The following is a 230,686-nucleotide window of genomic DNA, read 5'->3' as shown; positions in this document are numbered from 1 at the left end:
ACACAATGAAAGGTGGGCTTTCCAATAACGGGGAACTCATTTCCAGTTGGTCAAGTACTTCCCGAAAGGAACGAGTGTTAGAACTCCGTGCCCTGAATCCAAAAGTCAAAATCATCCCTACCATTTTCCGTTGGGAAAATCCAAAAGAAAAAATCCAAGAGAACATTGGTATGGGCGGACGAAATGACATCCGTGACCACCACATCCAAGTAATTGTGAATGAAATTATGACCTATGGCTATGATGGAATCGACATCGATTACGAAGGGATGTCTTGCGATAAAAAAGAAAAGTTCGAAGAATTTTTTGCCCTCCTAGCAAAGGAAGTCCACAAAAAAGGAAAACTCATTTCTGTAGCAGTTCACCCAAAAACCCCTGCAGAAAAATCAAAGAAAAAAGAACTTCAATGCCGTGGACTTTCTAAACCAATCCACTTAGACTTCCGTGAAAATTGGAGAGGGCCAACTACCCATGATTATGAATTCCTTGCGAAACACGCAGACCGTGTGAAAATTATGGCCTATGAACTCCACCCAAGGAAATACCATAACCCAGGTCCAGGTCCCCAAGCACCTAACGTATGGTTAAAAGACATCATCACTTACGCTAAAAAAAGAGTCCCAACTCACAAACTCTATATGGCGATTCCAACATATGGATACGACTGGGCACTCAATTGTAAGTCATCTGCGAAAGCAATTTACCATTCTGATGCACAAAGGATTAAATCCGGAACACATAAAAACCGCCAACCCACGGATATCAACCGCATCTTAAATGAGGAAAATAAAGTAGCAAGTTGGAGAAACCTATCAAAGTTTTCTGACATTCATAAAAACCGAGCCTATGAAGATCCATCCTTATGGTACACTAGCGGTGGTTGTGACAGAGTCGCGTTTTATATGAACAGGCGGGCCTTTGAAGAAAAAATGACCCTGCTCCGTAAGTATGATTTGGGTGGATTTTCGTTCTGGCAACTTGTGACAGATAATGACCCTGAGATCAATGTGTATCTGAGTAAACTCGTCCAAGGGCAACTCCCACCTGTAGAAAAAGCAAAAGACGAAGAGGAACCAAAAGAAGAAACAACGATCGAAAATTTGGATCCCAAAGAAGCTTTAAAAGTTTCCAATTCTCAAACCAAATCTAAAACAAAAACCAAACAGTTTTAATATGAAAACACTTATCTCTTCGGATGTTCGTTTGCTTGCGGACCTCATCCGAAAGGGAGGAGTAGTAGTTTTTCCTACAGAAACAGTATTTGGGATCGGTGCTTCTAGTTTTAACGAAGAGGCCTGCAAACGTATCTACAAAATCAAAGGGAGACCCAGTGACAACCCTCTCATTGCTCATTTTTCTTCCATTGAAGGCATCAAGTCTGTATGTGAAGTGAGTGAAGTTGCCGAACGATTGTTATGCGAATTTGCACCAGGACCCATTACACTTGTCCTTCCTAAAAAAAATCCCAATATTTTTCCAAAAGAGATGCCAACCCTTGCGGTTCGGATTCCAAAGAATCCAGTCATCCGTGAGTGGATTGAGGAATGTGGCTCACCAATATCCGCACCTTCTGCCAATTTATCGGGAAGACCCTCTCTAACTCGTATGACTGATGCTCTACGTTATTTTGATGGGATTGTGGATGGAATTTTAGTGGCTGAGGAACCAAATTTAGGAATCGAATCTACTGTGGTTGGGTTGTATGAAGATCCTCCGGTTTTGTTACGGCCAGGTTCCATAGAGTCAGACCAACTCAAACTTTTTTTGCCAAATTTGGTTTTGCCAAATGTAATTACAAAAAGTGGAGAGTTTATTCCACCTAGTCCAGGGATGAAGTACAAACACTATTCTCCCCAAGCGCATGTAAAACTCCTTCCTTCCGAAACATTCGTTTCGGAGTTTCTCCAATGTGGGAAGGATTCCAAAACAGCTTGGATTGGTTTTTCTTTTGGACCAACGGTGGACGACGACAAGCCAACGCATAAAATCGATCCCATTAGAATGAAACTGGTTTCTTCTAACTGGGAATATAGCTCTGCACTCTATGCTTTTTTTGAATCTTGTGACCAACTGGGTATGGAGACTATCTATTGTGAAGAACCTAGGGAAAAATCAGGCAAAGAAGGCCTTCTCAATCGTTTGCAGAAAGCCTCAGAAGCGAACTAAGATCTGATCCGTATATTTCCTTGCGGATCTCCATCTAAATTTGATTGGAAATCCGATTCTATTTCTGAAGAGTTTTACCTTCTGTTTTTCCAATGGAGTTTGGTATGAGAAAGAAGAGACACCTCACCAAGAGATTCCAAAAGCTTTAATTCAGTGAATAGTCCACCGAGTAATGGAATTTTATTTTTTAGATTGTAGGCTGGCAATTCTTCGGTAACATAAATCGCCTTTCCACCTAACTTCTCTTTGACATGTTTGATTGCATCGAGTAGTCCACCAAGTGAATCGACAATCTTATTTTCCGTTGTCGGTAAATACACCCTTCCCATTCCAATTTTAGGTAGGGTCTCAAGGGAGATATTCCTACCTTCCGAAACTCGGCGGTAAAACAAGGCTTCTATTTTTTTGATTTGGGATTCTAAATACAAAATACTTTGTTTGGAAAGTGGTTGGAATTCGGAATGGATGTCCCGGAAAGGATAAAAACCAACAGCTTCCTTATTCAATTGAAACTTCTTGTATAATTTTTGTAAATTAGCTCGGATGCTTACAGCACCAATGGAACCTGTAATGCATACAGGGGATGCAGTGATATGGTCTGTGGCAGTTGCTATATAATACCCACCACTTGCTACTGTATCTTTAAAGTATGCAGTCACTAATTTTGTTTTTTTTAATTCTAAGATTTCTTGGTGGATTTGTTCGGAATAAAAAGCCGAACCTCCAGGAGAGGAAATTTCTAAGATGACGGCTTTGGTTTTTTTATCTTCAGCTAATGCCTGTAGTGTGGGAATCAGAGAAAAGGCTTCAATTTTACCATTTTCTCTATTTTTATGTAAGTAGTCTCCACCAGTAATGTTTCCATCAATTGGCAGTACAACTACTTCCAATTTTCTCTTTGGAATCAGTGAAAAATCTTTTACGGCTTGGTAAAGAACGGGGAAACTAGGAGAATAAAGTTTTCGATCTTCACTAAAAAATTCAGTTTCAGTTTTTATCCCTTGGATGACACCTGCGGAAATCAAATCATCTGCGGATAACATCGGTTTGTAAAAAAGGGCTTCTAAGGATTTTTTTCCGCCTGTGAGAGCTTCTAAAATCACGGCACGTAGATTTAGAATGAGTGATTCTAAATTCTTTTTTGCCTCTTTTGAAAATTCGCCGCGAGTAAAACTTTCTGCAAAGGACTTATAGGGGCCTGAGGCAAAGGCCTGCACTTCAATTCCCCATGTTTTTAAGAATTTACCAAAAAACATAGGTTCGGCGCTCGGTAGCATCAAAGTAAATTCGGATTCCGGAGCGAGGAAAGTTTCATTTGCGACTGTGAGTAACAGTAATGTTCCAAGGCCACCTTCTTTGGCAAACATCCGAATGGTTTTCCCAGAATCCCGGATGGCCATTAGTTCGTTTCTGATTTCATAAAACTCAGAAAGTGTCCATTCTAATGGAGGCAAATTGATATCAAGTGATTTGATTTTTGGATTTTTTCGGATGGTTGCGAGTAATATGAGAAGTTCCAATCTTGTGATGGTTTCTTCTTTCCCTTGCAGTTTTTTGACAAAATAGGATTTGTATGAGTCCTCAAACCTAGGTGGCATTTCCAATTCATACACTTCACGGCCTCTTTGGAAAAGGAGGCTTAGACGTAGATAGATTAAGTACAAAAGGCGAAAGGGCAAAAAAAGAATCAAAAAAAGAATTCGAAACACAGGCAGTCCTCTTCCTTCCATTCCTTAAAATTCTTTCCAGAATGAAAGAGGAAAACAAGCTATCCGATGTGGATTCCTTTATTCGTATTCGTGGCGCTCGTGAACATAACCTAAAAAACCTAAACCTCGACATTCCGAGAGACAAACTTGTGGTCATCACTGGTCTTTCGGGTTCTGGGAAGTCATCTCTTGCTTTTGATACCATCTATGCAGAAGGGCAACGGAGGTATGTGGAATCCCTTTCCAGTTATGCCAGACAATTCCTCGGTCAAATGGAAAAACCAGAAGTAGACCAAATCGAAGGTTTAAGTCCTGCCATCTCCATCGAACAAAAAACCACTCACCGTAACCCTCGTTCGACGGTGGGAACGGTCACAGAAATTTACGATTATTTACGTTTGTTATACGCTCGAGTTGGAAAACCCCATTGTCCAAAATGTGGAACGGCGATCTCCAGTTTATCAGTGGACCAGATCACAGACAGGATCAATATTTTCCCCGAAGGGACCAAATTACAGATCCTTGCGCCTGTCATCCAAGGGAAAAAAGGAGAACACAAAGAAGTCCTGGAACGTTTCAAGAAGGAAGGTTTCAATAGGGTTCGTGTGAATGGAGAAGTGTATTCTCTCGAAGATGAGATTCCTTTAAAGAAAAACTTTAAAGCTGACATCGATATTGTTGTGGATAGGATTGTAATGAAACCTGGGATCCAATCTCGATTGTCGGACTCTGTGGAAACCGCATTAAAAACTGCTGATGGAATTGTTGTTGTAGAAGACGGTGAAAAAGACCATCTCTTTTCCCAAAAACTTTCCTGTCCTAAATGTGATGATGTCAGTATCCCTGAGCTGACACCTAGACTTTTTTCCTTTAACTCTCCGTTTGGTGCCTGTTCCAATTGTGATGGCCTTGGTGCCTTACTTGAGTTTGATGAAGCACTCCTTGTGACAGATAGAGAAGCTTCTCTTGCAGAAGGTTGTATCGAAGCTTGGGGTGGTTCTAAATCCAATTCTTATTGGTATATGGCCACCATACAGGCGTTATCCAAAAAATTGAAATTTAATTTAAATACTCCATGGAAAGATTTATCAGAAAAAGTAAAAAATACAATCCTTTATGGTGATTCTTCCATCCATATTGATTATGATTTTCGGGGTGCCAATTCTCATTATGAATTTTCTCGTAATTATGAAGGTGTGATTCCAAATCTAAAACGCCGATACAAAGAAACCAAATCAGATTCCATGCGCCAATGGTTTGAATCCTTTATGACAAACCATGATTGTGATGAGTGCCATGGAAAACGACTTCGGAAAGAAGCACTTGCTGTTAAGGTGCAAGGGATTGGGATTGATGCCTATACGGGTTTTTCCATTGAAAAGGCACTTGAATTTACAAAACAATCAGAATACAAAGGTGCAGAAGACACTATCTCCAAACCCATTCTAAAAGAGATCTTACAAAGGTTACATTTCTTAAATGATGTGGGAGTCGGATATCTGAATCTCAGTCGTTCTGCAGGTACTTTGTCTGGGGGAGAGATGCAACGAATCCGCCTCGCCACTCAAATTGGATCTCGGCTTATGGGTGTTCTTTATATCTTAGATGAACCGTCCATTGGCCTCCACCAAAGAGACAATACAAAACTTGTACAAACCTTAAAGGGACTTCGCAATTTAGGAAATACTGTCCTCGTCGTGGAACATGACAAAGAAACCATGGAAGAAGCCGATTTTATCGTGGATATGGGGCCTGGTGCTGGTGTCCACGGTGGGGAAATAGTTGCTTTTGGAACTCCCGAACAAATCAAAAAAGACAAACATTCGGTTACTGGAAAATTTTTATCGGGTGAGAAACGAATCTCCATGCCAGAAACAAGAAGAACTGGGAATGGGAAATTTTTAAAAATCAATGGCGCTTCGCATAACAACCTAAAGAATATTGATGTATCTATTCCGCTTGGAACTTTAACTGTTGTTACAGGAGTTTCTGGTTCTGGAAAATCCACTTTGATCAATGAAATTCTCTATAAGGAACTGGCAAGTTCCGTGATGGGAATGAAACTTGTTCCCGGGAAACATAAAAAAATATTAGGGAAAGAACAAATTGATAAGGTGATTAACATTGACCAGTCGGCCATCGGAAGGACACCACGGTCTAATCCAGCCACTTATACTGGTCTTTTTACCTTTGTGCGTGAACTCTATAGTGGGTTAGAAGAAGCAAAAGTAAGGGGATATGGGCCCGGTCGTTTTAGTTTCAATGTGGCTGGTGGAAGGTGTGAAAAATGTGAAGGAGATGGGATCTTAAAAATTGAAATGCATTTCCTTCCAGATATTTATGTGGAATGTGAAGTATGTAAAGGCAAACGATACAACCGCGAAACATTGGAAGTAAAATACAAAGGGAAAAATATTTCCGATGTTTTGGATATGACCGTGGAAGAGGCAGTTGTGTTTTTTGAAAACATTCCGAATCTCAAACGAAAATTAGACACCCTTATGGATGTAGGTCTTGGGTACATCAAACTTGGACAAGCAGCCACAACCTTTTCGGGAGGGGAAGCACAAAGGATCAAACTTTCCACAGAACTTTCAAAACGCCCAACAGGAAAAACTCTCTATATTTTAGATGAACCAACAACAGGTCTCCATTTTGAGGATATTGAAAGGTTATTGTCCGTATTGCAGGTATTAGTGGATAAAGGAAATTCCATGGTCATTATTGAACACAATTTGGATGTGATCAAAGCTGCTGATTACATCATCGACATTGGTCCAGAAGGGGGAGATGGTGGTGGTGAAGTCATTGCCACAGGAACTCCGGAAGAGGTAGTGACCGTCAAACGTTCGTTTACGGGTCAATACCTGAAAAAAGTTTTAGAAGAAGAAAAGGTTCTTGATGCCAAACAGGCAAAGAAAAAGGGAAAATAAAATTCGTGAGTGAGTCTCCTTACCATTTATTAGCCAAATATGGTGAAAAAGATTCAATTTATCCAAAAGCAGTAGCTGAAAAAAAAGGTTTTTACCGCAGTTGGAAACCATATCTGTTTGCTACTGGTTTTTATGATTTCCTCTTAGGAAAAGAATCGTATCTCGAATTTCAAAATAAGATTTCGATACTTGCAGAAGAACCCAATGGAGTTTCTCTTGCGCTCTCTTGTATGGTTGAGGTGAATGTAGCAGGAGGGATTCTCCTTCATTCCCAATATGCAAGTCCTGGTTCCCATTTTTTATGGGATGCATTTATGGGGGTGACACCTACAATCATTTTATCTGTTGGAGTGAGTGAACCTGGATTTGAGGGAAAAATAAAAAAATTACAATCGACAGTTGTGTCAAATAGACTAACAGGAATTAAGTCATTTGTGACAAATGGGGGCGAAGCAAATTTTGTATTTTGGGTTACAAAATCGGAAACTGTAAATCCAGTTTACATTGTTCCCATTCCGAAAGAAACAAATTATCCTTGTGTGGTCACAAAAGAAAGTTTCCATACAGACTTTACTCCACAAGTCAGCCATTTGAAAATACAAGTAAGGGACTTACCACTTTTGCCTGGAAGTTTACTGATCGAAGATTATGGTGAGTTAGGATTGGAATTAAGACTCAAAGAATTGTGTTCGCTTGTTTCCCTTCTTATCGGAAAAACTAAGGAATTATCTAAAAAAGATTCCGATCTCAATTGGGAACGAATCAAACTCATCCAGTGGAGAGAATCCTTTCTCCTTGGTTTCCAAGGAAATCCCACAAAAGACAAATTACTGGAAGGTTTTCCCTATCCAATTTTACCAGTTTTGTTATCCGTTAAAAACTATTACAAACTGGAAAGGCTTGAGGAATTAAAAACGATTGATCCTGATTGGCAATTATTTGTCTGGGAAGATTCCTTAACCAAATACCTCACCCAATTGAAAAAACGAAACCAAACTTCCTAACTTTCATTAACATGACAAAGTTAGGAGGTTAGGTAATGAGTATCCCAAGAATCAGTGTTTGTGGGTGTGACCTTTTAATTTATTTTCTGTATGGTCAAAAGAATGACCATGTTCATGCCCGTGATGACCAAATTCTCTTTCTGATTCTCGGACTGAAAGAGTTTCCAATTTTGAAAGGACACTGGCGGAAACTATTTCTACGGAAACAAAGGGAACTCCAAACTCTTCCTTTAAGACTTTGTGAATTTCGAAAGTGATTTTATCACGATTTGCATTGTCTTTTACGGAAACTTGGATTTCGACCGAAAACACTCCTGAGGTGAGTTTCCGAATTGTCGTTTTAGGTACGGATTCTATTCCTTGCAAAACCTGTATATGTTCTAATAGATGTTCTTTGTCAAAATCACTTGTGTCAGCTTCGATTAAAATTTGGATCGATTCTTTGACGATACCGTAAGATGTTTTTAAAATAAAAAGACCAAGTAAAATGCTTAGAATACTATCGATCTGTTTTACACCTGTAAAATGAATGAGGAGTGCACCAAAAATCACAGCCAAAGTCCCTAGTAAATCACTTAACACGTGTAAGTATGCTGATTTTAAATTTAAGCTTGTTTTACTCACTCCGACAAGTAATCCCGCTGAAATCATATTAATTCCAAAACCAATGAGGGAATACATTAGCATTGTATCCGCCTCTACATCCGCATTCCCATAATACCGTATGTAACTTTCATATAAAATGAATAGTGCGATCACGATAAGAAGTAGTCCGTTTAAAAAAGCGGCAATGACTTCAAATCGATGGAAACCAAAAGGGTATTTTTTGTTAGGTTTTTTGGCTGCAATGATAAGGGCAAAAAGGGAGATGATATGAGCGAATACATCTGTAAAAATATGGCCTGCATCGGCAAATAGAGCTAAACTCCCACTTTCCTTAGAACCAACCCATTCAATAAAAAAAATCATCACCGACAAAATGCCGGAGAGACTTAAAAAGAAAATGAGCTTACGCCTTTTTGGCCTTTGGTTAGTCATTGTTTCCACCCAAGGAACTGGTTGCTCTTGGAATCACAACTATATCTACCCGGCGATTGAGTGCTTTGTTTTCTTTAGTGCTATTGGGAACAATGGGTTGGTGTTCTCCGTATCCGGCACTTGAAAAGTTTTTTGGGTTAAGGTTTTTATTCTGCAAAATGAATTCTAATACAGATAACGCCCGTTCGCTGGAAAGATGCCAGTTGTTTCTGAATTTTGTTTTGATGGGAACATTGTCAGTATGGCCTTCCACAACAATGTAGTTTTCAGGATAAGCAGCCAAAATTTCTCGTATTTTTTCAATGGCGGGGAGAATTGCGGGTTTTAATTCGGATGATCCACTATCAAAAGAAATTTTGTCATCTATGTTAATGATGAGTTTGTTATGAAATCGTTTGAGACGAATTTGTCCGGATGTGATTTCTTTTGCGAGTTTTTCTTCAAATTCTTTGGTTTGTTCCGAAAGCCTTTCCAATTCTCGTTTTTGTTCTTTGGTAAGTTTCCGTAAATTGGCTAGTTCTTCTTCTAAATTGCGAATCCTTTCTTTCAGTTCATCCATTTTGGATTCGTATGTTTCGCGGAGTTTTTGTTCCTTTTGAAGGCACTCTCTTTCTTTTTCTTCTAATTTACGTTTGAGAGATTCAATTTCTGCTCTATCTTTTTCTTCTCGTTTTCTGTTTTCTTCTGCCAGTGTACGTTCTTTGTCGGTTCCTTTTTTCTCTAAACTTCGAAGGCGCATATCGTAATCGCGGAGTTTATCGGAATATTCATCTTGTTCTTTGGCACGATTCCGTTTTTCCAATTCTAAATCTTCTGTTAGGTTTCGAATTTGGGATTGCAGGTCTTTTTTTTCCTCTTCTAATCGATTGAGTTCATTTTGGTGTTGTTTGCGAATGTCAGCAAGTTCCAATTCCAAAGCATATTTTTCTTTGTAGATTTGGTTGTATTCATAGGGAAAGTACACCCAATCGGCGTACAAATTCTCCGGTGTAACAAACCAAAGCGAAAGAAGAATGACGGTAAATGATGGGAAGAGGTGACGTTTATTTAGAATCATCGAAACTATCCTCTAAATTTACCTTTGGAAGGCTAGGTGCTTCCGTTTTGATTCGTTCCCAATCGGATAACCTTCGTCTAGCATCCGATTTTTTCTCAGCATACTGCGTTTCATAGATTTCTTTTTTTACATATTCAGGATCAGCAGGAGTTTTTCCCTGTGATTCTTGGAACTTAACTGCAATTTCTGATCGTACTAACTCGAGTTCCGCGATCATCTCGCCGAGTGCCGCTTCCTTCATCTCCAGATATGCTTTATCTTCTTTTTCTTTTTGAACCCAAGTTTTGTATCTGGTTTCTTCTTTTGCCCTTTCTAATTCAAACATCTGGCTTTCTTCAAGGTAACGTTTGGAAGCGGCAGAGTCTTCTTTTAAAGTAAAGTAGGATTCCTTGGCACGTTTGAGATCTCTTTCTGCTGCATGTTTGTTTACCTTGGCTTGGGAAATTTTGATTGCCTGAGATGTCAGTGCATTTGCCTTTCTTTGGTTTGTGACTTCATTATTGAGTTTGATGATTTTTTCAGTGAGGATCTTAGTAGCATTCTTTTGCTCTGCATTCATCACTTCTTCCCGTACATATGCATCTGGGACTTTGTTTAGTTTTGGTTCAAATAAGACACATTGTGAAAAAACTAGGATGAAAAAAAGATTCGTTTTCAAAAAAGGAACTCGTGCCGACATAGGATATAGCCTATGCTTCACGTGACATAACCGTCAATTGGAAAATTCAGGAAATCCGCTGATTTATGGAAGAAGAAAGAAAGAAAGAATCCGAATTCCGAATCAAAATCGACAGAGAAAGTGATTCCTATGAAGAGTTTGTCGAACAAATCAAATCTTCCATTGAAGCAAAAGACCAGTCCCATCTTAAGTCACTGCTTGATGGGGCTCACCCCGCAGACGTTGTCACCTTATTCAAAGATTTAGAACGAGAAGAAGAGTTATACCTCTTCCGATTGTTATCAGTCGAAGACCAAGCCTATTCCCTCATCAAAATGGAAGAGGAGACACTCGAGTCTTTTTTAGAAGAACTCTCAGTGGATGAAATCTCAAAAACTCTGAGCCATATTGAAACTGATGAAACTACATATTTATTGTCATATCTTCCAGGTGCCAAACGAGAACTTGTATTAGCCAATTTGAGTAAAACCGATAGTTTCGAAATCAGGTCCCAACTTGGATTTCGGGAATACTCTGCGGGTCGACTCATGTCAAAAGACTTTGCGACAGTGACCATTACAGACAATGTCCGAAAAGGGATCATCAATGTCCGAAAAAAGGCAAAAGAAATCGAAGACATCTATCAGATTTATGTAACTAATGAAGATGGAGTTTTGGAGGGATTTATCCCTTTAAAGGATTTGTTTCTCACACCCATCAATACTAAAATTGCAAAGATCACAAACTTCTCCATCATCGCTTTCCATTATGATGTGGACCAAGAGGAAGTAGCCAATACATTCAAAAAATATGACTTAGTGAGTGCAGCAGTAACTGATGATTTAGGACGGATCATTGGTCGTATTACTGTAGACGATGTGTTAGAAATTGTGGAAGAGGAAGCGTCGGAAGATATCCTCCTCATGGCAGGGGTTTCGGAAGATGAAAGGTTGTCGACGCCCATCTTACAATCGGTTAAACGTAGGATCGTTTGGCTCAATGTGAATTTACTAACTGCTTTTGTGAGCTCGAGTGTGGTTGCCTACTTTGAAGATACCATTTCGAAAATAGTTGTCCTTGCGACACTCATGCCTATTGTTGCTGGTCTTGGTGGAAATGCAGGAACACAATCTGTAACAGTTGTGATTCGAAATATTGCAACAGGTGATTTGTCCTTTTCCAATTGGTGGGATGCGGTTCGGAAAGAATTCACAATTGGTGTTCTGAATGGATTGGCACTCGGCACTGTTACATTTAGTATGATTTACCTTGTGAAAGGGAACTTAACTTTGGCTCTTGTTGTGGGTACAGCGATGCTCGTCAATATGATGGTTGCTTCCCTTGTTGGCTCCCTCGTTCCCATATTACTGAAAGGAATGAAAATTGACCCCGCCATTGCCTCTTCCATTTTTGTGACAGCAACAACGGATGTTTGTGGGTTTTTCTTTTTCTTGGGACTTGCCACGGTGTTTGCAAAATATTTGGTTTAGGGATTCTCCTTTTTCCCTTAAATTTCTTGCCAGGGGAAGAAACCACCAAATACTGATGTGCAAATGAAATTTTCGTTTCACTCCGCACTTTTTTTCCTTCTTTTCGCCCTTGTTTATTGCCAATCCACGAAAGATTCCTCTCAATCAAAGCAGGAAGAACCAAAAACGGAAACAACAATCATAAAAGAAATCCTTCCACCACCAGGTGGCGAAGGAGAAGTGATCCTGAATGAAAGAGGGGAAGAGGTCCAAAACCATACAGGAGAAATTCCCTTTTTCCAGAAAAAAAGCGAACTACCTTTAGAAGTATTCCGTGTTTATATTGCTTCCGATTCTTATATGGTGAGACAGATCCGTTATACGGATAAAATCCGCAGGAAAGCCGATTTAGGTGGGGACGAACTCTCAAAAGAAGAAATGAAAAAATACGATCTATTGAGCTTTGTCGATGATGGAATCATTTCCATTGGGCTCAATACCGTCACAGGCAAATTGGAATCCATAGCCTTTGATAGAAGGGTGCCTCGCATCAATGACATTGCTAAAATCATTCAAAATGATGCCTCTCGCTTTAATTATGAACATGCATCAAAAGATGGAACACCCATCATCACAAGATTTCTTGTTACCTACCAAATCCGTTTGCACCCTGGAAAAACCAGGGATGAAATCAAACAGATGTTACAGAAGAAAAAATAATTTTTTTAAAGAATTTAAATTAAATTATAAAAAGGAAAGGTTTACCATTGGAACTTTCCTTTTTTCTCATAGGAAAAGGGAATGTTTTCTCGGATGTTTGGAACAAGTAGGCCTGAGTCTCCTTTCAGTTGGTACAAAGCTTCTTTCGATTGAATGGTTTTGTACAATGAGGAACCAATGGATGCAATTGGGAACTGATTCGAAACTTTAACTGTCGATTCTTTTCCTGAATTGATGATTTCTTTTGGAGATCCTGTTAGGAAATTTTCGCCCGCCAACTGTAAATTGTATTTTAAATCAGTAAGATTCAGATTCGCTGCTGCTTGGTTTGAAAAAACAAAATCAAATTCCGTTTTTAAACTTAAATTTAGCCCAGCTAATCCTGCTTTGGCGGCAGAGGTAACAGGCGTTTTTGATCCACCGAGTAATCCTTTTAAAAAATTTGTAGTGGTTCCAACCATGGTCTCGGTATTCGATGCACTCAAAATTTCTGATTCCGTTGGCATTAAAATTTTGAAATTTCGAATTTCCACATCGGGTAAAACTGCAGGGATTTCTTTTTTTTGGACAAATGGAAAACTAACCGAATCCTTTCCTAAAAGTTGCCACTGTTTGGGAATGGCCACTTTCATATTCCCTTCCGCACTCACTTCTAACATGGGTTTTGTGGGGAATTTTTTATACAATTGGACTAAGTCCGTATATTTTAATTTTACTTCTAATGGAAGGGTTTTGGTTTTTTTTGCTTCAATGATTCCCAAATCTGTTTTGATTTGAGACAATTTCATTCCTTCAATTTTGATATCCATATCCAAAAAAGAACTGGGAAGGGAAACAGGGTAAGGATTGGTAACTGATGTTTCTACACCAAGGGTGATGTCTGTAAATGTAATTTGTTTGATATGAAGGGATTCAAAGGAAAATTCAGGTGTTGGGATTTTGTCTTGGAGGACACCAAGGACAGAACATTGTATGTGTAAAAAAAGGGGAATGAGAAATAGGATACGTTTCATGAGAGAAGAATTGATCCGAAAATAAACATTCTGTCAAGAGAATTGGACCTCGAGAACCACGGGAGCATGGTCTGACATCACAGGTTCTTTTGCAATTTTAGAGGTTAATAATTGAACAGACTTTGATTTTGTTACAAAAAAATAATCTATCCTCCAACCTTTATTGTTTTTCCTCGCCTGGAACCTGTAGGTCCACCAAGAGTATTCATCTTTTGTCTCTGGGTGGAGTGTTCTAAAACAGTCGAAAAAACCTAAGTTTAAAAAATCGGTCATCCATTTCCGTTCTTCAGGTAAAAAACCTGAATTTTTTTCATTCCCTTTTGGGTTATGGATGTCCATTGCCGTATGGGCAATATTCACATCACCGCAAACAAGGAGTGGTTTTTTCTTTTTTAAAAATGGTTTTGCGAGTGCCATAAATGCATCTAAAAATTGGTATTTGATCTTTTGGCGTTCTTCTCCACTCGTTCCTGAGGGAAAATACAAATTCCAAAGGTAAAACTCATCAAATTCCAAAAAAACAGAGCGACCTTCTGAGCGAAAAATCCCATCTCCATACCCAATGGACACTGATTTTGGTTTTCGTTTGGTCAAAACTGCGCATCCACTGTATCCAGGTTTTTCTGCAAGACAGAAATAAATTTCATAACCCAGCTCCTGGAACTCGTTCCTAACAATTTCTTTTTCGGGAGCCTTCGTTTCTTGGAAACAAATCATGTCAGGATTTTCGTGACGTATAAATTCGAGTAATCCTTTGCTGAGACTGGAACGAATTCCGTTGCAATTTAACGTGATGATTTTCATCTAGAAATGAGATCGATTGAACGCCTATTTAAGTCGATACTAAAAACAGTATGTTAGAAATTTCTGCCGAAATTCCGTTCCTTAGAACGTCCAAACTCACATTTCTTGTCTGGGATGAAACTCCTGGAAGTTTAGAATCATGGAATGGGGACGACGGGATTACTATATTCTTCCAAACACGAAGGACAAGGGAATTGGAGTTCCGTTTTGGGCCACCTCCATGGGGGATTCAATTTCCTAACAATCGATTTGAATACCCTTATGTATCCATTCATCAGATATCATCTAATAAGTATTTGGCGAAAGCACTATCTACTGCAAGTGAAGGAAAAAATCTTTTTGTTATTTATCCTAAGTCTTCGGAAACTGAAGTAAGGTCTGTATTTGCAAGACTTGAGTATTTATATGATGATCGAATTTCACCTGATCGAATTTCTCATAAATTTGGACTGACAGGAAAAACCAGTTCCATACCTGAAATTGTCAGTGGCAAAACAAAAGAAATTGAAACCAAGGTTTTATCTTTCCCACCTTTGGAACTTGTTGGCAGTTCAGGGAAAACGAAAATTCGTCAATTGGAATTAACAGGTGTGAGTGTGGGTGAGAATGGTAGTTTGAATGGACACCAACATACGGAATCACTTTTACCAAATTCAGAAACTATATCAGAAAAAGAATCGGTAGTAACGGAAGTGGAAACCGATCCCAATCACCCATATGATTTGATTGAATCCTCATTTGCAACTGATGGAGAGGATTTCCCATCAAATACAGTGAATCCAAAAGATGGAGAGCACTCGTTAGGCGAAGTGCCATCAAAAGGAATCAAACCAAATCCAGAATCGAAAGATAAAAAATCAGAAGAGATCGAATCTGATATTCCTATTGAATCCAATGTAAATACAAAGTTTTCTCTACAATTAAAGATGATGGGAGTGATTAGCCTACTGTTTGTATTATCAGTGGCCAGTATCATTATTTTTGCTTCCTTTTATTTTAAACGTTCCATCGAACTCCAGTTACGTGATAATAATATTCGAATTGCGGAAATCATTGGGTCCAAAGTAAAATCAGATATTTTAGGTGTTGTGGAAAAAGGTCGCCAAATTGCCATCACTCTCACCACCCAAGGACTCCCTGAAGAAGATCGAAAATTACTCCTCAAAACTTTTTTCCAAAATGATAAGGAATTTATCTATTTAGGTATTTTTGAAAAGAGGGACAACATCCTCGTGATGAAACGAGAGGTGTTTAATGAAGAAGAACTTAAAAAAAGTGCCGTCACGGAAGATGATTTTCATGCAGTTGTCAACAGAAACCGCGATGCATTAGCAGAAGCCTTTAATGGCCAAGCCGTTCTCCTCAATTCAAGTCCCGGATTTGTCGAGCCATCCTTTGCTATTGCCATTCCCACAGCAGAAAATGGTGAGTTAGACAATGCTCTTGTCATCATTGTCAAATTAGATAAAATTATTGGAGCATTTTCCAAAAAGGGAATTGAAACAACATTTTTAGTGAATGGTTCTGGAACGGTTCTTGCTCATCCAAAAGAAGACTTAGTGCTTGCCGCAACCGATTTAACAACAATGCCCATCGTCAAAACGATGCTCACGAGTGCACCAAGCACAGGCCAGATGAGTTATCAAGATGAGGAGTTAGGTGGTTCTTATTTAGGTTCCTTCCAAAAAATTGGATTTGCTGATGCAGGTGTCATCACGATAGTTTCAGAAGAAAAAGCGTTTGCAGATGTTTACAAAAGCCAAAAAACAAACCTTTACATCGCAGGGATTGGGTTGTGTTCCGCTCTTATTTTTGTGTTTTTCTTCTCAAAAACGATTACAAAACCCGTATTGCAATTGTTAACTGCTACGCTTGAGATTGCAAAAGGTAATTTTAAAATTGGAATCAAACCTACAACCCAAGATGAAGTGGGTTTATTAACAAAATACTTTATCGATATGGGTCAAGGTTTAGAAGAAAGAGAAAAGGTTAAAAACATCTTAGGAAGTATGATTGATCCGGTTGTGGTCCAGGAAGCCATGGTTGATCTAGCTGCTTTAAAACGTGGATCAGAAACTCATATCACAGCTTTTTTCTCAGACGTTGCTAGTTTTTCTACAATTTCCGAACAGTTAAAAAGTGCTGATCTTGCTGCACTTCTGAATGAATACCTATCAGCAATGACTCTTCTTTTGAAAAAACACGAGGGTGTTTTGGACAAATACATTGGAGATGCGATTGTGGGGATCTTCAACGCGCCAGTACCAGTCGTTGACCATGAGTTGAAAGCTGCAAGAGCCAGTGTGGATATGGTTTTGAAATTACAAGAGTTACGGGATTATTGGACGGCAAATGATCTTTATTCCAAAGAAACACAAGTGATGGATGCAAGGATTGGACTTAATTCTGGCCCAGCAAAGGTTGGGTTTATGGGAACCGATGCACTTGCCTCTTATACGATGATGGGTGATACCGTCAATTTAGCTGCACGACTCGAAGCAGCTGGTAAAGATTATGGTGTGAACATCCTTATCACAGATCCGATTCGTGAAAAAATCCAAGAAGAAATGATTACGAGGTATGTGGATTTAGTTCGTGTGAAAGGTAAAAACGAACCAGTTCGTATCCATGAATTGGTAGGGTATAAATCCCTTGTAACTCCAAATGTAGTGGAAGCAGTTCAATTGTATGAAGCTGGTTTTAAAGAATACCTAAATCAAAATTGGGCAAAAGCGATCCAGTTGTTTCACGATTCAGAAAGAAGTAAAGGTTCAAAAGATAAATCGAGTCATATGTTAATCGAACGATGTGAAGAATACAGTCTCAGTTCCCCTGGAAAAGATTGGGATGGGGTGTTTACGAGGACACATAAATAAAACCATGCGTTTGTTAAATGATACAAGATTTGTAGTAACAGCATTATTATTATTAATTTTGCTATTTTCTGTATTATTGTATCGTAATTTAAATTTTAGAGCCAATGATTCCAGTGAACCAACAATTGGTATCATCACATTTAAGAATAAAACAGTATTAAGAAAGTACAATGATGCTGTTGTTTGGGATTTAATTGAATCAAAAACGGAAGTAAAAAATAGAGATACGATCCGGACAGAAGGATTGTCCGATGCCGTTTTAACTTTAAATGATGGAACAAAGATCAACATTTCAGAAAATTCCATGATCTTACTCGATCTTTCCGATAAAAATATCAATATTAATTTTGCCTATGGTTCCTTTGAGGCAGCGCGGGTGTCTGGGTCTTCTGGTGATGTCAAAATGAATATCACTGCTGGTGACAAAACTGTTGAAGTTACAAATGGTGATGTAAAACTCGATAAAACAAAATCTGAATTAAATATCAAAGTTGACCAAGGGGAAGCGAAAGTAACCTCCAATGGAAAAGAAGAAACAATTGCCAAGGACCAAGTTGCTAATGTTTCCGAATCAGGTGTTAAAGTTGCTAAACAATTGTTTCGTCTTGTCAGCCCAGAAGACAGAAAAAATATTCTTTCTGAATCTGGAGTGGAACGAATTTACTTTTCAATTTCAGGATGGAATTCGGATTCTATAAAACGTGCTTCTCCTATGATAGAAGTTTCTCTTTTCCCTGATTTTTCCAAATCAATTATAAGAGAAAAGTTATCATCCGCTAATGTTTCAAAAAAATTGGAACCAGGTTCTTATTACTGGAGAGTGTCTTTTAACGATCCAAGTACTCAATCTAGATCCGTAACAGAAGTATTCCAATTTAGGATTTTAAATGATCCGTCATTGAAATTATTATCACCTAGAAATGAAGAAGTGATTCCCTATTCAAATGAAACTCCCGTTGTACGATTTGTTTGGAATGTTTTGGATTTGTATTCTTCCTATTCTGTTCAAATTGCTCGCGATAAAGCTTTTACAGATATTGTTACCTTAAAACAGACACAAAACCAATCTTTGGCGTTTGATAATTTAAAAGAAGGGACTTATTTTGCGAAGATAAAAGCGAAGTCAAGTTTACCTGGAATCGAAGAAAAAACTTCAGCCGTAATTACGTTTCAAATTCAGAAAAAAACTAATAGTTCACCACCCGAATTATTAGAACCGAGTCGGGGTAAGGTAATCGCAGAAGAACAAACCAAATCACAATTATTCTTTTCATGGAAGGATGATAAAGATTTTGATTCTTACCAATGGGAGTTGAGTAGTGATGTTAATTTTTCTTCCATTCTCCAAACAGAAAAAATTAAGAATAATTTTTTTAAATCTACAACAGGTTTAAAACTTGGTACCTATTTTTGGAGAGTAAAAGGGATCACAAATGAAGGCACTCGGATTGATTCCAAATCTTTTTCTTTCACTGTCATTGCAAAAGAGGAATTGGAATTAATCTCACCAAACCAATCTGCAGAAGTTGAGGTTGATGAACGTAATCTTGTTGTTCTCAAATGGAAAAAACTGACTGGAAAATCAAACTATGAGATCCAAGTTTCAAAACAAGCCGACTTTCAAAGTTTGGTAGTGAAAGAATCGGTGGTTGGGAATTATTATGAATTTAAATCAAAGGATTTTGGAAAATTCTATTGGCGAGTGAAACTTGCAGATGATGAATCCACTGTTAGTCCCACAAGATATTTCCAAATGGTATCCAATATTGAACCTCCTAATTTATTGTCACCAGGGCGAAATGAAACAATCGATCTTTTTACAAAAAATTTCATCAGTTTTACTTGGAAACCAGTGGAAAAAGTTTCGGCATATCGATTGAAGCTCATTGATGTTTCAGGCATTCGAGAAAAAGTAATTCTGAATGAACGAATTGCATCGAATAAATTCCAGATGACTGATATCCAAAAATTAAATGTGGGTAGGTTTCGATGGGAAGTTTCCTCCTTTTATAAGTCGAATGATGGTTCGGAAAGAGAATCCGTTGCCAACAAACAAGATTTTTTCATTTCCGTTCCAGAACTAAAAGTTCCGAAAATCCTCACACCAGGTACCATCTATGTGGAATAAAAAAGCGATTGTACTTTTCATTTTCATATTGATTGGTTTTCCTATTTGGGGAGAACCAGACGGAGAAGAGGGCACCCAACACCAGTTACGTTGGATGGAAGTGGAAGGTGCTACTGGTTATGTTTTGGAAATTAAAAATTCCAGCGGTTATTTGGTTTTATCTGAAAAAGTAAAGGGAACAAGTTATGATTTGGTCAATTATACTTCTGGTGTTTATGAACACCGAGTGGCGGTAATCAACAAACTAGGAAAAGTTGGTAGTTATTCTGATTGGGTGAAATTTGAAGTAGTTGTTTCTCGTGTTCCCACTCTTTCTAAGGACTCAGTGTATTCCGTATCAAAGGAAGAAAAAGAAAAAGTTTTTTTACTCGAGGGTAAAGATTTTATCCATCCCATGAAAGTGTATATGGTTACTGGAGGGAAACGAATCCCCGCTAAAAAAGTGGTGATTGAATCCGATTCGATTGCAAAGGCAACATTTGCAGTTGATCCTGATACAGACACAGGGATTTATGATTTGGTCCTAGAAAATCCTCGGAACAAAACACTGACCGTCAAACAACGTGTTGTATTGTCTGATTCCAAGGAAAGAGCAAATAATTTTGCAAAACGGCAAGAAAGAATCATTCGGAAAGAAATTCCTGAGGATTATTATGAAACTCCATATTGGTCTACTTTATGGCGATCTTCTGTTTTGCCTGGATGGGGGCAAAAGTACATTGATGGTAAGGATTGGAAATTGTACTCCTATCCCGCCATAGCCATTTCGGCAGTTGCGGTGTATGCAAATTCGTACAATCGTTTTTTAGCAGCAAGGTCCGATTACCAATCCGCAGTGATCCTTGGAGCCGTACTCGCTGACCGAGCTGACACTCAAGTTTTATGGTTACTCAATCGAAATAATGCGGAGACAAGTTTTAATCGCGCAAAATCAGAGTTAGGTGTGATCCAAGCAGGAGCTGGGTTACTTGGTGCGTTTTTAATTTATAACTTGGTAGATTCGTATTTTTCTGCCAAACGGAATGTGGCGACGTATGAACAGGGATTTCCTCTTGGGAGTGAAAACCAAAGGGTGTATGCATCGATGGTACCTGAGTCTGGTATTTCCCAATCCAAATTGGTTAGGGAAGTAGGATCCCGTTACCAAATCGAAATCTCCTCTCGTTTTTGACAAAAAGCTTGTTTAGGAAGGCACTTCCTTCCAAGCTGAAATTATGCCGATTCCCATTCTTTCCTGTGATCGAAATTCTAAAGAGGTATACTCACGTTTTCTGTCGGGTGCAAGGGAAGACTTAAGTTCCGCAACAAGTCGGATTTTACCCATTTTGGAAGATGTGCGAACCAAAGGGGATTCTGCTCTTTTTTGTTATACAGAAAAGTTTGATGGCATCAAACTTTCGAAACTGACACTCAACCCTAAAGAAATCCAAACGAATGTTGATTCCAAAACCAAAGAAGCATTTTTAAGAGCAAAAAGCAATATTGAAGCCTTTCACATGGCCCAGAAACGAGAGGCATGGTCTAAGGTGATCGATGGAAATCGATTGGGTGTCAAATACACTCCCATTCCTTCCCTTGCTGTGTATGCTCCTGGTGGGAAGGCTTTGTATCCTTCGAGTGTCCTTATGGGAATCATCCCTGCAAAAATTGCTGGAGTTCAATCGATCCAACTCATCACACCCCCACAAAAAGAAGGAATCCCCGAGATTTTAGTTTGGCTTACCCAGATTTTGGAGATTGACCGGATTGTAACAGTTGGTGGAGCTCAAGGAATTGCGGCAGCTGCGTATGGAACCGAGTCAGTTCCCAAATCAGAGTTCATTGTTGGACCTGGGAATTCCTATGTTGCCGCCGCCAAATCGTACTTAAGTGGCCAAGGACTCATTGGGATTGATAGCCCTGCAGGTCCAAGTGAAGTTTGTATCATTGCCGATGCAACATCAAATCCAAAGTGGATCGCCTGTGATATGTTATCCCAAGCGGAACATGGTGAGGATAGTTCAGCGATTTTACTCACTACGGAAGTTTCATTTGCAGAGAAAGTCAGAGACGAATTGGAAATCGCATTTCGTGAACGTCCAAAACGTTTAGAAATGAAACAAAAGGCAATTTATGAAAATTCTAGCATTCTCGTATTCCCTACGATGGAGGATTGTATCTGGTTTTCGAATGAATTAGCGCCAGAACATTTAGAAATCCAAACTAGGGATAATGATTCTGTGTTTGCGAAAATTGAACATGCAGGGAGTGTATTTTTAGGTCCTTATTCTCCAGTGGCGATGGGAGATTATATCTCTGGAACCAATCATATCTTACCAACAGCCAGAGGAAGTAGGATTTACTCTTCTCTGGGTGTGGATACGTTTCTAAAACGGGTAACGTTTCAAGAAGTCACAAAGGAATCACTCGAAACTTTGTACCCATATGTGAAACTTATGTCGGAACTAGAAGGTCTGGATGAAGAACATGGAACGAGTGTAAAAGTGAGAACCAAAGGCCAAACATGAAAGTTGTCTCCGAGATTTCAGAATTAAAAAAAATCATTCAAGAATGGAAACAACAAAAGGAAACTCTTGGTTTTTGTCCTACCATGGGAACGCTTCATGCGGGCCATATGGATTTGGTTCACCACTCCAAAAAACAATGTACAAAAACCATTGTCTCCATTTTCATCAATCCAACCCAATTCAATGATCCAAAGGATTTTGAAGCTTATCCCAATAACACGGAAGCTGATTTAAAGTTATGCGAAGAAAATGGGGTAGATTTAGTATTTTTGCCTAGTGTTGGTGTCATGTACCCAAAAACGGAAACACCCATCCAGATGAGTATTCCGTCGCTACAAAAAACTCTTTGCGGAAGGACAAGACCTGGGCATTTTGAAGGAGTTCTTCAGATTGTTTCAAAACTCTTTCATTTAACAGAGGCAGACTATGGTTTTTTTGGTTTAAAAGATTACCAACAATTCCGAGTAATTTCCTCACTTGTAGACGAACTCAATTTTCCTATGAAAATTGTCGGTGTACCGACAAAACGAGAAGATGATGGACTGGCCATGAGTTCTAGGAACCTACGTTTATCAAAAAAAGATAGAGAAACTGCGACCCTAATTCCAAGAATGTTCCAACTTGCCAAGAAGACACTATTAGGTGGTGAAAAGAACATAACAGTATGGAAGGAAATCCTTTCTGATTTTCTTTTAACAGGAACAAACATCAAAATTGATTATTTAGAAGTTGTGCACCCCATCACATTACAACCAATCACAGAACTAAAAGGAAACGTGTTACTTGCAACTGCTGTTTTTGTAGGTGAGGTCCGTTTGATCGACAACGAAATCTTCGTTTGTCCCGAATGATCCAAAATGACAAAAGAAATTCAAATTAGACCCTACGAACCTAAAGAAGTTTTTGCAGAAGCAAAAGATACTCTTGTGAGTCTCAGTGGTATCCCTGAGTCTGCCCATTCTTTTGTCACAAGCGAACTCTTTCAAAACAAATACGCAAAAAATACTTTTGTCGTCATCCTACCAACAAACCAAGATGCAGAAAGTTTTTCACGAGAACTCTTAAGTTTTGTTTCGAAAGAAAATATCTATTTTTTTCCTGGTCCCGAAAATATTCCTTATGAATATACAAAATGGCAAGCGGAGTGGAAACGAGATCGTATACTAACGATTAACCGAATTTTAACAGGTGGACGATGTTTGGTGGTAACTTCGGTTTCAGCCTTCCTTCGTAAACTTCCAAACAAAGAAAGTTTAAATGGAAAATCAATTGCCTTAAAACTTGGTGTTGATTTTCCTTTGGAATCTTTATTGTCTGAACTCGTACAACTTGGATACCATCGTGAAGAAGTTTGTGAACAATTTGGTCATTTTAGTTTAAAAGGTGGAATTCTCGATATTTACACACCTTATTTGCCAAATCCAGTTCGGATTGATTTTTTTGGTGATACTGTGGATGAAATTAGAACATTTGATCCAAATACACAGAAATCAATTTCCAAAATTAGTGAAATTGTTATTACAGCTGCAAATGAAACCATTGTAACAAAAAGTGAATTAGAAAAATACCATACTCTACTAAAAGAATATTCTGATAAACGAATTCCTCTTGATTCCGAATTGGAAATCATCGAGGAACATTTACCATTGGTAAGAAAACAAGAAGGTTTTTTGGAATTTTTTAAGGAATCACCCATCCTTATTTTCCCAAAGTTTCAGGAAACAAAAGAAAGATCCTATGGAATGGAGAGAGAATACAATACCTTATTTGAGAAAAAAAAAGAAGAATCCGTTTGTTTACCTCCAAATGAATTATTATCGTTTGGTTCCGAATGGGACGCCCTAACATCTGAAGAAACGAAAGGAATTCAATTCACTCTACTACCAAATCTGACACATAATTTTGGTTATGCACCTATCACAGAGGTAAAAGGTTTCCGAGGGAAAATCAGAGAAGCAAAGGAACATTTTTTAGAATTACTTTCCGAAAATCCAAATCAGAGTATCTATATCACTTCTTCATTTCTCGCACAAATGTTGCGACTAAAAGGTTTATTTTCTGAAACAGAAGTAAACACCATTGGAGAAAACTCGGAAGAACCAACTCCATTTCCCTTTGGCAATACGACACCAGGAATCCATTTGATTTTATCTGAGTTGAAACGTGGGTTCCACTTGGTGGAAAAAGGTATCCACGTTTTTACAGATAATGATTTGTTTGGACGTCAATACAAACGTAAAACTCGTTATAAGAAACAATCCTCTCAGATGATCGAATCCTTCATCGATTTAAAAGAAGGAGATTACATTGTCCATGTGAATCATGGTGTGGGTCGTTTCATTAAAATGGAACGAACAAAGGCTGATGGAAAGGAAAGAGATTTCCTTAAATTAGAATATGCGGGAGGTGATAGTCTATTTGTTCCATTGGATCAAATTTCCCTTGTACAAAAATACATTGGAGGGACTGATTCTCCTAAACTCGATACGTTAGGAAAAAATTCTTGGAAAAAGGCTAAAGAACGTGTCCAAGAGTCAGTTGATAAACTTGCCGAGGAACTCGTGTTACTTTATTCGAATCGAATGAAGTTAAATGGTTTTGCATTTCCTCCTGATACAATTTGGCAGGAAGAGTTTGAAGCTGCATTTGAATTTGAGGAGACACCAGATCAAATATCAGCAATTGAAGCCGTCAAACAAGACTTAGAGTCGTCTCGACCGATGGATCGTTTGGTATGTGGTGATGTTGGGTATGGAAAAACGGAAGTTGCAATTCGCGCAGCATTTAAAGTAATCATGGCTGGTAAACAAGTCATGTTACTCACACCAACAACCATTCTTTCACTCCAACATTTTAATACATTCAAACAGAGGTATGAAAACTATCCGATTAAGATAGCATTTGTATCTAGATTTAGATCCCCTGCGGAGATACGCGAAGATTTAAAAAATTTTACAGAAGGTAAAATTGATATGTTAATTGGGACACATGCAATTTTGTCTTCGAAGGTAAAACCCAAAAATTTGGGGTTACTCATCATCGATGAAGAACAAAAATTTGGTGTCACTCATAAGGAATCGATTAAAAAATTCAAAAACCTTGTTGATGTATTAACCTTAACGGCAACTCCAATACCTAGAACCTTGCATATGGCACTCACGGGAATTCGAGAACTTTCTATCATTTCCACTGCACCGAAAAATAGGCAAAGTGTCGAAACATATGTTTTGGAAGAAGATGATACTCTGATCCAAGAAGCAATTCGAAAGGAAATTGAAAGGGGTGGGCAGGTATTCTATTTATACAACCGCGTTGAGTCAATTGAAGAAGAAGCTTCTTATGTAAGGACTTTAGTCCCGGAAGTATCTGTTGGTATTTTGCATGGACAATTGACAGAGGATGAAATTGAAGAAACTCTAGTGGATTTTTATGAACGAAAGTATGATATTTTAGTAACTACCACGATCATTGAATCGGGTATAGACATGCCAAATGTCAACACCTTAATCGTAAAACGAGCAGATATGTTTGGTTTATCCCAATTGTACCAAATCCGAGGTCGTGTCGGAAGGTCTGATCGAAAAGCATATGCATATATGTTTTATCCTTCCAAAAAACTGATGACGGAACTTGCCGAAAAAAGGCTCAATACAATCTTCGAATACCAAGAGTTAGGTTCTGGATTTAAGGTGGCGATGCGAGATTTGGAAATCCGCGGAGCCGGGAATTTGCTTGGAAAAGAGCAGTCTGGCGATATCATGGAAGTTGGATTTGATCTCTATGTAAAAATGTTAGAAGAGTCCATCTCTAGAATCAAAGGGGAAGAGGTTCGAGTGGAAGTCCGAACTGCTGTGAATTTAAAAACTAATTTTTATCTTCCAGACGAATACATCCCTGACACAAAACAAAAAATTGAATTTTATAAACGATTTGAAGGGTCTGCTAATTTAGATGAAATTGAGGAATTGGCACTTGAGATGGAAGATAGATTTGGCGAACTCCCACAGATTGCAAAAACTTTTGTCGAATTGGAAAAAATCAGAACTTTATCATCCAATTTAGGTTTCGAATTTGTGACTGAAAAACCAGAGGAGATTTTGTTCAAATGTGGAACCTACTTCAGGGGGAATCCGGACAGAGTGATCCAGGCCATGGGCCAATTTAAGGGGCTAACGATTGCCCCAACGGAACCATCTGTTCTCCGTTATACGAATATCGAAAAAGATGATTTGAAAAAAATTAAAAAACTTTTGGGGATTTTGGAATTTCTAGCCGCTTAAATTTTAGGCATTGGAATCAAGGTTTGGTTGGCAAAAAAAGATAGACATTGAGGGAATTGGAGAAACCATCATCTCAAATCTATTTTGGCAATAAAATAATATGAAAAAAATCCTTCCATTGTTTGTGTTTTTGGCATCCTGCGCCCTAGTACAGTGTTCTGACTCTTCGCCAGTCATCGAAACCTTAGACAACCACAAGATTACAGTAAAAGACTTCGAAGCAGCATACGATACTGCCCTTGATTCTATCAGCCGATTACAAAATATCGAAAAGAAAACTCTTTTAGAATTCATTGAAAAAGACATCAGCGAAGTGCCTCCGAATTTCCAAGACCTAAACTACCAACTACAAAAGAAAAATTTCTACCAAACATACAGACAGATGATTATGACTCGTTTGGTTGCAGAAAAGAATGGTTTTATTTCAAGACCTGATGTTGCAGAAGTAATCAAACAAGTTGAAATGCAAACAATTGCGCAAATGTATGTTTCTGAACAAGTGGAGAAAAAAATTCAAATCACAGAAGAACAAGCATTAGCGGAATGTGAAAGAATGAGAAAGTTGGATCGCAATTTTAACTTAACGATCGACAAATGTAAAACGTTCGCAAAAGCTCAATTGAAACAAATGCAAACGAGAGAATACCTCCCTTTAGTAGTAGAAAGAATTAAAGAAGAGGTTAGCATCAAACGAAATGAAAAATTTGATTTGGATGCATACCTAGCACCAAAGAAAAAAGTAGAAGAACAACCTTCTCCAACACAAACTCCAAATAACTAAGTTTTAATGGATAATACCTTAAATGCGTTTTTGCGTGGCATCATAGAAGCTGCCACGGAATTTTTGCCAGTGTCTTCCACTGGCCATTTGTTTTTATTTAGTTATTTTTTCCCATTTCAAAATCTTTCTGTTCCTCACGAAGCTTTTGAGGATTTGTATGATATCTTTATTCAAACTGGTGCCATTTTATCCGTAGTTGTTTTGTATCAAAAAACACTTTGGGGCCACCTGAAGATGGCGGTTCAATATGGATTCAAACAAACGAGAGACAAAACTGGTTACCAATTTTATCTCAATTTACTGATTGGTATTTTACCAATTTTAGTATTAGGATTTGTTTTCAAATCCCAACTCGACCAAATTAAAATGAGACCTGACTTACTCTTAATTCTCGGCGTATCATGGTTCGTCGGTGGAATACTCATGATCATTGTTGAAAAGAGACATTTAGACGAAAGTCATGGTAAGGTAATTGGATTCAAAGAAGCAATCGTTGTAGGTTTTTTACAATGTTTTGCATTGATTCCAGGTGTATCTAGGTCTGCAGCAACCATCATATCAGCAAGAACTTTGGGTGTTTCAAAAAAAGATAGTGCAGAGTTTTCCTTTTTTCTTGCCATTCCAGTTTTAAGTTTGGCAGGTTTGTATAAATTATTCAAACACCGTCACATTTTAAATTCAGAAACTATGGGTCTTTTACTATTCGGAAGTATCATCTCATTCGTTATCTGTTATTTTATCATCCGACTTTTTATGGCCTTTATACGCAGAAGGAGTTTTATATCCTTTGGAGTGTATCGAATACTTTTAGGAACTTTGGTTATATTATATTTCCTTCGTGGCTAAGAAATTCTAAATAAAAACTTTTTTTATCAAAGTTTTCTGTATGGTTTAATAATCGGAAGAATAGTTTTGTGTTTTGTTTGTGAGTTTTATTCCTTAAGAATAATCGTTCACACCAGATGATTGCATCATCGATTTTACCCAATTGGAATTCAGATTTAGCGATCATATACAATAGATTTTCTTTCGACTGGTTTTCATTGAATGCAAGTTTAAGATGGTATAAAGCATCTATCCACTTCTTTTGATGGAAGTATATTTTTCCAGCCAAAGAATGAAAGTTCGGATGGGAATATTGAGTGAGAAGGGGAATCAATTCCGAGAGTGCTGTTTCATGATTTCCTCTTTTTGCATCGGATTGAATCGTTAGGAATTTTGTACGAATATCTTCGGAAATCGAATTTTTTGGGATTTCCGATTGGTAAGATATCCTTAAAAAGGATACGTCATCTGTAATTTCTCCGTTATTTTCAATTTCTTTCACTAGTGGTATGAGTTTTCCTTCCGTTCTCTCTACAAATCGTAGGATCAATGTTTCATCTTCATTGATATATCGGTTCTCTGAATCATTCATTAATCCGATATCATCTCTTCCATCGGAACCAACGAGTAGAACATCTCCATCTAATAGTGAAAATGTTTTGATCTGGAAGTGTGTATTGTTTTTGGGAAATCCAAGTTTACGCATTGAAAGTTCTGTTTCGATAAAGGAAGCTACACCATCTCTATACAAAATACTCCATGGGTGCTCAGCATTAATGTAGTAAATGTATCCATTTTTACCAACCATTCCAAGTACGACACTCGATAACATGGAACCATCAAAACTTGCGAATACAGATTGTAGTTCTACATAGAGGTCCTTTAACCAAAGTTCAGGTGGTCTTTTTTTTGTGTAACTGGATTTTGCTCGAGATAAGACAGCTTGGAATACAACACCTAACACAAGAGCTCCTCCAGCACCTTGGATTGATTTTCCCATTGCATCGGCATTGGCAAAAACAGTGTACTCACCCGATTCTAAATGAATCGAACCAACAATACAAATATCTCCACCAATTTCGCCATTTTTCCCCCGAAATTGAAATTTTTTCTTTTGGTTGGTATAAGATTCTATTTTAAGTTCAGAGATTTTATTTTCAATTCGTGCTAATGGTTGGATGAGGAGTGATGTTAAAAAATAATCTCCATCTTGTTTTTCTTTTAAGATCTGTAACTGATTAAGTGATTCGTTTAATGCATCAGTTCGATCCTCAACTTTCTTCTCTAAGTTTTTATTTAGATCTTCAAATTCTTCATTCAATTTGACAAAGGAATTTGCGAGTATCATAGCAAGTGAAATGTTAAAGAACAAAAATGCATATCCCATGATACGAGGGAATACCCAATAATTACGATTTGTCGCCGTATCGATGATGGCTGCAATTAAGACGATGGTGAGTCCTATCGTAATGTAGATTGCTCGTTTTTCTTTTTTTCTCAAATTTCGAATTAAATTGGAAAAAATGAGTATTACATAAAGGATCCATGTCGGTTGCACTAAATTGGAGAGAACAAAATTAAAGTGTTCTATGTTATTCGAAATTAAGAAAAAGGAAAAGATAACCAATTGAAATCCATCTAAAATTTTTGCAAAGATTACATATTTATCTTCAAATAAAGTACGTAAAAAATGGTACATAAGTGGAATGAGTAACAAAATGGTTAGATATTCCAATTTTTTCATTTCTAAGAATGAAAATCCTAATTCGTATTTTAATTGATTTCTTAAAAAATTATAAAGTACGAATGAGAACGAAAAGAGAGAAAAAAATAAATTTTCCCTGTCCTTTCTCCTTCTAATAAACAAAAATAAGAAGTAACTTCCAACGGTGATATATACTGTGAGAAAAATTAATTTAATGAATTCATCTTTATAAAATCGATTTTGGATGTCGGTACTCGGTCCTAATAATGTTTCATCTTGTTCAATCCCACCTGAATTTTGGAAATACAGTTGGATTTTAATTAATAAAAGATTCTTTTTTTTGGGTAAAATCAGATGGGTCGGAATTGGATAGATTCTCAATTTATCATAATTTTGTGGAAACGGGGAATCCCATTCGCCTGTTTTGCCAATTAGTTTTCCATTTAAGTAGGTCCTGTCCCGGTCATTAATGATCCCAAGACGAAAGCTATATTGAATGTTAGGATCAACATTCATTTCGATCCATTTCGCTAATATCACAGTCCTTTTTTGTTTTGAATTCTCTTTGGAAGGGAATAAGTTTCCTGGAATTTTGATCCGTTTCCAATTGTAGTTGGAAAAATTTTCTTCTGTTAGATTTTGAATTTCACTTTCCGTTAGTCCAGTTTCCTTAACGTACCACTGAGAACTTGGATCGTTTTGGTTTGAATCCAAACTTGTGATCGAATTAGGCTGATTCTGGACGGTAAAATCTAAAAGTGGGCTAGATTCTAATTGGGAAAAAGAAAAGACAAGAACAATCAGTAACTTTTTTATCATATTTATAAGGGGGTAATTACTCCCGAAACATTTCGTATAAACAATTGGATGAAGAATGGTCATTCGCTTAAAGAAGAATAAAGAAAAAGCTATATTAAATTTTCATCCTTGGGTATTTTCAGGCGCCATTGATTTTGTCGAGAAACATTGTAACGCAGGTGATATCGTTGAAGTGCAATCTTCGAATGGATCTTTTTTGGGTTGGGGATTTTTTGATCCGAGTAGTCAAATTCGGATTCGACTGTTCTCTTTTGAGAAAGAAAAAGATGGAAAGTCGGACTCTTATTGGATATCCAAATGGCAACAAATCTTAAATCTGAAACAATCGTTATTACCTAAAGATACAAATGGATTTCGTTTGTTTCACTCTGAAGGTGACAGTGTTCCCGGGATCATCGTGGATATTTATAATGATACTGCCGTTCTCCAATTAAAAATTCCAGGTGTCATCCGATTAAAGCCACTATTAGTACAATTCTTAGAATCAGTTGGTTACCAAACGATCATTGAAAAACATGAGAAACAAGATTCGAAAAAAGGGGAAGAAGTTACCCTCGAAAAAGGTGTTTTATCCGAATGTATATTTTTAGAGAATGGAATCCGTTTTATTTCAGATATTGAAAAAGGTCAAAAAACTGGATTTTTTTTAGACCAAAGAGAGAATCGGGCACTCTTAGGGAAATATGCAAAAAATCGAACCATACTCAATACCTTTGCTTATTCAGGTGCTTTTTCCGTATATGCATTGTTAAATGGTGCAAAGTCCGTTCATAGTCTTGATATTTCAAAACAAGCATTAGAAATTTGTGAAAAAAATTTGAAACTGAATGGGATCAGTTCTTCTATTGAAAACGGGACACATAAGAGTATTGAACATGATTGTTTTGATTATCTAAAACAAATGGACCCTGGGTTATATGATTGTATCATTCTTGATCCACCTGCATTCACGAAAAACATTTCTACAGTGATGCAAGCAAGTAGAGGATACAAAGACATAAATATGAGGGCAATGTCCAAAATCCAAGATGGTGGGCTTATTTTTACCTTTTCTTGTTCACAACACATTTCCTTTGACTTATTCAAAAAAATTGTTTTTGGAGCAGCCAAGGATGCAAAAAAGAGAGTTAGAATTTTACACCATTTAACCCAAAGTCCTGACCATGGATATTCTGTTTTCCACCCAGAAGGCGAATACCTAAAAGGACTTGTGATTCAGGTTGATGGAGAAATATAAATGAAAATATTGGTGATATCTTAGAATGAAATTTACATCGCTTAGTTTCCTTTTGTTTTTTATTGTCGTGTATGCTCTACACTGGTCTATTCGAGGTAAGTTTAGACTTGTATTTCTATTCTTAGCTTCTTTTGTTTTTTACGCAGCTTGGTCGATTCCATTTGCATTTCATTTTCTAACTTTAGTTTTGATCAATCATTTGTTGAACAAACAAATTCTTAAAAACAAAAAAAGTTATTGGTATCCCATATCCTTATTCATCAATTTTGGAAACCTATTCCTATTTAAGTATTTCTATTTTTTGTGGTCTCTTCTCTTCCAAATCACAGGCAGTTTATTGTTTTCCAATGATTCTGTCCAGGTTTTCTTAAATTCCCAATTCGGATTTGATTCCATCACTTTGCCGCTTGCTATAAGTTTTTATACCTTTCAAATGGTTGCGTATACAATAGATGTCAAACGAGGGAACGCAAATGAGAATCCAAGTTTTTTACAATTTGGTTTGTTTATCTTCTTTTTCCCTCAATTGGTTGCAGGACCTATCGTAAGGCATGGGGAATTTTTTTACCAATTAGAAGTTTGGAATGCGAAAAAAGAACAATTATTTGAAGGTTATTATTTAGTTTTTCTTGGATTACTTAAAAAGGTAGTGATTGCTGATAATTTATCTCCCATCATCGAACCTATTTTTCAAAACCCAGATGCATATGATGGTGTGTCAAATGCACTAGCAATGTTTGGTTATGCGGCACGTGTTTTTTGTGATTTTAGCGGGTATACGGACCTTGCTCGTGGTTTAGGAAAATTATTAGGAATCAATTTACCTGAAAATTTCCATGCTCCTTATTTGTCAGCATCCGTTCGTGAACTATGGACACGTTGGCATATGACACTTGCTACATGGATTAAGGATTATATTTATTTTCCACTCGGTGGTTCTCGGGTATCAGAATGGAGAGGTTATTTTAACCTTATCCTTACGTTTACATTGGCTGGATTTTGGCATGGTGCCAATTTTACATTTATCATTTGGGGATTTTTACATGGACTCATGCTTAGCATTGAACGGAAGGTAGAAATCGTAACCAACAAACCAAAAAAGGAATCAGTGGTACTTTGGAAAAAAGGTATAGGCATTGCCTATACCTTTCTCTTTTTTGTATTAACAATTCCTTTTTTTAATGCACCCACAGTCAAAAATGCAGTTTCAATGTTGTTTCGATCCTTTGTGTATGCACCAGGGGAAAGGATAGGCCAGTTAGAAAAAATACTTTATTCCTTGTTGTTAACATTTTTACTTAACTACTTACAAACAAAACCTAGTTTTCCAAGAGATTCATGGACAACAAAGGTTAGTCTTTTGTTTTTATTTTTGTTCTCTTTTGTTGTGACAGTTTTATTGGGTTATTTAGCACCTGGAGGTACGGAGTTTATATACTTCCAATTTTAATATGAAAAATAAATTTCCAATTGTTTTGTATCCACTTCTTCTTGCCTTAGCATTATTTTTATTTGATAAACTATTTTTTCTTCCCGTGATTGTTGAAAACACTTATAGTTGGAAAAAAATTGAACGTAAGTTTTATGAATTAAAAGAAGATCTATTTGAAGTGATGCTTGAGGAATCAAGAAAAAGTCCAGGGAAACAAATCGGTCTAATTTTAGGAAGTTCTCGTTCCGGTGAATTTGATTCGGAAATGGTGGAAGAATTTTTTCCTAATACCAATTCTTTTAATTTTGCAGCTCCTTTTGGTCCACCAAGTTTCCAAGCATACTGGTTGGAACGAGTGCTTGCAGCTAACTTACCAATTCGTTATGTTTTGATAGAAGTGGATCCACTTTTATTTTCTAAATCCGCTATCGATTATTCTTTAAATGGGTCATATGATAATCTTTATGTATTGGAACATTTGGATTTTTTTAGAATCAAAACGAGTGATCCATGGTCCACTCACACAAATGGATTTTCACTTGATGAAGCAGAAGTTTATTTTCTAAAAAAATTATTTGCTTTGTATAAATACCCTTTAGATCCCACAGCGATTAAGGCCAATAATAAGGAAATAGAAATTGGTTTTTTCCCTGGTATGTCTTCCGGAATCACAGGAAAAGAACATAAAAGGGGATACATTGATAAAATCAAAATGGTAAACCGTGTCAAATTTGGAGCTTTACCCAATGAGATTAAATTTGCGAATATGGATTTATTTTTGGAACGAGATGCGGAAGCAATGTACAACCAGTACTTACGAGGTTCTTCTTTAGCTCCGACTCAAATTTTCTTTTTTAAGAAGATGTTACATTTATTAGAAGGCAAAGGAATTCCTGTCATTGTTTATTTTCCCGCTGTTTCAGAACCTCTCCGACGAAGGATGAAAACAGATGGGTTACTTGATCGATTTAATGCGGAAGTTAGAAAGGAGGTGGAATTAGTATCACATTCACCAAATTCTAAATTCATTGTCATCGATCCAAATGAAGATCCAAATTGGAAATGTAAAGATTTTGTCGATTCACTCCACTTGAGTGGTGCTTGTTTTCCAAATTTACTACCTATTTTATTTCCGAAATCAATTCGCTAAAGGCGAGACTCTTTCCTTTTTTTTAATTGTTTCGGAAGGTAAAAAAATCGGAAGAGTAGATATCCAATACCACTGAAACCCAAAAATAGGAAGGAAAGGAGATTAAAGAAAAAGTCATTTTCTTTGGACGGTTCCCCGTCATTTTGGTGGAGTAACGATTGGAACAAAACAATTCCTGAATACAATAACAAGTTGATCACAAGGTAGATGGTAGTCTTTTTTAATACCCATAGAGTATCTCCCATCTCTCCTTTGAATTTTGTAAACTCTCCAAGAATTTCTTGGTAGGTTTTTTTATGACCCAATCGGTAAATATCGTATGCCTCTTCCATATCTGGGTCTTTGGCTTTTCCATCGAGTAATACAAATTCAAAGTCTAATTCCGAATCATAAATCTCTCTTTTGTTAGGATCACTTAAAGTCAAATATGCCCTTGTTAGTTCCAAGATTTTTTCCTTGGCTTCTGGACTCCCTGCCTTTTCAAATTGTTCCCAAAAGAGTAATTCCCGTAGGTAAACTGCTTCGATGCCATTCGTAGGAAAATCTCTAGAAATTCCTAAAATTTCATAAAAAGTCTCCCGTTTTGTGTTCGGCATATACCCCTTCCTAACCATTCTTCTTTGCTTTACAAGGAATTTTCTTAGGAAAACATATCATTATGAACCCTACCTTGACAGAAAGCTTAGACAGTATTCAATCCATCCAACTGGGAAAGGTCTATGTGGAAACTTACGGCTGCCAAATGAACGAATACGATTCAGGCATAGTAAAGGAACTATTCCGTAAGGAGAATTACGAAACCACAAATTCAGTGGAAGATAGTGATATCATATTTTTGAATACTTGTGCTGTTCGAGAGAATGCACATGCTAAGATTTATGGACGACTCCAATCCCTAGGGTACCTCAAAAAAAAGAATCCAAATTTGGTCATCGGTGTTTTGGGTTGTATGGCACAAAACTTAGGTGAAGACTTATTCAACCAAGAATTACCCCTTGATTTGATTGTGGGACCAGATAATTACAGGACATTACCAGAACTCATTCAAAACATTCGGAAGGGTGAAAAAGATGTTCAACTCACACGGTTGTCAAGGACAGAAACGTATGATGAATTAGAACCAAAAGTTGTCAATGGAATCCAAGCATTTGTTACCATCATGCGTGGTTGTAATAATTTTTGTACCTTCTGTGTCGTTCCTTATACAAGAGGAAGAGAAAGGAGCCGTGAACCACAATCCATCATCCATGAGATCAAACAGTTGGAAACGATGGGAGTCAAACAAGTCACACTTCTGGGACAAAATGTGAATAGTTATTCCTATGAGAATTTTGATTTTTGTGCACTTGTAGAAGAAATTCTCAAACAAACTAGCATTGAGCGAGTTCGTTTTACAAGCCCTCATCCAAAAGATTTCCCTGATCATCTCATTTCACTTATGGCAAGAGAGGAAAGATTTTCTTCTCAAATCCATATGCCACTCCAAGCAGGGAGTTCTAAAGTACTCCGAGATATGAAACGTAGTTATACGAAGGAAGAATATTTAGATTTGGTTCAAAAAATCCAGGCAGTGATTCCTGATATCGGAATTACGTCTGACATCATCGTTGGATTTCCAGGTGAAACAGACGAAGAATTCCAAGAAACTTTAGAAGTTGTAAAACAAGTAAAATTTGACATGTCTTATATGTTTAAGTATTCTGAACGAGAGGGGACAATCGCAAAACGTAAGTTTATTGACGATGTTCCTGAAGAAGTTAAGAGTAAAAGACTAATCGAACTTGTTGAGCTCCAAACAAAAATTTCATTGGAGAAAAATCTAACAAAAATTGGAAAAGAATTTTCCATTTTGGTGGAGAATACTTCAAAAAAATCAAAACAAGAGTTATGTGGTCGGTCACACTGTGGTCGAATGGTAGTTTTTCCAATTCCAGAAGGAATGTCTCAAGACTTATCAGATTGGATTGGAAAAACAGTAACAGTACTCATTGAGCAAGCAACAAGTGCTACTCTCAAAGGGAAATTGATTGTCTAAACCTGTTGATTTAAGAACCGTTAGGGTTTATTCCAAAGATGATTTACCACCAGATTTTATGGTGGATACAGATAGGTTAGGAAAGTGGAAACGATTCAAACCATCCATTTTAAGGATTTATATTCTCAAAGAGATCTTAAGTCCATTTTTAGTTGCTCTTTCCTTTTTCACAATGATCTATATGGCTGTCGCCATCCAAAAGATGATTGGACTTTTTGTTGGAAAGGGTGTCGATTTTTTCCGTTTATTGGATTATATGGGTTATGTTTTTGGGAACACACTTCCCATGACAATCCCCATGGCTTGTTTGATGTCTGGAATCATGGCCGCAGGTCGATTGTCTGGCGATTCCGAAATCACTGCGATGCGTGCATCAGGGGTTTCGTTTCCCTATATCTACAGTAATTTTTTGGTTTTTGGCTTTCTTATGACACTTCTTGTAGGGTATCTAAATTTTTATTTAGGACCAGAGAACACTCGTAAGATGAAGGATTTTGATAATTGGATTGCATCTTATAATCCTTTACTTGCGATCCAACCCGGTCAATTTTCAGGAGATAAAACACAGGATTTTTTTTCTGAAAAAGGTCGCACCATGTATTCTGGTGGTGTGGATGAAGATGGTAACTTAAGCAATGTCCAAATACGCGAATGGGCAATTTCGGCTAGTGGAACTGATTTTATCATGGTGAACAATTTGGCTGTCCCGATGGGTGGATCAAAAATGTTACAAATCATCAACGCTAAGGAAGGGTTACTTGTTGAAAAGAAGAACTCAGTGGGTGAATACGAGAAGTCGGTTCGACTGCGGAAAGGATATGTGATTGAATGGGATCCCGAAACGAATGCGATTGGTGTCACCAATTTCATGAATGGGGAAATGGATTACAATACACCAGCTAAAAAAGATACAAAAACCTTAAGTATCAATGTAAAACCAGATACCTTCTCCTTACCAATGTTAATCGAGATCAGAAATGCCATTGAATCAGAAGGATTGGAAAATATTCCTGGATTGGAAATTTTAAAAGAATATGGTTTGTCCATCAAAGGTGTTGGTGGACTCAAACAAATGGTGGAACAATTCAAATATGAGCTCATCATTGGTGCCAATTCCGGGAACCAAGAAGATATGGCTCAAAAATTTGCCTTATTTACACAGTTGTCAGAACTTCTGAATGAATCCAAAAAAACTCTCACTGGGTTTAATGTGGAAATCCACAAACGGTTTGCAACACCACTATCCTGTCAGATTTTTTTCTTCTTATCATTTCCCCTAGGTCTTGTTGTCAAACGTTCTGGAAAGGGGATGAGTTTTACTCTTGCGGTTGTCTTTTTACTCATATACTATACGTTTTTTATATTTGGTTCTGGGATTTCCTACAAAGAGAACGTTCCCGATTGGGTGGGGCCTTGGTCTGCGAATATCGTGATTGCCACCCTTTCGATTTATATCATGATCTCGAGGACTGATGCAAAATTACCAGAGTCAATTCGCAACAAGTTAGGTTTTTATTTTCGTTGGAAAGACAAGTGGGACGAAACATGGGAAATGTTAAAAAATCGCTTCGCAAGGAAGAAATGATAGAAAATTTGCTAGAAAATTCCCCTGTCTACGGTCCCATAGAGTGTAGTTGTCATTTAGGAGATCGGGTTTGAAAACTTCTTATATTTGGAATCTTTCCCAGGGCCGTCCGTTTCCCGTAGAGCTTTGGAAACATTCAAAAATCAAGATCCAAGTGAACCAAATTGGTTTGTCTGAATTGGATCAAATCTCAATCACACCAAACGATATTCACATCCTTTTCATCCAAGTGACGCTAAAAGAATGGAATGAGATCCTACCAAAAATCAAATCCACCTTTGAAGTCAGTCCTTTTGTTTCTTTGATCTTAGTTTCTTCCGAAGATGGTGTAAACCAAATCCAAGAGATAGTACAAACCCAACCCAAATACCTGGTATTAGAAAACCCTCTGCATGTTCGGGAACTGCGGATGATTTTGGACAGAACCATCCAATCAGAATCCTACAAAGCAGCTGCTTTAGATATTGGGAATTCCTGTTTAGAGAATGTAGGTTTTTTTGAAGGTGTATTTTCTTTAGCACACCAAGAATACGAAGAATCAAAAAAAGAAAATGAAGCTTTGCGTTCGATCTTGAAGTATGAAGAACTTGTCAAACGTTCACAAGCAGGTATTAATTCTGCTTTAGAACGTGTGAATGATATGAAAAACCAAGAGCTCATTGAGTTACACCAAAGAGTCAAAGCAATCCAACAATTGGATGAACTTCGGGAAAAAGAACTCAAACAAGCCCTTGAACTACAAAAGGCGACAGAAGAAGTATTAAATTATTCACGAATTGAAGAAATGAATTTGGATAAAATTTTACGAGCACAAGATCGTTTATTTGAATATACCGAACAAGAAATCAAAGAATTGGTGGAAGAAAATAGGGCTCTTAAGAAAAAACTTGGGATGGTCTAATTCAGAAATCCTTTCCGACTTTTTCCTCAATCGCCGCGTATTCTTTTGATTCGCGGCCATAGTGCAATTCTGCAAATCGTAATAGATGTTTTTTCTTTAATTCTTTAAATTCATAATAGAGTTCCTGGTTTTTCGAACGAAATGCTGTTTGTTCCATTTTCTCATAGGAAAGAGCAAGCAGCCTATGAGGTTCTGCCTCCATTTCATTTTTGGATGAGATTTCAATATAACGAGTTGTAAAGTCGATTACTTGTAGGTAATTTTTAAAAGACTCTTGGTGTTTGATGTATTCTCTGTAAATACCAGACTTTAAATCTATATACGAATCACTTTCCTTCACCTTTGGATTCTCTATTTTATCCAACAAATTCATAGCTTTAACAAGACGAAGTGTCGTTTGAGTCCTTAGTTCATAGAGTTGTTTTTGGAATTCTTTTTCTTTGTTTTCTTTTCTTGTAACTTTCTGCCATTCGTAACGATCTTCGTAAAATACTTCTTTTTTAAAATCCTCTCTCCGTTTATCGATTCCTTTTTTACCAGATTCAAAACCTTCCAAGGCAAGTGAGTATTCTTTGCTCGCATCCGACCATCTTTTTTGAGAGTTTTTTTCATCGACAAATTCGAGAACTGGTATGGTTCCGATGGATTGGGTCGAATCACCCCAGGGCGAACCTGATTCTGGTCGCGAAGGGAGAATGGATTCAACCCTAGTTTCCCCTTTCTTATTTGGATCAGTAGCCCCCAGTGGAATTTGGAAGGAAAGCAAGAGGAGTACCCAAAAAAATCGGCGATGGTTTACCATTTCAGGGAAACTTTCCTTGAATCCAGGATATTGGCAAGAACTATCACTTTATGGTACTAATTCAGAGAAAAATGGAAACAACGAAAAAGATCGTTCTCATCGCACATGACAATCGAAAAGAAGATTTACTTGATTGGGTGAAATTCAACCGAGGAACATTGAGTAAACACCATCTTTCCGCAACAGGCACAACGGGAAAATTGATCCACGAACAAATTGGTTTGCCTGTTTTTCGTTTCATTTCAGGTCCACTCGGTGGAGACCAACAAATTGGTGCGAAAATCGTAGAAGATTCAATTGATTTTATGGTGTTTTTCTGGGATCCACTTTCTGCGCAACCACATGATCCAGATGTGAAAGCTCTATTGCGTATTGCTGTATTATATAATATTCCAATGGCATGCAATCGGTCTAGCGCGGATTTTTTGATCTCTTCTCCACTGATGGAAAAGGAATACAACCGACAACTAATTGACTACGGTTCGAGAATACCCGCTAAAAATTAGGTTGGGTTTGACTGAAAAATATTCAGCTGTTAGCTTATGGCGTTTTTTAAACATCAAATACAACATCGGGAATAGAATGAATTTGGAAATGGGCCATACGTAAAAATTAATTTCAATCTCATCGGATAATATAGATTCGTTCTCATTCACTTTGATAAACCGATGCGTGTGTAAAAACTTAAGAAATGGTCCTTTTTCTTGGTTGTCCTGGAAAAGGGAATTTTTCTCGTATTTAGTATGTTTTGCGATCCATTCCGTGTATAGAAAAGGAAGGATTGGGACTTTTAGAATGGCTGTTTCTCCGACGTTTAATGAACTAGGTTTTTGGATGACTCTGATCCCTTGATTTGCTTTCATTAATGTTTCAAAACCAATTGGATCTTCATGGAATTGGAATAACCTTTCGATTGGCACTTGGAATTTTGATTGGAAAATAAATGTATCCATACTCATTAGAAGGTAATCAATTCAATTATGACTTTGTTTTTTAAGAAAAAGAAACCATCAATGCCCAAATTACATTCAGAGGTAATCGAAAGGATAAGGGAAGAGTCTGTAAGGCAAAAAAAGGAGCAGGTATTATTTGTTCAATTAGTTCAGAACCAAAGCGGAGTCGGTGTAGTCCAAGTGAGTTTTTCAGATCGTTTACCAGCGGATACGGATTGGATTCGGTTTGCAAATGAAGATTCGAAAAAAAGATTACAACATGGTGAGTTTTCAATGGAAAATGGAAACATATATTACCACCCCAATGTAGAGTTAAATTGGCAAAACACACCAAAGGAAACAATCCATAGGATCGAATCCAATTATCAATTCTCCAATGGGAAAGTCTATTTGGATCAAAGGGATTACGACCAACTAGTGCCTATTTTAAAACGTTGTTTTCTTTCAGAACAGGTGGATTCTGTTTTTATGGAAGGAAACATTTGCCAATTGGAAATCAATTCCTTCGATGAAACCAAAGAAGAACGGATTTCTGATGTATTACTAACCTTCTTTTCTTCTTTTTATCCTAGTCCGTTTTTAGGACCACATCATCCCCAGTAGCTAATTCTTTTTCCCATCCACGTTGTTTTGGTTTGATGTTTGAGATCGATTTACCTAAGGAAATGATTTCTCCTTCAAAAAGAGTTTTTCCTTTTCTTTGGAAAAGTGGTTTTGAATCCATTTTTAATCCATCGTCTTTTCCAAGAGATACGATGACTTCGTCTTTTTTTACCTTTAGAATTTTCCCTTCGATAGGTAGGGTAGATTTAATCCTTTCTGCAATTCGATGAACTATGGTTGGTAAACTATCGCGTCCTCTTTGGTTTGTTCTCCAATTGACGATATCTTTTAGTTGATTCCGATCATAAACTGAAATATCAAATTTTATATCTCCATTTTCAATTTGGTATTTTCCATGAACCACATAACGAATCTTAGTGGCATTTCGCCTTTTGGAATCCAAGTGATGTAAATTATCGATGGAAAAAGGTATTGTTTGAGAAAAAGGATGATAACTGGATTCTTTTAACAAATTTCGAATGGATTTAAATTCACTTCCTTCAATCACTCTTACTGATAACATATTTTTTAACTGGTATCTTAAAACTTCCGCAAAGAGGCGACCAGCTTGGAGGTGGTAAGGAAAGGGACTCACCGATTCTAAATCAAAAACGTACACCTCTGGACTAAACCGAACCGATAAATCGGAGACAGAATTTGGATCAATTTGAAGGTATCCTTCTTTAAATTCGATTGAATCCTTAAGATTTTTGATCACAAATTCCAATTTGTTTTGTAATTTGAAAGAATTGGGATCTTCTTCTCTCAGACGTAATAATAGATTTGTATATTTAACGGAATCACCTGATAAATTATAAAAATCTAATAGTTCTTTTCGGATTACAGGTGTTTGGGCGCTTAAGTCCCTTGCTCTAAATAAATGGAATAAACTACTCTTATGGTATAAGGAATGTTTTTCGGCATAATAACGATCCCGTCGGTAGTCTCCCAACTCTCTTCTTAGTTTGGATTCTTCTTTCTCTGACGAAATTACATATTCTTCTGCTTCAAAACGTAAAATTTCATCTAAATCATCGATTGCTAATGCTCTTCTGTAATGGTATGATGCAAATTTGTTTTCCCCTAATTCCCAGGCAAGATTCGCTTCAATGCTATGATAGAGTTGGTTTTCTGGGAACTCACGTGCAAGTTCATAAATTCGTTTGAATGCTTTTGTTTTTAAATCTTTGTCATTATTTACATTAGCTAAAATCAAATCATGGTAAACAAAATAGAATCTGGCTTCTTCGTTTTTCTCATCCAAATTCAATGCATTTTCCAGTGTTTCTTTCACATTCGGCAAAATGGCAACTAACGCTCTAGGTTGAAAGTAATTCTCATACAAAAGAACTTTTGCTTTAAAGGAAAATCCCGATGGATCATTTGGCTCTTTTTTTGTATAAGAATCAATGGTATCTAATGCATTCTCATATTGTTTTTTAGAAAAATACAACTCAGATAACATTCTTAGTAAATCAGAAGGTTCTCCTAATTTATCAGAAAGTGATTTGATTTTGTAAAGAGCTGAATCAGTTTTGCCTTGTTTTAAAAGAGTTTTTGCTTCCGTGATCCTTAGTCCCGTGTGATTCGGAAATTCAGTGAGTAGAGGTTGGATTAAATCATTTACCAATTTATATTCACCATCTAATAAATAAATTTCAGATAAACCAGTGACTGCTGGTATGTATTTGGAATCTCTTTGTAAAATATCTAAGTAAAACTTTTTACTCTCTTTATAAGATCCCAATAAAAAACTACAATCAGCGATTCCTAACTTTGCATCGATGGAATTTCTGTTTTTTTGTAATGCAGATTGGTAGAGTGGAATGGCTTTTCTGCAATTATTGTTTGATTGGAATATTTTAGCTTCTGCAATGTCTTCCAATGCACTAGGTTCTGCAAAAACAAATTGTGTGAAAAGAAATAGAATCCCAAATACGGTGTGTTTCTTGGTTTGTTTAACGAGGTTCTGGAACAAAATAACCTCCTTCGTCCCTTCCTTTTACGCCTCTATGATCAACACCAATACCAATTTTAATATATCGATTGATGAGTTCAGGATTTGTATCCGTTTTATAGGAAAGAATATACCGGTAGTCTAAATGAGATCTGAATAGTTTGTATAAATCTCGTTCTTCTCCTTCACCATCTAAAAAGATATATTTTCCATTACTTGGCCCAGTTAAATCGGACCAAGACTCTTCATACGATGGATTGGAATTTGTTGTTAATACATAAATAGGAATGGAATGTGCCTTGGCGTAAGATACAATTCTGGATTTTTGGTATTGCAAAAAACTTTCTTCTTTTGCTTCTTTAGAAACTAAGTAGACGAGGATTTTTGGTCCCGTCTCCATTGATAGTTTTTTTAACGCAGCAATACTTGCTTTGCCAAAATTGAATTTTTCTTCTGCTTGGCTGTCCCGAATTTTTGCCAGAATGTCTCTGAGTGAAACTGTATCAGGTAAAATTAACTGGCTATCTTTTCCGGCTCGGTAAAGTGTTATATGGTCAGTATCATGTAAAGATCGAAAGAGTGGGAATAGACCATCTTCTAAATTTGTTTTCGCTTTTTTTAAACTTTCACTATTTTCATAAACAATCGCAATGTTTAATTTTTCATTAATTTTGTTTTTGTTAGCCAATGAGAAAAGTGGAGTCATATTGTCGTTTTCGAATATCCGAAAACTCAATCGATCAATTCCAACCAACTCTTTCCCACCTCTATTTTTAACTCGAGTGTAAATATGAATGTTGGGAAAATCGAAAGTATCGATTGATTCGATTTTTAAGTCAAGATTTGATAGTAAATTATTTTTTTGGGAAAAAATATCAACGCGATGTTTTCCAAAATCAACGAAATACAAACTTCCTGTAGAATCCATGTTCGTTGCAAATGGTCGGTATAAAACCCGATAAACACCATTTTTGTCTCTGAATTTTGGGAGTTGTCTCCAATCTCCATTTAACATCGAATAGGTCCAAATCCCTGTAAGTTCATCAGTTAGGAAAATTTGGTTATCTAAAATTCGAATATTACGAGGTTTTTTCCATTCTGATTTGGAAATGGTTTCAATGGTATTGCCATCACCATCAAACACAAACACCTTTAGCTTATCTTTATCGACCACATAGATTTTCTGATTCTCAATGGTGATCCCAGAAGGATTCACAAGTTTGGAATTGCCAATCCCAAGGATTTCTAATACAAATTGTCCACTCGCATTAAATTTTTGAATACGACCGTTTCCAGAATCTGCAACATATAAATTTCCTAAAGGATCAAAACAAATGGAAGAAGGCCCTCTGAATTGGCCCGGATTTTTTCCAGGTCCACCAATAGTTGCCAAATAACTTCCATTTAAATCAAAAATTAATACTTCATCCCTTGCAAAATCGGCGATATAGATTTTTTGGTTTTGGTAAACTAATGAAACTGGTCTTTCCAGTTTTCTTGTGATTCCACCTCTCCAGTTGGAGATCGGAGTACCTTGCGCATTAAACTTAATTACATTCGATGTATCGAAACCAGCTACATAAAAGTTTCCATCTTCATCAAATGTGATATCAACTGGATTCCGAAATCGATACCCACGAATGGAATCACCTTCAATGGTTTTAAAGAAGATTTTTTCTTTTTCGGTCACACCACCTGCAATTGCTAGTCGGAGTGTTTCAATTTTATTTGTGATGAGTAGGTCATTTTTTGCTTTGGTGGCTAAAATTTCTAATTCATCTAAGGCTTCTTCCCATTCACCTAACAAATAGTAATTATTTGCAAGTTCTAAACGAGCAAGATGGAAATCCTTTTTTAAATTTACCGCTTTTTGGAAACGTTCTTTCGCAGCGGAATATTCCCTTAAATTTTTATAGGTAAGGCCACGTTTGAATTCTTCCTTGGCATTCTCTTCCCCTAAGGAAAAATTGGGAAAGTCAAGAGGAAAGATTTGAGTGCAAACCAAAAGAAAGATGATGGATACAAACTTTCGCAAAAAACTTCCCCTCTGTCCCCATTATAATGGGACATAATATTGTAGTCAACCCCTTCCTCAGAGAAAGGGCAAAGGAACCTTCTTTATTCTCGACAGAATCGCCAATTTAGGCAATATGGAATAGTCATTATGTCCCCTGATACCATTGAAAAAGAAGTCAATCGTCGGAAAACCTTCGCGATCATCGCTCACCCCGACGCTGGAAAAACAACCCTCACCGAAAAATTACTCCTTTACGGAGGTGCGATCCAACTCGCAGGGGCCGTGAAGGCAAAAAAGGAAGGTAAATCTGCTACTTCTGACTGGATGGCAATGGAAAAGGAAAGGGGGATTTCCATCACCTCTGCTGCCTTACAATTTGAATACAAGGGTCACATTCTTAATTTACTAGACACTCCAGGCCACGAAGACTTTTCAGAAGATACCTACAGAACCCTAATGGCTGCAGATACTGCTGTCATGGTGTTAGATGCTGGAAAAGGGGTCGAACCACAAACCATCAAGTTATTCCGAGTTTGCCGAGACCGAGGCATCCCCATCATCACCTTCATCAATAAAATGGATAGACCCACAAAAGATTTATACGCTCTTTTGGATGAAATCGAAAAGGTTCTTGGAATCAAAGCAGTTCCCGATGTTTGGCCACTCGGAACAGGATTTGATTTTAAGGGTGTTTATGATTTGAGGGATGCACAGTTGTATCTTTTTGATCGAACCCCAGGTGGAAAACAAAAGGCTGGTTTTCGAATGGCTGGGCCTAATGATCCGAGTCTCGACGAACAGTTCGATGAGGAAATTGTAAAGGCTTTCCGCGAACAAATTGACCTCGTGGAAAATGGCATTGGCCAAGTAGACAAAAACTCTTTTTTACTTGGAAAAGAAACTCCTGTGTATTTTGGGTCCGCAGTAAACAATTTTGGGATTGAGTTATTTTTAAATAAATTTTTGGAATTAGCCCCAGGGCCTGATCATATTCCTCTACGAGATGGAAATTACTTAGATCCTGTGAATGCTCCATTTAGTGCATTTGTGTTCAAAGTACAAGCAAACATGAATAAGGCGCACCGTGACCGAATCGCTTTTTTACGAATTTGTTCTGGTGTTTTTGAACGAGGACTAAACGTAAATCACAACCGTTTAGACAAACCAGTGAAGTTGTCTTCTAGCTTTGCATTTTTTGGACAAGACAGAAACACTGTCGATTTGGCATACCCAGGTGACATCATCGGTCTTGTGAATCCAGGAACCTATAAAATTGGTGACGTACTTTCAACTGGAAATACACCACCACTTAGACCACTGCCAAGTTTTGCTCCAGAACTATTTGCAACCATATCCTGTAAGGATACCTTACAATTAAAATCTTTCAAAAAAGGTTTGGACCAATTAGCAGAAGAAGGAATTTTACATTTATTCACATCACGAACGATAGGTGGTGGTGTACCAATTATTGGAGCTATGGGAAAATTACAGTTTGAAGTGTTCCAAAGAAGATTAAAGGATGAATACGGTGCCGATACATCTATCAACATCCTTCCTTACGGAATTTCTCGTTGGGTAAAAAAAGAAGACCGGCCAAAAATTCCATCAAATGCAAATTTGGTCGAAGATTTATTCGGGAATATGGCTTTATTGTTTGATACGGAATGGGATATGAATTATTTCCATAAAAATAATGAAAGTATAGAGTTATTAGACAACCCACCACTAGAAAATTAATTAGATGATATCAATTCCAATCCAGGTGATATCATCTAATAGTTCTTTTCCTTCAGAGTAAGATCGAATTTTAAAATCTAATTCTTGTTTGACGAATGACATGTGATTACTTGCCATTTGTCCAAAAAATTTGAGTAATTCCGCTTCCCACAATTTTTCCTGATTTCCATTTTCCACATCTTTTAAACCATCGGTGAATAAATAAAATCGATCATTTGTAATAATAGGAAATTCTAATATGCTTGGGTTGAGTTTCTGTATCATCCCAAACATAGGATTCAGTTTTTCATAACAATGGAATTTGCCATTGGAATAATGGAGCATTCCTGGGTGGCCTGCGTTTCCATAAAAAACTTTATTTAGATTCAAATCAAATAGTAAAAACAGAAAGGGAACAAAAGCATATGGGTCTGGAAAGTGAGTGCTTACACCTTCATTCATTTTTAATAAAATATTTTTGGGATCTGTTTCTGTTTTTGCAATTTGATGGAATAAAACTTTGAGTACAGTCATCATCATGGCTGCTTTCACTCCATGCCCAATTACATCTCCTAAAGCAAAAATATATCGATTTTCTCCTAAATCAATATAATCATAATAATCACCACCAACCTGGATGAGAGGTCTATATAGGATTTCATAATCTAGTTTTGGAAACATTTGAATTCGAGATGGCAGGTATTTTTTTTGCAAATCCTTTGCATATTCCATCTCTCTTTCAAATTCTAATCTTTTTTTCGTTATATTTTGTACCAGTATCAAAGCACCACTTGCGAATTGATTGTTTTGTTCTAAGAACCAAATTTGGTAGGTGATTTCTAGGAGTATGGTAGATCCATCACTGACAAATACTTCTAATTCCTCTTTTCGTAATTCTTGTGTACGGTCATTTTGTTCTTTGATCTCTCTTAAAAATTCAGATACTTCTGTTTTTAACCAATTTACTAAAGGTTCTTGGTAAATATAAACATCTGATACTTGTAGTTTTTCTTCAATGAATGGGTTTTCGAGAATTACATTTCCTAAGGAGTCGTAAAGAATCGCAGCATGAGGGTATTCATTTAAGATTAATTTTAGTTTTTGTTTGGATTCAATTTCTCTCAGTGAAATGAAGATGGAAAAAAGAAATGTGAAGAATAATATACCCACCAAGGTAGAGATATTGGTTTTTAAAGAGGAGAGAATTGGTTGTAATACTAGGTCAATGGGACTGACAACGAATAGGTGGATCGGAAGTCCATAAAGAGGAACACCAACCAGAAAAAAACCTAAATCATCTTTTTCGACTTCTTTTAGCGTTGGTAAATTGGAATTTGATTGTAAGGCAGATTTTGCTTTTTCTTTCCACTCTTCAGACACTAAAAAATTATCTTCAATAAATCCTGAAATTCCAAAGTTTCCATTTTGATTTAATAAAAACAATCCTTCATTTGGATCACTAAAAGAAGAATCAAGTAATGATTCTTCAATGAATACAGTAGGATAGAGATACATTCCTTCTTCCTCTGTGATTAAAAAATAAGAAGAAACTGTATTTGAATGCGTACAAGAAATCAATTGGAAGGAAGATTTTTTTTGGAACAAGTCTAAATCATTCGAACAAAACTGAATTAAATCAGAAAATTGTTTGAATGAGATTAATTCTCTTGTTGGGTTTGAAAATTCATTCTGAATGTGATTTCTGATTTGATTTTCTATATCGATCGCTAAAAGTTGAATGCGAATTAACTGGAACCTTTGGTTCCAATCCAAAGCTTCTTTGTATTCCACATAAATCATTCTTCCAATGAGTAAAGCATAAGGAAGTAAGATGAACAAAACCAATGAAAAAAAGAGCTTAACAAAGGATAAAGACCGTACTGCAAAAACAAAATTCGAAACAATCCTCCGCATTCGATTGAGGAGAGAATTCATTTACTCTGCCTTTTTTTGAGTCTGAATGAAAATTTGTTTTGGGACTTCTTCATTCCCTAAGCGGTCTACAGCACTGATTTCTAAGAGGATGTTTTTTTCACAACCTGAAAGGATGTCCTTCCAAGAAGACTCTAACCATACATTGTAATCGGAAACTTGGTCAGTACCACAGGTGGTTCTGTACCGAATGTTAGATAGACCAGATCCTTCATCGGAGGAACGGAGTAATAATCCATTTTTCGAAGAGATAAATGTAGTTCCATTTTTTTGGAATGGTGGTTCTAAAAAAGAAATCGATGTGACTGGTGGATTTGAATCCACTTTAAATTCCCAAACTTGCATCCCATCAGAAACTCCAATTTCATTTGTCACTTTGTATTCTAAACGGTAATGACCGTCTTTTGAAAAACGTAAAAGAGGAGATGTTGTCGTTTGCCAAGGACCACCATTGATTCTGTATTGGATACGAATCTTTTTATCTACGGAAGTGGGAACGATTGTAATTTGATTGGTTGTGAGAAATAACTCGGGTTTACCTTGACTTGACTCAATGGGAACAAGGACATCCGTTTTCACTGGGATTTTTGCGATCGGTTTGGCAACAGGTTTTGGTTTTTTGCCAAACACTGCCACTTGGTACAACTCTGTCCAAAATCCTCGCACCTTCCGTTTGGCGATTGCTCTGATTCGGAAAAATTCATATCCTTCTGGAATGAATAAACTTACAGGTCCTGGATTTGCCAATACTCGAAAGGGAATTTCTCCTCCCAATTCATCTGTTTTCCAAAGTTCAATTTCATATTGGATGATGTCTTCGCGATCTGGAACCAGTGCGAATTGGATTTGTTTTGCCTGTAAGTGAAAGTGGAGTGTGAAACAGATAAAGATGAGAAGGATACGGAATCGAGAAGATTGGAACCTTAAAAAACAGAAATTCATTTGTTTTCTGGAATGGGAGGATTGGGAACTGGGAAAGGTTTTAAAGGTGGTTTTCCTTTTTCGACAAAGGTTGCATACCCTGAGTTAACAAGAACTGTTACTTTTTCCGCAGTTACCGCAACACTTCCTTCGTAACAACTGAGAGTGGTATTTCCATTTTGGTCCACTTCCGTTAAAAAATCTGTTCCTTTGACAACAGATTCAGCAGATTCAGTTTTGAGTAAAAACATCTTTTGGTTAGGATTTGAGGTTTTGGGAATCAGAGAACGGATTCTACCTTGTCTTAAAAAAATTTCATCAGGTTCTGTTTCTGATTTTCCACGTTCCATAATGACGTGGCTATTTTCTGTGATTTCAAACCGAGAACCAGATAAAAAAATAAACTGTGCTTCCGATTCCTGTAAGGTTCTCACTTCATCCTTTGCATAAAGTCCTTCGCCATTTTTTGCCTTTGCCCAATCATTTTGTTTTTGTGAGAGTTTTAAAACTTCTGTAGTACCAGTAAACCGTTGTAAGTCGGCAAGTGGTTTTTTCCCTAAACTTTTTGGGATCCATAACTTCATTCCAGGAATGATCAAGTTTGGGTTATCAATTTGGTTAGATTTTAGAAGTTCTTTCCATTTCCTAGGATCGTCCAAATAGGTTTTGGAGATGATACTTAAGGTTTGACCTTTTTCAACAATGATGGTGATTCCATCTTCTGGGTTCGGTTGAATGGTTTGTTTTTTGGAATCTGCAAAGGTTTCTGAAATAGGAAAAAATAAGCTAAAAATGAATAGAGAATGGATGATAACAGAAAGTTTAAATAGATTGATGAAAAATACAAAGTCCAAAAAAGAATAACCGGTGTTACACTTTTTTGGACTTATGAAGAACCGAAAAAAGGGGAATAGGATATTTATCATCTAATTCCCCTTTTTTAACTGTTAGTCGATGTTTTCTGCGACTAGTTCCGCAATGTCTTTTACTTTTACGGAATCAATTTTTTCCGCAGCTTTGACACCATCAGTGATCATTGTGATACAGAATGGACAAGCAGTAGCGATTGTAGTAGCACCTGTATCGAGGAGTTGTCCTGTACGTTTGCTATTGACTCGCATACTTTCTGGGTTGGATTCATCCACGTGTTCTTCCATCCAGTACTGAGCACCACCCGCACCACAACAAAGTCCTTTGGAGTGATGGTCGACAGCTTCTTCAATTTTTCCACCGGATACTTTTTTCACAACATCACGAGGGTTGTCGTAATTGTTGTTATAACGTCCGATGTAACATGAATCGTGGTAAGTATACTTACCAGTGTTTGCATCATCAGCCACTTTCACATCGATTTTACCTTCCTTCGAAAGTTGGTTGATGTATTCGGAGTGGTGGATGACTTCGAAGTTACCACCAAATTGTGGGTATTCGTTTTTGATGGTGTTATAACAGTGTGGGCAAGCAGTTACGATTTTTTTAATACCGTATCCGTTGATCGTGTCCACGTTTGTTTGTGCTAGCGTTTGGTAGAGGTATTCATTACCACCCCGGCGAGCCGAGTCTCCCGAACATCCTTCTTCTGTTCCAAGGATACCAAAGTTTACATCCGCTTTTTGCATGATTTTTACGAAGTCACGAGAGATCTTTTTGTTTCTTTCATCAAAAGCACCCGCACAACCGACCCAGTAGAGTACGTCTACGTTTTTGTCTTCTGCTTCTGAAAGAACTTTTACATTTAAACCTTCTGCCCAGTCTGCACGAGTGTGTGCACCAACACCCCATGGATTGGAATTGTTTTCCATGTTTGTGAATGCTTTTTGGAGTTCTGGGCTCATCTTGGATTCTGCAAGAACTAAGTGACGGCGCATTTCAATGATGGCGTTTACTTGGTTGTTTCCAACAGGGCATGCTTCTACGCACGCATAACAAGTTGTACATCCCCAAAGAGCTTCTTCACTGAGGCCCTCGTGAGAATTGATCACTCCCGTATCAAGTGCTGCTACTGCTTCAGCTGCTTCTTCTGGCGTTTTACCAGCACGTGCAGCTGCTACTTCTGGCATTTTTTCCAACATCTGGTGTTTGAGCTCCACGATGATGGCTTTTGGATTTAAAACTTTACCAGTCCTGTTGGCAGGGCATTCCACTTGGCATCGTCCACATTCAATACATGACATACCGTCAAGTAGATTTGGCCAAGGGAAGTCTTCCACTCGGTTGGATCCCCAAACTGCATTTTCATCATCCAAATTGAGTTTGGAGAGTTGGCCTTTCGGAGTGTCAGTTGCTAGGAAGTAGTTAAAGGGAGCAAAAATTAAGTGAGCATGTTTCGAAGTAGGAACATACAACATAAATGAGAATACAGTGATGATATGGCCCCACCACATAATTTGGAAAACGATATCTGCAGAAGAGTTTGCGACTCCCACCGATTCCCAAAGTTTTCCAATCGAACCATCAATGAATCCAGCATGTGTATAGTAAGTTGCTGCAACCGTTTTGGCACCATTTCCAAGTAAGGTGGTCACCATTAGGGTTGCAATCATACTGATGACGATGGCAGAAGCTGGTGAGTGAACATCGAGACCTTTGGCTTTTTTAATCCAACGTCTCCAAGCAAAAAACCCAAGACCAGTTAACACTAAAATGGATACGTAGTTGACTGCTTGTTCATAAATATGGTTCGCTGCTTCACCAAATAAGAAATTAGGAAGTGCAAATTGGTAAGGATCTTCCATTGCATATCCAAATACACCTGCGATCATTTGGCTTGTTGTATGGATCGTATAGACGATAAATCCATAAAAAACAAACGCGTGCATGATCCCACGTATTGGTTCACGGAAGTTCTTTTTTTGTAAGATTACGTTTAGGAAAAAACTTTTTAAACGGAATCCGATGTTTAGGTTCTTTTTTGCATCTTCATTAAAAAATGCAGGACGACCGTTGAAGATCAATCCGAGCCTGTAAAGGATAGCGCGGACAAACACTACGTTTGCCACGACGAAAAAAGCTGTGAATAATAGGTGAAAGAGAATTCTTCCGATATCCATTTATATTTATGCCCTTAAGGTGTTTGGTATTTCCTAGGATTTCTATAGAAAAATCAATGTCCAGGAAAATTCGGTTTTTACAGGGATATGTCAGAAGATTTCCTGTCCAAGTAGGTAGAGATATGAACTTGTCCTCTTTTTCCCTGAACCCAAATGACCCAGCCGATGTTGTCCTGCTCAAAGCAGTGGACGGCAAACGAATCTCTCCTAGTGAAGCTCTCGTTTTATACAAAGATGGAGACTTTCTAAAAATCCAGATGGTAGCCCGCTACCTCCGTGAGAAGGTTAGGCCCCATACGGAAGCCAGTTATACCATGTTTCGGGTGGTGAATTATACCAATTATTGCAATGTTGAGTGCAATTTTTGTTCCTTTATGGATGAAATTGGAAATGGGAAGGGTTACGTTCTCTCCAAAGAGGACATCTTACAAAAGATGGACTACGCGGTAGAAGAAGGTGCTGACCAAATGTTCTTACAAGGAGGGGTTTATCCTGAACTTCCTTTCGAATATTATTTGGATGTGATTCGTACCGTGAAGGCAAAATACCCGAAGATGCACATTCGTGCCTTTTCACCCGTGGAAGTGATCAATTTAGAAACCATTACAGGAAAACCTCTCAGGGAAGTGTTACAAATCCTAAAAGAAGTTGGTCTTGATTCTGTGCCTGGGGCTGGTGCTGAAATCCTAACCGAAAGGATGCGCCAAATCATCTCTCCGAAAAAAGCCTCAGTAGCGGAATGGGTGCGAGCCATGGAAACCTGCCATGAAGTGGGACTGAGAGGCTCTGCCAATATTGTCTTTGGATCGGAAGAAACAGAAGAGGAAGTCATCGAACACTTACAAGTGGTGCGAGATTTACAGGACAGAACGGGTGGATTTTTGTCTTTTATCCCTTGGACTTTCCAACCCCAAACCAAACGGTTTACAGTAAGACCTGTTCCGACACATGAATACCTAAAGGTTCTCGGAATTTGCAGAATTTTCTTAGACAATATCCCACACATCGAAACATCCGTGATGGTACTTGGAAAAGGTGTGGGCCAACTTGCTTTGTATTCAGGTGCGGATGATATCTCCTCTGTTGTGATCGAAGAAAATGTCCTCAGGTCGTTTGGTTTAAAAACAGAAAAGGAAGCGAGAAAGTTTTTGCAAGAAGGGGGATTTCGTCCAGTCCGCAGAAACCTCGATTACGAAGAAGTCAGTTCTCCACTAGAAATTGTATGAATTCATTCGAATTTTAAGTTCCATCCCCAGAATCGATAATTGGGATCTCACTTGTGTTTTTATAAAAAAAAAGATGGGGGATATTTCCCCATCTCGTAAGTTTTACACCTTATCCGTAATGGACATAAACTGAGAATCAGTCTCAGTTGTAAGACTAGATTCGAATCCCATTTCCGTCGATCATTTTTTTACATTTCTAGGAGTGTGATGCGGTTTCGGCCTTCATTTTTGGAGGTGTAAAGCGCAGTGTCTATTTTATGATACAGTTCGTCAAAACTAGGATCGTCTTCTGGGTGGAATAGAGTTCCACCAATCGAAACTGTTAAAGTAAGGGACTCGCTCGGGTTGTTGTAGATCGGAATTTGTAATTCTTCCATTTTTTCCCTGATGGATTCGGTTAAGGTATGTAGTCCCTCTTTATCAATCGGTGAAACTAACAAACAAAACTCATCTCCTCCAATCCTTGCCGCAATGTCTGTGATCCGAGTTCTGGATTTTAACGTTTTGGCAAATGCTTGGATGGCAATGTCACCTTGTTTGTGCCCATAACGATCGTTAATGGTCTTTAGTTTGTCCAAATCTAAAATTACTAAACCAATCACAAATCCTTCTCGGTGTGATCTTTTTTTATACAGATCAAATTGTTCTAATAGATGCCTTCGGTTAAAAAGTTCTGTCATGGAATCTACGCGGGATAAATCTTCAATTTTCTGATTGATACGAAGGAGTTTACCCACTGTTATATGGAGTTTTTCTTTGACTCGATACTCTTCAAATCTCCAGTAATTGATGAGAAAGTTTGCAACAATCCCAAATGCTAGCAAAAATGATACAATGAGAACATCTTGGTAGAAAAAATAACGATCAAATCCTTGGATGCGGGAATAATTCAAATGTAAGGGAATAAAAATGGAAATATAAATCAAAGAGAGGATACAAATTCGAATCGGTTCTAACCAGAGTAAAATGGAAGCTCCGGCTATCACGATAGCAGAACCGAATAAATAATAAGCATGATTGGGATTATCAAAAACCATCATCGGGATATAAAGAGTTACGAGTCCAATAAGAACAAGACTCGTGATTCCTAGGATTTGTTTTTGGTATTGTTTGATTCCTCGTTTTGCTAAGAGGTAAACGGAAAAACAAATCGCAAGAGATGAAATTCGAAAAAATGCAATCCAAAAACTAGCTTCCTTGGTTCTCACAAGTGAGTCTACAAACAACAACGATATGATGGATGTGACGGCGGTCATCACACTGAAGATTTGTAAGGATGAAGCGATATCATCTAAATTTGTGGAGATAAAGTCTGGGTGGTAGGGGCGTAGAAATAATTTACGCAATACAAAACCGTATCGTTTGAATGTGTACCTACGCATGGTGGAAACCAATCTTGAGAATACAGTTTGTCGTTTCGTTGTAAACCATTTAGTGGGTTAGAACAAAATCACTTTTCGTTGTGTTTTGGCCAAAACATCCGGTAAGGACATTCCATCACTTCCCAAAGTTCGGATCCTTTCACCATTCGAGTATAGTACAACTCCTTGGATTCCGAAATTTCCGACATAGGTAAAGGTAATTTGGTCCAATCGGTCTTTTAAGATTTCCATGCTCCCACCAGAATTCAACTCTTCCGAAATGGAAATGTGTAAGATTCCATCTTCTAAACGGTAGTTTGGTTCCATTCGGATTTTTTTGGAGAGAGCAGAAAGCACACCCTTTGATTTTTCAGTAGATGTGGGGCCTTTGGTGAGTTCTTGGAATAAAAATACAATTGGATCCCCACCAGGAAATTCTCTGGTGAGCTTTACGAGTTGGGACTGGCTATTTTTTCCAGAACCATAAAATTTAAGAAAGTAAACAGGAAGGTATCCAGGTTCTGCACTGATTCGTTTTCCCGCACCTGGGAATCTGTCTTCTGGGAGGGTGATTTCAGGAATCGTTTCATCGATGACTTTTGTTTGTTTGGTGGACTTTGGATTTGTTGGGTAAGAATGATTAAATACTTCTTCTTCCCAATTTAAATCATCCTCAAAGGTTTCACTTTGGAAAGGGTCCACTGGTTCGGCAAATTTTGTTTTATCAACTTGTTTTCCGATATTCCGAAAACCTTGTTTCGGAAAAAAATTTCCTGAAACTTTCGGATCAAAGCCCATAGACTTTTCAATTAGGACGAGTACAAAGAAGATCCCGCCAAGGAAATAGCGTAATGATTTCCATTTGTCTTCTTGGATTTGGGGATGTACCGCCACACTATCAATGTCGGAATTGTATTGAATTTCGAATTTAAAAAAATTGTTTCAAATTCGTTAAATCGTCGAATTTCCAATCAAAGTCAGGGATTTCGCCTGGAACTCCATGACCATAGGTGCAAAAGCCAAAAGGGCATCCATTCTGCCTCGCCGCTTCCCAGTCACTGAACCGATCTCCGATCATTGCAATGGAATTTGGCTCTAAACTGTATTTGCGTACATACTCTGCTAAAATTTCACCTTTGGTGTGGATGGTCTCTTGGTTGATCACAACAATGGGTTCAAAGTATTGTAATACACCAGCTGTATCGAGAACGGTTTCGATATAAGGTTTTCGTCCATTGGATGCGCAAGTGATGGTATACCCTTTTTCTTTCAGGTAATGAATGGTTGAACCAACACCAGCGTAAAAATCACCACCACCGCTTCGGATGGAATCACAGAGTAAATCTAAAACTCTGGAGGAAATGGAATCTCGTTCGGACTCTGGTAATGAGGGGAGAAGGTTTGCAAAAATAGTCCGCACTGGTTTTCCAATTTCATTGATGATCTGATCGTGTGTGGGTAGGGATGTAATTTTTCCCGTTTTCTTAGCAAACTCTTCGATTGCCTGCACATACGTCTTAAAGATTATGGATTCTGAGGAAAATAAGGTCCCGTCGACATCGAAGGCGACCATACGGATTTCCCCCAAGCGGTTTTCTTGCATTACCACCAGAAAAGAATTTGGTGGTCTGTTGGCAAGTAAGGAATAAAATCTTATGCTCGTGCAAAACAGTTTATCAGAAATTCTTCGGGCCAGAGAAGAATTGTTTTCCAAGACGATTTGGACTGATCCCACATCACAGTTGCAAAACCGAGTGAAGGGGGAGGATCTTTCTCGTTATTTTTTACTCACTGAATCAGAAAGGATTGGGATCCAACAAACCATCCGGTTACTGGTTTCGACCACTCCTTATTATTTATCTTTATCTGATCCCACCGACCCCAACTGTCCCATTCGAAGGATGATAGTGCCAACAGCGGATGAGGCAGTATTTTCTTTAGAAGAAAGTTCCGATCCATTGGATGAGGAGAGACTAAGTCCTGTTCGTGGGCTCACTCATATGTATCCAAATCGTGTCCTTTTGTTCTCAAACCATTCGTGCAGTGTGTATTGTCGCCATTGTATGAGAGGGAGAAAGGTATCTTCCAATGGGGAAAGGATGGAAAAATCAGATTTAGAAACAGCATTTGCTTACATTCGAAACCATACTGAAGTAGAGGATGTAGTGGTTAGTGGGGGAGATCCTTTGAATCTTGCGGATTCTAGGCTTGAGTGGATTTTACATGAATTGAACCAAATCCCTCATGTTCGAATTTGTAGACTTGGCACAAGAAATCCAGTTACCTTGCCATTTCGCATAACAGATGAATTGTGCAAAATCATTGAAAGGTATAATGATGACAATTTATCGATTTTCTGTCATACCCAATTCAATCATCCAAAGGAATGTACAAAAGAATCTAAGGATGCAATTTTACGCCTGTTAAAAGCTGGAGTGTCGGTAGGGAATCAGGCAGTATTACTCAAAGGCATCAATGATGATGAAGAAATAATGCTCACACTTCATAAGAAGTTATTGGAAATGCGTGTTCGCGCGTATTATCTTTATGACCCTGAGCTCATTCCTGGTTCGAGGGGATTTCGCACTCCACTTGCACGTGGAATTGAAATCGTTGAGTATATGCGAGGAAAAATTGGAGGGATGGGCATTCCTCATTTTGTGAATGATCTTCCTGGTGGTGGTGGTAAAATTACGATAGGTGCCAATTGGTATTTAGGTTATTATCCAAAAACAAGACAACATGCCTTTCGTTCGGCGGTAACCAAAAAAATACATTTTTCATTTGAACCAGTTGGTTCTGACAAAGAATCTTATTATCCAATTGTTTCAGAAGCTGATTGGGAGAAATACCAAGCCGAATGAAAACCGTCATTCTTGCATGTGACATTTATAATCCGGACTATCCAAAACATTCCCAAGAATGGGAATCGGAAGAGACCATATTCCATATGGAAAAAACAATTATCTCCTTAGGGTATGATGTTGTGTCACTTTCGGACGCAAAAGAAATCACATCCGTTCTTTCAAATATTCCAAAGGGTAACAGGGAAAATTGGATAGTATGGAATCTTGTGGAAGGTTATACTTCTGCCTCTAGGGAAGCATACATACCTGCGTTATGTGAATATTTAGGGATTCCTCATACTGGAAGTTCTGCTGCAGTCCAATGTACCACTTTGGATAAATATAAAACCAAACTTTTTTTGCGTTCGATGGGTATCCGAGTAACGGATTCAGAACTTCTAACAGAATTTCAATCACAACCAAATCTCCATTTTCCTGTCTTTGTGAAACCCAACGGAGAAGGATCGAGTTTGGGAATTTCGGAATCGAATACAATCCAAGATCAGAGAGAATGGGAGATTCAAATTCCCATGTTTCTCAGGGAATATTCTCCACTTTTAGTGGAACCATTTTTATCAGGCAGGGAACTTACAGTTGGTGTGATTGGAAATTTGAATCACTACCAAGTTTTACCCATGGCCTTTGTGGATACTCCTAATGGCATCTACCATGAAGGAATCAAATCAAAATCAGAATTTTTAGAATCTTTGGATTTCGAAGTTCCCATTTCCCTCCAAAAGGAATTAGAATCCACTTCGTTTAATATCGCAAATTTACTCGGAAGTTCAGGTTATCTTAGAATCGATTTTAAATTGGAAGAGGAAATTCCTTACTGTTTAGAAGTCAATGCTACACCTGGTTTTTCTAAGATTTATTCCACCTTGCCAATGTTATGGGAAAGAGCTGGAAAATCATATTCGGAATTATTAGAATTATGTATCAATTTGGGTTTTGAGGAATACCAAACTCATCCTCGTTACCAGTATGGAAAGGACCAAATCGTATGAATCTCATTGGAATGTTAAAAAGGGAAGTGGAAACACATTCTGTTTTACAAGCAAAGTGGCTAAAAGAAAGAAACATTAAAATGACTTTCGATGATTTAATACTTTGGCTTAGCCAAGAATACTTTGTATCCATTGGTTTTGTTGATTGGTTTTTGTTAGTAGCTGCCAATACTAGAGACCAAAATGCCAAAATAGTCCTTGTTGAAAATATTTGGGAAGAGTTGGGAGAAGGTAAAATCTCCGAGACACATGTATCGATACTAACAAATTTTTTAGAACAACTTGGGTTCGATTTTTCAGCACATCAAATTTTACCTGAAACAAAAACCTATTTAGAGAAAATGAGATCGGTAATTGATTTAGGATTTTATTATGGATTAGGAGCTCTTGGACCTGCCAACGAATACTTACTCAAATTGGAGTATTCACAGATTGCGAACGCTTACCACCAATTGAAAAAAGAATTAAATTTACCAGAAGGAAAGTTTTTTCAGGTAAATTTGGATGCAGACGAAGGGCATAGCAAACGCTTGTTTGATCTGATTGAAACTGTTTGTTTTACAGAGGAATCTAAAAAACAAGTGATGGAAGGGAACCGATTGGCATTGGATGCAAGGGAAGATTTTTATTTAGGATTGTCTCGTTTGGATGAAGTGAAACTCTAAACAAATGATTTCTTAAATTTTTTTAGAATCATCATCACAAACATTCCTAAAAAAGGAAATAGTGGCAAATATAGAATCCAAACAAAATACCGAAACAATCTTACATTCCATAACAAAACTCGAACTCCAAAAAAACCAGGGAAGCGATTCCCATCTTGGATGATTTGTACTTCTCCTTTGCATTTATCCCTTGTTAATTGAGGATGGATTTTATTTAATTCCTCTTCAGACAATGTATGGTAAGAAACAATCTCGATTGGTTGGATGGATCGATTTTGCAAAGAGTGAGCCAATTGATTACAAAAGGAACATTCTCCATCAAAAATTAGTTTCATTTTATACATCCGAGGATGGATTTGGTAATCCAAAGTCTTCTGGTTGGGATTTAAGAAGAGATATGATTCCAGGGATGAGTGATTGGTCCACACCGAGCCAATAATAATACCAAGAACTGTCCTTTTCTATGCCTTGTGCGATTGACATATACCATTTATTAATTGTATTGTCAGGTTTACTCCGCCAAAAAAGAGGACTACAATGTTCTAAGATTTGGTCCCATATGTCTCGGCCAACACCTGCACCACGTGCCACACCATTGACTGCAAATTTTGATAATAAATAACCGTATTCGGTTTTTTGCATCCAAGCACAGGCCCGATAGGATTCTTCCAAAAATAATACATCAAACTTACTTTGAAAAAAATCTGGTTTTAGTTTTTTCCCAAATGATTCTTCAATCAAACGAAAGAGACGCACCATATCCACACCATCAGTGGATTCGAACTTATGGATTTTGTTTTTCCGTTTTACAAGTGTTCCACTTCCCTTTACTGTAAAAAGTTCCGTTAACAATGTGAATGGTGAAGTGAGAACAATACTGAATTTTGGATCCTCAATTTTGGAAAGCATTGCCTCTGAAAGTTGGATGAATTCTTTTTGGCTTTCGGTAATAGTGACTCCACTAGGAACAGGAAAGGTATTTTCCATTTGTAGGATTGATTTTACTTTTCCAGAATTTGGATCTTTGAATGGACCATCGATGGACACATAGATCACTTTTGATGAATGTAAAATTGCCCTACATCGATCTAAGACGGATTCAAGTTTTTCAATTTCATCGTTCCAAAGTAGGATGGGGATTTTTTTCTTTTGAATGGAAGTTTTAACCGATTCACGAAGTGGTTCTTCTCTTGCGATGATTTCATAAGAAAAACCTAATGTCTTTTCATCGTTTGGATTGGCTCCCATTTGTTCGAGTGGGAAAAAAACTTTTAAGTATTGGAAACTATCCTCTTCCAACACAACAAACGGAAATAAATCCAACTGGTAGAGGAGTTTTAAGTCAGAAAATAAAGCCTCGGAACTTTCAAAGATGGTTTCGGAATCAGCATATAGAATGGCAAAAGATTCGGGAGAAAGGGATTGGAATTCTTTTAAGAAGAGTAGTCCATCTCTTGGATCTCTTGTGATTTCAAAAACACGACTTAAAATGTCCTTTGATTTCATTTCCCCCCTCGTAATTCATAATCTACGATTTTTGCCTTTAAATTTGCATGTTTGAGTGTGATGTGTTTGTTTTCCTTTAAACCGAATTTTCCAAGGAGTGAAAAATCAGCACATAAAACTGTAAATTTCCACCCGCCAAATTCGTTTTTTAAAACTCGGCCAAACTGAAAGTACATCTCACGTAGATCTTCCATTGGTTTTCCGATACGGTCACCATAAGGAGGGTTTGTGACCAAATGGCCTTGGGTTCCAAATGTATTTTTAAGTGTTAAACAATCCGCAACTTCAAATTTGATAAAATCTTCCACTCCCGCTTCATAGGCATTTTCTTTTGCAATGCGTATGGCTTCTGGGTCTATATCAAATCCAAAAAGATGAGGAGAAGTTGGGTTTTCCTTTTTACGTTCTGAGAAAACATAAGTTGGAAATAAAGTTTGGAAAATAGGGGATTCTGCAAAAAGGAATCTATTAATTTCACCAAACAGGCGTTCTCTGAGTGCAGCTTCGATAAGAACTGTCCCCGATCCGCACATTGGGTCGACTAAAGTTTCCCCTTCCTTCCAATCAGACATCTCGAGCATTGCTTGTGCAATGGGTTCTCTCACAGGTGCATTTCCTGCATGGAGTCTGTAACCTCGTCGTCCTACGGGATCGCCGGATAACGAAAGTTCGACGCTGAATCGATCAGTATGTGACCTGACAACAATTGTAATATCAGCTGATCGTTTTTCAATTTCGGGTAGAGGGACTTTTTTCGCACGAAGTCGGTCAAGGATCGCATCCTTCGTCCGATGCATCGTGAATTCTGAATTTTTTAATTTGTCTTTGGTTTCCGCATCAATGCGAAAACTAACATTGGGTCCAATGTATTTTTCCCATGGGATCTCGGATGTTTTGGTATAAAATTCGTCGTAGTTTTGCGCATTGTCATGAAGGAGTTGCAAATTCACACGAGAGGCAAATTTGGTATGGATGGCAAATTGGATCACATCCTCTTTTTTGCCCGAGAAAAAAATTCCACCACGATTGTTATTGCTGATTTTAAGATGAAAGGATTGGATTTCTGTTTCCAAAAGCGGAGAAAGTCCTTCTCCGCAAATGGCATGATAGGTGGGATGTGTAGGTTTTATTCCGAATCTCCTAATTTTTGAGCCAAATAGTTTTGTAAACCAATGGATTCAATGAGCGAAACTTGAGTCTCAATCCAATCAATGTGTTCTTCTTCAGAGACTAGTATTTTTTCCAAAAGTTCTCTTGTTCCATTGTCTTTACTTGCCACACAGATATCAATCCCACGGTTCAATCGTTCTACAGCATTGTATTCCAATTGTAAGTCATGTTGTAACATCTCAGGAACGGTTTGGCCTACATTGATTTTCATGTACTTTTGTAAGTCAGGAATACCATCAAAATAGAGAATCCGTTCCATGATTTCGTCAGCATGTTTCATTTCTTCGATGGATTCTTTTCTAAGATACTCGGCAAGTTCCATGTATCCCCAGTTTTTGCATAATTTTGCGTGAATGAAATACTGATTGATGGCTGTGAGTTCCGCAGATAGAACTTCTGCTAATATGTCGATTACTTCTTTTTTTCCCTTCATATGGGTAACCTCAAATTCTCGGTTCAATTGGAAAGATAATTGGTTTTCATAGAATAGGCAAGCGGAAACTATATTCGAATGAAGAAAGTTTACATTCACAATCCATCAATGAGTGTATTTGGTAAACACAAAGGATCACAACTCGATTTGTCCTCTCTTACCGCAAAACAATCTGTACATGAGTTTCAATCTCACAAAATTCAATTCATCATCTATGCAAGTTTTTCACCTGATTCCTATAATCAGGAATTTCACCTTTCAGCAAAAATTGCCGCTAGGTTAGGACTGAAGGATCTATATTCCATCCGAATGGAAACTGCATCCTCTTCCGGTGCGGCGGCCTTCCAGTTGGGAGTGAATTTGATTCTCAGTGGTCGGTTTGATCATGGTCTTGTGATTGCAACAGAACTCATGTCACAACTGAACCGAGAAGAAAGTAATTTATTGTTAGGTTCTGTCCTTTCTGATTCACAACGCAAACTGGGAATGTCAATGGCACAAGGTGGTGCCATGATCACAAATCAATACCTACATGAGTATGGGTATGAGGCAGAGGATTTGTTTGCCATTGCTAAAAAACTGCATGACAATGGGTTACAGAATCCAAAGGCACATATCAAAAAAAATCTAACTCTGGAAGAATACAAAAACCAACCAAAGATTTCAAGTCCCCTGGGGCTTTATGACATCTCACCCTTATCTGATGGGTCTGCTGCTCTCATTTTATCGAAAGAACCTAGTGCAGTGTGTGTCAAAGGAATGGGATCTGGTTTGTCTCCTTTTCTTACGAGTGCAGAACCCAGTTTTTTAGCCAATCGGATTGCATTTGCCAAGGCCTATGAAGAGGCAGGAGTGGGACCAAATGACATCCATTTTGCGGAGTTACACGATGCATTTACCCCTTTTGAACTTGTGGGTGCCGAAGACGCTGGATTTTTCAAACGCGGAGAGGCCTTATTCCAGGTAAAGGCGGGTCTCACACACCCAAAGGGCAAATTACCGATCAATGCTTCCGGTGGTCTTAAATCCCGGGGTCACCCCGTAGGGGCATCGGGACTTGCTCAAATTGTGGAACTTTGTAGGTTCTTTTCTGAATGGCCTGAAAAGCGGTTGGCAGTAGCACAAAGTATAGGTGGACTAGCTACAAACAACTTTGTGTCGATATTAGAAAGAGTCTGATGCCTGAAAAAATCCTCATCATCCAAACCGCTTTCCTTGGCGATTTAATCCTCTCTACCTCCTTTTTCCACGCTGTGAAAATGGAACACAAGGAAAGCGAAATCCATGTGTTAGTCAATTTAGGTACAGAATCAGTTTTAGAGCATAATCCTGATATAACGCAAGTTTGGTGTCTTGATAAAAAGAAAATCAAAAAAAATCCATTTTTTTTCTTAAAATTCATCCAAAGATTAAGAAAAGAAAAATTCGATAAAGTGTATTCTCCCCATTTTTCTTATCGTTCTAGTTTGATTTCTTTTTTCACAAAGGCAACCATTCGGATTGGCTACAAAGAATCTGGATTTTCCTTTTTGCATACTAAGTTGGTTCCAAGGCCAAAACAAGGCCCACACGAGGTGGAAAAATTATTTTCACTTTTGTTTGAACCCTATGATTTCCCAACAGGAAGGGAACGAAGGCCCTATTTATATCCAAGTGAAGAAGACAATTCTTCCTATCTTTCCAAACGGTCAAAACTTCTCAAAAACGAAACAGGTTACATTTTAATTGCTCCCTCTTCTTTATGGGAAACAAAACGGATGCCAGAAGAAAAATTTGTGAGTGTGATCACACAGATTTTGAGAAAAAGAAATGAATCGGTGATTCTCATTGGAAGTAAGGCAGATCTAGAAATCCACGATCAAATCTTTCGAATGATGAAAACAGAACCTTTGGAAATCAAAGAAAGAGAGAGGTTACTTTCTTTAGTAGGTCAAACAAGTTTAAAAGAACTAATGGTTTGGATCCAAAATGCAACAGCCATCATTTCAAATGATTCGAGTCCCATTCATTTTGCTTCTGCGTTTAATACACCTACAGTTATGATCTACGGCGCAACAATTCCAGAATTTGGTTATGGAAGTTTGTCTGACAAACATCGAATTATGCAAGTGAATGGTCTAAATTGTAGACCCTGTGGAATTCACGGTGGAAGGATTTGTCCAGAAGGTCATTTTCGTTGTATGTTAGACCAAAACCCCGTTCGCATTTTTGAAGCACTTGAGGAAGTGATTAAAACATGAAACAACCGCATTTAAAATCCAAAGAATATGATGCTGATACGTATCAAAAAAGAATCTCTAAAGTTCAGAAAAGATTAAAAAATGGAGAAATTCTGATTCTTTTTGCGGCGAATCATAAAATTCGTAACCGTGATGTAGAGTATAAGTTTAGACAAAACTCTGATTTTTATTATCTAACTGGGATTAAAGAAGAAGATTCAATTTTGATCGTAACATCCGAAGCTGTTGGTATGTTTTGTTTGCCAAAGGACAAAGAGAGAGAGATTTGGACTGGGATTCGATTAGGAAAAGATAAAATCAAATCGATGTTAGGTTTGAATTTTGTTTATGATTTAACTGATTGGGAAAAACAGAAATCAGCAATTTTAATAGGAAATCATACATTATATTATTTTTTTGGTGAAAACCCAGATAGAGACCGTGAACTTTTATTAGAATGTAAAAATCTATCAGAAAGAGCAAGAGAAGGGAAATTTGGACCACATCGAATTGAACATCCCAATTTTTTACATGAAGAACGTCTCACCAAATCAAAAGAAGAAATCCAAATTCTGAAAAATGCAGCAGAAATCACCAAACTTGGACATATGCGGATCATGCGAGAAAGTAAACCTGGTATGTACGAATATGAGCTGGAGGCGTTACTCGAACAAGAATACTTAAAGTATGGCTCAATTGGTGGAGGGTATGGACATATTGTAGCATCTGGCAAAAATGCATGCATTCTGCACTATGTAAACAATGATGACAAACTTTCGGATGGAGATTTGGTTCTAGTTGATTCAGGTGCGGAATGGAATTATTATACGGCTGATGTGACGCGAGTTTTCCCTGTTGGTAAAAAATTTTCCGAATCACAAAAGATGATTTATGAAGTAGTATTGTATGCACAAAAAAATGCAATCCAACATTCGGTCGCAGGAATTCCGTTTAATGAAGTCCATGAAAAAACAGTTCGATTTTTATCAGACTGCCTTCGTGAAATGGGATTTTTAAAAGGGAATCTGGATGAAATATTAGAAAAAGAAACCTATAAGAAGTTTTATATGCATCGCACGGGACATTATTTGGGTATGGATGTTCATGATGTGGGAAGATACTTTTTAGAAGGTAAATCAAGGCCTTTAAAAGACGGGCAAGTGGTTACTGTAGAACCAGGATTGTATTTTGATCCAAATGATGAATCAATTCCAAAAGAGTTTCGTGGGATAGGGATCCGTATTGAAGATGACATTCTCATTAATGGTAAAACGCCTATCAACTTAACAGAGTCCATTCCGAAGGAAATTTCAGAAATCGAATCTCTGAAAGTGTAACGATTTTAGTTCGGATCATGCCAAGAGAACTTCCTAAACGGTTTCGCTCCGTTCGTTATTTTGATCGTATCAGTTCAGAAATTGCTGATATTGTTCGCATCGAATTGGAAAAGTTAGGTTATCCTGGACTAACAACATCTCATTTCGAAATTTTAACGTTTTTGATTCGAACTTCGAAACCTATCAATATGACTCAAATTGCCAAAACAATTGAAAAAACAAAACCAACTTGTACTGTGCTCGTGAATCGATTGGTGAAAGAAGGTCTTGTGGATCGAAATCCTTCTCCTAGTGATGGAAGGGAATGGGCTATTTTACTATCAAAGGAGGGAAAAAAAATTCGGAAAAAAATCGTAACCATTTCCGCTAAATTATTATCCCTCCAAACCTGGGGGATTTCAAAAGAAAACGAGGATATTTTATATCCTATCCTCGATGAAATTTATAAACACATCCGAGACCGAAAGGGAATCGTTTGAATTTTTAAGATGTAAACACAGGCCTTCTGGCTTCAACAGAGGCGGAGATCCCTTCTTTTGCATCAGGTGATTGGATACTTGCAATCGTATTTTTTACATCTTCTTTTACTAAATCAAGTAACGGTTTGTGGACACTCAAAATTCCTTTTTTTGTATCTTTCATTGCAGAGTAAGAATTTTTTTTCAGTTTGGTTTGTAATGACTTCGACTTCTTTTTCAGGTCATCTTCTGTTTCTGAAATCTCTTCAAATAAAGTAGGGTACTCCTTTGCTTTAAAAGCATCACCGAGTAATACATGACGTTTTGCTAAGTCATAACCAACGGCTTCACCCATCAGTGCATAAACAAAAGAAGGCACTTGGATTCCAATTTTCACTTCTGGTAGTCCAAAACGAATGTCAGAAGTGGCAAATCGATAATCACAAACGAGTGCAAGCATCGCACCATACCCTAATGCATGTCCTGAAACTTCCGCAATGGTGGGCATTGGTAATTGGTAAATTTCAGTTAAGTTGTGATAAAATAGTTCTAAAAATGGAGCAAGATCTTTTGACATATCCATTGAACTAACAGTTGTCAAATCTAGGCCTAAAGAAAAAGATCCTGCAGAAGTACTTCTTAAAACGACAACTTTTGCTTTTGAATCTTTTGCTTGTTGGATTGAGTGTTTTAATGCCAAAAAAGACTCATTGGAAAAACTGTTCTTGTCATTAATCGCAAGTTGAATGATTCCGATTCCATCATTCAGTTCAAAACTTATCATATTTCCCTCGAATTGGTTAGATATCTAACCAATAATGAAATAGGTTATAAAAGCAAGGAGAAATTTATGAAAAATCTTGGAGGTAAGTGTGAATGACTTCTTTCATGACGGCAAGTCCAATGGGAAGCGCATCTTCGTCAAAATCAAAAAAGGTACTATGATGAGGGTGGATAAATCCCTTTTTCTCATTTCTAGATCCGATGAAAAAATAACACCCTGGTTTTTGCATCAAAAAAGCAGAAAAATCTTCTCCACCCATAGTGCGAGTATTTTCTTCCGTTAAGCAATTTTCACCGAGAACTGACTTAGCTGCCTTTCTGACAACATCAGCCATCACTGGGTCATTGATGGTTGGTTTGTCAATTCGTTTGTACTCCAAACGAATCTTGGCTCCAAAACCAGAACCCACTTGTTCAACCAATTGTTTCATTCGTTCTGGGATCATGTCGTAAACAGATTTTGAATACGTTCGAACCGTTCCATGTAAAACTGCAGTTTCTGGAATTACATTAAAAGCATTACCAGAATGGAATGATCCAACGGTTACAACGCAAGGTTCTAAGGGATCTACATTTCTCGAAACTAAAGTCTGTAAGGCGGTAACTAAATGACTACCAACAAGAATCGGATCTACAGTATGTTGTGGCATAGCCCCATGTCCTGAGGTACCTTCAACGGTGATTTTAAATTCATCAACGGAAGCCATCATAGTTCCATTGACGACACCCACTTTTCCTAAATCAATATGGTTCCAAACATGGAGGGCAAAAACAGAATCAACATGGTATCGTTCTAGTATGCCAGATTCAATCATCCTATCGGCACCCGATCCACCTTCTTCAGCTGGTTGGAAACAAAGTAAAACTCTACCTTTCGGTACAAAACTTGAAAATTCTTTTTTTAAATCAGAAGCTAACGCAAGTAAAATACTTGTATGCCCATCATGCCCACAGGCATGCATTTTCCCTTCATTTTTACTTTTGTAATGGTGTACATTTTCTTCATGGATGGGAAGTGCATCCATATCAGCGCGCACCAAAATGGTTTTTCCTGGTTTCCCAGAATCAAATAAGGCAACCAGGCCAGTTTCGGCAATTCCGTCTTCAACCGTAAATCCTAAGGATTCTAAGTGTTTTTTTGCAAAACTTGCCGTTTCTTTTTCTTCGTATTTGAGTTCAGGATTTTGATGGAAGGTACGTCGGTATAATACCATTTCATCTTTTCTATGTGTCGGAAACGATTTCATAATTTATCTGTTTCGAATTTAGCTCTTTTTTCTACTTCTTCCAAAATGGAATACAAATCTAAACCATACTTTTCAAAAAGTGAATTTTTTGCCAATTCGTAACGAACTAAATTGATATTAAAATTTATTTTGGCTTGGGTGACAGCAAGTTCCGTATTTGCCAAACTATCAAGTGCATTTTTGACATTAACCGCTGTATATCGTCCTTGTCTAAAACGTTCCATGAGTCCGTTATAAAATGTTTCAGTTTCTTTTTTGGTTTTTTGTAAGTCTTTGAGTAAAACATGACTTGCAATCAACGCTTCATGTCGAATCGCAATTTCTTGTTCAATTTCTTGCTCTAAATTTTGAATTTTTAGTTCATTGATTTTTAAGTTTGTTTCGGCATCTCGGATGGCAGCTTTGATTCCCAAATCCCATAAAGGATATGACATTTTTAATTCTGCTGCTATTTGTGGATACATAAAGGATGTAATACCACGTTGTCTTGCGATGAAGTTTTCTTGTGGAGATAAAAAGTTTTGTCCAATAGAACTATAAGATACGGTTGCCAAAAGAGAAGGATCATCTTCTGCCAATGCAGTATTTAATGCCAGTTTTGCGATTTCTCTTTCTCTTTTTAGGATTAAATAATCAGTTCGATGTGCTAATGCATACTCTACATCAGATTTGATATTAATATTTGTTGGTAATGTTTCACTTAAATCGGTCACACCTTCAATGGAAGAGGATGTATCAACATTCAGAATGCGGATTAGATTTCTTTCTGCTTCAATCCGATCCACTTTTGCTTTTTCAAGTAAAGACTGTGTTTTGAGGTAAGCTTGGTTCCATTGGTTTACTTCGAAACCTTCGGAAAGTCCAAGTCCAGTTTTTCGTAGTGTTAATTTCCGGATTTCCTCAGTATTTTTTGAAACTTTTTCATACGTTGCAATGCGGGAATCGACGATACTCAACGACCAATAATCAACCAGTATTTTTACGACAAGTTGAGTTAAGATATTAATGTAATTTTCTCTGACGAGGAGGGTTTGGTTTTTTAATAATTTCTCTTTTTCTTCTTCGTTTTTACCAAAACTATACTTCAGCAGTTCTTGTGAGAGTGTAGCAGAAATAGCACCCGTATACATAGGAGGAGCAGCAAGTAAACTAGCAAATCCCGCTGTAGAAGAATCTGGGTTTTCAAATGCGTTTACATCGTAACGAATGGTGCTGATTTCCGTTTTAAAATAAGTTCCTGTTTTGAATTGTTTTTCAATCCCAGCAGAAATTTTATCTTGGGAACGGATTGTTCCTGCAAAGATGTTATTTCTGTTACTTGGGAATAATTGTTTTGCAGATTGGATACTAGCCAAAGCCCGCCAAGAATACTTGGATTCATTTTTCCACTCAGGGCTGTCTGCCTTTACAATTTCCAATTTTGCATTTTGTACGATTGTATTGTTTTCTATGACTTGTTCAATTGCTTGGGCAATGGACAAACGAAGTTTTTTTGGACCTGGCCCTTGGAGAGGTTCTGGTACAACATCACCATTTTCCCACTGGGCAAGTTGCATCCGTTTGATGTCGTCATCAAAGTCGGAATCTGCCAAAACAGGGAAAGTTAACATACTCAAAGATATTAACCAGCTGGTCAACTTTTGAGATTTTGTGAGAAAACGTTTGGGGATAAAATTTTGTCTTTTCAATGGAAACTTTTTAAACCCCTTACAGAGACAAGATGAAAAAATCAATGTTGTCAATCAACCGAAAATGTAAAAAGCTTGGCCTGGAAAGCTTCTTTTCTGGGAGAACATTGTGGCAAATTTGTCTAAAAAACCGAATCGTTTGGTTCATGAAAAAAGTCCTTATCTATTACAACATGCACACAACCCAGTGGATTGGTTTCCATGGGGACCGGAAGCCTTCGAAAAAGCAGTCACGGAAGATAAAGTCATCCTTTTATCCATTGGTTATTCCACTTGCCACTGGTGCCATGTGATGGAACGCGAATCCTTTGAAGATGAATCCACAGCAGAAGTTTTAAACCGAGATTTTGTATGCATTAAGTTAGACAGAGAAGAACGTCCTGACATAGATAAAATTTATATGGATGCATTACATGCGATGGGTACCCAAGGTGGATGGCCTCTCAATATGTTTCTGACACCAATGAAGGAACCCATCCTTGGGGGAACCTACTTTCCACCTGAAAACAGGTATGGAAAAAGAAGTTTTAAGGAAGTATTAAAACTTGTGAACCAGGCTTGGATCCACCAGAAAGGTGAGCTTCTACAAGCAGCAAAAGACCTGACTATCTATTTAAAAGAGAATGAAACAAGAACCAATGCCGGACAAGTTCCTGAAAAACAAATTCTCATACAAAATTTCAATCGATACATCCAAGTTTATGATAAAGATTATTTTGGTTTCAAAACAAATTCTGTGAATAAGTTTCCACCAAGTATGGCACTAAGTTTTTTACTCGATTATTATATGATCGAAAAAGACAACCGTGCATTGGAGTTGGCATTTAATACAGCGTATGCCATGAAATCGGGCGGAATTTACGATCAAGTTGGCGGTGGAATTTGTCGTTATGCGACAGATCACGAATGGTTGGTTCCGCATTTTGAAAAAATGTTGTACGACAACTCATTGTTTGTCGAAACTTTGGCAAAACTCTACCGAATCACAAACGAAACTTTCTTTTTAGAAACGATTCAAGAGATTATCTCTTACATCGAAAGGGATATGCGTCTTAATGTGGGCGGAATTGCCAGTGCCGAGGATGCAGACTCAGAAGGGGTAGAAGGAAAATTTTATGTTTGGACAGAAAGTGAAATCAAATCTTTGGTTTCCGATGAGGAAATCCTAAATTTCTGGAATGTTACAGAAGAAGGAAATTTTGAACACAACCAAAACATACTCAACGTCTATTTTAAAGGAAAAAATCCCTTCACTCATGGAATCCAATTCAAAAAAGATTTTAAAGAACGAATTCAAAAAGCAAAAGACATTTTATTAGAAAGAAGGAACACTAGAATTCGTCCGTTACGTGATGATAAGATCTTAACGTCATGGAATTGTTTGTGGATCCGCGCATTACTTTCCAGTTATGAAGTAACTGGTGAAACGAAGTATCTAAACCAAGCAAAAGAGATATACGATTTCATTCTTACGTATTTGGTAAAAGAAAACGGATCCGTTTTGAGAAGGTTTCGAGATGGGGAAACCAAATACTTTGGCACATTGTCTGATTATTCTGAGCTGATTTGGGTATGTCTTCGTTTATTTCAGTTAAATGGTGGCATTCATTATTTCGAAAAAGGAATTCAAATTTGGGAATACTTAGAGAATCATTTTTTATCGGATGTGGGACCTTATTATGAATCTTATGAGGGGAATGAAGACTTAATTGTACGTACGATTGAAGGTTACGACGGAGTGGAACCTTCTGGAAATTCTACAATTTTACATTGTTTCTATTTTTTAAATTCTATGGGTTTTTTAAATGGAAAATTGGAAACAAAAGCGAATTCAATTTTTGCTTATTTTTTACCGGAACTCACGCAAAACTCACTCAGTTATCCTTCAATGTTATCCGCATTTCTAAAATTCCAAACTCCGTCGAAAGAAGTTCTTGTGGTTTATCGAAACCAATCAGAGGACATTGTAAAAAACATTCGGATGAAATTAAGCCAAATCAAAGATCCTACTCTTGTTTGGTGTGTCCTTAGTGAAGAAGAATGTCGTTCTTTGGAAAACAGATTGGGTTTGTTACAAGGACGAGATGCGGGAAATGGAATCCGTTATTTCGTTTGTCAAAATTTCCATTGTGAATTGCCAAAAGACAATTGGGAAGAAACCTTACAACTCATATCGCAATAGGAGATGCATCACCCCAAAGTCTATCCAATGAATAATAATTTCTCATTTCATCCGTCATGATGTGTACACAAATTTCACCATAATCGAGAAGGATCCAGCCTGTGGCGTCCTTCGGTAAATCGGCTAAATTTTGGCGTTTGACTGCCAGTTTTAAGGGTTTCATATACTTATCGATATCTTTCGCACAAGATCTACCTTGTGTTTCTGTTTTCACAGTAGCGATTACAAATAGAGATAAATAGGAATGAACATTTTTAAGATCGAGAAATTGAATATTTTCACATTTTTTATCAACTAATGTTTGTTTTATTTTTTTAAGATGTTCTAACGTTTCTGAACTGATATTTGGCATTTTAATCCTTGGAATTTTGAAAGTCTTCTCCGAGTATAACAGTGGCATCAAGGCCTAAGTCTTTTCGTAAAGAAAAGAAAACCTTTCTGCCTTGAAATGTTTCAGAAATTAAATCTGTATATTGTGTGTTTCCAGATCGATTTAAAATCACTGTGGATTTAAAACTCGAATCCCAAGCATTGTCAACGGTGAGAACTTTCAGACCTTTATCATTGAGTAATACTTTTCCATATCTGGCAAGTCCATTTTTTGCAGTTCCATTGAGAACCTCAATCCTTGCCCTTTCCCCTTCGCCAAAACTAGGAGACCTAAGTTCTCCAGAAAATTTATAAAATGCTACCTTTATAGTTTCCTCGTTAGCCTTTAAGATTTGGTCTTTGTATTTGGGACGTAACACTGGTTCACCTGGAACTTCGGAAACTCCAAATTGGATTTTTTCCTTTTTCAAAAAGTCGACCAAAGTTTCCCATTCTTTCGAAGATAGGTTTGTAGTCATTTGGCTATGCAAATAGGTGAGTTTTTGTTTACTCAATATGTCCCGTTTTTCATGGAAAGTTTCAAAAAGTGTTAACATCACAGTTTCTTGGATTTCCAATCTTCTAAAGTAAGAAATCATCGAATCATCGGAAAGAGAACTCATCCAATCGAAACAATCTTCACCATCTAAAACATAAGATTCTTTGTTTCGATTGTAGTTTTTTGTGATGTGTAACGACTTTGGTTCGAAAAAAAATTGTAATCCACCAAGTAAATTCACCCAATTTTGAAATTGTTCCTTGGTCCATACGATTTTGAATGGAATGTTGGAATCCAAGGTATCCTCTAAAACAGATTCAACATAGGAGGGAGCGGAACTACCTTTTTCTTTTAATGATTTTTCACCATCATCAAAACTAGTTTTAGGATTAACAAAAAATAGTGCTGCCTTTCTTTCATTGGGATAAAATTCAGCATATAAAGAAAATAAGTATTCGTCTTTATCACCCAAAACCGAAAATAAAATCGGCATTCGTTTGCTTTGTGAAAATTTTTGGTCTAAGGAAAACCCGGTTTTTGACCTTAAAATTAAAAACAAAATGGCAAAAATAAAAAAGGCGCCCGCGATGATGAGAAGTGTTTTTGCTGGTATGGTTTGTTTTTCTTTTGTTTCACGTAACATCTATTAGATTTCCTTTAATGATAACAATGATTGGTTATAAGTTAAAAAAGTATGAGGATGGATGATTTCTTTTTTTTCCATTAGAAATGAGATCGTCTGGAATGCTTTCATAAAAATGCCAAAATCTAAGTTTTCTTTTGTTTTTTGAATCCATTCCTCTAACTTCAAATTCCTATAACAATAATCCGATCCTAAAAAATCCGCCGCATAAAGAATTTGATCTAATAAAGTGGGTTTAGGATTTCCCAAGGTATGATTTTGGATGGCCGATTGGATTTCCTGATCGTAAAAATCGTAATTTTTTTTTAGGAAGAGGGGAGCCGAATAAGCATGTAAGGCTTGGAAGGGAATCCCATCTGTTTCTAAATTAAATTCAGCGAACAAACTTTGATGGACATCCATTTTTTTTTGTTTGGTGATGTCATGGCATAATCCTGCTAAGTAAGCTTTATTTGGATCTTCGTATCCATGTACCAACGCCAATTCTTTTGCATAGGAAGCCACTCGTAAAATATGTTGCCATCTAGTATCCGTGACATGATTTGGAATTTCTTTTTGGAAGAATTGTATCCAGTCATTCAATTGTGTGGGAGTGAAATTCATTTTTCATCTCCTCCGAAAGATTCTCCTACTTGTAGATAAGAATCTAATAAGGACTTTGTTTGGGGTAAAATCGAATGATTTTGCCATTCATGGTTTAGTTGGTTCCTGATTTCAGTACTACTCATTTTGACGATTGGGTTGTTTAAAACCAATACTTGTTTTTCATCTATGAAGTTTGGGATCAAAATCGGATTCGGAGATTCCGTAATACGCCTTACAACGATTAATTTATTTATTTTCTGTAAGATAATATCGAAGGATTTCCATTCGTTAAAATTTTGTAAATTGTCTTCACCTATGACAAGGGAAATGTTTCCATTTTTTTCTAAGGATTGTAAACTTGTTATGGTATCGATCGTGTAACTAGTTGTTTCTTTTTTAATTTCTTCATCCCATAAGATTACATTTGGGGATAAAAATTCATGGAATTCAGATTGGCATAAGGACCAAATTTCATCCTTAGAAAATTTTTTTTCATTCAATTTAAAAGGAGATAAAAAATTCGGACAGATATAGATTTTGGATTCGGGAAACTGTTTTTGTAGGGAAGAGATCACATGTCTATGACCAATGTGTGGGGGATTAAAACTTCCACCAAACAAAATCACATCCATTTTACCCTCGGACTTGTCCTTTTCCTGTAACATACGTTGTGGTGGTTGTTAGGTGGATGAGTCCCATTGGTCCCCTGACATGTAATTTCCCTGTTGAAATTCCCACTTCCGCACCAAGTCCATATTCACCACCATCATGAAACCTTGTGGAACAATTCACAAAAATGGCAGCACTATCCAGTCCCTGTTGAAAAGTTTGGATTTCTGTGATGTCTTCCGATAAAATACATTCCGTATGACCTGAGCTGTATTTTTTGATATTTTCCATTGCTTCCTCTATGGAGTTCACAAGTTTGATACTAAGCCTTGTGTCTAAAAACTCTGTAGAATAATCGTCTTCAGTGGCAAGTGGGATTGTTGGTTCGATTGATTGGATAGAAACATCACCAAGGATCCGAACCCCATTTTGTTTTAATTCCTGTAACAAAACTTTAATGTTTGGGTAATTTTTATGGATGAACAAATTCTCCAAAGCATTACAAACTCCAGGTCTTTGGATTTTCGAATTTACAAGAATTGGTAATACAATTTTTTCGTTGGCTTTGTCAGACAAATATAAGTTAGTCACACCTTTATCGTGTTTAATGACAGGGATTTTGCTATTTTCTGAAACAAACCGGATGAGAGCCTCTCCACCCCTAGGTACAATGACATCAATTAAATCATCCAATTGAAAAAAGGGAAGCATCGCTTCTCTGTTTGTATTGTCTACGAAACTGACAACTTCCTTGCTCACACCTGGTAAGCTTGAATCTTCGATGGCTTTGTGGAAGAGGGAGGATAAAATGAAATTTGAATGATACGCTTCACTGCCACCACGTAAAATACAAGCATTCCCTGACTTAAAAGACAAAGAGGCAATGTCTACGATGACATTCGGTCTCGATTCAAAAATCGTCATCACAACACCGATGGGAACTCGTTTTGTCAAAAGTTCAAGCCCATTGGGAAGGATGGTCCCTCTGACTACTTCCCCTACCGGATCTGGGAGGTTCCTAATCTCTTCAATGCTCTTTGCCATCCCATGGATTCGTTTGGAATCAAGGAGCAAACGATCCATCATAGAGGAACTTAATCCCTTATCTTTCCCATTTTTTAAATCAATTTGGTTTTTTGTTATGATTTCAGTTTCATTTTCTAACAGCAGTTTTTCAAACCGAAGTAAAACCGTATTTTTCTGGTTTGTGGTAAGTTGTTTTAAACTCCGACTAGCTTCTTTTGTTTTTGTCGCAATGGTTTTTGCATAAGTGGTATAGTCTTCAGCCATAAATTACTCCGTTGGAAAAGAAAAAAAGTGAGATTGGATTTCGGAAGCAGTAGGGGTTCGGTGAGAGAATCCATCATTGGCAATAAGAGTACCGAACGATTCGTTCGTGAAAAATTGGCCTATTGCATGTTTTTTTTCACCATTGACAATTCCCGTTTTGATTCCAAATGGTAACAAGAGTTTTGCGGCATTAATTTTTGTAAACATCCCGCCTGTTCCTGGTCCGGAAGGTCCTGTTGCGAGGGATTCTGTTTTTTTGGAGATTTCCGTAAATAAATCAATCTTACGATTTCCCTCTAAAAATCCATCAACACCAGTGAGAATTAGGAGTAGGTCTGCACCCACGATGGATGCTACTAAGGCAGATAAAATATCATTATCGCCTAAATTAAGTTCTTCGGTAGAGACGGAATCATTTTCATTGACGATCGGTAAAATTCCCCAATCCAAAAGTTGGCGAAAGGTTTGTTTTAGATTTGTGAAACTGCTATCTTCATTTAAGTCTTTGCGACCAAATAAAATTTGCGCAATCGGAATGTTCACTCGGCTAAAAAAACTTTCATACAAATTGAGAAGTTTGTTTTGACCCATAGCTGCAAATGCTTGTTTTTCTGCGAGAGACGTTTTCCCATTCGGTAAAACACCCGTTCCACTTTTATCCACGAGTAGTTTTTTCCCTTGGGCGATGGCACCAGATGAGACAAGGATGACTTCTTTTCCTTGGTCGCGTAGAGTTCTTATATCACCGACTAAATCATACAAAAAATCATTAATTTTGGATTCTTCGCCTGAAACTCGCGCACTTCCAATTTTAATGACGATGAGTTTTGCGGCTTCGAGAGATTCTAAAAAATCCTTACGTGTTTTCATAAACTAACTTTGCTTTTTCGGGAAAAAATACTTTATCAATTCGTTCCAGTAGGTATTCTAAATTGTTTTCTTTGTCAGCAGAGATACAAACAATCTCACCAAGAGAAGAATAGTTTTTTTGGATTTCTTCGGTAAAACTAGGGTCGTTATCCCAAATATCCATTTTATTGATGACAATCAGGTACTTTTTATGAAGAAGAGACTCGTTATAATTGCCGAGTTCACTTCGTAACATTTCTAACTCTTCTTCTAATTGTAAATTCCCACCATCAAATAAAAACAAGATCCCTTGTACACGTTCAATGTGTTTGAGAAAACTAATCCCAAGGCCCACTCCTTTGGATGCACCTTCTATGATTCCTGGAATGTCAGCCACTGTGTATCGAAATAAATCTTCATGTCTATGCACCACACCGAGATTAGGTGATAGGGTGGTAAACGCATACCCTGCAATTTTGGGATGTGCATGTGTGATTTTCGCAAGAAGAGTCGACTTACCAGCGTTTGGTAAACCAACTATGCCAATGTCGGCGAGGAGTTTTAATTCTAATCGTAAGGAAAAGGAATCACCATCTTCCCCCGGTTGGCTATAACGTGGTGCTTGTTGTACGGAAGTTTTAAAAAAAGTATTGCCTTTGCCACCACGTCCACCTTTCGCAATGGTAAACGTTTCCCCATCATGACTAAAGTCGTAAATAAGTTCCATTGTGACCGCATCAATGATTTGGGTTCCAATGGGAACTTTTAGGAGTAAATCTTCTCCATTTTTCCCATTTCGGTTTTGGCCAAGTCCAGGACCTCCGTCTTCTGCGGCATACAGGCGGTCGGGTAGGAAATTTTCCAAGGTCATCATACGACCTTCGGCAACAAAGATCACATCGCCACCTTTGCCTCCGTCACCCCCATCAGGACCACCAAATTCGACAAACTTCTCTTTGTGGAAGTGGACAGAACCTGCCCCTCCGTGTCCGGCTCGAATTTGAATGGGTACTTCGTCGATAAATCCGCTCATAGTTTCCTTTGGTCAAAAAAAAACCCGTTTAAGGATGACCTAAAACGGGTTTTGTCCTCTCTTATTTTTGAGAGGATTAAGCTTTCGGGTAAACGGAGATTTGTTGTCTTTCTTTTGTTACGTGTTCGAAAGTCACAATCCCGTCAACGAGTGCATATAGAGTATGATCACGACCAATCCCTACGTTTTTACCAGGTTTGTATTCAGTTCCTCTTTGGCGTACGATAATGTTTCCAGCAATTGCTTGTTGGCCACCATATACTTTTACACCAAGTCTTTTCGATACCGAATCACGACCGTTCTTTGTGGAACCACCACCTTTTTTTGTAGCCATTGTTTACCTCTTAATTAGTTCGTTGTGGATGGAAATCGCATTTGAGTGGGAATGTTCTAAACTTCTCAAACCAAACTCAACCATGGCAAGAAGGCTTTGGTAGCCATCTATTTGGTTTTGTTTGACAAGAAACCGAAGAAACCCGTCTCGTTTCTCTTCTTTTTCCAAACTGCCTTGTGATGCCAAATACGAGTGAGCACTCTGCACGAGAGTGGAAACTCCGGCACACAAAAGATTTTCGCCTTTCGAACCTAGGTTCGTTGGAGAATGTCCTTCCAGTTGGATTCCTGCGATTTTCCCTCCTAAATCTTTAAAAATTGTACTATAAATCAATTAACCGCTGATCGAAACTACTTGCAGTTTTTGGAGTTGTTGTCTGTGACCCCAAGACTTCTTATAGTTCTTTCTTTTTTTGTATTTAAAACCGTGGATTTTTTCACCCTTGCAGTCTTCTAATACCTTTAAAGTGACTTTTGCCCCAGACAATGCTGGTGACCCAATGTTCACTTTGTTATTATCGGAAAGGAGTAGGACTTTCGTTTCTACTGTGCTTCCAACCGTGTTTCCTGTTTTTTCTGCGACGAATACCTGGTCAGGAGACACTTTAAATTGTTTGGCTCCAAGTTCAATGATGGCGAACATATAACTATCCTAATCTCTTTCTCGAATGTAGTTCTTACCAGGATTTCTGAAAGGCACCTCTTGTCAAACTGAAATCCCCATTTACAGCCTAAGCGGATTGGAATTTCTGGTAAAAACAATGGAAATTCGCAACATAGCCATCATCGCACACGTCGACCACGGTAAGACGACACTAACAGATTGTATCCTTCGCCATACGGGCGCCGTAACCGCAAAAGAAGACCGAGAAAGAATCATGGATTCCAACACTTTGGAACAGGAAAAAGGGATTACGATCCTTGCCAAGAACACTTCGGTAAAGTACAAAGGAACTCGCATTAATATCGTAGATACTCCAGGTCACGCTGACTTTGGTGGAGAAGTGGAACGAGTTCTGTCCATGACAGACTGTACACTTTTACTAGTGGATGCATTCGACGGACCAATGCCACAAACTCGGTTTGTGCTTGGGAAATCACTCCAACTCGGACACAAACCAATTGTGGTTGTGAACAAAGTGGACCGTGAAGGGGCAAGACCAGGATTTTCTGTAGACAAAGTATTTGATTTGTTTAGTGACCTAGGTGCCACCGAAGAACAGTTAGACTTTCCTATCATTTATGCTTCTGCCAAACAAGGATGGGCAGTAAATCATCTTTCGGAAGTTCCAGGATCGAACATTGAACCACTTCTTGATAAGGTTTTGGCACATGTACCTGCAGTGAAAAACGAAAGTGACAAACCACTCCAATTCCAAGTCACAGCACTGGATTATAATGAATATGTTGGTCGCATTGCCATTGGTAAAATTTACCAAGGTACCATGAAAAAAGGCGCTGATGTGACTCTTGCCAAAACAAACGGAACCACAGCCAATTATAAAATCACAAAACTTTATGGTTACGAAGGACTCACTCGTTACGAAATTGACGAAGCAGGATCTGGAGACATCGTTGCCATGGCAGGAATTCCAGATGTGTTCATCGGGGATACTGTATGTGATATGGGAAATCCACTCCCACTACCTGCGATCCAAGTAGAGGAACCAACAGTATCGATGTTCTTTATGGTGAACAATTCACCGTTTGCTGGGAAAGAAGGAAAGTTTGTTACAACACGTAATTTACGCGAACGCCTTGACCGCGAATTAGAAACCAACGTAGCACTTCGTTTGGAAGAAACTGAAGACAAAGATCGTTTCAAAATTTTAGGACGTGGAGAACTCCACTTATCCATCCTCATTGAAAACATGAGAAGAGAAGGATACGAACTCCAAGTTTCTCGTCCCGAAGTAATCATCAAACACAACGAAGCTGGTGAAAAGATTGAGCCTTACGAAACCCTCGTAATGGACCTTCCAGACCAATACACAGGGGCTGTGATCCAAGAACTAAACCGCCGTAAGGGTGAGTTAACAGGAATGGATGCGCATACTTCTGGTATCACTCGTGTGGAATACACAATTCCAACTCGGGGACTCATTGGTTTCAGAGGTCATTTTATTTCGGAAACTCGTGGAGAAGGGGTAATGTCTAGCCGCTTCTTACGTTTTGATAAATACAAAGGGGAAATCCCTGGCCGTAAAAACGGAGCACTTATCTCTATGGACTCAGGGGAATCCACTGCGTATGCACTCTGGAAAGTGCAAGAACGTGGGGACCTTTTCATTGAACCACAAGTAGCGGTGTATCCTGGTATGATCCTTGGAATGAATAGTCGGGATACAGATTTAGAAGTGAACCCAGTGCGTGAGAAAAAACTCACAAACGTTCGTGCTTCTGGATCGGATGAAGCCATCCGCCTTGTTCCACCGAAAAAGCTCACTTTGGAACAATCCATTGAATTTTTAGATGATGATGAACTTCTGGAAGTAACGCCTGCAAGTTTGCGTCTTCGTAAAAAGGTTTTGGATGCAAGTATGAGAAAAAGATCCAGTGGTGGCAGATAAGTAAAATTGAATCATTTCACTTATCTGGACTAAAAAGAAAAAAGGGACTAAATCATTAGTCCCTTTTTTTTTGCACTGAAAAAAGTTGCGGTAATTGGAATCTAATTAAAATCCCAATCCTTTTAACGCATTCCCTGCACCAGGTATCTTTTTTAATGCGTCGCCTGCTTTTCCTTTGATCACTTCTTTTACAGCCCCGCCGATGAGGTCTGTTAACGTTCCGATTCCAACACCAAGTTCTACATTTGGATTTCGAATATCACCATAGGTCCGAAAAGGAATAAACAAACGATCATCCTTTACTAAATTCCCTACAATCTTATTCCGAAGTTCTTTTGGATCCCCTTGGCCTTTGGTTGCTTGTTTGATTTTTTCATCTACAGAAGCGAGGGATTTTTTAGATTCTGCTTCATCATACAACATACCCATTTTCATTTCATGGTAATTTGTTGTAGTGATGATGTAGGATCCTTTTGTGATTTGTAGGTCATAATTCTTTGTTGGGAAAGTAGGTTCGTCAAGGAAAGTGACCTTACCGTTGCTATACTCGACTTGGAAACTTACATCTTTTTTAAGTTCCGCTTTTTCTTTTAATTTGTCTAGTTTAAGACCTGCTTGGTTAAGAGCCGGAAGTTCTCCAGCTATGGCATCAAAGGCAGCAAAACCAGAAAGGAACGAATCTTCTTTCATGGTCACTTCGTAAATTACCTTCGGGTTCACTAAACCTGTTTTTTCCACGAACGGAGTTACCTTTCCACCGGTTTCCAGTAAAAACTTTGCAGCCTCTTTTTTGTTTTTCCCGATGATCGTTACATCAGTATCAAAATTTACCTTTAGGCTGTTATGCGAAGCTAAATCACTTCCATCAATATCAATGTCCTTTAATTCCAAATCCAATTTTTGGACTAGGATTTGTTGGCCAGTTTTACGCATATTCACTTGGATATTCCCTTCTTGGATTCCAACAAGACTCATTTGAATCGCAATGGGAATGTCTTTGATCGAAAATGGACCAGAAGGTGGTTCACTTGCTTTTTCTTTCGCTTCCTTTTCTGCTTCTGCTTTTTTCTCTGCTATTGCCTCAGGGGAAAGTGTGGGATTTTTTTCACCATTCACAATTTTGGGAGTTTTAAATAGGGAAGTTAAATTATTACCACCATCTTCATACATGGTAAGAGCGATATCAGGTTGTTTTAAGACGAGTTTATTAACTTTGACGGTTTTTGTTAAGAGTGCTAAAAACGAAATTTTAACATCAACTTTACCTAGTTGGATCGTACCTTTTGGTTTTGATTTCCTTTCCTCTAGAGGGATTCCTCTATTCGCAATCTCATCCCTTGGCGCAAGGATGATCCCTTCAATTTCAATGCCTGAAAGAACATTGAAGAGATTGATATTTACTTTTTCAACATGTGCTCTGACATTTAAGGAAGATTCAATTTGTTTGACTAGAAAGCTCGGAGTGATGATACTTCCTGCAAATACAAATGCGATGATAATGATTAAAAGAATTGAAGCAATAAACCCAACAATTCCATAACCTATTTTTTTCATAGTAACTCCTGATTCCATCTAAAACGGTGGACTAGAGACTATATCGATTTAGGAAACTGTAAAGTAAAAAAGGAAAGAAATTAATTCAAAAACCTTACAGAACTTATGATATTGGTTAATTGTTGGAATAATTCATCTCCCACTTCTTCATCAGAATTGTAAGTTAAGAGGATCATTCTTTCTTTATTTGCCACCATATACACCATCCAAACGCGATCTTCTCTCTGGAATTCACAAGCTCGAATGTTTGTTCCTTCGTTATTTTCAAAAACCGCAACTTTCTCTGGGTCATAATCTATTTCATGAATTTTGAGATAATTTTCGAGTTCTTTATCTACATCAAAATGTTCGAGTTTTGATTCAAAGGCATATACTTGTAAGGCACCACCACCATCGGGATGGAAAAATGCGGGAATTTCTTCAACCACCATATGTTCCCAGTTGACTGGAAATAAAAAAGAATACCACCCTTGTGGAGAGCGAAATTGTTTGTACATTGGTTTTGTCATAAGAATTCCCTTTTCTTTCCAGTAAATCTATGGAGGAATGGCAGTAAATGATTTTCAAATCAAAATGGCAATGCTTAGTTCTAGTTTTATGTTTTGGTAGTTTTTCCGTTTTTCCCTTACATGCCCAAATCTCGGGGTATGATGTTGCCTATCCCTCCGCATATTTACTCGGACTTTCTTCACAAGGTGTAGTGAGTTCAAACCCTATGGCTAGTTTGTATGGAAATACTGCATTTTTATCATACCAATCCAAACATATATTGGATACTTCTGCAAATGTCAGTTATGCGAATCCAAACATTTCTCCTTTGTATTTATCAGGCGCGGGGTACTTTTCTTTTTCTGAATCAATAGGATTTGGCATTCGTGGAAAACCTGTTTACTTACGTTCGTTCCCTGCTGATGAACGGTTTTCCAATTATGCATTCCAAGCGTTTGTCAATTGGAAGTTGAATCCTTATGTTTCCTTCGCCATCCAAGTAGGTCCTGGAGTTTCCGGGAGACTTGGAGGTTATAGTTCGTATTCATGGAATGTATCTGTATCTACTGCAATTCAGTATGAAAATTTCAGATTTGGGATTTTATTAGAATCACCGGGCACATATCGGTTTGATGAATACTTAGGTTCTGAACGATTAAAGGAAAAATTACCAGAAAGGTTGATGTTAGGAATTGGGTATAAATGGAACGATTGGTTGGAATTACAATTGGAAGGTTCCCGAAAATTTTATGAAAACACATCCGTTGACCTAAATCATAAATCACAGTATATACCTTATCCTGTTAAGACCATGTATTCAGGTAATATCAGTTTGGCGATTGGAAAAATGGAATCATTCCAAGTTTTAACAGGTGTTGGGCGAGAGATTCGTATGGAACAAAGTTTACGAGGTTTTTATACGGCATCGCTTGGAGTTGCGGGTTCATTTTTCCCAAGTTGGTTTGGAGAAGGATTGTATTATGCAATTTCCCTGCAAAGGTCAGGCATCAGTGTAAAAGAAAGAGATGGAGGAGAATCAAGGATGGCCATCCAAGTGCAGACACAGTTCTAATCAAGAACACCATTTGCTTATAATATAAGCATTTTGGTTGTTTTCCATAAAGACAAATTTTACGTTTTGTGCAGATTCCATCCAGTTTGTAGAGAAATATAGGATATTTTTACTTCTTTAGGCGAGATGCATCGTCGGTACGATACTTGCATCTCAAAGGCAAAGGTATCCAATATGGTTGATTTCAAAGTTTCCAAACGAATGCTCGTCAACTTCCGCGGACAGAACAAAGTTGTGGGAGGATTAACAGATAAAGATAAAATTGCAATCCTCCTTTATATCTCCAAAGAATTTGCCAATTTAGATAGAGAAGACCAACTCTTTTCCAAGGTCATCCTGATATGCCAGGAAATATTTGAGTCGGACAACACCACACTCAGGTTATGGGATGGTGAGTTCTTAGTCCCAGTTAAATTTGTCAAAGAAACAGAACCACCTCGCAGAAATTTAAAAATAGGTGAGGGGTATTCTGGGACTGTATTTGAAACCAAAGAACCAATTCTTGTGAACGATTTGTCCCGTTCTGCTCATTACTTTGATGAAGGGGAAAAAACCAAATCGGTGATGTGTGTTCCTATCATGCAAAAGGAAGAAATCCTTGGAACTCTTGCAGTAGAAAGTGAAAGGGAAAATTTTTATATCATTGATGATTTGGAAATCCTTGAAGCCTTAACTTCCCAACTGGCACTTGCTTTATATGGAGTGCGCCTGATTGAAGGACTTGTCACGGCAAGGGCAAGGGAAGCCGCCATCTTAAACCAATTAGAATGGGATTTGAAAATGGGACGAAATGTCCAAAGCCAAATCCTACCCCAGGACTTAAGTGCATGGAATGGAATTTATTTTGCAAGCCATTACGAACCAATGGCAGAAGTCAGTGGAGATTTAGTCGACATTGTAAGACAAGGTCATTCGTTAACTGCCATTAACATTGATGTATCGGGACATGGAATTCCAGCAGCTCTTGTCACAATGGCGATCCACCATCAGTTCCGACGTTCCGTCATGGCAGGACTTGGTCTTACTGAAATCATGGAGGAGTTAGGTGAAAAATTACGGGAACAACTCCCTGAATCTACCTACTTCACTGCCTTTATGGTTCGTATTTTTAGTGATTATACCTTTGGATATGTGAATGCAGGCCACCAACGGATGTTACATTACAAAGCTTCCGATGATACCTTCATTCAATATGATACCAAAGGAGTTCCTTTAGGAATTTTGCCAGTCCGCAAAATCGATTATGAGGAAAAACAAGGCAAACTCGAACCTGGTGACTTTTTACTTTTGATCTCAGATGGATTCAGTGAACAACGAAACCATTTAAAAGATGAAGTAGGTGTGGAGAGAATCCAAACCTGGTTACATGATGAGAGAGAAAAACTTGTCATTGAAGGAAGAGGAAAAGTGGATCTAAAAAAATTAGCATCCTCTTTTATCAAACGTTTCCGAACTTACCAAGGAGAAGTCCCGAATGGAGACGACTTAAGTTTTCTCTTTCTATATTGTGGTGATTCAATTCCTGAAGCATCTCATTATATCCAACTAGCAAAACAATCCAATTCCAAAATGAAAATGGAAGAAGCCTATGCTCAAGCTCTTAAAGCATTTAGTATCGATTCTTCCTTAAAAGAGATCTTGGTATTTCTTGGGAAAATGTATTACAGAGATGGAAAGTATACAGAAGCCATTCGTTACTTAGAAGAGTATTTAAGAACTTCCGGTGATAACACAGCTGCTTCTCATTTTATGATGGGCAGAGCATATTACAAAGCTGGTATGATTTCGGAAGCAAAACGAGCTTTAAAGATGGCACTTTCCAGTGACCATAGTTTTGCGAAAGCGAGTATATTACTTGCACAGTGTTATTTAAAAGAAAATGCGAAACCAAAAGCGATTAAGGTATTACAACAAGGCGTAAAAAACACACCTCAAAATCTGGAATTAAAAACTTCACTTTTGAGATTAGAATCACATACCCAAAAGGTCAGTTAAGGAACGTTATATGAGACATTTCGGAGTTTATTTTAGTTTGATAGGATTACTGTTGGTAAGTAATGTATTTGCAGATACGGTCATTACCCCTGACAAAGATAGTTTGGAATCACTCGTCAAGGAAATGGCAGAGATCAAAACCTCACTGGCAGAGACAAAACTGGCATTGGAAACCACAAAACAAGAGGCAAATTGGGTTTGGACTTGCATCGCTGCCTTCCTTGTATTTTTTATGCAAGCTGGTTTTGCCTATGTGGAAGCGGGATTCACACGTGCTAAAAATGCAGTGAACATTCTCATGAAAAACTTTTCTGACTTAACAGTGGGAGCGATAGCATATTGGCTCATTGGATTTTCAATTATGTTTGGTCCTCAAATCGTGAGTGGATTTGGAATTGGTCTTCCATCATTTGCCGAATCTCTCATCAATGCAGAGGATGGGAGTATGGATCCATCCAAGTATACCTTTTTTATCTTCCAGATCGTATTTGCTGCCACAGCCGCAACGATTGTTTCCGGAGCAATGGCGGAACGTACAAAATTCTCAGCATATCTGATTTTCTCTGTGGTGATTACTGCTTTCATTTATCCCGTGTTTGGTTCTTTTGCTTGGGGGAGTTTACTTGGGATCTCAACGGGTTTTCTCGAAACTTTAGGACTTGGTGGTGGAGAAGGTGTTGGGTTTCATGATTTTGCTGGGTCAACAGTTGTCCATAGCATCGGTGCATGGGCAGGGCTTGCAGGTGCCATCGTAGTTGGACCTCGTATGGGTAAATTCCAATCCGATGGTCGCGTGTATCCAATTTTAGGCCATAATATGTCAATGGCGGCACTTGGTGTTTTTATTTTATGGTTTGGATGGTTTGGCTTTAACCCTGGTTCGACGACTTCGATCGAAGGAGGGAGTTTTGCTAAAATTGCTGTTGTGACTCATATGGCAGCTTGTGCTGGTGCCATCAGTGCTATGGTTCTCACATGGTATCTATTCAAAAAACCAGAAATTGGCCTCACTCTCAATGGTGGCCTTGCAGGTCTTGTTGCGATCACCGCACCTTGCGACAATGTCAGTATCTTCGGTGCTGTTCTCATTGGCCTTGTGGCAGGAGTCCTAGTCATCATTTCCGTTCTTTTTTTAGACAAACAAAGGATTGATGACCCCGTTGGTGCAGTTTCTGTTCATGGTGTTTGTGGTGCCTGGGGGACTTTGGCTTATGGTCTTTTTAGTCTCGATACAGGACTCTTTTATGGGGCAGGTTTTGCTCAATTTGCTGCACAGGCGATTGGAGTTGTGACTGCGTTTTTTTGGGCATTTCCTGTGAGCTTTCTGGTATTTTATTTGATCAAAAAGACAGTTGGCCTTCGGGTTTCGGAAGAAGAAGAATTGTTAGGATTGGATATTTTGGAACACGGAAACGAAGCTTACCCCGTTTCGAAATAGTCCTTGACCCTAGATTTTCTCTATGGGGAAGTCTAGGGTGTGTTTCGTTTTTTTCTATTTTTACTCCTTTTCTGTTATGGTTGTTTTGAATACGAGGAGACCATTCTCTTTCGTAAAATGAGTTCCGGAACGGTGGAAATATCATATACCGTTCCTCTCAAAAAAGATTCCAACGAATCCCTAGTTAAATTTTTGCCCACTTCGAAAGAAGAAATCCTAACATCTATTAAGAAGAAATCAAATAACAATTTACAAGTAAGAGATTTTACGTTTCGAGAATTAGAAAAATCAGAAACAACTGATATGTATTTCAAACGAAAAGGAAAAGTTTCTTATAAATTGGATTTTGAAGATCCCGTTCATCTAGAGGGAGTTCTCATTGGAACATTTTCGATCAAACAAAAACCAAGATCTTTGACAGTCAAACGAGACTTCCCCAATCTCACGGATAATGCAATTCTTGATTCCAGTGCTGGAGAGAAAAAAATCATATCGGAAACATCACGATTGTTAAGGGAAGGGAAAATCCAATTCAAAGTTTTGTTCCCTAAAGATTCTGAATGTAGTTCCAATCGCGGATTTATAGGACTTGGTAATTTGGTCTACCAAATCCCATTGCAGGAAACTTTAGAAAATGCAGAAGCAAAAACTTGGGAATACAAAATCCGTTTTTTTTAGAATTAGAGTAGACCCAATTCTTTTGCAGTTTGGACGAATAAGGCAAACCCATCTAAATTTTTCTTCTCAGGAATATAATGTAATTCTTGTTTGAGATAACGCTCTGTTATGGCGATAGGAAGGCGTTTTTCTTCACTGATGATGGTTGGAAGTTCTTTGAGTCCATACTCGAGTGCTTTTAAAAAAATTTGATTGTCCCATTCTTTTCCCTTTGGATAAGCCCAGAACGCAAAACAAAAATAGAGTCCAGTGATTCGATTCCACCACTCGGCAAGGTCAATGGCGCGGTATCCATCGATTGGTGTTTGTAAAAGGGCATGGTCACCAAATAATAAATGGGATCCAATCCCTGAATCCATCATTTTGGAAATTTCCTTAGCATCAGTAGGAACCACTTCGATTTTTTTACCATACTCTAACTGGAATAAACATTGTAACAGGCAAACACTGGACCTGGATCCTTTGTCTGTATAAACTACATTGGGAATCCCTGGTTCTGTTTGATTTTGGAAGAATAAAACAGAACGAACAACGTCACGAGCACAAACTCCTACAATTTTAGTGTAATCAAATTGGTTTTTGTTTCGTTCACATTCGATGGATGAAACAAGGGCACAGTCGAGTTCTCCCTGTTTGAGTAGTTCAATGAGAACACTTGGGTTCTCATACACAGGGGTAAATGCAAGGGACTTTTCAAAATAGAGGGTAAGTGGGCGTGCATTTAGGTGTTTTACGATACCAATCTTCAAGAAGCTACCTCCATTGGAAAAAACAACTTGTCAGAATCAAAAAACTCTGTTGAATCTTCGTGAGGGCAAATTGGACTTTCGAACATCTTTAAACACAATCGGTGATGCCGAGTTTGAATTCATCAAAAATTTAGTGTACAAACAAGCAGGAATTTTCCTCGCTCCACACAAAAAAATCATGGTGCAGTCTAGACTCAACGCAAGGTTACGTACACTCGGGATCCAAAGTTTTGAGGACTATGTGGCAAAACTCAAAATGGATCAAAATTTTGCGACCCAAGAGATGCAAGAACTCATCAATCGCATAACAACGAATAAAACTGATTTTTTCCGTGAAAACCACCATTTTGAATTTTTAAAAAACGATTATTTCCCTCAGCTGGAAAAAGAAGCCGCTGAAACGGGGGCATCAAAAACATTGCGTATATGGTGTTCAGCATCTTCCACAGGAGAGGAACCTTATTCGATCGCAATCACAGTGTATGATTATTTCCAAAACAAACCAGGTTGGAATTGTAAAATTTATGCATCAGACATAGACACCCAAGTGCTCACAACTGCTAAAAAAGGTGTGTACCGGGATGATCGATTGGAACCAGTTTCAGAAACATTGAAGAAAAAACACTTCAACCAATTTACCGAAAAAGACCATGTGTTTTATGAAGTAAAACCTCACCTCAAGGCCCTTGTTGACTTTCGTCAAATTAACCTTCTGCACTTTCCTTTTCCGATCACTGACAAACTCGACTTAATCTTTTGTAGGAATGTTGTGATTTATTTTGACAAACCGACACAAAAAACCTTGTTCCAGAATTTTGAAGTGAGTTTGAAACCCAAGGGGTATTTGATTTTAGGACATTCAGAAACAATGTTTGGAATCTCCGACCAATTCAAATTTCTGGGTCATACGATTTACCAAAAAAAAGTGTAAGGAGTTACGTTTCTTCCTTCGACCAAAGAGTTTTTAGGTCTTCCCACATTTGATAGGGTTCATAGATGACAATCCTTGTATTGGAAAGAACATCTAAAAATCCTGCTTCGTTGGGAAACCTAGGTACAATGTGCTCATGAATATGAGGGATGGATCCTCCGCTGTTTTTTCCAAGGTTGTATCCAGTGTTAAAACCTTGTACCTTCCATTGTTTTTCTAAAATTCTCATGGTTTTTTGGGTGAGAATGTGGATGTCCAAAGCCTCATCACTTGTGAGTTCCAAATAACTGATGATGTGGCGTTTGGGGAAAATGATGATATGACCAGGATTGTAAGGAAATAAATTGATCGATACAATGGAGAGTTCCGTTTCCGCAATGGTTAAGTTGGGGACGATTTCGTTTTTGTCTCTGACTCCACAAAGGATACATTCCACATTGGGTCTGTCGCCTTTGGCATAACCTAATTTGCCAACGCTAAAGAGGTTTTTTCGTAAAGAATGTTCTTCATAGGAACTCATGGATACTTTCAATCTCAGAGAAGGATTAAAGGATTGCAAGGATTTTGACAGCTATACAGTAAGAAAGTAGCAGTGTTAGAATCTCCCCACATACCGGTCCTTCCGAACGAAGTCATTTCCTTATTACAACTGGCACAAAGTCCAAATCCAATGTGGTTTTTGGATGGGACAGCTGGAGAGGGTGGTCATTCCAAACTGATCTTAAAAACCTTTCCAGAAGCAAAACTCATCCTCATTGACCGTGATGCTGTTATGTTAGAACGGGCAAAAAAAGAAATCCAAAAGGAAATTGGCTCTCTCGACAGGGTACACGCCTTTCAGATGAACTTTTCAGAGGTGGACAGTACTTTACTGGAACAAGTTGGGTGTTCGGGACTTGACGGAGCCCTCGTGGATTTAGGAGTTTCACTTTTCCATTTTTTACATTCAGGGAGAGGGTTTACCTTTAAAAACGAAGAACCATTGGATATGCGCCTTGAACCGCAAGTAGGCCAAAAAACAGCTGCCGATGTTGTGAATTATAGTTCTGTTTTACATTTAAAAAAGGTATTTTGGGAGTACGGAGAAGAACGTTGGGCTTTAAAAATCGCAAATAACATCGTACAGTCGAGACACAAAAAGAAATTCGAAACCAACACAGATCTTGTGAAACTCGTGGAAGCATCAATCCCTAGAAAATTTTGGCCTAAGGAATCACATCCTGCGACTCGTATTTTCCAAGCCTTACGAATTGAAGTGAACGAAGAATTATTACATGCTGAAAAGGGAATTCGAACACTTGCAAACTGCCTACAAATTGGGGGAGTTCTTACTTGTATTTCCTTCCATTCATTGGAAGACAGAATTGTGAAATGGACATTCCGGGACTTAAAAACTTCTGATGAATTCGAAATCCTTACCAAAAAACCGATCTTGCCAACGGACCAGGAGATCAAAGAAAACAGAGCCTCTCGGTCTGCAAAATTGAGAGGTCTTCGAAAAATTGAACCGATAAAAGAAAGTAGATGGGAAAAATGACCTTATCATTCAAATCATTGCCCAAAATGGTATTTGAATTTTTGGAGCCACTCCAAGGATTCGTTTTATTATTCCCATTTTTAGGATTTTTTTTCTTCCATGTTTGGCAAGGATTGGAAAAAGCCAAATTACAAAGGTATATCCATGAAAGGGCAACCACCAAAGAAGAGTTAAAGCGAAAAAATGATGAATTAAAAATTGGAATTGTATCGTATACCTCAGCAGAACGAATCGAAACTTTATACAGAAGGACCTATCAATTTTTACCCATCAGTCTTGGCAATCGAACCGTTACGATTGAACTTCCACCAATTCCTGAATCACCCTCTAAATCAAATCCATGAAACTCATCGATATCCAAAAAAAAATTCCAGAGATTAAACTCATCAAAGGAAATGGTGACATACAAGTTCACTATGTTTGGGCAGACAGTCGCAAACTGACTCCGAGTGATATTTTTGTCCTCCCTAATGCCAGTGATGATGTATTAGAATCCTATTTAAAAATGGCTCACGAATTGGGATGCCAAGTAGTTTTGGTTTCCAAACGACATTTAAAACTAAAGGCTCTCAGTTTATTTTCCACGCTATTGGAATCGGAAGAACCATTAGGTGATTTACATGGGAAATTAGCATCCTTACTTCTGGGTTATCCTTCCAAAAAATTAAAAATCGTAGGGATCACCGGTACAAATGGAAAAACTTCTTTAACCTTCATTCTGTTCCATATCGCTAAAAAATTAGGCAAAAAAGTTGCTCTCATTGGAACTGTCCAAATTCAAATTTTAGATCGTGTTTTAGAATCTGGTTATACGACACCAGATGCTTCTTCTCTTAACTTATTACTCAAAGAGATGGTAGAAGAAGGTGTGGAATATGTATTCATGGAAATGAGTAGCCATGGATTAAAATTGGGAAGGGTTTCTGGTATTGAAATTACATGTGCAGGATTTACGAATTTAACCCAGGACCATTTAGACTTTCATGAAAGTATGGATGATTATTTTGAAAGTAAATTTAAAATCTTTCAATTACTCGAACAGTCATCGGTAAAAAATAAATTCGGTCTCGTGGCAGGAGATGTATCCTTTGGTGACAAAATGATCCAAAAGATAAGAGAAACAAATTTAAAATCACCCATCTATATTCTAGGTAAATCTGGAGAATTTCATTATAGTAACACAAAACTTTCGTTATTGGGAAGTGAATACAGATTTCATAAAAAGGAAAAAAATCTTCCTTTTATCGAGGTGAGAACTGTTCATACAAACCTACTTGGGAATTTTAATGTTTTTAATACAGCCTTTGCAATGTCCATTGCATACGAACTTGGATTTCCCTGGGATGATGTGGTAAAAGCTGTGGAAACGATTCCTACAGTTCCTGGACGTTTTCATGTAGTTCCGTTTCCAGACAAGTCTCGCATAGCAGTGGTTGATTATGCTCATACACCAGATGCATTGGAGAATATCTTAAAGAGTTGTGTTGAAATTCGACCAAAACAACTCATATGTTTGTTTGGATGTGGTGGTGATCGTGACCGAACAAAACGTCCGCAAATGGCTAAAATTGCCGAAACTCTAGCTGATTATGTGATCTTAACATCAGACAACCCAAGAACCGAAAATCCAGAAATGATTCTCGATGAGATTGAAGCTGGTTTTTCACGTGGTTTCAAACGGTATGAAAAAATTACCGACCGAAGCCTTGCCATTAAACGAGCAGTTTCCTTGTTAGAAAAGGATGGAATTTTGGTTGTCGCAGGTAAAGGTCACGAAACTTATCAAATCCTCGGTAAAGAGAAAATTAAGTTCGTTGATTTTGAAGAAATAGAAAATGCATTTTTAAATTTAAACACCTAACGATAGAGGATAGAGTATGTTCCAATGGATTTACGACACATTTGGCAATGATTATGGTTTTTTAAGAGTTTTTAGTTATGTAACTCTCCGAGCAATGATGGCTGGGCTTACGTCCATGTTTATCACTTTTATCTTTGGAAAATCACTCATTTCTTTTTTATTGTCCTTAAAATTTCGTGAGTCCGTGAGAAATGATGGGCCACAGTCCCATGCAACCAAATCTGGAACACCTACAATGGGTGGATTGATTATGATTTTATCATTAACCATCTCAACATTGTTATGGGGAAATTTATCCAATCTAAATGTTATTTTACTTTTAATCTCTGCCATTTTATTTGCAGGACTTGGATTTACAGATGATTATATGAAGTCTGTTAAAAAAATCAAAGGTGGCATGAGAGCAAGAACCAAATTTGTTGTTACTATTCTTTTTGCAGTGACTATCACTACTTTATACTTTTACATTACAGGTAAATCAAATACAAATCCACAAAAAGGAATCATTTTTACAATTACTGATTTATTTTTACCCTTTGTGAAAGGTCCTGTTTGGAATTTAGGTCTTTTGGCAGTTCCTTTCGCAATATTAGTGTTAATTGGAAGTTCTCATGCAGTAAATTTGACAGATGGTTTAGATGGATTGGCATCTGGAACAGTTGTCATTTCAACTGCCACTTTTGCCTTAATATCGTATGTATCAGGCACTCCCTCAGCTGCCAATTATTTGCACATTCCTTATTTACCAGGTTCTCACGAATACTCTGTTTTCCTTGCTGGACTCTCAGGTGCTTTACTTGGTTTTTTATGGTTTAATTGCCATCCTGCGCAAGTGTTTATGGGAGATACTGGATCTTTGTTTTTAGGTTCAACTCTTGGGCTTGTGGCCATTATGTTAAAAAAGGAAATTTTACTTGTGATCCTTGGTGGAATTTTTGTAGCCGAGGCGGTCAGCGTGATTCTACAAGTAGGATCATTTAAGTTAACTGGAAAACGAATTTTTAAAATGGCTCCTCTCCACCATCATTTTGAACTCATTGGTTGGTCAGAAGAGAAAGTGGTCATCCGATTTTGGATCATCGGGATTATTCTTGCCATCATCACTCTCTCTACTTTAAAAATTCAATAATGGAAATATTTCGTTTCATACGAAATTTGTTACGATTTGGTTCGTCTCGTTTTGATGGACCAATGCTCTTCTTTATGTTTTTACTATTTGGAATGGGAATCATTGTGATGTTCAGTGCTTCCGTGATTCCAGCTGAAAGAGAGTTTTCTGATTCCTATTATTACTTAAGAAAACAATTGTTATGGGGTGCAGTAGGATTATTCTTATTTCTAATTTTCTGCCAAATTCCATACCAGTTTTTGGTAAAGTGGTCATTTGTTTTTTCTTTACTTAGTTTACTATTACTAATAGCAGTTTTCATACCTGGACTTGGTAAGTCTGTTGGAACCAGTTATGGACGTAGTTTTAACCGTTGGATTCAAATTGCTGGCTTCCAAATACAACCTTCGGAATTTTCGAAGATTAGTATTTTACTTTTTGCATCCTACTTCTTTTACAATTTTGATTTTAAAAAAATCAAATGGGATCAAAAGAAAATCATTTCCTTGGTTGTTATCTTTTTAACTTTACTTCTAATCGTCATTGAACCTGCATTTGGTACAACAGTTGAGTTGCTACTTGTTCTTTTTTTCTTTGTATTGTTAGCTGGTTTCCCAATGAAACGATTGTTTATTTTAGGCGCGTCAGTGATTCCGCTATTGGTGGTACTTGTAACACAAGTGGGTTATCGTAAAAAACGACTCGAGATATGGCTCGATCCTTATAAATTTCGGTTTGATGAAGGGCACCAATTGGTTACCAGTTTTCGTGCATTTTTTGATGGTGGTACCAGCGGAAAAGCAATTGGTACAGGGTATGCTCATCGGTATTTAGCTTACAGCCATACAGATTTTGTTTTGTCTTCTTATGTGGAAGATTTTGGTTTTGTTGGATTTTGTTTTTTTCTTTTGGTCGTTTTGTTTTTGATGGTTCGAATTTTTTTACTCTTACAAAGAACCAAAGATAAATTGGGTTATTTTTTAGGTGCTGGGATTCTCATTTTATTTGGATTCCAAACCATTTTAAACTTATTTGTGATCACTGGAATTGTTCCTGTGACGGGAATTTCTCTTCCTTTCTTAAGTTATGGTGGTTCTTCCTTACTTACAATTTTTATCCTCTTCGGAATTCTTGCCAACATTACGTGTAAAGAGAATTTGGTCGTATGAATGGATCGATATTGATTGCAGCAGGTGGAACCGGTGGGCATATCTCACCAGGTGTGGCACTTGCAGAGATACTAAGTGAAAAAATAAATGTGTTTGGTTTTGAATCTGTTTACATCCATTCACTTGTTCGAAACCAAAACAATCCTGACCTTCTAAATCCTCCTTGTGAAGTAATTTGGCACAATATCCCCCAATTGGGCGGAATCAAAACAATTGTTTATCCTATTTTATTCATTTTACCATTTATCAAAACCATTTTTGTATTCCGAAGGTTACACATAAATGCAGTCATCGGTATGGGTGGGTATTCCAGTTTACCAGCAATTCTATATGCCATCCTTTTTAGAAAACCATTGTATCTTTGTGAGCAAAATTGTGTTCCTGGAAAAATCACTCGTGTATTTGCAAAATTTGCTAAAAAAATTGCATTTAGTTTTCCCACCGTAGAAGAATTTAAAATCCCTGGTAAGGTCATTGGAAATCCAATTCGAAAACGAGTTGTTCCAGAACATCTAAACATCCGCCAAAATGAAAACTTACATGAAGGTAAAAAGAACACAATCAATGTTCTCGTGTTAGGTGGATCACAAGGTGCAAGACAACTTAACCAAATGATACTGAAGGCGATGGAAAATACTGAAATTGCAAATAAATATAAATTTCGTTTGTTAACTGGAACAAACCTTTATGACGAAACCAAGAAAAAAGCAAATGATGATACAGAGATTATCTCGTATGCCAATGACATGAAACCAAATTATGAGTGGGCAAATTTGGTTGTAGCCAGATCGGGTGCAGGTGTTGTTGCCGAGTGTTTGGTTTTTGGTTTGCCTATGATTTTAATACCTTATCCTTTCGCGGCTGATAACCACCAAAAGGCAAACGCCAACTATCTGGAGAAAGAAGGTGCGGCAGTCACCATTCATTCAACGAGTGATGATCCGACACAATTGGTTAAATTCCTGTTATCTTGGAAAGATCATTCAGAAGTGTTACGAGAAATGGGTCATGTCAGTTTAGCACTATCCAATGTGAATGCGGCTTACCAAACTGTTTCTTATTTTTTTTCGGAAACAAAATAGGCCTTGGAAATGATAAAGGGACCTATCTTATTTTTAGGAATTGGTGGTAGTGGAATGTCGAGTTTAGCCCATATGGCGCTCGATTTACAAATACAAGTCCTTGGTTACGATCAAAAAAATTCTGATACAACTGATTATCTAAAAGAGCGTGGGGTGATTTTGTACCATTCCATTGGAGAAATTCCTTTAAATGGAATTCAGATGGTTGTATACAGTTCTGCCATCAATGACAAACACAAGGAAGTCTTCCATCGGATTAAGGAACAAAACATTCCTTTGAAACACCGATCTGAGTTTATGCACCTGCTTGTTTCCAATCAAAAATCCATCTCCGTCGCTGGTAGCCACGGTAAAACTTCTACAACAACGATGGTATCTCAAATTTTAACTGAAATGGGACTAAATCCAACAATCATGATTGGTGGTGATACGAGTTTGTTACAAAAAAGAGGTGGAAAAATTGGAACAGGTGAATACGCAGTTTATGAATCAGACGAATCAGATGGTACATTCTTAAAACACAAAGCCAATTTTCGTCTGCTTACCAATATCGATAACGATCACTTGGACTACTATCACACTCGAGAAAAACTGGAACAAGCATTCCTAACATACATGGGATTTGATGTTCCAGGAGAAGTTGTTTTGTTTGCTCGTGACCCAGGTATCACCTCCGTCTTAGAATCAAATTATAAAACGGTTGTTTTTGATAAAGGATTTCGCCTGAGTCTCCTCGTAACCAAAGAACAAACTTATGAAAAATGGTTCCAATATTTTGTATCTAACTACCAATCTCAAATCACTGTGATTGAATATGAAATCTCTTCCGATTGTTTGTATTTTGTATTCAAAAATGAAAAATATTCACTTACCTTACCTTTTCCTGGTATCCATTATTTAACCAATGGACTAGTTGCTCTCACTTGTGCTTTAAAATTAGGAATTACTCCATCAAAGTCGATTGAAATCCTATCTCGATACATTGGAGTGAAACGAAGGCAGGAAATTTTAGGCACCTGGAATGGTGTAACTGTCATCGATGATTATGGACATCATCCAACTGAAATTCGTATGGTGATCAATTCTTTAAAAGAGAAAAATAAGGCAAACGGGAAACTTCATGTTGTATTCCAACCACATCGGTATACTAGAACCAAGCTGTTGTTAAATGATCTTGCTGATTCATTAACAGGAGCAGATTTTTTGTACCTATTGCCCATTTATTCTGCTGGAGAAAGTCAAATTGAAGGGATTTCTTCGATGAGTTTTCTGCCGTTTTTAGACAAAACCAAAACAGTTCTTTTGCCAGGTTTGATGGAGGAAGATTTAATGAAAATCCAATCTAAATTGCAGAAAGGTGATTTACTCCTTTGTTTAGGAGCAGGAAACGTGAGAGATTGGGGAACTCAGTTATTAAATGGACAACACTAGAAAGTTTAGATCATAACTCATGGAATAGGGGGTTTACTTCTTCCAGTGTTCCCTTAAAATTCATATGACCCATTTTCCTGCCCGGTTTTGCTTCTTCTTTTCCATATAAATGTAAACGGTATCGATCGTCTTTTAAGAGTTCCTTTGTGATTTCCAAACTTTCTTCATACTGGTTACCCAAAATGTTTTTCATTAATGTGGGTTTTGGTCTTACATCTGAAGGTGGAGTGTTTCCAGAAATTGCCTGCACATGCAGGTAAAATTGAGAAAAACTTTGGCAATCTTGAGTATAGTGACCAGTGTTATGTGGTCTAGGAGCAAATTCATTTAAATACAATAAATTGTCTTTTACAAAAAATTCAACACCCATCGTTCCTACATACTGTAATGACAGAGCAAGTTTTGAAGCAAGTTCAATCGATTCTAAATTGAGACCAATGGGAATCCTTGCAGGAAAAATTGATAGATCTAAGATGTGATGTTTGTGTTCATTTTCTACAGCACCATAACAAACAATGTCTCCATTTTGAAATCGAGTTAAAATGATGCTGATTTCTTTTTGAAACGGAATTACTTCTTCAATTAGGTATTCAGAACCAACATTTTGGAAGGCATTCTCTAAAAATACTTTGTAATCCGTTCGATTCTGAATTTTCACTTGTCCTTTGCCATCATAACCAAAACGCAAAGTTTTGATGATCCATGGAAAAGGAATTGATATCTCAAATTTAGAACTGTCTTTCGTTAAATGAAAATATTCAGCAGTACGAAATCCAAGTTTTCTGAAATGCGATTTTTCTAAAAAACGATCTTGGGCAATGATCAGTGCTTGTGCAGGCGGATAAACCGGAGTATCCTTTTGTTGTTTTAGAAATTCCAGAGTTTGTTTTGGAATATTTTCAAATTCAAAACTTAATACATCAATTGTATCTAAAAATTTTTTCAAATGCTCAGAGGATTCGTAGGAAGCGACAGTCTCCCTTGCACCAACTTTCTGCGAAGGTGAATTTTGATCTGGTGAATAACAATAAAATTCATGACCAAGCGGAATTGCTTCTAAACACATCATTTGACCTAACTGGCCTGAACCCAAAACGCCAAGTTTCATTTCAATTCCCTAAACCAGTTGGTCATTTTTTGAAAGAGCAGAGATCCGATTTGTATTTGCATATTCTTCTAGTTTTTTAGAAAGTTTCGGATCGAGTAGAGAAATGATACGGACAGCAAGTAAACCTGCATTGGCTGCCCCACTGGTTCCAATGGCAAGTGTTCCCACTGGAACTCCTTTTGGCATCTGTACAATGGAAAGCAAACTATCCATTCCATTTAAAGCTTTCGATAAAATCGGCACACCTAACACGGGTAGGGTGGTAAGTGAAGCTGTCATTCCTGGAAGATGGGCAGCACCACCAGCTCCTGCAATGATGACAGCAAATCCATTTGATTTGGCATTTTTTGCAAATTCAAACATTCGTTCTGGCGAACGGTGAGCAGAAACAATTTCTTTCTCAAATGGAATACCAAATTCAGTGAGGATTTCACAGGTTTCCTTCATGGTATCCCAATCAGAAAAGGATCCCATAATCACTGCAACTTTTGGCACAAGGTTTGTCATACGTTGAATCTAAAAAAACCTATTTCGCAATCAACCTTTAAATGAATCAAGTTCAGTGGTAATTTCTTCCATTTTCATAGACCTAGATCCTTTGATTAAAATCACTGCACCTTTCGGAACCTCATTTTTGATATAAGAAATGATTCCTTGTTTATCTTGAAAATACTTTCCACGTGAAAATTGTTTTACCATTGAAATCGTATCTTCACCAAATGCTAGCAAGGTTCCTTTCCCGATTTTTTCCAATTCTTTACCAATCTTTTCATGGTAATATTTGGAAAACTTTCCTAGTTCTTTCATAGTCCCCAATACCCAAACAATTTCCTTTCCTTGAGCATATTGCACACTTGCATCTATACTTGATAAAACAGACTCTGGATTTGCATTATAACTGTCATCGATGATGGTATAATACCCTTTTTTAATGTTCAGTCGTTTGTTGGGACTTTTATAAGTTTGGATCGCCCGTTTCATTTGAAGATCAGAGATTCCAAAATGAGCACCAACAGCTATCATCCCACGTACATTACTGAGAAGTTTGGAACCTGGAATTCTCCAATGGATGGATTCTTTTTTCCATTGTAGATGGAATCCATTTTTTTCAATGGAATTGATTTTTAGTTCTGGATTTTTTGTGTGTTTCCAAACAACTACTTTAACTTTTTGTTTTTTTGACTTTTGTTTGATTCGATCCAAAAAATCCAAATCATCTGGAACAAAGAGTACACCAGAATTTCGTAACCCTAATATAATATCTGATTTTTCCTCTGCTATATTTTCTCTGGATTTTAGGTTTTCGATATGTGCCGAACCAATATTGGTGATCAAAGCATGACTAGGTTCTGCAATTTTTGATAATCTTTCTATCTCTCCTCGGTGGTTCATTCCCATTTCACAGATAACAACTCTAGTCAGTTCTGTGATTCGAAAGAGAGTAAAGGGAACACCAATTTCATTATTGTAATTCTTTTCTGTTATCACAATCGATTTAGAATCCAAATAAGAAAAAAGTGCACCTAATAGATCTTTTGTGGTAGTTTTACCTGAGGAACCAGTGATGGCAAGGATGGTCGGGTTAAAACGATTTCTATGGTAATTTGATAGTTTTCCTAATGCTATCAAAGTATCTTTGACAAAAATTGCTTTTTTTTGGTCTTCTTTTGATAATGATTTGAGAATGGGATGATTTTTCTCACATAAAAATCCAGAAGCTCCCGCTTTTAAAGCGTCTGCAATAAACTGATGGCCATCACGTTCGGCACGAAGAGGGACAAAAAGAGAGTCCTTTTTGATTTCCCGAGATGAGGTAGAAATCCATCGAAATTTTGGATTCTTTGGATTCTCCCAATCTGGTTTCATCGAAAACAAACTAAGAATAGTTGACAGGGAATATTCAAATGGTGCGATCATAGCTTCTAAGCCAGATTCTCCAAGAAAGAAAGATTTTAAAGAAAAACTTACATGAAACCAACTAAAATCAAAACGATTCTCATTGGTCTTGGTCGAATCGCATCCAAGTTGGAAAAGGACCCATATCGGAAAAAACCATGCACTCATATGGGTGTGCTCATGTCTGATTGGGGGAAAAGCCAATTTGACTTTCTGTTTGGTTTTGATACAAGTCCTGAGGTTTGTTTAGAATTCCAAAACCAATGGAAAACTCAGTCGGAAACAGTTTTTCCAGGCCCCTATGTAAAAAACAATTCTTCGACAATTGATTTAGCCATCATTGCAACCCCGAGCCATACCCATGAATTTTATGCGAAGAAATGTTTACAACTTGGTATAAAAAACCTCCTGATAGAAAAACCAGTCGCTATGTCCAAAAGAGGGGCAAAATCGATTGCAAAATTGGCAAAGGCAAAAAAAGCAAGGGTATGGATCAACCATGAAAGAAGATACCACCCAAGTTACGTATTTGTAAGAGATGAATTAAAAAAAGGAAATTTCGGAATTCTTAAATCCATTCGTGCTTCCGTTTTCACATCGGCAAAAAATCCAGGTATCGCATTTTCTAAGTTTGGTGGTGGTCCATTACTCCACGATGGAACACATGCAATGGATCTTATCCATTGGCTAGTCGGAAAACCAAAACTCATTTTTGCAAAAATGGAAAGACCAAAGAAAGGAATGGTCGAAACAAGGGCTTTTGCATGTTTTGAGTCTAAACCCAATGTTGAAATCGTATTAGATGTATCTGGTGGCAGAGATTATTTCCAATTTGAAATCGATATCCATACAAGTTCACATCGTATCATATGTTCAAATGATGGATTTCAGTTCTTTGAGTCAGCTCCTTCTAAATTGTATAAAGGATTCCAAAGCCTCAAATTATACCAACCCAAACAGTTTCCAAAACCAGAATCTTCGAATGCGTTTTTGGGAATTTATAAAGAAATCCAATCTGTCATTCATGGTAAATCAGATCATATGGAAGGAACATTGTCCGAAAATATCCAAATTTTAGAAAGTATCGAATCTATCTACAGGCACTAAATCATGAAACCAAACAAGAATCGATCAGTATCTATATATTCATTTGTTTTCAAAACATACCTTCAATATCTTTATCTTACGAAATGGTTCAAAAGGATATCCTCAAAAGAGAAGTATGAAACAAAACGGATTCTGTTTCTAAAAAAGAAAGGGATCGAAACTAAGAACTTATTCTTTCAATTAGGTGGAGTTTACATTAAAATTGGGCAATTTGTCAGTAACCTGTTTCATATCCTACCTGAAGAATTCCTTTGGGAATTACAGGACCTACAAGATAAAATTCCTCCAAGAGACTTTATTGAAATCAATGAGCGTTGGGAGTTAGATTTTGGAAAATCAATGTCGGAGCTCTTTGAAACATTAGACAAAGTATCCTATGCAAGTGCATCCACTGCCCAAGTCCATATTGGAACATACCAAAGCAAAAAAGTAGCAATTAAAACTTTATACCCAGGGATTGAAGAGACAGCCAAGTCGGACCTAAAAACGATTTCTAAAGTTGTTTGGATCATTGATCGTTTTGTTTTCAAAATATCAGGGAAAGAGGTGATCGAACAATTACAATCCATGATCCATGCTGAATTGGATCTTAGAACCGAATTAAAGAATTTAAAAATCCTCAAACAAATGTTTGCTTTAGAAAAAGATTTTTACATTCCCAATCCCATTGAGGAACTCTGCGGTCGGCATACATTAGTCACTGAATTTGTAGAAGGAAAGAAGATTACTGAATTAGTAGGAGAACCTCTTTATTCCAAACGGAATCCAAATTTAGAAAAATTAATCAAAGCTTATATCTTAATGGTTTTTGAGTATCGTTTTTTTCATGCAGATCCTCATCCAGGGAACTTGATTTTTATGGAAACGGGAGAATTGTGCTTAATCGATTTTGGTGCAGTTCAGTCAATCTCCGAAGAAGAAACACAAATCCTCGAGCGAATTTTAGTGGGAGCGATGCGGAAAGATTACCATCTGGTTGCGGAATCTATGTATGAATTAGGTGCCGTCACAGAATCTTTATCGAAAGAAGAACTCACCAAGATCGTAAAATACTCATTGGAAAAACTAAATCGCATTTTAGCAGATACAAACCATTTTAGAAACTTAAGTTTAGATACATTACGTCCAGGTGATGATCTCCGATTTTTAAAAGAAATCCAAGTCAGCCTAAAACAATTATTAGCCAGCTTAAAACTACCACCAAATTTCCTAAGTTTACATAGAGTATTAGCATTACTTCTTGGAAATTTCTCCTATTTAGATCCAACACGATCCATGATAGAATATGCGGAAAAACCATTTTCACAGATCGTACTTAAAGGAAGTAGTTTTAAGAAACTTTGGCGGGATGAGGGGGAAGAGTTTCTTACGAGTTTGTTTTCTTTACCAAAAGAACTAAACGATTTTTTGTATAAATGGAATCGAGGTGAATTTCAGCCAAAGGAAGATCATAAATGGGCTGAGTTAAAACTTCGAGAAATTCTCACTTTTGGAATTTTAGGTACACTATTTTTCTATTTTGGAATGCATTATGCGGAAAAATTATGGAAAGAACCAAGCATAATTTTTTATATACTATCAGGACTTAGTTTCTGGTCGCTTGCAAAATCCAGTCTAAGTTTCTGGAAACTAAAATAAACGTAAAAAAGAACGATCCTCAGTATGAAATTACCTAACACACCATTTTTTTCTGTATTTAAACCTGGTTACTTGGCATTTGTGGCCTTTGGACTTTTTTTGGATTTACTCACTAAATATATCATTATTACAAAGATGTACGCGCATGAAAGTATTCCTGTGTTAGGTGATTTTTTTAGATTATCACTTACATTTAATACTGGGTTTGTATTTGGATTATTCCAAGACAATGCTTTACCTTCTTTATTCGCAACAGGATTTGCGATTGTCTTTTTAATCTTTTATCGGTGGCAAAATTCTGATCTAGGAAATGTTTGGGGTTGGAACTTTGTCATGGCAGGTGCCTTTGGCAATTTTTTGGATAAATTTTTTGTCAAAATTCCTGGAACTGGATTTCGATTTGGATTTAGCCCTGAAAAACCTGGAATCGAATTCATTGGAGTTGTCGATTTCTTAGATTTTGAATGGCCAGATTTTTTACTCTTTGACAGATGGCCTGCGTTTAATGTAGCCGATTCTTGTGTTTCTATCGGTATTGTTATTTTATTATTTACGATGGATTGGAAAGAATTGGATAAAAAGTAATCCAATTCCAGGATGGAACGTATATAACGATTTAAGAGGGTTGTAAAATCCTTCTTAAATGGTTAAAAATTATTGATTGGCATCGTTTTTTTTCGAGATAATATAACCGATTGGTAAATTATAATAAATAACTTCTCATCACATTGACAGATAAAGTTTTAAAAACATCTTTATCTTCTTCAATTTTTCCCACTTTCCAATTGATTCCGGAGGGAGATGCATACAAACTTCTAGCCGGTTTTCCATCAGTAGGTCCACAAACACGAATTAAATGGATGTTTTTTTCCTTTGCAAGTTTCTCGTAATCGCTTAAATCATCTTCATAATTTCGATCGGGTTTTGCTGTATCCAAATGGAAAATAATTTCAATATTTTCCTTTTTGAATTCGTCCCATATGGCTTTGTTTTGGATATCTTCACCTAATAATAAACCAAAACGAAGACCACCCATAATGAAGATGGACTCGGTAACACCTTCTTTCACTTCGATGTCTACAGTTTTGTTAGGTGTTTTTTTCTCATAAAAATCAACTAACACTAGTGATTGGACAATTGGTAAAGCAGCCACCAGTTTCCCATTTTCATTGTTTCGATAGTGACTACCACCAAGGATTACACCAGAAAATTTTTCAGAAATTTCTAAGATATGATCTTGGTATTCTTTTTCGTGTTTAGTTCCTTCTTTGGGAGAAACACTTTGGAATAGGTGTGGGTAACCTTCCGGGAGGATTAAAAAATGTGCCTTACTTTGTTGGATTTTAACAATTTCTTCATGGGTGAATCGTTTGTGCAGATTTTTTTGATAAATTGCGATTTTTATGACTGCCATTAAAAAGGGTTTCCTTTTGGTAAAATGTCATCATCAGAAAGGTCATCAATACTGTCTTCATTTGTTTCTTCGAGGTCAGTTGTTTCAGTATCTGCTGTGTCTCTGTCAGCACCTTGAACTTCTGCGTTTCCAGATTCGGATTCATTCTCCAATTCGCTTGCATCTGGGGAATTAGTTTCTTTCGCCGTTTCTGACTCTACTCCAAAAGAAGATTTCATTTGTTCAGGAGTGAGTTCGACAAGGCCACCAAATAAATCTCCTGTGTCAATACGGTCATGCAAAGCAAGTAAGTAACAATAAGCTTCCATGATACATTGTTTGACGGGTTTTTTATTGAGTCGTTTTCGTGACTCCATCGAATCCAAAGTCAAAATATCATTCATGTTTGCTACAATTTCCTTTTTCCCCTTCATGTCTTTGATGAGGGTGAGAAGAGAGTCTCTTGACTTTAGGCTAAAATCTTTTATGGCCATCCTAACGGTTCTGGATTGTCCTGTCCGTTTTTGTTCGATTCCAGTTAGTTTTTTAGATGCTTCTATGTAATTTGCACCCGGATTTGCTTTATGTTTTTCTAATTCTCTTAGTATGTCGTGGTAAATTCGAAATTGGTCTATGATGGTTCTTGTACTTTCATAAATATCCAACATTTTTTGACGGTAATCCACCTTTACACCGTTTATCGATCCAGGTTTGATATCGATTTTTTTGGTAGTCATCACAAAGGAATATTCATCATCAAATTCATAAAAGTAGAATAGGGCAAGAAGTGCTTTATCCGCATCGGGGATGTTTGCATATTCATTTTTTGGATCAAATTTTTTACGCAACTTAGGTATTGAATACATTTGCATCAAACGTAATCCATAGGCTTCTTCTTTGGATAAAGGAACTTCTTCTTCCTTTTTATCTTCTTCCTTCTTTGCGTTTTCAGCTTCTTTATCTTCTTTTGTTTCTACTTGTTTTCCACCTGGAACATTTTCTCCAGACTTTCTTTGACCTGGTTTGTCTTCAGGTGTAATCCCCAGAAGATTCTCCATATAACGAGAAATAAGCGGGATATTCTTGTTTTCAGCACGAAGGACAACTAGATACAAACGATCAAAAAATCCATCAAACAAAGTGTCTATTTCTTGCAAAACTTTCCTTTTTTTGTTCGCATAAATTAGAGCAGGTTTCCCTTCTAACTTCTGTAATTCGTCATAAGCTTGCGAAAACGATTTCTTTAAAGTTTCTTGGTATGGATATAGAATGTACATTCTTTTAAACAAAGAATAAATTTGGTTTCTGACTCTTTCAATGGCAACTGGCGATTCAGGTGCTGTCATGATAGGTTCTGTGATATCTGTCAGTTCTGGGCCATTGTATAATTTTTGGCCCATTGCTAAAAGTTCGATGAGTAATGGGTTTATCCGATCAAGGGCTTTACTGAGTTGCGGTGAGTATTGTTGGTTTGCGAGTAATTCATTTCCACTGTATTGGAGTTCGATCAGTGCCTGTTTGCCACGGATCGAAAAATCATGCATGAATTTCGGTGTTAGGTCACTTGACCCAAAGGAAGTGACTCTTGCTAACCAACATTTTAATTTGATCGAAAACCTTGCGGAAAAACTACTGATTTCTTTTTCAAATTGAGCTTTGGAATCAAGTTGTGATTTCGTATTCGCCGAGTCCTGTTTGGAAGGACTCCCGCCGCTGCCACCACCGCGGTTTCCTTGGCGACTGTCCTCATTGCCACGAGATACAGTGCTTTGTCTCAGTTTTGGTTCTGGACGAGTTTTTTTATTGTCATCATCTTTTGGAGGTGTTTTCTCTTTGATGACTTCTCCACCAGCGCTCTTAAACTTGTTGAACATATCCTTTCTTTGAGAATCGTCCAGTTTTCCTACGCCAATGGCCCGCTTGGTATTATCGAAATCGCCCATATATTTATTATCGTTCCAGTTTCTCAATATGGGAACCCAATTTCTTTCAAAAAGCAATTTTTAGTAGATTCCCCCGTTTTTCGAAAAAGATTGGAGTCCAAAAGGAAAGAGTATGGCAGATTATATCCTATCAGATGATTTAAAAGAAGCAGTACAAGTGGCAGAGATCACAAAACGTCCGCTCCTTTTGAAAGGGGAACCTGGAACAGGAAAAACCCTTCTCGCAAGTTTCCTTGCCGAAACCAAAAATCTCCCTTTTTACCGGTGGCATATCAAATCAACGAGCCTTGCTAAAGAAGGATTGTATTTTTACGATGCGGTTTCCAGGCTCAATGACTCTCGTTTCCCTGATGAAGAAGCAATGAACCGGGTACGGGATGTTAGAAACTACATTCGACTTGGTGCTCTTGGCGAAGCCTTCCTGCATCCAAAAAAGTCTGTAGTCCTCATTGACGAAATCGATAAAGCGGACATTGAATTCCCGAATGATTTGTTACTCGAACTAGATAAAATGGAATTTTTTATCCCTGAAACCAAAGAACACATTGTAGCCAAGGAACGTCCGATCGTCATCATCACTTCCAATAATGAAAAGGAACTTCCAGATGCGTTTTTACGTCGTTGTATTTTCCATTACATAGAATTTCCTAAACGAGAGTCGATGAAGGAAATCATCAAAGCCCATTATCCTTCCATTGAAACAGAATTTATGGAAAAAGCGCTCGCTATGTTTTATTCTATTCGCAAAATAGAAAGCCTCCGAAAAAAACCATCAACCAGCGAATTATTGGATTGGATCCAAGTTTTACTGATTTCGGGAGAAACATTGGAATCGAATAAAATCCCCTTTGCCGGAACTTTATTCAAATCGGAAGATGATTACAGGGTATACTTAAACTAATATGTTCCTCGATTTTTTCTATAACCTGCGAAAAGAAACAGTTCCTTGTTCCACAGGAGAACTCATCGCATTTTTAGAAAGCATTCGTAAACTCACAGACCCCACAGGTTATATATCCCTTGAGCAGTTGTACCGAGTGGGAAGGCTCAATTTTGCAAAAGATTTAAAACACTATGATTCCTATGATTTAGCTTTTGGAAAAACATTTGGAAGTTGGAAGGAACAAAGGATTCAGTTTCGTGATCTCCTTATGGAATGGTTAGAAGAAAATATACCAAAAGATCTCTCGGAAGAACAAAAACAAAATGCACCTAACCTCAGTATGGAAGAGGTCATTGAAGAATTAAAAAAACGACTCGCCGAACAAAAAGAACGGCATGATGGCGGAAGTAAGTGGGTTGGAACTTCTGGCACAAGTCCTTTTGGAAATTCTGGTTTTAATCCCAATGGTCTATCGATTGGTGGCAATACGGAGGGAGAAGGGAATCGCTCTGGTGTTAGCCTTTGGAATGAACGAAAGTACAAAGCATATAGGGAAGATGAAATTTTAGACACTCGTTCCATCCAATTAGCCCTAAAGGAACTTCGGTTTTTGAAAAAGGAAGGAAAACGAGAACTCCATGTTGACAAAACCATAGATAAAACTTGTGAAAATGGTGGAGAAATTGAACTTGTAGAAGAACGAGAACGAAAAAATTCCCTTAGGCTTGTACTCATTATGGACATTGGTGGGAGTATGACCCCACATTCTGACAGGGTAAGTAAATTATTCAGTGCCAGCCGAGGGTTGTATCATTTCAAAGAAGTCCATAATTATTTTTTCCATAATATCTTTCACGAATTCCTATATGCAAATCACGAATTCCAATCACGGATTTCCTTAAAACATTTTGAAGAAAAGTATAGGAAAAATACAAAACTAATTTTTGTAGGGGATGCTTATATGGCTCCTTATGAACTTATGGGAACACCTTATAATGTGTATGCGTATCATTCCCAATCGAAGGAAGAAAAGGAAAAAAAAGCGAAGAGTGGTCTCGAATGTTTGAAGGAACTGGTTGGTTATTTCCCTGATTCTGTTTGGCTAAACCCAGAACCTAAACGTTTTTGGGGAGCACCTACCATTGAGGCCATCGAAGATGTTGTACCAATGTTTCCACTCACGATAGATGGCCTCAGAAAAGCGGTCAAACATTTGGTTTGAAGAAAAGAATCCGCTAGATTTGATTCATTTTCCCCTTTGTAAGTGTCGTTAATTAGAATAAATGTCCATTCAAATCTCCATACCTAGTCTGGTCATTTTTCTCATTAATCTTTGTACTCTTGCGTTTTATTATTCGTTCTATCGTTTCCATTTTTATCGTTTTACTGAAGGATTTCTCCAATACACAGCTCTCGCTTTTTCCTTATTTAGCGCGGGGATTGCCATTGGGTTACAAGCACTGTTTTTACAATTGGTACCGAGTGGCGGACCCATTTGGAATTCTTTTTTTCTCTCTTCCTTTGTTGAAGAGTTTGCGAAGTTACTTGGCATTTATCTCTTCTTTAGTAAAAACCAAGATGAGTTCACTGTGACTGATGGAATTTTTTATGGGTTGGTTTTGGGAGGAGGGTTTGGGTTAGTTGAAAACATACTCTATTTTATCAACACTGGACTTTGGTCGCAAGTATTAAGATCCATCACGGCACTTCCCATTCATATGATGAATGGTGGACTCGTTGGTGCCTTTACAATGATGTTTCTCTTTCATAAAAATCCAATTTTTAAATGGGGGAATTTGTTCACTGGATTGTTGGTTTGTGTTTTTTTCCATGGGTTGTATAATCTTTCTCTTTTCCAAGAAATTGACCTCCTTCTCATTTTACCCATTTGTATACTGGCCTTGTTTTTTTTATTGGAGGTTACGATTGCAAAATCAAGGATCCTCGTTCCAGGCCATATTTTAAAATTAATGGATATGAGTATGGAAGAGTATGAAATTTTGAGCAGGCACAATCGCCATGAGGGATGGATACAAAATGTCCAAAAACATATTTCCACTTCAGGCATTCGTTTATTCCAATACCCAAATCTCCGCCATACCATACTGACCATTTTCTTTTTAGTACCAGGAATTCTTTCTATTTATTTGTTATACGATGCACCTGAATGGATTGGAAGAAAATTTCCAGACTTGGCTCTACAAGATTATTTTGCTCTCTTTGTGATGTACCCAATCGTTCTTGCTTTGATGTTTTTCTTTGCTGGAATTTTAAATCCCTATTTTTTTAGAGATCGAATGCTTGCTGTACCATTATTTAGTTCTGTTGATATGCGTGTTGAGAATAAAGAGGAAAACTCAGCTATTTTTCACATCAAAGCCAATTTGTTTTATTTACCAACCTCACAAAACTATGAAAAGGATACAAAAGCTAGTTTTGATTTATGGTTAGGGCTCAATTGTTTTTCCGGATTAAAAGGAAAAGTACTTTGGAGTCGTGAGAATGAAGAAGGGAATTGTGGAGTGATGTGCCAACTTGATTCCATTCCATTTGCATTTTTATTAAAATGGAACTACTTTCGTATGAAACAAAATTTAAAAAACCTATTTCTTAGGAAAGTACAAGTATAATAGAATTTGGTCTCAAAATTTAGATTCAAAACTAAAACCATATTGTAAAAACTCATTTGGTTTTTGTGTATACACATTCAATTGGTTGTAAATTGATTGTGGCTTGTAGTCTAACATTGGTTTTAAATACACGGCTTGTGAACTTTCTTTATTTGATTCTCTTTGTCCTAAATAAAAACTATCGATAAAACTATATGTCAAAATGGACGCAAAGACAACTCCATAAATGGTAAACCTTTGCCTGTGAAAATCATAACGATCATTACCGATAGTATTAGCAAATAAGAATACACGTCCGTCTCCCGTTGGGATGTATTCAAGGTCTTGGTTGATTGCTTTAACAGACATATTGTACTCATACGCCATTCCTATACCTGAAAGGAAAGCGGTTCCAAACAAAATAGCTGCTTTGCCATATTTTTTCTCAGAAATGGATGAATATCCAGGAATCACCTTTGGAGTTTCTTCTTTAATCACTTTTGCAATGACCGATTTGTTTTGGTATTCGAAGGATTCAAAATCGAGTGCGTCAGCTGATTCTATTTTTTTTTCTTCTGTTTCAATGTTCATCTTTCCTCGGTCAATGGATTTGTAAGTACCGAAGATTTCTTTGTTGCTAAATACCCATTTCCCCTTGGCTCCAAATTGGATATAACGATCGACTGGGAGACCAGATTCTCTTTGGATTTTTAGTGTTGAGATTTTTCGAATGGGGATTGTTTCCAATTCTAAGGGACTACTTTTTTTGGAAAAACTAGCGCTTGATTTTGTGAGTCTTGTGAGGATCAAATCACAGTCTTCCACCCCAAATGTTTTGTAATCAGCACAGGCGGGGAGGCCATCATAACCAACATCAATGCCTAACACATCTTCATTGGGGAATTTATATCGTTTGCCTTGGTCCACCCATTCCACATGAGTGGGGGTTACATTCTGGACTTTTCCATTCAGTACTTCCCCCGATTTTAAGCGGATTTTGTCTGCAAACAGATCCATACCCAAAAAGACTAATCCAAGGAAAACAAGGGTAGGTCCAATCTTACGAATCTTTGCTATGTGGAACATTAAAACCAATGGAAATTCTCAATTTTGTGATAGATTTCTATCACTTAATTATCGACAATACTAGTAATTGCCGTGAACAAAAGCAAAATCAAAACGACGAATTCCTTACGCTTTAAGATTGGACTCTTTTATTCTCTCTTAGCCTTCCTTAATATCATCTTTTTTACGGTGATGATCTTCGAAAACCAATCAGATTTACTCTTAAAAAACTTCCAATTCCAATCGGAGAATTTAGCCAATACCATCCTCACCGACATCCAGACCATTGGACTGTCGAGTGAGAGGGATGAAAGTTTTGAAGTTTTCCGAAAAACTCTCAAACTTTACGAAATTAACAAATTTTCGATCTTTGATGCCGAAGGAAAAATCCTACAAACAGAACCAGAGTCAAATACGACAGATCTAACCATCCCTGATTCTGTTCTCAAAAAAACGAAGGAAGTATCCGCTGATAAAGAGGGGAATTTATTCAAAGCAAGATACAGTTTGGATTTAAATGAATCCGATTTTACTGTGGATTTTCTTTTACCAATTCGGCTCTCGGATGGAAGGGAAGTATTTTTATACACTCATTTTAATATCTCAAGCATCCAAGACAGACTAAAACAACTCTACATCCAAGTAGGTTATGCTGTCCTTTGGGGAGTTTTGTTTCATATCATTTTTGCAATCCTTGTGTATCGAGCGATCTTCAAACGTGTTGGTGATTTGGAAATTGCATCTAAGGATATGGCAACTGGAAATTTAGAATCAAGGGTCAATTGGAAATTCAAAAGTGATGACGAACTCGATAGTTTAGGTAAGTCATTTAACCAAATGGCAGAAGAGATTCAAAATAAGGTAACAACGATTACTCGCTTAAACCAAGAAATTAACCAAGAACTCCAAATTGGAAAAGAGGTTCAGGAACTCTTTTTACCATCAGTTAAAAAATTCAAAAAATTCAATATCGGAAAATTATACCGACCTATGAGAGAAGTTTCAGGTGATTTGTATCAGTACTTTCAAATTCCTGAAAAAAACTTTTATGGATTTTTTTTGGCGGATGCATCAGGACATGGAGTATCGGCGGCATTAGTAACGGTTGTTATGGCAATGTCTATTCAATCCATCATGAAAGAAAATCCAGCACCAATCCATGCAATTAATTCCTTAGGTGAAGTGATTGCAAATCGATTACAGGCTTCCTTTTTTGCAACGGGTGTTTTTGTGGTTTTTGATGAGCCGGGTGTTGTTAAATTTGTAAATGCAGGTCATAATGCACCATTTATCATACGACCATCCACAAAAGAAGTTCGGTTTATCGATAGTTCTGGTCCACCACTTGGAATGGGAGATGACATTCAGTATTCCCTAGAATCCTTTCCTGTAGAACCAGGAGATAAAATCATACTTTATACAGATGGGGTCGTGGAAACACCGATCAAAGAAGGTGGTTTGTTTGGTTTAGATCGTTTTACTGAAGTTGTTTTAGAGAACATTCATTTATCCAATGCTGAAATCGTAGAGAAGGCAATGGCACTTCTTGATGAAAAACATGAAGAATATAAGGATGATGTTACCATGTTAGTCCTTGATGTACCAGAATGAAAAAGTTTTTCTTTTTCTCTTTATTTGGATTTTTATTCTTATTCTTTGCAATGGCTTCAGAAGCCATTGTAAGTGTTAAATTACAAGAATTAAGATTTGGAATCTTAAGAGACCAATTGATGAATTATGAACTTTCATCGCAAACTTTGCGTGAACGTTTAAAACAAATGTTTTTATCAAAAGATGATTATATGACGGAAGTCAAAGTGAATATCCTTGAATCTGGGATCATGAACTCAGAAACGGAAGGATTAGATCTTAAGATGAGTTGGAAAGATAAATTCGGTCTGTATGTCATCAATTCCGTTCGATTTCTCAATTTAAAATCCCCTCTCGAACTAGAAGAACAACAAAAAACAATCATTCGACTTCAATTTGCCTTTTATATGGAGAGAACGAGGAAATATCCAATTGCTTCCAAAAAATACCAAGAACTTGAAGAATCCATCACTGCTACTTTATCTGATGAGATGGCTTTCACTTTATTACACCACGGTTATTGTTTGGTAATGATGGGTGACCGTGACAAAGCGTATGTAAAACTTAACAAAGCTATCGATTTGTTTCCAGGATCTCATTACGCAGAAAACGCATCTCTTCTCATCAGTTTCCTTGAAGACGGACAAAAGAAAAAGGAAGAACTGAAATCCAAAAAGAAATCTCCGGAAGAATTGGCATATTCACTTTTCCAAAGTGGCGATTATGAAGAAACACTCAAAACTTTAGAAAGTTTACCTACACTCACCAATGACCAATCATATATCAAAGCGCGTTCGATGGAAGAACTGGGTAAAACTTCCAATGCAGTAAAAGAATACATCCAATTGGTAAAACAAAAAGAAAATAAAGAAGTGGCAATTCGTGCCAATCGAAGGTTACTCCTGATCGGAAATTTTTACCAAGAGAACAAATCATTAGTTGCCTTTTCGAAAGAAGAAGCAACCAAATTGGGTGATAGTAAAGCCGCAGAAAATATTGAAGAAGGAAAAAGTTTAGTCCTTAAACCTGTCATCATTGAAAAAATCCTAAAAACAGAAAGTTCATCCAATTTGTCAAAAGAGGAAACAACTGAACTCAACCAAATTAAAGACGAAATCAAACTTTCGTTAGAGGATTCTAAACAAGAAACAAAAAATTTAGCCTTAGTTGTTTCAGAGGAAAAAATACCACTGGTTCCAGAAACAAGTCCTACAACGGAAAAAAAGGCAGAAGCTCCTCCAAAGAATGTTTCACAAAGTAAAGAGGCTAATGTCCCTCTCAAATTGAAAGTGAAGTTAAGAGATGGCAGGGAAGTTGTCTGTGATGAAGTCCTCATTGAAGGAAACTTAGCAAGTCTGAAATTAGGAAGTTTTGGTTTGAATTTGCCTTATGATTTGATTGTGTCGGTCCAATCAAGCCAACCCAAAAAAGGGAAAATTAAAATTGGAACGAACACTGGCGTTGCAGGTGAGTCGTCAAAATGGATACAAAACCAAAGTGGAGATTGGGTATTGTCGAAGGATTCGGAAAATCCCGTGACTCGAGCCGATGTTAAGTACTTTCGGCTCTAGAATATGGAAAGGCGGATTACGGAAGTTCCGCTTCTCCACCTAAAATTGTAAAAAATTTGTCCAAACTGGATAATTTTAAAATCACCATTACATCTTGGCTCACATTGAGAAGGAAAAATTGCCCTTCTTCTGATTTGAGTTTCTTTTGTAAATTGGCAAGCAGAGCAATCCCAGAGGAATCTAATAATTTGATATTAATCATATCAATTGCTACCGATTCTGCTCCATCATCAATGATCTTATGGAGCTCTTTTTTGAGTGCGGGTGCAGAATAAATGTCGAGGGAACCCTCTAGAGTAACAACTGTATGATTTTTAACTTGTTTTGTTGTGAAATTCATTGAACTTCCTACTGGCACGTATACTATCTGTTTTTACACAAATTTTGTAAAGAATTTTTGTAGATTTGGTTCCCAACAGGGAGCTTCGTTACCAATCTACTAGAAAAAACCCTAGTTTTGCAATTTTTTTAAGACCAAAGTGATCGCTTGGTTGAATCCATCATAACCACCTTTGTCATAGTCATTTAAATCTTTGTATTCCAAATCATTCATATCTAGCAGTAACTTTCGTAACTCGTGTTCTAAATACTCTTTTCGGATATAACTCGTTTCAAAAACCTTTGGATGCACACGTCAATTTGACGAGAAATCATTGAAATTTCGAATCATTTTTAGGTTGAGATTTTTAGAATTTTCTCTATGCTGAACGAGGGAGATCCGCCTCACCACAACCATAATGGGAAGTCCAATCAGTGTTTTAATTCTAGAAAACGATTCCAATAGCGTTTTTGATATTGTTCGTGAAATGAAATCCAATGGACTGAGTCCACTTTACAAAGTTGTCGAATCCTTTGGTTCTTTTGAAACAACTGTCTTGGAAGAAGATTGGGATGCGATCATCTGTAGTACACGAAAACCCTTTTATTTAGAAATTTCGCTTTATCTAAAATTCTTAAACGAAAAAAAAATCGATATTCCTGTTATCCTTTTATCAGACACAGAAGACTTTCAAAAAAATTTACAATATATGAAGTCAGGGGTCAACGATATTATTGATCGTAAAACCTTACTTAGATTAGCAGAAGTTTTAGAAAGAGAAAGAAGGGAATTGGTCTATCGAAAGGAAAAAAACACCACTGAAAGTTTTTTATTCCAATCTTTAAAAGAAATTCAATTACAGAAATTCGCATTAGACCAAGCTAACATAGTTTCGATCACTGATGCAAACGGAATCATCACTTATGTGAATGAAGCATTTTCGAAATGTTCTGGATACTTGGTTACAGAATTACTAGGTCAAAATCATAGAATCTTAAAGAGCCAAAACAAAACAAAAGACGAATGGGAAAAAATTTGGGAATCCATCCATAAAGGTCATGTTTGGCGAGGTGAGATACTCAATACTAAAAAAGATGGAAGCGGATTTTGGGTTGATACAACGATTGTACCTTTCATCGGAACGGATGGTTCCGTGTTTCAATACATTGCAATCCATCATGACATTACGGATCGAAAATTAGCAGAAGAACAACTGACTCATGATGCTTTTTACGATAATCTTACTGGATTACCCAATCGAGCTTTGTATCTCGCCAGGATTGAACAAAAAATTTTCACCTATAATATCAAAAAAGACGGATATCCAATCTTATTTTGTATCAATATAGATAATTTCAAACGCATCAACCATTCACTCGGAAATGAAGCTGGTGATAAAATTTTAATCATATTTTCTCAGAGACTAAAACAATTTTCGGATAAAGAAGCCGTTATCACTAGATTAGGAGCCGATAATTTTTCTATTTTACTCAACCATTTACTTTCGATTGAGGAAGCTTTTGATTATGCATATCGTTTACTTGAATACATTGGTGATCCAATTCCAATTGGTGGCTATGAAATTTATTTAACCGCTTCCTGCGGTATTTCAGCCTTTGGACTTGGTGGAAAAGAAGCTGATGTATTGCTGCGAAATGCTGAGATTGCAATGTTCCATGCTAAATCACAAAAAGTGGGTACCGTGGCTGTATTTAACCAAGCAATGCAGGAAAAGATTCACTTCCAACTTGAGATCCAAAATGATTTAAAAAAAGCGCTCACTCAAAATGAAATTTCTGTTTTTTACCAACCCATTTTAGACCTAAATACCAACAAAATTGGGCATTGGGAGGCACTCGTTAGGTGGCGTCATCCCCAAAGGGGGATGGTATCCCCTGCAGAATTTATCCCACTTGCAGAAGATTCTGGTTTGATAGTACCCATTACACGATTTGTTTTAGAACAAACTGCTAATGTGATTGAAGAAGTACAGACCAAAAAAGGACATCCAATTTCAATTGCAGTGAACTTGAGCCCGCAAGTTTTTTTTGATCAGAATATTTTTCATTGGATTGTTAACTTACACAAACAACGAAAGATTCCATACTCTTCGCTTCAAGTGGAAATCACTGAAAGTTTGGCTATGAAGAATTTATCGGAAACTGTACCCATTTTATCAAATCTAATTGATATTGGTGTGAAAGTGGCTCTAGATGATTTCGGAACTGGTTTTTCATCTTTATCTTATTTAGAAAAACTCCCTTTATCTATTTTAAAAATTGATAAATCGTTTTTAAATAATGTCCACGTTGGCTCCAAAGAAAGTTTTTTACTGATCTCCATCATCAACATGGCTCATGATTTGGGATATTCGGTTGTAGCAGAAGGTGTTGAAGAGTTAGAACAATTAGAGCTCTTGAAGTCATATAAATGTGACGAAATCCAGGGGTATTGGTTATCCAAACCGATCCCATTCCCTGAAATCATTCCATTCTTAGATTCATTTTATAAAAAGGAAAAGTAATGAAACGTTTACGAATATTAATTTTCGTTCTATTTGTATTTCACTGTAACACTTCACCAACAGGTAGAAAACAGATTGTTTTGGTCAGTGATGGCGAAATGAATGAAATGGGAACTTTAGCTTTTGATGAATTAAAATCAAAAACACCAATTGACACAAGAAATAATACCAATTCATATGTAAAATGTATCGTTGATTTAGAGTTAGGTGTTACTACCGATACAACCGGTGTAGATTCTTGGGAAGTGATTGTATTTAAAGACAATACTCCCAATGCATTTGCCTTACCAGGTGGAAAAATCGGTGTTTTTACCGGAATGTTTTCTGTTGCAAAGAATAAAGACCAACTAGCAGCAGTGATTGGGCACGAAATAGGACATGTCATCGCAAGGCATGGAAATGAAAGGGTTTCCCAAAATCAATTGGCTTCCGGTTCGGTAAAACTCCTCGAAACTCTTGGGAAACCGACAGTGGCTGGTGCACTCGGAATGGGTGCAAAATTTGGCGTGTTATTACCATTTTCGAGACAACATGAATCAGAAGCGGATTTAATTGGTTTAGAAATTATGGCAAAAGCAGGATTTGATCCAAGAGAAAGTGTAAACCTATGGAAAAATATGAGTGCACTGGGTGGAGGGAAACCAAATGAACTTTTATCAACTCATCCCTCCGATGAAACTAGGATGAAACAATTAAACCAAGCAATGCCAAAGGCTATGGCACTGTTTGAGTCAGCACTACAATCTGGAAAAAAACCAAATTGTGTTATGTGAAGGAGTTACTCACAGAGTAACTTCCTTCCTGTAATTTTACAATTTCTAGATTTACCATCATCGATTAAAACTCCGATACCTTCTTGGCCATCGGAAGAAAAATCACCAGAAACAGATTTCCCATCTTTGAAACTATAAGTTCCTTTTCCATTGATTTGGCCATTTTGGAATTCACCAACATATTTATCACCGTTTTTGAAATTGTACTCGCCTGGGCCTTGTTTTTTATCTTCCACATAAGTTCCATTGAATTTTTCACCATCAGCATATAGAAAGTTTCCTGCGCCATCTCTTAAATCGTTTTTGAAGGAACCAGTATAAATATCTCCATTATCATAAACATATTTACCAACTCCATTGACACAATTTCCTTCGATGCATCCAAATTTTTTACCACCTTTTTCGGGGTCTTCCATATTCACATTACGTGAGTTTGACTTTGTATCCTGATTTTTGGAATCGGTTGTTTCTTTTGGATCATTGGATGCACATGATACAAATAATAATAAAAATGAAGTCATAAAAATGGTTTTCCAGTGATTCTTCATAAATCCCCCAATGCCGTAAATGATCCAAGATGGCAGAAGAAAAATCAATTCAAAAAGTAATTTTGGATATTCTGAAAGGAATTACTCGGTGGATTGTTTTCCTTGTCTTTTGCATTATTTTCAGAATTTGTATTGTTTTTTGGTTCAAAAGTTTCATACAATTTTGACTCTTTGTCCAAATCTGATAAAAATCGACTAACGGAAGTAAAACGATTTTTGTCATTAAAGGCTGGATTTGTAAGAAAAAGCATGTCTTTTGCTCTCGTAATTGCCACATAAAACAAACGCCTCTCTTCTTCGAGTTCTTCCGTTGTACGTATATGGTGGTTCGGTAAATTGCCCTCAACCACCTGCATTGTAAATACCACTTTCCATTCTAATCCTTTTGCAGAGTGAATTGTGGATAAAGACAAATATTCATCTTTTAATTCATTTGTGTTTCCAATTTCTTTTCCTTCCAAAGGATTTAGGATTAAATTGGAAAGATAATCTGATAACTTAGTTTCGCTTTTTGATAAAAGTAAAAGAGAATCCAAATCCTGTTTTCTTTTTTCCGAATCATCATAATTAGCTTCTAACACTGGTATGTAATGAGTTAAAATGGATTCCAAAATTTGATTTGTGGATTGTTGGAAAGGAGAAAGTGAGTCTAAACACTCCATGAGTTTTGAAAAAGAATGTTTTGTACTTTCTGGTATTCCGAGGAAAAAATTAGAATCATTTTTCCATAGGAATTGGTTGGATTCCAATCGTTTATAAAGGATTTGGGAATATTTTTTACCAATTTGTTCTTCTAATAATAACATTCGATTCCACGAAAGAATGTCTCTTGGATTCTCAATTACTTTTAAATAGGCAATTACGTCTTTTACATGAGCCAAATCCAAAAAGCGTTTTCCACCAAACTTACGATAGGGGATTTTTTTAGCATTTAACTGGATTTCTAATAAATGAGAGGAATAACCAGAACGAAATAATACTGCCATCTGAGAGAAGGGGAGTCCTTCTTCGTAAAGTTCTAACAGTTTTTCTGCTATCCATTTTGCTTCTTCTTCAAAAGATTCTACTGTCACTAAAAAAGGTGGTAATGATTGTTTATGTGTGGCTGCAATTAAATTCTTTTTATAATTTTCTGAACTTTTTTCTAATACTGCATTCGCAAGGTTTAGAACAGGCTGTACACTTCTGTAGTTTTTTGTGAGTTGGATGATTTGAGTATTTGGAAATATTTTGGGGAAGTCCAACATGTTATGAACACTTGCTCCACGAAATCCGTAAATGCACTGTGCATCATCACCTACAACTAAAATGTTTTGGTGGATACTTGCCAGTAAACAGGCGATATGTGCTTGTATTTTATTGGTATCTTGGTATTCATCTACCAATATATATTCATAAGTTGTGGCCATTTTTTGCCGAATTCTTTCATCTGATACAAGGATTCTGCGAGTGTATTCTAACAAATCATCAAAATCAAGTGAGTTGTGTTTGGTTTTGAGCTCGGTAAACTTTGTCTTGATTTCTTGGATTTCTTTTGTGATACCAAGGAACATTGGATATTCTTTTTGCAAAAATTTTTCCAGGGAAATTTGTAAATTGAAACAAGAAGAAAAAATTTCTGCGAGAGTTTCTTTTTTGGGAAACCGAACTTTTGTTCCTGTTGTGACAACTTGTTCTCTCGCCATACCAACAAATCCGATTGTGTCTTCCTCATCTAATATTGTAAAATTCGGATCTATTGAGATAACACTGGCAAACTTACGTAAAAAATGATGGCAGAAGGAATGAAAGGTTCCCCCCCGAACAGACATCATTCGGTTGTCTAAAATGCTGGAGGCTCTTCCTAACATTTCTTTTGCAGCTCGCCTTGTGAAAGTGAGTAAGAGGATGGATTCAGGATTTGTACCATTTTTTACCAAATGGGCCAATTTATGGACGAGGGTATTGGTTTTTCCTGTCCCCGCCCCAGCAACCACTAAAACCGGGCCTTTCTCGGCCAAAACCACTTGTCTTTGGGCATCATTCAGTTCCAGGTCCACAATACAGAGATTTGTTGTCTGGATTCTGTTGACAAACGGAAATTATTCTATTTGATAGTGGAGACTGGTTGTATAAAACAATGACATCTATTGTGGAAAATCAAAAAGAAACTGATGTAAAAAAAATACTAGTTGTCGAAGACGAAAGGATCATTGCGATCAATATTTGTTCAACCTTAAAACAATACGGTTACAATGCCACATATGTATCGGAAGCAAATGATGCGATTGAACAAATTGAATCCGAACACTTTGACCTAGTTCTCATGGACATTATGTTAAATGGTCCAATGGATGGAATTGAAATTGCGGGGAAAATCAAAAGAAGTAAAGAAATTCCCGTTATTTACCTCACCGCTTATTCTGATGAAGCCACAATCAATCGGGCTAAAACCACTGAACCATTTGGTTATTTGATCAAACCATTTAATAGCCGTGATTTATATATATCTGTGGAAATGGCAATTTACAAATCACAAGTCCAAAAACATATCCGAGTTGTGGAAAGTCGATTGGCGGAAAACCAAAAATGGGAAACCATCGCTCTTGTTGCTTCCGGTATTTCACATGAAATCAACAATCCTCTTACATCCATTCTCAATTTAGCGGATCTTATCTTATTAGAAGCCAAAAAAACTTCTAATTCAACCCTAAAGGAAAAAGCTGAAAAAATCGCGGAAGAGTCAGAACGAATTGCAAAGATTGTAAAAAACTTAGTTTCTTATTCGCAATCCACGAATTCCCAATGGACATATTCCAATTTAGTTAGCATTTTAAATGATACACGTTCCTTCCTTCACCAATACTTTTTAAAAGAAGGAATCCAATGTGAATTGGAAATGGGAGATGTACCCCATGTGTATTGCCAACCCCAAAAAATCAAACAAGTCCTTCTCAACTTAATCCAAGATGCAAGGTTACGCGTGAATACGAGAGAAGATTCCATCGGCAGGAAAATTTCTGTATCTCTGTCAGTTGTAGGCGAAGATGGAAAAGAATTTGTTCAAATCCAAATCAAAGACAATGGTGCGGAAGATTTGATGATGGGAATTTCTCAAATGAATTCATTAGATGTTACCCGTAGCATCATCGCCGAACACAAAGGAAACTTAATACGCGAGGAAGAGTCTTCCTCTTGGGTGTTTACCTTACCCATTGTTAAACCTGTTTGAACTAAAAAGTCTAAGAACGATTCCCTGATAGGATTGGTTTTTTGTGCAAATGGGGAGTTTCTAATAATTTAAAAAATAATTCGATTCGATTGGAATGTAAAAGCCAATTGTCTTCTGACAAAAGACCCGCTAAGAAAAAATTGAAGTCTTTGTAATAAGCAAAGGAAAGTTGAGGGTTTTTTGTAAAATCAAGGAGCAAAGCAAGGGCTAATCGGTTGGCACTTTCCTCTGGACCAAAACCATCTGTGAGGATTTGGATCGACGGTTCCGGAACTTGGACAATGTGTTCTTCTTGTCCGTCTCTAATTTTGAGATTGTACCGCAAGGTACCTGGAATGCGTTCTCCAGAGTAGGTTTTAGACATTTAAAACTCACCTATGCTCAAGTCTCGAGCCATTTGATTATGTCCATTCCTCGGAAACTTACGCAACCTCTTTTTCATAGAATTTACAAGATTCAGGTCCGAATTTCTACCTGGTTTTCCATTGATTTTTTCGATAGGGGTAAAACTCTCGTTCTATACTTCCAAAGCCCGCTGTGCAAAAATCCATTCATTTTCTCATACTATTTTGTTGTTTTCTTCTCGGAATGGAAATTCTGGCACAGGATACAAATGGCTTAAAACTGCTATTCCCTGACCAATCTTTACCAACTAAAAACCAACAAGAGGAAGAAAGAAAACAGACCACAACACAAATCCAACGTGGCATCGTTCGCAAATCCGTTGATGTGATGACCGACCGAGAAGTCGAAGATAACTTAAGAAATTTAGGTTTGAATCCAACAGGTACGATTTATACCAAACGGGAACGTTTACGGGAAGCACTTGTCCCACCAGAAGAAGTTCCACTCACACCTGAATCGTTACTTGCCTCTCAACCGAAAAAAGGTCCACCCATCCAAATCCAGAATGCTGCGGAAGGCCAACTCATGAACATTGATAAAACAAAAGGTGGAGTCCTAGTTTTAAGAGGAAAGGTACGTGTTAAAATCAAAGCGGGGGAATTAATTGCTGATTCCGTTTCCATCGACGCCAATAGACAAGAAATTTATGCGGAAGGGGGAGTGGAATACAAAGACGGAAATGCAAAGGTGATTGGAGATCGAATGATCTACGATCTAAAATTAAACCAAGGTGTTGTGTACAATTCTAAGTTAAGTATGTTTCCTTCCCATTTCATTGGTCAAAAGATCAAACGATTGGATGAAAAACGATACCTATTAGAAATGGGTTACTTTACTGCTTGTAATGCGGAGCTCCCACATGAATCATTCCAAGCAAAAAGGATTGTCATCCATGATGATCGGACGGTAGTTGCGCAATGGGTTTCTTATAAAGTTGGTGGCACAACTCTTTTTATGTTACCGTTTTTGTACAATTCAGAATCTGGTAATGGAGTTACCACACAGTTTGGTAAAAATAATACGCAAGGTTGGTTTTGGCAAAACTCATACCAGTGGTCAGATTCTTATCCCAATAGTTTATTCTTAGCAAACGGGTATAAATTTCGTTTTGATATGTATGAAAAAACGGGACAAGCTGCCCAGTTAGAGATGTGGAAAGTTTCACCCATTCTCAATTATAATATCAACTTAGGTTATGCTAATTATAAAAACACAGCTATCACTCCAGTTTATGAAGATCGTTTTAAAAATGGTGGAATTGGAACAGTTGCTGTAACCAACAACGTAGATCGGGGAGAACTGTTTCCGAACTCAAGTCTTCCTTATCGTAATACAGGCGTTAACTATGACCCTTGGTGGAAAGCTGACTTACGTTTAAACGCTAAATTTAATGACTTTTCAAAAGATTACACTAGAAACTTCCAATTACAATACGAAAATTATAGTAATAGATTGTTTGATTATGAATTTGGAAATCGATACCAACCTTCCAATTCATTACAATCATTGTACACATACCGTGATGTGCGTTTTGGACTCATCCGAAACCTTTTAAACTGGAATTTCAATTATACGGAAAATAGAGGGGATTTGAGTGTTGGTATCTCTATGAGTCGTACACTCATTTACCAAATCCAAGCAAATCAATTCTTTGCAGCACAAGATACATTACCAGCTGTCACCATTCGGAATTCTAGTAATATTGGACTCATCCCAGGAACAGCTAGTCCTGTTTATTGGGATTTATTGTTCCAAACAAACATCAATCGAATTTATGGTCCTCCACAACAAAAGTTAAATCCAACAACTGGAGTTGTGGATCCAAGAAGCCAATACCAAGATTATGTATTAAGGTCACAAACGAATGTGGTAGGAGAAACAGGATTTCGTTCTCCAATTGCGATGGGAGCATACATGTCGTTTACTCCTTCCGTTTATATGGGAGCCACAAAACAATCTGTTGAATTTCCAGGAACTGGAAGTGAGTTAAATGGACCCGACCGCGATGTAAACAAAGCATACGCAACTTTACTCAAACAACAATCGTATCAATATGTAAGACAATCTCATACAGTTCGTATGGGGATTCCCGAAATTTTTCTTTCTACCACTTATCGAAGATTAGATGCAGATAAAGCGGAAGCAAAAGATCCAATTTTAGGTAATTTACGCCAACATGAAGCTGAATTTTCTTTAGAAAGTTATGCATTAAATGATTGGGATATTTCAGTTCGAACTATCAGGGACTTACGTCAATTTTCATCTTCGTATAATCCTGGACTAACCAATATGCAACGTTGGTATTATACAGTTGTTAGGATTGGTGGTTTTTTTGATTTTGTGGATGGATTCACAACTAGAAGACCAAGTTTGTTGGAACGAAAACGGAATTTTTATTCTGGTATTTTTATTAATAATGATTATGTTCATCATACTCCACAAAATCGATCCCTATCCAACAATTTAACAGTATCATACAAAATGGGTGGATTTTCTTGGCCCATCATTCGTGCTTTCCGAAGTTTGGAAATCGGTTCAACTTGGTACCACGTCTATAAAGATAGTTTTTTAGATAGTTACCGATTCTTTTTCAAAACAGATGTGAAAGTAACGCGTTACACAGGACTCGAATTAGAATTAGACTCAAGAGTAACGGAACCTTGGCGCCTAACAGCACTTGCACAAGGTCAGTTTTATGCATTAAATACAAGTCCTGAACTTTATACGGCACAAACTGGAACCAATTATGATCAAACTACAATCTGGGAAGATTTAGCATCTGGAACAGGGGCTAAAGGACAAACGGAAAGACAAAAAACAGTATTTAATATTAACAGGTTTATGATGACGTTTAAGATGGATCTTCATAATTGGGAGTATCGATTGGGATATAGTATGAACCTTCGTGCTTTACCAGGAGGTCTTGCTCTTAACAACCAATTAACTTTTTACGATCAATCCGTATATTTATCTGTAAATTTAACAAATTTCAATTTTGGAGATTCATCATCTGCCCAAGCAACTAGGGTAAGATTGTATCGATTCAGAAAACGTCCATTAGATGGAACTTCGACAGATTTAACAGATTAAGATGGTAACCAAATGCTAAAAGAAAGAAGTCAATCATTCAAATTACTATTCTTAGTTACTGATTTTTTTATAGGCTTAACAAGTTTCTTAACAGCTTATGTTGTTCGGTACTATTTATCTCCGGATTCGAGTTTCCAAATCCAAACAATTGATCCACTCAATTATTTAATCCTGGGAATTGTGCTTGGATTTTCCCAAGTAGTTTCTTTTTTATCAATCGATTTATACCACCCAAGAAGAGGTTTATCTTTTTCAGATGAACTTTTTGCAATCATCTCAGGAGTGATCCTTAATCTTCTCGTTGTACTTTCCTTACTGTTTTTCTTTCGAGGGGAAAGTTTTTCTCGATTGGTAATTGGATACTTTGCAATTTGTACGGTAATCCTCACTTCATTTTCCCATTTTATTCTGAGATCACTTATGCAGTATCTAAGGAGTAAGGGATATAACTTAAAGTCTGTTCTCATCATTGGCACTGGAAAATCAGCCATTAACTTTTCTAAAACATTACAAAAACATTCAATTTACGGTTATACTGTCAAAGGGTTTGTGGCTGGTAAAAAAAACCTTTCCCCAAAACAAATTCAAACTGTCACATCTACAACGAAGTTAGAGAATTTTGTAGAACAAAACCAGATTGATTTAATTGTTTATGCACTTTCACACGAAGAAGGGGATTCATTAAAAGAAGTGATAGACATAGCTGATTTCCATGGAATCGATTTAAAAGTAATTCCCAGTTACGAAGAGATAGTCACAGCCAAAGGTAGAGTGGAAGTGTTAGACGGGATTCCCATTATTTCCATTCGTAACATTCCATTACGATTAGGTTATAATTTAGTTTTAAAAAGAACGTTTGATATCTTGTTTTCGCTGTTTTTTATCCTATTGTTTAGTCCATTTTACATCTTAATTGCACTACTTGTGAAATTGACAAGTAATGGTCCTATCTTTTATAAACAAGAAAGAGTAGGTCTAGATAATAAAGTTTTTGGAATGATTAAATTCCGTTCCATGGTTGTCCAAGCCAAAGAAAAATCAGATACTTTATGGACTGTCAAGGATGATCCAAGGGTAACTCCCGTTGGTGCTATCTTACGTAAATTGTCTTTGGATGAAACGCCACAATTTTTCAATGTGTTACTTGGTGATATGTCAGTTGTGGGGCCAAGACCAGAAAGGCCTTTTTATGTGGAAAAATTCAGAAATGAACACCACCAGTATATGCGCCGTCATGCGGCAAAAGCTGGGATCACCGGTTGGGCACAAGTCCAAGGATTTAGAGGTGATACCTCTATTGAAAAAAGAATCGAAGCAGATATTTTCTACATCGAAAACTGGTCTTTACTTTTGGATATAAAAATCATTTTACTCACACCATTAAAAGCGATTATAGATAGGAATGCATACTGAGGAAACCTTATGGATGAAAAAGAATTAAAGAACATTGCTAATTTAGCAAAACTCAACATTGAAGACAGTGAAATTGCAGGTATGCTTAGTGATTTCTCAAGAATTGTACAATATGTAGATGAAATCAAAAATCTAGATACATCAAAAGTTGGTGATGATGAGATCTATGAACAAATTTTCTATGAATTGAGAAAAGATCTAAGTGAAAACTCACTGAAACGAGATGATTTATCAAAAATAGCTCCTTCATACGAAAATGGGTATGTAGTTGTTCCTAAGGTGATTGAAACATGAAAGAGATTATTTTTCTTACTTATTCCGAAATCAAAAAAAAATTAAATGACGGAAGCTTAACCTCACAAGAGTTAGTTTCCGCATATTTAGAAAGAATTAAGAGTAGTGATTCAAAAGTAAAAGCATTTTTAAATCTAAATGCAGACAAAATCCTTACCCAAGCAAAGGAAAGTGACGAAAGAAGAAAGACTGGTAAACCTTTCTCTGAATTTGATGGAATCCCAATCGGAATCAAAGACAATATCTGTATCAGAGGGGAAATCACTTCTTGTTCCTCTAAGATTTTAGAAAATTTTGAATCTCCGTACGATGCAACTGTCATCACAAAATTAAAAGAGAAAGGTTTTGTCTTTTTTCCTAGACTCAATATGGACGAGTTTGCAATGGGTTCTTCTACAGAAAACAGTGCATTCCAAACTTCCAAAAACCCATTTGATACAGATCGTATTCCAGGTGGATCAAGTGGTGGTTCGGCGGCGGCAGTTGCGGCTTCCATGTTACCAATTTCACTCGGTTCAGACACGGGCGGATCGATACGCCAACCTGCATCACTCTGTGGCATTTGGGGATTAAAACCTACCTATGGAAGAGTATCACGATATGGACTTGTTGCCTATGCATCTAGTTTGGACCAAATAGGACCTTTTTCCAATGACATGGAAGGTATAAGCGATCTTTTAGAAATTTTATCAGGACTTGATACAAAAGACCAAACAACCGCTAAAGTAGATCATTTTGATTCCAAATCGGTGAGTACAATTGACTGGAAAGGTAAAAAAATTGGAATCATGAAAACGGAAGATTTTAATTTTTCACCTGATGTGAACGCACGTTATTTAGAAATTTTAAAATCATTGGAAGAAAAAGGTGCTGAGTTAGTCGCATTGGATTTTTCTCTTTTGAAGTATGCTATTCCGGTATATTACTTAATTGCAACTGCGGAATGTTCTTCTAATTTAAGTCGTTTTGATGGAATTCGATACGGATTACGAAAGGAAACCTCTGGAAAATTAGATGATCTATATTCGGAATCAAGAAGTGCTGGATTTGGAAAAGAAGTCAAACGAAGGATATTACTCGGAACCTTCTCTTTAAGTTCTGGTTACTATGACGCTTATTATGGAAAGGCGCAAAAAGCAAGGGTTCTCATCCGAAAACAATATGCAGATTTTTTTAAGTCAGTAGATGTCATATTACAGCCTACATCTCCAACAACAGCATTCAAGGTGGGAGAGAAAACAAAAGATCCCATTCAAATGTACCAAGCAGATATTCTGACAACTTCTGTGAATCTAGCAGGAGTTCCGGCGATCAGTTGTCCTGCAGGTGTTGATCAAAATGGTCTTCCAATTGGAATCCAACTAACAACGTCCCATTTTGATGAAGTTAAACTACTTAGTTATGCATATTCACTCTCCAAATTAGATCTTTGTAAGATAACATTGCCTAAAGAGATCAAATAAAATGGATGAATTAACCAAAAGAGTGATTCCTTGTTTGGATATCAAAGGAGGAAGAGTTGTAAAAGGGGTCCAGTTTGTCAATTTGATTGATGCTGGTGATCCTGTTTCGTGTGCAATTGCATATGAAGAAAACAAAGCAGATGAATTGTGTTTTTTAGACATCACTGCTTCCTCTGACAAACGAGACATTCTTTTGCATTTAGTAGAAGAGGTTGCGAACAAATTATTTATCCCTTTCACTGTTGGTGGTGGAATTCGAACCATCGATGATGTCAAAGCAGTCCTTAATAAAGGAGCAGACAAAGTTTCGATCAATACAAGTGCTTTCCAAAACCCAAAGCTTTTAAAAGATGCAAGTGAGATATATGGATCACAATGTATCGTTTGTGCAATTGATGTTAAATTCCATCCAGAACGAAAACGATATGAAGTGTATCTCAATGGTGGTAGAGCAGAAACTGGTCGTGAAGCATTAGATTGGGGACGTGAAGCATATGAAATGGGTGCTGGGGAAATTTTACTCACATCCATGGACAAAGATGGAACAAAAGATGGATTTGATATTACTTTGATGAAAACATTCACGAGTAATCTTTCCATTCCGATTATTGCTTCTGGTGGTGCCGGTAATCCAGAACACATGGCAGAAGTCATTTTACGTGGTGGTGCTGATGCTGTACTTGCTGCTTCCATCTTTCATTTTGGCGAATTTTCCATCCAAGAAACAAAACAAACAATGAAAGAAATGGGCATCAAAGTAAGATTATGAATTCATTTCATATCTTAGATTATCTATTTTTTCTTTTTCCTTTTTTCATTATTTTTTTCATTCTATATCGTTTCCGAGCGAAAAACAATTCTACGAAAGAATATTTCCAAGCCGAAGGAAGTTTAAACTGGTTTGTTGCGGGAACTGCCATGGTAGCAACAACATTTGCTGCTGATACACCACTTGCTGTAACAGAGATTATTCGAACACAAGGTATCTCTGGAAATTGGATTTGGTGGTACATGGCTGTTGGTGGTTTTGTTACTGTATTTTTCTTTTCCAAACTTTGGAAACGGTCTGGTGCAAGCACCGACTTAGAACTCATTCAAATTCGTTATAGTGGTAAGGAAGCAGAATTTTTAAGAGGATTTAAAGCATTTGTCATTGGGTTACTTTTAAATTTAGTGATCCTTGGTTGGGTAAACCTAGCCATGTTAAAAATCATTCCTGTTTTTTTTCCAAGTATCAATTCGTCACTTGTATTAGTATTTTTATTGTTATTCGGTGTGATTTATACTGCTATCGCTGGATTACGTGGAATTTCTTATATTGATGTATTTCAATTTTTTTTAGCGTGGATTGGTTGTATCCTTTTTGCCTATTTTGCACTCCAACTTCCTACAATAGGTGGTTTGGAAAATTTAAAATCACTATTACCCAAGGACAAAATCCTATTTTTCCCCAATGGGGATCATGGATCCCTTCCTTGGGATCATTTTCTAATCCTTCTAACAGTTCTTTGGTGGTCAAGTTGGTATCCAGGATCAGAACCGGGAGGCGGGGGGTACATCGCGCAAAGAATCCTTGCTACCAAAAATGAATCAGCAGCCCTAAAGGGTAGTTTATGGTTTGTGATTGCTCATTATTTTGTAAGACCGTGGCCTTGGATTTTAGTAGCACTTGTATCCATCGTTTTATACCCAAATTTATCAGAGATAGAAAGTGGAAAAGGATTTCTCATGGTATTACAAGAAGGAATGCCAAATGGAATGAAAGGGTTAATGCTCAGTGCCTTTTTGGCTGCCTATTTATCCACTTTAGCAACTCATTTGAATTGGGGTGCATCTTATCTGGTCAATGATTTATGGAAACCATTCACGAATGGAAAAAAATCAGATTCTTATTTTGTTAAAGTTTCCTATCTCATTCAACTCCTTACAGCAATCTTTTCATTTTTCCTAGCAGTGTATGGAATGGATACCATCAAAGGTGCTTGGGTATTTTTACTAGAAGCTTCTTCAGGTATTGGATTTGTATTAATTGTTAGATGGTATTTTTGGAGGGTTTCAGCTTGGACTGAAATTTTAGCACTTATACTTTCCCCCATTTTCTATATTGTGTATTCCCATATACTACATTTTCCTTTTCCTTATTCCATTCTATACACTTCCATAAGTTCTGCGATCATCTTACTTCTTTCCACTTATGTATTACCCCATACAAAAAAGGAAATCTTATATTCTTTTTATGAAACGACAAAACCTCCTTACTTTTTTTGGAGGGGTTTTTTCAGTGAAAATCCAGAATACAAACAAAACTTTTATCCAAACCATATGATTGTATCTTTGATTGGAACATTATTCGGATTGAGTTTTGTATTCGGCGGACTTTATACGATTCAGTGCTTTTTTTGGAACGAAGGAGAAATCAAATTTGGAATCTTATTTTTTCTACTTGGTCTTCTTGGACTCATTTTCTCCGTTCAAAAAATACAGTCTAAATCCAAACCTTAAAAATTTCTTTATGGGTGATTACGAATCTCAGTGATCACTTGCGAAAATAAATTTCGGCTTTTTGTGTCATCTACATTGATTGTCTGGAAAGCCATCATGGAATGATCACAGTCCGTTACGTTGATTTGTTTGTTACTTAGGTTACCAATCCTTGCGCTATTGACAGGGACGATACCGTCCGATTGAGTAAATCCAGCATTGGATAGTAGGGTACATCCTGTGTTATAGTAAAATGTTTCGCCAACACTACAGCTACTTAAGACCCCTGCAAAACTAATAAACTTACTATTAAAACCTGACTTAAGATAAGAATCATTCAAAGCATCTAACACAAGATTTGTGGCTCCATTCAATGCTGGTTGTAAATTGCCTTGATTTGTATAAGCAAGTTCCTGCCCACCTTGAGTGTTGACTAAATAATTCCCTAGTTCATTTACAAAGGGATTCGAACCCAAGAAATTATTAGTCGCAAATGGTGATCCGTATTGCGGACTGGCAAGTGTTACGACTAAACGTATAAAAGGTAAATCTCCTGTTTCCTTTGCAAGTGCAACTCGAGTGACAAGTCCACCCATGGAATGAGCTACAATATAAACGGAATCGGTATCAACAAAACTTGCACGTAAAGTGGCATAAAACTGTCTACCATTCACTAAAATACTGTTTGAAGTTCTATAGGTATATACGTACAAATCAAATTCTGATTTTGCAGAATCCCTTCCTTCTTGGTAATGAATGAGTCCATTAGAGAACGTATTCTTTATATTTTGAATTTTCTTTTCATCGTTTGTAATTGGATCAGAATCTCTTTCTGCTGGATTCCAACCATGAACAAAAATAATTTTTTTAGCATTGGCTTTAGGAAACCAGTCAACGGATACAAATTGAGAATTTGCTAAATTTCTGGAAGTTCCGGGAATAAAACCAAATAATTTTTGATTGGGATTAGGTAGAAGTCCAAGAAAAGCAAGTAACAATGCTTCTTCGTTTTTGTCTTTTTCGGAAACAAATTCTTTCCTATAAAAATCATATAAACAAGATTGAAATGTGATGATTGAGAAAATGAAAAATAAAAAAAATCCTATGATTCGCTTATTGCGAAACATGATGTAGCCTATCCAAAGTAATTCCACAAGCAACTACCACGTTGAGCGAAGTAACCGCACCATATAAAGGAATCCTAGCTACATAATCTGCATCTTCAAGTAAAATTCTTTTGACACCTTCTCCTTCATTCCCCATGATTACAGCCATTTGGGAAACATCAGGTAAATTTTCCCAGATCTCTTCTTCCCCTTCTTCATCAGTGGCAAGGATCCAATACTCATTTTTTTTAAGAAATTCTATTCCGTGTTTTAAATTCGCGACTCTATAAATCTGAATATGGTGAATTGCACCTGCAGATACTTTTTCAACAACAGGAGTAATAGGGGACGTGTCCCTATCAGACATTAACACATGTTTTACTCCCATACATTCAGCTGTACGTAAGAGGTTACCCAAATTGCCTGGGTCCTGTATACGATCCAAAATTAAAATTGGCCCTTCGTTTGGTTGAATGTTTTGTTTAAATTGTTCAAAACCAAGTGATGTAAACGATTTTTGTTTTGTACGAATGATCACATACCCTTGGTGATTTTTATCTTGGGCTATTCGATCTAATTCCCTGCTAGAGACAGTTGTGAACTTTACAGAATTGGGTAAATAAGACTTAATCCTATGTTTTTCTTCATTTCCAATTCCATCTTTGACAATGACTTCTCGAATGGTTTTAATGCCTCGTTCCGGAGCCATTTGTTCCAGTGATTCTAAAAATTCAAAAAAATTCCGTTTCCCAAAAAGTATTTCTACGGGGCTTTTTTCCATGTTGTGATTCCTTCTTTTGTGTCAGCGAGAAGGATGCCTTTGTTTTCCAACTCTTTTCGTATATTGTCTGCAGTAACAAAATCTTTATTCTGTTTAGCTAATTTTCGATTTGATATTTGTTCCAAAATCCATTCTTCGGAAATTCCATCCAAATTTGCCTTTGGTTTTTCAAATGAAAATACCGCAAATAGTTCGTTCATTTTAAAAAACAAACGAAGTGCCTCTTCATAAAAAAGATTTACATTTTCTATTTTAGTCTGGTCTAGTGTTTGGTTTACGATTCGCACAAGTTCATGAAGAATCGCAAGTGCCTTGGGAACATTGAGATCATCTGCTAATGCATTTAAAAAATTATCATTGAGTTTGGTTAGTTCTGGTAGGGAAAAAACTAAATTTTCTCCATCATCTGGAATCAAATTCCATAATGAGCCAGTATCCAATAATCGAAAGATTGTGTTTTGAATTCTGTCTAAAGATACTTTCGATTCTTCCAATTTGGTCAAAGAAAAATTCAACTTACTTCTATAATGAGCTGATATTAAATGAAAACGAATTATTTTTGGCTCATAACCTTTTTCTAGAATATCTCGTAAGGTATAAAAATTTCCCTTACTCTTTGACATCTTTTCACCATCAACTAATAAATGTTCGCAGTGAAGCCAAGTTCCTACAAATTCCTCATTTGGATATGCACCTGTTGTTTGTGCGAATTCATTTTCATGGTGAGGGAAAAGTAAATCAATACCACCGGTATGAATGTCAATCCCCGAACCATAAATTTTGCGAATCATGGCAGAACATTCTAGATGCCAACCTGGTCTGCCCGTACCTAAACGAGTATGCCAACATTTTTCATCTTTCGTTTTCTGGTTTTTCCACAATACAAAATCTCTCACATCGTCTTTCTCGTATTCATCAGCATCGTAACGAACACCTGACTTCATTCCAGAAACATCAATTTTAGATAATTCACCATAACGATTGAATTTCTGTATGGAAAAATATACATTTCCCTCACGTTCGTAGACTAACCCATTCGATTGTAAAGTTTCGACAAGGGACACCATATCCTCAATGGATTCTGTCGCTTTGGGATAGTGTTCCAAGGTTTGAACGTGTAATGTTGATAGATCTTTAAAAAACGCTTCAGTCCAAGGTTTAGTAAACTCTTCCACACTAATGTTACGTTTTATAGATTCATTAATGATTTTATCATCAATGTCAGTGATATTCATTGACTGGTTTAATTTATAGCCACCTAACAGAAGGGAACGGCGCAAAATATCTACGAATAAAAAAGATCTTATATTCCCTATATGAGCAAAATTATAAACAGTTGGTCCACATGAATAGATAGAAACTAAATTAGGATTCTTGGGTGCAAAAGGTTCTTTTTTACCTGATTTTGTGTTTAAAAAGACAAAGGGAATCAAACTCATAGGGCAAAAATTTCTTTAACGAATTCTAAATTCGCTTGTGGTTGTTTTTCTTTTCCAGCTTCGTTTCCTTCTGTTGGATATAACTGCATTCTTTTATCACAATTCATATGATTGAATAGTGCAAATGTTGATTTTGGATGAGAGATTTGGTCTTCCATTCCACAAGAAAATAGGGCAGGAATTTTTATCTTTTTAGCAAAATTCATCGCATCAAAATATGATAATTCTTTTTTGTAATCTATTTTTTTAGTGGCTCGTTTCTCAAAAAATGGAGTGAGTTCACGAACCCAAGGGTTTCCTTTTAAGGACATTTGATCCTTATCAATATAACAAAAAGAAGGTGTTTCTAAAATAAGTCCTTTTATTCGATCAGAATATGCTGCACCAAATACTGCCAAGGCGGAACCTAAAGATTTTCCATGGAGAATGATTTGATCACCATCGATTCCATCAGAAAGCCTTAGAAATTCAATGGTACGTATCACATCTAAATAGAGTTTTCTCATATAAAACTCTTCTTTTTGGTCAAGGCCATGGGCAAAATAATTGGGAGTCCATCCAACTGGTGATTTACCAGTTGCCGGATCTATTGGTATTTGGATCATTTCTTCACCATGTCCACGTAATGTGATGTGAAGTTGGGCAACACCCAAATCAGAATATCCTTTTTGGATTTCCTCTGGTATCGCAAGGTAATCGTGAAAATACACAACAACAGGACGATCCCCACGTTTTCTTGGAATTGCTAGTTTTCCATGTAACACATGATTGTCGATACTTTGAAAACTGATATCATTCAAAGATTCCCAGATGAAAGAACCCTTTAAAACTGTTTTATAAGTAGCTTTGATCGGAACTTTTTTGAGTTCACCTATCCCTGACTTCCAAAAACTATCTAAATCACTTGGTGGATCTAGTTTTGGAATTGTTTGAAAACATTCGTCAAAACTAACGGTTTGTGGCATGAGAATCCAACTTAGGAGAAAATTGACCTAAAAAACTATACATAGTCTGTAAAAGAAGAACTGAAATGGTCATAGGGCCTACACCACCGGGAACAGGAGTGTAGTAGGAAGACTTATCTTTTGCTTTTGAAACTTCGATATCTCCCACATTACCTACGTTATACCCAGCATCCAAAATCACTGCACCATCTTTGATCCAATCTGCTTTGATAAATTCAGGTTTACCCACAGCACCTACAATGATGTCTGCTTGTTTGACCAGATCGGGTAAATTTTTCGTTTTGGAATGGCAAAGGGTGACAGTAGCGTTCAAATTAGTTAACATGATCGCCATAGGTTTCCCTAAAATTGGTGATCTTCCTACAACCACAGCATGTTTCCCAGTGACATCAATTCCATATTCTTGCAAAAGTAAAACCATACCGTACGGAGTGCACGGAAAGTAAGCCTCACTATTCATAGACAAATTTCCAAAGGAAACCGTTGTCACACCATCTACATCTTTTTCTAATGCAATTTCATCAAAAGCCTTACGTTCATCAATTTGATGCGGAACCGGGTGTTGTAACAAAATCCCGTTGATAGATGGATCAGAATTTAATTTACGAATTTCGACTAAGAGTTCTTCGGTGGTAGTCTCCTCTTTCAAACGAATGTATCGTGAATTCATTCCTACTTTTTCACAGGCTTTGACCTTCATATTGACATAGGTTTCCGATGCAGGGTTATTCCCAACAAGGATGGTGGCAAGTGTAGGAATTCCCTTACCTTCCGCTTTCGCTTTTGCTAATGTTTCTTGGATTCGATTTCGGATTTTTTCGGAAATCGCTTTACCGTCTAATAGGATGCTAGATTTCATTCTGTAAGTTCAAAATTTCAGAGAAAATTGAACTGGCAAACAGAAAAAACCATCCATGATTCCAAGTTTAGATCCAAATTCATCCCATCCTACCATGACAGACGAATCCCTACCATTACAAGGTTGGGTACAAGGCCTTCGAGGCAATAACCATGTACAGTTTTTACAGCTAAGGACCAACGGTAAAATCCTACAAGTGGTATGCGAAAAGGAATCCCTGGGGGAAGACCTCTTCAAACAAATCAAAAGTTTACCCCAAGAAACTTCGCTCATCGTTAATGGCAAATGGCAGGAAAATGAAAAAGCACCCGGTGGGCAGGAGCTCTCTCTTTCCTCTTTTACCATTGTAGGTGCATCTTCCGATTATCCCATCACTCCGAAAGAACATGGACCTGATTTCCTACACAACCATAGGCATTTGTGGTTACGATCCAAACGGCAACTTGCCATCCAAAGGGTAAGGTCTGAATTGTCATTTGCGATCCGAGAATTTTTCCGTAACGATGGCTATACGCTTATTGACACACCCATTTTAACAGGATCTATCGGTGAATCAGCGGGTACCTTATTTTCCACCGAATATTTCGATTTAGGCCAAGCGTATTTAGCACAAACAGGCCAATTGTATTTGGAAACCGCTGCGTTTGCTCACTCCAAGGTGTATTGTTTTGGTCCCACATTCCGAGCGGAAAAAAGTAAAACCAAACGCCACTTAACCGAATTTTGGATGTTGGAAGCAGAAACTGCCTTCCTTGGGCAGAATGAGAACCTGGCCTTACAAGAACGATTTGTAAAATCAGTTTTAAAAACGACAATTGAGCGCACAAAAGAAGATCTTAAGACCCTCGAACGAGACCCTTTGACACTCCTCCAAACCCTAGAGAAACCTTTTCCCCGAGTGGAATATGGAGATGCCATCCAAATCTTAAAAGATGCGGGAGAAAATATCGAATGGGGGGAAGACATCAATGCAGAAAGGGAACAAATCTTAACCACTCATTTTGGTACAGCGATTTTCATCCAAAATTTTCCAAGGGCCATCAAGGCTTTTTACATGAAACAAAATCCAAATGACCCACGGACCGTTCTCTCTGCAGACTTGATCGCACCAGACGGAATTGGTGAAATCATAGGAGGGTCAGAAAGGGAAGAGTCCTACGATAAAATTGTGGAACGTCTAAAAGAAGAGGGCCTACCACCAGAAGATTATTTCTGGTATTTGGACTTAAGGAAGTATGGATCGGTCCCCCACGCAGGTTTTGGAATGGGTCTAGAGCGAGTGATTGCTTGGGTCTGTGGATTACCTCATATCCGAGAGTGTATTCCTTTCCCTAGAATGATTTATCGATTAACACCATAATTTTTTTTAACGGAAAAAATGCCATAAGACCGATTCTTTAATAGAAAGAGAGGTACCTTATGGCACAACAAGCAACCCAAGTTTTAACTACAACAGTCGAAAAAGAAGCTTGGGATTTATATGAGGTAGGTTCCAACGAAGATGTTGTGGTGCTTGCAAAACGCCATCCTGACAATTTTTATGTGCAACACCTTAGTTATTTAGCACTTTACGAGCTCACTGGACGAGCAATGGTTCAGGCTCCCAAAGGTATTTCCAATTTAGCACCTCTCGTAGATGCCATTCAAAATTTTGAATTGGGAAAAAACGGGGAAGCTTGTAAAAACTTAAATCTATACTTCCAAACACAAAGCAATCCTCTTTGTTTTTCTATCATACAAACTGCGATTAAAATCTATTTTCGAGCTGAATCTTACGACGATGCAAAAAACATAATTGTTCGTTATAAAAAACAATGGAACGATCTTTCCTTTATCAAAGAAGAATTAATTTGTAGTTATTACTTAAAACGATATGATGAAGTGATCAGAGTGTTTCGTGATAACATGAAACTCTTAAATGATTCTGATATCCATAAACTGGTTGGAATGGCTTTACTCTTTTTGGACCGCCACAAGGAAGCCAATCTTATCTTTGAAAACATTCCAAACAAACTAAACCTTCCTAGTTTTGAAGAAAAAAGAAAGATGTATGATTCCGTTTATCGCAATATCACCGAATTAGAAAAAAAATCAGGTTCTTTGGGTCATAAAGATTTAGAGGATATGGGTTTTGCTTATTTGTTTAACGGTGAATATGGAAAAGCAGAAAAAATGTTTTTGTCTCTCACTGAGAAACTAAAATCAAAACTCTGCAACGTGTAATATTCCTTCGAGTTTCGGGGTGGCTCAGAAGTTTAGCCGCCTCGTCAGTGGGGATGATCAAATCAGTTTGGTTTTTCCCTGCGGTGGAAAGAGCCAGCACAAAATACGGATTTTTTCCCACCTTCATCTCATTCGCTTTTCCATTCTGATCTTCTCTATAAACGATATAGCCAGTTTCAATTGCGTACGCATCTTTTACATACAAGGGTGAATATACATCAAGCCCTCGATCAGTTTGGATTTTGGGAAATAACGCTCGTTTGACTGGCAAATGCCTTGCATCCACAACAAGCCCAGAAAATTCTACAGGGATCATCTCTTCGCTAAACTCAGGAACTTTTTCAGTTCCATATTCAATAGGTATGTGAGCGAGGATTCCATCTTTCCCTTTGATGGGGAGGCTTGCTTTTGCTTCCAAAACATTTTTGACAAATTGAAAATCATATTCTTCTTTTTCTGCCCCAATGTAAGAATTAAGACGTAACCTAGCTTGTTGGTTCACTTGGGTGTATTCAAAAATTGTATAGTCTGCATTGAACAAAAGAGATTCTAAACGTTGGCTCAGTCGCACTTTTAGTTTTTCTTTGGCTTTTTTACGCGCCATGGAATGTGCTTTGCCTTGACTCGTTGCTGTATTTTTGCCAGAAAATTCAGGATCATCCTCATCAAAAACAATTTTGGGAATGGTTTCTTTGACACTTGAAACGATGATCTGGTCAGTCCAATTGACAACTGAGGCATAAATATCTTTATCCACAATTGGTTTCGAAAGAAGTGTGACAGAGACAATTAGTAGAGAAATGAAAATTGTTACAATTCGTTTCATACAAATCACTTCGGCAATAAATGGAATTTTCTTTCCAATTCGTTAAATTCCGTTATGAGAGGAACTCCTTTCGGTAAACTTTGCAAGACGTTTTTTCCATAGGATTTTGTATGAATCCTTGGATCGAGGATACTCACCATCCCTGTATCGGATTGGGATCGGATAAGCCTTCCAAACCCTTGGCGGAGTAACAAACATGTTTTAGGAACTTGCATTTCCCAGAAGGGGCTTTTCCCTTTTTTTTCCATATCTTCCATTTTTGCCTGTAAAACTGGTTCTGTGGGTACTTGAAAAGGAAGTTTCGTGACAATTACATTCCTGAGTTTATCTCCTTTGATATCCACACCTTGCCAAAAACTAGACACTCCAAATAAAACACTATTCTGATTGGCAAGAAACTCACGTTTGGCGGCAATTGGACCCATTTCTGTTTGGGCAAAAATAGGATAGGGAACTAAATTCCGAATTTCTTCGTAAAGTTCAGAAAGGAGTTTATTGGAAGTAAATAAAACAAACGCATCTCCTTCGGAAAGTTTTAACAATCGAGTGATCCAATATGATAAATCTATTTTATTTCGTTTGGGATCTGAAACTGGATCTGCAATTTGTTTGGGAACAAATAAAAGGGAATGTGTATTATATTGAAACGGGGAACTTAGCGTTTTTGTTTTCACATCACTAGTTCCCACTTCTTTCAAAAAATACTGAAAATTACCTGCAGTTGGAGAAAGAGTTGCCGAGGTTAACACAACGGAATCCATATTAGGGAACAATGTATTAGCTAGTATCTCATCTGTGTTCTTCGGTTGGGAAAACAAATAATAAAATGGATCTTTTGTCACTTGCGAAGGAGGTTCGATCCAAAACACTAAATTTGGATTTGTTTTCAAACGGAAATCAGTGAGAAAGGAAGAGGCTTTTTTTAAGTTTCCTGAAACCATCTCAAGGCCCAGTGCAATTTCCTTTTCTTCTATATCATCACTATCTTTTTTGTATTTTGATAACAAGGATTCTAAACTTGACGAAAGATCTGCCAATGTATCTTCCAATGCACCATTATCAAGTTTGATTCGCTCCGTATGGCGAGTGGCAAATTGATTAAACTGTAATGGAATGGCAGACAGTAACATGCGAAAAAAATCATTCGCATAACCGATACTTGCTTCAATTTGTTTTATGATTTTTTCATTCGATTTGAGTTTTAAAACAAGACCTGTTCTTTTTTCTGGGAAATATAAATAATGGAGAAGGTTTAGAATCAGTTCATATCGAATTTCTGAACCAAAAGCTTTGCCAACAATTTCAGGAAACACATGAGCTTCATCAATCACCAATTGAGAAAATGGTGGTAATAGCTTAAAATCTCCGGCCAAGTGACTTGCGAGTAAATGGTGGTTTACAATTAAGATATTTGCTTTTTTCCATTTTTCCTTTTCTAAAAAATAATAGGAGGAACTAAAATTGGGACAATTTCTCCCCAAACAATTGTCAGACTCTCTTGCTACCGATGACCAGAAGGAATTCGACAAAAACCCATCATATTCAGCACGAATGCCACTTTCCGTTTGTTTTTCCCAATTGACGAAGTAAGAAATTGACGATTCCATTTCTGGTCCAAAATCCCCACGTTCCATCACTCGATTGTATTTACGTTTGCATAAATAATTATTGGCACCTAGAGCAACCATTGCATTGATCGGAACACCAAGTGCTTCTGAAACAAGAGGAATGTCTTTGTACAATAATTGGTCCTGTAAGGATTTTGTTTCTGTTGATACAACAACTGTACATTCATTTTCCAAGGAAAACAAGGCACTGGGGATGAGATACGCCAAAGATTTTCCTACACCCGTACCTGCTTCGATCACCCAATTGGATCCTTGGTTAAAGGCAGACTCAATGGCTTCGGACATTTCCATCTGTTCTTTACGAACTTCGTAATCCTTCCAAAGTTTTGGGAGTTGTTTGGTAAAAACTGAATTTACGTCCAAACTTTAATGCCTATTACGAAACAAAAGCACGATACAAAGAACCGTTAGACTGGTAACAGAAAGTAAAGAGACTGCCATGATCATCATCCCTTGCCAATTGAGCTCAACTGCAGTGTTCATTTTGTAGCCTTCTCATGTCTAGAATCGAGAGCTCTTGAAACTAATAAATAAATAAAACCATAAATGAGTATCAGACCAATTACCACTGACCTTGCGACGATAGCTTTGGTTTTTGCATCGTCTATATTCTGATCTTTGTTTTCGGCAAGGAGACCCATGACCTCAGGATTCATCTTATCCAAATATTCAGGTAAGTTCATATAACAAAAGGATACAAAGATAAAAAGTAAAAACCATGGTGTGATGTACTTTAGAACAAATTTTATGAGTTTGGGAAAAGGAATGAGACTTCCTTCATTAGCATCAGCCTCTCCTCTATCCACACCAATCTTAAAAACAAAGATGAAGATTTGAATGGATGCCAAAATATAAATCATGATGGTTCCAATATAAAAATCAGCTATATCTAAAGCGGCAAAATCTTTATTAAAGTATATGATTGGCAAACACAATACAAAAGTAAAAAGGAAGAGCAGTAGGGAAGACTTGCGCCTTCCAATTCGGTATCCTTCTTCTAAAAATAAGATACCAGGTTGTAACATGGTAACCGAAGAAGTAATGGCAGCAAGGAAAAGGACTAAAAACCAAAGTCCTCCAAAAAAATTCCCACCTGGCATCATTCCAAATACGGAAGGTAATGCTATAAATCCCATTCCAAAAGTTCCAAAAGATGTTGCCTGGATGCCTAAAAATAAAAATGCCACAGGAATTGTAATCATTCCACCAAACACAACCTCTGCGAATTCATTGAGCGATGCAGAAGACAAACTGGATAAGACAACATCGTCTTTTTTCTTGAGAAAACTGGAGAATACAAGAGCAATCCCAAATCCTGTTGATAAGGAAAAGAAAATTTGCCCAGCGGCACTGATCCAAACTTTTGGTTCAGTGAGTTTAGACCAATCAGGATTCCACATAACCGCAAGTCCCTGTTCAATTCCAGGGATTGTGAGAACTCTGACAAGGATGATTGTGGCACAAATTCCCATGAGTGGCATTGCAATTTTTGCAAATGCCTCTAAGCCTTTCGAAAGACCACGGTAAACGAGTAAAAAATTAAATAATACACAGATCAAAAAGAAAATGAGGATTGGTGATTGGAAACTGGAACCGTTTTCGCCAGCTCCAGTCAGACTCATAAAAAAAGAAGAGGCTTCTTTTGTCATACCATCCCTTGTGGTTGCAGATAATGACATTTGGCCTGTTAAGAAATAATAAGCGTATGCTAAACACCAAGATTCGATGAACACATAATACACATAAATCATGACGGGAATCATGACTCCAATGGTTCCAGAAAGTTTAAGGGGAAATCCTTTTAGGTATTCGCGAAAGATGAAAGGAGTGCTATGACCATGTTTCCCACCCATTCTTCCCATCGTCCATTCTGCCAAACAAACAGGGATGCCCAGTATCAAAAAACTGATGATGTAAGGGACCATAAAGGCCCCACCACCGTTTTGTGCTGCTTGGCCTGGGAATCGTAAAAAATTTCCAAGCCCTATGGCTCCACTGGCAACTGCTAAAATTAAACCGACTCGACTGGCCCAACCATCTTGGTGTTCCGCTTGTCTCTCTTTCATCAGGGACTATTGAATGGTTTTGGAATTATGTGACAAAATCTTTTTGTTTTGGTGGGAGAAAAAGCAAGGCTTTTGGAAGCCTTGCTTTGGTGATTTTCAATTTAGCCTAAAAAAAGCTCGTTTTTTTCCATTTTGAGAACTTTAGATACCAGGTTCTTAAAATCTTCTGGTGGTTCTAAAAGTCCAAGTTCCACTTTTGACAGAAACGGAGTCGAAACTTTTAATTTCTTTGCGAAATCATATTGTTTGATTCCTAACTCACGTCGAACTGCCCAAAGTTTGTTTTTCAATCCATTGGAAAACTCAGGGTAGATGTCTTCCACAGCGCTTTCGTTAAAGAGTTTATCAACGGACGTCTTGAGATACTTGGCACAAGATGACTTAAACTTTTCAGTCGGATCTTGGGCACCAGTCTCAATTTTGGAAAGATAACTCGGAGATACCCCCAAAGCCCTTGCCATATCGTACTGTTTGATACCTCTCTTCTTTCGAAGCATGTAAATGTGATTGTTCATTTATCCCCCCTAACAGTCAAAATATGTCAAATATGGCAAAATTCAATAAAAAAATTTTGCCATATTCCAAATCTTGGTGGGATCTATAGTGTAACTTCTTTTAGACGATCACTTGCGATCACTAAGTTATAAGTAGTTTTTAGGCCTGAAACTTTTTGTTCAATAAATGAATTTCGTTGTGAACCTTCCATTTCTGATTTAATTCGTTCTCTTACAGCTGTATATGGCTTTGGAATTCGATTTTGTGGATTTTTAGGATCTTGGTCAGAATAAGCATATAATTTTCCTGCTTCATACGCATCACGCATTTGAGCTTCTGTTACCGTTACTGGGATGGCTTTGATCTCATCTTGTAGCGATTTTAATGCCAAACTTACTTTCATTTTATCCAATTGCATGAGATAACCAATTTCACTATCTACTTTTTGAACTCGTTTGGAAGTTTCAGCAATTTTGCCTTGGAGGATAGTGGATTGGAAAAGGTTCAGCATATCCCAAGTTTTTGCTTTATCCGTTTTGTATTCTTGTTTGAGTTGGGATGGGATTGCATCAAAATCAGCAGTTAAATCTTTCCAAGTATAACTTTTACCATCTTTGTTAGAATATAAGCTATATTCTGGAGTGAATACTTTTGGATCCACATCATCTGGACCAGTAAAACGAGGAAGGTTTGCGACAGTGATTCCACTTTCTTCTGTGATTTTTTTAAGTTCTTTTTGGTACAAACCTTGCTCATACTCTTTCATTGTATGGGATGCAAACTGGTTCGCTTTATCAGCAGATTCACCTTCTGTAAAGTATGCAATACTTGCTTTAGTTTCTGCGTCTTCATGGGTTTTGCCATATTCGATTGCTTCTTCTTTGAAAGCATCAAATACTGATGTAAAATACTTACGAAGTCTTTCTGGGTGTACTTTTTCCGTTCCAAGAGAACGTACTACATAAGCAATTCTTCCTTCACCTTGTTTTGCGTAGGCGATGAATTTACCTTGTTTCACAATTTTAACTTCACTTAAAATGTCTTCTAACGGAGTCTCTGCACAATTGGTACAGAAAGGTTCTAATTTTCCGCCGATTGGTTTCCTAGTCATATCATCCGTTGACTTTGCAATTTCTATGGCAACTTCTTTGTCTGACATAGTGTTCAAACGATTAGCTAGATCTTGGGCTTTTTTCAAGTTCTCTGCCTCATCTTCGCCACGGACTAAAGCAAGTTGTAAGTTGATAAATTCTAATGGTTTTGATTTTAATCCATTTTTTACATACTCACGCATATATACATTGAGTTTTAAGAAATCTTTTACTAACGTTTCAATTTTAGTTACATCTGCTTCAGAAACTTTATTTGCTTTGATAGCATCTTTTAGTAAAATTTTTTCCAAGGCGATACTTTCTAATATTTTGGCTTGGATGTCAGCACTAATGGGTTGTGGTTCCGTGTTTCCACGTTTTGAAGCTTCAATTACAAAATTCATCTCTCTTCGAGTTACAGTCCCACCATCGAACGTAGCTAGGATCTCAGAATCCTTTGCACAATTGATCAGGGGCAGGAGAATTAAACCGAGTACCATCACTCGATGTATTAGTTTGTTTCGAATCATTTGGGTTCCTTGTCTTTTACAGTCTTTAAATCAATTAATATTTGCGAACAGGTCGGTCTGGTTTTTTCGGTTCAGGGGGAAGGGGTGCACTGATTTCTTTTTTAGTGACTTCTGTACTGTGAGTGTCAGTTGTTTTTGCCTTTAAGGAATGGACCGATGTTCCTTTTTTCTCAATGTTTAAGCCTAAAATCTCTGCTTTTTGGTCCTCTAATTTCGACATTTCTGATAAAAATGTTTCTTTTAAGATAGGAGAATATTCTCTGTCAGTAGCAAGCCTGTCGGTGAGTTTTTTTAATTCCACAACATCACGGTCGAGTTCCTCCAGTTTTTTGTAGAGATGAGCAACAGTTACCTTCAAAACACACTTCCTTCCAAAACTTTTATTTACTTGCAATAGAGTGCAAGAATGAAATAAGAAAATTAGAAAAATTTATGAGTTTAGACGATTTAGTAGTGTCCACTGAAAAAATTGATACCGTTTACGTAACCAAATTACAAGGAAATCTAAACAACTTCACAGCGGAAAAGTGCATCAAATCGGTCACCAATTCTTTAAAACATGGGTCAGTGATTCTCGATTTAGAGGAACTAAACATGGTCACAACCCAAGGCATTGTTGCCTTCAAAACATTGAATGAAGAAGCATTTTTACAAAAACACAAAATCATTCTCATCAACCTTCCATTAAGTGTAAGACAAGCATTTCTGATGGCTGGTGTTCGCAATTTATTTCCCATCGCAAATAATGAAGAAGCTGCATTCAAAATGGCTTCCAGACCCAGTAGGTAAAACACAATGAGTTCAGGATTTAATTTTTTTCGTAAAATTTGGCATGTATTGGGACTCATCATTCCAGTTACTTTGTATTTGGATCCATTCCGAGACGCATTCGGACTTGTTTATGCCACTCGAGCCATCCTCGTGACTTCACTTGGAATTTTCCTTTTAGCACTTTTTCTATTGGAATTGTTTCGTTTGAGCCATAGTGGATTTGAAGCGTTTTTTTATCAGTATTTTGGTTTTCTAATGAAAGAATCTGAACGCAAACGATTTAATGGGACAGTTCCTTATTTTCTTGCGAACCTAATCGTTGTTTGTTTTTTTCCAGCGGAAGTCGCAATCCTTGCAATTCTATTTTTAGTCATTGGAGATCCGTTTGCTGCTTATGTGGGTAGTAAATATGGCAAACATCGTTTTTACAATGGAAAATCCATTGAAGGTGTATTTGGATTTTTGATTCCCGCATTTATCTTTTCAGTTTTTGTTTTGTATCTCATTACAAAATCTCATCCTGAAAGTTTTATCTCTCTGTATGACCACCATGGATTTACTTGGACTCCCATCGTGATTGTTTTTGTATCGGTTCTTCTGTCTTGTGTTACGGAGTTTTTTTCCAACACAACAGCCAAAGGTTTAGTAGATGACAATCTCCTGATTCCTGTCGTCGGAGCGATTTCCCTTTCCGTATTATCATTGTTATATTTGGATTATACACCTATGGATTTTTTCTTTGATCCAAATGGATTGTACATTCAGAAATAAAGGTAAGACGTTACGGTTTCCATCGGAGTTGGATTGTCCTTACTTTGGAAATTGGTTCTTTACCAGGTACTTTCACAATATAAGTCAAAACGATAGGGCCTAAGGCTTCGATTTGGAATGGATTTTTAGCAATCCCAATATGGCGAAATTCTTCTTTTAACAAGGCACCTAAATAATGAAAGGAAACCACGGTCTTTGGCTGGAAAGAATTCCCTTCCATTCTTTCTTTTGTACTCCCATATAATAAAAAGGCATTGTACTCGCTACGAAACTCTTCGGATGTTTTTCCGTTCCATGGTGAATCTAAAACCAACCGAAACCCAGGAGTTTCTCTTGCTGTGAAATAGAGAAAGTTTCCAAAATCTTCATACGTTGGATTTTCTTTTTTGAATTTAGTTTGATCCAAAAAAACAATATCATTTTCCGTTTTCGGTTCTATACATTTCAATTCATGATTAAAATTATCACAAAACTGAAACACTTTGTCATCTGACAAATTGCAGTGAGAAAAACAGAAAATACAAAGTATCAGTACAGAAGGAAAATTTGATTTTTTCCAAATCGATTTTGATTGATTAAGATTTAAATTTGTTAAACTCATACGATTCCCTGAGAGTATTAAAAAAATAAACTACCTCTTTTTCTTTGAAATAATTTTGCGTAGAAGGTAAAGGTTGTAATATCCCTCTAGAAAAATGATAAACTGTTTCCGCATAAACTCCTTGGAATAAATACATGCGGTGAAAATCATCCTTGGATTTCGCAATGACGATGTTATGTGAGGTAACATAACCAGGAATCAATAAAGTACTTAAATCTTTTTTTTGGAGGATGGTTTGGAATTCCAAACAGTCTTTTTTTTTCTCAACTATTTCTTCTCTATGGATCCTTTGTTTGAAAGACAAAACCTTTGTAAAACGACCAGGGTAAGCAAACTCACGTTCCGATTCATCCGGAATCCATCTGGGTAATACTAATGACTCATAGAGTATTTTAGAAAAACGTTTTTCGCTTAAATTTTTTAATTCAAACAGTGTATCTTCATTCTCGTAAGATACGATGAGAAAAAATGAAGCGCCAACTGGTCTCTCTAAAATCTCTTGTGGCATGTTTAGTTTTCCATCACACCTGTAATCGTAAATCCATCGAGTAACATATAAGGAACAAATGACGATTCACCTATGAGTTCTCCCTCTTTTGCAATCGCTTCAATTTGATTTAAAGCATCAAATGCATTTCCTACAATTTGAACTTCGCGTACTGGGATTTTTTCACCCCCTTCTAAGAGGTAACCACCTTTGACAACACCAGAAAAATCTCCCGATGCCCCATCTTTTGTGCCTGAGATTCGATTCACAAAAAGTGTTTTGCCTGGCAGTTTAAAAAACTCATCTTTGTTTGCATTTCCTGGAGCTATTTGTAATTGTTTTGGCCCACAACCTGGTAGGCTTTGGGCACCTCCAGTCGCACATCCATTGGAAATGGGAAGTTTCGCTTTTTTAGCTTCATATGTATTATAAAAATAAGATTCGAGAACTCCTTCAGTTAAGACTTTTTTGAAAGAGGTAGGCATTCCTTCTCTGTCAAAACCAGTCGATCCCATGAAACCTTTGTTTGTTGGATCATCCCAAATGGAGAGTAACGAAGAGGCAACTTTTTCACCAATTTTCCCTGCCATTTTTGATTTTCCTTTTCGTAAACTAGTTCCATTCAAGGATCCAATAAAAAGCCCTAGGAAAAAGGAATACACGGCATCTGGTGGGAGTAAAACTTTACCTTGGAAGCCAGTTGTTGGTTTTGCATACAAAGCTCCCATACATTTATCTCCAAAATTATGAAACGCTTTTTTCCAAAGTGTCTTAAATTGGTCTTTTGTAAAACCACTAGCAGAATCATAATCAAAACTTCCAACGAGATCGCCATCCACACCCATTCCCATAACAGATGCGGAAAGTTCTGCTCCAAGTTCATGGGCCATCACTCCTTTAGAAGATACAATTAACTTATAACCTTTGTTAAGCGAAAAGTCACCAGAATCAATATTGATTTTATCATACAAATCACTTCGCCAACCAAGTGCTTCTTTGGCAAAGGAAACAAGGTCTTCAATTCCAATCGTATCAAGGGAACTATCATAGGTATCAAATTGGTTTGTGATTGGTCGTGTTTCTGGTAATACTAAATCCGGATCTGGAGTGGACTGGCTTTTTGCCAATTGATATGCTTCTTCAATGGATGTATACAAACTAGGAATGTGATTGGAAATGAGAAACCCTTGGTTTCCTTCATGGATCACGCGGATCCCAAACATATTTTCTTCTGTTGCTGTACAATTGTTAAGATCGTTTTTTTCTAAACTTACATCCTCTGAATAACCATAACTGGAATAAATCTCTACTTGTTCGATTCCGTTAGACTTTGCTTTCGAAATTAAATTGGTAAGTAAATCTTTTTGGTCGCTTAAACGTTTTTCTATCGCACCACGATCCATTATTTACCACCTAATAAAACTTTTGTTCGAACATAGGGTCCACCGGCATCCACTTTTGCTGGTTGTCCTTTCCCGCAGTGGCCCGATCCCAAATCCCATTTAAATTCTTTGGAAACCATATCTACATTTTGTAAAACATCAAATGCAAGACCTGAAACAGTTACTCCTTTTAGTAAATTCGTGATTTTTCCATTTTGGATGCGATAGGCTTTTTGAACGGCAAACATAAACTCACCAGTCGCATCTGCTTGACCGTTCTTAGCTCCATCTAAGTAATACCCATCTTTGGTGTTTGCAATCATCTCTTCTAAACTAGAATCTCCAGGGAGTAAAAATGTATTTCGCATACGAATGAGAGGAACATCTCCATATTCCCAAGCTCTTGCAGAACCAGTAGGAGCCACACCAAATCGTTCTGCAGTCTCGCGGTTATGGAGGTATGAGGAAAGAATTCCATTTTTGATAATGACAGTATTTGTTGGAATCACACCTTCATCATCCACAGGGATAGTTCCACCAGCTCCTTCATAAAATTCTGATGACCCAGAATCACATAACGTTACTAAGTCGGATCCAACTCGGTGGCCAATTTTCCCTTGGGCAACAGAACCCGAGAGCACAAAATCTGCCTCTACGGTATGTCCAATTGCTTCATGGACAAGTAGTCCAACAATGGAAGGACTCAGGATGACAGTGGATAACCCGCCAAGTGGTAGTTCACTGGAAAGTAAATCCACAGCTGTTTTACAGGCTTCTTCCGAAATTTGAGAAGGGGATTGGTTCCGAAACAAACAGTCCCAACCACCTGTGACACCTATCGAATGAGAACCTGATTCCAATTTTCCATCTTCTTTGGCGACAGCAGAAACTCGAAACTCTGGTCTTACCAAACTAAAAAAACTATCTGCTCCGTCTGTTGTAACAATGGCTTTTTCTTCATAAATTTCAGAATACCCACAACCAACTGACTGGAGTTTGGCGGATTGTTTAGTCGCTTCGTTTTGGATATCAAGGACCATTTTCAACTTTTCTTCCACAGAACGAGAACGAAAATCTTCTATCCCTCTTCCAATAAAGTCACCAACTGCAAAATTAGCCTTTGGTAAATTCGGGATTTTATCTTTGCGAAGGGCAGAGGAAAGCCTAGCTGCTTTTTTTGCGATTTGGATCGCGTTTTGGATGGAAGCTTTTGTGACTTCACTTGTAGAAGCAAAACCCCAAGTTCCTGATTCTAATACCCGAACTCCAACCCCAGTGCGTTTCCGTAAAGCAGTGGATTCCACTCGCCCTCGTTCTGCAAAAAAGGAACGACTTTCTTTGTGGTGGTATCGTAATTCAACAAACCCAGATTCTTCCGATAAACATTCTTTTAAAAGGTCACGCATCACATACCATCCTACGTTCTATTGTATTATTTAATGAAATTAGATTTTGGAATCAAAAAAATCGAGAAGTATCTTGGGTAACCAGCGACCTTCAGGATTATCAGGAGATGGATCACTGATAAAACCTACATGACCACCTTTTTCTGTTAGGACAGTCTGTAACATGGGGAAAGACTTCCAACGAATTTCATGCCATACTTCGGAGGGAACAACGGGATCATCATCAGCATGAACAATGAGTCCAGGGAGTTTAATCCCAGGTAAATATTTTAAACTGGAACAAATATTGTAATATTCCAGAACATTCGTATAACCAGAAATTGGTGCCGTAAAAAAATCATCAAAATCGAAAAAAGACTTACTACGAAGGACTTGTTCTTTCTGTTTTTCAGACAAATCATAAATCCCTTCGGAAACCTTTTCCTTCATTGTTTCCAAAAAGTGATCTCTGTAAAAATTCCCAGCACGTGAATCAATAAAATCACAACTACGTTTTAAGTCTAGGGGGGGAGAAGTGGCTGTAAATGCCTTCGCATAATGTTCTCTTTTTTCTCCAAAAAACTTTAATACCATATTGGCTGATAAAGAAAATCCTGAGACAAAAATGGATCTCGAAAAATGTTTATAAATGTATTTCAATACTGCTTCGATATCTTCCGATTGACCAGCGTTATATGGCTTTCTTGCAAGGCCTAAACCTCTACCACAATTCCGAAGGTTCATACGAATCACCCCATAACCTCGGTTCAAGGCTTCTTTTCCCACACTTACCATATAATGGGACTCGGAACTTCCTTCCATACCATGTACAAGCATGATGTAGGATCCATTCCAAGCAGAAGCGTGTTTTCGGATTTGTGAGAGAGGGGGGTTGTGTTCGAGCCAAAGCATATCCCCAGACCCATCGTTTGTGGGAATGAGGATACTTTCTGAATAATACTCATCCTCCAGTGCATTGTCTGGAGGAAAAAGTACATTGTAGACAGTTTGAAGGTGACGACCTTCTAAAAATCTTCTAGGTTTAAACTCTTTGTTAGACGACGTCAATTGTGTTTACGATTTTATCCACGATGCCATAAGCAAGTGCTTGTTCTGCATCCATATAATAATCGCGATCAGTGTCTTCCACCAATTGTTCGTAGGATTTTCCACAAGCTTCCGCTAACATCTGATTGAGTTTTTCTTTGGTTTTGACTATGTCCTGTGCATGGATGAGTAAATCCGTTGCAGGTGCTTGGATTTGTCCACCAATAGAAGGTTGGTGGATCATCACACGACCATTGGGCCATATGTAACGATTTCCTTTTTTGCCACCAATGAGGAGAATAGATCCCATCGAGGCAGCCATACCCATACACACTGTGTGCACTGGAGAGGATATCATTTGCATGGTATCATACACGACAAGTCCGGAGGTAACAACACCACCAGGGCTATTGATATAAAATGTAATTGGTTTTCCAGGATCAACCATCTCTAAATACATGAGTTTGGCTGTTAGTTCCTTGGAGGATTCGTCAGTGACAGGACCCCAGAGAAAGATTTTCCGTTTTTCCAGGAACTTCTTTCCCATGTTTTTGTCGCTAATGAGGTCTTGGATGGTTTCGGTGATTTCTTTTTCTGGTGTTTCTTCTTCTGGCATATTAGTTCAGTCTTTTCTGGTTAGACGTATGAGGCAAGCGTTTCAGCTTGTAGTACACACCTAGAATCAGGAAAACACTGAAAGAAATAAAAAAGAATCGTAACAAAAATAGAGGTGGTTCTTTCCACTCGCCACCTAAACCCGCTTCACGGATGGAAGTAGGAAGAACCTTTGGTTTGGCACCAGTTTTCTCTGGAAATTCTTCAAATTTTAGCACATGTGCTGTTTCTGAAAGTAGGTAGTACTTCCGCGCTTCTTGTTCCAAGGCATAGGCATCGTTTTTGAGTAACCTTTCCTTTTCTTCGAGCCCTTGGTTTTCTACCACAAGCCTCTCCACCTCTGCATTGAGATTTGTGAGTTCTTTTTCTAAACGCATACGTTCCGCAACCCCCGACTCGGACAGAAGTCCGAGGTAAAGACAAGCACAAACATAGGTTAAAAGAAGAGAGGCTTTGGTTGCTGTCATTTTATCTTAGGTTGTAAAACGTACCCACTCCACTGTATGTTGCATTTTTCCCGAGTTCTTCTTCAATACGAAGGAGTTCGTTGTACTTGGCAATTCGGTCAGTTCGGCTTAAGGAACCCGTTTTGATCTGACCTGAGTTTGTCGCAACAGCGATATGAGAAATCGTTGCATCTTCCGTTTCTCCCGATCTATGGGACACAACAGCAGTGTACTGAGCTTTTTTTGCCATTTCAATCGCACTGAGGGTTTCTGTGAGAGTTCCAATTTGGTTCACTTTGATGAGAATGGAGTTACCAATCCCTTTTTCGATCCCTTTAGAGAGTTTTGTGATATTGGTTACGAACAAATCATCCCCCACAAGTTGGATCTTTTTCCCCAGTTTTTCGGAAAGTTTTTTCCAGCCTGTCCAATCGTTTTCATCCAGACCGTCTTCCATGGTAATGATCGGATACTTGGACACTAAATTTGAGTAGTATTCTACGAGTTCTTCGGCAGTCTTTTCTGGTTTTTTTTCGGCTTTGAGAACATACTTTTTCTTTTTCTCATCATAAAACTCAGAAGCAGCACAATCGAGACCAATTTTGATATCGAGGTCTGGTTTGTACCCAGCTTTTTCAATCGCAGTTAGGATCACTTCGATGGCTTCGCTATTGCTTGTCAGGTTTGGAGCAAATCCACCTTCGTCACCAACCGCAGTATTGAGGCCTTTGCCCTTTAACACTGTTTTTAAGCTATGGAACACTTCCGCACCCATACGAAGTGCTTCACGAAAGTTCGGCGCGGATACAGGAAGGATCATAAATTCTTGGAAGTCGATGTTGTTGTCCGCATGAGCTCCACCATTGATGATGTTCATCATAGGAACTGGAAGTTCACGAGCAAAAGTCCCTCCGATATAACGATAGAGAGGAAGGCCAGAATGTGCTGCCGCTGCTTTTGCGACTGCCATCGACACACCTAAGATTGCATTAGCACCTAACTTAGATTTATTGGAAGTCCCATCGAGAGAAATCATGGTTCCATCAACGAGGAGTTGGTTTGTAGCAGAGAGACCCAGTATAGATTTAGAAATTTTAGAATTAACGTTATCGACTGCTTTCAGAACTCCTTTTCCGGAGTATCTTTTTTTATCACCGTCACGAAGTTCTACAGCTTCATGTTCACCAGTGGATGCCCCAGAGGGAACCGCCGCACGACCAAACGAACCGTCTTCCAAAGTGACATCCACTTCAACGGTTGGATTTCCTCTGGAATCCATAATTTCACGGGCTTTGACGGAACGTATGCTATCTTTTTGGGACATCGGGAATTGTTTCTCCTAAGGGATAATTTCCTTCCAGTCTTAGGAAATTTAAGCCTCTGACAATAAACTTTTTCGACAAAGAGCCTCGTTCCAGGAAAATGACTTAAAAAGAAGAGGGAACCGTGAACGAACGCCAAAAATTCACCCGCAATTTTTCCATCATCGCCCATGTCGACCATGGAAAGTCCACTCTGGCGGATCGTTTGCTTGAGATTGGTCTTGTCACGGACCAACGAACGAAAAAAGACCAAATCCTCGATTCCATGGACATCGAAAGGGAACGTGGGATCACGATCAAAGCAAACAATGCTTCTTTCGATTACCACGCCAAAGACGGAAACGTCTACCACCTAAATTTAATTGATACCCCAGGCCATGTCGACTTCACGTACGAAGTGTCACGTTCTCTTGCTGCTTGTGAAGGGGTCCTCCTCATCGTAGATGCAAGCCAAGGAGTCGAAGCCCAAACACTCGCTAACTTATACCTCGCGATGGACCTAGACCTTCGCATCATCCCTGTCATCAATAAAATTGATCTTCCCTCTGCAGACATTGATAAATGTAAACTCATGATCGAAGAGTCGCTTGGCCTAAACCCAGAAGAGGCAATTCCGATTTCAGCAAAAACAGGACTAAATGTCCAGGAAGTACTCGAAGCCATTTGTTACTTACTTCCACCACCAGTAGGGGATGTGGATGCTCCACTGAAAGCACTCATCTACGATTCTTTTTTCGATACCTATATGGGTGTTGTCGCCAAAGTTCGGTTATATGATGGAAAACTTCGTAAAGGAGAAATGATCCATATGATGAACATTGGTCGCCAGTTTACTGTGACGGAAGTGGGGATCAACAGACTTTCTATGGTGGCTTGCGAAGAACTCCAAGCAGGGGATGTAGGGTATGTAGTCGCCGGAATGAAAAAGATGGGAGATGCCAAAACGGGAGATACCATCACTCATGCCAATCGCCAAACAGCAGAAGACGTGAAAGGATTTAAAGACGCAAAACCTATGGTATTTGCAGGATTATTTCCTATCAATGGGGAGGACTTTGATGCCCTAGTAGATGCTATCGAAAAATTAAAGTTAAATGACTCTGCTCTCACTTTCGAAAGGGAAAATTCAGCCGCCCTAGGATTTGGTTTCCGCGTAGGGTATCTTGGCCTCCTTCATATGGAGATCGTTCAAGAACGATTGGAAAGAGAATTTAACCTTGCTCTCATCACAACAGCTCCATCGGTAAAATTTCGCATCACGACAACCAAAGATGATGTGATCGAAGTGGATAACCCTAGTAAATGGCCAGACCCCATTCTCATTGGAAAATCGGAAGAACCCTTTGTCAAAGCGACAATCATTGCCCCAGAATCCTATGTGGGAAATATCATGTCCCTCGTGATCGAAAAACGTGGGATCCACATGGATACAGTCTATTTATCCAAAGACAAATTGCAGTTAACCTATGAACTTCCCTTGGCGGAATTGATCTTCGAATTTTATGACAAATTAAAATCATACACAAAAGGATATGCCTCACTTGATTATGAAGAAGTGGGTTACCGTGATTCGAAACTCGTAAGAATGGACATCCTTGTGAATGGGGAACCAGTGGATGCATTATCTTCCATTGTGCATAAATCCAAGGCAGAGGAAAGGGGCAGGGTCATCATTGAAAAACTAAAAGACCTCATCCCAAGACACCAATTTATGATCCCTTTACAAGCTGCCATTGGATCAAAAGTAGTGGCCCGTGAAAGTATCTCTGCCCTTCGTAAAAACGTAACTGCAAAATGTTACGGTGGTGATATTTCTCGTAAGAAAAAACTCCTCGAAAAACAAAAAGAAGGAAAGAAGAGAATGAAACAAATCGGAAACGTGGAAATCCCACAAGAAGCCTTTTTATCCATTCTCAAAACAGGAGATTAAACGATCCAATTGTGCCTAAAAAGTTTTAAGGCACAAAAAGAGTTTTTGATTCCTTCCAAAGAAAAAACTCGTAAAACTTTTTTCGCCTAACGAACTGTTATTGATTTTTATATGGAAGTAGAGATACATTTAAAATCGATGTTTCCCACTGGTTATCCAGATCTTCCGATTCGAATGACCAAATTCGTTGATTTTACAATGGTCCGCGATGACCTACTTCCTTTTGGATTTGGGACTAAATGGCGAAAAGTTTTTGGCATTATTCGTGATGCCAAAAAAAAGGGAATCAAACAGATTCTCCTTTGGGGTTCTATCCATGGGAACTACCTCGCAAGTTTTACTTCTATCTTGAGAATCTTTGGTTTTTTTGTCGAAACCATTGCTTACACAAAAAATCCGAATTTAAGAACATACAACGAACGTTTGGTGAGAAATCATTCTCACAGGTTCCAATGTTATGCGAATCGGTCCCTTGCCTTGGATGCATTTAGAGTCAGGAGTCAATCATTCGATGGACTTTCTTTACCCGAATTTGGTGTCCACCCTGGCCAAATTCTTGGACTCTCTCAATTTTGGCAGGATCTGGAGCAAAAAATCTATATGGACCTTGGTGAAAGAAAAATAACGAAATCACCACAAACTACAAGAGCCATCCTACAGATAGAAATCGGATCTGGAGTGAGTTTTTTATCTGCTTACAATCAGTTTCACCTATCTTCCATCCTTGTCCAAGCTGTGATGGTTGGTGAATCCAAAAAAACATGGTTAAACAAAACAAGAGAATTACAAACAAAACTTGGCTTAAAACAAATACCCATCTGTGAAGAGAATCTGATTGAAATCACAAATAATGATCCTTCGTTACCTGTAACCACCGATGGATTAAACGAAAACTCGCAACCGAAAATGAAACAAACAATTCGGTTTGGGAAACAAAATCCTTTTTTTGAAAATTGGATCGAGGAGTATTACAAAGAAAACCAAGTCCTATTGGAACCCATTTATAGTGCTAAAACTGTCCACAACATCCTAACAATAGAAAAACGATCAAACGAAGTAGATCCTAAACTTCCATTGTATTATCTCCACCAAGGAGGACAAATCCAACACTTAGATTTAGTACTCTCCCCGCAGATACCATCATGAACTCAAAAACTCCACTCATATCAATCTTATTACCAACGCATAACAGACAACATCTGGTCGAGCGTGCCATCCAATCCGTCTTAGGACAAACGTATCCCCATTGGGAACTCCATATCATAGATGATGGATCAACAGACAATACCTGGCCCTTTCTTTTGGCGAATCTTCCCAGTTGGAAACGACAAATCCAATCCTTTGGTCGCTACAATAAATCGATCCAGATCCACCAAACAGAACATAGGGGAGTGAGCCATGCACGTAATTTTGGGATTGGGAAATCGGAGGGAGAGTGGATCACTTTGTTAGATTCTGATGATGAGTGGTATCCAGAAAAACTTACCAAACAAATCCAATTCCATAACGACCACCCAGAAATTTTGTTTTCTCAAACCAAGGAAGTTTGGAACAAAAAAGGAAATCTCCTCGAACCAAAAGGAAAGTATCAAAAACTTTCGGGTCATTTTTTAAAAGAATCCTTAGAAATTTGTATGGTCACTTGTTCCAGTTTTATGGCTCATCAAAAAACTTGGGAACTAGTGGGAAACTTTCGAGAGGAGATGAAAACTTGTGAGGACTATGATTTATGGAATCGAATCCTTTTAAAACAATTTCCAATTGGCCTATTGGAAGAAAACCTACTCGTTCGGTATGGTGGCCATGAAGACCAACTTTCCAATCAATTCCAAGCCATCGAACGATTTCGGTTGTATTCTTTGTTATCAATCAGAAACGAATCCATCTCTAGTAAGGAATCCATCCAAGAAGAAAAATATCTTTCTGATGAGGATCAAAGTTTTCAGAGAAATTCACGAAGTTTACTGAGAGACGCTATCTTGGAACGCATGGATACTTTGGTCCAAGGAAGGAAAAAACGAGGTAAAGAGGTTCAATTCTTAATCCATTTCCAATCACTCTTTTTGAAAGATGAACCCATTCCCCAAAAGGATTTGTTGACTTTGTTAGATGACTCCTTATTCTAATCGAGAATTGAGGCCTCTATGAAACAACTTCTGATATTATTAGTTATTTTTTTCACCTTTACGCTGATTGTCCCGATCCATTCCGAAACAAATCCTCCTTATGACATTCGGTTTCGGGTTTCCGTGAATAATGTTCCTTTTCCAACGGAGACCAATCCTTATTACCTAAGTCATATTTTGGAAATGCGAATTTTCAGACATTTGAAGTTGGATTTTTCTCCAAGTGAAATTGAATCCATGGTGGATTTTATGATCACCCATGCTTCCAAAGAACACCCGAATCAAATTTATTTACCTGGGTTTGAGAAAGATGCAGATCTCATCATTGGATTTCGTTACATTGAAAAAGAGGGAGATTTACTCTTCCTAGTTGTCACCAATTTTAATGTAGAGACGAATAAAATTGACACGAGTGATTTCCAAAAACAACTGGCGACGATTTGCCAAGTAAAGTCCAATCGATTTGTTTATTTTGAGGACTTATATTCGGATAAAAAAGAAACAGAATATAAGCAAGAAGGTAAATTACTTAGCTTAGCAAATTTGTATTTAATGGATGAAGATCCAAATAACGACCAACTGGTGGAGCCTTTACTCGATAAAATCCTTAAAGATGAAACAAAACATCCTTTAGAAAAATTTTATGCGTTTTTAACAAAAGGACAACATGCATTGATCCAACGTAATTTTGTGGTAGCTGAAGACATCAAAACAAAGTCGTCAACTTATCTCACTTCTCTCAAAGGAGAAGACAAGGAACGTGCGGAATATATCCTAAAATTGTTTTCAAAAGAATTGGAAACGATGAAAGTATTCCAAAAAACAAATAACAAACTCTTCAAAGTTTAAATTTAGGCATAAAAAAACCCGGGGCTTTATTTCCGGGTTTTTTTACTTTCAAATGAACAATTCCAACGGTTTAGCTGGAAATGTATTCTCTATTCAGACGAGTGATAAAATTGACCGAAATTTCTTTCGGGCATGCAGCCTCACACTCATACTGGTTTGTACAATTTCCAAATCCTTCTTTGTCCATTGCATTTACCATTTTACGAACTCTTTCTTTTTTCTCCACAACACCTTGTGGTAAAAGAGCTAGGTGAGAAACCTTCGCCGAAACAAATAACATTGCCGATGCATTTTTACAAGCAGCAACACAAGCCCCGCAACCTATACAAGTTGCAGCATCCATAGCAAGGTCTGCATCCACTTTTGGAATTGGAAGTGCGTTTCCGTCTGGAGCTCCCCCAGTGTTTACATTCACGTAACCACCCGCTTGGATGATGCGGTCAAAGGCAGATCTGTCCACAACTAGGTCTTTTGTAACAGGGAAGGCTTTTGCACGCCATGGTTCGATGACAACCGTATCGCCATCTTTGAACTTACGCATATGCAATTGGCAAGTGGTGGTTCCTTTTTCTGGACCATGAGGAACACCGTTGATCACCATAGAACATGACCCACAAATTCCTTCGCGACAGTCGTGGTCGAAAGCAATTGGGTCTTCTCCTTTTTTGATGAGGCCGTCGTTCACAACATCAAGCATTTCCAAAAAGGACATATGTTCATTTACGTTGTTTGCTTCGTAACTGACCATACGACCTTTGTCGTTTTTATCTTTTTGTCTCCAAACTTTAAGGTGTAACTTCATTGTATCCATTATTTGTAGCTCCTTACGGCTAAGTGGATGTTTTCGTATTCGAGTTTTTCTCGGTGTTCTACTGGAGTTTTTCCTTCTCCTTGGTATTCCCAAGCGGATACGTGGCAGAATTTATCATCGTTACGTTTTGCTTCGCCATCTTCTGTTTGGTGTTCTTCGCGGAAGTGACCACCACAAGATTCTTCTCTTGTGAGTGCATCGAGACACATGAGTTCACCAAATTCCAAGAAGTCGGCAACACGACCTGCTTTTTCTAACTCTTGGTTCAGTTCCGAACCGGAACCGGCAACTTTTACATTTTTCCAGAATTCTTCACGGAGTTCAGGGATTTTTTTCAAAGCATCTTTTAGGCCTTTTTCGTTTCTTGCCATACCACATTGGTCCCACATGATCTTTCCAAGCGCTCGATGAAAATCATCTGGTGTTTTGTTACCATTGATCGTTAGAAGTTTGTTTGTCATTTCACGAACACGAGCCTCTGCTTCTTTGAATTCAGGGCGGTCTGTAGAAATGTTTTTGGCTCCTTCTTTGGCAAAATAATCACCAATTGTGTAAGGGATCACAAAGTATCCATCTGCAAGACCTTGCATCAGAGCGGATGCCCCTAAACGGTTGGCACCATGGTCAGAGAAGTTTGCTTCACCAAGAACATGGAGACCAGGGATATTGGACATGAGGTTATAATCGACCCAAAGACCACCCATAGTGTAGTGAACCGCAGGGTAAATTCGCATTGGCACTTTGTATGGGTTCTCGCCAGTGATGCGCTCATACATTTGGAAGAGGTTGTCGTATCGGTCAGCAACAACGTTTTCTCCCAATCGTTTGATGGAATCAGAAAAATCCAAATACACACCGAGGCGTTTGTCCCCAACTTTTGGGCCTACACCGAGACCATTGTCACAAGCTTCTTTTGCTGAACGCGATGAAATATCACGAGGAGCAAGGTTACCGTAGGACGGGTATTTTCTTTCTAAGTAATAATCTCTTTCTTCCTCTGGGATTTCGTGAGGAGGGCGAAGGTCATCTTTTTTCTTAGGTACCCAAACACGTCCGTCATTTCGGAGCGATTCTGACATCAGAGTGAGTTTAGATTGGTAGTCTCCCGATTGTGGGATACAAGTTGGGTGGATTTGTGTGTAACAAGGGTTTGCAAACGCTGCCCCTTTTTTATAAGCACGGTATGTTGCTGTTACGTTGGATCCTTTTGCATTGGTAGAAAGGTAAAATACGTTACCGTAACCACCACTAGCCAAAATCACCGCATCACCAGCATGGGAAGAAATTTCGCCAGTCACTAAGTCACGGACGACAATCCCTTTGGCATGGCCATCCACAAGCACTAACTCTAACATCTCTGTTCTTGGGTACATTTTCACAGCACCACGAGAGATTTGTTTTTCTAGAGCAGAATAGGCACCAAGGAGCAATTGTTGACCCGTTTGGCCTTTTGCATAGAAAGTACGAGAAACTTGAGCTCCACCAAACGAACGGTTGGCGAGTGTTCCACCATATTCACGAGCAAACGGAACACCTTGCGCCACACATTGGTCAATGATGTTTGTTGATACTTGTGCTAAACGATATACGTTTGCTTCTCTCGCACGGAAGTCTCCACCTTTTACGGTGTCATAAAACAATCTGTAAACAGAGTCACCGTCGTTTTGGTAATTCTTTGCCGCATTGATTCCACCTTGTGCCGCGATCGAGTGTGCACGTCTTGGGCTGTCTTGGAAACAAAATACGGATACTTGGTAACCGAGTTCGGAAAGAGTTGCTGCGGCTGATGCACCAGCAAGACCTGTTCCTACGATGATTACTTTGTACTTACGTTTGTTAGCCGGATTGACTAATTTGATGTCTTGTTTGTGTTTGTCCCATTTTTGTTCTAATGGGCCTGATGGTATTTTTGAATCTAATTTCATATTCTCTCCTAAAACCCCTTAGCGAACATACCCGAGTAAAATCGAGAGTGGCATGGAACAATTTCCAACAAAAACAAGGAGTCCAAGTCCTGTGGAAATTTTTTGAATTGTGGGATTGTGTTTTGGGGCAAGGATCCCAAGAGTCTGTAACATGGAACCCAGTGCATGGGAAAAATGTAACGCAAGGAAAACCATAAACACAATATAACTGATTGCTATTGTTGGGTCTTGGAATCCGAGGATGACCATAGCATACACATCATGCACGACATCACCATTCTTTAGAATGTATTCGTGAGTGTAGTGGTCAGGGTTGGTATAACCCAAAGTAAAGTGAGCTAAATGGTAAACGAGAAAGGTTAAAAGTAATAATCCACTATAAGCCATCGTGCGAGATGCAAACGATGCTTGGATAGTTGTATTCTTTGCGTAAGAGACGGGTCTAGCAGAGCTGTTTTCTAGTTTTAGGAGGATGGCAGTGCATACGTGTCCAAAAAAAGCCACGATGAGTCCAATCCGTGCTACCCAAAGAAGGGGTCCTAAATCTTTGAGAAACTTTGCGTAGGTGTTTAATTTTTCTGGTCCTTGGAAAACTTGAAGGTTTCCGACCATATGAAGGATCACGAATCCAAACCAGATAAATCCGGTAATGGCCATTATGATCTTCTTTCCAATTGAGGATCGAAAGAAGTCTAGACTCAACGTCATTGAAGAGCTCCTGTTAGAGTATAGGTGTAAATTTTTCTATTACGTCCAAAATTAGACAGATTCCACTTTCCGTAAATTCATAAATCTTGGCAGGTTTAAAATGAGATATTGAGTTTGTTTCTCAATAAAGAAGAGATGCGGAATGGAGTACGAAAAGGGATTGAGTTCCTTCTCCGGCAATTTATGATAAACAAAGTTTGTTTAACCTCCAAGGGAAAAAACCCATCCCCACAATTTTCATCCAAAACCGCTTGTACTTGTCCTTGTTTGTGACATGCCTTGTATTCTTTACATGTGGTCCCACTCGTGTCAAAACCAACGTAGATACAAGGAAAGAGTATCTAAAGGGAGTAGGTTTGCCCATCCTTGTATCGATCCGACCCAGGCATAATAGGGATAAAAAAGAACTTCAGCTTTTTATCAAAACAGAAAACCTAACAAAGATTAAGATTAACAAATTCCAGATTTTATTTTTTGCCAGTGACCAAAATCGTCAATTTTTGATCCCCGATGAGCAGAAAACTCCTGAGTTAATTTGTTTGATTCCCAAAACCATTATGCCTGATACAATTTATAAATGCCATGTTGGTCCCTTTGTTTACAGCCAGTTATGGGATTCGATTTCGATCCATTCGATCTCTTTCACAACAGAAGACAAATTACGCCATGTGATCAGTGAAGATGACATCGATGATGTCGTAATTTGGCTTTAAACAGTTTAATTCCACTCAAATACCAGCGAACAAATTGTTACATTAGAATCGACTAGTTTCATCCATTCGTCTTGACAAAGGATACGAGTGAAAATACCGTTTCTAGACCGTTATGTTTTCCCATTTAAAACAAGACATTCCGTCTGGACTCGTTGTATTTTTAGTAGCTCTTCCTCTTTGTTTAGGAGTCGCACTTGCTTGTGGTGCACCTTTATTATCAGGAGTGATCTCTGGAATCATTGGTGGGTTTGTAGTTGGTTTCCTTAGCCATTCTCGAACAAGTGTGAGTGGTCCGGCTGCCGGCCTTGTAACGTTAGTCATTGCCGCAACCACTGCGTTAGGCGACTACCAAACTTTTTTATTATCCGTATTTTTAGCTGGTTTTATCCAAATAGGACTTGGTGTTTTACGACTTGGTTTTATCGCAAACTACGTACCTTCCAATGTAATCCAAGGTTTACTCGCATCCATAGGGATCATCCTGATATTAAAACAAATCCCACACTCTGTCGGATTTGATATCAATCCAGAAGAAGATTTTATTTTTTTCCAAAGGGATGGCGAAAATACATTTTCGGAATTATTGAACATTCACAAATATTTTTCTTGGGGAGCAGTGATCATTTCCACCATCTCATTGTCACTGATGTTTGTGTATGATAAGTTAAAATGGCAAGCGCTCAGATACATTCCATCTCCCATTTTAGTGATTCTCATCGGAATTGTATGTAACCAAATTTTTAAGAATTTTAAACCAGAGTTTTATCTAACAGAAAAACATTTGGTAACAATTCCCAATGTGAGCAACTGGGAGAGTATTTTTGTGTTTCCCAATTTTTCGATGATTGGCCAATCGGAAGTATGGTATTTTGCATTTTCTATTGCGGCTTTTGCTACATTGGAAACATTACTGAACTTAGATGCTGTCGAACGAATTGACCCACACAAAAGACTCTCATCACCTAACCGTGAACTAATAGCACAAGGAGTGGGGAATAGTTTATCTGGGCTCATTGGCGGACTACCCATCACTTCCGTCATTGTCAGAAGTTCTGTGAATATTTATACAGGAGCTGAAACAAAATTATCCACAATGGTTCATGGTGTTTTACTTGCTATGAGCATTCTTTTTTTGAGTTCCTTTTTGAATTTGATTCCACTTTGTTCTTTGGCAGTCGTACTTGTTGTCACTGGTTTCAAACTCACAAACTTATCTGTTTACAAATCATTGTATAAAAAGGGACTTTATCAATTTTTACCTTTTATAACAACCATTCTTGCCATTATTTTTACAGACTTATTAACCGGTGTGTTAATTGGACTTTGTATTAGTTTCATTTTTATCTTAAAAAATAATTACAAAAATCCATTTTCTGTTGAAACAGAAAACTTAAATATCGGAGAAACAATCCGCATCGAATTACCGAACCAAGTTTCTTTTTTGAACAAAGCTTCCATCAAAGACACTCTTTGGTCATTACCAGAGAATGCAAAACTCATTGTAGATGCCTCTAATTGTAATTTTATTGATCACGATATTTTAGAAGTATTGGAAGAATTCAAATCCGTAGTTGCTTTAGAAAAAAACATCCAACTGAATTTAGTTGGTTTGAAAGACCATTATGAACTGAGTGACCAAGTGCAATTTGTAAACATCTTGGACAAAGAAGCACAACAAAAGTTAACACCTGATGATATTCTCGAATTCTTAAAACGAGGGAACGAACGATTTGTAAAAGGAAAATGGTCTGAAAAGTATTTTAAACACCAAGTGAACGCCACTGCCTTTGGCCAAAATCCTATTGCAGTTGTCCTTTCCTGTATTGACTCAAGAACAAGCCCAGAAATTATTTTTGATTCAGGGCTTGGTGATATCATTTCCATTCGGATTGCAGGAAATATCGTAAACCAAGAAATCCTCGGAAGTTTAGAATTGTCTTGTGCCAAAATTGGAACCAAACTCATCGTCGTACTTGGTCATTCCAATTGTGGTGCAGTATCCAGCGCAATTTATGCTTTAAAAGATGGAAACATAGCAAGTATCACAAACAAAATTGACAAAGCCATTGGAACGTCAGATCCAAACTCAAAACAATCAAATTCTGGAAACGAACATATTTTTAATCACGTGGTAAAAACCAATGTGCTGAATTCGATTGATGAAATTTTGGAATCTAGTGAATTTTTAAAAAGAAAGGTAGATGCAGGTGAATATAAAATTGTCCCAGCATTTTATGATACATCTTCGGGCGAAGTTCAGTTTTTTCATTCAGTCCAAACTTCACCGAAAAGTGAATCAATGTTTTAAGTTTAAACTTTATGAACTGGAACAAACAACGGTTTGTAAGCAGAACGATTATAATAACCTAAGAATGCATTAGCAATGACAACAAATATCCCAACTGGCAATCCATCTTGAGCAATCATCAAATGAACCAAAAAGATATTGATCACCACTGGTGCAATTACAACAGAAGCTAAAGGGACAAATCTTCCAGATAAAAAAGCAAGAGCACATACAAGTTCTGTCACCTTAATCAATGTTAATAAATAACCTGTGGCCTTCATGCCATCATTGAATATCTTTATGTTTCCAGTTACTTCAGGTTGTTCTACTAAATTGAATAATACAACAACAGATGAAAATAAAAACAAGGCGCCTAACAAAAGACGAACGATTGTATACAAAACTATCATAAGTTACTCCTTTAATACTTTCACAAGAGGAAATGACCTTCACTTACAGAAAAAGACTCCCCATTGGAAACTATCTACCAAATCTAAGGGGATCGGGTTCTCATTTCCAGCCACAATTTCTGGATTTATTCTCATTTTAGCTATTTTTTTGGAAAACTCGGCAATATAATTTCATCTTTTAGGCATTGATACCTTAGGAATTCTCAATGAAAATCCGAAATTTGCCTGTTTATCTGCTGGTCTTTTCTTTAAATGTTTGCCAAACGAACCAAACAAATGGACCAGAACATATTAACTCTAAAGAATCGAAATTCTCTTTTACTCTCCAATACGAGATGGATTTACCGACTAAGGTTTTGAAAGTGGGACCAAATTTAGAAATCTCAATTGGTAAATTTGCATTACATTCCTTCAATCACTTGGCTTCCCAAATATTCAATGTTAGCTCCTATACAGCAAGAAAAGAGAATGATCCTCTTGAACCAGGAACTATTATTCTCCGAAAAGTACAAGTGAATCGATCCATCGTATTTGAAGAAGGAACTACAAAATTCCAACATGCAACATTTGCATCCATTGTTGAATTTTTATTCGTAAAAGAATCTGGTGAAACCTACCGAATCCTCGGAGAATCCGACCCAATCCAAACAAACACCATTCCATTTTCAGCAAATGATAAAGATTCTGAGGAAAAAATTGCGAGTACCATCCAATCTGCTATTGAAATTGGTCTGAAAAAAATCATCCAACCTAGGGAAGATTGGAAATGGGATGGTCGCCAAATGATGTTCCAACAAGGAAATGGAAATTAAGAAAACACTGAAACCCAATGCCATCCTAATTACCATCTGAATCAGGATTTTAATGCATCTTTATGTAAAGTATGTACCAGGACAAAACTGTAAAGGATGTACGAGTACACTCAACCAATTGCCCAGACCTAATGCGACATAATACTAATTATGGGAAGTACCATATTGCTTCACGTAATCATCTACAGAGAAACACTAGTCGTTGCATCATCTTAAAATCTACTCCAAATTCGATACGGAAACGATTCACTCATGTGCAGGTGATGTCCATGAAGCAATCGAAGATGGTGCGTTCTATGTTGGTTCAAGTGTTCAAAGAGAAATACCTTTGGGCTTCGAGAAAAGAAAAAAGCCTAATACTCGACCAGTTCGTTGAAGCTACTGGATTCAATCGATCCTATGCCAGAACCGTCCTTAGAAAGAAAAAAGACAAGGTCGTCAAACTGATACCAAGAAGAAGCGTCTATCCAACTATGATGATGTTAGCTTCTATTTAGAGAAGATCTGGGAGATCCTGGATAGAATTTGTGGGAAAAGACTCGTGATGCCAATGCCAGACGTTTTAGCCAAACTCGAACAATTCAAAGTATTTAAAATTGATAAAATAACCAAGGACAAACTTCTCTCCATCAGTTCCGCTTAAAGTGGATCGCTTATTGAAACCTGTCAGGGAAAAACTTGGTCGCAGAGGCACCTCTACAACGAAACAACCTAAATACCTAATTGATCAGATACCAATCAAAACGTTCGGTGAATGGAAAAGTTCTCTACCTGGCTTTGTCCAAATCGATCTAGTAGCCCATAATGGTGGAAATGTATTGGAGGATTTTATTCAACGCCTGCAGCAACAGAGAATGACGTTGAAAGTTAAAATTATTTTCCCTTAAAGATTAGAACACGGTTATTATCAAAATCACTTACGAACAATAGTTTACCGACCATATAGACTCCATATGGATTATAAAGCGTTCTGGCAGTTGGGGTCACTCCAGCAACGCCTGTCTGCTCATCGTCATTTGGCGCATTGTTAGTAAAATTGATTTGACCCAGTACTGTATCCGCCGGTTGTCCATTCGTTTTAGGTATTGAATTCCAGATTAAGACTCGATGGTTATATGCGTCACCGATGACCAACTGTACACCATTAGAATATACATTATAAACACCACCGACTAAAAATCCTCCTCCTGTTGTAGCGGAGACCGCAATTTCCATGTTAGGCTGCCCCAAAACCAGATCCGCTGGCTGCCCGTTAAATGTCGGTATCGTATTCCAAATCAAGACTCTTCCGTTATATGAATCCGCAACAAATAATCTTGTCCCATCGGTCCATACCCCTCCTGGAGTTGAAAGCGAGTTTGCTGTTGGTGTTGGACCTCCCCGATTGGGACTGCAAGAAGTGAAATCAGCCTGTCCAAGAACAATATCCGCAGGTGTGTTATTTGAGGTGGGGATTGTATTCCAAATCAAAACACGGTGGTGGCCTTCATCAGCAACAAACAATTTACCATTAGCAGTGGAAACTCCTTCGCTTCCGGACAAATCAGTATTAGAGCAGGAACCAACACCGACCGTTGTAAAATTGGAAACACCTAATACAACATCAGCTGCTACGTTTGCGGTCGGTAATGAGTTGTAGATCAAATGCCGGTTGTTAGAGGTGTCAGCAACAAATAACCTGTTATTTGAGGAAGCAATATTCCATTGGTATTTAAAGGATGTAGCTGTCGGAGGGGTTGCTATTAATGAAGAAACATCATCCACTTGGCCGATCACAAAATCTGCAGTAGCCCCATTCAATGTAGGAATTTGATGATAACCTAAAATTCGATGATTTCTGGAATCGGAAATATACAATTGATTACCACTGACAGTAACCGGTCCCGGTTGTTTTAAACTTGCACCCGACAAAGGGACAGAAGCATTCGTCTCAAAATCAGGCTGACCAATGACTACGTCAGCTCTCTGGAAATTAGTGAATTTGGCAAAGGAACTTGTTTTTTGACCACCGCAATACGGCCTAATGTCTCCGAGAATTTCTTTTAAAAATAGGGTTTCCAAATAGGTTTTGCTTGTAGGGTCACAAGGATTCTCCCATTCAATAGATGAACAATCTATCAAACCGAGAAAAAGGAAAAGAGGCAGAAACGTTGTTTTGTTGAAATTCATAGTGATTTCAATCTTTCCCCAATCTTTTTTTCTATAACGGTGGAACTCCTTAGTAGTTTCCCGGAAAACGCCATTATAATTCCTAGGGTTTTCCCCGTTTTTTAGACATTTCAGGCAGGTTAGAATTTTGGCCAACAAATGTCGACCAATAATAGTGGTTCAGAAATTAAAAGATGGGAGGCATAATCCTTTCCATTTTATCTAAGTTAGGTCATTCGTATTTGATGTAACATGACTGGATTCAGTAATTTCAGAAATTCTTCCTCCTGTTTCAAACGAATTATCTTAGATCACTAAGTTTGCCAATGATTTGGATCAACGAAGACTATTTTCGAACCAGTTTTTGATCTAGGTAGAATGCTTCGTCTTCAATTGCAATTGGAAGTCATAATATTCCCAAGCTCTACAGCAACGAATAGGCCATTTCCATAGGTCACCGAAGTCCATGCATGCGACGCTCCAGTGTTTCTAGCAGTCCAGGTTATACCATCCGATGAGGTCATAATTTGTTGACTCGTACCATCTAATGATACTGCTACAAAAAGCCCATCGCCATAAGTTACATTAAGCCAAGTATCTGCATGTGTGGCAGAACGTGCCGTCCAGGTAATCCCATTTGTTGAAGTCATGACTCGATTTGTGCCATTACCCGCTATTGCCACAAATAAACCATTCCCATATGTTACGGAATACCATTGGTTCTCTTCAGAGGCAGATTGCGCCGTCCAGGTTATCCCGTTTGGTGAAGTCATGACTCGATTTGTGCCATCACTCGCTACTGCCACAAATAAACCATTCCCATACGTTACGGAATACCAACTATTGGCTGGTGCCCCCGTACGCTCCGTCCAAGTGATCCCATCTGGTGAGGTCATGACTCGATTTGCATCGGAATTGGATGTAGCTACAAAAAGACCATTTCCATAGGTCACTCCTCTCCACATGTACTCTGGTACAGTTCGCGCGGTCCATGTGATCCCATCCGGCGAAGTCATAACTCGATTTGAACCAGTTGAAGACACAGCTACAAAAAGACCATTTCCATAGGTTACGGAATTCCATTGGTTTGCACCAGCTCCGTTTCGTGCAGTCCAGGTAATCCCATCGGAAGAAGTCATAACTCGATTCGTACCATTGCTTAAAGCAACAAATAGTCCATTTCCATAGGTTACGATACGCCAATTGCTCGCTTCTACTGCAGAACGCGTCGTCCAGGTAGTGCCATCATCGGCGCAGTTATAAGTTCTTGTGGTAGTTGCCGTTCCTAAGGAATTAGTGGCGAGAAAGGCTAATATTGCGGTGAAATCGTTATCTTTTTCTGGAGAACAGGAAAAGATAAAAAGAAATAACATTAGAAGGGATTTTTGTCGGGTAGAATTCATCATGATTGAATTTTTTCTCACTCTTTTTGCCCAAAACAGCGAACCAACCTAGTAGTATCCCCAGAGTCAGAATTCTGTAATCTAGGGTTTTCCCCGATTTTTAGGCATTTTGGGTCATTCAGAACGTTAGTCGCCTAATGTCGACTAATTTAAATTTCGCTGAAAACAAATAATAAGACTGAATCCTCTATCTAAGAAAGCTCACAGTTCTTCCTAGAAGTATGTTTAGGGAAACAAAAAGGATTAAAAATTTCAGAAATATTTCCTACTATTTCCTAAGATAGGTTATTAGAGAGTAAATGGTAAGCTGATCTTTTTCTGAATCAGATTGTTTTTAGAATTTTTTTCAAATAGTATTCCAAGTTTCCCACATGTTGTTTTCCACCTTCGATTGCACCATATTTTTGGTTCACACGCTCTAATTCTTGTTTTGTGGAAAATACTTGTACCATCGTAAGGTTTGTGCTTTTTCCCTGATTCGTAGTTTCAAATGAGATTTCAGACCGAAAATTGACATCTTCGTCTCCCTCTCCATCACCAATATGTTGGTAAGAGATCAAACTAGGTTTTTCAATTTTTAAGAATTGGATTTTATTTTTATAATCACGTCCATCTGGACCATGCATCACAAATTCAAAAAATCCACCATTTCTAAAATCAAAGGAGATAACGGTCAGAGTAAAACCATCCGGTCCCCACCATTCTTTCAAATGTTCGGGATTAGACCAAACCTCAAATAATAATTCATTTGAAACATCAAAGAACTTACGATAGATCACTTGGTTTTCTTTAATTTCCGTTATCAATTCGGTTGAGTTCATATTTTATTTCCTTTTTTCAGTTTTAATGCATAACGTTCTAAGCGGTTCAAACGTTTACTCCAATCTTCTCTCACTTTTAAAATCAATTCTTCCATTTCAGAGAATCCATCTAAATTGACCGAATAGATTCTTTTTTGGGCTTCCCTTTTTACATTCAGTAATTGTATTTCTTTTAACAACTGTAAGTGTTGCGAGATGGCAGGAGCACTGATAGAGAAATGATTCGAAATGGCAGTAGAAGTCATCTCACCATTTTTTGAGACAAGCAGTATGATCTCACGTCTTGTATCATCACCCAGAGCTAAAAAACTATTCATACCAAAATATAATAAACCAATAGCTTAATTAAGTCAACTCTTAATTAAGTAACGGTCTCATAAATGATAGGAGGAATTGCAAATCCGATATTCTTTTTCTCTCTTCCTTCCAGATTTCCAAATTTAGATCTTCTTTGAACAGATATCACCCATGTTCCTTTATGTAGCTCTGATTTTAGAATGACTCTGATCATAATCCTTGAAACCAAATTACCTTTTTCATCTTCTTTATGTTTTTTTGATTGCAAATGTAAGTAGAATTGATTGAATTTTCTACCAAAGATTAAAAACGGAACATTGTTCAACCCAATGAATTCGGTGTTTTAGGTATGAGGAAATCAAATGGCCAATCAAACAATCAGGGATCCAAAAGTTGTCATCATAGGCGCTGGAATGACAGGAATCCTACTCGCAATTGAATTCAATCGGATCGGTGTGAAAGACATTACTATATTAGAGAAAAAACATGATTTAGGAGGAACTTGGAGGGAAAACACATACCCAGGTGTCGCTTGCGATATTCCTGCGCATATGTATACTTATAGTTTTGCGCCCAATCCTGAATGGAGCCATCGGTTTGCACATGGAGATGAAATCCATGCCTATTTCAAACGTGTGAGTGATGAATACAAAATCACACCTCAGATTCATTTTAACGAAGCAGTTACAGAAGCATCTTACCAAAATGGAAAGTGGACTACAAAAACTTCCAAAGGAAATACATATGTTTCTGATTTCCTCATCTCAGCCACTGGTATCTTACACCACCCAGCAAAACCAAACATCCCGGGACTTGAAAGTTTTAACGGAAATTGTTTTCACACAGCAGAATGGGATCATTCCGTAAATTTAGAAGGAAAACGGATCGGGATCATTGGAACTGGCTCCACTGCAGCACAAGTCATTCCCGAGATGATCAAAGTTGGGAAAAAAGTTTCGGTTTTCCAGAGGACACCGCAGTGGATTGTCAAAGTACCTGATACAACTTATACAGAAGAAGACAAAAGAAAATGGAGAAAGGAACCTAACATTCTCAAACGGTTTCATAAATGGTATACCTTTGCCGTGGAACAAACTTTTTCTAAAGCTGTGATTGGTAAAAAAATCCCTCACTTACTGATGAGTTTTTTGTGCAAAAGGAATTTACGAACTTCCATTAAAGATCCTGTTCTTAGAGAAAAACTAACTCCAAATTACCGTGTTGGTTGCAAACGTGTGATTGTGAATTCCACATTCTATGATGCCATCCAAAAACCAAATGCTGATTTGGTGACAGAGGGAATTGAAAAAATCACGGAAAAAGGTGTCATTACCAAGGATGGCAAATTACACGAATTGGATGTATTAATCTTGGCAACTGGATTCCATCCATTTAATTTTATGCGCCCGATGAACCTAACGGGAGAAAATGGAATTTCAATTGAATCTGTTTGGAAAAAGAAAGTGCAAGCTTACCGCTCCCTCTTTATCCCTCATTTCCCTAATTTTGTTTTGATGTTAGGACCAAACACACCGATTGGAAACTTTTCAGTCATTGCCATGAGTGAAGTCCAAACCAAATACATTATCAAAATAATTGAAGACTGGAGAAAAGGAAAATTTAATGCGATCGATGCAAAGGAAGAAGCCTTACAACGTTTTGCAGCTTATCTCAAAAAAGGAATGGTCGGTACTGTTTGGTTAGGTGGTTGCCAAAGTTGGTATTTAGATCCAGATGGAGATCCTGCAATGTGGCCTTATACTTGGAGTCGTTGGGAAAAAGAAATGAAATCCCCCGATTACCAAGATTTTAATCTAACCACAACGTAAACTTTTTATAAAATCCTAAACAACATTTTTGCCGGTAATTTTTACGAATTACCGGCTTTTTTGTGATGGAATGATGAGTATATAAGGATTTTTAGCACCATCAAATTGTTCTATAATTTCCTGCAAATCAACAAGTTTAACTCCAACACAACCTGACGTTGGTTTGGTTTCTTCCCAAGGGTGGATAAAAATCATACTTCCATAACCAGGGATACTTGGATTCGTATTGTGTTCAATAACAATAAACAGTTGGTAATTAGAAGAATTCCACAAGGATGCGGCACCCTTCTCTTTTTTTCGAATCAATTGGTTGTAATGTTTTGAAGTGGTAACATCACTCCAATGGTCATTTTTTCGTATTTGAGTGTATTCTAAATTACGAATGGATCTTTTGTCTTTACCAAGGATTCTCCGAATCGGAAAACTTCCGTAAGGTGTGAATCCATCACCTTCTCGTTTTTGTTCCTCAGGGATGAGTCCATTCCTACCAAACCATACAGGTACCACAGGATACAAAAGTTTCCAATCTCCCTCTTCTACACCGTAAAAGTGAAGTTCTCCTTGGGTTTCTCCAGGATTTCCCACTATGAGTAGGATTTGTTCTGATTGGAATAGACCAGAGTGGATTGAAGATTGAGGTTCTGATCTCACTTCATTTGTTGTAAATACCAAAAAGAGAACGGTAAAGAGAGGGAAAAATGACTTCAATTGAGGGAGTGAACAGTGTATTTTAAGAAAATTGGTGGAAATTTTTAGGGATAAGCCGGAAAATTGAGGAATTCGATCGGATGCCAAAGTGCGAAATGGAAAAGACCGCTCCCCCTGCTGGGCTCGAACCAGCGACCCAATGATTAACAGTCATTTGCTCTACCGACTGAGCTAAAGGGGAATCTCGAATCTGTGACCATGCTACGGAGAAAGCCCGCTAGGTCAAGGAAAAAATTATGTCATAGCGACGAGAAAATTTGCAAAAATTCTAAAAAATCCGATCCCTTTGTTTGAAAAAATGGATGTTTCCAACTTAAGATTCCTTCATTGTGACATAATCCTCTCCGCTCCTGGTTTGAGGAAAAAATAGAAATTTTATATGTTGTTTGAGATGGGGTTCTTGCATGAAGATTGAGAGGCATTTTACCAAAGGGAACAAGGGTTTATACCCGAATTTGACATGGGTTCGTAAGGACTCAAAGATAACGAATACGGACGGGTCGGTTGTGTTTGAAGCAAACGGCGTCGAAGTTCCCGATTTTTGGTCGCAAGTGGCTACTGATATCCTCGCGCAGAAGTACTTCCGCCGGAAAGGTGTTCCGAAGTACCTGAAAAAAGTCGCAGAAAAAGGTATCCCAGAATGGTTACAACGTTCTGTTCCTGATGATGAGAAACTCATTGCTCTAAACCCCGAAGACCGTTACGTAGGAGAATCAGACTCCAAACAAGTATTCCACCGTTTGGCTGGATGTTGGACGTATTGGGGTTATAAATACGGGTATTTTACGGATGAAGATAGTGCTCGTGTATTCTATGAAGAAGTTATCTTTATGCTCGCAAGCCAAATGGCTGCTCCTAACTCTCCGCAATGGTTCAACACTGGTCTTCACTGGGCGTATGGAATTGATGGTAAGTCACAAGGTCATTATTATGTAGATCCAAAATCGGGAAAATTAGTAAGGTCAGCCTCTTCTTACGAACACCCACAACCACATGCATGTTTCATCCAATCAGTAGATGATGATTTAGTGAATGAAGGTGGAATCATGGACCTTTGGGTCAGAGAAGCTCGCCTCTTTAAATATGGTTCGGGAACAGGAACCAATTTCTCCAACCTTCGTGCAGCCAATGAATCTCTCTCTGGTGGTGGCAAAAGTTCTGGTCTTATGTCTTTCTTAAAAATTGGGGATCGTGCCGCAGGTGCCATTAAGTCTGGTGGAACCACTCGTCGTGCCGCAAAAATGGTATGTCTTGATATGGACCACCCTGATATCGAAGAGTTTATCGATTGGAAAGTCCAAGAAGAGAAAAAAGTAGCATCCCTTGTAACAGGTTCCATTTTAAACAACCGACTCTTAAATGAAATTATGACCGCTTGTTCTTCCGCCAAACAAACACTTGGTGAAGAAAAAGCATACGATCCGACTGCAAACGTAGAACTTAAAAAAGCCATCCAAAAAGCAAGGAAAGCCTTTGTTCCTGACAACTACATCAAACGAGTGATTGATTTGTCGAGACAAGGATACAAAGACTTACTTTTTGAAGAACTCACAACCGATTGGCAATCCGAAGCATACAATACTGTCTCTGGACAAAACTCCAATAACTCCGTACGAATCACAAATGAGTTTATGGAAGCTGTCGAAAAAGACCTCCCATTCCACCTCGTGAACCGTACAGAAAAGGAAAAAGCTCGCAAAGAAGGTCGTGAACCAAAGGCGGCAAAAACCTTACGTGCTCGTGACCTTTGGGAAAGAATTGCCAATGCAGCTTGGAACTCAGCTGACCCAGGAACACAGTATCATAGCACGATCAACGAATGGCATACTTGTCCAGAAGATGGAGCGATCAATGCCTCCAATCCATGTTCTGAATACATGTTCCTCGACAACACAGCATGTAACTTAGCATCTGCGAACCTTGTTAAATTCTTAAAAGAAGATGGATCCTTTGATGTAGAAGGATACCGTTATCTAAATAAAATTTGGACCATCATCCTAGAAATTTCTGTTCTCATGGCACAGTTCCCATCCAAAGAAATTGCGGAATTGTCTTACAAGTTTAGAACATTAGGTCTCGGGTATGCAAACCTTGGTTCCCTTCTCATGATCATGGGAATTCCTTATGATTCTCAAGAAGCGATGGCTGTGACTGGTGCGATTTCTTCTATCATGCATATGACGGCATATGCCACATCGGCAGAGATGGCAAAGGAACTCGGACCATTTGCTGGTTACGAAAAAAACAAAGAGCATATGTTACGTGTATTGCGTAACCATAGACGTGCTGCTTATAATGCACCAAAAGAAGAATACGAAGGATTAACCATCACTCCAGTGGGAATTAACCCTTCTTTCTTACCGTCTTACTTACTCGAAGCAGCGAAAGAAGATTCCGACAGAGCATTGGCACTCGGAGAACAATTTGGATACCGCAATGCACAAGTAACTGTGATCGCTCCGACAGGAACGATCGGTCTAGTCATGGATTGTGACACGACTGGAATCGAACCTGACTTCGCTTTAGTGAAATACAAAAAATTGGCAGGTGGTGGTTACTTCAAAATCATCAACCAATCAGTTCCTGCAGCTCTGAAAAAATTGGGTTATAGCCAAGCAGAACAAGATGCTATTGTGAACTACTGTAAAGGCCATGCTACATTTAACGGAGCCCCTGGTGTTAACACGGCACGTTTGAAAGAAAAAGGTTTCACCGAAGATGTGTTAGAGAAATTGGAAAAACAACTTCCGTTTGTGTTTGATATCCAATTTGCTTTCAACAAATTCACATTAGGTGAAGATTTCCTTGCCAAAACATTGGGAATTGACCCTTCCCTTTACAATTCCATGGGTTTCAATTTACTCGAAACATTGGGATTTACTGCAGATGAAATTGCACAAGCAAATGATTATGTTTGCGGAACGATGACCATCGAAAACGCACCTTTTATCAAAGAAAAGGATCTCCCTGTATTTGATTGTGCCAACAAATGTGGAAAATACGGAAAACGTTTTTTATCTTATCAATCACACATCCGAATCATGGCAGCGGCTCAACCATTCATTTCGGGTGCGATTTCCAAAACGATCAACCTTCCAGAAGAGGCAACCATTGAGGATGTGAAAAACGCATACCTAATGTCTTGGAAAGTGATGATCAAAGCAAACGCTCTCTACCGAGATGGATCAAAACTTTCACAACCACTTAACTCCGTATTCCAGTTGTTAAGTGCTGTGGGAGAAGAGGAAGAAGAACTAAGTACTACTTCCACTCCGAAAACGGTAACAGAAGTGGCAGAAAAATTGGTGTATAAATACATCTCGGAAAGAAGAAAACTTCCACACCGACGTGCAGGATATACGCAAAAAGCGATGGTGGGTGGTCACAAAGTTTATCTCCGAACAGGAGAATACGAAGATGGCCAACTTGGTGAAATCTTTATCGATATGCATAAAGAAGGAGCGGCTTTCCGATCCCTTATGAATGCGTTTGCGATTGCGGTTTCCCTTGGATTGCAACATGGCGTTCCTTTGGAAGAATTTGTGGAAGCATTTACTTTCTTCAAATTTGAACCAAACGGTATGGTTTCTGGTAACCCTCATATCAAAATGTCTACTTCGGTAATCGATTACATCTTTAGAGAACTTGCGATCACTTATCTTGGTCGATACGACTTGGCACAAGTATCACCAGAAGATTTAAGAACTGACGAAGTGGGAAGAAAAGCAGAACCGGCTCGAGATACTGTGGGAAAGCAGGAAAGTAGCGGTCCACGTACTCCGCTACAAGTAAATGCAATTTCTATGAAATCAGTACTCGAAGACAAGCCGGAAGTTGTAGCTGTGGCAGGTCAAACTCCGCAACAACCAACCCAAGCACAGTCTGCTGCGGCAACACTAAAGATCATTGCAGAAGCAAGAACCAAGGGTTATACAGGTGATTCCTGTACCGAATGTGGATCCTTCCAAATGGTACGAAACGGAGCTTGTCTCAAGTGTATCTCTTGTGGATCCACTACAGGTTGTTCGTAAACAAATACGAAAGAATCTCTAGTTTGAATTGATGCTTTCGACTAGAGATTTAAAATCCAAATCTTCTCTAGTTTGCAAAAGACTAGGTGGTGATTCCAAATGAGACTTAAAAAGGGTCACAATACGGAAGAAGAAATCTTAAAAAAGGACCGAGAATTCGGTCCTTTTTTTTTGCTACCAAGTGTTATCTTGGTAAACAAAAATTTAATTCGTGTGTGAATGTTTGATACAGATAACCAAGTAGAGTTTAGATGATTTTTAAGGAGTGGGAGCCGGTTCAATCGAACCATCTTCTGGTTTCGGAGCCATTCCACCTAATTGGTTTAAGTTGGGAAGGTCTACTTTAGGTGAGGACAAGGTACCACGAACAGGGATACAAGTTTTCCCACCTTCTTGCGGTAATAAGGCGACCATCCCTACCAAATCCTGCCTTTCTTGGGCAAATTTTTCGGTTAAGGAAAAACAAACTTTTAAATCCAGTTGAGAAAACGAAATGGTATCAGACAAACGAACCACACCTTGGAATTGGAATTTCGCCAAATTGGAATCAAGACTTCCTCTTTCGATGAGAAGTTTCCCTGATCGAATTTTAAAGAGTAAATTTGCTCTTTTGATATCGGTTCCTTTTAAAGTGCCTAAAAAAGGAATCTCCATCGATTCTTTGATTTTTCCACCAGAAAGAGTAATTTCCCCTTCCCCATTCCATTTGGTTACTTTATCGTCTAAAGGCGACAATCGAATGGGCAAATCGAAGGTTTGAATCCCAATCGAAAGATCACTTCCTTCATAACTAAAATACCCTATATTGATATCACCTTCCAAACGGGACTGCAAAATTCCAAATACAGAAACACCAAGACTCACTTCTTCCGCTTTTAAAGATGTTCCAGTGGGAAAACTAACAACAAAACTATCAAAAGATTTCCTTCCAATCATGGGAAAATGGATTTCCTTTGCATCCATAAAGATTCCCGTTTCTTTGCCTGTTTTAATGAGGACTGATCTAACAATTTCATTAAGAGGAAAAATAAAAATGGTAAACAAAAGAAATGAAACAAATGAAATCGCAATGAGTGTTAGAATTTGTTTTTGATTGATTTTTGTGAGTTCTTCATCAGAATCTTCCTCAAAAAGTTCATTATCCTCTTCCAATAATGATTCTTGAACAGCTACATCATCATCTAAATCATAGTCTTCTTCGAATTCGTTTTCTTTTGCCATTTTTATTTACCTTTCGACAAACGACTATAAGATGATACTTTCAAATTGACATCGTATATTTCTTTTTCTGCAAATGGTTTACGAAAACTAAGTAGGTCTACTTTTGCTTGAATTTGTTTGTTTTTTTCGATATCGTAAACCAATTTAATGATATCTTGTAATAAAACAGAACGAAAGGATACATCGATTGTAATTTTGTTATAGTCCTTTTGGATGACATTACTTGTATCTTTCATCGTTTGGACTTTGTCTTTTAAATTATAACGTATCAAAATCTGATCCAATTTGGAATACATGACACTTACATCTTCTTCACTGCCACCAGATTGTAATCCACGTAAATAATTGTATTCTCGGATCACTCGGTCGAGTTCACCAGCCTGTGATCTTGTTTCGAAAATCTCATCTGATAATCGATTTCTTAAATCGGATAATAAGGTCACAATCGTATACACACCAAGTAGTGACACAAAACTAATGAGTCCAATCACAAGGACTCGTTCTCTATCATTCAAACGATCAAACATTAGGGTTCATCCTTTGGTGTCACAACATCCATTTTGATTTTAAAACTGACTTTGAATTTATTCACACCCGTGATGAGACGTTTGTTTTGGATTTGGATATTCGTGAATTTTTCGGATTTTTCAAGTGCGGATTGGATGGTTCCAATTTCACCAAATTCATTTACCCTACCGTAAATTTGGATTTCCTTCTCTTCAAAGTTAAACTGATCCAAAATAAAAGGTAGAACCTCTGGCGAAGGAAATTGTTCCGTTGCCTCATTTAATACATCAAGAACACTTTCTTGGGACAAAAACAATCTGTAAATTTCAGTTTTTTTACGTTCTGCCTTTAGTTTCTTATTTGCGGCATCCAGAGGGTCTTCCTCTTCACCTAACTCTCCACCAATTCCATTTTTGTATTTTTCGATTAATATTTGTTTGTTGGCAGCAATTTTACGTTTATCCAAAATGATTCCAATCAAAAATACACCAAAGAGTAAAATTAGAGATATACTCACTAAAATAATATGAGGTTTGAATGCTGCGAGTTTGAACCGATTTGTATGAATTTTTTTAGCAAAACCAGTTTCTAAAAAATTGACCCGATTTCGTGATTCAAAGTGAACTCCAGTGGCAACTGATGTAACAAAACTTGGATCATTGATCCCTAAGAATTCATATCGACCTGTTTTAATTCCTAATTTTTCTTCCAAATAACCAGTAAGATTTGGATAGAGACTTGCCCCACCAGATAATAAAATGAGACTCGGTCTCTCTTGTTCTGGAAGAGAAAAAATGCTATTCTCAACTTCATGAACTACTTGGTCAAGCTTCGCCAAAATGAATTTACGTAGTGACTTAAATTGAATGGCAGTGATGTGAAACTGATTCAAAAATTTTGTTTCTTCCGCCTTATCAATTGAATCAAATAAAAATCCAATAGGAAGTGATTCTTTGATGAGTCTTGCTTCTTCTAAGTCAACTTTTAGAATGCTAGCAAACTCTGCGGTAATTTCTTCCCCACCAATGTAAATTTGTCGAGTGTGTCTTAATTTTCCTTCATGAAGAACATTTAAAATACAATAACGACCACCTAAATCTAGTTGTAAAATTGATTTCTCAGCAATTAACAAAGGATAATTTTTAGTGATTAGGGCAGAAAGAACAAAAGAATCTAACGATAAACAACTTAATGTCAAATCACCTTTCGCAAAAGGTTTTAGGGCACGGAATAATTCGGAATGATGAACATTGAAAGTGATTACATCAGAATTTTCTTTTCCTGTTCTCCAGGTTTTACCGATCACCTCAAGTTCTTCCATCGGGTAAGGGACTAAATTTTCGACTTCAAATGGTAAAACTTCTTGGATGGCTTTTTCGGAAACCAATGGAACTGTAATGTCCCTTACAAATAAATTATGAATTCCTAAATTGAGTAAAAATCGATTTTCCTCTGGGAAAAAACTCTGAATAAATCGGATGATATTGTATTCGAAAGGGTCCCCTTCATTTTCATCTAGTTCCACAACTGGTAAACTTTCAGTCCTGAGGATAACCACCTTTCCTAAAACTTTTTTGAATAAAACACCTTTAAGGAAGGTAGAGCCATAATCGATTGCAAGGTATTGGTCAAATGATAACATAATTAATCTTCAGTATAGTATAACATCTGGTTGTTGGTAAGATCAAATAATCCTGTTACCTTACGAACCACTTTATCCTTTATAATCCCTACCCCTGTAATTTTGTAAACTTCACCCTTGGTTTTGATCCGGCCACCCGATACATCGGTTCCTTCCCCTGCAAGCTCTTTATACAAAGTAAGGTCACCCGTTGTTTTTACTTGGAACTCAGGTTCTGTCTCCAGATCTTTCAATTCTTTAATATAGCCTCCTTTCTGCAACTTGAGTTTCAAAATTTTCATGGCGGCCTGTTTGGTCATAAAATCAGAAAGGGAAATCAGTACAAAATAAGGTGCCGTATTGATATTGATCCGGTCATCATACGAATCTCCCGCAGGCAAATAAGCAGTGATATTATTGGAGAGCACATAGTCTTTATCGGAACGAAGAGCTCTTTCCTCTTCTGTCATAAAGTCTTTTGAATTATTTTTATCGTAATCCTTCGGTTTTAAACTTTCGTACACAACGGAGCGGTCATACCCTTTCACATTTAAAAGTTCAGAAAGGGAATAAAAGGGAGCATTTTTGATCTTTCTTGGAGGGATTAGACGACTGTAATAATACTGTTCCGCACCACCCCCCGTTTCCTGGTGGTTTTCATCAATCCAATCCAGAATCGGAAAAATCATCTCTCTTTTGAGGCCAAACTGGTAGAACAAGCGAGTGACCATTTCAATTGTCCTTTGGTTGGGTTGGTCATCGTAAATTTTAACAAGCGAGTTGATATTGATTTTGCCATCTTCCGGGCTCATCGTGTAATAAATCACACCTCCCCCAAGGGGAATCGGAGGTGGGTCCATGGCAAGTCCAGACTGGTATAAAACCTCTTCTGGGATCTTTTTTAAAGCACCGACAGCTCCCATAAATCCAGCCTTCGCCAACATATGTGCTCGGAAACCATCCGCTTGTGCCCTTGCTACTCGGTATTCTGTGGCAGCATCTTCAAAAAATTTTGAAGCTGTAAATAAGGACGCAGTCCCAATGGCCATCACAAGGAGATAGACCATAAACCCTTTTTTCGCGTTTTTATTTGTAGAGAATAACCGGATGCGCAAGTGATTCATATTTAACAAAGGCACTCCCCACTAATGATATGATTTCAAACCGAATGAGCCTTGGAATTTTTTTTGTGGTACGGGAATTCCAATCATCTACCCATTTGTCTCCACGTTCCGAAAATTTCATTTGGAAACTTTTTACATTCTCAAGTAAAATATGTTCTACTCCGCCTTGCGTAGGAAAGGTATCTACCATTTCGTCTTCTCTCCGAATGAGATAGGACAAACCTTCCATTTTCGGATTGGGCATCTTTCGTAAATAAAAGGAAACTTCCCTGACAGATGCTTGGCCCTCTTCTTCCGAATTGGGATTGGAAGTCGCAAAAACAATCCGATCATTCCTTGCTCCAGTCACTCCTTCTTGTTTTCCCACAAATAAAATTCGTTTTTGGTTATCGATAAAATAGGTACGAGCTAAAGTTCCTCGTATATTTTCCATGGCATACAAAATATCCTTTCGATTGGCTCCTTTTCTCGAAGCTCCTTTTTTGGAAATTTTATTGGCAGTATAAAAAACGGAAAATATCCCAGTAAAAATAACAGCCATGATCATCACAACAATGGAAATCTCTACGAGTGTAAACCCTCTACGTTTTTGATTGTATAAATTCAAACAACGGAATTTCCGCAAAACATTCATTAGTATTTTGCACTCCTGAACGTTTCAACACTATAGGTTTCTTTTTTATTTCCATCCATATAAAATATGGAAACCTTCACTCGGAAAACTTTTAAAACTCCCCCAGTTTCAAAACTTTTTTTCTGACCTCTTTTTTTCATGAGGTCACTAAGACCCACATCTTTATCACCTAACATATCCTTTGGTGCTTTTTTTCGAAGTTCTTCTGCATTGGGACCACCTGCAAGTTTGAGTAAGTCCATTTCCTCTTCTTTAATTTCTGTTTCAAATGTATAACCAGGGAATGCACCAATGGAACCTCGTGATGTATCCGTTTGCATAGTGGTGGATGAATCCACTTGGGCCATTTTAATTTTTGCCAAATGAACCGCATTCGCAAGTAAGACAGCTTTTTTTTGATACGAAATTCCTTCCGCTATCATTGAATAAGTATAGGTCATCACCATTGCTGCCATCGCCATAGCGATTGTGACTTCAAATAGAGTAAATGCTTTACGAGATTGTTTAACGAGGTTGTGTTTTTGCATTGGTATCTACTTGTTCGTCCCGTTCATCCAAACCATAAGACAGTTTTTGGATGGGATTTGAATCAGGTTCTGGGAAAAATTCCATTTTATGGATTTTGATTTTTCCACCATATCGATAAATTTGAATTGTACGTTTGATTTCTGTATCGGAACCAATATATAAAAATAAATCCGTAGTCGTACCTTGCGGGGTAAAAACTATCCGAACCTTACCTTCGTTTCGAGGTTTGCCACCTAAGTCGCGTACGCTGACAATTTTAGAATAAAAAGGGAGAGTTGTTTTTTTTAAAATGGGTTCTTCTTCCAAACCACCTTCCTCTCGTTTCAGTAAAAAAAATTGGTATTCTCTTTTCTCAAAATTATATTCAAAGAGAACTGCTTGGTTTGTCAGTTGGGCTTTATTATAACCAAATTTAAATGATTCTTGTAACTTGACGGAGATGTCCTCAGTAGAGGGGATGATGAGGTTTCGTAAGGAACCACCGACAATCACCATCAGGAGCCCTAATATAGAAATGACAACGACGATCTCGATGAGAGTGAGACCGTCGCGGATTTGTCTTTTCCATTTCGGAAAATGTTTTTTATCGGAATGCGGCTGGATAATCATCAGGAGATAGGATATTGAAGTCTTTGTTCTTTCCGTCTCCACCTTCTTTTTTATCTTCGCCGAGAGTGAGAATTTGAGGCACAGCTCCTTCAAATTTTAATACATAGGGTGTTTTCCATGGGTCTTTTAATACTGCTTTTTCCCGAATGATTGGTTCATAATCGTCACCGATTTTGTCATCGTCTGGCTTTTCGATTAACGCTTGTAAACCTTGTTCTTCCGAAGGGTATTTATCATAAACTTCCAAATAACGTTCCAATGCAGTTTTTAAAACAGCACTGTCATTTTTCAGTTTTAGTTTTTTTTCACCTTCACCGCGGTTACCGATACTTGAGTAAAGAATCGCCATCAGGGAACCTAAAATAAGCATCACCACTGTGATCTCAATTAGAGTGAGTCCCTCACGGATCTTTCTGTTTTTTCCTTTCATTTTCATAAACTCTACATCCCCTGGATTTCTTGAGTTAGTTTGTACATTGGCGTCATAATCGCCGCCATAATGGTAAAAATAATTCCACCCATTACAATGATCATCATGGGTTCTAAGGATTGGGTCAAAGATTTTATTGCTGTATCAACCTCAGATTCATAGATTTCTGAGAGTTTATTCATCATTTCTGGAACTTTATCTGAAGCTTCCCCAGCACTGAGCATCCCGAGAACCATCTGTGGAAGCACTTGTGAGCCTTGTAAGGAATCGGATAATTTTCCACCTTCTTTGATTTTGATGATCGCAGCATCAATTTCTTCTTTAAAAACAGTATGCCCAACCACATCTGATACAATGTTCAGCGAAACAATTAACGGAACTCGATTCAGGAGTAAGATTGATAGGTTTCGTGCAAAATTGGAAACTAAGATTTTGCGGAGTAAAGTTCCTATGACTGGTAAACCCAGTAAAAACCTATCCCAAACTTTCTTCCCGTCTTCCGAACTTTTCCACTTCAAAAATCCAAGAAAACTAAACGAGATCAGACCCAAAATAAAATACCAATAATTGGTTAAGACATAGGATAAAAAAATTACAGCTCGTGTGAGAAGTGGAAGTTTTGCATCAAAGGATGCGAATAATTGTTCAATTTGGGGAATCACAACAACGAGTAAAAAGATAGATACACCAAGCGAAAGAAGCCCCATAATCATCGGATAAATCATAGCCACTTGCACTTTCGATTTTAATTCAGAAGACTTCTCTTCTAGTTCCGCTAACCGATGTAAGGTGTTTTCGTAATTACCAGTCGACTCACCCACAGAAATCAAACTGGGGTATTGGTCAGGAAACACAGTTTTGTGTTTTTTCATCGACTCTGAAAGGCTAGATCCTTCCGTGATATCCGCCCGCATCTCAATCAAAACTTTTTTGAAATAGATATTCTCTACTTGGTCAATGATGGATAACAAACACTTATCAAGAGGAATTCCCGCTCCAATGAGTGTTCCCAGTTGTTTACAAAAAAGTCCCACTTCCTTCCTAGGAATCCGATAAAGCAGTTTGGATAAAAATGGGAATAGTTCTCGTTCTTCTTTTTCGCGGTCTTCTTGGATCGAACGAACATAAAGGCCTTTTGCCTTTAGTTTATTACGTGCTGCTTGTAAATTGACAGCATCAATGATGTTCTTTTCTTCTTTTCCTTTTTTATTAAAGGCAACGTATGTATAGAGTGGCATAAAATTTAGGATACCCGAAGGACTTCTTCCGGAGTGGTAACTCCCTCTATGACCTTATACTTTCCATACTCTTGTAAGGTGGAAAGTCCATTTTTCACCGCAAGTTCTTTGATTCGATTGGAATCTGCACCCTGTAAAATCGCACGTTTGATTTCATCATTCATGGTGAGAAGTTCATAAAGTCCAGTTCGTCCTTTGTATCCTGAATTTAGACAAGAACTACAACCCTTTCCGCGATACAATACACCATTTTTTAGTTCTTTTCTTTGGATTCCAAGACCCGCCAAATCTTTGTCAGTAGGTTTGTACGAAGTTTTACAGTCTTTGCAGATCACACGAACTAACCTTTGTGCCATAAATCCAAGTACGGAACTTGTGATGAGATAAGGTTCAATTCCCATATCGACAAGCCTTGTAACTGCAGAAGATGCATCATTGGTGTGAAGGGTAGAAAAAACCAAGTGTCCTGTAAGCGATGCCTGGATTGCAATCCTTGCTGTTTCTTCATCGCGGATCTCCCCCACCATCACAACATCAGGGTCTTGACGTAAAATTGAACGAAGCCCTGCGGCAAATGTGAGTCCGATTTTATCATTCATTTGCATTTGGGAAATACCATCCATTTGGTATTCCACTGGGTCTTCGCATGTGATGATGTTTCGTTCTTCGGTATTGATTTCAGAAAGTGCGGAATAAAGGGTAGTTGATTTTCCCGATCCAGTAGGACCAGTTACTAAAATAATTCCATACGGTTTATAAATGAGTTCTTTAAATTCTTTTAGGATTTGTGGATTAAATCCCATGGTTTCAATGGAATACTTTTGATCCGTTTTATTCAATATCCTCATTACAATTCGTTCTCCGAATTGGCAAGGAATGATCGAAACCCGCACATCCACATCTTTTCCAGCTAACCTAAGTTTGATCCTACCATCTTGCGGGAGTCTGTTTTCCGCAATGTTTAGGTTCGACATAATTTTAATACGAGTGGAAATCCCTGCCAAATATGACTTAGGTGGATTTAATACTTTTTGCAAAACACCATCCACACGGTATCTGACCACAACAGACTTTTCAAATGGTTCAACGTGGATGTCGGAGGCCCTTTCAGAAACAGCTTGTGACAGAATCACATTTACCATTTTGATGATAGGCGCTTCATTGGATAAATCTAAAGCATCGGATTCAAAAGCATCGGAAAGATCTCCAAAACTTCCATCCATCTCATCCATCATCTCTTTTGCTTCTGCAGTTGTTTTATCAAACTGAGAATGGACGATGCGCATGATTTCGTTTTCTGTGGCGAGAACGAATTGGATTTCGTATCCTTTTAAGAAGGAACGTATATCATCCATGGGATGGAGGTCAGTTGGATCACTTGTAGCAACAAAAACCTTTTTTCCTTTCACAAGGAAGGGAACTATTTTGGAACGTTGTACGAGTTTGAGAGGAATTTTGCTAAAAATTTCATCACTGGCAACAAACTCAAGTTTTTCGTAGAACTCCATTTTGTGGAGTTTTGCGAGTGCCTTTAGAATATCGGTTTCAGAAGCGAGACCTTTTTTTTGGATGATGTGAGTGATGGGAAGATTTGTTTTTTCCTGTTGTTTGGAAATGTCTTCTAAATCCTTAATCGTAAGGATTCCATCTTCTAAAAGAATCTGACCTAAACTTTTTCTCATCTCAGTTTCTTTTCTCGTTCATCCACCATCCTTTCTTGTTCATTTTTCTTTTGGATGGTCATACGATCCGATTTATCTCGATCATCTAAGATGTGTGGTGTTAAAAATACCATCAAATTCGTTTTCCGATTTTGATTGGTCGTTCTGCGAAATAAAGTTCCAAGGAGTGGAATCTCACCTAAAATTGGGATCTTTTGTACTTTTTTCTGTTTGTCATTCGAAAGAAGTCCACCGATCACAATTGTTTGTATATTGTCCACAACGATTGTTGTTTTGATATCACGTTTATTAAAAGTTGGGTTTCCACCAGTTGCTTCTGAAGAAATTCCCGCTACGTTTTTGATTTCTTGGTACAGATCGAGAGTGATTCGATTGTTTTTGTTAATGTGCGGAGTGAATTTTAGTTTAATTCCTGTTGGGCGGTATTCGAAGTTAGCGACTGTAACCGCATTGTCTCCACCAAGACCCGCATTTCTATTTTGGGTACGAACTGGTACGTCTTGACCCACATTGATCTCAGCTTCTTGGTTATCCAAGGTCAATATTTGTGGAGCAGACAAGACGTTAAAATTTTCATTCGTTGAGTTTGCATTCAAAATACCAATGATTTGTTGTCCACCACGTCGAATAAACCCAAGTGAAAATCCAGAAAGTGTGTTAACGTTTGTAGGCCTACCATTTTTATCAATCACACCTCCTTGTGCCGCAAGACCAGTATTAAACTGTCCATATGCAAGTTCTTGGTAACGCCAATCAATACCGAAATCATTTAGGTCTGTGGAACTGAGTTCTACAATAAGCACCTCAAGTAACACCTGTTTTCTTGGGGTATCTAATATTTTTATGATCTTTTTGATTTCTTCCCATTCTTGTGGGGTTGCGGTTACAATGAGAGAGTTTGATTCTTTATGGGCAACCGCTTTGATTTTATCTTGTTTTCCTGGAACTTTAGGCGCTTGCGGGGTTGGTTGAGGTGGGGGTTGTTGTTTTCCATCAGGACCCGCTTCCCCAGGTGGCCCTTGTGTCGGTGCAACAGGAGCATCAGGCATATCCAATTTGACAAGGATGGCAGCTAGTTTTTCTGCTTCATTGTATTCCAATGTATAAATATGGATGTCACCAGCAGAGGAAATCGAACCTGGCCCATCAGCTCGTACATCCAAATTATCAACTAACTTCAGTAACTTGTTAATGTCAGCAGTTGATCCTGAAAAGATTAGAGTATTTTGGTTTTTCGGAATGATGATATCAGTATCAGGACTAGTCACTCGTTTGAGAATGGGTTCAAGTTCGATTGCATTCGAAAACTCTAAGGGAACAATTTGTGTAATCGTTTTATTTAGAGCAACTTCTGATTCTGAAACAGGTTCTTTTCCAATCCTTACAATTTGTGATTTCGCAAGAGCGTCTTTGATTTTCACAACTTTGATCAGATCATTTTCTTCAATGAGACCAAAACCTTGTGTTTCTAAAACAGACTTCATAAACCCATAGGCATCTTCAATTCGCACACGTTTTTGAGAGATGATGGTGATTTTTTTGCCTTTGACAGCATCATCAATTAGGATGTTCTTTTTGATGATGGCACTCATTCCCATAAGGAAGTCTTTGAGTTCTGTATCTCGCCAATCTGCTGTGAAACTTGCTGGTTCTTGAGAAGTTTTTGCTTTTGGTTTCCCTTTCTCTTGTGAGAAATTGGGTGTCACAATTAAATAAAGGCAAATGCATAGTATAACGAATGGGAGACGATTTCTCATTTTAATTCCGAATGATAAATTCATATGTGATAATTTTGCCTTGTCGTTCTAAATCCACTGTAATTTTCGGAGCCTGTTTGATTGAACCCCAAATTTCCAACATTTTCTCTGTTTCGTTGAGTGGCATTCCATTGACTCGTTTGATGATATCACCACCACGCGCGCCAAGTGAATAAAAGACATGGTCTTTTGCCACCTGATAGATTTTGTAACCCTCGATCTTTCCGTCTACCAAATGAGGGCCAAACCTTGCATTTTTGTAAATGGTGTTTGGGTCCTTTAACTTACGATTGACATCTTCTCTGGATAGAACTTTTTGAATGGTTTGGCTCGAAGGTCCCAAATTGGAGACGGCCGCTGCATCTTTTGGCCGGATTCTCTCTTTGGCTTGCGCTGGTGTTTCCCCAATATTGACACGAAGGCTGAGGCCCCCTTTTTTCAGCACCACATAGTGTTGTTCAATGGTTTGGACTTTGTAACCACCAACCATTTCTCCAACACTGTATTCTTCCGAATCGTTGTTTTGTTTTTCCCTGATAGTGACACGTGCAAAGGACCAGTGGCCTGACAAAGTACCCGTGACTAGCATTTGGTCATCATCTCCATTGTCTTGGGCAATTTCGGGATCAAGAGGACTTCCGTCCGCACCCCGTTTTGTGGCATCGTTTGGATCAAACACCTGCCCTCGGATGAGATTCCCAGTGACCATATCTTCATAGGTACTGACAGCTAGGATGACTTCCTGTCTTGTTTGTTTGGGGCGGACTTGGCTTCCCACATTCATTCCAGTTTCTGTGGAAAATAAAAGGAGGAGGACGAGTTTTAATAAATACGCAAGGGAAAACGAAAATAACAAAACCACCGGAATCAATGTTAAAAACTGACTCGTTTGGATTCTTTGAAGGATTAAATTCATGCTCCCCACAAATCGGAGAAAAACTCCGATTACATTCCGGCTACTTCAGATTTGGGAAGTTTTGTGACATGCTTTTCTGTCATGCCAAGAGCTGATTCAGGATTCATAATTTTCCCGTTTCGGAACACTTCAAAATGCAAATGTGCCCCAGTTGCAGTTCCTGTCCTACCGACAAGTGCTACCACTCTGCCCATCTTCACCGTTTCCCCAACCTCAACTAAAATCTGAGAACAATGGGCGTAAACTGTTTTATACCCATTTTTGTGTTGGATGGTCACGGAATTTCCATACCCACCGTTTCGGCCCGTAAATACAACTTCACCATCGGCAGCAGAAAGGACAGGTGCCCCTACTTTTGCAGCAAGGTCAAGACCTGAGTGGTACACTCGGTTGTATTTGTTAAACGGATCCACACGACGCCCAAAACGAGATGTAACTCGGCTTTGTGGTACAGGTAAAATGAAAATCTTTTTTAAAACAACTCTGGAAGAAGAAGCATTTTTGACTTGGACAGGCACTTCTAGTACTTGTCCTACCTTGAGTTGGTCACTAGAAAGGGAATTTGCTTTTTTAAGCTTAGCGACATCGATGGAAAAGGAACGCGCAATTTTTGAGAGATTGTCTTTTTTCTGGACTGTGTATTTTTTCACAACAATCCCTGATTCATGAACCACTGTGTTACTAACAACAGGGGAAACATCAATGTATTTGGGAAGGTCAAGAGAGGCTAGTTCCACTTCTTCTTCTTCCGATGTTTGGTTCACACCAACAGCGAACAATTTGTGAACTTCTGATTCTTGGGATTGGTTACTAAAAATGCGAAATACAGTTCCATCACCAGAAGGAAGGTTTTCATTGATTTCTTGGTGGATTTTTTGGAAAGGATTGGCAGAAACACCTGTTCCTACCATCAAAAACAAAACGAATGTTACCAACCGAAGAAACTTCACAGTTATCCTATCGGGAACTAAACCGAAGATTCTTGAATGAGAAAGAAAGAAAGCTGGAAAATCAAAATAATCGAACAATGAGAGCATCCCAAACCTTTATTTCTTTGTTTTTTTGGCGTTTTGTTCTACGAGTGTGAATTTTTGGTTCACCCACTCTTCCACGTCCGCCAAGTCATATTCTCTTTTTTTCACATCATCATTGATGATGTAGTCTGCTAGTTTTCCCACCGAAGACTCACGTGACTCTTGGATTGGGTATACCTTCAGTTTCAGAAGAGAGGGAGTTGATTCGATGTAGATCTTAACGAAGGTTCCTTTTTTCCAAACTTCCGTTTGGGAAAATTTGATCTCATCACGCAGTGCGTATGTTTTTCCATCATAGAATTCATTGATCTCCCTTAACTTTTCTTTTTTGATCAGCCGTTGTGAACACTGGCTGAACACAAGGACAAGAACGAGGGGAAATACACGAATGATACTACAAACCAAAGCAAACTCTCAGGAAAAGTCACCATGATGCCTTATTTATGAAAAGTCTTTTTTATTTTTTGGACCAAAAGCGATTCATTCTACCTCTTTTTCCTGTGGGCCCCAAACGAGCAGAAGTTGGAAGTTTGTTATACGAATGGAATGGAACAAGAGAAATCCAAGTGGAAGTTGGGATTAGGAGGGGTTTCCCCCATTTTCAAATCTTAGGCAATGTCACACAAGAAACAAAGGAGGCCAGAGACCGCATCCGTTTGGCTATAGAAGCCTCTTCCTTTGAATTTCCTATCGAAACCATCATCATCAATGTGAAACCCACTCACATCCAAAAGAAGAAGATCTCCCTAGATTTGGCAGTTGCGGTTGGAATCTTACAAGCAACAGACCAAATCCCGATTGCAAACCCAGATATTCTCTATTTGGGAAACTTGGGCCTCGATGGTAGCCTTGTGGGTGGGAAAGAACTACTACCTTTTCTTTGGCAAAGAGAAAAAGAAGAGAATAAAATCCTCTGTGTTCCGAATAACGTACGACTCTTTCCCTTACCAGAAGGTGAGTATTATTTCCTTTCCCACTTACAGGAATTAAAATCGATCGGGCAACAAACACCCGAAAAACGAAACCAATCTTTGGAAACGAATGACACACTGCTTTGGGAGGAAGTTCTCTTAAATCCTTATCAGATGAAAGTGTTCCAAGGATTGTTATATGCCATACTCGGTCACCACCATAGCATTTTACTCGGAAGTCCTGGTATTGGCAAAACCATGTTACACAGGTTACTCGAACCCCTACTTCCTCCTCGTTTACCGTCTTTTTCCAAGAACACAGGAAGTTGGACAACAAAAGGTGACTTTGAGATCCCCACAAACAAACCTCCCTTTCGTTCGCCCCATCATTCCACCACTGAAGTGGGTTTAATTGGTGGTGGCCTTCCCTACCAACCTGGCGAAATCACAAAAGCAGAAGGAGGGATTTTGTTTTTAGATGAAGCACTCGAATTTAAGGATCGAATCTTAGAAAGTTTACGGATGCCAATGGAAGATTCTTATTTAGAAATCACGAGGATGAATGAAGTGACAAAAATCAAAACAGATTTCACTCTCCTACTCTCTTCAAATCCATGTCCTTGTGGAAATTACCAAAGCCAAAACCACTGCCATTGTTCCTTACAAAAAATTCGTTTGTACCTTCAAAAAATTAGTGGAGCATTTATTGATCGTATCACTATATTCCAAACACTCTTTGAAACTTCAGATGAACGTAATATACGATTGGAAGAAATTCGATTAAAACAAATCGTAAAAGAAAGAATTATTTTTCAAAAGGAAAAAACCATTCCCTCCGAAGAACCAGTCTCTATAATGAAACTATTGGAATTGGGTAAAGATACAAAACATCTATCCTTACGAAAGAAAAAACAAATTGTTTCTCTCGCAAGGACAATTGCAGATTGGAACCTCTCCCCTAGAACAAAGGAAGTACATATTCAAGAGGCTTTGGATTATACTTTGGGATACCAGTGGATTTATAGCCTAGGTTGATTACTTGGAAATAAAATGTGATATTTCCATTGCAATCTTATTGATTGCATAATCCATATAGGCAGGATCATCGATTTTTTTCTTATAGGTATCAAATTTTTTTTGGATGGTAGATGCCATTCCCCTTTTGCGAAGGAGTACTGGATCTGGTCCAAATTCATCGGTTTCTGCTAAATTCCCAAATACACTAAATTGACTCATGTGGTTACTTCCTTGTAACAATCAAACTCTCATCCTTGAGAGCGTTTCCCTTGTGGGATACAAAACCAATCGGTTCGGTACAAAATTCCCTTGATGAAGTATTTAGAAGATTGACGAATAAAAACGCACTTCCTTTTTTTCGGTGATATGGAGCAAATTAAAGCTAGGTGTTAGGTGGTAAAAGGCAGGAATTTCCTGTAATAAATGGAAATACACCTTCCGCATTCGATCACGTTTTGTCTCATGGAGGCATTCCTTTGGATGAAACCCATTTTTTTCATTCCAAGTTTTGACTTCCGAACAATGAAGGATTTCGTTCTTTAGACTAATTATGTCAATTTCACCAATCCGTTTTCGGTAGTTTTGGAATAGAATCGTATGGCCTAGGGATTCTAAAAACTCGCAAGCACACTTTTCCCCGAGTTTTCCAATCGTCGTCTTATTCAAATTAAAAACTTTTTCATCAGTATCTCCTTTTCTAGAAAAAGAAAACATGATCGTATTACCAATCTCTAGTAAATTTGAGAGAATGGAATGGCTTGTTGGATGTACAAATTTAAATCTTTCATTAAATCTACAAATTCCAGATGTTTTAGCCGTTTGCCATCTGCATCTTTTGTGACACGGATAACAGGCCTTAGTGGTTTGTCTTTATTGGATTCAATCACCATACCCATTCTGAGGTCAGAAAGTACAACTCCGGACCCCACTGGGAACATAGAAAGTTTATTTAAAAAGAGCCTTACCATTTTTAAATCAAAACGGTTCACGTTTTCACTGATCATGATCTTCATCGCTTCATAAGGAAGGATGGCGGCACGGTAAGGCCTTGGGTGGATCATAGCTGCAAATTGGTCGGCAATCATAAATACTTTTGTGAGTTCTTCAATTTGATTGGCAAGGATTCGTTGTGGGTATCCTGATCCATCCACTGCTTCATGGTGTTGCAAAGCAACAATCGCAAGTGAGTTTTTTAATTTTAACCTTTGGGTGAGAATTTGATAACCAGTCACCGGGTGGCGTTTGATGGTCTTTAAATCCAGTTCCGTAAGATTGCCTTTTTTTTCAGAAACTTCTTCAGGGACAGTGACCATTCCGATGTCAGCAAAAAGAGAAGCAAGGGCTAAATCAATGAGTTTGGGTCTTGAGAACTCTAAGAAGTTTCCCAACATCACAGAAAAAAAGGTCGCATAACAAATGTGAGTGTAAAGGTAATACCCTGCGTGGGAATGAGACAAAAGTAAAATGGGAATCTGTGCGTTAGTTTTTGTATGATCGGCAATTCGTTCCGCTATTTCTCTGAACTCTCGTATTTCCGTATAACGTCCTTCCGATGCTGATTTATATGTTTTTTGAACTAAGTCAAAACAATCTTTGAATACTGCATTAAATTCAACTTTGGATGAATTGGCCTTTTCTAGAAGGTATTTGTACCGAGTGGAGTTTTCATCATCTTGGTAAAAAGGAAGGTTGGTATCAAAATAACCAGGCCCACTGGTAGCAGAGGATTTGTCATTTAGATCCGCTGTGACTTTTTCTCCATCGGTCAGGATAAACGTGATTCCAAATTGCACGAGACGGTCTAAGTCTTGTTGAGTAATAGGTTGGTCGGCTCCAACAAATACAGTATCCTTATCCAGGTAAAGAGACTTAGTAAACTTAGAACCAGCTTCTAAGTCACGTATGGATATTTTCCGCATAATTGCGTAAATCTTAGTAGGAAGCGTAGAAACATCAATTGTTTTTCTTTTCTCTTTCTAAAACCAGGATTCGAAAGACAGCTGCGACCACTTCATACAATTCTCTTGGAATTTCTTTCCCATTGGGGAGATGTTCTAGTGTACTTACCATCACTTCATCCCTCACAATGAAGACACCTGCCTCTTCTGCAATGCGAACTAAATGATTTGCCAAATTCCCTTCTGCTTTGGCGACAACTTTTGGCGCAATCTGTTCTTTGGGGTTGTAAGCAAGGGCTACCATTTTCCTTTTCATCTATAATCCCCGTTATAGGAAGATTGGTTCCATTCCTCAAAATTGATACTTCCAATTTGAGGGAAGTCCCGTAGTAAATCCTGTAACTTCTGTTTGAGGTCTCGTGAAACCGAATGAGTTTCTTCCTTTTCCTTTCCATGACCCACGAACTCGATATTCACAGGATTTTGGTTTTCTGGTTCATAATAAAAAAGAATGCCCAATGGACCAAACCCCAAAGCCTTCCAAAATACATAGAGCGTGAATCCTTTTTCATTTGGTTCCACGACCATCTCTAGGTTCTCTTTTTTTTCACGTTTATGAACGGATAGAAAATCTGTTCCCTTCGATTCTCCGAGGAAAAAATTCCAAATGCCTTTTAGGGAAGTAGGTTCACTGGTCCTGGAATCGTTTCCGCTATATTTTGTAAAACTTTCCCAACGCGATAATTCCTTGGCCTTGCCATTTGTAAAATGATGGGAAACAGTAAGTTTCTCCTTTGGTAAGGGTTTTTCGTTTCCAAGAATCTTCTCTAGGGAAAGATTCCCTGTTTGTTTTTGGATTTGGTTGTTTGGCTTTTTGACCAAACTTCGGTTTGTCTCTGATTCTTGTGGGACCTGTTTTCCGATCGAACGGAGGAGTTGGAAAAGGGTATTACCAGAAACATTAAGTGGGGAAAAGAGAGGGCTCACTTCCTTCCCTTCGGAGAAAATCACAAAAACTCAACCGATGGATGGGAGAAATTCCAAGTTTCCGAAGTGCGTCCCTGTGTTCTTCCGTACCATACCCTTTGTGTTTGGCAAAACCATACCCAGGATATTTCCGATCCATCTTTTCCATATATTCATCTCGGAAGGTTTTCGCAAGGATTGAAGCCGCAGAAATCGATGGTATTAAATCATCTCCCTTAGGAATTGATAGGTAACCTTCGATGGGGTTCGTGATTTTGAGTTTGTAGTTTCCGTCCAAAAAGAGAAAGGGTTTCTTTTCGAAAGTCGAAACGGGATCTAAACCTTTATTTTGGGAATTGGGGATCAGATTCCCAATTTGTTTGGTTCGTCCCATTGCGGACGAACCTTTCGGTAAGGCACGGTTTATCCCATAAAAGATAGCTTGGTTGATATTGAACTTGTCGATGTATTTAGAGCTAACAAAGGATACATGCCAATATTCGACGTGTTTTAAAATCTCCTTCCGGAGTTCGAGTCGTTTGGGTTCCGGGATTTTTTTAGAGTCGCGGAGGCCTTTTAAAATTTCACCCGACTGGATTTGTTTTAAAGTTTGGATGCCAAAGGATACACAACCGATGGAAACAGGTCCTGCAAGTGTGCCACGCCCCGCTTCATCAAAGGAAAAGCTGTTACAATCAGGGATTTGGAATTCAGGAAAAAACGGCCGTTTGATGGCCGTTAGATCGAAAGAAATTATGCGCTAGGTGCTTCTGCTGTGGCTGCTTTCGCTGCCTTAGAAGCTTCGTCCTGTCTCTTTTTATCTTTGGCAACAATTGCTTGTCCGCCTTTTCTTTCTTTGATACGTCCTGCTTTTCCTTTTTTATCTCGAAGATAAAAGAGTTTTGCACGACGAACAGATCCTTTCCGAACGAGTTCAATTTTTGCAATCCTTGGGCTATGGAGTGGGAAAATACGTTCCACACCGATATCGTAAGAAACACGTCTTACAGTGAAAGTTTTGCTTTGTGATTTGTTCGCAATAGAGATCACAACACCTTCGTAAACCTGAACACGTTCTTTTCCAGATTCAACGATTTTGTAGTGAACTTTTACAGTATCACCAATTTCGAAATTAAGTTCGTTCTTTGCTTCGCCTGCGAGTGCTGTTTCTAGAATCTGATTCATGGCTTCCTCTAAGAATGATTTCTTGTTTTGCGGTTTTTTTGCCGCCATTTCCGGATCTCTTCATGATGTCCACCGAGGAGCACGTCAGGAACAGTCCAACCCATAAAATCATAGGGTTTTGTATACTGGGGGTATTCTAATTCTTCCGTTTCGTTGTGCGATTCTTCGAGAAGGCTTTCTTCCTTCCCTAAAAACCCCGGTACAAACCGAGACAGGCAATCTGCCACAACGAGAGCAGCTAAATCCCCCGATGAAATAACATAGTTTCCAATGGCCACTTCCCTGTCAATTAAATGCTCCGTGACACGATGATCGACCCCTTCATAATAACCCGAAATCAAGGTAAAGGTATCAGAAGATTCAAAAATTTCACGGGCAAGGGTTTGGTTGAAAAGTTCGCCTGAGGGACTGAGTAAAATGACCTTACCTTTCTTTTCCCCAAGGGATTCCAGGGCACGGTATATGGGTCCCACCTGTAATAACATGCCTGGACCACCACCGTAAATGGTATCATCTACCTTTTGGTGTTTGTTGTCGGCAAAGTCTCGCAAGTGGACCGTGCTTATTTCCACAACCCCTTGTTTTACCGCTTTTCCAGGAATTCCAGTATCAAAATAAGATGTGATCTTTTCAGGGAAAAGGGTGATGAAATTAAACCTCAAACCACTGCTCCCATTGGATTATCTCAAGTGTTTTCCCTTCTAAATTCCAATCACCCACAAAACGATTGAGAAAGGGAACAAGGATGGTTTCCCCTTCGCCAGAAGTGGGTTTACATTCTAAGATAGGGTGTGCTGGGTTATCGATGACGTCAGTGACTTTGTAACCAAGTGGTGTTTTGGTTTCTTTGGAAATGGTTTCGAGACCAATTAAGTCTTCTGTATAAATTTCTCCATCGTTTGGTTTCGGAAGGTCTTCCTTTTTCCAAAGCAAGGAAAACCCACGATACTTCACAACTGTCTCGGGAGTGTCATACCCTTTGATCTTTACGAGATAATGATTTCCATTGGATTTGATTGATTCAATATCAATCGTTGCGGTTTTGCCAAGTGGATCTTGGACAGTGCAACTGGTAGGAGCTTTCAAGGATCTCAGTGTTTCCCCTTCTGTGAAAACTTTGATGAACCCTTTGATTCCATGTGAGGATCCAAAGACCCCCACTTTCACTAAACTTGGTTTAGTCGACAATTTCTAAAGTATAGTTTTTGCCTTGTTTGGTTCCCGCGGCTTGTAAGACCGTACGAAGAGATTTTGCAATCCTTCCGTTTTTTCCGATCACCTTCCCGAGGTCTTTTGGAGCCACCCGAAGTTCGATCACAGTTTCTTCCTCTCCGGGTACTTGGTTGACAGCTACCTGGTCTGGTTGGTCAACGAGAGATGTCACGATATAACGAACTAAGGAATCCATAAACAGACTAACCTTTGAATTTTGACCAAACGTCGTCTTTTTTCAAAAGAGCGAGTACAGTCTCAGTTGGTTGTGCGCCTTTTTTTAACCAAGAAAGAGTTTTTTCTTCGTTGAAAGTAGCTTTTTTAACAGCAGAAGCAGTTGGATGAAAGTGTCCGATCGCTTCGATGAACTTTCCATCTCGTGGAGCGCGAATGTCTGCTGCAACAATGCGATAGTGCGGGTCTGCTTTTGTTCCCGTTCTTTGTAATCTTAATTTAACCAAGGAAAAATACCCCTTTTCTAGCGAGTTTTTTAAATAGGGACGTTCTGTCAAGAGCGAGTTCTAGCACTTGCAGCAAGTTCCTTTAATTTTTTACCTTGAGCGTTAGGATCTCCCGTTTTGTAGAGCCCAGAGCCCACAACAGTGATGTCAACACCCAGTTTTGCGAGTTCTTCCATATTGGATTCGTTCACTCCCCCATCCACTTCCAGTTCGATATTGTATGGTTTTGTGAGTTTGCGAACCGCGGCGATTTTTTCAAAACCCGATTTCACAAAGGATTGCCCATAAAAACCAGGGTCCACTGTCATGAGAAGTACCAGGTCCAAATACGGTAAAATTTGTGAGATGGATTCAGGAGGAGTTTGTGGGTTTAAGGAAACACCCACTTTGATCCCTTGTTTTTTGATCTCTTCTGCAAGACGAACCGAGAAATTGGTCGTTTCAATATGGAAAGTAATGCAGTAAGGCTTCAGATCAAAGTATTTTGGAACATGGAGTTCAGGGTTACTCACCATGAGGTGAACATCCAGAGGGATGTCTGTGTGTGATTTGACTTCCTTTGTGAAAGCTTCCCCAAAGGAGATTTGTGGTACAAAATTCCCATCCATCACATCAATATGGATGAGATCAATATTCTCTTGTTTATATGTAGGTAGTTCCGAAGAAAGGCCAGTGAGTTTTGCGGCAAGAATGGATGCTGATATTTTCATCTTAGTATTGTCCTTTTAATTTCCAAACTTTGGCAACACCCGTTTCTTTTCCCAAAAGAGTGACTTTGGTATTGGCGAAACGATGGACAACCAAACGTACCATTTCATCTTCTTTTAGGCTTTGGCTTGTTAGAATTTCTTTTTCGATTTCTACGCCTTCACCAGGTTTGGTATAACTCACCTTAGCCGAATATACATCATCATCATCGATTTCGTATTCTAAAAATTCATAATCTTGGACAAGAGAAGTAGAAGGTTTGAGATAAAATGCTCCAATTTCAGCACCCGTTGGTTTTAATTCAAAGGAAGAAACAAGTCCATGCCCTTCACGAAACTCTGGTTTTGTGGCTTCTTTGATGCGGTAGGGAATTTTTTTCCTTTGTAGATAATCCACAGCAAAAGGCACGGGAATTCCAACTAACTTGGATTCATCGGAGCCGTCTTTTAAAGTTTGGCTCGTTTTTTTATCTGGATTTGTTTCTGTCACAAGGAGGTAAATTTTTTCACCTGAATGTGTTTCTTTTCCTGGTGCAGGGATTTGGTCAATGATGGTGTCAGCCGGTTCATCTCCCACTGCAGGAACATAAGTGATCCCACCAATTTGTAAGGGAACATAGACTTCACCAGATAATACTTTTTCCAAAATGGCCTTGGCACGTTTGAGATCTTGTCCTTTGACATCGGGGATAGTCACTCGGTCAAACCCAATGTTGACGGTAAGGTACAATTTGGATCCAGCCTCTACTTCTTTTCCCGCATCAATGGACTGGCTTAGAATGATCCCATCTGTTTTTTCAGGGATCCGTTCCGATTCCAATCGCACCTTGAGTTGCAAACGTTGGAGTTCGTTATGCACTTCAATGTAGTTTTTCCCAATCACATAAGGCATCATTACCTTTTGTTCTTCTTTGGTACGAACCACGACAACGAGGAAGGCAGCGACAAAAAATACTAAAAGTCCTAAGGAAACAAATAGAACATAACCACTGTAAGGTAAAATTTTAAGAAACTTTTCTTTCACGTAAATGATTCTCCGGCTAAAACCCGTGCCCCATTAAAAAATTCAAAACCTTTCATGGGTTTTTTCCCTTCGGGTTGTAAGGTATCTATACCAAGCAGGTTTCCGTCTCCACAGAGACAGAAAAGCCTTTTTTTCTGGTAGAGAAAAAAGGAACCCGGTTTTGCACCTTCTGGGATCGGGACCTCTTCTGCATTTTTGTCTAGCAAATCAGAGGAGACAAGGATGAGCTTTTTTTCCCGGAATTGAGTGGTTGCGAGTGGGTCTGGGTACAGAGCTCGGATTTGGTTGTGGATTTCCTTTGCCGATTTTTCCCAGAGAACTGGTCTATGGTTTGCCGTGATCTTTTGGCAATGTGTGGCTTCATTTGCATTCTGCGGGGATCCTTTCCAGCGGTCGCCAGTGGATTCCAAAGTTTTTAAGAGATGGATAATCGCTTCTCCCCCTAATGATGTGATCTTTTGCAAGAGAGATCCTGTTGTCTCTTCCTTTGGAATCTTCCAAGACTTTTGGGAAATGATATCGCCCGAATCAACTTCTTTTGCAAGGTATTGGATGGTAAACCCAGTGACTTCTTCTCCATGGAGGAGAGCACTTTGTACTGGAGAAGCACCTCTGTATTTGGGAAGGAGACTTCCATGTAAATTGATACTGCCCCATTTAGGATCCATAAACACTATTTCAGGCACGATCGAACCATAGGCATACACCACATGTACAGGTGACTTGTAGGAGAGAATTTGTGTTTGTGCTCCCTCATCGGTGCGAAGGCGCATCGATTGGATGATGGGAATTCCTCTTTCCTCGGCGAGGGTTTTTACAGGAGTGGGTGTGATGATTTGTTTTCGACCCACAGGTTTGTCCACATTGGTCACTACAAAATCCACATGGATCCCGGCATCAAGGATCATACGTAATAATTCTTTAGAATGTTCCGGGGAACCAAAATACCCAATTGAAAGTTTCATAACGATTCCTTATACAAGTTCCAAAGGATCTAAGTCATATTCAATATAACATTTAGAATCCACTTTGAAGTTTTGTTTTGTTTCTTTTAATAAAGTACGAAGTGCTAAAATCGATTTGCTTTTTAGCAAAATATGATAACGGAAGTTATTATCAATTTTATAAAATGGACATTGGCTTGGTCCTAACATGATAATGGAATCATCTTTTTTATCTTTGATGAGTTCGCTATAAAACACTGATTGTTTGTTTGCTACCTCTTCGTATTTAGAACGAAAGACTAGTCTTGCAAGCCTGGCAAAAGGTGGGTAAAACAAATCTTTTCTAAATTGTAATTCCCATTCAAAAAAAGCAGGATAATTTTGTTCCTTTGCCATTTTGAGTACAGGGTGTTCGGGATCGTTCGATTGGATGATCACCTCTCCTGGTTTTTCCCCTCGTCCGGCACGACCAGCCACCTGTGAGACAAGAGCATACGTTCTTTCGCTACTACGAAAATCCGGGACACCTAACCCATGATTGGCGTTCAGAATTCCAACCAAGGTCACATTGGCATAATCTAAACCTTTGGCGATCATTTGGGTTCCTGTCAAAATATCCAGTTCCCCTTCCCCTAATTTTTCTAATACGGATCTTGTTACATCTTTGTTTTTGGAACTGTCCTGATCAAGGCGTTCAATCCTTGCTTGTGGGAACAAAGAAAGTAAGTATTCTTCTAATTTCTGTGTCCCAGCTCCAAAAAGTTCCAAATCTTCACCCATCATTTGTTTTAAATTGCGAAAACTAGATTTATACCCACATAAATGGCAACGTACAGTTTGGTCGGAATGGAAACATAAAGTTGCTGTACACTTGGGACAATGTACAAACTCTTTTGTATTAGGTGAAAATATAAATGGATTATAACCACGCCTATTCAGAAGTAAGATGATTTGTTCTTTTTTTTTCAGGCGGTCAGCGATTTTAAATTGTAAATCGCCTACAATGAGATTTTTGTCCTCATGTTTTTCTGCCATTTCTACCTGTGGTAATTTTGCCAAAGGATTGGCTCGTTTTTCCAATTTCGAAAATCCAATTTGCCCTGATTTAGCCAGGTAATACAGTTCGACACTTGGTGTTGCCGAACCGAGTAAAAGTTTGCCTCCTGATTTTTGGATTCTTTGTAATGCGACTTGGCGGGCATGGTATCGGGGAGATCCGTTTTCTTTATAAGACCCATCATGTTCCTCATCCATGATGACAAGCCTTAGGTCAGAAACAGGGGCAAAAATGGCTGATCTTGTACCAATACAAATTCGTTTTTTCCCTTCCTTTAAATCCAAATAATTTTGAAATTTTTCTGAGATCCGTAAGTGAGAATGTAAAACTGCAACTTGACCAGGAAAAATGGTTTCGATCCTAGATATGGTGGGATAGGTAAGTGAAATTTCAGGTACTAGGAAAATGACAGTCCCTTTTGGTTCTTTCAAAATCTCCAACATCAAATGAAGGTATATTTCTGTTTTTCCACTCCCCGTAATTCCATATAACAAATGTGTGTTGGAAGAATTATTTTTTTTGATCTCTTGGAATGCTATTTTTTGTGGGTCATTTAACGGATGTAAAAGATCAGATTGGATGATTAATTCTTTTCCTTTTTCAGTTTTCCGTTTTTTACCCTTCGGAACCATTAGAAATAATGCTTCTCCAAGCGAAGAAAGGTAATGGTCAGCCATCCAAGTGGCTAAATCTAATTGTTCGTTTGTAAGAACGGGTTCTGTATCAATTTGTTTGAGAATGGTTAATGTTTCGTAATTTGGTTCGTTCCCATGGAGTTCAATGATAACTCCATCCCATTCCATTCCATTGAGTGGAACAAGGACTCTCATCCCTGGTTTTAAACCAGTCATCTCATTTGGGACTAAGTAAGTGAGGGTTTTACTTTCCCAAGATAAATTAAGAGCAATTTCCGCATATTGGATCATTTTATAGATAAGGTTTTAAAATCGATAAATGGGAAACAAAACTATCTTCTAAGTCTTGTTTTTCTTTACCATACTGGAAAAGATTGGTTTCGGAATCTGCTTTTTTTGCCTTTTCTCCGAGGAAAACAAGTGCTTCTGGTGACCTAGTTGTGAGTAATGGAATTTTCAATCCACCTAACTCCCATTCCATTACTTTTCCTAATTGTTCCTTAGCTTTTTCCGCACCAAAGAGTAACCTAGCAGAAGATCCTAAGATCACGATTGCTTTGATTCCAAATTCCTCTACAGTTTCCTTTACATGAAACTTACAGTTTTCCAACCGAGTGTTCCAATCCGAATCTTTTGAATCCGTATGAGAAAAAGTACAAGCAGGATACTCTTCATAATAAAACTCCTCATAAGAAAATCCAAACACTTTTTTTACAACCCCATCCCAACTGATTTCAGTTAGTTTGTCTTTGAATATCTGATTGGGTCTTGTTTTTGTGAATGGTTTTTCTTTTGCTGTGGTAGCACCAGAATAATGTAACACCAAAATTGGTTTACGACCTTTGTGTAAAAACTGCCTAACTCCGCTTAGTTTTCCTTGGCATAATGTACAAGAGAAATTGACAAGATCTCTATTTTTCCTTTGGCTTTCTTTCTGTTGTTTTTTCTGTTTTTCTAATGTTTCGGGAACCTTTGATTTCCAAGGAAATACAAAATCACTAGGATCTTTTTCATTTTGGAAACGAAAAACGGAAACAGATTGGTTTTGAATCAGGAATTTTGTTTCTTTTAAGATATCGGAGAATGTTTCTAAAATTGTTTTTTGGTTCATATTATCCCTCTATCAATTGTTCCACGGAAATATTGAGGGAACGTAATTTTCTGTATAAATGTGTTCGTTCGATCCCAAGTGCTTTTGAAGTGCGGGTCACATTCCCTTCACAAATTTGTAAGGTTTTGATGATGTATTGGCGCTCAAATTCTTCTTTTGCATGTTTTAAGTCTCCCCTTGCCACCATTTCATTTGCTTTTTTGAATCCGTGTAGTGCCTCTTTTACATCTTTTGCACGGATTGTATCACCTGGAACGAGGATACTCAAACGTTCAATGATATTGGCAAGTTCCCTGACATTCCCTGGCCAAAAGTGGGAGGAAAGAGCATCGAGACCTTCTCGATCAATGGTTTTAGCGGATAAATTGTTTTTTGATATCGATTTTTTTAAATAAAATTCTGCAAGCAGAGGAATATCTTGGTTTCTTTCGCGTAACGGAGGTAATTCGATCGGAATTACATTGAGTGCATAATACAAATCTTCACGAAATTTTCCTTCTCGGATTGCTTCTTCTACATTTGCATTGGAAGCAGCTATAATCCGAACATCGACAGGGATTGTGTCCTTACCCCCCACTCTTTCCAATTTTTGGTCGAGAATTACTTTTAAAACCTTCGATTGCAAAGATAAACTCAAATCACAAACTTCATCTAAAAAGAGTGTTCCAAGTTGGGCAAGTTCCCATTTCCCAATCTTTATTTCGTTTGGTTCCACTAACAAATTCTCAAATCCAAATAACTCCTGTTCAATTATTTCTTCTGGTAAAGAAGCACAATTAAATTCAATGTAAGGCTCATTTTTGCGTTTTGAGTTTTGATGGATTGACCTGGCAGTTAATTCCTTTCCTGTTCCATTTTCACCAAAAAGAAAAACCCTGGCATTGGTTTCTGCTGCTTGGAAAACAGAAAATTTAACACGAGTGATGGAAGGTGATTCACCTAAAATTTGATCTACCTCGAGTTGAAAATCTGGCAGTTCAGAATCTTTTGTTTTTTCAATCGATGTTTCGATCGTTTGTATCACCTTTTCAATCGACAATGGTTTCTCTAAAAAATCAATTGCACCTTTTTTTGTAGCATTCACGGCAAGTTCAATCGTTCCATGACCGGAAATCATCACTACAGGAAGACTTGGATAAAGTTTTTTACATTCGTCTAAAATCAATAAACCATCTTCTTTTCCAACCCAAACATCCAATAACAATAAGGAAGGTCTTTCTTTTGATAAAGCTTTCATTAACGTTTTGCCATTTGAAAAATCTTCAACAAGATAATCTTCGTCTTCTAAAATGACTCGTAATGTTTTACGAATTTCTTTTTCATCATCTAAGATATAAATCAATTTCTGCATTAGGATAGTTCCAAGGGAAGTTCGATTCGAAATTTACATCCACCTAACTTTGAGTTTTCAACTGAGATATGACCATGGTGATCAATTATTGTTTTTTGGACAATGGTCAGACCAATGCCAGATCCATGTTTTTCTTTTGTTGAAAAATAGGGTTCAAATATTTTTTCCCTCCATTCTTCCTTGAGACCAGGACCAGAATCATCAATCTCAACGATGACACTCTTTCTCAGTGCTTTTTTTTGAAGTTTTGACATGACCCGAATTTTTTTACGTTTTGTTTCCAAAATGTCCATCTCTTCTTTTGGATTGTCATGCGACAAAATTGCTTCCACTGCATTTTTGATAAGATTATTGATTACACCAAGAAACAATCGTTTATCGAGGAATAATTCGGGTAAATTTTCTGCTAATTTTAGTTCAAATTCAATATCAGAGGTATCTCGAAAAAGTGCCACTGCTTCTTCTAAGATAGGATTGATGTGTTGGTTGATGAGAACAGGAACAGGCATCCTTGCAAATTCGCTAAACTCCTTCACCAAATGTTCCAGAACACGAACTTGGCCAATGATGGTTTCCGTTGCATCAAAGATCACTGATTCCAAATTTTCTTTTTTTGGATTTTGGAATTTTCGCTGGATCCTTTGTGCCGAGAGTTGGATGGGTGTGAGTGGGTTTTTGATTTCGTGTGCCATCCGTTGTGCCACTTCCTTCCAAGCGGCAATCCTTTGTGTATGCATGAGTTCATCGGATTTTGCCTTTAAGTCACTTACCATTTGATTGAAACTATCAATCAAAATGCCCATTTCACCTTCTTCTGTTTTTTCTAATCTAACATCAGATTCACCAAGAGAAACTTTTTTTGTAGCATTTGCCAAATCGATAATTGGTTTGGAAATTCGCCTTGCAAACAAAAAGGAAAACAATATTGCAATTAAAAACATAGAGAACGAAAAACTAGCAATCGTTATACGAACACTAAAGGGAATTTTTTCTTTCCACAAACTTACTTTTTCATATGTAGAAGTTGCATTGATGATATTTAATACATCTGACTCCATTCCTTTATGGATTCGTTCTGCAATGATGACAGTTCGGTCATTCTCTAAATCAAATTTTGCAACTAAATAGGATTTTTCTGGATCATAATAACGACTTAAGTAGATTCCGCTTTTGTTGGATTCTAAATACTCCAAAGCAGAAAATTGGCGGAATAAATTTTTTGATTCAAATTGAATTTTATTTTTTTCACGGTAACCCAAATAATATTCATTTTTTTCAATCAGTCCATCTTTGATACCGTTCTGAAAAATCATAAAACCATCAGATTTTTCACGGAGAAGTCCAGAACGGAACTTAGAGACTAGTTCCAAAAAGGAATTTTGATTTTCTCTCTCTACCTGGTGGACAAGTAAATTTGCGGAACGTAATGCATTCGATATATCGACTCGATAAAAACCTTCAATGAGTCTTCCGGTTAGATTCGATGACAAAATAAAAATAGGTAAAGAAGGAACAAGTGCTACAAATAGAAACGCGAGTGTGAGTCGATAGCGAATGGAACTTCGAATTTTACCAGTTTCACGATTTCTACGATTCCTATAGATATAACTCAATATCAAAGAAAGAATAAAAAACGGAATGAGAATGAAGACGTAAGTATCTAATTTGGAATAAAAAGATATATCTTCTTCTTCCCTGAAGAATACAAGTTCGGAAAAACCAACGGAGATGGCTAACGTCAAAAAAAAGATAAAAATATCGCGTAAATAATAACGATTTTCGTCAGAAAGAGATGGCAAGAAACGAGAGAATTTACTTGGCATTTGTTTCAAAATTTTGAGTCACAAGAGTTTCTAAAGCTTGTAATGCCTCCTCCTCCTTGTTTCCATCTGCTTTTACGGAAAACACTGTACCTGGTCCTAAAGCAAGCATCATAAGACCCATAATCGATTTCCCATTCACTTCGATGTCATCCTTCATGACAAAAATTTCACAGGGGAAACTGGCAGCTACCTTTACAAATAAAGATGCTGGTCTTGCATGGAGTCCTGTACTATCGTCTCTAATCTTTAATTGGATTTGTTTCAATGGTGCTCTGCTGGATATAGGTATTGAGTTTATTGGAAAATTCCTTTGCGCTATTTTTTCCCATCTTACGTAATCTTTGGTTCATGGCGGCTGTTTCTACGATGATAGGAATATTTCGCCCTGGTTTGACCGGGATTTCGATATAAGGAACTGATACTCCGAGTATTTCTTCCATACTTTGTTCAATTCCTGTTCTTTCGTAATCTCCTGAAGTTTGTTCTTCCCATTCTTTTAAATTGATGATGAGTTCTATGAGTTTATGATCCCTAACAGATCCAACACCAAACAGATCTTTGATGTTAAGAATCCCTAATCCTCTAATTTCCATATGGTGGCGGAGTAAATCAGAACACGATCCAATCAAATAACTTTCACTCAGACGTCGGATCTCAACCATATCATCAGCAACCAAACGATGGCCTCTTTCAATGAGTTCTAGAGCAGTTTCACTTTTACCTACACCCGAACGACCTGTGAGTAAGGTTCCAATCCCAAACACTTCAATGAGTACTCCATGGCGCATAGTCCTTGGTGCGAGGGCTCGGTCCAAAATCTGTGAAATCAATGTAATGAAACGATGGGTGGCAATTTCCGTTTTGAATAAGGGAATTCCTTTTTCTTTGGCTCTTTCCACAAATGGAATTTGTGGTTCATTCCCATGTGTATAGATGATACAATTGAGATGGAATTCAAAAAACTTATCAGTGATTTCGTTTAGTTTCTCTTGTGACAAAGAATTGAGATACGCCCATTCTCCTTTGCCTAGAATTTGGATTCTGTCATTGGCAAAAAAATCAAAAAAACCTGTAAGGGAAAGACCAGGTCGATTGATTTCAGCACTATTAATTCGATTCGAAAGTCCAACCTCACCAGTAATCAGCACAAGTTGTAAGTCTTCATGGTCTCGAAGAATGGTTTCCACTGTAATTCCTGGAACTGGCATCGTTTACCCCTTGAGTGAACTGATTCGCTTTCTTTCGTTGGATGGAAGGATGCGTAAGACCTTACGGTATTTTGCCACAGTCCTACGTGCAATTTCAATACCTTTTTTCTCCATCAATTCCACGATGTCTTGGTCGGAAAGAGGATTGTTTTCATCTTCTTCTTTGACCAAATTTCGAATAATTTCATGTATTTTTTTAGAACTTTCTTTTCCACCTTCCGCTGATTTTACACCAGAGGAAAAAAACCACTTCAATTCAAAAATTCCCCAAGTGGTTTGGATGTATTTATTGGTGGTGATACGAGAGATTGTAGACTCATGTAAGTTCAGTTTTTCAGCAACTTCTTTGAGTGTGAGAGGTTTGATAAATCCAATCCCTCCTCTAAAAAAATCAACTTGGAAATCGATGATACAACTGACAACTCTTTGTAAGGTTTGCCTTCTCTGTTGGATGGACCTGATGAGCCACTGAGCGGAACTATACTTTGTCTGAAAGTACTCCTTCTCTTTTGGAGGGAGTTTATGGTTTAATAATTCTTTGTATTCTTCTTGGATTGTGAGTTTTGGTAACCATTCATCATTGATAAAAATATTAAATTCGTTTCCCACTTGTTTCACTACAACATCGGCAACAACATAATCAATTTTTCTACCTTGGTAGGTTGTAGCAGGGTATGGTTCTAATTTTTTTATCAACCTCGCTAAACTAAGAATTTCTTCTTCTGTGATTTTTAAATTTTTTGCAATTTTTTTATAATCAACCTTTTCTAAATCCGAAAGAAATTCCCCTATCAGTTGGTGCAAAACGATGTTGTCAGGAAACAAAATCCTTCCTTGAATGAGAAGGGTTTCTTGCATATCTTTGGCTCCAATTCCGATTGGATCCAACTCATTGATCACTTGCAAAACCCTACGAACTTTGGCCTCAGGATAACCCATTTCTTTCGATACAAGTGACAAATCATCAGTGATGAAACCTTTTTCATCTATCATACTGATTAAAACTTCACCAATTTCAAATTCCAATTTTGTGAGTTTGATGAGGCGCAGTTGGTTCAGTAAGTGTTCTTCTAAAGTTTCCCCTCGAGTCGAAGATTCGATGTATTTCTGATTTCTATCACTCGCTTCTGTATCGTAGGTCCTTGGCCCTTCTAATGAGTAACTATCTTGCCAGTTTACATCTGTGCTTTTTTCGTGATTGAGTTTTTCCAATCGTTTTACTTCATCGATGGAAAAAAGCTCAGGCATTTTTGATTTTTCATCTACTCCCACTTCATCAAGCAGTGGGTTTTCCAATAATTCGTTTTGTATTTTGTCTGATAATTCTAATGTTGATAAAGATAATAGTTCAATGGACTGACGTAAGTCCTGGGTCATCACCAGTTTTTGCGTTTGGCGTTGTGAAAGTGAAGCCCCGAGTTTCATCTAAAGTTTAAAATCCTCACCTAAATAAATTCTTCTTGTTTCTGGATCATTGATGAGATCATCCGCAGTTCCTGAAATTAAAATTCTACCACTATACATGATGTAAGCGCGGTCTGTAATCTTTAATGTTTCCCTAACGTTATGGTCAGTAATTAAAATTCCAAGACCTCTTTCCTTTAAGGATTGAATTACATTTTGGATATCTTTTACAGCGATCGGGTCAACACCTGCAAACGGTTCATCTAACAGAATAAAGTCGGGGTTAGTGACAAGTGCTCTTGCAATTTCACATCTCCGTCTTTCTCCACCAGAAAGTGTGTAACCTTTTTGGTTGGCCACTCGCATAATTTGTAGTTCCATGAGAAGTTCATCCCGACGACGGATGATTTCATCACCAGGTAAATTCATCGTTTCCAAAATTGCTTCCAAATTTTCGGCAACAGTCAATTTACGAAAGATACTTGCCTCTTGGGCAAGATAACCAACACCCATTCTAGCACGAATGTGCATTGGTGCTTTGGTTAGGTCTTCTTTATCGATAAATACATGACCTTCATCGGGAGTCACAAAACCGACACTCATATAAAAACTTGTCGTTTTACCGGCACCATTGGGTCCAAGAAGGCCTACGATTTCACCTTTTCGGATATAAAAACTGACCCCATCTACAACCTTACGTTTGTTATAGATTTTTACCAGATTTTCCATCCTAAATGTTTTTACATTTGGATCGAGTTCTTTCTTTTTATCCGCTACTTTACTTTTTTTCACCATTCGGGATTACCTTTAGCCCATCAGTTAAGAAGGCTTTGTCCGATTTTGGAAACAAGATGATTTTCCCAGCAGATACTTTTGTAGAGTCTCTCACAAGGGTTGGGTTTCCTTCCAATACTAGTTCATCTTTTTTTTCATAATAAGTGGCAAACTCTCCAGTAGCTTTTGCGGATTGTGTTTCTACTTGCACATCACCTCTGGCAACTGTTTCATTTTTATCATCAAATCTTTCAATAAAGACAGATGTTAATTGTCCACGTTCCACTAAATCTTTTTTATTTAAAAAAACTATTTTTGGAGTTTCGGTTAAATAAGAATAACCCTTTTCTTTATCATAAAAAAGGATCCCACCTTCCATTCGATAACCATTTTCTTTATCCAAATAACTTACATTACCTGTAGCTTTTATTTCTTTATTACTTTTTCTACTTTCCAATAAATCAGCTTTAAATTCAGAATTTTTTCTGTACATAAACGCATTACCATTCATAGAGGTAACAGTTTCTTTTCCTTTATTTAAATGAGTCAAAGTTTTGCCTGAAAACAAAGTTATGACTCTTTCTTTGGTGACTGTATCTTTTTCTTTATCTTTTTTATTTTCGTAACTCACTTGGTAGATGGTTGCATCACCATCCAATTGGATACTTCCCTCTTTCACAAAATAAGAAAGGGTTTGTCCAATGAGAAAACGATTTTCGGAGAACAAAAACGGCTCTCCTTTCAAATCAATACGATCTTCTTTTTCAGAAAAAACTGCATCCTCGCCAAACACTTGGAATTCTTCTGATGTAACGACTACTTTTCCAGCAAGAGTTGTTTTCGCTTCTTCCAAATTCCGAAGGATAGATTGGCATTTAATTCGAACTATTTTTCCATCTTTTTTTTGAGTTAAGATTGGGTGATTTTCCAAACTAACTGTGCCTGCAACTTTATCATAAACACCTTTTGTTGCTGTGAGTGTGACTCCATTCTGAATGTCTTCAACGATCACTTGGCCTTTTAGGTTTCCGATGAGAGCCTCTTCTCCAATGATTTCAATTTCCTTGGCACTGAGTTTGATGGACTTATGCATGATATAAGCACCACCACCTAAGATAAAAACTTTTACTGGAAATCCATTCATCATTCTTTCTTCTTGAGTGAGACTACTTCCTCCCCAAATGATTGGGATTTTATCTTTTTTCGTTTTTTTATCTTCGTTCTTTAGAATTGCCTCATCTGCTTTTAAAAAATCATCGTTCCCATACAAAATAGGAATCGGTGATGATTTTAATTGCAAAACAAATCCAAAGAATATAGATACGACAACCAATCGCCTCATGGTTTTTCCTTCAGTGGATTGGATCCACCGACAGTAACTGCCTTTGGTTGGATGATGGTAAATTTATTTAAACTTTTATCTGCACGTAATCCTTTCCCTCGAATGGTGGTGCCGTCTGAATAAACAAGAACATCCGCTTCTGAAGAGAGAGTTTTTTCCTCTAAATTATAAGTAAGTGATTCGGATTCGATAAATTTTCCATCATTCGTTCTTAAGCGAACTTTCCCCTCCAAAACAACAGTTTTAGTTTGGTGGTTGATCTCTCCTCGATTCCCTGTCATGAGAGACGTAACCTTTCCTTTCTCAAACTGATTGAATTCAAATCCATACACAATGGTTTTGTTTTCTTTAGGAAAAATATACGATTCCGCTCCTTTTAGTTTCCACTCCAATTCACCCGATTCTTTGTAAGAAGCACGGCTAAAGTTTCTCATCGAAACCATAGATCCAGATTCTTTTTCGACTTCGATCCGAAGGTATTCCTTGTCTTTACATGCAGTAAAAACTAAGAGGAAACACAATGTCCATACCTTCGTTTTCATTGGAGATGGACTAGTCCTCTAAGAATTTCGTTTTAACCAAACGATCCAATTCTAATAGTTGAGTGAGTAAAACTTTTGCTTTTGCTAAAGGAAATTGAGTTGTTGCATCCGATAAAGCTTTTTCAGGATCAGGGTGTACTTCCATAAAAAGTCCTTCCACTCCAACAGAAACCGCTCCTCGCATCATATGCGGGATGAACTCTCGTAAACCACCTGTTATATTGCCAGCAGCACCAGGTAACTGTGCGGAATGGGTACCATCAAATACAATGGGAATTCCATGTTTATGCATCATAGGAATGCCTCTCAAGTCAAACACAAGGTTTCCATAGCCGAAACTTGCACCACGTTCGGTGACCATGTATTTTTCGGAACCAGACTCTTGGATTTTGGTTTTGATATGCCGTGTGTCATCAGGTGCCATAAACTGACCTTTTTTCACATTCACCCATTTTCCCGTTTCTGCAGCTTTGGCAATGAGATCCGTTTGTCTGCTAAGGAAAGCCGGAATTTGAAAGATATCCACTGTGTCTTTTAATGGATCCACTTGTATGGTTTCATGGATGTCGGTTAAAACAGGAACATTATATTTATGTTTGATAAAATCGAGGAGTTTGCGTCCTTCTTCCAAACCTGGACCTCGATAGGAATTGATGGAGGAACGATTGGCTTTGTCAAAAGAAGATTTAAAAATATAAACAATCCCTAACTCATCACAGATGGCCTTCATTTCACCACAAACTCGATCAAGTAGGTCTTTGTTTTCCATCACACAAGGCCCAGAGATTAAAAAAAACGGCTGACGACCTCCGATTTTTTTTCCAAAAAATTCTCTTTCTTCAATTAAATCGTACATCTTAATCCTCCGATTTTTTCGCTAATTTCGATGCAGCCTTAATAAAACCTGCAAAGAGTGGATGTGGATCTGTTGGTTTCGATTGGAATTCTGGATGGAATTGAACACCAATGAACCAAGGATGGTTTGGAATTTCGACGATCTCCACCAAACTACCATCAGGTGAAAAACCAGATAAATTCATTCCTTTTTTCTCAAAATCATCCTTAAATCGAAGTGTAAATTCAAAGCGGTGTCTGTGACGTTCTGAAATTCGATCAGCTTTGTATTCGGAATAAGCAAGTGTTCCTTTTTTGACAACACAAGGATAAGCACCGAGGCGCATAGTTCCACCCATACGTTCGATTTCTTTTTGTTCTTCAATCATTGAAATTACAGGGTATTCAACATTTGGTTTGAATTCAGTTGAATTGGCATCTTTGAATCCCAAAACATGGCGTGCAAATTCAATCACTGCACATTGCATTCCTAAACAAATTCCAAAAAATGGAATCTGTTTGGTTCTTGCATATTGGATGGCTGCAATTTTTCCTTCGATCCCACGTTCTCCAAAGCCACCTGGAACCAGAATTCCATGAACTCCTTTTAAAAGTTCCTTGGTATTTTTGGAATCAATATCTTCTGGATTAATTTTGACAACTTCCACTTCTACATCATTCGCAATTCCACCATGTGCCAAGGATTCGTAAACGGATCGATATGCATCTTGTAAGGAAATATATTTTCCAATTAACGCCACTTTTACGGTCTTTTTGGTATTACGAATTTTTTTAACCATATTTTCCCATTGGGAAAAATTAAGTTTCCGTAAATCCATACCAAGTGCATTGAGAACAACCTCATCCAATTTATCTTCTCTATACATCAGAGGAATTTCATAAATGGAAGTGGTAATATCAACTGCTGAAATTACATTTTGTTCTTTCACATTACAAAAGAGAGAGATTTTATTTTTCATCTCTTTTGACATTGGTTTATTAATACGACAGATTAATACATCTGGTTGGATTCCTAGCGCCAATAACTCTTTTACTGAGTGTTGGGTAGGTTTTGTTTTGGCTTCACCAGCTGCCGTAATCGTTGGTACAAGCGTTAGGTGGAGGAATAAAACTTGGTTACTACCATGTTCATATCGCATTTGACGAATTGCTTCCAAAAATGGAATGGACTCAATATCTCCAACAGTCCCTCCAATTTCCACGATCACAAAATCTGTTTCTTGATCTCGTGTTAGGTTATAAATTCGATTTCGGATTTCATTTGTGATATGTGGTACAACTTGTACGGTTCTTCCTAGGTAGTCCCCTTTCCGTTCTCGTTCTATGACTGCATGGTAAATTTGCCCAGTTGATACAGAATTTTTACGGGAAAATTTTGACTTGGTGAATCGTTCATAATAACCTAAATCTAGATCCGTCTCGGCTCCATCTTCGGTCACATACACTTCCCCATGTTGGTAGGGACTCATTGTACCTGGGTCAATATTGATATAAGGATCCATTTTTTGTAAAGAGACGGTATAACCTCTGGCTTCTAACAAACAACCGAGAGCGGCGACAGTGACCCCTTTTCCCAAAGAAGAGGAAACACCACCGGTAATGAATATATATCTGGTCTTGGACAAACTGGACCTCAAAAAAGAATGTTTTTTACAGACTGTTGGGATTTGGGTCCAAAATCAATACGTTTAGGAAGGGGATTTGGCTTTTTCTAAAATCTTAGTAGTGGATTTTCCGGAAACAAATGGCAAAATTTGAATATCCGCACCCATCTCCTTTAAAATTTTGTATTCTGGGAGGGTCTCAATTTGGTAATCCCCACCTTTTGAATGGATGGAAGGTCTTACTTTTTTTAAAATTTCTAAGGGAGTGTCTTCAGGAAAACTGGAAACAAAATCAACGGAAGATAAAGCTGCAAGTACCATCATTCGGTCTTCACAGGAATTGATAGGTCTCGACTCACCTTTTAATCTTCTGACACTCTCATCAGAATTCACACCAATCCAAAGTAAATCTCCTAAATCGCGAGCCTGTGCTAAGTAACTCACATGACCCGGGTGTAAAATATCAAAACAACCATTTGTAAATACGATTTTTTTTCCTTCGAGGGACTTACGTTTTATTTCGATGGTTTCTTGTGCGATGATTTTACTTTGTAGTGACTCGAAAAAACTCATTTTGATTCCTCAAGATAACCTAAAGTACGAAGAGCCTCTTCAATCTCAGATTGTGTCACGGTTGCCGCACCCAGTTTTCCAACGACAATCCCCGCACTTACATTCGAGACAAGGGCTGCTTCCCCAATGCTCATGCCACTTGCTAGAAATGCAGTATAGGTGGTGATTACAGTATCACCTGCCCCTGTTACATCAAATACTTCTTTTGCGACTGTGGGGATATGGTAAAAACGATTGGATGTCCTTTCATAAATTGACATTCCCTTTTCCCCTCTGGTAATCATCATCGCATCAGGAGTGATTTTTTCAGAAATTTCGCGACAAGCGAGTTCAATTTCAGAATCACTGGATAGTTTTTTACCCAATGCCTTACCCGCCTCATGATGGTTTGGTGTCATGATGTGAATGTTTTTGTATAAGAAAAAATGGCTTACTTGCGGATCTACAGTCACAATTTTATTTTCTGCATTACAAAGAGAAATAACAGCTTGGATCAAAGAAGGTGTTAGGTAACCTTTATCATAATCAGAGAGAATCACGGCAGATGCTTCTTTGATTTTTTCTTTAAATTGTTCCAAAATTTGTTTTTCTTCGTCATTTGTCAGTGGGACAATTTCTTCTCTGTCCACACGGCAAACTTGTTGGTGGGAAGCGATGATTCTCGTTTTTAGAATCGTAGGAATATGTTTGGATTTTAGTAAGGCTAAATCTTCCTTTGCTACTGAATTAGAAAGTAAAATTGATTCTAAATTTTCACCAGCTTTGTCTTGTCCGATCCTTCCAAAAACAATCCCTTTTACTCCAATGGAAGATAAGTTTTGAACAACATTACCAGATCCACCTAAAGTTTGTTTTTCGTTTCTAACCCAAACAACGGGAACAGGTGCTTCGGGAGAGATTCTTTCCACTGATCCAATTAAGTATTCATCTAAAATCAAATCTCCTATGACGAGAACTTTGATTTGGGAAAGTTTGGCAAAGGTTTGGTGTAGCAAAGATTTTTTGATTTTCAACAAAGCCGAATCCTTGAATTGGTTTACAACTAAACATGGAATCTAAAACCTTTCTCTGTGTCAACCTTCCCCTTACCACTATTTCCTTTACCAGATGTATTTCTGTTTCCTGGAATGTTTTTACCCTTACATATCTTTGAGCCAAGGTATAGAATGTTACTGGATTTTTGTTTGGAAAATGGAGGAGAAATGGGAATGGCACCTTATCCTAAAGGGTATTTGGGAAATGGATTACCTCCCATTCCTGAGGTTGTAGGGTTTGGACATATCATCCAAAAGGAATCTTTGCCCGACGGAAGATCCAATATCATTTTAGAGGGATTAGGAACGGCAGAGATTGTCAGTTTAACTTCCACAGAGCCCTTTTACATCGCACAAGTATCCAAACGAGAACACCAAAGGAATAAAAATGTTTCAGATGAATTAAAAGAAAAAATTGAAGAATTGTTAGTTCTCACCAAACGAATCTTACTTGCTGAAGGTGCCGAGGAAGACCTAATTTTAAAAATGAACCAAATTTTGGTTCACCCATTTCCTGTAGATTTTATTGCATCGCTCATTTACTTCGATTTTAAAACAAAACAAACCATTCTGGAAACAACCAATTTAGACACAAAAGCGAATTTACTAAAACAAGTGTTAATGGGTCTTAATTTGGGGGAATAACCGTTTTATTTTTTAACTCTGCCACTAAAAATAAAAAGGACGGAAACTCAGAATTATTTTCTCGATAAAATACTCTTGGATTTGTTTCTTTTGCGTTTAGATACAAATAACTAGAGTTCTCTTTTCGTATGTATGCTCTTTCCAGATAATGATTCGTTTGGGAATATAATAAAAAATCTTTCATCAAATCACTGATGGCAACATCAGTTTCGCTCTGTTTTTTCGTTGCGATGAAAAACAAAGAAGTGGAATTTCCCTCTTTTTTCTCAAAGTGGAACTCGTTTGTCCAATGGCCTTTTTTTCCAAAACCAGATTCAGGTGTTAGATTTTCCCCAACCAAATTCGGAATAAAATCCAAAGTTTCCCAAGGGACTTGTTTCCCTAAAAAATTTTCCTTTGCGAGAAAAGAACGCCACTGTTTCGAAAGACCTCTTACTTGGAGTTTTGGCAATTCTAGATCCTCTCGAATGAAACTGCGAAGGGTTAAAAAACCAAGAAATCCCAACTGAACCTGTGAAATGGATTGGAAATCCCAAATTTCTTCCTCTTTCAAAGGAGATAAAAACAAGGAATCCATGGCATAAAAATCTTGGTGTTGGTATGGGTAAAATACCCCTGTTTGGGAAGAAACGACTGATCCATCTAAACGATTCACATAAAAAGTATCGACGGACTTTGGAAAAGAGAAGAGTAAATTCCGCCCCTGCGTTGAGGCGGAACTTTTTACTTGGAAGGCGAGAAATTAATCACCTGCGTATAGGGCAGTGATTTTGTCTTTGTATTTCTCTGTGATTAAGTGGCGTTTCATTTTGAACAGGTTTGTCAATTCATCACCGACTTCAAATGGTTTTGTGATGAGGATGAAAGGAGTCACTTGTTCGAACGACTTAAATCCAGTTTTGGTATTGTTGAGTGCTTTGATTTCCTTTTTGTAGAAATCGAGGACCTTCGGGTTTTCGATGAGTTTCTGTTTATCTGTTTCACCGATTCCATTTTCCTTAGCCCAAGCAGTTAATTGTTCAAAATCAGGAACCACGATAGCACCCAAATTCTTTTGGTCTTGGCCAATCACCATACACTGCGAGATAAAAGGAGACTCTGTGAGTTTGTCTTCAATCGGTACTGGCTCTACGTTTTCACCACCAAGAAGAACCACTGTGTCTTTTGCACGGCCTGTAATGGTAAGGGTTTTTTTGAAATTGAACATTCCAATGTCGCCTGTGTCCATCCAATTATCTTTGAGGACTTTTGCTGTGGTTTCTGGGTTTTTGTAGTAACCTTTCATCACTTGTGGTCCACGGATGTGGATGACACCACGTTTGCCATAAGATCCTGAAACCAATTTTTGGTTCGCATCAATGTGAGTGAGAACTTTACCCAAATCATCTCGGATTTGTAATTCTGTCTCAGGAGTGATCACCCCAACGGAACCTTGGACCAATCGTTTGAACGTACGAACTGAAATCACTGGCGAAGTTTCCGTCATTCCATATCCTTCTAATACATTGATTCCAATATCGTTGAAGAATGCATCGACGTGCCTTTGTAAAGCACCACCACCAGAAACAGATGCTTTTAACTCACCACCAGTTGCCTCACGGATTTTCGAGAGGACCACTAAATCGAGTAAAAAGTATGGAATCGCCAAAACGATAGCAACTGTTAGGTAATAAACACCTTTAAAAAGAGAAACAATTGGATTTCGTCCAACGTAATCAACTTGGTTTCCTTTCAAAAAACGAGTCGCTGCATTGAAGTGTTTTGAGAAAAAATATGCCAAATTGAACAAACCTCTGCGGATTGCAGGAGTTTGTTTTGGATCATTGATTCTTGTATAAATACCATTATAGATACTTTCCCAAAGTCTAGGCGCAGATGCCATAAACGTTGGTTTTGCTTTTTTCATATCATCACGTAGATCACGAACATTCGTATAATACGTTGCACATCCTGCAGCAATCGCAAGGTATTCGAAAACTCTTTCAAATACGTGCCATACTGGAAGAATGGATAACATTCTTTCGTCGGCTTTGATTTCGATCATACTTCCAAGAATGACTCTTGTTTGGTGGAGCATGTTACTGTGTTTTAACATAACCCCTTTTGGCATTCCTGTTGTTCCCGAAGTGTAAATGATGGTAAAAAGGTCATCAGGAAGAATGGATTTCATTCTTTCTTCTGCTTTTTTGGAACCTTTGGCTCTTAGTTCTTTCCCTTTTTCAATCAGGTCATACATTTTTAACACACCAGTTGCAGTGGATTTTTTATCCATTACAATGAGTGTTTTTGCAAATTCGAGCTGTGAACGGTTCTTTTGGAACTTTTCCAACATTTTATCATTTTCTAAGAAAACAACTTTTGCTTCACAGTGATTGAGAATATAAACAATTTCGGAATCGGTAATATCGGTTCCGCGTGGAACATCAGCAGCACCTGCCATAAGGATACCGTAATCGGAAACAATCCATTCCAATCGGTTATCGGCAAGCAACGCTACATTTTCTTTCGCATTCACACCTAAATCAATAAGAGCTTCTGCTAAGTTGATACCAAGATCATACACTTCTTTGAAGGTGACTGGTTTATAGGACTTCGATTCGTCTTTACTAACGAACGCGGGGCGGTTCCCAAATTTTTCAGCACTCTGCTGGAAGAGTTCGGGCAAATTGGCTGGCATGATTCTGACTCCTTTCTGAAAAGAAAACGGTAAAAGGTATCTTTAAGGGACTTTTTTAACGAACATGAGTCAAGACATTTTCATTCTTGCCATTGAAATCAAGGAACCCGCAAAACTTTGTTTGGCATTGCACAATTATGGCAGATCAGACTTGGCCCAAACATGAGAACGGATGAGAAGCCCTGTTAGGTCTTCTTTTTCCAAGCCGTACTGCCGGTACACAATCTTTCCTGAACGATCAAAAACAAGAACACATGGTATCCCTTCCACTTTGTAAAAATCTGTCATTTTCCAGTCTTTATCAAGTAAGGTGGGATAACTCATATTCAATCGAATCATGTCCTTTTTAATTTTATCCAGTGGTTCCGTAGTATCTGTATTGATCCCTCGAAAAACAAAATCTGTCTCGGAAACAGAGTGTTTCCATTCATTGATTGTAGGAACTGCTTTTGCACATGGTTCACACCAAGTGGCCCAAAAATCCAAAACGATCACTTTGCCTTTCCAATCCGACAAAGTCTCAGTGGTCCCAGTGAACGTCGGAAGTGGGTCTGGATAAAAATCTACTTTTCCTGTTTCTGTTTTACAAAAAAAGAAAGAAAGGAAAACGAGAAGATAAAATCTGGAAGATATCAATTGGGAGAATACAGTTTTACTTTTTGGAATCATTGATTTATAACTACTTCTCCAACTTAGACGAATGGAATGATTACGTAAAGGGAAACTGGAAAGGAAAAGGAATTTCGATGATCCCTTCCTTCACAGAACCATATGAATCAGGTGATGAAACTCTCGTTATATGGAAGTTTCAAGAGAACCAAATCAAATCCGTTTTTTCTCGAGGAAAAACCAAATACAATCTCCATTGGTCGGTGGAAGGTGACATCCTTTGTGACCGGATCAAACTAATCGCCAATGCCGAAGACTGGGAATGTGAAATCCAGGCCATGACAAAGGAACGTTTCCATTTACATGTGGTCCCCAAACAAGATAAAACTAAAATTTTATTTTCTGGTGTAGTGACTAAAAAGAAAGGGTTTTTATCATTCTTCTAAAATTGTTCGAAATACAGATTCTGTAATTTTAGCTGCATTTTCCCAACGAAATTCATCAATGGAAACATTTACCGGAGTTGGATTTTGAAAGTAGGAATCAATGGTCTCCGCCCAACGTTTGCTATCCCCTTTGGAATGAATTGGTAAATAACAAACATCATCCTTTCCAATTTCATGGAAAGTAGGAATATCAGATACAATGCACGGGATCTTATGAAATAAAGCTTCCACCATGGGAATTCCAAAACCTTCATACTTACTCGCAAAAACAAAAAGCCCTGCTCGTTTGTACACATGTTGTAATTCAGAATCAGAAACAGAATCTAAGATAAAAATATCTTTGTAGAGTGTTCTTTCTTGGATTAACTCCTCTATGAATTCAGGAGATTCCCATCCGATTTTTCCAACAATCACCCATGGTCTGTAGTGGTGAGGATTTTTTTTCCTGTATTCACGAAACACTTCGAGTAAAAAAGGATAATTTTTCCTTGGTTCGATTGTGGAAACAGATAAGAGATATCCATTCCCTAAGTCTTTCACTCGGTTTGAAATCGGTGTGTCTAATAATTTTGTCATTTCCACTGGATTCACTCCAGGATAAGCAACTCCAGTTTTTTGAACTGGATAATCAAATTTTTTACACATATCATCACTTGTTTGTTTGGATATGGATAAGATAAAGCTCGAACGCCTAACGGAATAACTTTGGAATATTCTTTGTTGTAATCTCGCAATCCAACGCATTGTATTTGGATATAAATACAGTACTAAATCACAATACGTGAGAACTGCCTTCAGTTCTCTTGGCAAAAATGGTGGAAGTACTTGTTGTGAGCCCCAAAACAAATCCAACCGATGAGTCATTAAATAAAAAGGAACATAAAGATTATAATACAATCCGCCTTTCCATTTTAAAAAACCTCCACCTTCTACCCACCTAACATTTTTTAACCCAAGAACTGCTTTATGATCAGGATGAATTGGTAAATGTGAAAATAGCAAAAACTCATATTTCTCTTGATTGGGAAAAGCTTTTAAAGTTTCTGCAATGAGACGTCCAACTCCTGAGACTCTTGTGGATAATGGACGAGCATCCAATCCAATTTTATAAGTTTTTACCATCGTTCCTTCACCTTAAGTGAAAGTTGGTGGAAATCAATTTTACTTTCCAAATATTCTACGGCTTTTCTTTTTCCTGCAACAAGCCCAAATGATAAAGTTGTGTTTTGGTTAAAGGAATATGGTTTATCTTTTAATGGAAAAAATGTAAAATTTTCCTCATCTAATAAAGCAATACCACCGCATATATCCCATTCATTTTTTGGTTTTAACGAAACAATTAAATCGATAAATCCTGCGGATAATAAACCAAGTTTATAAGCAATGCTTCCCATAGATCGAATTTCAAAATCTTCATGCCAAAAAGTATCATCAAAAAGACCTTCTCGCATTTCTGAAGCCGAAACAATCAATACAGGTTTTTTAGTTTGGTAATTTAATTCTTGTAAGGGATGTAGTACGGAGCCACTTTCAACAAGTAAGGTTCTAAAATTTGCTTCTGTTGCATATGGTGCTTGGAGTTTTGCAAAAAAACTATTTTTTCCTTTCGAAAAAAATTCACCAGTTGCAGGGTTAAAGATGATCCCCCAAATTGCCTCACCATTCCGAACAAGTCCCAAGCTGAGTGCAAATTGATCATTCTTTTTGACAAATTCACGAGTTCCGTCAATCGGATCTAAAATCCAAACCCATTCCTTTTCTAAACGAGATACTGTATCCGCCTTTTCCTCTGACAAAAACCCATGTCCAGGAAATCGATTGGATATTTTTTCATACAAAAATTCACTCGCATACAAATCCGCCTCAGTAACAGGATCGTTACCACCTTTATCACGAATCTGAAAATCAGTTTTATAAATGCTTAAGATGGAATCCCCAACTGATAGAACCCACCGCCATACTTCCTGAAATTCTTGTTCTTCCATTCCGTCCTTTATTCTGGACCTAATTAATTCTTTTTTTCTTCTTTATGCGCACCAGAACTTAAATCCAATCCTTCTGGTTTCTCTAATACAATTTCTTCTATTGGTGACGTTACATATGTTTCTGGATCCACTGGGAACTGGTATTGAAAATAATAGTTCTTATACTTTACATAAAAAGTATTTGTACCTTCTGGACGTTCTGTTTGTAAGTCTTGGAATTTTAAATCTTTTAATTCTTTTTTTGGATTTGCAAACCGTTTTGATAATGTACTGCGAACAGAACTTACCATATTTGCTTCAAAGTTTTTTTTCTTTTGTTCTTCAGTGAGTTTTGGGTTTCTTAGATGGTCCTCTAATTTGGTAAACTCTTCCACCAAACCAGTGCTTTGTTGTGAATATAAAACTGTAACAGTACAACTGACGATTACCAATACTTTAATCAAAAACTTCATAAGTTTACCCCTGATTCCTCATGATATTATCTCTAATGGTGTATATGCCAATAAGAATTTTTTATCCAAATGGGAGCCAAATCTCACTTCTACCTTTCGGTTGTCCCCAGAACCAGACAAACTTAAAATACGTCCTTCTCCGTATACTTTATGTCTAACTTTCATTCCGATTTGGAAATCACTGTCTCCTGTTTTCGCAAGAACTGATTCAAATTTTTCTTCTGATTTTTGAAACCTTTCAGCACGCGGAGTAACATCCGGCCTTCTAACACCGTATCGATTTTCTGTAAATTCCCCTTCCAAATATTCTTTTGGAATCTCTTCCAAAAATTGGGAGGGTAACCGAGCATCCACTTCTCCAAATTTTCGAGTAAAACGACTAAAACTAATCTCTAAATGTTCGCGTGCTCGAGTGATCGCAACGTATGCAAGTCTTCTTTCTTCTTCGATTCCCTCAGGCGAATCAATGGAAAGAAAATGAGGAAAAGTGCCCTCTTCCATACCTGTCATAAATACATGCGGGAATTCCAAGCCTTTTGCGTTGTGAACTGTCATAAGGATTACATAATCAGGAAGATCTTTTGAATTTTCTTCACTTGTGATAAGCGAAATATTACTTAAATATTCTTCTAATGTTGCTTCAGAGTTTGTTTCTTCAAATTCTTTAAGTGCATTTACAAATTCATTTAAATTGGAAAGTCTCGAAAACGAGTCCTCAGTCCCTTCATTTTCTAAAAATTCCCGATAACCAGAATGTTCCAAAACATCGTAAGCAATTTCTGAAGGAGTTTTTTTTCTTAAATCTTCCATTGCTGATTCAAACATCCGATACAACGAATGTAATTTTTGTGAAGTTCCTTTTTTGATTTCAGGAATTGGTTGGCCTAAACACTCAAATAAAGATAATCCTTCTTTTACGGAATGGGTCAGAAGTCGATTGACAGTCGTATCACCAATTCCTCTGGGAGGAGAGTTGATGATACGGAGTAAGGAAGTTGAATCCACTGGATTCACTACTACGGACAAATAGGCAATTAAATCTTTAACTTCTTTTCTGTCAAAAAAACGAAAACCACCGAAAATTTTATATGGGATAGCTTTTTTCCGAAGTGCTTCTTCAAAGTATCTGGATTGTGAATTGGTTCTGTAAAAAATAGCGAAGTTGGAATATTTTTTTCCCCTTCGGTATCCAGACAGAATTTTTTGAACAATTCCTTCCGATTCTTCCATCTCGTTTTGGTATGCAGTGAGTTTAATCTTGTCACCTAACGGATTTTCAGTGCGTAAGGTTTTATTGGTTCTTTGTTTGTTATTCGCGATTAAGGCAGCTGCGGATTCGATGATGGTTTTTGTGGACCGGTAGTTTTCTTCTAATTTAACAACAACTGCATCAGGATAGTCTTTTTTGAAATTTAGAATATTCGAGATATCGGCACCACGCCAAGAATAAATGGACTGATCATCATCTCCCACCACACATAAGTTCTTATGAAAGGAAGAAAGTGACTGAACCAAATGGTATTGTATTTTATTCGTATCTTGGTATTCGTCTACCATGATGTATTTCCACAATCTCTGGTATTTCTCTAAAATGACCGGAAAATCACGAAATAGAATTACTGTCTTTAGAATTAAATCGCCAAAGTCCAAAGCATTACGTAATGATTTCCTTTTTTCATATTCCAAAAATACGGAAGCAATCGATTTGGTATAAGCATCATCTGCCTTTTTTTTAGCAAATTCTTCCGCTGTTAAGAAAGAATCTTTGGCTTGAGAAAATTGATTCGCGAGACTTGATGGACGAAATTCTTTTGTGTCCATTTCCTTTGACTTTAAAATTTCTTTGATAAGGGACTCTTGCATATCACTGTCATACACAGTGAAATTACTCCCAAGGCCCAAAACCTTACCTTCTCTCCTCAATAAATACAAACAAAGGGAATGAAAGGTGCGGACAAAGGGTTCATAGTTTCCATCCGGCAATAAACTCCTGCACCTGGAGCGCATTTCCTCTGCTGCTTTATTTGTGAATGTTACTGCTAAGATTTGGTTTGGATAAATTTTATGATTGAGGATTAAATTTGCGATTCGGTATGTAATAACTCTTGTTTTGCCAGAACCTGCCCCTGCCAAGATCAAAAGTGGTCCATCGACCGTTTCAACGGCTAGTTTTTGCTCTGCATTAAGCCCGACTAACTCCACTTAGAATCGCATGTCCCCAATTCCGAATACAAACTGGAAACTATTATTATCGGGATATAATCCAAAAGGTCTATCTTCAACACCTGTATACCGAATCTTCTGAGCAAAATACAACCTAAGTGGAAGTACTGGAATTTGGATCCTTAGACCAAAACCCCAAGAAAAACGAAAGTTTGACATAGATAGATTTTTACTCGAAAGAACCAAATTACCAGGATCGTTTACAACAAGTGGTGAATCGTAGATTTTTTTACCAAAAGAATTATAGTTTTCAAATAAATATGTTTCAACTGGTTCTGTTGATCTTTGCGTAGCAACCAAACTATCATAGTTCTTAAAAAACTCTTTTCGTTCACCAACAGCACGATTGATCTGCTCATACATCGAACCTGCATCAAAAAAGATAACAAACCATAATAAACTTGGTTCAATGGGAAACCTTAATTCAGAAGTAAACAAAACCCTACTTGCGGCACCATCTTTCCACTCATCTGGATAATATTTATCGTCAAAAAACCATCCTCGTAAAGATTCGTATCCTCCCAGAAACAATCTATCTTGCACTTGGATATAGGGAATCCTTTCCTTGTCTTGGTTTCGATACTTAGGTGTTCTTTCAAAAGTAAATACGGAAGAAGTCCTAAATTGTTGGACAACCCTCCATCTTCTAAGCGCATTTTTTCGAATTAAACCAAAAAAAGTATAATCGAACCATGTATGATAATATTCTAATATTGGACTAAACTGATCAAAATGACTTTCTCCACCCAAAAACTGACCGACATTATCCACGGAGAATATTAAATTGAAACCTTGTGTTGAATTAAAAATGTTATCACGACTATCATAAGCAATACCATTCGTTAACTGCGAACGAAATTGCCATCCGCGATCTACTTCAGCAAGGACTTGGTCAGATACAAGAGATGTAGGTCGAGTAGAGGCAAAAAACGATGGGGAATAACGATGGAAATGTGTCCAGTTAATGAGAAATCTGTGTCCAATACCAGCACTGACTCCTACCCCTGATCTTTCATAGGAAGCAACTTCTTTAATCCCTTGGTTGTTATTTTCGGTAATGGAGGTGGCTCCCACAAACAGAGTTCGTGAGGAATAAAAGGCAGAAAGAGTAAGGGACCAAGGTTTGTCCATAAACCATGGTTCAGTCCAAGAGATTTGTAAGTATCTCCGAATAGGACCAAATTCTACCCTTCCAGTGATTTGTTGCCCAGATCCGTTTAAGTTATTTTCCCCTAACTGTGTAAAGATGGAAAAGCCTGTGATGGTTCCGTATCCACCTCCCATCGAGACAGTTCCCGTTGGTTGCTCTACAAGTTCGATGATCAGGTTCATTTTCGTTTCATCTGAACCTGGTCTCATATTAAAATTTACTTCCTTGAAATAACCTAAGTTAAAGATCCTTTCCCTGGAACGGTTTACAAGCGATGAGTTAAATAAATCACCGGGTTTAAACAATAATTCGCGTCGAATCACTCGGTCTTGGGTTTTTTTATTTCCCTTAATGATGATATTTTCGATGAATGCTAAATTATTTTCACGGATCGTAAAATCTACGTGAATGAATTTTTTACCACGTAACTTAGGATTTTCTTCATATATTTTTCTGAGTCTAGCAACATTCAAACGATTGTATTCTTCATTACAATCAGCGATTGCATCTGGATTTCCTCTTTTATCACAATTCTCATAACGTGACAATGATCCATCACTAAGTTCTACGACTTTTCTTCGTGGGATTACCTGAGCAAATAAATATCCTTTTGCCGAATATGCTTCGTTAATTGAGGATCTATCCTTTTGAAATTTTGTTTCATCGAATACCTCTCCCACATCGGCAGGAGCAAATTCAAACTGATCTTCTAAAAACTTGACCGGGTAAACAGGAGACCACTCTTCCTTCGGAGTTCCAATCGGATTGTTTTCTTTATTTAAAAACTGTGGCATCCCATTGGGAGCAATGGTTAAGTCGTGATTCGTTGTATAACCGTTATAAAAGTATTGTTCACCTTCGATGATCTTAAAATTAACAATGACAACACGTTTATCTTTTTTCTTGGGATTTTCCCAACGGATTTCCCAGTTTGTACCTTCATTACTAATTTCTGCGTCTACATATCCCTTCGATTTTAAATAGGCAGCAATTTTTTGTTTGTCTGATTCAAAAGCAGATTCTTTGAATACACCAGATTCAATGATACCACTTTCCTTTAAATCCATTATGCCTTGGATATCGTATGTATCGATTTCATTATTTCCAAAGATATTAATTTTACTGACAGGTATTTCTTCACCCTCATCAATAATAAACTTCACCTTAACCGTGTTTGTTTCCGGATTCACTGGTTCCGTTTCAAAACGTACATAGGCTAGAAAAAAACCTTCATCTCGGTATTTTTTCAAAATCACTTCCTTTGAAAGTGTCACTTTCTTCGGAGTAATGACCTCGTTTTCCTTCAATGGAATTTTATCTCTGAGGTCGGAAGGGAAAACTTCATCAGCACCTATAAAATCAATATCTTTTACCCTAGGTCGTTCTTTTACTAGAACTAAGATTTTAACTCCATCACCATCTGCTTCCCCTTGGATGTCGATGTGGTAAAAAAAACCAGAAACAAACAATGCACGCATGTCCGCATTGAGTAAACCCTGAGAAAGTTGGATCCCAGGTCTCATATCCATTAATTCTAAAATATCATCCGAAGATGTATTGATGTTTCCTTTAAATTCTATTTTTGTAATGACTTTATCGATAAATATAGAGCGGTTAGACCATAGGGATACCCACTCTGCTGATGTTATCAAAAGCAAAGAAAATACAAATAGACTAAGGTATTTTAAATTTTTACGAAGTTTCAAAAATTACTTAGTAGTGCCTTTTACCATTGCTAGGTTAAAGCGACTAACACCTGCAGCATTCACTGCATCAATCACTTTAACAACAACTTGGTAGGAAGCACCACCATCTCCGCGAATGATCACTTTGTTTTTCTTTGGATCTCTCTCTTTTTCAGGTCCCAAAAACCCATTGATTTTTTCCGTCAGACTTTCTAAAGGAACTGGTTCGGAATTTTGATCCAAATAAATTTTACCCTGTTTATCAACAGTGATGACTAGTTCATCTTTTTGTTTTTCTTTTGCAACACTGGATGACCTTGGCAATTCCACTTTTAAAGCTGTATTTTTTTCCAACGTTGCATTCATCAGAAAGTATATTACGATAAAAGAAATTACATCGATTAGCGGTGCAAGTTCGATATTATTAAATGACTTTGTCGTTTTACGAAATTTCATTTTTTGTTATCGTTTGTTCAAATGAGGAAGAACTAAATCTGTTACGTTTTCCATTTCCGTAATTTTTTCTTCCTTCATTCTAGAAAAAACATTATAAAAAATATAAGCAGGAATGGCAATTCCAAGACCCATCGCAGTCGTGATGAGGGCTTCCGAGATTCCCACTTCTGCACCTTGTGTTCCTGCACCTTCTGCAAAGGACCTTACGATACCAATCACAGTTCCTAGAACTCCTAACAAAGGTGCAATGGTTGCAATGGTCCCAAGTCCAGTGAGATAACGTTCCATCAAATAAATTTGGCGGAATCCCTCTTGTTTGATATCCTCTTCCCAAAACGATACACCGCGGCGTTTTAAATCAAAGGCCATTCGGAGTAAGATTGCAGCGGGAGATTGTACATCTTGTGTTAGGACATCTTTAGCATCATCCCACTTACCTTCTCTGGCAAGTTCTCTTACCCGACGAAAGTGATCTTGTGGGATACTTTTTAATCTCCAATAATACACAAGTCGTTCCACGATGATGGTAAAACCAACGATGGATACAAAAATGATCAAGATGGGAATGGTTTGTGGAGGAACCGATGAAATGATTGAATCTGATTTAGCGAAAGGAAAAGACATGAATGAGACCCCATTGAAGGATTACGAATAGAGTTTTCAGTC

General features: G+C 37.9%; 209 protein-coding genes, 1 tRNA gene and 1 pseudogene (1 of these 211 only partly in view). 79 read left to right on the top strand and 132 right to left on the bottom strand.

The window, feature by feature from the left end; translation table 11 throughout:
* Positions 1-1,172: the 3' portion of a glycosyl hydrolase family 18 protein gene (locus DI076_RS06925; protein ID WP_108959218.1), read on the top strand. The gene continues 409 nt to the left of window position 1, outside the view; the window shows 1,172 of its 1,581 coding nt (coding positions 410-1,581); its start codon lies beyond the left edge, outside the window; the stop codon is at positions 1,170-1,172.
* A 1-nt stretch (position 1,173) separates the two neighbouring features.
* A complete protein-coding gene (locus DI076_RS06920; RefSeq protein WP_108959217.1) occupies positions 1,174-2,166 on the top strand; it encodes an L-threonylcarbamoyladenylate synthase in 993 nt (330 codons plus the stop codon).
* Between the two features lie 74 nt (positions 2,167-2,240).
* Here DI076_RS06920 and DI076_RS06915 read toward each other — a convergent pair whose 3' ends face one another.
* The gene (locus DI076_RS06915; RefSeq protein ID WP_108959279.1) at positions 2,241-3,875 is read right to left on the bottom strand and encodes a S49 family peptidase; all 1,635 of its coding nucleotides are present in this window, start codon (positions 3,873-3,875) and stop codon (positions 2,241-2,243) included.
* Positions 3,876-3,916: 41 nt separating this feature from the next.
* Here DI076_RS06915 and uvrA point away from each other — a divergent pair, with 41 nt between their 5' ends.
* Both uvrA and DI076_RS06905 read left to right on the top strand, forming a co-directional pair.
* Positions 3,917-6,808, top strand: a complete 2,892-nt coding sequence (gene uvrA, locus DI076_RS06910) for an excinuclease ABC subunit UvrA (protein ID WP_108959216.1) — start codon at positions 3,917-3,919, stop codon at positions 6,806-6,808.
* Positions 6,809-6,813: 5 nt separating this feature from the next.
* Positions 6,814-7,812 carry an acyl-CoA dehydrogenase gene (locus DI076_RS06905; RefSeq protein ID WP_108959215.1) on the top strand — a complete coding sequence of 333 codons (999 nt, stop codon included), beginning with the start codon at positions 6,814-6,816 and terminating at the stop codon, positions 7,810-7,812.
* Between the two features lie 51 nt (positions 7,813-7,863).
* Here DI076_RS06905 and DI076_RS06900 read toward each other — a convergent pair whose 3' ends face one another.
* The 3 genes from DI076_RS06900 to DI076_RS06890 are packed head-to-tail and all read right to left on the bottom strand — an operon-like array spanning position 7,864 to position 10,565.
* Positions 7,864-8,850, bottom strand: coding sequence for a cation diffusion facilitator family transporter (locus DI076_RS06900; RefSeq protein WP_108959214.1), 987 nt, complete (start codon positions 8,848-8,850; stop codon positions 7,864-7,866).
* Positions 8,843-9,907, bottom strand: a complete 1,065-nt coding sequence (locus DI076_RS06895; RefSeq protein WP_108959213.1) for an OmpA/MotB family protein — start codon at positions 9,905-9,907, stop codon at positions 8,843-8,845. Before DI076_RS06895 ends, DI076_RS06900 begins: the two co-directional genes overlap by 8 nt.
* Positions 9,894-10,565, bottom strand: coding sequence for a hypothetical protein (locus DI076_RS06890; protein WP_245918309.1), 672 nt, complete (start codon positions 10,563-10,565; stop codon positions 9,894-9,896). Before DI076_RS06890 ends, DI076_RS06895 begins: the two co-directional genes overlap by 14 nt.
* Positions 10,566-10,651: 86 nt before the next feature.
* Here DI076_RS06890 and mgtE point away from each other — a divergent pair, with 86 nt between their 5' ends.
* Together mgtE and DI076_RS06880 are read left to right on the top strand one after the other, a co-directional pair.
* On the top strand, positions 10,652-12,055 hold the full coding sequence (gene mgtE, locus DI076_RS06885) for a magnesium transporter (RefSeq protein ID WP_108959211.1): 1,404 nt from the start codon (positions 10,652-10,654) through the stop codon (positions 12,053-12,055).
* A 63-nt stretch (positions 12,056-12,118) separates the two neighbouring features.
* Complete coding sequence (locus DI076_RS06880) at positions 12,119-12,754, top strand: LA_2219 family laminin/E-cadherin/plasminogen-binding protein (RefSeq protein WP_108959210.1); 636 nt, start codon at positions 12,119-12,121, stop codon at positions 12,752-12,754.
* A gap of 41 nt (positions 12,755-12,795) precedes the next feature.
* On the opposite strand, the gene DI076_RS06875 is transcribed toward DI076_RS06880, so the two are convergent.
* Together DI076_RS06875 and DI076_RS06870 are read right to left on the bottom strand one after the other, a co-directional pair.
* Positions 12,796-13,767, bottom strand: a complete 972-nt coding sequence (locus tag DI076_RS06875; protein ID WP_108959209.1) for an LEA/WHy family protein — start codon at positions 13,765-13,767, stop codon at positions 12,796-12,798.
* A gap of 33 nt (positions 13,768-13,800) precedes the next feature.
* The gene (locus DI076_RS06870) at positions 13,801-14,571 is read right to left on the bottom strand and encodes an exodeoxyribonuclease III (RefSeq protein ID WP_108959208.1); all 771 of its coding nucleotides are present in this window, start codon (positions 14,569-14,571) and stop codon (positions 13,801-13,803) included.
* A gap of 50 nt (positions 14,572-14,621) precedes the next feature.
* On the opposite strand from DI076_RS06870, the gene DI076_RS06865 reads away from it, so the two are divergent.
* The 8 genes from DI076_RS06865 to DI076_RS06830 all read left to right on the top strand — a co-directional run bounded on the left by DI076_RS06865 (position 14,622) and on the right by DI076_RS06830 (position 27,989).
* Entirely contained in the window at positions 14,622-17,447 is a 2,826-nt protein-coding gene (locus DI076_RS06865; RefSeq protein WP_108959207.1) for an adenylate/guanylate cyclase domain-containing protein, read from the top strand.
* Positions 17,448-17,451: 4 nt separating this feature from the next.
* A complete protein-coding gene (locus DI076_RS06860) occupies positions 17,452-19,575 on the top strand; it encodes a FecR domain-containing protein (protein ID WP_108959206.1) in 2,124 nt (707 codons plus the stop codon).
* Entirely contained in the window at positions 19,565-20,746 is a 1,182-nt protein-coding gene (locus DI076_RS06855) for an LIC11435 family protein (protein WP_108959205.1), read from the top strand. Before DI076_RS06860 ends, DI076_RS06855 begins: the two co-directional genes overlap by 11 nt.
* A gap of 43 nt (positions 20,747-20,789) precedes the next feature.
* Positions 20,790-22,082: a histidinol dehydrogenase gene (gene hisD / locus DI076_RS06850; protein WP_108959204.1), complete on the top strand. Its 1,293-nt coding sequence runs from the start codon at positions 20,790-20,792 to the stop codon at positions 22,080-22,082.
* A complete protein-coding gene (panC, locus tag DI076_RS06845) occupies positions 22,079-22,933 on the top strand; it encodes a pantoate--beta-alanine ligase (RefSeq protein ID WP_108959203.1) in 855 nt (284 codons plus the stop codon). Before hisD ends, panC begins: the two co-directional genes overlap by 4 nt.
* Positions 22,934-22,939: 6 nt before the next feature.
* Positions 22,940-26,362 (top strand): transcription-repair coupling factor, encoded by a 3,423-nt coding sequence (gene mfd, locus DI076_RS06840; protein WP_108959202.1) that lies wholly within the window; start codon positions 22,940-22,942, stop codon positions 26,360-26,362.
* A gap of 100 nt (positions 26,363-26,462) precedes the next feature.
* Positions 26,463-27,143, top strand: a complete 681-nt coding sequence (locus tag DI076_RS06835; RefSeq protein ID WP_108959201.1) for a lipoprotein LipL31 — start codon at positions 26,463-26,465, stop codon at positions 27,141-27,143.
* Between the two features lie 6 nt (positions 27,144-27,149).
* Positions 27,150-27,989: an undecaprenyl-diphosphate phosphatase gene (locus DI076_RS06830; RefSeq protein WP_108959200.1), complete on the top strand. Its 840-nt coding sequence runs from the start codon at positions 27,150-27,152 to the stop codon at positions 27,987-27,989.
* Here DI076_RS06830 and DI076_RS06825 read toward each other — a convergent pair.
* Positions 27,964-30,492, bottom strand: a complete 2,529-nt coding sequence (locus DI076_RS06825; protein ID WP_108959199.1) for a SpoIIE family protein phosphatase — start codon at positions 30,490-30,492, stop codon at positions 27,964-27,966. The two genes, DI076_RS06830 and DI076_RS06825, sit on opposite strands and share 26 nt — an antisense overlap.
* Before the next feature lie 55 nt (positions 30,493-30,547).
* Here DI076_RS06825 and DI076_RS06820 point away from each other — a divergent pair, with 55 nt between their 5' ends.
* Genes DI076_RS06820 through DI076_RS06810 form a run of 3 tightly spaced genes read left to right on the top strand, consistent with a single transcriptional unit; the run spans position 30,548 to position 34,311 of the window.
* Complete coding sequence (locus tag DI076_RS06820) at positions 30,548-31,729, top strand: class I SAM-dependent rRNA methyltransferase (RefSeq protein WP_108959198.1); 1,182 nt, start codon at positions 30,548-30,550, stop codon at positions 31,727-31,729.
* Between the two features lie 25 nt (positions 31,730-31,754).
* The gene (locus DI076_RS06815) at positions 31,755-33,179 is read left to right on the top strand and encodes an MBOAT family O-acyltransferase (RefSeq protein WP_108959197.1); all 1,425 of its coding nucleotides are present in this window, start codon (positions 31,755-31,757) and stop codon (positions 33,177-33,179) included.
* A gap of 1 nt (position 33,180) precedes the next feature.
* Positions 33,181-34,311, top strand: coding sequence for a DUF1574 domain-containing protein (locus DI076_RS06810; RefSeq protein WP_108959196.1), 1,131 nt, complete (start codon positions 33,181-33,183; stop codon positions 34,309-34,311).
* Here DI076_RS06810 and DI076_RS06805 read toward each other — a convergent pair.
* Positions 34,308-34,907: a DnaJ domain-containing protein gene (locus DI076_RS06805; RefSeq protein WP_108959195.1), complete on the bottom strand. Its 600-nt coding sequence runs from the start codon at positions 34,905-34,907 to the stop codon at positions 34,308-34,310. The two genes, DI076_RS06810 and DI076_RS06805, sit on opposite strands and share 4 nt — an antisense overlap.
* Positions 34,908-34,969: 62 nt before the next feature.
* On the opposite strand from DI076_RS06805, the gene miaB reads away from it, so the two are divergent.
* From miaB to DI076_RS06790, 3 genes are all read left to right on the top strand, one after another.
* Positions 34,970-36,346 (top strand): tRNA (N6-isopentenyl adenosine(37)-C2)-methylthiotransferase MiaB, encoded by a 1,377-nt coding sequence (gene miaB / locus DI076_RS06800; protein WP_108959194.1) that lies wholly within the window; start codon positions 34,970-34,972, stop codon positions 36,344-36,346.
* Positions 36,339-37,931, top strand: a complete 1,593-nt coding sequence (locus DI076_RS06795; RefSeq protein WP_108959193.1) for an LptF/LptG family permease — start codon at positions 36,339-36,341, stop codon at positions 37,929-37,931. Before miaB ends, DI076_RS06795 begins: the two co-directional genes overlap by 8 nt.
* Positions 37,932-38,001: 70 nt before the next feature.
* Complete coding sequence (locus DI076_RS06790) at positions 38,002-38,832, top strand: hypothetical protein (protein WP_108959192.1); 831 nt, start codon at positions 38,002-38,004, stop codon at positions 38,830-38,832.
* A 1-nt stretch (position 38,833) separates the two neighbouring features.
* Here the strand turns inward: DI076_RS06790 and DI076_RS06785 are convergent, their stop codons facing one another.
* Complete coding sequence (locus tag DI076_RS06785; RefSeq protein WP_108959191.1) at positions 38,834-39,634, bottom strand: FcpA-related putative periplasmic flagellar protein; 801 nt, start codon at positions 39,632-39,634, stop codon at positions 38,834-38,836.
* 71 nt (positions 39,635-39,705) lie between these two features.
* Here DI076_RS06785 and DI076_RS06780 point away from each other — a divergent pair, with 71 nt between their 5' ends.
* A complete protein-coding gene (locus DI076_RS06780) occupies positions 39,706-40,140 on the top strand; it encodes a methylglyoxal synthase (RefSeq protein ID WP_100726883.1) in 435 nt (144 codons plus the stop codon).
* Here the strand turns inward: DI076_RS06780 and DI076_RS06775 are convergent.
* Positions 40,102-40,587: an SRPBCC family protein gene (locus DI076_RS06775; RefSeq protein ID WP_108959190.1), complete on the bottom strand. Its 486-nt coding sequence runs from the start codon at positions 40,585-40,587 to the stop codon at positions 40,102-40,104. The two genes, DI076_RS06780 and DI076_RS06775, sit on opposite strands and share 39 nt — an antisense overlap.
* A 60-nt stretch (positions 40,588-40,647) precedes the next feature.
* Between DI076_RS06775 and DI076_RS06770 the strand changes: the two genes are divergently transcribed.
* Entirely contained in the window at positions 40,648-41,190 is a 543-nt protein-coding gene (locus DI076_RS06770) for a hypothetical protein (RefSeq protein ID WP_245918308.1), read from the top strand.
* On the opposite strand, the gene DI076_RS06765 is transcribed toward DI076_RS06770, so the two are convergent.
* The gene (locus DI076_RS06765; protein ID WP_108959188.1) at positions 41,156-43,168 is read right to left on the bottom strand and encodes a tetratricopeptide repeat protein; all 2,013 of its coding nucleotides are present in this window, start codon (positions 43,166-43,168) and stop codon (positions 41,156-41,158) included. The two genes, DI076_RS06770 and DI076_RS06765, sit on opposite strands and share 35 nt — an antisense overlap.
* Positions 43,149-45,182, bottom strand: a complete 2,034-nt coding sequence (locus DI076_RS06760; RefSeq protein WP_108959187.1) for a 6-bladed beta-propeller — start codon at positions 45,180-45,182, stop codon at positions 43,149-43,151. The genes DI076_RS06765 and DI076_RS06760 overlap by 20 nt, the downstream gene beginning before the upstream one ends.
* Positions 45,183-45,311: 129 nt before the next feature.
* Between DI076_RS06760 and DI076_RS06755 the strand changes: the two genes are divergently transcribed.
* The gene (locus DI076_RS06755) at positions 45,312-46,901 is read left to right on the top strand and encodes a peptide chain release factor 3 (RefSeq protein ID WP_108959186.1); all 1,590 of its coding nucleotides are present in this window, start codon (positions 45,312-45,314) and stop codon (positions 46,899-46,901) included.
* Here DI076_RS06755 and DI076_RS06750 read toward each other — a convergent pair whose 3' ends face one another.
* The 4 genes from DI076_RS06750 to DI076_RS06735 are packed head-to-tail and all read right to left on the bottom strand — an operon-like array spanning position 46,902 to position 52,783.
* Positions 46,902-48,815, bottom strand: a complete 1,914-nt coding sequence (locus tag DI076_RS06750; RefSeq protein ID WP_108959185.1) for a PP2C family protein-serine/threonine phosphatase — start codon at positions 48,813-48,815, stop codon at positions 46,902-46,904.
* Positions 48,816-49,754 carry an LBF_2017 N-terminal domain-containing protein gene (locus tag DI076_RS06745; protein WP_174705028.1) on the bottom strand — a complete coding sequence of 313 codons (939 nt, stop codon included), beginning with the start codon at positions 49,752-49,754 and terminating at the stop codon, positions 48,816-48,818.
* Positions 49,751-50,659, bottom strand: a complete 909-nt coding sequence (locus DI076_RS06740) for a FecR family protein (RefSeq protein ID WP_108959184.1) — start codon at positions 50,657-50,659, stop codon at positions 49,751-49,753. Before DI076_RS06740 ends, DI076_RS06745 begins: the two co-directional genes overlap by 4 nt.
* A 21-nt stretch (positions 50,660-50,680) precedes the next feature.
* On the bottom strand, positions 50,681-52,783 hold the full coding sequence (locus tag DI076_RS06735; RefSeq protein WP_108959183.1) for a (Fe-S)-binding protein: 2,103 nt from the start codon (positions 52,781-52,783) through the stop codon (positions 50,681-50,683).
* Positions 52,784-52,905: 122 nt separating this feature from the next.
* Between DI076_RS06735 and mqnC the strand changes: the two genes are divergently transcribed.
* Positions 52,906-54,009: a cyclic dehypoxanthinyl futalosine synthase gene (gene mqnC / locus DI076_RS06730; RefSeq protein WP_108959278.1), complete on the top strand. Its 1,104-nt coding sequence runs from the start codon at positions 52,906-52,908 to the stop codon at positions 54,007-54,009.
* Positions 54,010-54,197: 188 nt separating this feature from the next.
* On the opposite strand, the gene DI076_RS06725 is transcribed toward mqnC, so the two are convergent.
* Genes DI076_RS06725 through DI076_RS06715 form a run of 3 tightly spaced genes read right to left on the bottom strand, consistent with a single transcriptional unit; the run spans position 54,198 to position 56,943 of the window.
* On the bottom strand, positions 54,198-55,391 hold the full coding sequence (locus tag DI076_RS06725) for a GGDEF domain-containing protein (RefSeq protein WP_108959182.1): 1,194 nt from the start codon (positions 55,389-55,391) through the stop codon (positions 54,198-54,200).
* Positions 55,392-55,448: 57 nt separating this feature from the next.
* Positions 55,449-56,264 carry a GerMN domain-containing protein gene (locus DI076_RS06720; RefSeq protein WP_108959181.1) on the bottom strand — a complete coding sequence of 272 codons (816 nt, stop codon included), beginning with the start codon at positions 56,262-56,264 and terminating at the stop codon, positions 55,449-55,451.
* A gap of 34 nt (positions 56,265-56,298) precedes the next feature.
* Positions 56,299-56,943, bottom strand: a complete 645-nt coding sequence (locus tag DI076_RS06715) for an HAD family hydrolase (RefSeq protein ID WP_245918307.1) — start codon at positions 56,941-56,943, stop codon at positions 56,299-56,301.
* An 82-nt stretch (positions 56,944-57,025) separates the two neighbouring features.
* Between DI076_RS06715 and DI076_RS06710 the strand changes: the two genes are divergently transcribed.
* Genes DI076_RS06710 through DI076_RS06700 form a run of 3 tightly spaced genes read left to right on the top strand, consistent with a single transcriptional unit; the run spans position 57,026 to position 59,888 of the window.
* Positions 57,026-58,234, top strand: coding sequence for a KamA family radical SAM protein (locus DI076_RS06710; RefSeq protein WP_108959179.1), 1,209 nt, complete (start codon positions 57,026-57,028; stop codon positions 58,232-58,234).
* Complete coding sequence (locus DI076_RS06705) at positions 58,231-59,223, top strand: D-alanine--D-alanine ligase family protein (protein WP_108959178.1); 993 nt, start codon at positions 58,231-58,233, stop codon at positions 59,221-59,223. The genes DI076_RS06710 and DI076_RS06705 overlap by 4 nt, the downstream gene beginning before the upstream one ends.
* A complete protein-coding gene (locus DI076_RS06700) occupies positions 59,220-59,888 on the top strand; it encodes an iron-containing redox enzyme family protein (protein WP_108959177.1) in 669 nt (222 codons plus the stop codon). The genes DI076_RS06705 and DI076_RS06700 overlap by 4 nt, the downstream gene beginning before the upstream one ends.
* Here DI076_RS06700 and DI076_RS06695 read toward each other — a convergent pair.
* From DI076_RS06695 to bfr, 4 genes are read right to left on the bottom strand one after another with little or no spacing between them, the layout of a single operon-like run.
* Positions 59,885-60,223 (bottom strand): DCC1-like thiol-disulfide oxidoreductase family protein, encoded by a 339-nt coding sequence (locus tag DI076_RS06695; protein ID WP_245918306.1) that lies wholly within the window; start codon positions 60,221-60,223, stop codon positions 59,885-59,887. The genes DI076_RS06700 and DI076_RS06695 overlap by 4 nt on opposite strands.
* A 1-nt stretch (position 60,224) precedes the next feature.
* Complete coding sequence (locus DI076_RS06690; RefSeq protein ID WP_108959175.1) at positions 60,225-61,394, bottom strand: acetylglutamate kinase; 1,170 nt, start codon at positions 61,392-61,394, stop codon at positions 60,225-60,227.
* Entirely contained in the window at positions 61,391-62,494 is a 1,104-nt protein-coding gene (locus DI076_RS06685; RefSeq protein WP_372487279.1) for a THUMP domain-containing class I SAM-dependent RNA methyltransferase, read from the bottom strand. Before DI076_RS06685 ends, DI076_RS06690 begins: the two co-directional genes overlap by 4 nt.
* Positions 62,495-62,520: 26 nt before the next feature.
* Positions 62,521-62,997, bottom strand: coding sequence for a bacterioferritin (gene bfr / locus DI076_RS06680; RefSeq protein ID WP_108959277.1), 477 nt, complete (start codon positions 62,995-62,997; stop codon positions 62,521-62,523).
* A gap of 78 nt (positions 62,998-63,075) precedes the next feature.
* Between bfr and DI076_RS06675 the strand changes: the two genes are divergently transcribed.
* From DI076_RS06675 to DI076_RS06660, 4 genes are read left to right on the top strand one after another with little or no spacing between them, the layout of a single operon-like run.
* Positions 63,076-64,176: a thiolase family protein gene (locus DI076_RS06675; protein WP_108959173.1), complete on the top strand. Its 1,101-nt coding sequence runs from the start codon at positions 63,076-63,078 to the stop codon at positions 64,174-64,176.
* Positions 64,176-65,237: a lipopolysaccharide heptosyltransferase II gene (gene waaF, locus DI076_RS06670; protein WP_108959172.1), complete on the top strand. Its 1,062-nt coding sequence runs from the start codon at positions 64,176-64,178 to the stop codon at positions 65,235-65,237. The genes DI076_RS06675 and waaF overlap by 1 nt, the downstream gene beginning before the upstream one ends.
* A complete protein-coding gene (locus DI076_RS06665; RefSeq protein ID WP_108959171.1) occupies positions 65,234-66,553 on the top strand; it encodes an aminopeptidase P N-terminal domain-containing protein in 1,320 nt (439 codons plus the stop codon). The genes waaF and DI076_RS06665 overlap by 4 nt, the downstream gene beginning before the upstream one ends.
* A gap of 17 nt (positions 66,554-66,570) precedes the next feature.
* Entirely contained in the window at positions 66,571-67,032 is a 462-nt protein-coding gene (locus DI076_RS06660) for a MarR family winged helix-turn-helix transcriptional regulator (protein ID WP_108959170.1), read from the top strand.
* Positions 67,033-67,036: 4 nt separating this feature from the next.
* On the opposite strand, the gene DI076_RS06655 is transcribed toward DI076_RS06660, so the two are convergent.
* From DI076_RS06655 to DI076_RS06645, 3 genes are all read right to left on the bottom strand, one after another.
* Entirely contained in the window at positions 67,037-67,795 is a 759-nt protein-coding gene (locus DI076_RS06655) for an enoyl-CoA hydratase/isomerase family protein (protein ID WP_108959169.1), read from the bottom strand.
* 64 nt (positions 67,796-67,859) lie between these two features.
* Positions 67,860-69,041, bottom strand: coding sequence for a M20 metallopeptidase family protein (locus DI076_RS06650; RefSeq protein WP_108959168.1), 1,182 nt, complete (start codon positions 69,039-69,041; stop codon positions 67,860-67,862).
* Positions 69,038-70,597 (bottom strand): TolC family protein, encoded by a 1,560-nt coding sequence (locus tag DI076_RS06645; RefSeq protein WP_108959276.1) that lies wholly within the window; start codon positions 70,595-70,597, stop codon positions 69,038-69,040. The genes DI076_RS06650 and DI076_RS06645 overlap by 4 nt, the downstream gene beginning before the upstream one ends.
* Positions 70,598-70,838: 241 nt before the next feature.
* Between DI076_RS06645 and DI076_RS06640 the strand changes: the two genes are divergently transcribed.
* Entirely contained in the window at positions 70,839-72,911 is a 2,073-nt protein-coding gene (locus tag DI076_RS06640; protein ID WP_108959167.1) for a thioredoxin domain-containing protein, read from the top strand.
* On the opposite strand, the gene rsfS is transcribed toward DI076_RS06640, so the two are convergent.
* From rsfS to rplU, 10 genes are all read right to left on the bottom strand, one after another.
* A complete protein-coding gene (gene rsfS / locus DI076_RS06635) occupies positions 72,898-73,263 on the bottom strand; it encodes a ribosome silencing factor (protein WP_108959166.1) in 366 nt (121 codons plus the stop codon). The genes DI076_RS06640 and rsfS overlap by 14 nt on opposite strands.
* Before the next feature lies 1 nt (position 73,264).
* Entirely contained in the window at positions 73,265-74,422 is a 1,158-nt protein-coding gene (locus DI076_RS06630) for a LytR C-terminal domain-containing protein (protein WP_108959165.1), read from the bottom strand.
* Positions 74,423-74,425: 3 nt separating this feature from the next.
* Entirely contained in the window at positions 74,426-75,025 is a 600-nt protein-coding gene (yqeK, locus tag DI076_RS06625) for a bis(5'-nucleosyl)-tetraphosphatase (symmetrical) YqeK (RefSeq protein ID WP_108959164.1), read from the bottom strand.
* On the bottom strand, positions 75,022-75,639 hold the full coding sequence (gene nadD, locus DI076_RS06620) for a nicotinate (nicotinamide) nucleotide adenylyltransferase (protein ID WP_108959163.1): 618 nt from the start codon (positions 75,637-75,639) through the stop codon (positions 75,022-75,024). Before nadD ends, yqeK begins: the two co-directional genes overlap by 4 nt.
* Position 75,640: 1 nt before the next feature.
* Positions 75,641-76,906, bottom strand: coding sequence for a glutamate-5-semialdehyde dehydrogenase (locus DI076_RS06615; protein ID WP_108959162.1), 1,266 nt, complete (start codon positions 76,904-76,906; stop codon positions 75,641-75,643).
* 3 nt (positions 76,907-76,909) lie between these two features.
* A complete protein-coding gene (gene proB, locus DI076_RS06610; protein ID WP_108959161.1) occupies positions 76,910-77,776 on the bottom strand; it encodes a glutamate 5-kinase in 867 nt (288 codons plus the stop codon).
* Positions 77,763-78,788 carry a GTPase ObgE gene (obgE, locus tag DI076_RS06605; RefSeq protein WP_108959160.1) on the bottom strand — a complete coding sequence of 342 codons (1,026 nt, stop codon included), beginning with the start codon at positions 78,786-78,788 and terminating at the stop codon, positions 77,763-77,765. The genes proB and obgE overlap by 14 nt, the downstream gene beginning before the upstream one ends.
* Positions 78,789-78,864: 76 nt before the next feature.
* Positions 78,865-79,122: a 50S ribosomal protein L27 gene (gene rpmA, locus DI076_RS06600; RefSeq protein ID WP_108959159.1), complete on the bottom strand. Its 258-nt coding sequence runs from the start codon at positions 79,120-79,122 to the stop codon at positions 78,865-78,867.
* Between the two features lie 3 nt (positions 79,123-79,125).
* Positions 79,126-79,455 carry a ribosomal-processing cysteine protease Prp gene (locus DI076_RS06595; RefSeq protein ID WP_108959158.1) on the bottom strand — a complete coding sequence of 110 codons (330 nt, stop codon included), beginning with the start codon at positions 79,453-79,455 and terminating at the stop codon, positions 79,126-79,128.
* A complete protein-coding gene (gene rplU / locus DI076_RS06590; protein ID WP_012388757.1) occupies positions 79,456-79,764 on the bottom strand; it encodes a 50S ribosomal protein L21 in 309 nt (102 codons plus the stop codon).
* A 118-nt stretch (positions 79,765-79,882) separates the two neighbouring features.
* Between rplU and typA the strand changes: the two genes are divergently transcribed.
* Positions 79,883-81,691, top strand: a complete 1,809-nt coding sequence (gene typA / locus DI076_RS06585) for a translational GTPase TypA (RefSeq protein ID WP_108959157.1) — start codon at positions 79,883-79,885, stop codon at positions 81,689-81,691.
* Positions 81,692-81,796: 105 nt separating this feature from the next.
* On the opposite strand, the gene DI076_RS06580 is transcribed toward typA, so the two are convergent.
* Positions 81,797-83,245, bottom strand: a complete 1,449-nt coding sequence (locus DI076_RS06580; RefSeq protein ID WP_108959156.1) for an AsmA family protein — start codon at positions 83,243-83,245, stop codon at positions 81,797-81,799.
* 80 nt (positions 83,246-83,325) lie between these two features.
* Positions 83,326-83,754 carry a hypothetical protein gene (locus DI076_RS06575; RefSeq protein ID WP_108959155.1) on the bottom strand — a complete coding sequence of 143 codons (429 nt, stop codon included), beginning with the start codon at positions 83,752-83,754 and terminating at the stop codon, positions 83,326-83,328.
* A 47-nt stretch (positions 83,755-83,801) separates the two neighbouring features.
* On the opposite strand from DI076_RS06575, the gene DI076_RS06570 reads away from it, so the two are divergent.
* The 4 genes from DI076_RS06570 (at position 83,802) to DI076_RS06555 (ending at position 88,917) form a co-directional block, all read left to right on the top strand.
* Positions 83,802-84,806, top strand: a complete 1,005-nt coding sequence (locus tag DI076_RS06570; RefSeq protein WP_108959154.1) for a hypothetical protein — start codon at positions 83,802-83,804, stop codon at positions 84,804-84,806.
* 174 nt (positions 84,807-84,980) lie between these two features.
* Positions 84,981-86,801 (top strand): GAF domain-containing SpoIIE family protein phosphatase, encoded by a 1,821-nt coding sequence (locus DI076_RS06565; protein WP_108959153.1) that lies wholly within the window; start codon positions 84,981-84,983, stop codon positions 86,799-86,801.
* Between the two features lie 10 nt (positions 86,802-86,811).
* The gene (locus DI076_RS06560; RefSeq protein ID WP_108959152.1) at positions 86,812-88,239 is read left to right on the top strand and encodes an ammonium transporter; all 1,428 of its coding nucleotides are present in this window, start codon (positions 86,812-86,814) and stop codon (positions 88,237-88,239) included.
* A 39-nt stretch (positions 88,240-88,278) separates the two neighbouring features.
* Positions 88,279-88,917: an LIC11874 family lipoprotein gene (locus DI076_RS06555; protein WP_108959151.1), complete on the top strand. Its 639-nt coding sequence runs from the start codon at positions 88,279-88,281 to the stop codon at positions 88,915-88,917.
* A 2-nt stretch (positions 88,918-88,919) separates the two neighbouring features.
* Here the strand turns inward: DI076_RS06555 and DI076_RS06550 are convergent, their stop codons facing one another.
* Complete coding sequence (locus DI076_RS06550; RefSeq protein WP_108959150.1) at positions 88,920-89,666, bottom strand: menaquinone biosynthetic enzyme MqnA/MqnD family protein; 747 nt, start codon at positions 89,664-89,666, stop codon at positions 88,920-88,922.
* Between the two features lie 70 nt (positions 89,667-89,736).
* Here DI076_RS06550 and DI076_RS06545 point away from each other — a divergent pair, with 70 nt between their 5' ends.
* Entirely contained in the window at positions 89,737-90,597 is an 861-nt protein-coding gene (locus tag DI076_RS06545; protein WP_108959275.1) for a CheR family methyltransferase, read from the top strand.
* A 4-nt stretch (positions 90,598-90,601) separates the two neighbouring features.
* Here DI076_RS06545 and DI076_RS06540 read toward each other — a convergent pair whose 3' ends face one another.
* Positions 90,602-91,117 (bottom strand): HIT family protein, encoded by a 516-nt coding sequence (locus tag DI076_RS06540; RefSeq protein WP_108959149.1) that lies wholly within the window; start codon positions 91,115-91,117, stop codon positions 90,602-90,604.
* A gap of 72 nt (positions 91,118-91,189) precedes the next feature.
* On the opposite strand from DI076_RS06540, the gene rsmH reads away from it, so the two are divergent.
* Genes rsmH through murC form a run of 7 tightly spaced genes read left to right on the top strand, consistent with a single transcriptional unit; the run spans position 91,190 to position 98,785 of the window.
* Positions 91,190-92,134, top strand: a complete 945-nt coding sequence (rsmH, locus tag DI076_RS06535) for a 16S rRNA (cytosine(1402)-N(4))-methyltransferase RsmH (RefSeq protein WP_108959148.1) — start codon at positions 91,190-91,192, stop codon at positions 92,132-92,134.
* Entirely contained in the window at positions 92,122-92,478 is a 357-nt protein-coding gene (locus DI076_RS06530; protein WP_108959147.1) for a hypothetical protein, read from the top strand. Before rsmH ends, DI076_RS06530 begins: the two co-directional genes overlap by 13 nt.
* On the top strand, positions 92,475-93,995 hold the full coding sequence (locus tag DI076_RS06525) for a UDP-N-acetylmuramoyl-L-alanyl-D-glutamate--2,6-diaminopimelate ligase (protein ID WP_108959146.1): 1,521 nt from the start codon (positions 92,475-92,477) through the stop codon (positions 93,993-93,995). The genes DI076_RS06530 and DI076_RS06525 overlap by 4 nt, the downstream gene beginning before the upstream one ends.
* 16 nt (positions 93,996-94,011) lie before the next feature.
* Positions 94,012-95,124, top strand: a complete 1,113-nt coding sequence (gene mraY / locus DI076_RS06520) for a phospho-N-acetylmuramoyl-pentapeptide-transferase (RefSeq protein ID WP_108959145.1) — start codon at positions 94,012-94,014, stop codon at positions 95,122-95,124.
* Positions 95,124-96,272, top strand: coding sequence for an FtsW/RodA/SpoVE family cell cycle protein (locus DI076_RS06515; RefSeq protein ID WP_108959144.1), 1,149 nt, complete (start codon positions 95,124-95,126; stop codon positions 96,270-96,272). Before mraY ends, DI076_RS06515 begins: the two co-directional genes overlap by 1 nt.
* Positions 96,269-97,354 (top strand): UDP-N-acetylglucosamine--N-acetylmuramyl-(pentapeptide) pyrophosphoryl-undecaprenol N-acetylglucosamine transferase, encoded by a 1,086-nt coding sequence (locus tag DI076_RS06510; protein ID WP_108959143.1) that lies wholly within the window; start codon positions 96,269-96,271, stop codon positions 97,352-97,354. Before DI076_RS06515 ends, DI076_RS06510 begins: the two co-directional genes overlap by 4 nt.
* A gap of 9 nt (positions 97,355-97,363) precedes the next feature.
* Entirely contained in the window at positions 97,364-98,785 is a 1,422-nt protein-coding gene (murC, locus tag DI076_RS06505) for a UDP-N-acetylmuramate--L-alanine ligase (protein WP_245918317.1), read from the top strand.
* Between the two features lie 10 nt (positions 98,786-98,795).
* Here the strand turns inward: murC and DI076_RS06500 are convergent, their stop codons facing one another.
* Genes DI076_RS06500 through DI076_RS06490 form a run of 3 tightly spaced genes read right to left on the bottom strand, consistent with a single transcriptional unit; the run spans position 98,796 to position 101,810 of the window.
* On the bottom strand, positions 98,796-99,893 hold the full coding sequence (locus DI076_RS06500; protein ID WP_108959142.1) for a 5-(carboxyamino)imidazole ribonucleotide synthase: 1,098 nt from the start codon (positions 99,891-99,893) through the stop codon (positions 98,796-98,798).
* A gap of 9 nt (positions 99,894-99,902) precedes the next feature.
* Entirely contained in the window at positions 99,903-100,400 is a 498-nt protein-coding gene (gene purE / locus DI076_RS06495; protein WP_108959141.1) for a 5-(carboxyamino)imidazole ribonucleotide mutase, read from the bottom strand.
* 30 nt (positions 100,401-100,430) lie between these two features.
* A complete protein-coding gene (locus DI076_RS06490) occupies positions 100,431-101,810 on the bottom strand; it encodes a UDP-N-acetylmuramoyl-tripeptide--D-alanyl-D-alanine ligase (protein ID WP_108959140.1) in 1,380 nt (459 codons plus the stop codon).
* 51 nt (positions 101,811-101,861) lie between these two features.
* Between DI076_RS06490 and DI076_RS06485 the strand changes: the two genes are divergently transcribed.
* Genes DI076_RS06485 through DI076_RS06475 form a run of 3 tightly spaced genes read left to right on the top strand, consistent with a single transcriptional unit; the run spans position 101,862 to position 105,119 of the window.
* On the top strand, positions 101,862-102,896 hold the full coding sequence (locus DI076_RS06485) for a Gfo/Idh/MocA family protein (protein WP_108959139.1): 1,035 nt from the start codon (positions 101,862-101,864) through the stop codon (positions 102,894-102,896).
* A gap of 3 nt (positions 102,897-102,899) precedes the next feature.
* Positions 102,900-104,534: an ABC1 kinase family protein gene (locus tag DI076_RS06480; RefSeq protein ID WP_108959138.1), complete on the top strand. Its 1,635-nt coding sequence runs from the start codon at positions 102,900-102,902 to the stop codon at positions 104,532-104,534.
* Between the two features lie 24 nt (positions 104,535-104,558).
* Complete coding sequence (locus DI076_RS06475; RefSeq protein WP_108959137.1) at positions 104,559-105,119, top strand: lipoprotein signal peptidase; 561 nt, start codon at positions 104,559-104,561, stop codon at positions 105,117-105,119.
* A 118-nt stretch (positions 105,120-105,237) separates the two neighbouring features.
* Here DI076_RS06475 and DI076_RS06470 read toward each other — a convergent pair whose 3' ends face one another.
* Positions 105,238-105,948 (bottom strand): amidohydrolase, encoded by a 711-nt coding sequence (locus tag DI076_RS06470; RefSeq protein ID WP_108959136.1) that lies wholly within the window; start codon positions 105,946-105,948, stop codon positions 105,238-105,240.
* A complete protein-coding gene (locus DI076_RS06465; RefSeq protein ID WP_108959135.1) occupies positions 105,948-107,870 on the bottom strand; it encodes a hypothetical protein in 1,923 nt (640 codons plus the stop codon). The genes DI076_RS06470 and DI076_RS06465 overlap by 1 nt, the downstream gene beginning before the upstream one ends.
* Before the next feature lie 112 nt (positions 107,871-107,982).
* Here DI076_RS06465 and DI076_RS06460 point away from each other — a divergent pair, with 112 nt between their 5' ends.
* From DI076_RS06460 to DI076_RS06450, 3 genes are all read left to right on the top strand, one after another.
* Positions 107,983-108,771 (top strand): AAA family ATPase, encoded by a 789-nt coding sequence (locus DI076_RS06460; protein ID WP_108959134.1) that lies wholly within the window; start codon positions 107,983-107,985, stop codon positions 108,769-108,771.
* Between the two features lies 1 nt (position 108,772).
* Positions 108,773-109,975 (top strand): vWA domain-containing protein, encoded by a 1,203-nt coding sequence (locus DI076_RS06455; protein ID WP_108959133.1) that lies wholly within the window; start codon positions 108,773-108,775, stop codon positions 109,973-109,975.
* A gap of 61 nt (positions 109,976-110,036) precedes the next feature.
* Positions 110,037-111,383: a PrsW family glutamic-type intramembrane protease gene (locus tag DI076_RS06450; RefSeq protein ID WP_108959132.1), complete on the top strand. Its 1,347-nt coding sequence runs from the start codon at positions 110,037-110,039 to the stop codon at positions 111,381-111,383.
* 12 nt (positions 111,384-111,395) lie between these two features.
* On the opposite strand, the gene DI076_RS06445 is transcribed toward DI076_RS06450, so the two are convergent.
* Entirely contained in the window at positions 111,396-112,448 is a 1,053-nt protein-coding gene (locus tag DI076_RS06445; RefSeq protein WP_439957274.1) for an LB_137 family protein, read from the bottom strand.
* A 72-nt stretch (positions 112,449-112,520) separates the two neighbouring features.
* On the opposite strand from DI076_RS06445, the gene DI076_RS06440 reads away from it, so the two are divergent.
* The gene (locus tag DI076_RS06440; RefSeq protein WP_108959130.1) at positions 112,521-114,038 is read left to right on the top strand and encodes a PP2C family protein-serine/threonine phosphatase; all 1,518 of its coding nucleotides are present in this window, start codon (positions 112,521-112,523) and stop codon (positions 114,036-114,038) included.
* Positions 114,035-115,588: a tetratricopeptide repeat protein gene (locus DI076_RS06435; RefSeq protein WP_108959129.1), complete on the top strand. Its 1,554-nt coding sequence runs from the start codon at positions 114,035-114,037 to the stop codon at positions 115,586-115,588. The genes DI076_RS06440 and DI076_RS06435 overlap by 4 nt, the downstream gene beginning before the upstream one ends.
* Before the next feature lie 16 nt (positions 115,589-115,604).
* Here DI076_RS06435 and DI076_RS06430 read toward each other — a convergent pair whose 3' ends face one another.
* Together DI076_RS06430 and DI076_RS06425 are read right to left on the bottom strand one after the other, a co-directional pair.
* Complete coding sequence (locus tag DI076_RS06430) at positions 115,605-115,928, bottom strand: STAS domain-containing protein (RefSeq protein ID WP_100726824.1); 324 nt, start codon at positions 115,926-115,928, stop codon at positions 115,605-115,607.
* Positions 115,929-116,039: 111 nt separating this feature from the next.
* Positions 116,040-116,219, bottom strand: coding sequence for a hypothetical protein (locus DI076_RS06425; RefSeq protein ID WP_108959128.1), 180 nt, complete (start codon positions 116,217-116,219; stop codon positions 116,040-116,042).
* A gap of 106 nt (positions 116,220-116,325) precedes the next feature.
* Between DI076_RS06425 and DI076_RS06420 the strand changes: the two genes are divergently transcribed.
* Positions 116,326-118,431, top strand: a complete 2,106-nt coding sequence (locus tag DI076_RS06420; RefSeq protein WP_108959127.1) for an EAL domain-containing protein — start codon at positions 116,326-116,328, stop codon at positions 118,429-118,431.
* Complete coding sequence (locus DI076_RS06415) at positions 118,431-119,204, top strand: M48 family metallopeptidase (RefSeq protein WP_108959126.1); 774 nt, start codon at positions 118,431-118,433, stop codon at positions 119,202-119,204. The genes DI076_RS06420 and DI076_RS06415 overlap by 1 nt, the downstream gene beginning before the upstream one ends.
* A gap of 5 nt (positions 119,205-119,209) precedes the next feature.
* On the opposite strand, the gene DI076_RS06410 is transcribed toward DI076_RS06415, so the two are convergent.
* Positions 119,210-119,752, bottom strand: coding sequence for an MORN repeat-containing protein (locus DI076_RS06410; RefSeq protein WP_108959273.1), 543 nt, complete (start codon positions 119,750-119,752; stop codon positions 119,210-119,212).
* A gap of 44 nt (positions 119,753-119,796) precedes the next feature.
* Positions 119,797-121,791 carry an ATP-dependent helicase gene (locus tag DI076_RS06405; protein ID WP_108959125.1) on the bottom strand — a complete coding sequence of 665 codons (1,995 nt, stop codon included), beginning with the start codon at positions 121,789-121,791 and terminating at the stop codon, positions 119,797-119,799.
* Positions 121,792-121,871: 80 nt separating this feature from the next.
* Between DI076_RS06405 and DI076_RS06400 the strand changes: the two genes are divergently transcribed.
* Positions 121,872-122,963 carry a response regulator gene (locus DI076_RS06400; protein WP_108959124.1) on the top strand — a complete coding sequence of 364 codons (1,092 nt, stop codon included), beginning with the start codon at positions 121,872-121,874 and terminating at the stop codon, positions 122,961-122,963.
* A gap of 10 nt (positions 122,964-122,973) precedes the next feature.
* Here the strand turns inward: DI076_RS06400 and DI076_RS06395 are convergent, their stop codons facing one another.
* Positions 122,974-123,327 (bottom strand): hypothetical protein, encoded by a 354-nt coding sequence (locus tag DI076_RS06395; protein ID WP_108959123.1) that lies wholly within the window; start codon positions 123,325-123,327, stop codon positions 122,974-122,976.
* Positions 123,328-123,551: 224 nt separating this feature from the next.
* On the opposite strand from DI076_RS06395, the gene DI076_RS06390 reads away from it, so the two are divergent.
* The 6 genes from DI076_RS06390 to DI076_RS06365 are packed head-to-tail and all read left to right on the top strand — an operon-like array spanning position 123,552 to position 132,130.
* A complete protein-coding gene (locus DI076_RS06390; RefSeq protein WP_108959272.1) occupies positions 123,552-126,458 on the top strand; it encodes an LPS-assembly protein LptD in 2,907 nt (968 codons plus the stop codon).
* Between the two features lie 12 nt (positions 126,459-126,470).
* Complete coding sequence (locus tag DI076_RS06385) at positions 126,471-127,871, top strand: undecaprenyl-phosphate glucose phosphotransferase (protein ID WP_108959122.1); 1,401 nt, start codon at positions 126,471-126,473, stop codon at positions 127,869-127,871.
* A gap of 9 nt (positions 127,872-127,880) precedes the next feature.
* Entirely contained in the window at positions 127,881-128,165 is a 285-nt protein-coding gene (gene gatC, locus DI076_RS06380) for an Asp-tRNA(Asn)/Glu-tRNA(Gln) amidotransferase subunit GatC (protein ID WP_100726816.1), read from the top strand.
* Positions 128,162-129,628: an Asp-tRNA(Asn)/Glu-tRNA(Gln) amidotransferase subunit GatA gene (gene gatA, locus DI076_RS06375; RefSeq protein ID WP_108959121.1), complete on the top strand. Its 1,467-nt coding sequence runs from the start codon at positions 128,162-128,164 to the stop codon at positions 129,626-129,628. The genes gatC and gatA overlap by 4 nt, the downstream gene beginning before the upstream one ends.
* Before the next feature lies 1 nt (position 129,629).
* On the top strand, positions 129,630-130,397 hold the full coding sequence (hisF, locus tag DI076_RS06370; RefSeq protein WP_108959120.1) for an imidazole glycerol phosphate synthase subunit HisF: 768 nt from the start codon (positions 129,630-129,632) through the stop codon (positions 130,395-130,397).
* Positions 130,394-132,130 (top strand): sodium:solute symporter family protein, encoded by a 1,737-nt coding sequence (locus DI076_RS06365; protein WP_108959119.1) that lies wholly within the window; start codon positions 130,394-130,396, stop codon positions 132,128-132,130. The genes hisF and DI076_RS06365 overlap by 4 nt, the downstream gene beginning before the upstream one ends.
* A gap of 8 nt (positions 132,131-132,138) precedes the next feature.
* On the opposite strand, the gene DI076_RS06360 is transcribed toward DI076_RS06365, so the two are convergent.
* The 5 genes from DI076_RS06360 to folD are packed head-to-tail and all read right to left on the bottom strand — an operon-like array spanning position 132,139 to position 137,259.
* Positions 132,139-133,236: an esterase/lipase family protein gene (locus DI076_RS06360; RefSeq protein WP_108959118.1), complete on the bottom strand. Its 1,098-nt coding sequence runs from the start codon at positions 133,234-133,236 to the stop codon at positions 132,139-132,141.
* Positions 133,223-133,996 (bottom strand): 23S rRNA (guanosine(2251)-2'-O)-methyltransferase RlmB, encoded by a 774-nt coding sequence (gene rlmB / locus DI076_RS06355; protein ID WP_108959117.1) that lies wholly within the window; start codon positions 133,994-133,996, stop codon positions 133,223-133,225. The genes DI076_RS06360 and rlmB overlap by 14 nt, the downstream gene beginning before the upstream one ends.
* Positions 133,978-135,429 carry a cysteine--tRNA ligase gene (gene cysS, locus DI076_RS06350; RefSeq protein ID WP_439957279.1) on the bottom strand — a complete coding sequence of 484 codons (1,452 nt, stop codon included), beginning with the start codon at positions 135,427-135,429 and terminating at the stop codon, positions 133,978-133,980. Before cysS ends, rlmB begins: the two co-directional genes overlap by 19 nt.
* 2 nt (positions 135,430-135,431) lie before the next feature.
* Positions 135,432-136,400, bottom strand: a complete 969-nt coding sequence (locus DI076_RS06345; RefSeq protein WP_108959115.1) for an acetylxylan esterase — start codon at positions 136,398-136,400, stop codon at positions 135,432-135,434.
* Entirely contained in the window at positions 136,384-137,259 is an 876-nt protein-coding gene (gene folD / locus DI076_RS06340; protein ID WP_108959114.1) for a bifunctional methylenetetrahydrofolate dehydrogenase/methenyltetrahydrofolate cyclohydrolase FolD, read from the bottom strand. The genes DI076_RS06345 and folD overlap by 17 nt, the downstream gene beginning before the upstream one ends.
* A 55-nt stretch (positions 137,260-137,314) precedes the next feature.
* On the opposite strand from folD, the gene asnS reads away from it, so the two are divergent.
* Positions 137,315-138,619, top strand: a complete 1,305-nt coding sequence (asnS, locus tag DI076_RS06335) for an asparagine--tRNA ligase (protein WP_108959113.1) — start codon at positions 137,315-137,317, stop codon at positions 138,617-138,619.
* A gap of 59 nt (positions 138,620-138,678) precedes the next feature.
* A complete protein-coding gene (locus DI076_RS06330; RefSeq protein ID WP_108959112.1) occupies positions 138,679-139,482 on the top strand; it encodes a hypothetical protein in 804 nt (267 codons plus the stop codon).
* On the opposite strand, the gene DI076_RS06325 is transcribed toward DI076_RS06330, so the two are convergent.
* The 6 genes from DI076_RS06325 to DI076_RS06300 form a co-directional block, all read right to left on the bottom strand.
* A complete protein-coding gene (locus tag DI076_RS06325) occupies positions 139,445-140,308 on the bottom strand; it encodes a TP0624 family protein (RefSeq protein WP_108959111.1) in 864 nt (287 codons plus the stop codon). The genes DI076_RS06330 and DI076_RS06325 overlap by 38 nt on opposite strands.
* A 5-nt stretch (positions 140,309-140,313) precedes the next feature.
* Complete coding sequence (locus tag DI076_RS06320; RefSeq protein WP_108959110.1) at positions 140,314-142,299, bottom strand: ATP-dependent DNA helicase; 1,986 nt, start codon at positions 142,297-142,299, stop codon at positions 140,314-140,316.
* Positions 142,300-142,415: 116 nt separating this feature from the next.
* On the bottom strand, positions 142,416-144,002 hold the full coding sequence (locus DI076_RS06315) for a sodium:neurotransmitter symporter family protein (RefSeq protein WP_108959109.1): 1,587 nt from the start codon (positions 144,000-144,002) through the stop codon (positions 142,416-142,418).
* A 101-nt stretch (positions 144,003-144,103) separates the two neighbouring features.
* Positions 144,104-144,499, bottom strand: coding sequence for a helix-turn-helix domain-containing protein (locus DI076_RS06310; protein WP_015678327.1), 396 nt, complete (start codon positions 144,497-144,499; stop codon positions 144,104-144,106).
* Positions 144,500-144,600: 101 nt separating this feature from the next.
* Positions 144,601-146,118 (bottom strand): LIC12015 family putative lipoprotein, encoded by a 1,518-nt coding sequence (locus DI076_RS06305; RefSeq protein WP_108959108.1) that lies wholly within the window; start codon positions 146,116-146,118, stop codon positions 144,601-144,603.
* A gap of 34 nt (positions 146,119-146,152) precedes the next feature.
* Positions 146,153-146,476, bottom strand: coding sequence for a hypothetical protein (locus DI076_RS06300; RefSeq protein WP_108959107.1), 324 nt, complete (start codon positions 146,474-146,476; stop codon positions 146,153-146,155).
* 74 nt (positions 146,477-146,550) lie between these two features.
* Here DI076_RS06300 and DI076_RS06295 point away from each other — a divergent pair, with 74 nt between their 5' ends.
* Together DI076_RS06295 and DI076_RS06290 are read left to right on the top strand one after the other, a co-directional pair.
* Positions 146,551-146,907, top strand: coding sequence for an STAS domain-containing protein (locus tag DI076_RS06295; protein WP_015678196.1), 357 nt, complete (start codon positions 146,551-146,553; stop codon positions 146,905-146,907).
* Positions 146,908-146,913: 6 nt separating this feature from the next.
* Positions 146,914-147,660 (top strand): diacylglycerol/polyprenol kinase family protein, encoded by a 747-nt coding sequence (locus tag DI076_RS06290; protein WP_108959106.1) that lies wholly within the window; start codon positions 146,914-146,916, stop codon positions 147,658-147,660.
* A 10-nt stretch (positions 147,661-147,670) separates the two neighbouring features.
* On the opposite strand, the gene DI076_RS06285 is transcribed toward DI076_RS06290, so the two are convergent.
* Genes DI076_RS06285 through eno form a run of 8 tightly spaced genes read right to left on the bottom strand, consistent with a single transcriptional unit; the run spans position 147,671 to position 154,947 of the window.
* Positions 147,671-148,261, bottom strand: coding sequence for a hypothetical protein (locus DI076_RS06285; protein ID WP_245918304.1), 591 nt, complete (start codon positions 148,259-148,261; stop codon positions 147,671-147,673).
* Positions 148,236-148,769, bottom strand: a complete 534-nt coding sequence (locus DI076_RS06280) for a DUF4416 family protein (protein ID WP_108959105.1) — start codon at positions 148,767-148,769, stop codon at positions 148,236-148,238. Before DI076_RS06280 ends, DI076_RS06285 begins: the two co-directional genes overlap by 26 nt.
* A 2-nt stretch (positions 148,770-148,771) precedes the next feature.
* Positions 148,772-150,151 carry a TldD/PmbA family protein gene (locus DI076_RS06275; RefSeq protein ID WP_108959104.1) on the bottom strand — a complete coding sequence of 460 codons (1,380 nt, stop codon included), beginning with the start codon at positions 150,149-150,151 and terminating at the stop codon, positions 148,772-148,774.
* Entirely contained in the window at positions 150,151-151,536 is a 1,386-nt protein-coding gene (locus tag DI076_RS06270; RefSeq protein ID WP_108959103.1) for a TldD/PmbA family protein, read from the bottom strand. Before DI076_RS06270 ends, DI076_RS06275 begins: the two co-directional genes overlap by 1 nt.
* Positions 151,537-151,575: 39 nt before the next feature.
* Positions 151,576-152,583 carry a YheT family hydrolase gene (locus tag DI076_RS06265; protein ID WP_108959102.1) on the bottom strand — a complete coding sequence of 336 codons (1,008 nt, stop codon included), beginning with the start codon at positions 152,581-152,583 and terminating at the stop codon, positions 151,576-151,578.
* Positions 152,570-153,178 carry a ClpP family protease gene (locus DI076_RS06260; RefSeq protein WP_100717015.1) on the bottom strand — a complete coding sequence of 203 codons (609 nt, stop codon included), beginning with the start codon at positions 153,176-153,178 and terminating at the stop codon, positions 152,570-152,572. Before DI076_RS06260 ends, DI076_RS06265 begins: the two co-directional genes overlap by 14 nt.
* 1 nt (position 153,179) lies before the next feature.
* On the bottom strand, positions 153,180-153,644 hold the full coding sequence (locus tag DI076_RS06255; RefSeq protein WP_108959101.1) for an FtsB family cell division protein: 465 nt from the start codon (positions 153,642-153,644) through the stop codon (positions 153,180-153,182).
* A gap of 1 nt (position 153,645) precedes the next feature.
* A complete protein-coding gene (gene eno / locus DI076_RS06250; RefSeq protein ID WP_108959100.1) occupies positions 153,646-154,947 on the bottom strand; it encodes a phosphopyruvate hydratase in 1,302 nt (433 codons plus the stop codon).
* A 122-nt stretch (positions 154,948-155,069) separates the two neighbouring features.
* On the opposite strand from eno, the gene lepA reads away from it, so the two are divergent.
* The 4 genes from lepA (at position 155,070) to DI076_RS06230 (ending at position 159,850) form a co-directional block, all read left to right on the top strand.
* Entirely contained in the window at positions 155,070-156,875 is a 1,806-nt protein-coding gene (lepA, locus tag DI076_RS06245) for a translation elongation factor 4 (protein WP_108959099.1), read from the top strand.
* Positions 156,876-156,986: 111 nt separating this feature from the next.
* Entirely contained in the window at positions 156,987-158,021 is a 1,035-nt protein-coding gene (locus tag DI076_RS06240) for a 1-aminocyclopropane-1-carboxylate deaminase (protein ID WP_245918303.1), read from the top strand.
* Positions 158,018-159,001, top strand: coding sequence for a glycosyltransferase family 2 protein (locus tag DI076_RS06235; RefSeq protein ID WP_108959097.1), 984 nt, complete (start codon positions 158,018-158,020; stop codon positions 158,999-159,001). Before DI076_RS06240 ends, DI076_RS06235 begins: the two co-directional genes overlap by 4 nt.
* A gap of 18 nt (positions 159,002-159,019) precedes the next feature.
* Entirely contained in the window at positions 159,020-159,850 is an 831-nt protein-coding gene (locus tag DI076_RS06230) for a hypothetical protein (RefSeq protein WP_108959096.1), read from the top strand.
* A gap of 70 nt (positions 159,851-159,920) precedes the next feature.
* On the opposite strand, the gene DI076_RS06225 is transcribed toward DI076_RS06230, so the two are convergent.
* From DI076_RS06225 to DI076_RS06215, 3 genes are read right to left on the bottom strand one after another with little or no spacing between them, the layout of a single operon-like run.
* Positions 159,921-160,652: a succinate dehydrogenase/fumarate reductase iron-sulfur subunit gene (locus DI076_RS06225; RefSeq protein WP_108959270.1), complete on the bottom strand. Its 732-nt coding sequence runs from the start codon at positions 160,650-160,652 to the stop codon at positions 159,921-159,923.
* Between the two features lie 8 nt (positions 160,653-160,660).
* The gene (locus DI076_RS06220; protein ID WP_108959095.1) at positions 160,661-162,586 is read right to left on the bottom strand and encodes a fumarate reductase/succinate dehydrogenase flavoprotein subunit; all 1,926 of its coding nucleotides are present in this window, start codon (positions 162,584-162,586) and stop codon (positions 160,661-160,663) included.
* Positions 162,587-162,604: 18 nt separating this feature from the next.
* Positions 162,605-163,294: a succinate dehydrogenase cytochrome b subunit gene (locus tag DI076_RS06215; protein WP_108959094.1), complete on the bottom strand. Its 690-nt coding sequence runs from the start codon at positions 163,292-163,294 to the stop codon at positions 162,605-162,607.
* Between the two features lie 197 nt (positions 163,295-163,491).
* On the opposite strand from DI076_RS06215, the gene DI076_RS06210 reads away from it, so the two are divergent.
* Complete coding sequence (locus tag DI076_RS06210; RefSeq protein ID WP_245918302.1) at positions 163,492-164,007, top strand: hypothetical protein; 516 nt, start codon at positions 163,492-163,494, stop codon at positions 164,005-164,007.
* A 112-nt stretch (positions 164,008-164,119) separates the two neighbouring features.
* A complete protein-coding gene (locus DI076_RS06205) occupies positions 164,120-166,315 on the top strand; it encodes a bifunctional SulP family inorganic anion transporter/carbonic anhydrase (protein WP_108959093.1) in 2,196 nt (731 codons plus the stop codon).
* 2 nt (positions 166,316-166,317) lie between these two features.
* Here the strand turns inward: DI076_RS06205 and DI076_RS06200 are convergent, their stop codons facing one another.
* Positions 166,318-166,704 (bottom strand): DoxX family membrane protein, encoded by a 387-nt coding sequence (locus DI076_RS06200; RefSeq protein WP_108959092.1) that lies wholly within the window; start codon positions 166,702-166,704, stop codon positions 166,318-166,320.
* 206 nt (positions 166,705-166,910) lie between these two features.
* On the opposite strand from DI076_RS06200, the gene DI076_RS06195 reads away from it, so the two are divergent.
* The gene (locus DI076_RS06195; protein ID WP_108959091.1) at positions 166,911-167,516 is read left to right on the top strand and encodes a hypothetical protein; all 606 of its coding nucleotides are present in this window, start codon (positions 166,911-166,913) and stop codon (positions 167,514-167,516) included.
* Positions 167,517-167,779: 263 nt separating this feature from the next.
* Positions 167,780-168,369: pseudogene (locus tag DI076_RS06190) on the top strand (ISNCY family transposase); the annotation flags it as partial.
* Positions 168,370-168,389: 20 nt separating this feature from the next.
* Here the strand turns inward: DI076_RS06190 and DI076_RS06185 are convergent.
* The 4 genes from DI076_RS06185 to DI076_RS06170 all read right to left on the bottom strand — a co-directional run bounded on the left by DI076_RS06185 (position 168,390) and on the right by DI076_RS06170 (position 172,205).
* Positions 168,390-169,685 carry an NHL repeat-containing protein gene (locus tag DI076_RS06185; protein ID WP_108959090.1) on the bottom strand — a complete coding sequence of 432 codons (1,296 nt, stop codon included), beginning with the start codon at positions 169,683-169,685 and terminating at the stop codon, positions 168,390-168,392.
* 368 nt (positions 169,686-170,053) lie between these two features.
* A complete protein-coding gene (locus DI076_RS06180) occupies positions 170,054-171,070 on the bottom strand; it encodes a DUF6242 domain-containing protein (RefSeq protein ID WP_108959089.1) in 1,017 nt (338 codons plus the stop codon).
* A gap of 320 nt (positions 171,071-171,390) precedes the next feature.
* The gene (locus DI076_RS06175; RefSeq protein ID WP_108959088.1) at positions 171,391-171,888 is read right to left on the bottom strand and encodes an SRPBCC domain-containing protein; all 498 of its coding nucleotides are present in this window, start codon (positions 171,886-171,888) and stop codon (positions 171,391-171,393) included.
* Positions 171,885-172,205, bottom strand: a complete 321-nt coding sequence (locus tag DI076_RS06170) for an ArsR/SmtB family transcription factor (RefSeq protein ID WP_108959087.1) — start codon at positions 172,203-172,205, stop codon at positions 171,885-171,887. The genes DI076_RS06175 and DI076_RS06170 overlap by 4 nt, the downstream gene beginning before the upstream one ends.
* Positions 172,206-172,547: 342 nt before the next feature.
* On the opposite strand from DI076_RS06170, the gene DI076_RS06160 reads away from it, so the two are divergent.
* On the top strand, positions 172,548-174,014 hold the full coding sequence (locus tag DI076_RS06160) for a flavin-containing monooxygenase (protein WP_108959085.1): 1,467 nt from the start codon (positions 172,548-172,550) through the stop codon (positions 174,012-174,014).
* Between the two features lie 48 nt (positions 174,015-174,062).
* Here the strand turns inward: DI076_RS06160 and DI076_RS06155 are convergent, their stop codons facing one another.
* Together DI076_RS06155 and DI076_RS06150 are read right to left on the bottom strand one after the other, a co-directional pair.
* Positions 174,063-174,665, bottom strand: a complete 603-nt coding sequence (locus DI076_RS06155) for a L,D-transpeptidase family protein (RefSeq protein ID WP_245918301.1) — start codon at positions 174,663-174,665, stop codon at positions 174,063-174,065.
* 165 nt (positions 174,666-174,830) lie between these two features.
* Positions 174,831-174,903 (bottom strand) — tRNA-Asn (locus DI076_RS06150).
* Positions 174,904-175,126: 223 nt separating this feature from the next.
* On the opposite strand from DI076_RS06150, the gene DI076_RS06145 reads away from it, so the two are divergent.
* Entirely contained in the window at positions 175,127-178,753 is a 3,627-nt protein-coding gene (locus DI076_RS06145; protein ID WP_108959083.1) for a vitamin B12-dependent ribonucleotide reductase, read from the top strand.
* Positions 178,754-179,011: 258 nt separating this feature from the next.
* On the opposite strand, the gene gspN is transcribed toward DI076_RS06145, so the two are convergent.
* The 14 genes from gspN to DI076_RS06075 all read right to left on the bottom strand — a co-directional run bounded on the left by gspN (position 179,012) and on the right by DI076_RS06075 (position 192,444).
* The gene (gene gspN, locus DI076_RS06140) at positions 179,012-179,974 is read right to left on the bottom strand and encodes a type II secretion system protein GspN (protein ID WP_108959082.1); all 963 of its coding nucleotides are present in this window, start codon (positions 179,972-179,974) and stop codon (positions 179,012-179,014) included.
* 2 nt (positions 179,975-179,976) lie between these two features.
* Positions 179,977-180,501 (bottom strand): hypothetical protein, encoded by a 525-nt coding sequence (locus DI076_RS06135; RefSeq protein ID WP_108959081.1) that lies wholly within the window; start codon positions 180,499-180,501, stop codon positions 179,977-179,979.
* A complete protein-coding gene (pilM, locus tag DI076_RS06130) occupies positions 180,501-182,123 on the bottom strand; it encodes a cell division protein FtsA (protein WP_108959080.1) in 1,623 nt (540 codons plus the stop codon). Before pilM ends, DI076_RS06135 begins: the two co-directional genes overlap by 1 nt.
* Positions 182,124-182,125: 2 nt before the next feature.
* Positions 182,126-183,226, bottom strand: coding sequence for a type II secretion system minor pseudopilin (locus DI076_RS06125; protein WP_245918300.1), 1,101 nt, complete (start codon positions 183,224-183,226; stop codon positions 182,126-182,128).
* Positions 183,189-183,860 (bottom strand): type II secretion system protein GspJ, encoded by a 672-nt coding sequence (locus DI076_RS06120; RefSeq protein ID WP_167396510.1) that lies wholly within the window; start codon positions 183,858-183,860, stop codon positions 183,189-183,191. The genes DI076_RS06125 and DI076_RS06120 overlap by 38 nt, the downstream gene beginning before the upstream one ends.
* Positions 183,860-184,387 (bottom strand): prepilin-type N-terminal cleavage/methylation domain-containing protein, encoded by a 528-nt coding sequence (locus tag DI076_RS06115; RefSeq protein WP_108959078.1) that lies wholly within the window; start codon positions 184,385-184,387, stop codon positions 183,860-183,862. Before DI076_RS06115 ends, DI076_RS06120 begins: the two co-directional genes overlap by 1 nt.
* Positions 184,365-184,997, bottom strand: coding sequence for a prepilin-type N-terminal cleavage/methylation domain-containing protein (locus tag DI076_RS06110; RefSeq protein ID WP_245918299.1), 633 nt, complete (start codon positions 184,995-184,997; stop codon positions 184,365-184,367). The genes DI076_RS06115 and DI076_RS06110 overlap by 23 nt, the downstream gene beginning before the upstream one ends.
* Positions 184,972-185,433, bottom strand: coding sequence for a type II secretion system protein GspG (locus DI076_RS06105; protein WP_100717040.1), 462 nt, complete (start codon positions 185,431-185,433; stop codon positions 184,972-184,974). The genes DI076_RS06110 and DI076_RS06105 overlap by 26 nt, the downstream gene beginning before the upstream one ends.
* Positions 185,434-185,438: 5 nt before the next feature.
* Positions 185,439-186,665 (bottom strand): type II secretion system F family protein, encoded by a 1,227-nt coding sequence (locus DI076_RS06100; RefSeq protein WP_108959077.1) that lies wholly within the window; start codon positions 186,663-186,665, stop codon positions 185,439-185,441.
* Between the two features lie 5 nt (positions 186,666-186,670).
* Entirely contained in the window at positions 186,671-188,347 is a 1,677-nt protein-coding gene (gene gspE, locus DI076_RS06095; protein ID WP_108959076.1) for a type II secretion system ATPase GspE, read from the bottom strand.
* Positions 188,344-190,104, bottom strand: coding sequence for a type II secretion system secretin GspD (gene gspD / locus DI076_RS06090; protein ID WP_108959266.1), 1,761 nt, complete (start codon positions 190,102-190,104; stop codon positions 188,344-188,346). Before gspD ends, gspE begins: the two co-directional genes overlap by 4 nt.
* 1 nt (position 190,105) lies before the next feature.
* On the bottom strand, positions 190,106-191,020 hold the full coding sequence (locus DI076_RS06085) for a general secretion pathway protein GspC (RefSeq protein ID WP_108959075.1): 915 nt from the start codon (positions 191,018-191,020) through the stop codon (positions 190,106-190,108).
* Between the two features lie 29 nt (positions 191,021-191,049).
* A complete protein-coding gene (locus tag DI076_RS06080) occupies positions 191,050-191,970 on the bottom strand; it encodes a peptidoglycan DD-metalloendopeptidase family protein (protein WP_245918298.1) in 921 nt (306 codons plus the stop codon).
* Between the two features lie 96 nt (positions 191,971-192,066).
* Positions 192,067-192,444 carry a type II secretion system-associated lipoprotein gene (locus DI076_RS06075; RefSeq protein WP_108959264.1) on the bottom strand — a complete coding sequence of 126 codons (378 nt, stop codon included), beginning with the start codon at positions 192,442-192,444 and terminating at the stop codon, positions 192,067-192,069.
* Between the two features lie 74 nt (positions 192,445-192,518).
* On the opposite strand from DI076_RS06075, the gene DI076_RS06070 reads away from it, so the two are divergent.
* Positions 192,519-194,000, top strand: a complete 1,482-nt coding sequence (locus DI076_RS06070) for an ATP-binding protein (protein ID WP_245918296.1) — start codon at positions 192,519-192,521, stop codon at positions 193,998-194,000.
* Here the strand turns inward: DI076_RS06070 and DI076_RS06065 are convergent, their stop codons facing one another.
* The 28 genes from DI076_RS06065 to rfaE1 form a co-directional block, all read right to left on the bottom strand.
* On the bottom strand, positions 194,001-194,201 hold the full coding sequence (locus DI076_RS06065) for a hypothetical protein (RefSeq protein ID WP_012476271.1): 201 nt from the start codon (positions 194,199-194,201) through the stop codon (positions 194,001-194,003).
* Between the two features lie 102 nt (positions 194,202-194,303).
* A complete protein-coding gene (locus DI076_RS06060) occupies positions 194,304-194,696 on the bottom strand; it encodes a YraN family protein (protein ID WP_108959073.1) in 393 nt (130 codons plus the stop codon).
* Between the two features lie 17 nt (positions 194,697-194,713).
* A complete protein-coding gene (locus tag DI076_RS06055) occupies positions 194,714-195,901 on the bottom strand; it encodes an HD-GYP domain-containing protein (RefSeq protein WP_108959072.1) in 1,188 nt (395 codons plus the stop codon).
* A 34-nt stretch (positions 195,902-195,935) separates the two neighbouring features.
* Entirely contained in the window at positions 195,936-196,196 is a 261-nt protein-coding gene (locus DI076_RS06050; RefSeq protein WP_108959071.1) for an EscU/YscU/HrcU family type III secretion system export apparatus switch protein, read from the bottom strand.
* Positions 196,193-196,867, bottom strand: a complete 675-nt coding sequence (locus DI076_RS06045; RefSeq protein ID WP_108959070.1) for a hypothetical protein — start codon at positions 196,865-196,867, stop codon at positions 196,193-196,195. Before DI076_RS06045 ends, DI076_RS06050 begins: the two co-directional genes overlap by 4 nt.
* Complete coding sequence (locus DI076_RS06040) at positions 196,842-197,483, bottom strand: ribonuclease HII (RefSeq protein ID WP_245918316.1); 642 nt, start codon at positions 197,481-197,483, stop codon at positions 196,842-196,844. Before DI076_RS06040 ends, DI076_RS06045 begins: the two co-directional genes overlap by 26 nt.
* Positions 197,484-197,599: 116 nt before the next feature.
* The gene (gene rplS, locus DI076_RS06035) at positions 197,600-198,031 is read right to left on the bottom strand and encodes a 50S ribosomal protein L19 (RefSeq protein WP_100728732.1); all 432 of its coding nucleotides are present in this window, start codon (positions 198,029-198,031) and stop codon (positions 197,600-197,602) included.
* 8 nt (positions 198,032-198,039) lie between these two features.
* Positions 198,040-198,693 carry a tRNA (guanosine(37)-N1)-methyltransferase TrmD gene (gene trmD, locus DI076_RS06030; protein WP_108959068.1) on the bottom strand — a complete coding sequence of 218 codons (654 nt, stop codon included), beginning with the start codon at positions 198,691-198,693 and terminating at the stop codon, positions 198,040-198,042.
* Complete coding sequence (gene rimM, locus DI076_RS06025) at positions 198,683-199,219, bottom strand: ribosome maturation factor RimM (RefSeq protein WP_245918295.1); 537 nt, start codon at positions 199,217-199,219, stop codon at positions 198,683-198,685. Before rimM ends, trmD begins: the two co-directional genes overlap by 11 nt.
* Positions 199,209-199,439, bottom strand: coding sequence for a KH domain-containing protein (locus DI076_RS06020; RefSeq protein ID WP_012388646.1), 231 nt, complete (start codon positions 199,437-199,439; stop codon positions 199,209-199,211). The genes rimM and DI076_RS06020 overlap by 11 nt, the downstream gene beginning before the upstream one ends.
* Before the next feature lie 7 nt (positions 199,440-199,446).
* Positions 199,447-199,704, bottom strand: a complete 258-nt coding sequence (gene rpsP, locus DI076_RS06015) for a 30S ribosomal protein S16 (RefSeq protein ID WP_100717122.1) — start codon at positions 199,702-199,704, stop codon at positions 199,447-199,449.
* Between the two features lie 47 nt (positions 199,705-199,751).
* Positions 199,752-200,414, bottom strand: a complete 663-nt coding sequence (rpe, locus tag DI076_RS06010) for a ribulose-phosphate 3-epimerase (protein WP_108959067.1) — start codon at positions 200,412-200,414, stop codon at positions 199,752-199,754.
* 1 nt (position 200,415) lies between these two features.
* Positions 200,416-201,435: a PASTA domain-containing protein gene (locus tag DI076_RS06005; RefSeq protein WP_108959066.1), complete on the bottom strand. Its 1,020-nt coding sequence runs from the start codon at positions 201,433-201,435 to the stop codon at positions 200,416-200,418.
* Positions 201,432-202,400, bottom strand: a complete 969-nt coding sequence (gene fmt / locus DI076_RS06000) for a methionyl-tRNA formyltransferase (protein WP_108959065.1) — start codon at positions 202,398-202,400, stop codon at positions 201,432-201,434. Before fmt ends, DI076_RS06005 begins: the two co-directional genes overlap by 4 nt.
* Positions 202,401-202,409: 9 nt before the next feature.
* Positions 202,410-204,362, bottom strand: a complete 1,953-nt coding sequence (priA, locus tag DI076_RS05995) for a replication restart helicase PriA (protein ID WP_108959064.1) — start codon at positions 204,360-204,362, stop codon at positions 202,410-202,412.
* Between the two features lies 1 nt (position 204,363).
* Positions 204,364-205,182, bottom strand: a complete 819-nt coding sequence (locus DI076_RS05990; RefSeq protein WP_108959063.1) for a hypothetical protein — start codon at positions 205,180-205,182, stop codon at positions 204,364-204,366.
* A 1-nt stretch (position 205,183) separates the two neighbouring features.
* Positions 205,184-206,533 carry a sigma-54-dependent transcriptional regulator gene (locus tag DI076_RS05985; protein WP_108959062.1) on the bottom strand — a complete coding sequence of 450 codons (1,350 nt, stop codon included), beginning with the start codon at positions 206,531-206,533 and terminating at the stop codon, positions 205,184-205,186.
* On the bottom strand, positions 206,533-208,356 hold the full coding sequence (locus DI076_RS05980; protein ID WP_108959061.1) for an LIC_11548 family sensor histidine kinase: 1,824 nt from the start codon (positions 208,354-208,356) through the stop codon (positions 206,533-206,535). The genes DI076_RS05985 and DI076_RS05980 overlap by 1 nt, the downstream gene beginning before the upstream one ends.
* On the bottom strand, positions 208,346-208,621 hold the full coding sequence (locus tag DI076_RS05975) for an HPr family phosphocarrier protein (RefSeq protein WP_108959060.1): 276 nt from the start codon (positions 208,619-208,621) through the stop codon (positions 208,346-208,348). Before DI076_RS05975 ends, DI076_RS05980 begins: the two co-directional genes overlap by 11 nt.
* Positions 208,596-209,564 carry an HPr(Ser) kinase/phosphatase gene (gene hprK, locus DI076_RS05970; RefSeq protein WP_108959059.1) on the bottom strand — a complete coding sequence of 323 codons (969 nt, stop codon included), beginning with the start codon at positions 209,562-209,564 and terminating at the stop codon, positions 208,596-208,598. Before hprK ends, DI076_RS05975 begins: the two co-directional genes overlap by 26 nt.
* Before the next feature lie 3 nt (positions 209,565-209,567).
* Positions 209,568-210,989, bottom strand: a complete 1,422-nt coding sequence (gene rpoN, locus DI076_RS05965; protein WP_108959058.1) for an RNA polymerase factor sigma-54 — start codon at positions 210,987-210,989, stop codon at positions 209,568-209,570.
* Positions 210,990-211,697 carry an LPS export ABC transporter ATP-binding protein gene (gene lptB / locus DI076_RS05960; RefSeq protein ID WP_108959262.1) on the bottom strand — a complete coding sequence of 236 codons (708 nt, stop codon included), beginning with the start codon at positions 211,695-211,697 and terminating at the stop codon, positions 210,990-210,992.
* Between the two features lie 49 nt (positions 211,698-211,746).
* Complete coding sequence (locus DI076_RS05955) at positions 211,747-213,084, bottom strand: LptA/OstA family protein (RefSeq protein WP_108959057.1); 1,338 nt, start codon at positions 213,082-213,084, stop codon at positions 211,747-211,749.
* On the bottom strand, positions 213,081-213,626 hold the full coding sequence (gene lptC / locus DI076_RS05950; RefSeq protein ID WP_108959056.1) for an LPS export ABC transporter periplasmic protein LptC: 546 nt from the start codon (positions 213,624-213,626) through the stop codon (positions 213,081-213,083). The genes DI076_RS05955 and lptC overlap by 4 nt, the downstream gene beginning before the upstream one ends.
* Before the next feature lie 10 nt (positions 213,627-213,636).
* On the bottom strand, positions 213,637-214,482 hold the full coding sequence (kdsA, locus tag DI076_RS05945; RefSeq protein ID WP_108959055.1) for a 3-deoxy-8-phosphooctulonate synthase: 846 nt from the start codon (positions 214,480-214,482) through the stop codon (positions 213,637-213,639).
* Between the two features lies 1 nt (position 214,483).
* The gene (gene pyrG, locus DI076_RS05940) at positions 214,484-216,106 is read right to left on the bottom strand and encodes a CTP synthase (RefSeq protein ID WP_108959054.1); all 1,623 of its coding nucleotides are present in this window, start codon (positions 216,104-216,106) and stop codon (positions 214,484-214,486) included.
* A gap of 63 nt (positions 216,107-216,169) precedes the next feature.
* Positions 216,170-216,658, bottom strand: coding sequence for a D-glycero-beta-D-manno-heptose 1-phosphate adenylyltransferase (gene rfaE2, locus DI076_RS05935; RefSeq protein ID WP_108959053.1), 489 nt, complete (start codon positions 216,656-216,658; stop codon positions 216,170-216,172).
* On the bottom strand, positions 216,655-217,674 hold the full coding sequence (rfaE1, locus tag DI076_RS05930) for a D-glycero-beta-D-manno-heptose-7-phosphate kinase (RefSeq protein WP_439957273.1): 1,020 nt from the start codon (positions 217,672-217,674) through the stop codon (positions 216,655-216,657). Before rfaE1 ends, rfaE2 begins: the two co-directional genes overlap by 4 nt.
* 111 nt (positions 217,675-217,785) lie before the next feature.
* On the opposite strand from rfaE1, the gene DI076_RS05925 reads away from it, so the two are divergent.
* A complete protein-coding gene (locus DI076_RS05925) occupies positions 217,786-218,337 on the top strand; it encodes an LON peptidase substrate-binding domain-containing protein (RefSeq protein ID WP_369689760.1) in 552 nt (183 codons plus the stop codon).
* Here the strand turns inward: DI076_RS05925 and DI076_RS05920 are convergent.
* From DI076_RS05920 to DI076_RS05910, 3 genes are all read right to left on the bottom strand, one after another.
* On the bottom strand, positions 218,321-218,992 hold the full coding sequence (locus tag DI076_RS05920) for an LIC11631 family protein (protein WP_108959050.1): 672 nt from the start codon (positions 218,990-218,992) through the stop codon (positions 218,321-218,323). The two genes, DI076_RS05925 and DI076_RS05920, sit on opposite strands and share 17 nt — an antisense overlap.
* 87 nt (positions 218,993-219,079) lie before the next feature.
* Positions 219,080-221,014, bottom strand: a complete 1,935-nt coding sequence (locus DI076_RS05915) for an AMP-dependent synthetase/ligase (RefSeq protein ID WP_108959049.1) — start codon at positions 221,012-221,014, stop codon at positions 219,080-219,082.
* 135 nt (positions 221,015-221,149) lie between these two features.
* Positions 221,150-221,683, bottom strand: coding sequence for a TlpA family protein disulfide reductase (locus DI076_RS05910; RefSeq protein WP_108959048.1), 534 nt, complete (start codon positions 221,681-221,683; stop codon positions 221,150-221,152).
* Here DI076_RS05910 and DI076_RS05905 point away from each other — a divergent pair.
* On the top strand, positions 221,683-222,069 hold the full coding sequence (locus DI076_RS05905) for a hypothetical protein (protein ID WP_245918294.1): 387 nt from the start codon (positions 221,683-221,685) through the stop codon (positions 222,067-222,069). The genes DI076_RS05910 and DI076_RS05905 overlap by 1 nt on opposite strands.
* Here DI076_RS05905 and DI076_RS05900 read toward each other — a convergent pair.
* From DI076_RS05900 to DI076_RS05870, 7 genes are read right to left on the bottom strand one after another with little or no spacing between them, the layout of a single operon-like run.
* On the bottom strand, positions 222,058-223,191 hold the full coding sequence (locus tag DI076_RS05900) for a glycosyltransferase family 4 protein (RefSeq protein WP_108959047.1): 1,134 nt from the start codon (positions 223,189-223,191) through the stop codon (positions 222,058-222,060). The genes DI076_RS05905 and DI076_RS05900 overlap by 12 nt on opposite strands.
* On the bottom strand, positions 223,185-224,054 hold the full coding sequence (locus tag DI076_RS05895) for a 3'(2'),5'-bisphosphate nucleotidase CysQ (protein WP_108959046.1): 870 nt from the start codon (positions 224,052-224,054) through the stop codon (positions 223,185-223,187). The genes DI076_RS05900 and DI076_RS05895 overlap by 7 nt, the downstream gene beginning before the upstream one ends.
* Before the next feature lie 23 nt (positions 224,055-224,077).
* Complete coding sequence (locus DI076_RS05890) at positions 224,078-224,506, bottom strand: LIC11625 family surface-exposed protein (RefSeq protein WP_108959045.1); 429 nt, start codon at positions 224,504-224,506, stop codon at positions 224,078-224,080.
* Positions 224,507-224,524: 18 nt separating this feature from the next.
* Positions 224,525-226,708 (bottom strand): ATP-dependent helicase, encoded by a 2,184-nt coding sequence (locus DI076_RS05885; RefSeq protein WP_108959044.1) that lies wholly within the window; start codon positions 226,706-226,708, stop codon positions 224,525-224,527.
* Positions 226,709-229,585: a BamA/OMP85 family outer membrane protein gene (locus DI076_RS05880; RefSeq protein WP_108959043.1), complete on the bottom strand. Its 2,877-nt coding sequence runs from the start codon at positions 229,583-229,585 to the stop codon at positions 226,709-226,711.
* A gap of 3 nt (positions 229,586-229,588) precedes the next feature.
* Positions 229,589-230,020 carry an ExbD/TolR family protein gene (locus DI076_RS05875; RefSeq protein WP_108959042.1) on the bottom strand — a complete coding sequence of 144 codons (432 nt, stop codon included), beginning with the start codon at positions 230,018-230,020 and terminating at the stop codon, positions 229,589-229,591.
* Positions 230,021-230,026: 6 nt separating this feature from the next.
* Positions 230,027-230,644 carry a MotA/TolQ/ExbB proton channel family protein gene (locus DI076_RS05870; protein WP_100717075.1) on the bottom strand — a complete coding sequence of 206 codons (618 nt, stop codon included), beginning with the start codon at positions 230,642-230,644 and terminating at the stop codon, positions 230,027-230,029.
* Positions 230,645-230,686: the final 42 nt, after the last annotated feature.

The organism is Leptospira ellinghausenii (assembly GCF_003114815.1).
GTDB lineage: Bacteria > Spirochaetota > Leptospiria > Leptospirales > Leptospiraceae > Leptospira_A > Leptospira_A ellinghausenii.
Note: the sequence above shows the minus strand (reverse complement) of the source record. Positions and strands in the feature narration are given on the sequence as shown.

Excerpts from the sequence above, each read along its gene's own strand:
- DI076_RS06430 (WP_100726824.1), bottom strand. The coding sequence starts at position 115,928 with ATGAATTTCACAACAAAACAAGTTAAAAATCATACAGTTGTTACTCTA.
- DI076_RS06160 (WP_108959085.1), top strand. The coding sequence starts at position 172,548 with ATGGCCAATCAAACAATCAGGGATCCAAAAGTTGTCATCATAGGCGCT.
- DI076_RS06780 (WP_100726883.1), top strand. The coding sequence starts at position 39,706 with ATGGAAACAACGAAAAAGATCGTTCTCATCGCACATGACAATCGAAAA.
- DI076_RS06705 (WP_108959178.1), top strand. The coding sequence starts at position 58,231 with ATGAAAACCGTCATTCTTGCATGTGACATTTATAATCCGGACTATCCA.
- DI076_RS06360 (WP_108959118.1), bottom strand. The coding sequence starts at position 133,236 with ATGTTTCGCAATAAGCGAATCATAGGATTTTTTTTATTTTTCATTTTC.
- DI076_RS06185 (WP_108959090.1), bottom strand. The coding sequence starts at position 169,685 with ATGAATTTCAACAAAACAACGTTTCTGCCTCTTTTCCTTTTTCTCGGT.
- DI076_RS05980 (WP_108959061.1), bottom strand. The coding sequence starts at position 208,356 with ATGCCAAGTAAATTCTCTCGTTTCTTGCCATCTCTTTCTGACGAAAAT.
- DI076_RS06490 (WP_108959140.1), bottom strand. The coding sequence starts at position 101,810 with ATGATCGCACCATTTGAATATTCCCTGTCAACTATTCTTAGTTTGTTT.
- DI076_RS06920 (WP_108959217.1), top strand. The coding sequence starts at position 1,174 with ATGAAAACACTTATCTCTTCGGATGTTCGTTTGCTTGCGGACCTCATC.
- typA (WP_108959157.1), top strand. The coding sequence starts at position 79,883 with ATGGAAATTCGCAACATAGCCATCATCGCACACGTCGACCACGGTAAG.
- DI076_RS05910 (WP_108959048.1), bottom strand. The coding sequence starts at position 221,683 with ATGATTCCAAAAAGTAAAACTGTATTCTCCCAATTGATATCTTCCAGA.
- DI076_RS06735 (WP_108959183.1), bottom strand. The coding sequence starts at position 52,783 with ATGGATATCGGAAGAATTCTCTTTCACCTATTATTCACAGCTTTTTTC.
- DI076_RS06450 (WP_108959132.1), top strand. The coding sequence starts at position 110,037 with ATGTCCATTCAAATCTCCATACCTAGTCTGGTCATTTTTCTCATTAAT.
- DI076_RS06280 (WP_108959105.1), bottom strand. The coding sequence starts at position 148,769 with ATGCCACAAGAGATTTTAGAGAGACCAGTTGGCGCTTCATTTTTTCTC.
- DI076_RS05925 (WP_369689760.1), top strand. The coding sequence starts at position 217,786 with ATGTTTTTACCCTTACATATCTTTGAGCCAAGGTATAGAATGTTACTG.
- DI076_RS06615 (WP_108959162.1), bottom strand. The coding sequence starts at position 76,906 with ATGGCTGAAGACTATACCACTTATGCAAAAACCATTGCGACAAAAACA.
- DI076_RS06345 (WP_108959115.1), bottom strand. The coding sequence starts at position 136,400 with ATGCCACAAACCGTTAGTTTTGACGAATGTTTTCAAACAATTCCAAAA.
- DI076_RS05890 (WP_108959045.1), bottom strand. The coding sequence starts at position 224,506 with ATGAAGTTTTTGATTAAAGTATTGGTAATCGTCAGTTGTACTGTTACA.
- DI076_RS06725 (WP_108959182.1), bottom strand. The coding sequence starts at position 55,391 with ATGCGTAGGTACACATTCAAACGATACGGTTTTGTATTGCGTAAATTA.
- DI076_RS06715 (WP_245918307.1), bottom strand. The coding sequence starts at position 56,943 with ATGGTCGCCTTCGATGTCGACGGGACCTTATTTTCCTCAGAATCCATA.
- DI076_RS06115 (WP_108959078.1), bottom strand. The coding sequence starts at position 184,387 with ATGCAAAAACACAACCTCGTTAAACAATCTCGTAAAGCATTTACTCTA.
- DI076_RS06575 (WP_108959155.1), bottom strand. The coding sequence starts at position 83,754 with ATGACAAAACCAATGTACAAACAATTTCGCTCTCCACAAGGGTGGTAT.
- DI076_RS06235 (WP_108959097.1), top strand. The coding sequence starts at position 158,018 with ATGAACTCAAAAACTCCACTCATATCAATCTTATTACCAACGCATAAC.
- DI076_RS06230 (WP_108959096.1), top strand. The coding sequence starts at position 159,020 with ATGAAACAACTTCTGATATTATTAGTTATTTTTTTCACCTTTACGCTG.
- DI076_RS06240 (WP_245918303.1), top strand. The coding sequence starts at position 156,987 with ATGGAAGTAGAGATACATTTAAAATCGATGTTTCCCACTGGTTATCCA.
- rpoN (WP_108959058.1), bottom strand. The coding sequence starts at position 210,989 with ATGAAACTCGGGGCTTCACTTTCACAACGCCAAACGCAAAAACTGGTG.
- DI076_RS06225 (WP_108959270.1), bottom strand. The coding sequence starts at position 160,652 with ATGAAGTTACACCTTAAAGTTTGGAGACAAAAAGATAAAAACGACAAA.
- DI076_RS06745 (WP_174705028.1), bottom strand. The coding sequence starts at position 49,754 with ATGAATTTCTGTTTTTTAAGGTTCCAATCTTCTCGATTCCGTATCCTT.
- DI076_RS06825 (WP_108959199.1), bottom strand. The coding sequence starts at position 30,492 with ATGATAAAAAAGTTACTGATTGTTCTTGTCTTTTCTTTTTCCCAATTA.
- DI076_RS05875 (WP_108959042.1), bottom strand. The coding sequence starts at position 230,020 with ATGAAATTTCGTAAAACGACAAAGTCATTTAATAATATCGAACTTGCA.
- DI076_RS06630 (WP_108959165.1), bottom strand. The coding sequence starts at position 74,422 with ATGTTACGTGAAACAAAAGAAAAACAAACCATACCAGCAAAAACACTT.
- mraY (WP_108959145.1), top strand. The coding sequence starts at position 94,012 with ATGTTCCAATGGATTTACGACACATTTGGCAATGATTATGGTTTTTTA.
- DI076_RS06475 (WP_108959137.1), top strand. The coding sequence starts at position 104,559 with ATGAAATTACCTAACACACCATTTTTTTCTGTATTTAAACCTGGTTAC.
- DI076_RS06665 (WP_108959171.1), top strand. The coding sequence starts at position 65,234 with ATGAAACAACCGCATTTAAAATCCAAAGAATATGATGCTGATACGTAT.
- DI076_RS06435 (WP_108959129.1), top strand. The coding sequence starts at position 114,035 with ATGAAAAAGTTTTTCTTTTTCTCTTTATTTGGATTTTTATTCTTATTC.
- DI076_RS06385 (WP_108959122.1), top strand. The coding sequence starts at position 126,471 with ATGCTAAAAGAAAGAAGTCAATCATTCAAATTACTATTCTTAGTTACT.
- rfaE2 (WP_108959053.1), bottom strand. The coding sequence starts at position 216,658 with ATGAGTTTTTTCGAGTCACTACAAAGTAAAATCATCGCACAAGAAACC.
- DI076_RS06750 (WP_108959185.1), bottom strand. The coding sequence starts at position 48,815 with ATGAATTCTCTCCTCAATCGAATGCGGAGGATTGTTTCGAATTTTGTT.
- DI076_RS06530 (WP_108959147.1), top strand. The coding sequence starts at position 92,122 with ATGGGAAAAATGACCTTATCATTCAAATCATTGCCCAAAATGGTATTT.
- gspD (WP_108959266.1), bottom strand. The coding sequence starts at position 190,104 with ATGAGAAATCGTCTCCCATTCGTTATACTATGCATTTGCCTTTATTTA.
- DI076_RS06500 (WP_108959142.1), bottom strand. The coding sequence starts at position 99,893 with ATGAAACTTGGCGTTTTGGGTTCAGGCCAGTTAGGTCAAATGATGTGT.
- DI076_RS06465 (WP_108959135.1), bottom strand. The coding sequence starts at position 107,870 with ATGGGCGATTTCGATAATACCAAGCGGGCCATTGGCGTAGGAAAACTG.
- DI076_RS06895 (WP_108959213.1), bottom strand. The coding sequence starts at position 9,907 with ATGATTCTAAATAAACGTCACCTCTTCCCATCATTTACCGTCATTCTT.
- DI076_RS06655 (WP_108959169.1), bottom strand. The coding sequence starts at position 67,795 with ATGATAAGTTTTGAACTGAATGATGGAATCGGAATCATTCAACTTGCG.
- DI076_RS06175 (WP_108959088.1), bottom strand. The coding sequence starts at position 171,888 with ATGAACTCAACCGAATTGATAACGGAAATTAAAGAAAACCAAGTGATC.
- DI076_RS06145 (WP_108959083.1), top strand. The coding sequence starts at position 175,127 with ATGAAGATTGAGAGGCATTTTACCAAAGGGAACAAGGGTTTATACCCG.
- DI076_RS06880 (WP_108959210.1), top strand. The coding sequence starts at position 12,119 with ATGAAATTTTCGTTTCACTCCGCACTTTTTTTCCTTCTTTTCGCCCTT.
- DI076_RS06125 (WP_245918300.1), bottom strand. The coding sequence starts at position 183,226 with ATGAATCACTTGCGCATCCGGTTATTCTCTACAAATAAAAACGCGAAA.
- DI076_RS06260 (WP_100717015.1), bottom strand. The coding sequence starts at position 153,178 with ATGCCAGAAGAAGAAACACCAGAAAAAGAAATCACCGAAACCATCCAA.
- DI076_RS06560 (WP_108959152.1), top strand. The coding sequence starts at position 86,812 with ATGAGACATTTCGGAGTTTATTTTAGTTTGATAGGATTACTGTTGGTA.
- DI076_RS05985 (WP_108959062.1), bottom strand. The coding sequence starts at position 206,533 with ATGCAGAAATTGATTTATATCTTAGATGATGAAAAAGAAATTCGTAAA.
- DI076_RS06105 (WP_100717040.1), bottom strand. The coding sequence starts at position 185,433 with ATGAAAATGAAAGGAAAAAACAGAAAGATCCGTGAGGGACTCACTCTA.
- asnS (WP_108959113.1), top strand. The coding sequence starts at position 137,315 with ATGATTCCAAGTTTAGATCCAAATTCATCCCATCCTACCATGACAGAC.
- proB (WP_108959161.1), bottom strand. The coding sequence starts at position 77,776 with ATGAAAACACGTAAGGATTTTTTAGAATCTCTCGAAGCCGCAAAACTC.
- nadD (WP_108959163.1), bottom strand. The coding sequence starts at position 75,639 with ATGGATGTGATTTTGTTTGGTGGAAGTTTTAATCCCCCACACATTGGT.
- DI076_RS06770 (WP_245918308.1), top strand. The coding sequence starts at position 40,648 with ATGCCCAAATTACATTCAGAGGTAATCGAAAGGATAAGGGAAGAGTCT.
- DI076_RS06510 (WP_108959143.1), top strand. The coding sequence starts at position 96,269 with ATGAATGGATCGATATTGATTGCAGCAGGTGGAACCGGTGGGCATATC.
- DI076_RS06830 (WP_108959200.1), top strand. The coding sequence starts at position 27,150 with ATGGATAATACCTTAAATGCGTTTTTGCGTGGCATCATAGAAGCTGCC.
- DI076_RS05955 (WP_108959057.1), bottom strand. The coding sequence starts at position 213,084 with ATGAGGCGATTGGTTGTCGTATCTATATTCTTTGGATTTGTTTTGCAA.
- DI076_RS06540 (WP_108959149.1), bottom strand. The coding sequence starts at position 91,117 with ATGAGTTCCTATGAAGAACATTCTTTACGAAAAAACCTCTTTAGCGTT.
- DI076_RS06650 (WP_108959168.1), bottom strand. The coding sequence starts at position 69,041 with ATGAAATCGTTTCCGACACATAGAAAAGATGAAATGGTATTATACCGA.
- rplS (WP_100728732.1), bottom strand. The coding sequence starts at position 198,031 with ATGAATCAGATTCTAGAAACAGCACTCGCAGGCGAAGCAAAGAACGAA.
- DI076_RS06740 (WP_108959184.1), bottom strand. The coding sequence starts at position 50,659 with ATGATAAATATCCTATTCCCCTTTTTTCGGTTCTTCATAAGTCCAAAA.
- DI076_RS06690 (WP_108959175.1), bottom strand. The coding sequence starts at position 61,394 with ATGAAATCAAAGGACATTTTAAGTCGTGTTTTTGAAATCACAAGAGAT.
- lptB (WP_108959262.1), bottom strand. The coding sequence starts at position 211,697 with ATGGAAAATCTGGTAAAAATCTATAACAAACGTAAGGTTGTAGATGGG.
- DI076_RS05895 (WP_108959046.1), bottom strand. The coding sequence starts at position 224,054 with ATGGAAGAACAAGAATTTCAGGAAGTATGGCGGTGGGTTCTATCAGTT.
- DI076_RS06325 (WP_108959111.1), bottom strand. The coding sequence starts at position 140,308 with ATGAAACGAATTGTAACAATTTTCATTTCTCTACTAATTGTCTCTGTC.
- DI076_RS06835 (WP_108959201.1), top strand. The coding sequence starts at position 26,463 with ATGAAAAAAATCCTTCCATTGTTTGTGTTTTTGGCATCCTGCGCCCTA.
- DI076_RS06420 (WP_108959127.1), top strand. The coding sequence starts at position 116,326 with ATGGGAAGTCCAATCAGTGTTTTAATTCTAGAAAACGATTCCAATAGC.
- DI076_RS06195 (WP_108959091.1), top strand. The coding sequence starts at position 166,911 with ATGAAAATCCGAAATTTGCCTGTTTATCTGCTGGTCTTTTCTTTAAAT.
- DI076_RS06860 (WP_108959206.1), top strand. The coding sequence starts at position 17,452 with ATGCGTTTGTTAAATGATACAAGATTTGTAGTAACAGCATTATTATTA.
- DI076_RS06290 (WP_108959106.1), top strand. The coding sequence starts at position 146,914 with ATGAGTTCAGGATTTAATTTTTTTCGTAAAATTTGGCATGTATTGGGA.
- DI076_RS06805 (WP_108959195.1), bottom strand. The coding sequence starts at position 34,907 with ATGCCGAACACAAAACGGGAGACTTTTTATGAAATTTTAGGAATTTCT.
- DI076_RS05870 (WP_100717075.1), bottom strand. The coding sequence starts at position 230,644 with ATGTCTTTTCCTTTCGCTAAATCAGATTCAATCATTTCATCGGTTCCT.
- hisF (WP_108959120.1), top strand. The coding sequence starts at position 129,630 with ATGGATGAATTAACCAAAAGAGTGATTCCTTGTTTGGATATCAAAGGA.
- DI076_RS06365 (WP_108959119.1), top strand. The coding sequence starts at position 130,394 with ATGAATTCATTTCATATCTTAGATTATCTATTTTTTCTTTTTCCTTTT.
- DI076_RS06570 (WP_108959154.1), top strand. The coding sequence starts at position 83,802 with ATGATTTTCAAATCAAAATGGCAATGCTTAGTTCTAGTTTTATGTTTT.
- DI076_RS06710 (WP_108959179.1), top strand. The coding sequence starts at position 57,026 with ATGCTCGTGCAAAACAGTTTATCAGAAATTCTTCGGGCCAGAGAAGAA.
- DI076_RS06295 (WP_015678196.1), top strand. The coding sequence starts at position 146,551 with ATGAGTTTAGACGATTTAGTAGTGTCCACTGAAAAAATTGATACCGTT.
- panC (WP_108959203.1), top strand. The coding sequence starts at position 22,079 with ATGAAAGTTGTCTCCGAGATTTCAGAATTAAAAAAAATCATTCAAGAA.
- DI076_RS06055 (WP_108959072.1), bottom strand. The coding sequence starts at position 195,901 with ATGCGGAAAATATCCATACGTGACTTAGAAGCTGGTTCTAAGTTTACT.
- hisD (WP_108959204.1), top strand. The coding sequence starts at position 20,790 with ATGCCGATTCCCATTCTTTCCTGTGATCGAAATTCTAAAGAGGTATAC.
- rplU (WP_012388757.1), bottom strand. The coding sequence starts at position 79,764 with ATGTTCGCCATCATTGAACTTGGAGCCAAACAATTTAAAGTGTCTCCT.
- DI076_RS06315 (WP_108959109.1), bottom strand. The coding sequence starts at position 144,002 with ATGAAAGAGAGACAAGCGGAACACCAAGATGGTTGGGCCAGTCGAGTC.
- gatC (WP_100726816.1), top strand. The coding sequence starts at position 127,881 with ATGGATGAAAAAGAATTAAAGAACATTGCTAATTTAGCAAAACTCAAC.
- DI076_RS06110 (WP_245918299.1), bottom strand. The coding sequence starts at position 184,997 with ATGATTATCCAGCCGCATTCCGATAAAAAACATTTTCCGAAATGGAAA.
- DI076_RS06270 (WP_108959103.1), bottom strand. The coding sequence starts at position 151,536 with ATGCGTGACCTTTTAAAAGAATGTTTATCGGAAGAATCTGGGTTTGTT.
- DI076_RS06060 (WP_108959073.1), bottom strand. The coding sequence starts at position 194,696 with ATGTTTTCTTTTTCTAGAAAAGGAGATACTGATGAAAAAGTTTTTAAT.
- mqnC (WP_108959278.1), top strand. The coding sequence starts at position 52,906 with ATGAACTTGTCCTCTTTTTCCCTGAACCCAAATGACCCAGCCGATGTT.
- DI076_RS06755 (WP_108959186.1), top strand. The coding sequence starts at position 45,312 with ATGTCCCCTGATACCATTGAAAAAGAAGTCAATCGTCGGAAAACCTTC.
- DI076_RS06135 (WP_108959081.1), bottom strand. The coding sequence starts at position 180,501 with ATGTTTGATCGTTTGAATGATAGAGAACGAGTCCTTGTGATTGGACTC.
- DI076_RS06170 (WP_108959087.1), bottom strand. The coding sequence starts at position 172,205 with ATGAATAGTTTTTTAGCTCTGGGTGATGATACAAGACGTGAGATCATA.
- DI076_RS06660 (WP_108959170.1), top strand. The coding sequence starts at position 66,571 with ATGCCAAGAGAACTTCCTAAACGGTTTCGCTCCGTTCGTTATTTTGAT.
- DI076_RS06220 (WP_108959095.1), bottom strand. The coding sequence starts at position 162,586 with ATGAAATTAGATTCAAAAATACCATCAGGCCCATTAGAACAAAAATGG.
- gspE (WP_108959076.1), bottom strand. The coding sequence starts at position 188,347 with ATGAGAAAAAGTTTAGGTCAGATTCTTTTAGAAGATGGAATCCTTACG.
- DI076_RS06445 (WP_439957274.1), bottom strand. The coding sequence starts at position 112,448 with ATGTTCCACATAGCAAAGATTCGTAAGATTGGACCTACCCTTGTTTTC.
- DI076_RS06400 (WP_108959124.1), top strand. The coding sequence starts at position 121,872 with ATGACATCTATTGTGGAAAATCAAAAAGAAACTGATGTAAAAAAAATA.
- DI076_RS06285 (WP_245918304.1), bottom strand. The coding sequence starts at position 148,261 with ATGAGTTTAACAAATTTAAATCTTAATCAATCAAAATCGATTTGGAAA.
- purE (WP_108959141.1), bottom strand. The coding sequence starts at position 100,400 with ATGACAAACCTTGTGCCAAAAGTTGCAGTGATTATGGGATCCTTTTCT.
- DI076_RS06330 (WP_108959112.1), top strand. The coding sequence starts at position 138,679 with ATGGCACAACAAGCAACCCAAGTTTTAACTACAACAGTCGAAAAAGAA.
- DI076_RS06700 (WP_108959177.1), top strand. The coding sequence starts at position 59,220 with ATGAATCTCATTGGAATGTTAAAAAGGGAAGTGGAAACACATTCTGTT.
- DI076_RS06460 (WP_108959134.1), top strand. The coding sequence starts at position 107,983 with ATGGCAGATTATATCCTATCAGATGATTTAAAAGAAGCAGTACAAGTG.
- gspN (WP_108959082.1), bottom strand. The coding sequence starts at position 179,974 with ATGGCAAAAGAAAACGAATTCGAAGAAGACTATGATTTAGATGATGAT.
- DI076_RS06020 (WP_012388646.1), bottom strand. The coding sequence starts at position 199,439 with ATGGATTCCTTAGTTCGTTATATCGTGACATCTCTCGTTGACCAACCA.
- DI076_RS06810 (WP_108959196.1), top strand. The coding sequence starts at position 33,181 with ATGAAAAATAAATTTCCAATTGTTTTGTATCCACTTCTTCTTGCCTTA.
- DI076_RS06775 (WP_108959190.1), bottom strand. The coding sequence starts at position 40,587 with ATGGATACATTTATTTTCCAATCAAAATTCCAAGTGCCAATCGAAAGG.
- DI076_RS06470 (WP_108959136.1), bottom strand. The coding sequence starts at position 105,948 with ATGGCAGTCATAAAAATCGCAATTTATCAAAAAAATCTGCACAAACGA.
- DI076_RS06085 (WP_108959075.1), bottom strand. The coding sequence starts at position 191,020 with ATGAATTTAATCCTTCAAAGAATCCAAACGAGTCAGTTTTTAACATTG.
- DI076_RS06480 (WP_108959138.1), top strand. The coding sequence starts at position 102,900 with ATGAAACCAAACAAGAATCGATCAGTATCTATATATTCATTTGTTTTC.
- DI076_RS06215 (WP_108959094.1), bottom strand. The coding sequence starts at position 163,294 with ATGACGTTGAGTCTAGACTTCTTTCGATCCTCAATTGGAAAGAAGATC.
- rsfS (WP_108959166.1), bottom strand. The coding sequence starts at position 73,263 with ATGCCAAATATCAGTTCAGAAACGTTAGAACATCTTAAAAAAATAAAA.
- pilM (WP_108959080.1), bottom strand. The coding sequence starts at position 182,123 with ATGTTATCATTTGACCAATACCTTGCAATCGATTATGGCTCTACCTTC.
- DI076_RS06580 (WP_108959156.1), bottom strand. The coding sequence starts at position 83,245 with ATGAAAAAAATAGGTTATGGAATTGTTGGGTTTATTGCTTCAATTCTT.
- murC (WP_245918317.1), top strand. The coding sequence starts at position 97,364 with ATGATAAAGGGACCTATCTTATTTTTAGGAATTGGTGGTAGTGGAATG.
- DI076_RS06180 (WP_108959089.1), bottom strand. The coding sequence starts at position 171,070 with ATGATGAATTCTACCCGACAAAAATCCCTTCTAATGTTATTTCTTTTT.
- rpe (WP_108959067.1), bottom strand. The coding sequence starts at position 200,414 with ATGAAAATATCAGCATCCATTCTTGCCGCAAAACTCACTGGCCTTTCT.
- DI076_RS06875 (WP_108959209.1), bottom strand. The coding sequence starts at position 13,767 with ATGAAACGTATCCTATTTCTCATTCCCCTTTTTTTACACATACAATGT.
- yqeK (WP_108959164.1), bottom strand. The coding sequence starts at position 75,025 with ATGAATTTCACTCCCACACAATTGAATGACTGGATACAATTCTTCCAA.
- DI076_RS06255 (WP_108959101.1), bottom strand. The coding sequence starts at position 153,644 with ATGACAGCAACCAAAGCCTCTCTTCTTTTAACCTATGTTTGTGCTTGT.
- obgE (WP_108959160.1), bottom strand. The coding sequence starts at position 78,788 with ATGAGCGGATTTATCGACGAAGTACCCATTCAAATTCGAGCCGGACAC.
- DI076_RS06675 (WP_108959173.1), top strand. The coding sequence starts at position 63,076 with ATGAAGAAAGTTTACATTCACAATCCATCAATGAGTGTATTTGGTAAA.
- rpmA (WP_108959159.1), bottom strand. The coding sequence starts at position 79,122 with ATGGCTACAAAAAAAGGTGGTGGTTCCACAAAGAACGGTCGTGATTCG.
- DI076_RS06415 (WP_108959126.1), top strand. The coding sequence starts at position 118,431 with ATGAAACGTTTACGAATATTAATTTTCGTTCTATTTGTATTTCACTGT.
- rlmB (WP_108959117.1), bottom strand. The coding sequence starts at position 133,996 with ATGGAAAAAAGCCCCGTAGAAATACTTTTTGGGAAACGGAATTTTTTT.
- DI076_RS06200 (WP_108959092.1), bottom strand. The coding sequence starts at position 166,704 with ATGATAGTTTTGTATACAATCGTTCGTCTTTTGTTAGGCGCCTTGTTT.
- DI076_RS06815 (WP_108959197.1), top strand. The coding sequence starts at position 31,755 with ATGAAATTTACATCGCTTAGTTTCCTTTTGTTTTTTATTGTCGTGTAT.
- DI076_RS06065 (WP_012476271.1), bottom strand. The coding sequence starts at position 194,201 with ATGAGTCAATTTAGTGTATTTGGGAATTTAGCAGAAACCGATGAATTT.
- folD (WP_108959114.1), bottom strand. The coding sequence starts at position 137,259 with ATGAAATCTAGCATCCTATTAGACGGTAAAGCGATTTCCGAAAAAATC.
- DI076_RS06410 (WP_108959273.1), bottom strand. The coding sequence starts at position 119,752 with ATGAAGAATCACTGGAAAACCATTTTTATGACTTCATTTTTATTATTA.
- DI076_RS06820 (WP_108959198.1), top strand. The coding sequence starts at position 30,548 with ATGGTCATTCGCTTAAAGAAGAATAAAGAAAAAGCTATATTAAATTTT.
- DI076_RS06785 (WP_108959191.1), bottom strand. The coding sequence starts at position 39,634 with ATGGTAAACCATCGCCGATTTTTTTGGGTACTCCTCTTGCTTTCCTTC.
- DI076_RS06525 (WP_108959146.1), top strand. The coding sequence starts at position 92,475 with ATGAAACTCATCGATATCCAAAAAAAAATTCCAGAGATTAAACTCATC.
- miaB (WP_108959194.1), top strand. The coding sequence starts at position 34,970 with ATGAACCCTACCTTGACAGAAAGCTTAGACAGTATTCAATCCATCCAA.
- mgtE (WP_108959211.1), top strand. The coding sequence starts at position 10,652 with ATGGAAGAAGAAAGAAAGAAAGAATCCGAATTCCGAATCAAAATCGAC.
- DI076_RS06395 (WP_108959123.1), bottom strand. The coding sequence starts at position 123,327 with ATGTCTAAAACCTACTCTGGAGAACGCATTCCAGGTACCTTGCGGTAC.
- DI076_RS06305 (WP_108959108.1), bottom strand. The coding sequence starts at position 146,118 with ATGATTCGAAACAAACTAATACATCGAGTGATGGTACTCGGTTTAATT.
- DI076_RS06565 (WP_108959153.1), top strand. The coding sequence starts at position 84,981 with ATGGTTGATTTCAAAGTTTCCAAACGAATGCTCGTCAACTTCCGCGGA.
- DI076_RS06855 (WP_108959205.1), top strand. The coding sequence starts at position 19,565 with ATGTGGAATAAAAAAGCGATTGTACTTTTCATTTTCATATTGATTGGT.
- DI076_RS06870 (WP_108959208.1), bottom strand. The coding sequence starts at position 14,571 with ATGAAAATCATCACGTTAAATTGCAACGGAATTCGTTCCAGTCTCAGC.
- DI076_RS06455 (WP_108959133.1), top strand. The coding sequence starts at position 108,773 with ATGTTCCTCGATTTTTTCTATAACCTGCGAAAAGAAACAGTTCCTTGT.
- DI076_RS06900 (WP_108959214.1), bottom strand. The coding sequence starts at position 8,850 with ATGACTAACCAAAGGCCAAAAAGGCGTAAGCTCATTTTCTTTTTAAGT.
- DI076_RS06120 (WP_167396510.1), bottom strand. The coding sequence starts at position 183,860 with ATGAATGTTTTGCGGAAATTCCGTTGTTTGAATTTATACAATCAAAAA.
- DI076_RS06310 (WP_015678327.1), bottom strand. The coding sequence starts at position 144,499 with ATGCTTCGAAAGAAGAGAGGTATCAAACAGTACGATATGGCAAGGGCT.
- DI076_RS06865 (WP_108959207.1), top strand. The coding sequence starts at position 14,622 with ATGTTAGAAATTTCTGCCGAAATTCCGTTCCTTAGAACGTCCAAACTC.
- DI076_RS06205 (WP_108959093.1), top strand. The coding sequence starts at position 164,120 with ATGTTTTCCCATTTAAAACAAGACATTCCGTCTGGACTCGTTGTATTT.
- DI076_RS05990 (WP_108959063.1), bottom strand. The coding sequence starts at position 205,182 with ATGAACCAAAAAACAATTTTAGAAACATTCTCCGATATCTTAAAAGAA.
- mfd (WP_108959202.1), top strand. The coding sequence starts at position 22,940 with ATGACAAAAGAAATTCAAATTAGACCCTACGAACCTAAAGAAGTTTTT.
- waaF (WP_108959172.1), top strand. The coding sequence starts at position 64,176 with ATGCCTGAAAAAATCCTCATCATCCAAACCGCTTTCCTTGGCGATTTA.
- DI076_RS06485 (WP_108959139.1), top strand. The coding sequence starts at position 101,862 with ATGAAACCAACTAAAATCAAAACGATTCTCATTGGTCTTGGTCGAATC.
- bfr (WP_108959277.1), bottom strand. The coding sequence starts at position 62,997 with ATGAAGGGAAAAAAAGAAGTAATCGACATATTAGCAGAAGTTCTATCT.
- DI076_RS06050 (WP_108959071.1), bottom strand. The coding sequence starts at position 196,196 with ATGAAAAGGAAAATGGTAGCCCTTGCTTACAACCCCAAAGAACAGATT.
- DI076_RS06390 (WP_108959272.1), top strand. The coding sequence starts at position 123,552 with ATGGAAATTCTGGCACAGGATACAAATGGCTTAAAACTGCTATTCCCT.
- DI076_RS06275 (WP_108959104.1), bottom strand. The coding sequence starts at position 150,151 with ATGGATCGTGGTGCGATAGAAAAACGTTTAAGCGACCAAAAAGATTTA.
- DI076_RS05900 (WP_108959047.1), bottom strand. The coding sequence starts at position 223,191 with ATGGTAAAAACTTATAAAATTGGATTGGATGCTCGTCCATTATCCACA.
- kdsA (WP_108959055.1), bottom strand. The coding sequence starts at position 214,482 with ATGTACGATTTAATTGAAGAAAGAGAATTTTTTGGAAAAAAAATCGGA.
- DI076_RS06645 (WP_108959276.1), bottom strand. The coding sequence starts at position 70,597 with ATGCAACTTGCCCAGTGGGAAAATGGTGATGTTGTACCAGAACCTCTC.
- DI076_RS06100 (WP_108959077.1), bottom strand. The coding sequence starts at position 186,665 with ATGCCACTCTATACATACGTTGCCTTTAATAAAAAAGGAAAAGAAGAA.
- DI076_RS06695 (WP_245918306.1), bottom strand. The coding sequence starts at position 60,223 with ATGAAACTAATTTTTGATGGAGAATGTTCCTTTTGTAATCAATTGGCT.
- DI076_RS06515 (WP_108959144.1), top strand. The coding sequence starts at position 95,124 with ATGGAAATATTTCGTTTCATACGAAATTTGTTACGATTTGGTTCGTCT.
- priA (WP_108959064.1), bottom strand. The coding sequence starts at position 204,362 with ATGATCCAATATGCGGAAATTGCTCTTAATTTATCTTGGGAAAGTAAA.
- hprK (WP_108959059.1), bottom strand. The coding sequence starts at position 209,564 with ATGCCAGTTCCAGGAATTACAGTGGAAACCATTCTTCGAGACCATGAA.
- gatA (WP_108959121.1), top strand. The coding sequence starts at position 128,162 with ATGAAAGAGATTATTTTTCTTACTTATTCCGAAATCAAAAAAAAATTA.
- fmt (WP_108959065.1), bottom strand. The coding sequence starts at position 202,400 with ATGAAACTTTCAATTGGGTATTTTGGTTCCCCGGAACATTCTAAAGAA.
- lptC (WP_108959056.1), bottom strand. The coding sequence starts at position 213,626 with ATGAAAACGAAGGTATGGACATTGTGTTTCCTCTTAGTTTTTACTGCA.
- uvrA (WP_108959216.1), top strand. The coding sequence starts at position 3,917 with ATGAAAGAGGAAAACAAGCTATCCGATGTGGATTCCTTTATTCGTATT.
- DI076_RS05915 (WP_108959049.1), bottom strand. The coding sequence starts at position 221,014 with ATGCCAGCCAATTTGCCCGAACTCTTCCAGCAGAGTGCTGAAAAATTT.
- eno (WP_108959100.1), bottom strand. The coding sequence starts at position 154,947 with ATGTCCCAAAAAGATAGCATACGTTCCGTCAAAGCCCGTGAAATTATG.